The 169,653-nt window shown below is 57.1% G+C and carries 169 protein-coding genes, 1 tRNA gene, 16 pseudogenes and 1 riboswitch (1 of these 187 running past the window's edge); of the genes and pseudogenes, 126 read left to right on the plus strand and 60 right to left on the minus strand.

Annotation, left to right across the window (positions count from 1 at the left end; all coding sequences use genetic code 11):
* The 3 genes from ACZ5YD_RS00810 to ACZ5YD_RS00820 form a co-directional block, all read left to right on the plus strand.
* Positions 1 to 728: the 3' portion of a ribosome biogenesis/translation initiation ATPase RLI gene (locus tag ACZ5YD_RS00810; RefSeq protein ID WP_379739310.1), read on the plus strand. Its footprint begins 1,063 nt before the window's first position; only the last 728 of its 1,791 coding nucleotides appear in the window; its start codon lies off the left edge, out of view; its stop codon occupies positions 726 to 728.
* A 169-nt stretch (positions 729 to 897) separates the two neighbouring features.
* Positions 898 to 1,134: a DUF2249 domain-containing protein gene (locus ACZ5YD_RS00815; protein WP_273739192.1), complete on the plus strand. Its 237-nt coding sequence runs from the start codon at positions 898 to 900 to the stop codon at positions 1,132 to 1,134.
* A 165-nt stretch (positions 1,135 to 1,299) separates the two neighbouring features.
* Positions 1,300 to 1,545 carry a ferredoxin gene (locus ACZ5YD_RS00820; RefSeq protein ID WP_006667243.1) on the plus strand — a complete coding sequence of 82 codons (246 nt, stop codon included), beginning with the start codon at positions 1,300 to 1,302 and terminating at the stop codon, positions 1,543 to 1,545.
* 364 nt (positions 1,546 to 1,909) lie between these two features.
* Here ACZ5YD_RS00820 and ACZ5YD_RS00825 read toward each other — a convergent pair whose 3' ends face one another.
* A complete protein-coding gene (locus ACZ5YD_RS00825; RefSeq protein WP_379739307.1) occupies positions 1,910 to 3,010 on the minus strand; it encodes an enolase-like domain-containing protein in 1,101 nt (366 codons plus the stop codon).
* A gap of 105 nt (positions 3,011 to 3,115) precedes the next feature.
* On the opposite strand from ACZ5YD_RS00825, the gene ACZ5YD_RS00830 reads away from it, so the two are divergent.
* On the plus strand, positions 3,116 to 3,448 hold the full coding sequence (locus tag ACZ5YD_RS00830; protein WP_006667245.1) for a CGCGG family putative rSAM-modified RiPP protein: 333 nt from the start codon (positions 3,116 to 3,118) through the stop codon (positions 3,446 to 3,448).
* 89 nt (positions 3,449 to 3,537) lie between these two features.
* Here ACZ5YD_RS00830 and ACZ5YD_RS00835 read toward each other — a convergent pair whose 3' ends face one another.
* Positions 3,538 to 3,828, minus strand: a complete 291-nt coding sequence (locus tag ACZ5YD_RS00835; RefSeq protein ID WP_379739304.1) for a hypothetical protein — start codon at positions 3,826 to 3,828, stop codon at positions 3,538 to 3,540.
* Between the two features lie 175 nt (positions 3,829 to 4,003).
* On the opposite strand from ACZ5YD_RS00835, the gene ACZ5YD_RS00840 reads away from it, so the two are divergent.
* Both ACZ5YD_RS00840 and ACZ5YD_RS00845 read left to right on the plus strand, forming a co-directional pair.
* Entirely contained in the window at positions 4,004 to 4,306 is a 303-nt protein-coding gene (locus ACZ5YD_RS00840) for a cupin domain-containing protein (RefSeq protein WP_379739301.1), read from the plus strand.
* A gap of 72 nt (positions 4,307 to 4,378) precedes the next feature.
* Positions 4,379 to 4,828 (plus strand): universal stress protein, encoded by a 450-nt coding sequence (locus ACZ5YD_RS00845; RefSeq protein ID WP_379739298.1) that lies wholly within the window; start codon positions 4,379 to 4,381, stop codon positions 4,826 to 4,828.
* A gap of 128 nt (positions 4,829 to 4,956) precedes the next feature.
* Here the strand turns inward: ACZ5YD_RS00845 and ACZ5YD_RS00850 are convergent, their stop codons facing one another.
* Both ACZ5YD_RS00850 and ACZ5YD_RS00855 read right to left on the minus strand, forming a co-directional pair.
* Positions 4,957 to 5,430 (minus strand): redoxin domain-containing protein, encoded by a 474-nt coding sequence (locus tag ACZ5YD_RS00850; protein WP_379739295.1) that lies wholly within the window; start codon positions 5,428 to 5,430, stop codon positions 4,957 to 4,959.
* A gap of 119 nt (positions 5,431 to 5,549) precedes the next feature.
* On the minus strand, positions 5,550 to 6,725 hold the full coding sequence (locus ACZ5YD_RS00855) for a tryptophan--tRNA ligase (protein ID WP_304449993.1): 1,176 nt from the start codon (positions 6,723 to 6,725) through the stop codon (positions 5,550 to 5,552).
* 441 nt (positions 6,726 to 7,166) lie between these two features.
* On the opposite strand from ACZ5YD_RS00855, the gene ACZ5YD_RS00860 reads away from it, so the two are divergent.
* Positions 7,167 to 8,039, plus strand: coding sequence for a succinate dehydrogenase/fumarate reductase iron-sulfur subunit (locus ACZ5YD_RS00860; RefSeq protein WP_304449992.1), 873 nt, complete (start codon positions 7,167 to 7,169; stop codon positions 8,037 to 8,039).
* A 3-nt stretch (positions 8,040 to 8,042) separates the two neighbouring features.
* Here the strand turns inward: ACZ5YD_RS00860 and ACZ5YD_RS00865 are convergent, their stop codons facing one another.
* The 3 genes from ACZ5YD_RS00865 to ACZ5YD_RS00875 all read right to left on the minus strand — a co-directional run bounded on the left by ACZ5YD_RS00865 (position 8,043) and on the right by ACZ5YD_RS00875 (position 9,405).
* Positions 8,043 to 8,351, minus strand: coding sequence for a DUF5789 family protein (locus ACZ5YD_RS00865; RefSeq protein ID WP_235167698.1), 309 nt, complete (start codon positions 8,349 to 8,351; stop codon positions 8,043 to 8,045).
* A gap of 105 nt (positions 8,352 to 8,456) precedes the next feature.
* Positions 8,457 to 9,179: a hypothetical protein gene (locus tag ACZ5YD_RS00870; RefSeq protein WP_379739292.1), complete on the minus strand. Its 723-nt coding sequence runs from the start codon at positions 9,177 to 9,179 to the stop codon at positions 8,457 to 8,459.
* Between the two features lie 151 nt (positions 9,180 to 9,330).
* A tRNA-Glu gene (locus ACZ5YD_RS00875) sits at positions 9,331 to 9,405 on the minus strand.
* 203 nt (positions 9,406 to 9,608) lie between these two features.
* On the opposite strand from ACZ5YD_RS00875, the pseudogene ACZ5YD_RS00880 reads away from it, so the two are divergent.
* Positions 9,609 to 10,712: pseudogene (locus tag ACZ5YD_RS00880) on the plus strand (HAD-IC family P-type ATPase); the annotation flags it as partial.
* 940 nt (positions 10,713 to 11,652) lie between these two features.
* Positions 11,653 to 11,976 (plus strand): DUF6788 family protein, encoded by a 324-nt coding sequence (locus tag ACZ5YD_RS00885; protein ID WP_379739289.1) that lies wholly within the window; start codon positions 11,653 to 11,655, stop codon positions 11,974 to 11,976.
* An 841-nt stretch (positions 11,977 to 12,817) separates the two neighbouring features.
* On the opposite strand, the gene ACZ5YD_RS00890 is transcribed toward ACZ5YD_RS00885, so the two are convergent.
* The 3 genes and pseudogenes from ACZ5YD_RS00890 to ACZ5YD_RS00900 form a co-directional block, all read right to left on the minus strand.
* Positions 12,818 to 14,248, minus strand: a complete 1,431-nt coding sequence (locus tag ACZ5YD_RS00890) for an orc1/cdc6 family replication initiation protein (protein ID WP_379739286.1) — start codon at positions 14,246 to 14,248, stop codon at positions 12,818 to 12,820.
* Positions 14,249 to 15,192: 944 nt separating this feature from the next.
* Positions 15,193 to 15,465 (minus strand): helix-turn-helix transcriptional regulator, encoded by a 273-nt coding sequence (locus ACZ5YD_RS00895; protein ID WP_379739283.1) that lies wholly within the window; start codon positions 15,463 to 15,465, stop codon positions 15,193 to 15,195.
* Positions 15,466 to 15,777: 312 nt separating this feature from the next.
* A pseudogene (locus ACZ5YD_RS00900) lies at positions 15,778 to 16,617 on the minus strand (DNA polymerase domain-containing protein); the annotation flags it as partial.
* 2 nt (positions 16,618 to 16,619) lie between these two features.
* Between ACZ5YD_RS00900 and ACZ5YD_RS00905 the strand changes: the two are divergent.
* Positions 16,620 to 16,973, plus strand: a pseudogene (locus ACZ5YD_RS00905) (ArsR family transcriptional regulator); the annotation flags it as partial.
* A 29-nt stretch (positions 16,974 to 17,002) separates the two neighbouring features.
* Here ACZ5YD_RS00905 and ACZ5YD_RS00910 read toward each other — a convergent pair.
* The gene (locus ACZ5YD_RS00910; RefSeq protein ID WP_379739280.1) at positions 17,003 to 18,469 is read right to left on the minus strand and encodes an amidohydrolase family protein; all 1,467 of its coding nucleotides are present in this window, start codon (positions 18,467 to 18,469) and stop codon (positions 17,003 to 17,005) included.
* A 328-nt stretch (positions 18,470 to 18,797) separates the two neighbouring features.
* Here ACZ5YD_RS00910 and ACZ5YD_RS00915 point away from each other — a divergent pair, with 328 nt between their 5' ends.
* The 7 genes from ACZ5YD_RS00915 to ACZ5YD_RS00945 all read left to right on the plus strand — a co-directional run bounded on the left by ACZ5YD_RS00915 (position 18,798) and on the right by ACZ5YD_RS00945 (position 23,514).
* On the plus strand, positions 18,798 to 20,186 hold the full coding sequence (locus ACZ5YD_RS00915) for a permease (protein ID WP_049986199.1): 1,389 nt from the start codon (positions 18,798 to 18,800) through the stop codon (positions 20,184 to 20,186).
* 125 nt (positions 20,187 to 20,311) lie between these two features.
* Positions 20,312 to 20,893 carry a helix-turn-helix transcriptional regulator gene (locus ACZ5YD_RS00920; RefSeq protein ID WP_004048657.1) on the plus strand — a complete coding sequence of 194 codons (582 nt, stop codon included), beginning with the start codon at positions 20,312 to 20,314 and terminating at the stop codon, positions 20,891 to 20,893.
* A gap of 33 nt (positions 20,894 to 20,926) precedes the next feature.
* Positions 20,927 to 21,631, plus strand: a complete 705-nt coding sequence (locus tag ACZ5YD_RS00925; protein ID WP_123624180.1) for a DUF7546 family protein — start codon at positions 20,927 to 20,929, stop codon at positions 21,629 to 21,631.
* A 272-nt stretch (positions 21,632 to 21,903) separates the two neighbouring features.
* Positions 21,904 to 22,221, plus strand: coding sequence for a hypothetical protein (locus ACZ5YD_RS00930; protein ID WP_004048656.1), 318 nt, complete (start codon positions 21,904 to 21,906; stop codon positions 22,219 to 22,221).
* Between the two features lie 63 nt (positions 22,222 to 22,284).
* Positions 22,285 to 22,632, plus strand: coding sequence for an SHOCT domain-containing protein (locus tag ACZ5YD_RS00935; protein ID WP_049986201.1), 348 nt, complete (start codon positions 22,285 to 22,287; stop codon positions 22,630 to 22,632).
* Positions 22,633 to 22,737: 105 nt separating this feature from the next.
* The gene (locus ACZ5YD_RS00940; protein ID WP_004048654.1) at positions 22,738 to 23,154 is read left to right on the plus strand and encodes a DUF302 domain-containing protein; all 417 of its coding nucleotides are present in this window, start codon (positions 22,738 to 22,740) and stop codon (positions 23,152 to 23,154) included.
* A gap of 6 nt (positions 23,155 to 23,160) precedes the next feature.
* Positions 23,161 to 23,514 (plus strand): SHOCT domain-containing protein, encoded by a 354-nt coding sequence (locus tag ACZ5YD_RS00945; RefSeq protein WP_049983674.1) that lies wholly within the window; start codon positions 23,161 to 23,163, stop codon positions 23,512 to 23,514.
* A 420-nt stretch (positions 23,515 to 23,934) separates the two neighbouring features.
* On the opposite strand, the gene ACZ5YD_RS00950 is transcribed toward ACZ5YD_RS00945, so the two are convergent.
* Complete coding sequence (locus ACZ5YD_RS00950; RefSeq protein WP_123624177.1) at positions 23,935 to 25,191, minus strand: RNA-guided endonuclease InsQ/TnpB family protein; 1,257 nt, start codon at positions 25,189 to 25,191, stop codon at positions 23,935 to 23,937.
* Between the two features lie 174 nt (positions 25,192 to 25,365).
* Between ACZ5YD_RS00950 and ACZ5YD_RS00955 the strand changes: the two are divergent.
* Positions 25,366 to 25,443: pseudogene (locus tag ACZ5YD_RS00955) on the plus strand (plastocyanin/azurin family copper-binding protein); the annotation flags it as partial.
* 219 nt (positions 25,444 to 25,662) lie between these two features.
* On the plus strand, positions 25,663 to 25,905 hold the full coding sequence (locus tag ACZ5YD_RS00960; RefSeq protein ID WP_271968267.1) for an SHOCT domain-containing protein: 243 nt from the start codon (positions 25,663 to 25,665) through the stop codon (positions 25,903 to 25,905).
* 244 nt (positions 25,906 to 26,149) lie between these two features.
* Here the strand turns inward: ACZ5YD_RS00960 and ACZ5YD_RS00965 are convergent, their stop codons facing one another.
* Both ACZ5YD_RS00965 and ACZ5YD_RS00970 read right to left on the minus strand, forming a co-directional pair.
* The gene (locus tag ACZ5YD_RS00965) at positions 26,150 to 26,437 is read right to left on the minus strand and encodes a hypothetical protein (RefSeq protein ID WP_004594603.1); all 288 of its coding nucleotides are present in this window, start codon (positions 26,435 to 26,437) and stop codon (positions 26,150 to 26,152) included.
* 6 nt (positions 26,438 to 26,443) lie between these two features.
* Complete coding sequence (locus ACZ5YD_RS00970; RefSeq protein WP_049986202.1) at positions 26,444 to 26,977, minus strand: DoxX family protein; 534 nt, start codon at positions 26,975 to 26,977, stop codon at positions 26,444 to 26,446.
* Positions 26,978 to 27,470: 493 nt separating this feature from the next.
* Between ACZ5YD_RS00970 and ACZ5YD_RS00975 the strand changes: the two genes are divergently transcribed.
* Complete coding sequence (locus tag ACZ5YD_RS00975) at positions 27,471 to 27,767, plus strand: hypothetical protein (protein WP_049986203.1); 297 nt, start codon at positions 27,471 to 27,473, stop codon at positions 27,765 to 27,767.
* Positions 27,768 to 28,096: 329 nt separating this feature from the next.
* Positions 28,097 to 29,179 carry a type 2 isopentenyl-diphosphate Delta-isomerase gene (fni, locus tag ACZ5YD_RS00980; protein WP_049986204.1) on the plus strand — a complete coding sequence of 361 codons (1,083 nt, stop codon included), beginning with the start codon at positions 28,097 to 28,099 and terminating at the stop codon, positions 29,177 to 29,179.
* 156 nt (positions 29,180 to 29,335) lie between these two features.
* Here fni and ACZ5YD_RS00985 read toward each other — a convergent pair whose 3' ends face one another.
* The 5 genes from ACZ5YD_RS00985 to ACZ5YD_RS01005 form a co-directional block, all read right to left on the minus strand.
* Positions 29,336 to 30,472 carry an NAD(P)/FAD-dependent oxidoreductase gene (locus ACZ5YD_RS00985; RefSeq protein ID WP_379739269.1) on the minus strand — a complete coding sequence of 379 codons (1,137 nt, stop codon included), beginning with the start codon at positions 30,470 to 30,472 and terminating at the stop codon, positions 29,336 to 29,338.
* A 67-nt stretch (positions 30,473 to 30,539) separates the two neighbouring features.
* On the minus strand, positions 30,540 to 31,541 hold the full coding sequence (locus ACZ5YD_RS00990; protein ID WP_004594600.1) for a DUF63 family protein: 1,002 nt from the start codon (positions 31,539 to 31,541) through the stop codon (positions 30,540 to 30,542).
* The gene (locus ACZ5YD_RS00995; RefSeq protein ID WP_004594599.1) at positions 31,538 to 31,762 is read right to left on the minus strand and encodes a DUF7123 family protein; all 225 of its coding nucleotides are present in this window, start codon (positions 31,760 to 31,762) and stop codon (positions 31,538 to 31,540) included. The genes ACZ5YD_RS00990 and ACZ5YD_RS00995 overlap by 4 nt, the downstream gene beginning before the upstream one ends.
* A gap of 17 nt (positions 31,763 to 31,779) precedes the next feature.
* Positions 31,780 to 34,386 (minus strand): heavy metal translocating P-type ATPase, encoded by a 2,607-nt coding sequence (locus ACZ5YD_RS01000; protein ID WP_004594598.1) that lies wholly within the window; start codon positions 34,384 to 34,386, stop codon positions 31,780 to 31,782.
* Between the two features lie 94 nt (positions 34,387 to 34,480).
* The gene (locus ACZ5YD_RS01005) at positions 34,481 to 35,071 is read right to left on the minus strand and encodes an AsnC family transcriptional regulator (protein WP_148416538.1); all 591 of its coding nucleotides are present in this window, start codon (positions 35,069 to 35,071) and stop codon (positions 34,481 to 34,483) included.
* A 134-nt stretch (positions 35,072 to 35,205) separates the two neighbouring features.
* Between ACZ5YD_RS01005 and ACZ5YD_RS01010 the strand changes: the two genes are divergently transcribed.
* Together ACZ5YD_RS01010 and acnA (ACZ5YD_RS01015) are read left to right on the plus strand one after the other, a co-directional pair.
* Complete coding sequence (locus ACZ5YD_RS01010; protein WP_049938510.1) at positions 35,206 to 35,403, plus strand: heavy-metal-associated domain-containing protein; 198 nt, start codon at positions 35,206 to 35,208, stop codon at positions 35,401 to 35,403.
* Between the two features lie 71 nt (positions 35,404 to 35,474).
* A complete protein-coding gene (gene acnA / locus ACZ5YD_RS01015) occupies positions 35,475 to 38,258 on the plus strand; it encodes an aconitate hydratase AcnA (protein WP_379739263.1) in 2,784 nt (927 codons plus the stop codon).
* Between the two features lie 68 nt (positions 38,259 to 38,326).
* Here the strand turns inward: acnA (ACZ5YD_RS01015) and ACZ5YD_RS01020 are convergent, their stop codons facing one another.
* Entirely contained in the window at positions 38,327 to 38,827 is a 501-nt protein-coding gene (locus tag ACZ5YD_RS01020; protein ID WP_379739260.1) for a CBS domain-containing protein, read from the minus strand.
* A gap of 218 nt (positions 38,828 to 39,045) precedes the next feature.
* Between ACZ5YD_RS01020 and ACZ5YD_RS01025 the strand changes: the two genes are divergently transcribed.
* The 3 genes and pseudogenes from ACZ5YD_RS01025 to ACZ5YD_RS01035 form a co-directional block, all read left to right on the plus strand.
* Positions 39,046 to 39,633: a hypothetical protein gene (locus ACZ5YD_RS01025; protein WP_204365967.1), complete on the plus strand. Its 588-nt coding sequence runs from the start codon at positions 39,046 to 39,048 to the stop codon at positions 39,631 to 39,633.
* A 188-nt stretch (positions 39,634 to 39,821) separates the two neighbouring features.
* Complete coding sequence (locus ACZ5YD_RS01030; protein WP_004594588.1) at positions 39,822 to 40,220, plus strand: hypothetical protein; 399 nt, start codon at positions 39,822 to 39,824, stop codon at positions 40,218 to 40,220.
* Positions 40,221 to 40,503: 283 nt separating this feature from the next.
* Positions 40,504 to 40,676 (plus strand): annotated as a pseudogene (locus ACZ5YD_RS01035) (universal stress protein); the annotation flags it as partial.
* An 11-nt stretch (positions 40,677 to 40,687) separates the two neighbouring features.
* Here the strand turns inward: ACZ5YD_RS01035 and ACZ5YD_RS01040 are convergent.
* Both ACZ5YD_RS01040 and ACZ5YD_RS01045 read right to left on the minus strand, forming a co-directional pair.
* Positions 40,688 to 41,086 carry an SHOCT domain-containing protein gene (locus ACZ5YD_RS01040; RefSeq protein ID WP_049909614.1) on the minus strand — a complete coding sequence of 133 codons (399 nt, stop codon included), beginning with the start codon at positions 41,084 to 41,086 and terminating at the stop codon, positions 40,688 to 40,690.
* A 30-nt stretch (positions 41,087 to 41,116) separates the two neighbouring features.
* A complete protein-coding gene (locus tag ACZ5YD_RS01045) occupies positions 41,117 to 41,677 on the minus strand; it encodes a DoxX family protein (RefSeq protein ID WP_004594586.1) in 561 nt (186 codons plus the stop codon).
* A gap of 114 nt (positions 41,678 to 41,791) precedes the next feature.
* Here ACZ5YD_RS01045 and ACZ5YD_RS01050 point away from each other — a divergent pair, with 114 nt between their 5' ends.
* The 5 genes from ACZ5YD_RS01050 to ACZ5YD_RS01070 all read left to right on the plus strand — a co-directional run bounded on the left by ACZ5YD_RS01050 (position 41,792) and on the right by ACZ5YD_RS01070 (position 45,712).
* Positions 41,792 to 42,142: an ArsR/SmtB family transcription factor gene (locus tag ACZ5YD_RS01050; RefSeq protein ID WP_004594585.1), complete on the plus strand. Its 351-nt coding sequence runs from the start codon at positions 41,792 to 41,794 to the stop codon at positions 42,140 to 42,142.
* A gap of 3 nt (positions 42,143 to 42,145) precedes the next feature.
* Positions 42,146 to 42,421: a DUF7521 family protein gene (locus ACZ5YD_RS01055; RefSeq protein WP_379739254.1), complete on the plus strand. Its 276-nt coding sequence runs from the start codon at positions 42,146 to 42,148 to the stop codon at positions 42,419 to 42,421.
* Between the two features lie 137 nt (positions 42,422 to 42,558).
* Positions 42,559 to 42,954, plus strand: a complete 396-nt coding sequence (locus tag ACZ5YD_RS01060) for a hypothetical protein (protein WP_004594583.1) — start codon at positions 42,559 to 42,561, stop codon at positions 42,952 to 42,954.
* A gap of 146 nt (positions 42,955 to 43,100) precedes the next feature.
* The gene (locus ACZ5YD_RS01065; protein WP_004594582.1) at positions 43,101 to 43,298 is read left to right on the plus strand and encodes a heavy-metal-associated domain-containing protein; all 198 of its coding nucleotides are present in this window, start codon (positions 43,101 to 43,103) and stop codon (positions 43,296 to 43,298) included.
* 131 nt (positions 43,299 to 43,429) lie between these two features.
* Positions 43,430 to 45,712, plus strand: a complete 2,283-nt coding sequence (locus ACZ5YD_RS01070; protein WP_379739249.1) for a copper-translocating P-type ATPase — start codon at positions 43,430 to 43,432, stop codon at positions 45,710 to 45,712.
* Positions 45,713 to 46,033: 321 nt separating this feature from the next.
* Here ACZ5YD_RS01070 and ACZ5YD_RS01075 read toward each other — a convergent pair whose 3' ends face one another.
* Both ACZ5YD_RS01075 and ACZ5YD_RS01080 read right to left on the minus strand, forming a co-directional pair.
* Entirely contained in the window at positions 46,034 to 46,921 is an 888-nt protein-coding gene (locus tag ACZ5YD_RS01075; RefSeq protein ID WP_379739246.1) for a DUF8172 family protein, read from the minus strand.
* A gap of 53 nt (positions 46,922 to 46,974) precedes the next feature.
* Complete coding sequence (locus ACZ5YD_RS01080; protein ID WP_006183479.1) at positions 46,975 to 47,271, minus strand: PadR family transcriptional regulator; 297 nt, start codon at positions 47,269 to 47,271, stop codon at positions 46,975 to 46,977.
* Positions 47,272 to 47,405: 134 nt separating this feature from the next.
* Here ACZ5YD_RS01080 and ACZ5YD_RS01085 point away from each other — a divergent pair, with 134 nt between their 5' ends.
* The 17 genes from ACZ5YD_RS01085 (at position 47,406) to ACZ5YD_RS01165 (ending at position 67,105) form a co-directional block, all read left to right on the plus strand.
* Entirely contained in the window at positions 47,406 to 47,573 is a 168-nt protein-coding gene (locus ACZ5YD_RS01085) for a DNA-binding protein (RefSeq protein ID WP_004048632.1), read from the plus strand.
* Positions 47,574 to 47,780: 207 nt separating this feature from the next.
* Positions 47,781 to 49,025, plus strand: coding sequence for an RNA-guided endonuclease InsQ/TnpB family protein (locus ACZ5YD_RS01090; protein ID WP_379739242.1), 1,245 nt, complete (start codon positions 47,781 to 47,783; stop codon positions 49,023 to 49,025).
* Between the two features lie 95 nt (positions 49,026 to 49,120).
* Complete coding sequence (xseA, locus tag ACZ5YD_RS01095) at positions 49,121 to 50,173, plus strand: exodeoxyribonuclease VII large subunit (protein ID WP_379739239.1); 1,053 nt, start codon at positions 49,121 to 49,123, stop codon at positions 50,171 to 50,173.
* Positions 50,174 to 50,175: 2 nt separating this feature from the next.
* Positions 50,176 to 50,358, plus strand: coding sequence for an exodeoxyribonuclease VII small subunit (xseB, locus tag ACZ5YD_RS01100; RefSeq protein ID WP_135822919.1), 183 nt, complete (start codon positions 50,176 to 50,178; stop codon positions 50,356 to 50,358).
* A 455-nt stretch (positions 50,359 to 50,813) separates the two neighbouring features.
* Entirely contained in the window at positions 50,814 to 51,248 is a 435-nt protein-coding gene (locus ACZ5YD_RS01105; RefSeq protein WP_379739236.1) for a hypothetical protein, read from the plus strand.
* A 22-nt stretch (positions 51,249 to 51,270) separates the two neighbouring features.
* The gene (locus ACZ5YD_RS01110) at positions 51,271 to 52,956 is read left to right on the plus strand and encodes a DUF8186 domain-containing protein (RefSeq protein WP_379739233.1); all 1,686 of its coding nucleotides are present in this window, start codon (positions 51,271 to 51,273) and stop codon (positions 52,954 to 52,956) included.
* A 137-nt stretch (positions 52,957 to 53,093) separates the two neighbouring features.
* On the plus strand, positions 53,094 to 54,164 hold the full coding sequence (locus ACZ5YD_RS01115; protein WP_379801240.1) for a hypothetical protein: 1,071 nt from the start codon (positions 53,094 to 53,096) through the stop codon (positions 54,162 to 54,164).
* The gene (locus ACZ5YD_RS01120; protein WP_379746608.1) at positions 54,161 to 55,282 is read left to right on the plus strand and encodes a hypothetical protein; all 1,122 of its coding nucleotides are present in this window, start codon (positions 54,161 to 54,163) and stop codon (positions 55,280 to 55,282) included. Before ACZ5YD_RS01115 ends, ACZ5YD_RS01120 begins: the two co-directional genes overlap by 4 nt.
* Positions 55,275 to 57,509 (plus strand): VirB4 family type IV secretion system protein, encoded by a 2,235-nt coding sequence (locus tag ACZ5YD_RS01125; RefSeq protein WP_379746606.1) that lies wholly within the window; start codon positions 55,275 to 55,277, stop codon positions 57,507 to 57,509. Before ACZ5YD_RS01120 ends, ACZ5YD_RS01125 begins: the two co-directional genes overlap by 8 nt.
* Positions 57,502 to 61,320 (plus strand): ATP-binding protein, encoded by a 3,819-nt coding sequence (locus ACZ5YD_RS01130; protein WP_379746603.1) that lies wholly within the window; start codon positions 57,502 to 57,504, stop codon positions 61,318 to 61,320. The genes ACZ5YD_RS01125 and ACZ5YD_RS01130 overlap by 8 nt, the downstream gene beginning before the upstream one ends.
* Positions 61,317 to 62,198 (plus strand): bifunctional DNA primase/polymerase, encoded by an 882-nt coding sequence (locus ACZ5YD_RS01135; RefSeq protein WP_379746600.1) that lies wholly within the window; start codon positions 61,317 to 61,319, stop codon positions 62,196 to 62,198. Before ACZ5YD_RS01130 ends, ACZ5YD_RS01135 begins: the two co-directional genes overlap by 4 nt.
* Positions 62,195 to 63,715: a primase-associated protein gene (locus ACZ5YD_RS01140; RefSeq protein ID WP_379746597.1), complete on the plus strand. Its 1,521-nt coding sequence runs from the start codon at positions 62,195 to 62,197 to the stop codon at positions 63,713 to 63,715. Before ACZ5YD_RS01135 ends, ACZ5YD_RS01140 begins: the two co-directional genes overlap by 4 nt.
* Before the next feature lie 735 nt (positions 63,716 to 64,450).
* Positions 64,451 to 64,822, plus strand: coding sequence for a hypothetical protein (locus ACZ5YD_RS01145; RefSeq protein ID WP_379746594.1), 372 nt, complete (start codon positions 64,451 to 64,453; stop codon positions 64,820 to 64,822).
* 223 nt (positions 64,823 to 65,045) lie between these two features.
* The gene (locus ACZ5YD_RS01150) at positions 65,046 to 65,657 is read left to right on the plus strand and encodes a hypothetical protein (protein ID WP_379746591.1); all 612 of its coding nucleotides are present in this window, start codon (positions 65,046 to 65,048) and stop codon (positions 65,655 to 65,657) included.
* 37 nt (positions 65,658 to 65,694) lie between these two features.
* Positions 65,695 to 65,865 carry a hypothetical protein gene (locus tag ACZ5YD_RS01155; RefSeq protein WP_464384448.1) on the plus strand — a complete coding sequence of 57 codons (171 nt, stop codon included), beginning with the start codon at positions 65,695 to 65,697 and terminating at the stop codon, positions 65,863 to 65,865.
* 473 nt (positions 65,866 to 66,338) lie between these two features.
* The gene (locus tag ACZ5YD_RS01160; RefSeq protein WP_379746588.1) at positions 66,339 to 66,629 is read left to right on the plus strand and encodes a hypothetical protein; all 291 of its coding nucleotides are present in this window, start codon (positions 66,339 to 66,341) and stop codon (positions 66,627 to 66,629) included.
* Between the two features lie 185 nt (positions 66,630 to 66,814).
* Positions 66,815 to 67,105, plus strand: coding sequence for a hypothetical protein (locus ACZ5YD_RS01165; RefSeq protein ID WP_379746585.1), 291 nt, complete (start codon positions 66,815 to 66,817; stop codon positions 67,103 to 67,105).
* Positions 67,106 to 67,276: 171 nt separating this feature from the next.
* Here ACZ5YD_RS01165 and ACZ5YD_RS01170 read toward each other — a convergent pair whose 3' ends face one another.
* Complete coding sequence (locus ACZ5YD_RS01170; protein WP_379746582.1) at positions 67,277 to 67,642, minus strand: hypothetical protein; 366 nt, start codon at positions 67,640 to 67,642, stop codon at positions 67,277 to 67,279.
* A 733-nt stretch (positions 67,643 to 68,375) separates the two neighbouring features.
* Here ACZ5YD_RS01170 and ACZ5YD_RS01175 point away from each other — a divergent pair.
* The 3 genes and pseudogenes from ACZ5YD_RS01175 (at position 68,376) to ACZ5YD_RS01185 (ending at position 71,469) form a co-directional block, all read left to right on the plus strand.
* A complete protein-coding gene (locus ACZ5YD_RS01175) occupies positions 68,376 to 69,272 on the plus strand; it encodes an SOSS complex subunit B family protein (protein WP_379739934.1) in 897 nt (298 codons plus the stop codon).
* Positions 69,273 to 69,471: 199 nt separating this feature from the next.
* Complete coding sequence (locus ACZ5YD_RS01180) at positions 69,472 to 70,434, plus strand: homing endonuclease associated repeat-containing protein (RefSeq protein ID WP_379739931.1); 963 nt, start codon at positions 69,472 to 69,474, stop codon at positions 70,432 to 70,434.
* A 205-nt stretch (positions 70,435 to 70,639) separates the two neighbouring features.
* A pseudogene (locus tag ACZ5YD_RS01185) lies at positions 70,640 to 71,469 on the plus strand (IS5 family transposase).
* A 42-nt stretch (positions 71,470 to 71,511) separates the two neighbouring features.
* Here ACZ5YD_RS01185 and ACZ5YD_RS01190 read toward each other — a convergent pair.
* The 4 genes from ACZ5YD_RS01190 to ACZ5YD_RS01205 all read right to left on the minus strand — a co-directional run bounded on the left by ACZ5YD_RS01190 (position 71,512) and on the right by ACZ5YD_RS01205 (position 76,480).
* Positions 71,512 to 72,225, minus strand: coding sequence for a cyclase family protein (locus ACZ5YD_RS01190; protein ID WP_379739928.1), 714 nt, complete (start codon positions 72,223 to 72,225; stop codon positions 71,512 to 71,514).
* A gap of 260 nt (positions 72,226 to 72,485) precedes the next feature.
* Entirely contained in the window at positions 72,486 to 73,391 is a 906-nt protein-coding gene (locus ACZ5YD_RS01195; protein WP_379739965.1) for an ABC transporter permease, read from the minus strand.
* 104 nt (positions 73,392 to 73,495) lie between these two features.
* A complete protein-coding gene (locus tag ACZ5YD_RS01200) occupies positions 73,496 to 75,082 on the minus strand; it encodes a sugar ABC transporter ATP-binding protein (protein ID WP_379739925.1) in 1,587 nt (528 codons plus the stop codon).
* Between the two features lie 51 nt (positions 75,083 to 75,133).
* The gene (locus tag ACZ5YD_RS01205) at positions 75,134 to 76,480 is read right to left on the minus strand and encodes a sugar ABC transporter substrate-binding protein (RefSeq protein ID WP_379739922.1); all 1,347 of its coding nucleotides are present in this window, start codon (positions 76,478 to 76,480) and stop codon (positions 75,134 to 75,136) included.
* 1,018 nt (positions 76,481 to 77,498) lie between these two features.
* On the opposite strand from ACZ5YD_RS01205, the gene ACZ5YD_RS01210 reads away from it, so the two are divergent.
* The 11 genes and pseudogenes from ACZ5YD_RS01210 (at position 77,499) to ACZ5YD_RS01260 (ending at position 90,059) form a co-directional block, all read left to right on the plus strand.
* On the plus strand, positions 77,499 to 77,735 hold the full coding sequence (locus ACZ5YD_RS01210) for a DUF8066 domain-containing protein (protein WP_379739919.1): 237 nt from the start codon (positions 77,499 to 77,501) through the stop codon (positions 77,733 to 77,735).
* Positions 77,736 to 78,040: 305 nt separating this feature from the next.
* A complete protein-coding gene (locus tag ACZ5YD_RS01215) occupies positions 78,041 to 78,970 on the plus strand; it encodes a transcription initiation factor IIB (protein ID WP_379739917.1) in 930 nt (309 codons plus the stop codon).
* A gap of 731 nt (positions 78,971 to 79,701) precedes the next feature.
* A pseudogene (locus tag ACZ5YD_RS01220) lies at positions 79,702 to 80,281 on the plus strand (IS6 family transposase).
* 609 nt (positions 80,282 to 80,890) lie between these two features.
* Positions 80,891 to 82,240 carry an alpha-glucosidase/alpha-galactosidase gene (melA, locus tag ACZ5YD_RS01225; RefSeq protein ID WP_379739915.1) on the plus strand — a complete coding sequence of 450 codons (1,350 nt, stop codon included), beginning with the start codon at positions 80,891 to 80,893 and terminating at the stop codon, positions 82,238 to 82,240.
* Between the two features lie 378 nt (positions 82,241 to 82,618).
* Positions 82,619 to 83,431, plus strand: a complete 813-nt coding sequence (locus ACZ5YD_RS01230) for an IclR family transcriptional regulator (protein WP_379739912.1) — start codon at positions 82,619 to 82,621, stop codon at positions 83,429 to 83,431.
* A 295-nt stretch (positions 83,432 to 83,726) separates the two neighbouring features.
* On the plus strand, positions 83,727 to 84,854 hold the full coding sequence (locus ACZ5YD_RS01235) for an ABC transporter ATP-binding protein (protein WP_379739909.1): 1,128 nt from the start codon (positions 83,727 to 83,729) through the stop codon (positions 84,852 to 84,854).
* 149 nt (positions 84,855 to 85,003) lie between these two features.
* Positions 85,004 to 86,368, plus strand: coding sequence for an ABC transporter substrate-binding protein (locus ACZ5YD_RS01240; RefSeq protein WP_379739906.1), 1,365 nt, complete (start codon positions 85,004 to 85,006; stop codon positions 86,366 to 86,368).
* A 25-nt stretch (positions 86,369 to 86,393) separates the two neighbouring features.
* The gene (locus tag ACZ5YD_RS01245) at positions 86,394 to 87,311 is read left to right on the plus strand and encodes a carbohydrate ABC transporter permease (protein ID WP_379739903.1); all 918 of its coding nucleotides are present in this window, start codon (positions 86,394 to 86,396) and stop codon (positions 87,309 to 87,311) included.
* A complete protein-coding gene (locus tag ACZ5YD_RS01250; protein ID WP_379739900.1) occupies positions 87,311 to 88,183 on the plus strand; it encodes a carbohydrate ABC transporter permease in 873 nt (290 codons plus the stop codon). Before ACZ5YD_RS01245 ends, ACZ5YD_RS01250 begins: the two co-directional genes overlap by 1 nt.
* A 96-nt stretch (positions 88,184 to 88,279) precedes the next feature.
* Positions 88,280 to 89,371: a M24 family metallopeptidase gene (locus tag ACZ5YD_RS01255; protein WP_379739897.1), complete on the plus strand. Its 1,092-nt coding sequence runs from the start codon at positions 88,280 to 88,282 to the stop codon at positions 89,369 to 89,371.
* Between the two features lie 73 nt (positions 89,372 to 89,444).
* A complete protein-coding gene (locus tag ACZ5YD_RS01260) occupies positions 89,445 to 90,059 on the plus strand; it encodes an IS6 family transposase (RefSeq protein ID WP_379739894.1) in 615 nt (204 codons plus the stop codon).
* 252 nt (positions 90,060 to 90,311) lie between these two features.
* Here the strand turns inward: ACZ5YD_RS01260 and ACZ5YD_RS01265 are convergent, their stop codons facing one another.
* Positions 90,312 to 90,602: a DUF3006 domain-containing protein gene (locus ACZ5YD_RS01265; RefSeq protein ID WP_379739891.1), complete on the minus strand. Its 291-nt coding sequence runs from the start codon at positions 90,600 to 90,602 to the stop codon at positions 90,312 to 90,314.
* On the minus strand, positions 90,599 to 92,110 hold the full coding sequence (locus tag ACZ5YD_RS01270) for a lamin tail domain-containing protein (RefSeq protein WP_379739888.1): 1,512 nt from the start codon (positions 92,108 to 92,110) through the stop codon (positions 90,599 to 90,601). The genes ACZ5YD_RS01265 and ACZ5YD_RS01270 overlap by 4 nt, the downstream gene beginning before the upstream one ends.
* 180 nt (positions 92,111 to 92,290) lie before the next feature.
* Between ACZ5YD_RS01270 and ACZ5YD_RS01275 the strand changes: the two genes are divergently transcribed.
* The 15 genes and pseudogenes from ACZ5YD_RS01275 to ACZ5YD_RS01345 all read left to right on the plus strand — a co-directional run.
* Positions 92,291 to 92,722: an SWIM zinc finger family protein gene (locus tag ACZ5YD_RS01275; RefSeq protein ID WP_379739885.1), complete on the plus strand. Its 432-nt coding sequence runs from the start codon at positions 92,291 to 92,293 to the stop codon at positions 92,720 to 92,722.
* Positions 92,723 to 92,804: 82 nt separating this feature from the next.
* Positions 92,805 to 93,686, plus strand: coding sequence for a biosurfactant protein 1 (locus ACZ5YD_RS01280; RefSeq protein ID WP_464384444.1), 882 nt, complete (start codon positions 92,805 to 92,807; stop codon positions 93,684 to 93,686).
* Between the two features lie 464 nt (positions 93,687 to 94,150).
* Positions 94,151 to 95,095 (plus strand): ImmA/IrrE family metallo-endopeptidase, encoded by a 945-nt coding sequence (locus ACZ5YD_RS01285; RefSeq protein WP_379739962.1) that lies wholly within the window; start codon positions 94,151 to 94,153, stop codon positions 95,093 to 95,095.
* Between the two features lie 103 nt (positions 95,096 to 95,198).
* Positions 95,199 to 95,294 (plus strand): annotated as a pseudogene (locus tag ACZ5YD_RS01290) (hypothetical protein); the annotation flags it as partial.
* Positions 95,294 to 95,419, plus strand: a pseudogene (locus ACZ5YD_RS01295) (DUF7558 family protein); the annotation flags it as partial. The pseudogenes ACZ5YD_RS01290 and ACZ5YD_RS01295, both read left to right, overlap by 1 nt.
* Positions 95,420 to 95,751: 332 nt before the next feature.
* Positions 95,752 to 96,921: an FRG domain-containing protein gene (locus ACZ5YD_RS01300; RefSeq protein WP_379739879.1), complete on the plus strand. Its 1,170-nt coding sequence runs from the start codon at positions 95,752 to 95,754 to the stop codon at positions 96,919 to 96,921.
* 451 nt (positions 96,922 to 97,372) lie between these two features.
* Complete coding sequence (locus tag ACZ5YD_RS01305; RefSeq protein ID WP_379739876.1) at positions 97,373 to 97,741, plus strand: hypothetical protein; 369 nt, start codon at positions 97,373 to 97,375, stop codon at positions 97,739 to 97,741.
* Entirely contained in the window at positions 97,738 to 98,307 is a 570-nt protein-coding gene (locus tag ACZ5YD_RS01310) for a hypothetical protein (RefSeq protein WP_379739873.1), read from the plus strand. Before ACZ5YD_RS01305 ends, ACZ5YD_RS01310 begins: the two co-directional genes overlap by 4 nt.
* Positions 98,308 to 98,909: 602 nt before the next feature.
* Positions 98,910 to 99,770: a DNA-binding protein gene (locus ACZ5YD_RS01315; protein WP_379739870.1), complete on the plus strand. Its 861-nt coding sequence runs from the start codon at positions 98,910 to 98,912 to the stop codon at positions 99,768 to 99,770.
* Between the two features lie 735 nt (positions 99,771 to 100,505).
* Complete coding sequence (locus tag ACZ5YD_RS01320; RefSeq protein WP_379739867.1) at positions 100,506 to 100,802, plus strand: hypothetical protein; 297 nt, start codon at positions 100,506 to 100,508, stop codon at positions 100,800 to 100,802.
* Complete coding sequence (locus ACZ5YD_RS01325; RefSeq protein ID WP_379739864.1) at positions 100,799 to 102,907, plus strand: N-6 DNA methylase; 2,109 nt, start codon at positions 100,799 to 100,801, stop codon at positions 102,905 to 102,907. Before ACZ5YD_RS01320 ends, ACZ5YD_RS01325 begins: the two co-directional genes overlap by 4 nt.
* 82 nt (positions 102,908 to 102,989) lie before the next feature.
* On the plus strand, positions 102,990 to 105,242 hold the full coding sequence (locus tag ACZ5YD_RS01330) for a sensor histidine kinase (protein ID WP_379739860.1): 2,253 nt from the start codon (positions 102,990 to 102,992) through the stop codon (positions 105,240 to 105,242).
* Positions 105,239 to 106,318, plus strand: coding sequence for a hypothetical protein (locus ACZ5YD_RS01335; protein ID WP_379739857.1), 1,080 nt, complete (start codon positions 105,239 to 105,241; stop codon positions 106,316 to 106,318). Before ACZ5YD_RS01330 ends, ACZ5YD_RS01335 begins: the two co-directional genes overlap by 4 nt.
* Positions 106,303 to 107,136: a hypothetical protein gene (locus tag ACZ5YD_RS01340; protein ID WP_379739854.1), complete on the plus strand. Its 834-nt coding sequence runs from the start codon at positions 106,303 to 106,305 to the stop codon at positions 107,134 to 107,136. Before ACZ5YD_RS01335 ends, ACZ5YD_RS01340 begins: the two co-directional genes overlap by 16 nt.
* Before the next feature lie 437 nt (positions 107,137 to 107,573).
* Positions 107,574 to 108,127: pseudogene (locus tag ACZ5YD_RS01345) on the plus strand (transcription initiation factor IIB); the annotation flags it as partial.
* A 251-nt stretch (positions 108,128 to 108,378) separates the two neighbouring features.
* Here ACZ5YD_RS01345 and ACZ5YD_RS01350 read toward each other — a convergent pair.
* A complete protein-coding gene (locus ACZ5YD_RS01350; RefSeq protein ID WP_379739851.1) occupies positions 108,379 to 109,425 on the minus strand; it encodes an RNA-guided endonuclease InsQ/TnpB family protein in 1,047 nt (348 codons plus the stop codon).
* A 129-nt stretch (positions 109,426 to 109,554) separates the two neighbouring features.
* Here ACZ5YD_RS01350 and ACZ5YD_RS01355 point away from each other — a divergent pair.
* The 4 genes and pseudogenes from ACZ5YD_RS01355 to ACZ5YD_RS01370 all read left to right on the plus strand — a co-directional run.
* Positions 109,555 to 109,932, plus strand: a pseudogene (locus ACZ5YD_RS01355) (transcription initiation factor IIB family protein); the annotation flags it as partial.
* Between the two features lie 77 nt (positions 109,933 to 110,009).
* The gene (locus ACZ5YD_RS01360; protein WP_379739848.1) at positions 110,010 to 110,522 is read left to right on the plus strand and encodes a winged helix-turn-helix domain-containing protein; all 513 of its coding nucleotides are present in this window, start codon (positions 110,010 to 110,012) and stop codon (positions 110,520 to 110,522) included.
* A complete protein-coding gene (locus ACZ5YD_RS01365) occupies positions 110,519 to 110,971 on the plus strand; it encodes a toxin-antitoxin system TumE family protein (protein WP_379739845.1) in 453 nt (150 codons plus the stop codon). Before ACZ5YD_RS01360 ends, ACZ5YD_RS01365 begins: the two co-directional genes overlap by 4 nt.
* Before the next feature lie 2 nt (positions 110,972 to 110,973).
* Entirely contained in the window at positions 110,974 to 111,795 is an 822-nt protein-coding gene (locus ACZ5YD_RS01370) for an SWIM zinc finger family protein (RefSeq protein ID WP_379739842.1), read from the plus strand.
* Positions 111,796 to 111,837: 42 nt separating this feature from the next.
* On the opposite strand, the gene ACZ5YD_RS01375 is transcribed toward ACZ5YD_RS01370, so the two are convergent.
* Complete coding sequence (locus ACZ5YD_RS01375; protein ID WP_379739959.1) at positions 111,838 to 112,389, minus strand: DUF7342 family protein; 552 nt, start codon at positions 112,387 to 112,389, stop codon at positions 111,838 to 111,840.
* A gap of 148 nt (positions 112,390 to 112,537) precedes the next feature.
* On the opposite strand from ACZ5YD_RS01375, the pseudogene ACZ5YD_RS01380 reads away from it, so the two are divergent.
* The 3 genes and pseudogenes from ACZ5YD_RS01380 to ACZ5YD_RS01390 form a co-directional block, all read left to right on the plus strand.
* Positions 112,538 to 113,422 (plus strand): annotated as a pseudogene (locus ACZ5YD_RS01380) (biosurfactant protein 1); the annotation flags it as partial.
* A gap of 111 nt (positions 113,423 to 113,533) precedes the next feature.
* The gene (locus tag ACZ5YD_RS01385; protein ID WP_379739839.1) at positions 113,534 to 113,722 is read left to right on the plus strand and encodes a hypothetical protein; all 189 of its coding nucleotides are present in this window, start codon (positions 113,534 to 113,536) and stop codon (positions 113,720 to 113,722) included.
* A 155-nt stretch (positions 113,723 to 113,877) separates the two neighbouring features.
* A complete protein-coding gene (locus ACZ5YD_RS01390) occupies positions 113,878 to 115,149 on the plus strand; it encodes an RNA-guided endonuclease InsQ/TnpB family protein (protein ID WP_379739836.1) in 1,272 nt (423 codons plus the stop codon).
* Between the two features lie 308 nt (positions 115,150 to 115,457).
* Here ACZ5YD_RS01390 and ACZ5YD_RS01395 read toward each other — a convergent pair whose 3' ends face one another.
* Complete coding sequence (locus ACZ5YD_RS01395; RefSeq protein ID WP_379739833.1) at positions 115,458 to 116,243, minus strand: TrmB family transcriptional regulator; 786 nt, start codon at positions 116,241 to 116,243, stop codon at positions 115,458 to 115,460.
* Between the two features lie 175 nt (positions 116,244 to 116,418).
* Here ACZ5YD_RS01395 and ACZ5YD_RS01400 point away from each other — a divergent pair, with 175 nt between their 5' ends.
* The 12 genes and pseudogenes from ACZ5YD_RS01400 to ACZ5YD_RS01455 all read left to right on the plus strand — a co-directional run bounded on the left by ACZ5YD_RS01400 (position 116,419) and on the right by ACZ5YD_RS01455 (position 128,598).
* Positions 116,419 to 117,639, plus strand: coding sequence for a digeranylgeranylglycerophospholipid reductase (locus ACZ5YD_RS01400; RefSeq protein WP_379739830.1), 1,221 nt, complete (start codon positions 116,419 to 116,421; stop codon positions 117,637 to 117,639).
* Between the two features lie 221 nt (positions 117,640 to 117,860).
* Complete coding sequence (locus tag ACZ5YD_RS01405) at positions 117,861 to 118,523, plus strand: DUF6735 family protein (RefSeq protein ID WP_379739827.1); 663 nt, start codon at positions 117,861 to 117,863, stop codon at positions 118,521 to 118,523.
* A 37-nt stretch (positions 118,524 to 118,560) separates the two neighbouring features.
* Entirely contained in the window at positions 118,561 to 118,845 is a 285-nt protein-coding gene (locus ACZ5YD_RS01410; RefSeq protein ID WP_006825398.1) for a hypothetical protein, read from the plus strand.
* Between the two features lie 61 nt (positions 118,846 to 118,906).
* Complete coding sequence (locus ACZ5YD_RS01415; RefSeq protein WP_006825399.1) at positions 118,907 to 119,656, plus strand: helix-turn-helix domain-containing protein; 750 nt, start codon at positions 118,907 to 118,909, stop codon at positions 119,654 to 119,656.
* Positions 119,657 to 119,716: 60 nt separating this feature from the next.
* Positions 119,717 to 122,107 (plus strand): heavy metal translocating P-type ATPase, encoded by a 2,391-nt coding sequence (locus ACZ5YD_RS01420; protein ID WP_379739822.1) that lies wholly within the window; start codon positions 119,717 to 119,719, stop codon positions 122,105 to 122,107.
* A gap of 186 nt (positions 122,108 to 122,293) precedes the next feature.
* A complete protein-coding gene (acnA, locus tag ACZ5YD_RS01425; RefSeq protein WP_379739819.1) occupies positions 122,294 to 125,083 on the plus strand; it encodes an aconitate hydratase AcnA in 2,790 nt (929 codons plus the stop codon).
* Between the two features lie 312 nt (positions 125,084 to 125,395).
* A pseudogene (locus ACZ5YD_RS01430) lies at positions 125,396 to 125,515 on the plus strand (hypothetical protein); the annotation flags it as partial.
* A 79-nt stretch (positions 125,516 to 125,594) separates the two neighbouring features.
* A complete protein-coding gene (locus ACZ5YD_RS01435; protein ID WP_006825403.1) occupies positions 125,595 to 125,756 on the plus strand; it encodes a hypothetical protein in 162 nt (53 codons plus the stop codon).
* Between the two features lie 32 nt (positions 125,757 to 125,788).
* Positions 125,789 to 127,051 (plus strand): RNA-guided endonuclease InsQ/TnpB family protein, encoded by a 1,263-nt coding sequence (locus ACZ5YD_RS01440; RefSeq protein ID WP_006825404.1) that lies wholly within the window; start codon positions 125,789 to 125,791, stop codon positions 127,049 to 127,051.
* Positions 127,052 to 127,268: 217 nt separating this feature from the next.
* Positions 127,269 to 127,760 carry a hypothetical protein gene (locus ACZ5YD_RS01445; RefSeq protein WP_379739814.1) on the plus strand — a complete coding sequence of 164 codons (492 nt, stop codon included), beginning with the start codon at positions 127,269 to 127,271 and terminating at the stop codon, positions 127,758 to 127,760.
* Between the two features lie 3 nt (positions 127,761 to 127,763).
* On the plus strand, positions 127,764 to 128,129 hold the full coding sequence (locus ACZ5YD_RS01450; protein WP_379739811.1) for a DUF7568 family protein: 366 nt from the start codon (positions 127,764 to 127,766) through the stop codon (positions 128,127 to 128,129).
* Between the two features lie 73 nt (positions 128,130 to 128,202).
* Positions 128,203 to 128,598, plus strand: coding sequence for a DUF7567 family protein (locus tag ACZ5YD_RS01455; protein ID WP_379739808.1), 396 nt, complete (start codon positions 128,203 to 128,205; stop codon positions 128,596 to 128,598).
* Between the two features lie 22 nt (positions 128,599 to 128,620).
* Here the strand turns inward: ACZ5YD_RS01455 and ACZ5YD_RS01460 are convergent, their stop codons facing one another.
* Complete coding sequence (locus ACZ5YD_RS01460; protein WP_379739805.1) at positions 128,621 to 129,484, minus strand: hypothetical protein; 864 nt, start codon at positions 129,482 to 129,484, stop codon at positions 128,621 to 128,623.
* A gap of 207 nt (positions 129,485 to 129,691) precedes the next feature.
* Here ACZ5YD_RS01460 and ACZ5YD_RS01465 point away from each other — a divergent pair, with 207 nt between their 5' ends.
* On the plus strand, positions 129,692 to 130,264 hold the full coding sequence (locus ACZ5YD_RS01465; RefSeq protein ID WP_379739802.1) for a hypothetical protein: 573 nt from the start codon (positions 129,692 to 129,694) through the stop codon (positions 130,262 to 130,264).
* 13 nt (positions 130,265 to 130,277) lie between these two features.
* Here the strand turns inward: ACZ5YD_RS01465 and ACZ5YD_RS01470 are convergent, their stop codons facing one another.
* A complete protein-coding gene (locus tag ACZ5YD_RS01470) occupies positions 130,278 to 131,642 on the minus strand; it encodes a restriction endonuclease (RefSeq protein WP_379739799.1) in 1,365 nt (454 codons plus the stop codon).
* Positions 131,643 to 131,777: 135 nt separating this feature from the next.
* Here ACZ5YD_RS01470 and ACZ5YD_RS01475 point away from each other — a divergent pair.
* The 11 genes and pseudogenes from ACZ5YD_RS01475 to ACZ5YD_RS01525 all read left to right on the plus strand — a co-directional run.
* Positions 131,778 to 131,939: pseudogene (locus ACZ5YD_RS01475) on the plus strand (DUF6166 domain-containing protein); the annotation flags it as partial.
* A gap of 49 nt (positions 131,940 to 131,988) precedes the next feature.
* Positions 131,989 to 132,267, plus strand: coding sequence for a ribbon-helix-helix domain-containing protein (locus ACZ5YD_RS01480; protein ID WP_121538244.1), 279 nt, complete (start codon positions 131,989 to 131,991; stop codon positions 132,265 to 132,267).
* Positions 132,260 to 132,523 carry a type II toxin-antitoxin system RelE family toxin gene (locus tag ACZ5YD_RS01485; RefSeq protein WP_058984726.1) on the plus strand — a complete coding sequence of 88 codons (264 nt, stop codon included), beginning with the start codon at positions 132,260 to 132,262 and terminating at the stop codon, positions 132,521 to 132,523. The genes ACZ5YD_RS01480 and ACZ5YD_RS01485 overlap by 8 nt, the downstream gene beginning before the upstream one ends.
* Positions 132,524 to 132,650: 127 nt before the next feature.
* A complete protein-coding gene (locus tag ACZ5YD_RS01490; protein ID WP_379739795.1) occupies positions 132,651 to 133,136 on the plus strand; it encodes an HNH endonuclease signature motif containing protein in 486 nt (161 codons plus the stop codon).
* Positions 133,133 to 133,750, plus strand: a complete 618-nt coding sequence (locus ACZ5YD_RS01495) for a DUF6166 domain-containing protein (protein WP_379739792.1) — start codon at positions 133,133 to 133,135, stop codon at positions 133,748 to 133,750. The genes ACZ5YD_RS01490 and ACZ5YD_RS01495 overlap by 4 nt, the downstream gene beginning before the upstream one ends.
* Positions 133,750 to 133,881 carry a hypothetical protein gene (locus tag ACZ5YD_RS01500; protein WP_379739789.1) on the plus strand — a complete coding sequence of 44 codons (132 nt, stop codon included), beginning with the start codon at positions 133,750 to 133,752 and terminating at the stop codon, positions 133,879 to 133,881. The genes ACZ5YD_RS01495 and ACZ5YD_RS01500 overlap by 1 nt, the downstream gene beginning before the upstream one ends.
* A gap of 116 nt (positions 133,882 to 133,997) precedes the next feature.
* Positions 133,998 to 134,543: a hypothetical protein gene (locus tag ACZ5YD_RS01505; RefSeq protein ID WP_417447953.1), complete on the plus strand. Its 546-nt coding sequence runs from the start codon at positions 133,998 to 134,000 to the stop codon at positions 134,541 to 134,543.
* A complete protein-coding gene (locus tag ACZ5YD_RS01510) occupies positions 134,540 to 135,082 on the plus strand; it encodes a hypothetical protein (RefSeq protein WP_379739784.1) in 543 nt (180 codons plus the stop codon). The genes ACZ5YD_RS01505 and ACZ5YD_RS01510 overlap by 4 nt, the downstream gene beginning before the upstream one ends.
* A 73-nt stretch (positions 135,083 to 135,155) precedes the next feature.
* Positions 135,156 to 135,545: a DUF7522 family protein gene (locus tag ACZ5YD_RS01515; protein ID WP_379739781.1), complete on the plus strand. Its 390-nt coding sequence runs from the start codon at positions 135,156 to 135,158 to the stop codon at positions 135,543 to 135,545.
* 341 nt (positions 135,546 to 135,886) lie between these two features.
* Positions 135,887 to 137,587, plus strand: coding sequence for a DUF262 domain-containing protein (locus tag ACZ5YD_RS01520; RefSeq protein WP_379739778.1), 1,701 nt, complete (start codon positions 135,887 to 135,889; stop codon positions 137,585 to 137,587).
* A 68-nt stretch (positions 137,588 to 137,655) separates the two neighbouring features.
* The gene (locus ACZ5YD_RS01525; RefSeq protein WP_379739775.1) at positions 137,656 to 138,813 is read left to right on the plus strand and encodes a hypothetical protein; all 1,158 of its coding nucleotides are present in this window, start codon (positions 137,656 to 137,658) and stop codon (positions 138,811 to 138,813) included.
* An 87-nt stretch (positions 138,814 to 138,900) separates the two neighbouring features.
* Here the strand turns inward: ACZ5YD_RS01525 and ACZ5YD_RS01530 are convergent, their stop codons facing one another.
* The 5 genes from ACZ5YD_RS01530 to ACZ5YD_RS01550 all read right to left on the minus strand — a co-directional run bounded on the left by ACZ5YD_RS01530 (position 138,901) and on the right by ACZ5YD_RS01550 (position 142,683).
* Positions 138,901 to 139,872, minus strand: a complete 972-nt coding sequence (locus ACZ5YD_RS01530) for a hypothetical protein (protein WP_379739771.1) — start codon at positions 139,870 to 139,872, stop codon at positions 138,901 to 138,903.
* Between the two features lie 250 nt (positions 139,873 to 140,122).
* On the minus strand, positions 140,123 to 140,635 hold the full coding sequence (locus ACZ5YD_RS01535; protein WP_379739765.1) for a hypothetical protein: 513 nt from the start codon (positions 140,633 to 140,635) through the stop codon (positions 140,123 to 140,125).
* Between the two features lies 1 nt (position 140,636).
* Positions 140,637 to 141,869 (minus strand): DUF3105 domain-containing protein, encoded by a 1,233-nt coding sequence (locus ACZ5YD_RS01540; RefSeq protein WP_379739762.1) that lies wholly within the window; start codon positions 141,867 to 141,869, stop codon positions 140,637 to 140,639.
* Positions 141,870 to 142,091: 222 nt separating this feature from the next.
* Entirely contained in the window at positions 142,092 to 142,328 is a 237-nt protein-coding gene (locus ACZ5YD_RS01545; RefSeq protein ID WP_379739759.1) for a hypothetical protein, read from the minus strand.
* The gene (locus ACZ5YD_RS01550) at positions 142,318 to 142,683 is read right to left on the minus strand and encodes an ArsR/SmtB family transcription factor (RefSeq protein ID WP_379739756.1); all 366 of its coding nucleotides are present in this window, start codon (positions 142,681 to 142,683) and stop codon (positions 142,318 to 142,320) included. The genes ACZ5YD_RS01545 and ACZ5YD_RS01550 overlap by 11 nt, the downstream gene beginning before the upstream one ends.
* 119 nt (positions 142,684 to 142,802) lie before the next feature.
* On the opposite strand from ACZ5YD_RS01550, the gene merA reads away from it, so the two are divergent.
* The 5 genes from merA to merB (ACZ5YD_RS01575) all read left to right on the plus strand — a co-directional run bounded on the left by merA (position 142,803) and on the right by merB (ACZ5YD_RS01575) (position 146,852).
* Positions 142,803 to 144,260: a mercury(II) reductase gene (gene merA, locus ACZ5YD_RS01555; RefSeq protein ID WP_379739753.1), complete on the plus strand. Its 1,458-nt coding sequence runs from the start codon at positions 142,803 to 142,805 to the stop codon at positions 144,258 to 144,260.
* A 93-nt stretch (positions 144,261 to 144,353) separates the two neighbouring features.
* Entirely contained in the window at positions 144,354 to 144,533 is a 180-nt protein-coding gene (locus tag ACZ5YD_RS01560; RefSeq protein WP_379801256.1) for a hypothetical protein, read from the plus strand.
* Positions 144,533 to 144,715, plus strand: a complete 183-nt coding sequence (locus ACZ5YD_RS01565) for an SHOCT domain-containing protein (protein WP_379739750.1) — start codon at positions 144,533 to 144,535, stop codon at positions 144,713 to 144,715. Before ACZ5YD_RS01560 ends, ACZ5YD_RS01565 begins: the two co-directional genes overlap by 1 nt.
* Before the next feature lie 14 nt (positions 144,716 to 144,729).
* A complete protein-coding gene (lpdA, locus tag ACZ5YD_RS01570) occupies positions 144,730 to 146,112 on the plus strand; it encodes a dihydrolipoyl dehydrogenase (RefSeq protein WP_379739747.1) in 1,383 nt (460 codons plus the stop codon).
* Between the two features lie 131 nt (positions 146,113 to 146,243).
* Positions 146,244 to 146,852, plus strand: a complete 609-nt coding sequence (gene merB, locus ACZ5YD_RS01575; RefSeq protein ID WP_379739744.1) for an organomercurial lyase — start codon at positions 146,244 to 146,246, stop codon at positions 146,850 to 146,852.
* On the opposite strand, the gene ACZ5YD_RS01580 is transcribed toward merB (ACZ5YD_RS01575), so the two are convergent.
* On the minus strand, positions 146,849 to 147,472 hold the full coding sequence (locus ACZ5YD_RS01580) for a helix-turn-helix domain-containing protein (RefSeq protein ID WP_379739741.1): 624 nt from the start codon (positions 147,470 to 147,472) through the stop codon (positions 146,849 to 146,851). The genes merB (ACZ5YD_RS01575) and ACZ5YD_RS01580 overlap by 4 nt on opposite strands.
* An 87-nt stretch (positions 147,473 to 147,559) precedes the next feature.
* Positions 147,560 to 148,114, minus strand: coding sequence for an ArsR/SmtB family transcription factor (locus ACZ5YD_RS01585; protein WP_379739738.1), 555 nt, complete (start codon positions 148,112 to 148,114; stop codon positions 147,560 to 147,562).
* A gap of 131 nt (positions 148,115 to 148,245) precedes the next feature.
* Here ACZ5YD_RS01585 and ACZ5YD_RS01590 point away from each other — a divergent pair, with 131 nt between their 5' ends.
* Positions 148,246 to 150,522, plus strand: a complete 2,277-nt coding sequence (locus tag ACZ5YD_RS01590; RefSeq protein WP_379739735.1) for a heavy metal translocating P-type ATPase — start codon at positions 148,246 to 148,248, stop codon at positions 150,520 to 150,522.
* Here ACZ5YD_RS01590 and ACZ5YD_RS01595 read toward each other — a convergent pair.
* Positions 150,519 to 150,725, minus strand: a complete 207-nt coding sequence (locus ACZ5YD_RS01595) for a heavy-metal-associated domain-containing protein (protein ID WP_379739732.1) — start codon at positions 150,723 to 150,725, stop codon at positions 150,519 to 150,521. The two genes, ACZ5YD_RS01590 and ACZ5YD_RS01595, sit on opposite strands and share 4 nt — an antisense overlap.
* Positions 150,726 to 150,857: 132 nt before the next feature.
* On the opposite strand from ACZ5YD_RS01595, the gene ACZ5YD_RS01600 reads away from it, so the two are divergent.
* Positions 150,858 to 151,073, plus strand: coding sequence for a DUF8129 domain-containing protein (locus ACZ5YD_RS01600; protein WP_379739953.1), 216 nt, complete (start codon positions 150,858 to 150,860; stop codon positions 151,071 to 151,073).
* A 13-nt stretch (positions 151,074 to 151,086) separates the two neighbouring features.
* On the opposite strand, the gene ACZ5YD_RS01605 is transcribed toward ACZ5YD_RS01600, so the two are convergent.
* The 3 genes from ACZ5YD_RS01605 to ACZ5YD_RS01615 are packed head-to-tail and all read right to left on the minus strand — an operon-like array spanning position 151,087 to position 153,096.
* Positions 151,087 to 151,533, minus strand: coding sequence for a low molecular weight phosphatase family protein (locus ACZ5YD_RS01605; RefSeq protein WP_379739729.1), 447 nt, complete (start codon positions 151,531 to 151,533; stop codon positions 151,087 to 151,089).
* An 8-nt stretch (positions 151,534 to 151,541) separates the two neighbouring features.
* Positions 151,542 to 152,705, minus strand: coding sequence for an ACR3 family arsenite efflux transporter (gene arsB, locus ACZ5YD_RS01610; RefSeq protein ID WP_379739726.1), 1,164 nt, complete (start codon positions 152,703 to 152,705; stop codon positions 151,542 to 151,544).
* Positions 152,698 to 153,096, minus strand: a complete 399-nt coding sequence (locus tag ACZ5YD_RS01615; protein WP_379739724.1) for an ArsR/SmtB family transcription factor — start codon at positions 153,094 to 153,096, stop codon at positions 152,698 to 152,700. Before ACZ5YD_RS01615 ends, arsB begins: the two co-directional genes overlap by 8 nt.
* 360 nt (positions 153,097 to 153,456) lie before the next feature.
* Here ACZ5YD_RS01615 and ACZ5YD_RS01620 point away from each other — a divergent pair, with 360 nt between their 5' ends.
* Positions 153,457 to 154,674 (plus strand): homing endonuclease associated repeat-containing protein, encoded by a 1,218-nt coding sequence (locus ACZ5YD_RS01620; RefSeq protein ID WP_379739721.1) that lies wholly within the window; start codon positions 153,457 to 153,459, stop codon positions 154,672 to 154,674.
* Between the two features lie 136 nt (positions 154,675 to 154,810).
* Here ACZ5YD_RS01620 and crcB read toward each other — a convergent pair whose 3' ends face one another.
* The gene (gene crcB, locus ACZ5YD_RS01625) at positions 154,811 to 155,152 is read right to left on the minus strand and encodes a fluoride efflux transporter CrcB (RefSeq protein WP_379739718.1); all 342 of its coding nucleotides are present in this window, start codon (positions 155,150 to 155,152) and stop codon (positions 154,811 to 154,813) included.
* Positions 155,152 to 155,565 (minus strand): fluoride efflux transporter FluC, encoded by a 414-nt coding sequence (locus tag ACZ5YD_RS01630; protein WP_379739715.1) that lies wholly within the window; start codon positions 155,563 to 155,565, stop codon positions 155,152 to 155,154. The genes crcB and ACZ5YD_RS01630 overlap by 1 nt, the downstream gene beginning before the upstream one ends.
* Before the next feature lie 8 nt (positions 155,566 to 155,573).
* A riboswitch (Fluoride riboswitch) is annotated at positions 155,574 to 155,638 on the minus strand.
* A 181-nt stretch (positions 155,639 to 155,819) separates the two neighbouring features.
* On the opposite strand from ACZ5YD_RS01630, the gene ACZ5YD_RS01635 reads away from it, so the two are divergent.
* The gene (locus tag ACZ5YD_RS01635) at positions 155,820 to 156,167 is read left to right on the plus strand and encodes a DUF8013 domain-containing protein (protein WP_379739712.1); all 348 of its coding nucleotides are present in this window, start codon (positions 155,820 to 155,822) and stop codon (positions 156,165 to 156,167) included.
* 37 nt (positions 156,168 to 156,204) lie between these two features.
* On the opposite strand, the gene ACZ5YD_RS01640 is transcribed toward ACZ5YD_RS01635, so the two are convergent.
* The 7 genes from ACZ5YD_RS01640 to ACZ5YD_RS01670 form a co-directional block, all read right to left on the minus strand.
* Positions 156,205 to 157,212: an arsenic resistance protein gene (locus ACZ5YD_RS01640; protein ID WP_379739950.1), complete on the minus strand. Its 1,008-nt coding sequence runs from the start codon at positions 157,210 to 157,212 to the stop codon at positions 156,205 to 156,207.
* Positions 157,213 to 157,279: 67 nt separating this feature from the next.
* Complete coding sequence (locus ACZ5YD_RS01645; RefSeq protein WP_379739709.1) at positions 157,280 to 157,879, minus strand: hypothetical protein; 600 nt, start codon at positions 157,877 to 157,879, stop codon at positions 157,280 to 157,282.
* Positions 157,880 to 157,885: 6 nt separating this feature from the next.
* Positions 157,886 to 158,809: a thioredoxin domain-containing protein gene (locus tag ACZ5YD_RS01650; RefSeq protein WP_379739706.1), complete on the minus strand. Its 924-nt coding sequence runs from the start codon at positions 158,807 to 158,809 to the stop codon at positions 157,886 to 157,888.
* On the minus strand, positions 158,806 to 159,180 hold the full coding sequence (locus ACZ5YD_RS01655; protein WP_379739703.1) for a DoxX family protein: 375 nt from the start codon (positions 159,178 to 159,180) through the stop codon (positions 158,806 to 158,808). Before ACZ5YD_RS01655 ends, ACZ5YD_RS01650 begins: the two co-directional genes overlap by 4 nt.
* A 3-nt stretch (positions 159,181 to 159,183) precedes the next feature.
* The gene (locus ACZ5YD_RS01660; protein WP_379739700.1) at positions 159,184 to 159,393 is read right to left on the minus strand and encodes a hypothetical protein; all 210 of its coding nucleotides are present in this window, start codon (positions 159,391 to 159,393) and stop codon (positions 159,184 to 159,186) included.
* On the minus strand, positions 159,390 to 159,644 hold the full coding sequence (locus tag ACZ5YD_RS01665; protein ID WP_379739697.1) for a glutathione S-transferase N-terminal domain-containing protein: 255 nt from the start codon (positions 159,642 to 159,644) through the stop codon (positions 159,390 to 159,392). The genes ACZ5YD_RS01660 and ACZ5YD_RS01665 overlap by 4 nt, the downstream gene beginning before the upstream one ends.
* 27 nt (positions 159,645 to 159,671) lie before the next feature.
* On the minus strand, positions 159,672 to 159,920 hold the full coding sequence (locus ACZ5YD_RS01670) for a SelT/SelW/SelH family protein (protein ID WP_379739694.1): 249 nt from the start codon (positions 159,918 to 159,920) through the stop codon (positions 159,672 to 159,674).
* 142 nt (positions 159,921 to 160,062) lie between these two features.
* On the opposite strand from ACZ5YD_RS01670, the gene ACZ5YD_RS01675 reads away from it, so the two are divergent.
* The 3 genes from ACZ5YD_RS01675 to ACZ5YD_RS01685 all read left to right on the plus strand — a co-directional run bounded on the left by ACZ5YD_RS01675 (position 160,063) and on the right by ACZ5YD_RS01685 (position 161,755).
* Positions 160,063 to 160,452: a winged helix-turn-helix transcriptional regulator gene (locus ACZ5YD_RS01675; RefSeq protein WP_379739691.1), complete on the plus strand. Its 390-nt coding sequence runs from the start codon at positions 160,063 to 160,065 to the stop codon at positions 160,450 to 160,452.
* Positions 160,453 to 161,003: 551 nt separating this feature from the next.
* A complete protein-coding gene (locus tag ACZ5YD_RS01680; protein ID WP_379739947.1) occupies positions 161,004 to 161,279 on the plus strand; it encodes a winged helix-turn-helix transcriptional regulator in 276 nt (91 codons plus the stop codon).
* Positions 161,280 to 161,392: 113 nt separating this feature from the next.
* On the plus strand, positions 161,393 to 161,755 hold the full coding sequence (locus ACZ5YD_RS01685) for a hypothetical protein (protein ID WP_379739688.1): 363 nt from the start codon (positions 161,393 to 161,395) through the stop codon (positions 161,753 to 161,755).
* Positions 161,756 to 161,782: 27 nt separating this feature from the next.
* On the opposite strand, the gene ACZ5YD_RS01690 is transcribed toward ACZ5YD_RS01685, so the two are convergent.
* Both ACZ5YD_RS01690 and merB (ACZ5YD_RS01695) read right to left on the minus strand, forming a co-directional pair.
* A complete protein-coding gene (locus ACZ5YD_RS01690; protein ID WP_379739685.1) occupies positions 161,783 to 162,151 on the minus strand; it encodes a DoxX family protein in 369 nt (122 codons plus the stop codon).
* Entirely contained in the window at positions 162,148 to 162,807 is a 660-nt protein-coding gene (merB, locus tag ACZ5YD_RS01695; RefSeq protein WP_379739682.1) for an organomercurial lyase, read from the minus strand. Before merB (ACZ5YD_RS01695) ends, ACZ5YD_RS01690 begins: the two co-directional genes overlap by 4 nt.
* Positions 162,808 to 162,993: 186 nt before the next feature.
* On the opposite strand from merB (ACZ5YD_RS01695), the pseudogene ACZ5YD_RS01700 reads away from it, so the two are divergent.
* The 5 genes and pseudogenes from ACZ5YD_RS01700 to ACZ5YD_RS01720 all read left to right on the plus strand — a co-directional run.
* A pseudogene (locus tag ACZ5YD_RS01700) lies at positions 162,994 to 163,074 on the plus strand (hypothetical protein); the annotation flags it as partial.
* Positions 163,075 to 163,186: 112 nt separating this feature from the next.
* On the plus strand, positions 163,187 to 164,125 hold the full coding sequence (locus ACZ5YD_RS01705) for an ArdC-like ssDNA-binding domain-containing protein (RefSeq protein ID WP_379739679.1): 939 nt from the start codon (positions 163,187 to 163,189) through the stop codon (positions 164,123 to 164,125).
* Between the two features lie 99 nt (positions 164,126 to 164,224).
* A complete protein-coding gene (locus ACZ5YD_RS01710) occupies positions 164,225 to 165,046 on the plus strand; it encodes a hypothetical protein (protein WP_379739676.1) in 822 nt (273 codons plus the stop codon).
* A 74-nt stretch (positions 165,047 to 165,120) separates the two neighbouring features.
* Positions 165,121 to 165,372: an AbrB/MazE/SpoVT family DNA-binding domain-containing protein gene (locus ACZ5YD_RS01715; RefSeq protein WP_379739672.1), complete on the plus strand. Its 252-nt coding sequence runs from the start codon at positions 165,121 to 165,123 to the stop codon at positions 165,370 to 165,372.
* The gene (locus ACZ5YD_RS01720; RefSeq protein WP_379739669.1) at positions 165,373 to 165,807 is read left to right on the plus strand and encodes a PIN domain-containing protein; all 435 of its coding nucleotides are present in this window, start codon (positions 165,373 to 165,375) and stop codon (positions 165,805 to 165,807) included.
* Between the two features lie 37 nt (positions 165,808 to 165,844).
* On the opposite strand, the pseudogene ACZ5YD_RS01725 reads toward ACZ5YD_RS01720, so the two are convergent.
* Positions 165,845 to 166,767, minus strand: a pseudogene (locus tag ACZ5YD_RS01725) (helix-turn-helix transcriptional regulator).
* Between the two features lie 138 nt (positions 166,768 to 166,905).
* On the opposite strand from ACZ5YD_RS01725, the gene ACZ5YD_RS01730 reads away from it, so the two are divergent.
* Positions 166,906 to 167,229: a DUF6788 family protein gene (locus ACZ5YD_RS01730; RefSeq protein WP_379739666.1), complete on the plus strand. Its 324-nt coding sequence runs from the start codon at positions 166,906 to 166,908 to the stop codon at positions 167,227 to 167,229.
* A gap of 448 nt (positions 167,230 to 167,677) precedes the next feature.
* Here the strand turns inward: ACZ5YD_RS01730 and ACZ5YD_RS01735 are convergent, their stop codons facing one another.
* Positions 167,678 to 169,177, minus strand: coding sequence for a Cdc6/Cdc18 family protein (locus ACZ5YD_RS01735; protein WP_379739663.1), 1,500 nt, complete (start codon positions 169,175 to 169,177; stop codon positions 167,678 to 167,680).
* Positions 169,178 to 169,653 lie beyond the last annotated feature (476 nt).

Genomic DNA, 169,653 nt, shown 5'->3' on the forward strand with positions numbered 1-169,653 from the left:
AATCGTTCGCGGACTTTTCGCTCGTCGTCGAACCAGGTCAGATTCACGCCGGGGAATCGGTGGGTATCGTCGGAGAGAACGCGCTGGGTAAAACGACGTTCGTGAAAATGCTCGCTGGGAGTGTAACTCCCGATAGTGGCCGGGTTCCGGAAGATGTCCTCGTATCGTACAAACCTCAGTATATCACGCCGGATAGCGACGTTGCAGTCCGTGAACGCTTTGCATCAGTCACCGATATTCACGCCCAATCATTCAAAACACGAATTCAGAATCCATTCGACCTCGAATCGTTGTATACTCGCTCACTTGACTCGCTTTCGGGCGGGGAGTTACAGCGTGTCGGGATTGCACTATGTCTCGCTCGTGATGCAGATCTCTATCTCTTGGACGAACCCTCAGCGTTCCTCGATGTGGACCGTCGAGTGGTACTCGCTGATCGGATTCACCAATTCAGCAAACGAACGAATCGACCCGTGCTCGTCGTGGATCACGACCTCTTCGTCATCGATCGAGTTGCCGATCGGTTGATCGTTTTCGAGGGTGATCCGAGCCAGAGTGGCTATGCAGAATCTCCGCAATCAATGCGGGACGGCATGAACGCGTTTCTATCTGCCCTCGAAATCACGTTTCGCCGGGACGGACGAACCGGCAGGCCTCGAGTGAATAAGCCGGGCAGTCAACTCGACCGACAACAAAAATCGAGCGGCGAATACTTTTATCAGGACTGATTATCCACTCGAATGGGAGCGGCCGTCAGAATTGGAGGTGCCCTGCTGGCACTCTTCTCATATACGCAATCCCGCGAACACATTTGTATGGATCTCTGATTGGTGATATTCGGACAACGCGAGCATCATCGGCAGAATGATTATCCCACTACAACACGAATCAGAGAATATGGGGGCCGACACCGATGACGACAGAATCCACGAATTTGATTGCCGTGAAACTACTGGAAATCCCTTCGATGAGATACTGACAGCGCTTGACGTTCTTCCCGATGATGAAATGCTTGTACTAATCGCCGACCACGAACCGGAACCACTCTATCCCGTCCTTGAAGAACATGGATACACTCATGAAACATCTCAAGCAACAGACGACGAGTGGCGAGTGACGGTTACTGAAAGGTGAAGAGCGATGAGTTGTGAATGACACTTCTATCACGGCTTGGTGATCCCGCGAGATGAATACCCGAGGTAACGACCCTCGGTGTACGAGATATTCACCTAACGGAGCGCCCTTTGAACTTACTAATGAAATCCACTGGTTACAATTTGACACGAGGCGTGAATAATCATGTATGTTGAATTTGATCGAGACACGTGCACCGGGATATTCAACTGCGTCCATGAATGGGAGAAATTCATCGAAGATCGTGATGCTGGCAAAGCCACACTTGTTGGAAGTGACGAGAGGGAACCAGGATTATACATTCGAGATGTTCCAGACGGAGCAGAATTTGATGCCGAGATGGCTGGTCGCGTGTGCCCCGTTGATGCAATTACCGTCTATGATGAGGAGGGCAACCAACTAGTACCCTGATGAGACAATCAAATCCGCAGTATTTCGACTCCTGTGCCTTGTTGAATCCGGTATAGCAGTCTCTGTTTAATGGATCGTTCGAGGTTGTAGACCGCGGCAGTGAGCACTAGTTCACGAATATTCGCGGTACCAAGCGCGTAGCGTGACAGCGGACCCGTATCGACGTTTGATGGTCGAGAAGGCACTCCGTCCATTCAGCGCAGCCCGTAGAGCTCGCTGTCCAACCGTACGTTGTGTGCGTGATCGTCGTGATCGAACAAACGATGAGGAATCAGCGTCCGAACGCGATTAGCGCGGAGTGCGGCCTGTAGCGACTAAGAATGCTTCTGTTCCAATATAGTTCCCTTGGAACGGAGTGTTGTGGTTATCTGATATCCCACCCGATTCCGGCCGGTTTGGCCGGTGGCTCCAGCGGACTCGAGGGATAGGATTTGTCGTCTCGGTAGGTGTGATACGCAGGTGGTGCAAGGTCGTTTGGACTGTTTGGATAGAACAGCGAGGCGAGCGCCTGTGAGTGCGCTCGGCCAGCGTCGAGTTCGAACATTCCACCTCCATAGAGTTCGACATCGTGTTGCAAGCCATATTCGAGAATACGACAGAGTGATTCGAGCGTCCCAGACCGACACGGCTTGATGTTGAGAGCAGCTGGTACCCAAGGTAGTTCCTGGGTGCTTTCGACACCCGTTATCGGGGCGTCCCAGGAGATTCGGTCAGCATATTCGTCGAGCACAGGTCGTGTCGTATCCGTGACGGCCGGGTCTTCGATGAGTGCATCCGGGAACGTCTCGAACAACTGCCGGTAGAGGTCCGGATCAGTGGGAGCCCCGACATCCGAACCGTACTGTGCTTTCAAATCCAGAATTCGAACCGCACCAGTATCCGAGAGGGCCGAGAGTAACTCGTCGCTCGGCGTGTCGGGGACATCGATCTTGAACTCGATACTCGAATCCGCGTCGAGGAACCGGTTCACGGGACGGATGTGTGGTGAATCCCCGAGCTGTAGACTGACGACGAATGCCATCGGCTCGTACGTACGGTCCAGTACCGATGCCAGCGATCGCCCCGACTGTTTGAGTGCCAGATCTAGAACTGCACTCTCGATCGCCCAACGCAAATACTCGGGAGCGTCTCTGGACGCAGTCTGTGTCAAGATATTCGAATCGGCATCGAGAGCGTCCGAAAACGTTCCGACCGTCCAGTCACCGGTCGGGAGCGCTAGTCCGTCCTCGCGAAGTCGATTGTGTGCCTCCCTGGAGCGGGTGACGTCTTCTCCGCATCCAGTTACGCCTTCGCCGCGAACACGAATGATGGTTCGTTCGAACGTCCGGTGTTCCGTCTCGATACGCTTTTCCTCGAACGAAACCGCTTCGACCGTGACCGGTACCGATTTGATATCTCTATAGAAGTCGGGGAGGCCACTGTGTATCGCGTACTCCCAATCCCCTCCGGGTTTGTGGTCGTCCATACGTTCAGTGCGGGCTCTGTGCTGAAATACCCCAGACGACTTTCCACCCAAAAGGGGAGAGACACCACCAAACCCCTTATCCGAATAGCAGACCAATATCAGAGGATGGCAAGTCACTCCCACGATCACGGCGACGACCACGCACACGGTGAGACTGAACCTGTCACCGACCGAAACCACGATAATTCCTGGTCCGCCAACCTCGAGAAGCCACAGTACGAAGACGACCTCTCGCTACTCAAGCGTCACGGAATCGAGGCGGTCGAGCACACGACCAGCGGTCACCACGTGAATCTCGTCACGCACAAGGCACACGGCCATCCCGAGGGGTTCCTCTACGATGCGCTTGATGATCGGTTTGGAGATGAGGACGTCGAGTGGGAATATATCGAGCAGTGCGGCTGCGGTGGTCATGTCGTCCGCGTTCACGTTAACTGATCGGCGCGAATCAGAGACTACCCTCAGGATTGGGAAAAGCTCCTCTCGACCGATTACACGCACAGCACGTGGACTGAGCTGTCAGCCAGCTACCACTCGTCTTCAGCTAATTCTGTCCGGACGTAGTATGGCCCCTCCCAGTTTTGGACCCACTCTGGAGCCGCAGGGTGAGATTGCAACTGATTTGCTTCGTACGACTCGTCTGGGAATATCGTTCCCTCTTCATCGGTTCCGTCTTCCCACGGCACTTCGAACGTTACTGAATCCCGGTTTTCGGCGGGATTCAGTTGTTTGTCTGCCCCATCGTCTAGATGGTACGGTCCGTCGACCCATTCTTGCGGATTGAATGTGACAACTATGTTAGATTTTCCGTTTGTCATAGTATTGCTGTCCGGTGCGTATTCGAAACTACTCGTGGAAGGCGAAAAAGCATAGGGGCGAATCCCACTTTTGAGCCCGAGAAAAGCCAATATTCCTGCTGGGCGGTGGCTGTCACAGCAAGTAATAGAGCCATAGTTCGATGCACATAGGGCTGTTCAGTCCCATAATGGATTCATGGCACCGGTGAAATCAATTGAGGACTGTGAAGGTGTACCGCACGCTGCCGTGTTCCCAACCGAAGAACCGAAAACAATCCGATTATCCCTGGACGAAGGTGAAAGCGTTGGTGCACACAGTCATCCTGAAAGGCAGGTTATTCTCTATTTAATCTCAGGTGAGATCGATCTGCAACTCGATGGGGAGTCTCATATCATACAGTCAGGAGATATCGTCCAGTTCGACGGGATGCGTGAAGTAGCGCCAGCAGCACAGACCGATAGTACTGCATTGATCGTTCTCGCCAAAAAGAGTGATTAACAGCGTTTCGGTCCAATTCGTCGACTCGTTGCGATGACCATCCTTATCGGCTAGCTGAACGAACGTTGCTCTATGTACGACCAGATCCTACTCGCCACGGATGGTACGATTGCATCGAAGAACGCGGAATCCCATGCGATCGAACTCGCCGAGATGCACGATGCTACCCTTCATGCGCTCTTCGTCGTCGACGAGAGCATCTACACGGCATACAGTGGAGATGAGTACGTCGATGAGGCAGAGGGACCCGAACATGGACTCGAAGAACGCGGACAGGAGGCAATCGAGGAGGTCCGGAGTAGTGCGGAAGACAGTGAGGTCGAGATGATCGCGGCAGTAAAACACGGACATCCCGTCGAAACGATACTCGAGTATGGGGATCGACAGGATATCGATATGGTCGTCCTCGGGACGAAACACCGGCCAGCGGAATACCGCGCGCTACTCGGAAGTGTAACCGAACGCGTGCTTCGGCTAACCACCCGACCGACAGTCGTCGTGAAAACGGAAGTCGACGAATAACCGAATTACTATGTGTAATTTGATATAATCACAATTCCTGAGTCTTGAGAGGATATCATAGAAACATTCTACTCACAGTGATTACTCAACTCAAAGCGTGTCGTTCAAACTGACGGAGCCGCTGTTTGTCAGACTGCCTCGACGGCCTCGATGAGTTCATCGTAGTCTGGTTCGTTCGTCGGATCTTCAGCTACCCACCTGTAGGTCACAGTCCGATCTTCGTCAAGGACGATCACAGCCCGGTTGGCGACACCGTACAGGCCTAAGTCCGGGATGTCGATAGAGAGGTCGTATCCCGGAATCGCTTCGCCGCCCATATCACTGACGAGGTCGAACTCGAGATCGTACTCGTCTGCGAACGCACCGAGGGAGAATGATGAATCGGCGCTGATGCCGAAGAGTGTCCCTCCCGCATCTTGAAGCTCATCGAGACGCTCTTGGAGGGCTACCATCTCGTTCGAACACGGAGGTGTAAACGCCCCGGGGAAGAACGCTAATACGGTAGGACCCTCTCCAAGATGCTCGACAAGTTCGAACGTCTCGTGTTCGCTTCCTCGGTACGTCGCTGTGAAATTCGGCGCAGTATCTCCTGTTGAAACCATAGCAGATCTATTTAAATGCGGAAGCGCCCTAAACCCTTGGCCGAACGGTTTCAAGAAATCAAACCGAACCCATATCCAAACCCCAGATTGTGCGCCATAAGAGCAATGATACAGCCTTTCTAAAACAGCTCCTCATCTAGAAATCCGACTCGTTGGCGAGCCCGCTTTCGCTCAGCATCGGTCAATCTGTACGCTGGTAACTCATCCACGAGTGACCCCAACTGCCTTCGTCGTTCTTGGTGACGTTCGAGAAAATCAGCTATGTTCTCTGCCGCGATATCTTTGAGTTCACCACTCAACAGCGATCCATCACGATATTCCTGGGCAAGTCGTTCCAGCCGTTCGTCGTCCGCTTCGAAGAAATACGAAAGAAACTGGAACGACGTGTCTCTCTCGGGATCTCCACCCAGGTCTCTGTGCTCGTCAATGGTCGATTGACCACCGGAATACGCGTGGGCCCGAATCTTCTCGAACACGGCCTCTCTGTCGTCGGAGAGGAGAATACTGGGCGCGTCGTCCGAAGAGCTCATCTTGCCTGGCCCTGCGAGGCTCGGAAGGAATTTCGAGAGCAACGCGCTCGGTTTATCGACGTCGTATCGCTGTTTGTCCGCAATGTCCCGACAGATGCGGATATGGGGGTCTTGATCGATTGCGATCGGGACGAGCGTCGGATGACGGCCCTCGATGAGTTGCGGCAAGAGGAGGTGTGTCGCCTGCACTGCGGGATAGAATGACAGACCAATATTCGCAGGTTCTCCGTACGTTGCCTCGATAGTCGATTGGGTCACCGCTTTTGCAAATGCGGTTGCGAGGGGATACACCACGTCTCCATCCGCTGTATCCACGATGATACGCGTCCTATCTGGATCAAATCCTACTGCGAGCAGATCGAGTAAGTTCTCACGAGTGTGAGCGCCGATTACTTCGAGAGACATCTCTTTGAGGAAGTATTTCTCGTCGTCGGACACTGGAATGTAGACGAGAGCGTTTGTCTGCTCTTGTAGGTACTTGGCGAAGTAGAACGGGAGGACGTGACCGATATGCATCGGCCCTGATGGGCCACGACCCGTAACAATAGAGTGTGGTTGCCCTGCGTTAACAGCGGAGAGGAACCTGTCTATGTCACGTTCTGCGTAGAACACCCTTCGATGAACAAGCGGATGGGGTGGGTCGGGGAAGGCTGTGATCTGGTCGTCCGAGAGCGGGTCAGCCCCGAACTGTTCGAGGAGTTTCTCGTAGTCGATCTCTCCGTCGACGCTGTAGGGCGTGACGGTGAACTCGTTTTCTGCTGTCATTTGTGGGCGTGCGTTTGGAGGTCATGATGACGGCGATACAATCGAGAATGCGAGTGAGCATCGTGGTTGGGTCAGTCGGGTGAAACCGACTGACCGTACTCCGCGATACTGTCCACTTCCGGACCCTAACTACCGCCAGCGCCGTACGTCCGTTTCACGGAAAGTGGACACTACGTCTAGTGAAAGGTATGGAGCGGGTATATGTGTTGCTGCTTTTCTCAACCCCAGGAATACGAAGTGCCGGCGTGCTGTTCCTTCGATTTCTGATAAACTCGGCGACTCAGCAGAGATTTGGCGTTCCGGGTTCCGATGCATATGATTGGTCTATGAGGCAGTTTCGTGTGCGTCTTCGGGGACAGCTATTTCGGTGGTCTCCCCGTTACCTTCTCACATGGAACTCCGCTACCCTCCTGAGCGAATTTCAGTACTATACCCACAAATATGAGCTCCCAGCAAACACCCTCAGAGGCAAAAGAGAAATCCGACACTGACTCTACACCACAGCAGCAGCGTCTCGATAAGAAACAGGAACGAGCAAAAGAGCAGGAGGCACAAGCGGCCGCTGAAGCACAGTCTTCCGCCGATGAGGAGACAACGCTCCTGAAGGTCTTCCGGTACGATCCTGAAGTCGAAGCCAAGCAAGAACCCCGATTCGATGACTTCCACGTTCCCTACGAAAAGGGGATGACTGTCTTGGATGCACTCATCTACGCTCGTGACCACTTCGACTCGAGTCTCACATTCCGTCACTCGTGCCAAATGGCGGTGTGTGGAAGTGACGGCCTATTCATCAACGGCAGCCAGCGACTCGGCTGCCAAACGCAAATTTCCGATCTCAACGATCCAGTCCGTGTTGAGCCGCTCCCGCATGAACCAGTGATCAAGGACCTGGTAGTGGATATGGATCACTTCTTCGAACGGATGGAATCCGTCGAACCATATTTCCAGCCTGACGAGCTTCCTGATGGGGAACTCGAAGAACAGCGCCAATCCCCCCAGAATCGTGAGAAGATCAAGATGGCCTCGCGTTGCATCCAATGTGGCTGTTGTACGTCGTCGTGTAATCCCTCACAGTTCGACGACGAGTACATCGGTCCTGCAGCCATCGTCAAGGGATACCGGTTCTACATGGATGAACGCGAAGGGGAGGCTGCACAGGAACGTCGACTGGAACTACTCGACAAAGAACATGGGGTCTGGCAGTGTCATACGCAGTTCTCGTGTACGACCGTCTGCCCGAAGGATATCCCAATCACCGAGGAGATCCAGGAGATGAAACGCGAATCCGTCAAACAGAACCTGAAATTCTGGTAGCCGTCAGAAGGAGACGTTCCGTTCGTCGCGCGGGTAGTCCCCAGTCACCTCTTCGACGTTGCTGCCACGATCGTCGTAGTACTTTCGTCCGATGTAACTATCGTCGAGACTACCATAGATCGACGCGAAGAGGTCTTCAAGAGTTTCGTACGGGTTGTCGTTGTCCCGTTCCAGCATCGCACTAATAGACTCCGAGTCATCGTCGTCGGGAGCATCAACCGTTACGTCTCCGGCACGTTCGATGACCCCCGCTCGGTCAACCGGAAACTCGAATTCCTCGTTCAGATAGCCGCGTAAGCGTGGGGGTCTCATTGTAGTTGATGTGTTATCGGGGGTATCCACCGGTCGAATGGTGAATGGGGTCGGTCAGAACTCCTTCAAGGAGTGTTTCGGGCGCTCACGGGAAAAGTGTGCTCCTCAATTCGTTCTCAAGCGGTGTTCGCGCTCGATATCCTGCAGCTGGGGGATTAGTTCAGAATCCCGTGCGACGTGGATGATATAGCGGGGGACGTCCTGTGTCGTCCGGGCCATAAACGGTTCGCCCCAGAAACTCAACAGCGCGTCCGTCTGCTCGTTTTCAGTCCCGCGAAGAATGAACGAGACGTTTTCATCGAGGTCGCGCCAGACAGGTTCCCGTACCGTCTCGGCGCCTGTACACTCCTGTACTTTCGGTTTGACCTGTGTCTTCCAGCGCTCTCGTTCACTCTCGTCGAGGACGAACTGAATTGAGGAAACATCTGGATTTTCAATCGGTGGCCGAAGCAACGCGTCGAACAAATCCTGGGGAATGAACATGAGCAGACAGACATTGAACCAGATCATTTCACCACGGGCCCCCTGACCGAACTGGGTACTCCGCGGTCTGAGTTGTGCTGGACCGATGAGTTCGAGGTCGGGAGTATCCATACCGGCTCGGATTTCTTCGACAGTGCGTTCGGTGTGAGCGACGGACTCAGAGAGGTTCTCTGTTTCTGATTCGCGTCGAAGATGGCTGATGAACAAGAACGCCATAAGAACGAGCGTAATCTGAAGCAGCACGGATTCGTCTACGATGTGCAAGAAATGGAGTACAAGCGCGAGAACAGCCGCTAGGATGCCCGCGACAGCTTCCCATTCAATCTCCTTAATTTGCCATCTCATATCGACTGTATCCCTGACACAGGATTCTGTCTATAGGCACATTACTCTGTGCAGTCAAGTAGCGAGGTTCACAGGAGGCGTTCGTGGTTGAACCCAGACGGCCTTGTCCACACAGAATGGAACTTCCTCAACCTCCTTGCTCTGAGTTTGATGCTCCGTCGAGGATTTGAACCTCGGTCCTCGACGTGAGATGCCGAGATGATTGGCCGAGCTACACCAACGGAGCAGGCTTACCTCGATGCCGGATTCTGTTAAACCTATCCACCGGACACGCCGGAGGTGGGTGTCTGTCCTCTACAGATAAATCAATGGTTTGTGAGCTTGCACTGTCCTTCTGTAGGTTCGGAGCATCTCGAGACGCGAAATGATTCGAAATGAGATACAGATCGACCACCCTGTTGAAGCGTATACAGACGCAAATTGTCGATAATGGACGAACAGCCAAGCAATTCGGACGGCGATTCGGACCATCATCGTCATCGAGAGGACCAAGGCAAACACGATAGCTCTCACATCGGGGCAGGGTCAGAACAAGCGCTACTCGAAGACGAGGCAGGTCCGCAACACCACCACGAAGAGGAGGAACACGGCGATCACGGGAGTGGTCATGACGGCCATGGCGGGATGCACGAGGGCCACGAACAGATGTTCCGCCGACGCTTCTTCGTCTCGACGATCCTCTCGATTCCCGTGCTTCTCTATAGCGAAACACTGCAGGAGTGGCTTGGCTTCTCCGTCCCAACGTTTTCGGGTAGCGAGTGGATAGCCCCGGTGTTCTCCGTCGTCGTCTTCGCGTACGGTGGAATCCCGTTCCTCCAGATGGCGGTGCCGGAACTGAAAGACCGAGCGCCGGGGATGATGACGCTCATCTCGATGGGGATTACTGTCGCGTTTGTCTACAGCCTCGCGAGTGTAGTCTTCCCGACGGAGTCTGCGTTCTTCTGGGAACTCGTCACACTCATCGACATCATGCTGCTTGGGCACTGGATCGAGATGCGGTCGGTTCGGCGTGCATCGAGCGCCGTCGACGAGTTGGCGAGACTAATGCCCGATACCGCCGAACGAATCACCGACGACGGTAATACCGAAGACGTCCCCGTGGACGAACTCTCCGAGGGCGACCTGGTGCTCGTCCGGCCGGGCGCGAGCGTCCCCGCCGACGGCGTCGTCGAGAAGGGCGATTCGGACGTCGAGGAATCGATGATCACGGGTGAGTCGAAACCGGTTTCGAAAGAACCTGGCGACGAGGTCATCGGCGGTACCATCAACGGCGACGGCAGTCTCCGCGTGCGCGTCGGTGCGACCGGCGAGGAAACCACGCTCGCGGGCATCATGCGACTGGTCGAGGAAGCCCAGCAGAGCAAATCCAAGACTCAGGTGTTGGCTGACAGAGCGGCGGGGTGGCTGTTTTACGTCGCGCTCGGGACGGCAGTCGTGACGGCACTCGCGTGGACAGTCGCAGTCTCGTTCGATGCGACCGTGATCGAACGTGTCGTCACGGTACTCGTCATCGCCTGCCCACACGCCCTCGGGAAGCCTACCTCCGCGATCAGCTCGAAGCCACCTTTGTCGGCAGCCCCCGGGTTCCACTATGCGCGGAATGTCGGCCGGAGTACGACGCCCAAAAGGGGGGCTTCGGCCCAGTTGCACCGGACAACGAGGCTGTCAAGGAACTTCTTCACGCACTCCCCCTCGATCAGCTACTGGACAATCACGGAGTCTAACAACTCACGTCGTCCTCGTACCTCCGTAACTACCTCCGAGAGGTCGACCCGCTTGAGGACGGTCTGCGTCGGGGCCGTGAATGTCCGTGCAGGACGAACGGTAATTGCACTGTAATTCGGTGTGCTACCCGCCGAATCGATTGTTTCGTACTCAGGGGATACAGCGGGCGCCACCCACGAACTTCACTCACCTCGGTCGCACAGCCGATTTGTGGGGTGCATAGGGAGTCGACAGTAGCATTGTGTTCAATGGATATCCGACTCGACGATCGCGACGCGTTGAAGCGCTGCGATAGCAATCACGGTATTCAGTTTTACATGTTGAAGTAGGCGCATTGTGTAGACGGGGAAAGGACAGATAATGCTGATTCAACACGAAGGATGGAAGGAACCACCAGATGCCGGAGACGATGGATGACCGGTACGGGGACAGATCCGATCACCTCGTGTGCCAACAATGCGGGTTTTGTATCACGTGTGGTAATTGCATGGACGTTGGCTGCGGCGAAGCGGTCAAGCCCAAGGACTCCAATGGCCGTTGAGTTTCATTTTCAGATTTGTGCGTCCGACGATTCTTGATGGATTTGCGTAAAACGGTCACGAAGCCAGAGACGGGTGTGTCATGGCCACCGGGTGTTCACGGAGAGGTTTCGAGAAGGGCTGCGGTCAGCAGGCACGAGAACTGCCCCATCGTCTTAACCAACAATATTATGGAGATGTGCTCGTGTTGGTTAATTCGAGAGGAGCCCATGTCCGACGAACCCCCGACCCCACCGGCGAACCTTCCGACGGAACTCGTCACCACGCTCAACGAGGCGACCTCGGACCAGCTCCGAGACGTTGCAACGTACGCCGAAGCGCTCGCCGAACACAAGGACCGTGAGGCGCGTCTCGAGGAGTCAGTAGACCAGGAAGACGTGGAGGACCGGCCCGACGACCTCCCGGACGACGTCCCTCCCAAAGCGACGATTACGATCAAGGAGATCAACAACAACCGCTACTACTACTGGCAGTGGCGAGATGGGGAGAAGATTCGCTCTCAGTACAAAGGCCCGGTCAACCCGGACGAGTAACACTCGAAGAGGGAAGCCACCCATCCACGTTTCCGACGGTTCGCCACCCAGTCTCAGTCGATGGTCGAGGGAGTCGACGCCGCCATCGAATCACCCGCCCATGGTTCTGCCGGATCGAGAGTTCGGCCTCGACATCCAGCTGGCTGCCCAAAGTACAGATGACCTCCCGATGACGATAGCCGGACCTAATTGATGCACCCGGTAGCTGCCCGCCCCCAACCAAACCCAGACCGAACGGAATCAAGCCCACCGAGGTACGCGCCCACGATCACCAAGCATCGACGTGGTGCTCGCTGAAGCTCTTCGCGTCACCGTTCTCGATCAGTGTTTGATTGGGGTCGGATACCCGGTTGGTGGAACACCCCCGTTCTCATTCGGCATTCCTTCGGTGAGGCATTCCTTCGGTGAACAGCACGCGAGAGTATTGCCAGACGGGCATGGCGATCTGTGCGCGGCGGGGGAACGGCCGAGGCGCCGAACACATCGATAGCGGGGTGGGATCCCTCGAATCTGTATCGGTGAACACATCGATAGAGGTGTGTGCCGTGAGTCCCGGCACAGAGATTCCAGTGAGCCAGCTCCTCGGGGAAATACCGGAACAATACCACGGTATCGATTGAATGTGATCGCAGCGGATTATCCTTATTTCGACGGGTAAAGCGACTCTATCGGTGAATTACATATCGATAGAGGTGTGTGATGGTTGGTCGTCGGTTGGGCGGCGGCCGTGCGCCGAGAGCTGCGGATTACTCCGTCTGGAGGCCGTGTGGGCCGTTCGCAGACACACATCGATAGAGGGGTGTCTCCAGACGGGTCCGATGTGCACCGGCGGGCAGCGGGGTCAGGTTTCGTTCCGGACCTGTGATTTGACGACCGACTGGACCTCGTTATCGGAAACCATCTCGAGGCGAGAGTCCTCACGCAGCGTTTCCAAGATGGTTTCCGGTCGTTCGCCGAACTGGAACTCGAGGAACATGCCGGAGCTGGGGCCGTGGCTCCGACGCTCGAAGTCCACGAGGGAGTACGTCGTCAGTTCCTTCATTTTGTTCACGTACGACTCCTGTTGGTACTGGTCCGAATTGATCGAGTCGGTCAGGTACTGATACACTCGGTAGCCGGTCGTACTGCGAGCAGTCCCGTTGGCCGTCTCCGCGGCGACGGCCGCCGTGGCATACAAGCAGAGTTTCTTTTGGGTGCTGATGCCGCGGACGACCTCGAGGACGCGATTTTTCTCGACTTTGTCCTGCGCTTGCCGCACGTGTTCTTCGCGCACCCGCTCGTCGCCGTCCCGCTCGGCGAGCTCACCGGCAACACGCATCAAGTCAATCGCTTTCCGTGCGTCACCGTGGGTTTGGGCGGCGAAGGCCGCTGCCAGCGGGATCACTTCCTCCTCGACGACGCCGTCGTGGAACGCATCCTGGCGGCGGCGGAGAATCGCCTGCAACTGGTTCGCGTCGTAGTCGTCGAAATGGACGTCTTCGGGCGTGAACGAACTAAGTGCGCGACTGCCGACGGATTCCATCATCTTCGTGTCGTTCGAGATGGCGACCACGGAGATGTACGCGGTGAGGTCGTCGTCGGCGCCGGCGCGTGACAGCTGGTACAGCAGCCGGGAGAACGCGGGATCTTGCTTGTCCCGGCGGCCGACGAGCATGTCCAGTTCGTCGAGGACGAACACGACGGAGTCGAAGTGCTCGTTGACGATGCGGTAGAGTTCGTCCCATTTCTCTTTCGTCGCTACGCCGTGTTTCGGGACTTCGACGTCCACGCCGGCCTCGTCTGCAGCTTGTTGGGCGAGCTCGTAGACCGCGACGCCGAGCGTATCCAGGTCCTGGCAGTTGACTTCGATCGTCCCGAATCGGATGTTTCGGGACTTGCAGATGCGACTAATATTCTTGCAGACGGCTTTCGTGATGAGTGACTTCCCCGTGCCGGACGGGCCATAGAGGAAGAGGTTCGGTGGCCGGTTGTCGCCGAGTGCGACGCGCAGCATCTTGGTGACTTCCTGGAGTTGTTCGTCCCGCCCGACAATGCGGTCTTCTTCGACGACGTAGTTGGGGTCGAGCAGGGAGCGATCGTGGATGAGGCCGTCTTGCTCGTCAAACTCGAGGAGCATGTCCTCGATCGACTGGGAGTCGGTCTCGTTATCCGCATCGGTGGCTGTGTCGGACGCTTGGTCGGCCGCAGGAGACCCTGTGGAGAAATCCGTTTGCGTAGCGTCGTCTCGAGACTCCGGATCGGGTGGGGACCCCTCGGAGTCGTCAGTGCCCATGTACGACCCCATACAGAGGAGAAGTAAAAACCTTCCCCACCCCTATCGAAGTGTAAATCGGAGAGTGAGTGGTGCATTCCCGGCGATTGCACCAGTACGATTCTGTCTGGCACTGATTTCCTGACGCGCCTGACGATGTGTTCGGAGACCCCTCGGACCGACTCCCACGATCCCGATACCAACAGACACACCCCTCTATCGATGTGTTCGAGGCGTACAACGTGAGAGCATCGTTGAGCAGTTCCGCCAAATTCAAACTCAATGGAAATCGGTTCCTTCGCCCTGATACTCCATGAAACAGCAGCCAACAAGACAGTTCCAAGAAGTGCTACACTCCGAAAAGCCGGTGTTTTCTCTTCTTCTCTTCTTCTTCTCTTCTAGCTTTCTAGAACAAACACACACACACACCTCTATCGAAGTGTTCGAAGTGTCCTGCAACCGGTGGTATCTGTCCTCGGCTATCCGACGTATTCCCCGTTCAGTTTGTGTTGGTGAACGTATCCCGCAGCGGCTCCGGCACGGCGCATACGGCCCAGATCACCCTCGCCACCACCGATATCCGTCCGTTGCTCGGTCGTTCGGTCGTCCGGCTGTATTCTGAACACATCGATAGAGGGGTGTGTGTTTCCGCTTCTGCCGTCCTCCCTGAGCACCACTCCTCTGAAGATCCGTTCAGTCAATCTATTCGTGAGGACCTCTCACGTGGAACACATCGATAGAGGGGTCTCTCCAGCCCAGTTAACCAACACCATCCCGTCATCGAAGCCGTGTTGGTTAAACTGTTGTCACGGCCGTCGCGGAAGACGATCCACGTTTTCCCGGCCTCGCAGTCGGATCCCACGGTGGGTTCGTGATGGAGCCGGTAGTACCGAGGTGTAACCAGCCTGCAGGTACCCCATCCCGTGTCTACTCTCCCGGGCTCGACGCGCTGGGAGCTCTGCCGCTCAATCGATGTACTGATTCTCCCATTCACGCCGGGCCGAAATTTCCCGTGCGCCCCGCCGAGTCACTGTATAGACGTTCGTTCGCTGGTCGCGTTCTCCCTTGTCGAGAAGGCCTTTGTCAACAAGGGTATCGAGGTTCGGGTAGAGGCGCCCGTGATGGATCTCCGATTCGTAGTACTCCTCCAGTTCGTCTTTGATGGCCAGCCCATGTGGTGCCTCCAGTCCGGCGACACCGTAGAGGAGGTCGCGCTGGAATCCTGTGAGGTCGTACATATTGCGTGTAGGGTTATTGAACTACCTCCTCGTTATTCTTTCCCGCTGGACCCGCACAGCCGTCGTCCACCCGTTCCGAAGCATTCCAAATTCCGTATCTGGAAGCACGCAAACCCGTTGCCGGTGACTGTTCTCCCCGATTCCAGTAACCCGTCCGCACCTCGAGTTCCGTTCATGAACCACTGCGTTCTGTTGGGTCCCGTCTCAACTCCCGACGGGTTGTATTCGTATCGAGTATGCTTGTCGAGGCGTATGTGGCTCACGTAGCCGTCCCGATTCACCAACAGGCCGCCGGCCGGTCGATGATGTCGGTTACTCGTCACCGGCTTCGCTGAAGGCGGACAAGGGGGGTTCTCGGGTTGCCGCGAGTTCCCGCTGAATCGCCGTTCGGTCCCAGCCCAGCGGCAACAGCACGCTCTCGACCGCTCTGACCAGCTGCGTCTCGTAGTACGCGGCGTCGTAGGTCTCGATCGCTTCGTGGGCGAGGGCGACCCGGTCTCGCGAGGCTTTCTCGTCGTCGACGACCACGTACTCGATATCCTGGCCCGGGTGGACTGCCAGATCCTGCTGGCGGGCTCGCTTCAAGGCGGCCACGTTCTGGGTGTTCTGTGCGTAGCCGTCCAGCGGCTTGGAGACACGGTTCCGCTCGACGAGCCGCTCTACTGCTACGTTGCCCGCCTGCAGGTCGTCGATTGCGCGTTCGAGCCGTCCGAGCACCGCGTCCGGTGACCGCGTGGCATCGAGCCGGTCGAGACAGTCCAACTGGACGGCCTCGATGAACGGCGGGGTTGAGCGCTGCCGGGCTTCGATGCCTCTGATTTTGAAGTTGTCGTCGCCGGCGACCTTCCCGAAGTACTTCGTCAGTGCGCCGGCGTCACTCTCGCGTTGTGGGACGAACGCCACCCAGTCGTAGTGGGCTTCGTGTTCGAGCCGAATCTCAACGCGCTCGGTGATTGCCGTCGCGAGCGTTTCGAGGTCTTCGCGGTCCTCGTCGTCGACGTCGGGGTCCGGCGTCACCCAGATGGAGTCGACGATGCCGTGGACGACGCGCCAGCCGCCGGCTTCCAGCCGTTGTTTCGCCGCCAGCAGGATCTCGCGAGCGAACGCGTTGATCGCCTCGTGGCACTCGATGCGGCCGAACTTCGCGTTACTGGACGGAGAACACGGTCCGCCATCACATCAACGAGCTCCGGGATGCGGGCCTCGTCGACGTCGTTCGCTTCGAGGAGGGGCGTGGTGGGACGACGAAGTACTACCACGCGAACACGATCGTCCTCTCGTACTCACTACCAGATTCGGCCGACGCCGCCGTCGAGGAGATGATCGACGCTGCCCAGCCCCAGATCACGGACGCGCTCACTACGCTCACCGACGAGTACGACGACGCTATTGAGGAGATCGTCGAGGATATGCAGCCCTGCGAGCACTGCCAGACCCAGAAGTACGAGACGTACGTTCTTCTGACCGTCCTGCGACGTGCGTTCGTTCGCGCCCACAGAAATTCCTGAGGGGGAACCACCCCTACGCTGGCAGGGTCTTAGAAGGAGAACCGATCACGCGCGGATTGCATCGCGAGGCGAGTCAGGAGTCGCGCAGGGCCACGCTTTGGGAGGTCCCGTACAGTCTCGATGCTGGTCGGCGGTTCACTACCACCAATGTCTAACTCCCAGCCTGTCTCGTCCATGAAGCGTTCGACAGCCTGATTTACTCGCTGTCGCACGTCGTCCGAGTCCATTGTCTCGGGCACACCATTCCGGAGGACGACGTCGCCGTCAACGATCACTGTCTCGACGTCGGCCGGGACCGCGTTGTTCACGACGTGTGCGGGAACGTTGGTCAGTGGCGTGAACTTCGGTTTGTCGACGTCGAGGAGGATAATATCCGCGCGCTTTCCCGCTTCGATACTGCCGATCTCGTCGCCCATCCCCAGCGCGCGTGCGCCCTCGATAGTGGGCATTCGTATCAGTTCCATCGAGTCGAACTGCCCGGCTGAACGCTTGAGATTTGCCGCCAGCCGAGCTTGCCGCGCTTCACCGAACATGCTGTACGAGTCGTGCCAGTAGTGGTCGTCAATCCCTACTCCGACGTCGACGCCGGCGGCTCGAAGCTCGGGAACGGGCGTCCACTGCGTCTCCCCGTCCGGATTCCAGTAACAGAAGACGGACGGGCAGTGCGCAACAGCCGCGTCCGCCTCGGCGGTTCGCTGGATGTCCTCTTCGTCGCCGAGGCGGAAGTGAGCAGCGACCAGTCGGTCGTCCAGGAGTCCAACGTCGTCGAGCAATCCTACCGAGTCCTCGCCACCGTTCGCTCGTGCCATCGTGTTACTCTCCTCGAGTTCGAGCAAGTGCGTGTGGACGAGCAGGTCCGGATACTCTGCGGCGAGGGATGCGGTCCGTTCCCACAGCTGCCGGGTACACGACCAGTCGTCGTGCGGGCAGATCGTCGCCCTGATTCGGCCGTCGTACGTGTCGTGGTACGTTTCGACGAACTCGCGAGCACGGGCGAACTGCTGATCGACTGGTTGGTCCCAGAAGAGGTCCGAGATCGCCGGGCCGAAAAATCCGCGGAGCCCTGCTTCCCCGAACGTCTCCGCACCTGCGGCAGGCCGTGCGTCCATGGAGTTCACGGTCGTGACACCGCCCAGGAGGAAATTGAGCGCTGCGAGCTCGACGCCTGCCTCGACGAGGTACTCGAATTCGCCGTTCCCTAGTCTGTTAAACAAGGCCGTCCCACTCCCGAGCATCTCCGTCAGCTCGAGTTCGCTAAACGCACCGATGAGCGGTGTCATCTCCAGGTGCGTGTGGGCGTTCACCAACCCCGGCATCACCAGTTTCCCGTTCCCGTCGATAACGGTGGATGCTTCTAATTCTCCGTCTCCTGCACGTGATGGTCGGACTTCTTCGATACAGCCATCGGTGATGCATACTGTGCCGCGCTCGTACAGGCGGTTCCGCTCGTCGGCTGTGAGAACGAGTGCATCATGGATTGCCAGATCGACAGCCATCGTAAATTAGGAAGTGGATGTGACAGTTACCGTACTGGACAACCGAGCAGGCCGGCGAAGGCTGTTCTTCCAGGTGGTGTTCCCCTCATTTGGGATATCATCGGTCTCTACTGGTCCCATTAGCCTCTAATACGTCGGCGTGATTTAATCAGATTCCCCTTTTGAATCTGAAGTCGGATTCCGTGGAGCTTGTGGAGGTTTGCAATGTTTTCCCCTCTTCACGATAGATCATCTATGGCCGACGGTTACGATGCCATAGTACTGATACCCTCATAGGCAGTATATTCTAACCAAAACCGCAATAGATGATCCCTACAATGATACACCTATGCAGGCGACGATAATCGACGGAGTTCTTGAATCCCTTCGTATCGGTGTCGGATTTCTCTGGACGGCGGCGTGGGCGATCATCATGGGCCTCACGATTACGAGTCTCGTCCAGGTCTACGTCTCGAAGGAGCGGATGGCACAGGTGCTGGGTGAGGGCGATCTAACTGGACTTACCAAGGCGACTGTGTTCGGAGCAGCAAGCAGTGGCTGTAGTTTCGGCGCCGTCGCCATCGGGAAGGGCCTGTTCAAGAAGGGGGCGCACGCGGTGAACTTCCTCGCGTTCATGTTCGCGTCGACGAACCTCATCGTCGAACTAGGGCTGATGATTCTCATCCTGCTTGGCTGGGAGTTCCTCGTCGCGGAACTGCTCGGCGGCCTGATTCTCATCGCCGTCATGGCCGCCATCGTCCACCTCACGCTTCCCGAAAACCTGTTTAACGAAGTCCGCGAGAAGCTCAACGAGCGCGACCGCCAGGCGGGCGTCACGGAAGATCCCACCTGCGGGATGGAGGGGAAAGACGAGTACACGCTCACGACCGACGGCGGTGAGACGCTCAAATTCTGCTCGGAGGGCTGTATGGAGACCTATCGCCAGGAGACGTCGAGTAGCGGCGGGTGGCGTGACGAGTTGCTGTCGTGGGGTGGCTGGTACAAGGTCGGGAATCAGTACCGCAAGGAGTGGTCGATGATCTGGAAAGACATCGTCGCCGGCTTCCTTATTTCTGGGTTCGTCATCGTCTTCGTCCCGCAGTGGGTGTGGAACACGCTGTTCATTCAGGGCGACGGCCTGCTCGTGACTGCCGAGAACGCCGTCATGGGCGTCATCATCGCCGTCCTCAGTTTCGTCGGCAGTATGGGCAACGTCCCGTTCGCCGTCGCGCTGTGGGGCGGTGGCGTCAGCTTCGCCGGGATCATCGCGTTCGTCTACGCCGACCTCATCACCGTGCCCGTGCTGAACGTCTACCGGAAGTACTACGGCTGGAAGATCATGCTGTACATCCTTGGCGTCTTCTTCGTGACGATGGCGTTCACTGGCTTCCTCATGGAGTTGCTGTTCGACGCCCTCGGCATCGTACCAGATCTGGCCGGTGGCGAGACGGCGACCGAACAGACGTACTTCGAGCTCAACTACACGTTCTACCTCAATATTATCGCCTTCGCGCTCTCCGGGTTCCTCCTGTATGTCTACCGACGTGGAATCGGCGCACCAGGTCAGTATCGTGATCCGGTGTGTGGCATGCGGACCGACGATGAGGGGCCGAGTGCGTCCAATGATGGGATGACGTACTATTTTTGCTCGAAGACCTGTAAGCGGGCATTCGAGGAAGAGCCCACGGAATTTGCTGATCAAAGCCCGCAGATAACAAACCACGATCACGATCACTGATAGATGTACTGTGGTTCATCCGCTGTGAAGCACTTCATCATCGCACCTTCAATCCGCAATTGTCACACCTGTCGCGCCAAAATTGATTGTATGAGCAGTCAGATATCGAAACAAGGGGATGTCATATGAACCAACGTCCAGCGGATACCGTCGTTGGTGTGCTCCTTGGGTTCGTCCTCTTGGCTGGCGGACTACTCAGTTGGCGGGCCTATCAACAGCGTCGCGCTATCGAGCAGTCGATGGGGCCGATGATGGACTCGTCTATGGGGGCGATTCACGGTCCAGATCCTCTCTGGTACGTGGTTGGAACCCTTCTGGTCGCAGGCAGTATCGGTGGCATCTATTACGTGGTTCGAGGGAATCTCATCGATTCGACAACCGACTCAGCGGATCACATCGACCCCGATCAGGTATCGGAGGCAACGCCTACATCGATAGACGATGACGCCTCGCCGGCGACGCCTATCAATCCTGAATCGGATCCGCAAGCGCGCGTTCTCGATCTCTTACCGGATGATGAACGACGCGTCCTTGAACCCGTCCTGAACTCGCCTGGAATCACGCAGATCGAACTTCGGGATCGATCTGAGTTCTCAAAGAGTAAAGTGAGCCAGACCGTGAGTTCACTCGAGGAGCGCGGGCTGCTGTATCGGGAACGACAGGGTCGAACCTACCGCGTGTATCCGAGTGATGACCTGCAGAACTAACAGACGTAGAAATTCATACTAACACTACCCATCATGTCACAAGCAACACTCGAAACTGATCGCATTAGCCGGGTTCTCAAGTCAAGCACGTGGCTCAATCTCCTCCTCGCCGCACAGTTGATCGCCGGGTTGGTGTACGCATATTTCACAGGAGATATGGGGAGCCGGTGGACCCATTTCGTCCTTCCATTTATTTGGTTCACCGCCTCAGTCTGGGTGATCTGGCACACTCGACCTGTAACGAAACGTCGAGTGTATCGTATTGGTGCCGCACTTGTCGTTGCTCTATATCTCATCGTGATGTTTTATTTTTCAGGATTACTTGGACCGAGCACCTCTCATTTCGGGCAACTCACTGGACCAAGCGGCTTCGGAATAACGTGGGGTCGATCTTTGGGATGGAGTCCGGTCTTCGTCTATACAGGTGACCTGATCACGGTCTCGCTCATTCCTTACCAAGCGGTTGGCCTGTTCGCGCTGGCGTATCTCGTCTATGATGCATTGCTTGATTTCTCGCAGTCGGCAGTCGGAGGAATAGTCGGGATTGTGGCGTGCCCTGCCTGCGTTAGCCCGTTGTTTGCCGTACTACTTGCAGGCGGACTGAGTGGTTCTTCAACGATGTTATTGCTTGGTGCGTATGGCTACGAAATTGCGACCGTTCTGTTCCTCATGACAATTGGAATCCTCTACCATCGTCAGGCACTCACGAGGCAGTATCACCAGTTCCGAGGGAACTGATCCATCTCGTTCGTGGTCAGCAATACCCGAGCCTCCCTCGCCGCCTGAACCGTGGTTATTGTCTGGATCGCCGCAATGAGGTGAACAGTCTCGACGGATCCCCTTTGCTCTCACCATTCCTCTGATCCTTTCGAATTCGGCAGGTATGAACGATCCCGTCAGTAGAAAACGTTTAGATGGCGTTATAGACGTTCTTGAACGCTCTCCTGTTTGAGTTCACTCCCACGAAGATAACTCCGAACCCACCGTATGACTACTTGAGGCGAAAAACAATGACCAACCGAAACCTCGGACGATGGCTGCTCGTGGTGCTCGCGATTGTCGGACTCGCGTTTGCCGCCCCGGTAGTTAGCGCACACGGTGACGAACCGATCCAGGGGAACGAGACGGCAGCTGAAGGGACGCCAGCCGATGGTAGTGCAGCAGACTGGGCGGCCTGGATGGAAGGTCACATGACCGACTACATGGGCCCGAATGCCGTTGACGAGATGGAAGCGCACATGGGCGTGACCGTCGACGAGATGGCCCAAGATATGGCGGACGACAATCACACCGCGACGGGGATGAACGGACAGGGGTACGGCTGCTAACGATCCCTGTTCGGATCCTCGTCTGACACGATAGATATTCGACTTACTGACTCAACGATCACAATGACACACTACACCAACACTCTCGGGCGGACGACTCGTCGAATCGCAATACTAGCGGTTCCGCTGTTGATTGTAGCAACGGGCACCGCAGCGGCTCACGGTGGTGGAGGCTACGGCGGCGGTATGATGGGTAGCGGCGGTTGGGGGGTCTTCAGCGGTGGAATGGGCCTCTGGAGCTTCCTTTGGATGGGGCTCCTAATCGTCGTCCCGCTCTATCTCGTCTACTCACTCCTCAACAGAGATTCTGAGAGGAGTGATAGTCGGCCGCTTTCGGTTCTTCGTGAGCGTTACGCTCGCGGTGAACTCTCCGATGAAGAGTTCGAACGTCGACGAAAGCAACTCGAGTAGTGCCCATGACCGAAATAGAAGGAGCATCGTCGAGAAAAAATTCTCGTCTGCCAGTTGGGGCGACGGGACCGAACGCTTAAGTGCGTAAACAGGATACAGTATTACATGAGTTACACAATACAAACCAAGATTGATGGAGAGTTCGACGATGTCGTCGACGCAACGAATGCCGCGCTCAAAGACGAGGGATTCGGTGTTCTCTGTGACATCGACATTCAGGCGACGCTCAAGGAGAAACTCGGTGAGGAGTTCCGCCAGTATCGCATCCTCGGTGCGTGCAATCCTCCGCTGGCATACGAAGGGTTGAGTGTAGAAACTGAACTCGGTGCGCTCTTGCCCTGTAACGTCATCGTCTACGAGAACGATGACGGCGTCATCGTGGTGAGTGCGGTCGACCCGGAACAGTTAGTCGGGATCGCTGATAACGACGCGCTTGACTCCGTCGCGACCGAGGTCAGCGAACGATTCGACCGCGTACTGGCAGCCGTAACTGACGAGTTCGGATCCGCATCGGAGGCCTGATCTCTGATGGCATCATCGGATCAACTGGATACGACGACGATACTGCTCATCGTCCTCGGAGCGTTCATCCTCCTTCCCTTGCTCACAATGGGTATGGGGTTCGGTGGGATGATGGGATACGGAGGAATGATGGGCCAGTACGGTACCACAGGTGGTTGGTGGCCCCTCATCGGGATGCTCGTCCCGGTCATCTTCCTCCTTGCGCTTCTGGGCGGTGGATATCTCATCTTCCGGCGGATGAGCGAGACACAGACGTCTCATAATCCCGCGATGGAAGAGTTACGTCTGGCGTACGCTCGTGGCGATCTCACGGACGAAGAGTTCGAAGCCCGACGAGAAAAGCTCGAACAATCAGAGTGACCACTACCCAAACCGCGTTTCACCCGTTTGAACACCTGCGGATCGACTCGAGGGTATCGAAACCAACCGTTCGGCAGCATCGTTCCGTTACATCGAAATGGTGTGCTCGATTCAGCATATGGTTATGAGTAGTAATGGGAACAAACGACAAGTTCGGAGTGAGTCACGTCCGAAGTCTTCGCACCAGTATCGCGCGTAGCTACCCACCGAAGAATGATCCAGACAACATGACACATCACAGCCGACGTCAATTCTTAGGCATTGTCGGTGCCAGCGCAGTCGCCAGCACCGGCTTTGCTCAGTCAGCGAACGCACAGGAGACGCCCATCGTGGAGATGGGAAACAATTACTTCGACCCAATCGGCCTACGTGTTGATCCCGGGACAACCGTTCAATGTCAACAACCCCACCCTACTTCGCTCACCCTGACGGGTTCGCTCGTTGAGGGAGGGGCTTGTCCGTGAACTCAGCCTCAAACCCGTCCGGGTGGGCGGTGAATCCGCCACTTGGCGTCACCGTTCCAGACTTTAGGGCGAGTTGACTGTCGCCCGTCCGCCGAGGCGACTGTTGGCCTCGACGGACATACCGCATCCCGATGTTCTTCGCCGCATTGTAATCCGCATTCGCTTCCGATTCGCACTTCACACACCGGAAGTCCGTGCGAGTTTGGCGATTCTCGTCTGCCGTGAATCCACACTCGGCGCACCGTTGCGACGTGTACGCCGACCCCACTTGCTTCACAGAGATGCCGACTGCTTCGGCTTTGTACTCCACTTGCTCGTACAGCGTTCGGAACGCCCACTTGTGCCCCCACGACGCATCCGTTCGGTCGCGGATGTCGGTCAAGTCCTCGAACGCGATCACGTCGCACTCGTATCGAAGTGCTTCATCCACAATCGCGTTCGACGCTTGGTGAACCACGTCACGAACGTATCGTAGTTCGCGTCCACTTGATTGTTCGAGCGTTCTGTGGGCGCTTCGCGTGCCTGTCTGTTGGAGTCCCGCACGGACTTTCTCGAACTCGCGGAGGTTGTGTGAGAGTTCGCGCCCATTGATGAATCGTGCTGTGCTGGTGACGGCGAGGTTTTCAATACCGAGGTCGACCCCGAGAACCGTTCCGTCCTCGGCGGTGTCTCGCTCAGTGTCGGTCTTGGGTCGGCGGAAGCCGATGTGCAAAAAGTAGTCGCCGTCACGAGCGGTGAGTGTGCTTTCCGTGACGCTCCAGTGGTCGGCGTCGAGGTACTGCCGTTGGTAGCCATCCTCGGCTTCAGGGAGGGCAAGTTCACATCGGACGCGACTCTCCGTCGTGGAGAGTGACACTGTATCGTCATCGAACAGCGTCATCGTTCGAGTGTCGTACGTTACCGTGGGTGCGGTGAACGTGGGCTTGCTGACCTGCTTGCCGTTCGAGCGGCGTTCGAGACAGCCAGTGATGGCTTGGGCGGCTTGGTGGGTGGCGAGAATCGCGTGCTGACTACCGAGGTCGGTTTCCTCGCGCACGTCGTCGTAGGCGAGGGGTTGTACGTCGCTCTTGGCGTTACACTTCCCCCACGCCATGTCCGTGGCGAGTTGGCACCCACGCTTCCACTCGGAGATGGTTTCCTCAAGCAACTCGCGTTGCTCAGCGTCTACCGAGAGACGAGTGATTGCCGTCCGACGCACGTAGTCGTCTGCCACAGTTTCAATGTGTATGAGTGGCTATTTATAAGCTGGTGTTTGTGACAGATACGAACGCGCTCCTCCCCTCCCTACTCGCTCCCTTCGGTCGCTCCTTGAGGAAGGGGACTCCGCGCTACCGCTTCAGTTGAACTCGCAGCGGGGGCACATTCCGCTACGGCGTACGCAGATCGTATTCCGGAGGGCGCTTCCGCCTTCGATAGTGGGACGATCTCAGACGGGAGCTTCGAATATACGTTCGAAACGCCAGGGACGTATGATTACTACTGCATCCCGCACAAGTCGATTGGGATGGTCGGACGGATCGTAGTTGGCAGTCCTGGCGGACCGGCAGAGGAGGATTCAATCCCGGATGGAGAGGTCCCATCGAGTGAGGCGATTGTTGACCAGGGTACAGTCGCCTACGGCTCAAGCAGCGATGGAAGCGGGAATACTGGTGGTGGAATGATGGGACGAGGTGGTTCTGGAATGATGAGTGGCCGCAACGGAGGTGGAGTTGGAGGGCTACCAGCTGTTGGTGGCGTACTCGGAATGCTGGGCGTTCTCGGTGGCGGGCTCTACTGGCTTGGAAACCAAAAATCTCCTCAATCGACTACCGACGACTCAGCCAGAAAAACGCTCCAGAACCGCTATGCCAGGGGCGAAATTGACGAGGAGGAGTATAGACGTCGCCGTGAGCGATTAGATGCTACTGATGAGGACATCTCCAACTGATTGCCACCGTGAGAGGGTGAACTCACCGGGGTCAAGTGATTCGGGGATTAGAGAATACCGCCCTCACCGATACCTTTGATTTCAGAACGATCCCGTGACTTGTTTTGTTCCATTTATGACTGATTTCTCTTGTGATCAACTCGCCTGTGTGGCTCGGTAGTAAACACCAATTGCGAGCACGGCTACGAGGAGAAGATATCCAGTAGCCCACACCAACGAGAGAGCCGTAGACTGAGTTGTTGAACTAGTCGTCCATGCCGGATGGGGTTTGGCCCGTAGTCGATCCCGACGGTGCCGACCCTGCGGCAAACTTGTAAACGGCGACGAGTCCCCAAATCACCAAGCCGAGCAGGATGATGCCCGCCCTAATGTCGATGGGGACCACTGCAGCGTGTTCGATTGCTCCCTCGCTATCGACTGGGTGCCCGGCTCCCAGTAGCATGTCGAGCAGGCCGATCACGACGACGCCCAAGACAACCAAGCCACCGCCGACGTACATGGCGATTTGGTCTGCCGTTGATAAGTCACTCATTGGTAGTCACCCGAGGAGTTTCCGTAATCGCGTGTTCTCGAACAGTTCCATCTCACGCAGGCGGTTATCGACTGCCAGGACGCCGCCCGCTCCGAGTGCCACAATGGTTCCGAAGACCATGATCCCAAGTAGTTCACCCGTGACCATACCGTTGGCCCAGCCGCCACCGTAGCCGTTGATGAAGTAGAAGAACAGCATCATGAAGGCACCAAAGAAGGCGGCGGTCCTCGTGAGGACACCGAGTATCAGCCCGAAACCGATGGCGGTTTGCCCAAGCGGTACCGCCACGTTGACGAACGCCAACAGGATGCCGTCGCTGAACGGCGTGACGAAGGGGGCGAGAATCGTGCCCTGAGCGGCTCCGCCGACGAACCAGCTGGCGTCGAAGGGCCACGCCCAGATCTTGTCAAGGCCGGCGTGGAGCATCCACCACCCGGCGGTCAGCCGAAGCAGCAGGATCCAATACGACAACCAGGCTCCTGAGACCGAGAACGACGTCTCAGTTCCGAGAAATCTCGTTCGAATGGATTGTGTTGACATGGCATACTTCACCTCACGACTGAGTTTATCAGAAGTGGTAAAAAGATTGGTGGTGGTTCGTGATCTCTAAGAGTCGGGGCTCATTGCAGGAACGCGGGTGTCAGAGGTGAGTTGGATGATCCTCAAGAAGGAATTCGGTCACCCTCAACGCACTGATTGTGTGCTGGGGCATGTAAGCAGGAGCACCGATGAAGCTGAGCCCACCGATTTCTGGATTTCGGAAAATTCTGTTTGAGGGACTGAATTCATCTACTGATCTAATCCTTTGTACTTACCGATCCTCTCAGTAGCTAACAGATTCTGAGAATTTGGCTCTGTTGAAATCCTCTTCTCCAGATACATTGTAGCGTGAATCGCGGCCTCACTACACGTACGCATTTCGCAGTATGTCACCTACCGTCTCCCGCAGAGGAATCGTGTAGCACGGGAGAGGATGTTCTACTGGGATCGCGTTGCGGCATTATTTTGTACCGGAAACAGGAACGCGTCGCTTATGGTCCCCTATATCAGCGAGGTGCTGTTCAACGAGCCACAAGGCCGTCGTATGGCACTCTTTCAGTTCGGCGTGTCGCTTACCTTCTTGTGCATGTTCGTGTACGCTTGGAGCGTCGGCGACGCTGGCGAAACCCGGTGGTTACTATTTATGGTCGTCGGAACTGCGCTGTCCGGAATCGCCGAGTCCCTCCCAGAGACCCAGCTACAGGCGGTAGGCGTACTCCGTTCCGCGGCGATCCTCGTATTGCTGTGCATCGTCGCTACTCCCTTTCTCGATCTCGAATTAATTATCTGAAGAGAACCGTCGGTCTTGTTGTTCTCTCTACTGATCTTTCCCGACGAGCTTATTGACCATGGTAGGGACAATTCGCAGTGGTACTCTCCACCGAAGATGTCATAGAACCGTTCACAAGGAGGTTGATCTCAGAGCTGTTAATGGTGAATTGCCTGCTCAGGAGGCCTGCGAACTTATCACTGGTACCTCTGTCATTTATGTCGTATAGCAGCGCAATGCTGGATACAGACACAGAGCGACCCCAGGATATTATCATTTCAAGAATAGTTAGAATGGGGGCGAGTCGATACAACAGTATTGTTTTCCCATCTCTTGTACAAACTCGACTAATGACGGCGCAGGACTCCTCGGAGACTGAAGACCGAAAAGACGACCACCTTCAAATCGTTCAGGAGCGGGACGTCGAAACGACAGGGACGGGCTTTGACGACGTCCGACTCATCCATAACGCGCTTCCGGAACTCGATTACGACGCGATCGACCCCTCCATCGACTTTCTGGGTCACGACCTATCTGCCCCAATCTTCATCGAGAGCATGACTGGCGGGCACCAGAACACGACGGAGATTAATCGGGCGCTGGCCCGGGCCGCCAGCGAGACCGGTATCGCCATGGGTCTCGGTAGCCAGCGAGCAGGCCTCGAACTCGACGACGAACGCGTCCTTGAATCGTACACGGTCGTCCGCGATGCTGCACCCGATGCGTTCATCTACGGGAACCTCGGCGCTGCACAGCTTCGAGAGTACGACATCGAGATGGTCGAGCAGGCAGTCAAGATGATTAACGCCGACGCGCTCGCGGTCCACCTGAACTTCCTCCAGGAAGCCACTCAACCTGAAGGCGATGTCGATGGGCGGAACTGTGTAGCTGCGGTTGAACGAGTGTCCGAGGCACTCTCGGTGCCGATTATCGTCAAGGAAACGGGCAACGGAATTTCCGGGGAGACTGCCCGAGAGCTGACTGCGGCAGGCGTTGACGCGATTGACGTCGCTGGAAAAGGTGGGACGACTTGGTCCGGGATCGAGGCCTATCGCGCAGCAGCCGCGAACGCGCCGCGACAGCAACGAATCGGCACCCTGTTCCGAGAATGGGGCATCCCAACCGCTGCAAGCACGATCGAGTGTGTTGCCGAACACGACTGCGTAATTGCGAGTGGTGGTGTACGAACGGGATTGGACGTGGCAAAAGCGATTGCCCTGGGTGCCCACGCCGGCGGGTTGGCGAAACCGTTCCTGAAACCAGCTACAGACGGGCCAGACGCTGTCATCGAACGAGTCAAGGACCTGATCGCCGAGCTGCGGACAGCGATGTTCGTCACCGGCTCGGGGTCGATCGACGAGCTTCAGCAGGTGGAATACGTGTTGCACGGAGAGACGCGCGAGTACGTGGAACAACGAACCAGTAGCGAGTAATACCGAATTCTCCAGTCTCAGCAGGATAGATAGAACAACATCGGGAAAGAGAGAGCCGACTCCGATATCTGTCCAACCTGTACTGACCGCAGCGGGCACCGAAGCTATCATCCTCTAAGGATTTCAACAGAGCCGAGAATTTAACTCGAGTGGATATCAATCAATTAACTCCCACTGGTTAGTCATTCCTCCATAGACACGGTTTAAAACTCGTCGTCTCGAGAAAATACGGGCAAATAAAACAGGGTGGCGGAGGAGACGCAGTAGAACTGCACTCGGAGACCGGTCAACGTCTTCAATATCGATCCCGGCAGCGGCACGAATTGCTGCTCCCAGAACCTTGGGATTACGAGTTTCAAGAAAGTATCTCACAACTGTGGCGAAAATGTACTCCGTTTTCATCCTCTGATATAATCTATCAGGATAATTGCGTAATTGGCTTCTGTTAGCCAGCTCTGCGGCCAAGAATCCCGATTCAACGGCCTGTGAGATCCCCTTTCCGGTGAGTCGGTTTGCTATACCTGCAGCATCACCCACTCGTACGACTGAATGCTCCGGTAGATGGGTTCTGTCGGGATCAAGGCTTGGTCCCTCGGGAATGATTGCGACGTTCGTCCGTTCCTGCGACGGGACTGGCCACCCATTCCGCTCACAGGCTTCCCTCAATGCCTTCATATAATCATTAGGCCGGTCACTGACCGTCCAGCCGATACCAACGTTGGCTCGTTGCGATGTCTTCGGGAATGCCCACGAGTACCCTGTATAGTTCTCCAGAATTATCCGGCTGTTCGGGTACAACTCGGTGAAGTCCCCTTCGACATCACTGTTAAGCGCTACCATATATCCTGAATACTCGTTGGTTGTTCCGAGCGCTTTACTAGAGAGTGATGGCTGACCGGTTGCATCAACGACGAGATCATACTCATCGGTGAACTCGTGGAAATCTGTCCGTGTGATAGACTGGTTTTCGTGGATGTCAACACCCTTCTCTGAGAGTTGTTCTGCCCAGGACTGCTCAACGACATTTCGGTCCGTTATATATGTATCCGCAGCAGGAAAGGTGCCGGCTCCAGTGCGGTGGCGATCGGCGTCGATTCCGTCATACACCTCCACTTCCATCGCTGGCAGCGGATTGAGAAAGCCGTTCTCTACAGTCGGCTCGAGTGGGATCTTCGATACCGCTGTCATCGCTTCTCCGCAATTAACGCGTTTGCTATCGTAGGACTGCCGCTCATATAGTTCGACGACGAATCCAGCGTCGTCGAATCCAGCAGCTGCTGCAAGCCCGGCCATCCCTCCACCTATTACCGCAATTTTGGACGTTCGTGTCATCGGTTTTTGCCAATCTTTGAGGCCATCGTTAAGCTCCCAACAGCATCCGAAGTGACCCACGAACGCCCATCGGGAGTCCGATCGCTCCGATGAAGAACGTCATAAGCCACCACCACGTGTGATTCATCTCCTCTTTCGCATCGGCGAGATACCACACGATGCCGACAGTCACGACGAGTTTCAGCACGAACGTCGATCCGGAGAATCCAGTCGCCTGGTACACGAGATTCGTCACGACCAGCTTTGGGGAGTAGCCGAGGAACGTCACACCGATGAGATTCTGCGCAGCGTCCCACAACTGGCCGAAAACGGCCAGCAGAATTAGCGGGTGTCGAAGGTGTGTGATATTGACGAAACTCGCGCCCCAGTAGTAGAGTGCGGTTACGCCGAGCGCTATCCCCGTCGTCGCGACAGGAACCCATAGGCGGAGTGGGGTCGATGTCGAGAGGCCGTGCCAAACAGCCCACCAGACGGCCCCGACAGCCCACACCGACCCGACGAGCCCGACTGTTAGCGGGATAGATCCGATATTTTGGTCACGCAAGAGTGCACCGACACCGAGCGCGAGGATGGTGACAGCGGTGACGACGATGTAAATCGATGGCGTGATGAACCACACCGCGTAGTCCCCGAGCAGCCCGAGATCCTCGAGGGCGCGCATCGCCCCACCTGCGATGATGATCGGAGCGAACCCGTAGGCCAGTCGTGCGTCGAACGTGACGTCGAGTTGGTCGAGATACGCACGTAGTCCGGGGAGGCTGTATACGACTGCCGCGAGGTAGATTACCGTGTTCACCGCGTTGTAGCCCTGGACAGCACGAACCCCCTCGTGCGTGACTGGCTGACCGGCCGCATCGGCGACGACTGGTCCCCAGAGATACTGCCAGATGAACCGGTCGTAGACCAACGTCGGAAACACGAGGATGCCCCCACCGAGGAGGACGAGCGGGGCCAGCAGGTACAGCGCCCACCACTCGCGTGAGCCGGTCTCCGGAAGGACAGTCTCGACGCGGCGGGTGACAGTACTCACGACCCGTTCACCTCCAATCGCCACGTCGTGCTTTTCGAGCGCCCCCACTGTTCGAGTGAAACGATTGTGAGTTCGTCCTGGAGCTGGCTGAGATACTGCGCGACTGCCTTGGGAGATCCGTCGAGGTCGCTGGCAATCTCGCGAGCCCGGAGGTATGTCGGTTCGCTACTGGCTGTCTCGACGAGGTACCTTCGAACCGTGTGCCGGGAAATATTCGACATTGATCTAGAGGTGACGGTTAGCGAAGAAATCCGAAGAGCTTGTAGTCGTGATCGGGGGTGTACCGCCGGAACAGGAGACTGTTCGTCAGCACCGACACCGACGAGAACGCCATTGCTGCTGCAGCGAGCACGGGCTGGAGGAGGCCGAGCGACGCTAACGGAATCATCGCCGTGTTGTAACCGAGCGCCCACACGAGGTTCTGTTTGATCTTCTGGAGTGTCGCGTCTGAGATTCGGATCGCCTTTACCACGTCGAGCGGGTCGTCTCGCATCAGCGTGACGTCTGCAGCTTCGATGGCGACGTCGGTGCCGGAGCCGATTGCTGTCCCGACGTGTGCGACCGCGAGTGCCGGAGCGTCGTTGACGCCGTCACCGACCATCATCGCCTGCCGGCCCTCGTCTTGAATACTGTCGACCGCGTTGGACTTGTCCTCAGGAAGGACTCCTGCGCGGACGTTCTTCGGGTCGATACCCACCTGTTTAGCGACCGCACGGGCAGTTCGCTCGTTGTCGCCCGTAATCATCATCACGTCAACTCCCCGCTCTTGGAGTGCTGTGACAGCCTGCTTGGAGCTTTCCTTCACTGTGTCGGCGTCGGCGACCACACCCACGAGCTCCCCCTCGTAGGCGACCAGCATCGCCGTCTTCCCCTCGTTCTCGAGGCGTTCCATCGTCTCCTCAGCGGGAGAGGGGTCGATCCCGTTGTCCCGCAGCAGCTTGCGGTTGCCGACCAGCACCTCGCTGTCACCAATGACTGCTTTGATCCCGTGGCCCGGAACGTTCTCGAAGTCGTCAGGCTCAGTCACGTCCAGGCCGCGTTCTTCGGCCCCTTCGACGATTGCACGGGCGAGCGGGTGTTCGCTGCCGCTTTCAGCTATCGCCGCCAGTCGAAGCACATCATCCTCTGAGAGGCGCTCACGGGTGCTGAGCTGTCCACCATCTGGGGTCGGCTCGCCACCGTCAGTCACCACATTTCCATCGCTATCAAAGACGACCACGTCGGTGAGTTCCATTTCACCCTCCGTGAGGGTGCCCGTCTTGTCGAAGACGACCGTGTCGACGTCTTTTGCGCGTTCGAGGATGTCACCGCCCTTGAACAGGACGCCGTTCTGGGCACCAATCGTCGTCCCGACCATCGTCGCTGCGGGCGTCGCCAGCCCCAGCGCACAGGGACAGGCGATGAGGATCGAGGACGCGAAGACAATTATCGCGAACTCGAAGACTGAAACGGTCCCACCGACCGGGGCCGGGCCGCCAGCAACCTGACCCCACAGCGGGAGCCAGTCGACGAAGCCAGCGAGAGCCTCGGGGAACAGGAACCAGACGACACCCCAGAGAAGGGCGTTCGCGATGACCGCAGGCACGAAGTACGCGGAGATGCGGTCGGCGAGATTCTGGATGTCGGGCTGGCGCGACTGGGCCTCCTTGACTGTCTGGACGATCTGTTGGAGGGCCGTGTCTTCTCCAACCTTCGTCGCCTCCACGACAAGGACGCCGTTCTCGTTAATCGTCGAGCCGACGACCTCATCGCCCTCCTCTTTCTCGACAGGCACAGATTCGCCAGTGACCATTGACTCGTCGACGGCAGACTGACCGTCGACAACGACACCGTCTGTGGGAATCTTCTCACCTGGACGAATTTTCATCCGGTCACCAGTTGTGACCTCTTCGAGTGGAACTTCTTCTTCACTGCCGTCCTCGCGGACAATGGTCGCCGTTTCGGCTTCCATTTCGAGGAGCTTTCGGAGGGCCTCACCCGCTTGGCCCTTCGACCGAGCTTCGAGATAGTTACCCAACGTGATGAACACGAGGATGAGGGCTGCCGTGTCGAAATAAAGTCCACCTGCAATGAGTTCAGCAAGGACTGCCACAGAGTATAGATAGGCCGTTGTTGAACCGATCGCAATCAGCACGTCCATATTGGCGCGGCCGTTCTTCACGATCGCCTTGTACGAGTTCTTATAGAACGGCCAGCCGAGGATCGCCTGTACCGGCGTGGCGAGGAGGAACTCAACCCAGCCAAGTTCCACACCGAAGACGGCTTCAGGGACGATCGCGCCACCGAGCAGATAATTGTCGATGAGGAAGAAGAGCAACGGTGCCGATAACACTGCCCCAAAGAGGGTCAACCTGAGTTGTTTCCGAGTTTCGGCTTGACGGGCGGCATCTCGTGCGTCCTGGCCCGACTCTTCGTCGGCACCATCTTCGCGGACGGGCGAGTAGCCAGCCTCCTCGATAGCATCGTACAGCGCACCAATAGATACTTCCGCAGGATTGTAGGTGACCTGTGCTTCGTCGGTTGCGTAATTGACCTCCGCATTAACGACGCCCGGAATATTTTCAAGAGCGGTTTGGTTGGTCTCGGCGCAGTTGGCACAGGTCATATCGGAGATGGCAATCGTTACCGTCTCAGAGACTGCGCCGTACCCGGCCTCGTCGATCGCGTCGTAGATTTCTTTGAGCGATACCTCTTCAGGGTCGTAGGTGACGGAACCCTCGTCGGTGGCGAAGTTCGCATCCGCCTCCGATACCCCGTCGAGCGATTCGAGAGTGTCCTGGATCGTCGCCGAACAGTTGGCGCAGGACATTCCCGTGATATCAAGATGGATTGTTTGGCTTGTCATGCTTGTTCTACTATACGGGGTCTAGGTTTAGGCGATTTACTGCTTCGAGAGGCGGGGTTTCGACTGCAGGAAAATTTGGATTCCAAAGACGGCGTTACGCTCCCTCTTCGAGTCGCTGATACCGATCGTCGAACCGTGTGAGACAGGACGGACAACAGAAGTGATAGATCTCTCCGTCGATTCTCGTCGTTTCACCTTGATTATCAACGGTATTGTTACATTCATCACAGGTGAGTGCAAATTCGACGCCATCAACGGACGGCGTCCATTCAAGCTCGTCAATTAGTGTGACGGTGTAATCTGCTACATCGATCTCGTTAAAGAGTCCATCTACCCACTGACGTACGTTCTGGGCTTCAACACGGGCATAGAACCAAAGATCTCCTTCGGAGGTCGTGAAGACGTGTTCAACGCCATCTGACTCTCGAGCCCGCTCGCGGGCGGCCTCCAACGACGCTGAGCCGATTTCGGCCTGAATAAATACCGGTACACCAGCTCGGAGATGAGCCCGGTTGACGTCAATCGTGAAGTTGTTAATGATGCCAGCTTCCTGTAATCGCTTTACCCGGTCAGAAACGGCTGGCCCCGACAAGTCGACCTCCTCGCCAATATCGCTGAACGGGCGGCGGGCGTCATCAGCGAGTAACGAGAGGATTTCTAAGTCGGTTTCATCCAAATTGCGCATACGACCGCTTCGTCTCGCAGGATACATTATTGTTGCCCACAACACACCTTCGAAATCGGTGATCTAGGGCTGCGACAACATTGGATTCTAAGCAGAAAACCACATAGAATACTCGCCCCTATCTACGAATGGATATGACTCAGACAATCACCGTCGAAGGAATGACCTGTGAACATTGCGAGCAGACCGTCGAAGAGGCACTCGAAGAAGTTGAGGGGGTTACGTCCGCTACTGCGGATCGTGACTCAGAATCCGCGACGGTCGAGGGGTCCGCTGAACGGGATGAGCTTGTGACTGTGGTCGAAGACGCTGGATACGATGCCTCTGCGTAACAAATCCCGATTCTCGTCGAATCGGATTCGGAGAGGGATTGATACGACTGCCAATCCCAGGTGTAGATACTATGACTGATACACTTCCGTTCGATGCCGTCCGCGAGCTCGACGTCGACGGGACGACGTACAAGATGGCCGATCTTCGAGCACTCGAAGAGCAGGGGCTCTGTGACCTCGACACGCTCCCTGTGAGCATCCGTATTCTGCTTGAGTCGGTGCTCCGGAACGCCGACGGCGAAACTGTTACTGCAGCGGATGTCAAGAATGCTGCTGGCTGGAAGCCAGACGTACCGGACGCAGAGGTTCCGTTCTCTCCATCACGAGTCGTCCTACAGGATCTCACTGGCGTGCCCGCAGTTGTCGACCTGGCGGCCCTTCGATCCGAAGTCGACCGCAAAGATCGGGACCCGACCCTGGTCGAACCAGAGATCCCTATTGATCTCGTAATCGACCACAGCGTCCAAGTCGACTACTTCGACTCCGAGGACGCCTACGAGAAGAACGTCGAACTGGAGTACGAGCGCAACGCCGAACGGTATCGCGCGATCAAGTGGGCGCAGAACGCCTTCGAGAACTTCAACGTCGTCCCGCCGGGGACCGGCATCGTGCACCAGGTGAATCTCGAGCATCTGGGCCGGATCGTCCACGCCCGCGAGCGAGACGGTGAGAAATGGCTCCTGCCGGACACACTCGTCGGCACGGACAGCCACACCCCAATGATCGGTGGCATCGGTGTGGTCGGCTGGGGCGTCGGCGGCATTGAAGCGGAAGCGGCAATGCTTGGTCAGCCGGTCACGATGAAACTTCCCGAGGTCGTCGGCGTCCGCCTCGAAGGCGAATTACCCGAGGGCGCGACGGCGACGGATCTCGTGCTCCACATCACCGAACGGCTCCGCGAGGTCGGCGTCGTCGACCGGTTCGTCGAGTTCTTCGGTCCTGGTGTGGAGAATCTCACAGTCCCCGACCGGGCCACGATCGCCAATATGGCGCCCGAACAGGGCTCGACGATCAGTATGTTCCCGGTCGACGAGCAGACGCTCGAGTATCTCGAACTCACCGGGCGTGACCCCGCCCACATCGACCTTGTTCGCGAGTACCTCGAAGCGCAAGGGCTATTCGGAGAACAGGAACCGGAATACACCGAGGTCGTCGAGTTCGATCTTTCGACTGTTGAGCCGAGTCTCGCCGGACACAAGCGGCCACAGGACCGGATTCCGATGGGGGACGTGAAACAGAGCTTCCGGGGACTTCTCCACGGGGAGTTCGAAGACGACCTCGATGATGTCGACGAAGACGCCCTACAGCGGTGGCTCGGCGAAGGTGGTGCAGCTGGTGCGGAGACCGACGGCGGTGTTCAGGTCGAACCCGAATCGGAACTGCACCCGTTAACCAAACGCGTCGAGGTCGACCTCGACGGTGAGACAGTGGAAATTGGACACGGAGACGTCCTCGTCAGCGCCATCACGAGCTGTACGAACACTTCGAACCCGTCGGTGATGATCGCTGCTGGTCTGCTTGCCCAGAACGCCGTCGAGAAAGGTTTAGATGTCCCGCCGTACGTCAAGACGAGTCTCGCACCCGGCAGTCGTGTCGTCACGCAGTACCTCGAGGAATCGGGCCTGCTTCCGTATCTCGAAGAGCTCGGGTACGCGGTCGTCGGCTACGGCTGTACCACTTGTATCGGGAACGCCGGACCACTTCCTGATCCCATCGATCAAGCGATCGACGACCACGACCTCTGGACGACGAGCGTCCTCTCCGGGAATCGGAACTTCGAGGCGCGTATTCACCCGAAGATCCGCGCGAACTACCTCGCGAGCCCGCCGCTCGTCGTCGCCTACGGCCTCGCAGGGCGGATGGACGTCGATCTCGAGAACGAGCCGCTAGGCACCGACGAGGAGGGGGAATCGGTGTATCTGGCGGACATCTGGCCCGACGCAGCGGACGTGCAGGCAGCAATCCACGAGAACGTCTCTCCTGAGATGTTCGAGGAGAAGTATGCCTCTGTGTTCGAGGGTGACGAGCGGTGGGCTGCTCTCGACGCGCCCACTGGTGACGTCTACGAGTGGGACGACGACTCGACATACATACGAGAACCGCCGTTCTTCCAGGACTTCCCGGTAGAGAAACCCGGCGTCGCCGATATCGAGGAGGCACGCTGTCTGCTGACGCTCGGGGACACCGTTACGACCGACCACATCAGCCCTGCTGGCCCCTTCGGATCTGACCTCCCTGCCGGCCAGTGGCTGCTCGATCACGGCGTCGAGCCGCACGAGTTCAACACATACGGCGCGCGCCGGGGCAACCACGAGGTGATGATGCGGGGAACGTTCGCCAACGTCCGCATCGAGAACGAGATGCTCGACGATGTCGAGGGTGGCTATACGATCCACCACCCAACCGACGAGCAGACGACCGTGTTCGAAGCCAGCCAGCGCTACCGCGAGGAGGGAGTCCCGCTCGTCGTGATGGCGGGCGAAGAGTTCGGAACTGGGTCTAGCCGGGACTGGGCGGCGAAAGGAACGGACCTACTCGGTGTTCGCGCAACCATCGCCGAGAGTTACGAGCGCATCTACCGCGACAACCTCGTCGGCATGGGTGTGCTCCCCCTGCAGTTCGATGATGACGACTCGTGGGAATCTCTTGGTCTGGATGGGTCGGAGACCTTCACGATCCAGGGCCTCGATGACGGGCTCGACGTGATGGACGAACTGACCGTTATCGCCGAGCGTGCGGACGGATCGACTGTCGAGTTCCCGGTCACAGCACAGGTCGGCACGCCGGCCGCCGTGACCTATATCGAACACGGCGGCATCCTCCACTACGTCCTTAGACGGCTCCTCACGCGATAATCTCTCTCCACTGACTCTATTTCTGGAAGCACAAGCAACACGAATAACTTTGAGTCCAAATTAGCGTTTCAATCGTGCGTAGACTCTGTTCGGATGATGCCCGCTACGTTATCCATCTGAGCTGAAACGTGTGCGCTCTCACCAGCAACATGCGTAATTAAATCGTCCAGAGTGATCATCCCGATAACGCTCCCGTCTTCAACAACCGGGACGTGTCGAGCACCCGCTTCGTTCATTTGTCTCAGGACTTTTGGAATCTCAGCATCTGCTGGCACAGTAAGTGGGTCACGCGTCATCACGTCAGCAGCTCGTACGTCATCTCCACTCGTCTCGGCTGTGAGCACACTTAACTCGCTTTCCTCGGTGAGCAGGTTAGCAATCAGGTCTCGATCGGTGATGATACCAGAGATCTGATCGGATTCTGCCACCACCACGTACCTGGCACACCGCGATTGGGAGATCATCGTGTGAGCGATCTCTGCAACCGTGGCGTCAGGCGTGACACGGGCGACCGACTCGTCAGCAATCCGCCCAATGTCCATCCGGAGGTCAGTTGGTCTGGTACCCATGCTAATCAGTACGATTCATAACAGGAAATAGCTTAGCATCAGCTGGTCGTCATAGAAATCCCCGGCTCTGTTGAAATCCTCAGTATTTGATAGTTTTGTACCCTCAATCGATCAGTACAGGTAATGCAGGTATCGATCCAGATGTGAGAGCGATCGAGACCCAAATACGGGTTTGAGCGTTCCTCACGACATTATGAACTGGAAACCTCTTTCCCCACGTGAACCGACGGACGTACCTTGCATCTGTATGTGCTGCTGGCGTCGCCGCAACAGCAGGATGTAGTACAATTTCGGGTAGCAAAACACTCTCTGAACCGACTGTAAATACGGAATCTAGCGGGAGGAAGGCTCTCATTTTCACAGAGAACGACGAGGAGGTCGGTCACTTAAGTGTCGATGGAAGCGTGACATCCGGACGTATCGATCTATCGACCGAGATATGGCACCGGGGCGGGACGAACGTGGAATCGATCAAACTGAGAGTTTGGATGCCCGAAACAGCAATGGAATCCCCCGCAGAGGTCGCCGTCGTCTCGCCAGTGGAAGGGGATAGCTCTCCACCACCATCGGTAGCACTCTATACGCCTGATCAAGCGCTCGGAACGATCATCGAGATCACCGATTTAGACGACCTCGCAGACGAAACCATCAGCACACTCAATCTCATCGTAATTCCGGGGTCAGAAACGGCTACACGCCTCAATATCCACACAACCATCGAACTCTCGGGTGGCGGCACTCTCAGTAGTGACTACACGCTGGATGGCGAACTCCAGTTAGTGTATCCACATCTCAGTGATAAGTGACGGACCGGCCCTCCACTGATCGAGAATCAGTTACCACCACTCGGATTGCAGACGCGGTCTTACCGCTGACTCGGTCGTTCAGATCTACAATCATCACCCGCAAATCGTTCAGGATAGGTAGTATACATAGGTGTATAGCCGGTTGAGTATCCGAATCACTATGACACTCCAACCGGGATAGCACCCACATGAAGCGGCGTGCCCTTCTCTTACTCGGTGTGACTTCGCTGTTCGGCGGCTGTCTCGAAATTGGCGAGAACCGGCCACAACCACAGCTCGCATGGATTTGGTTACAGAACGACCGTGAGGAAGAGTACGAAGTTGACGTGGTCGTCGAAGAGGACGGTAAGTCGGTGTTTTCCGAAACGTACCAGTTGGGAGCGACGTCGGATACTGCAAACATCAACGTGGAGGACCCTGTCGATGAGCCAGGTCACTACGTCGTCCGGACCATGATGGATGGCGAAACCCGTGAGGTCGATATAGCCGAGTTCGTTGACGGCGACGAGAACTGCGTCGGAGTTCGATTCTCGTTACTCAACAATGGAAGTGTAGAGTACTGGCCGAAATCCATGCAGCAATGTTAGGTTTGCACTTTTCAGCGACCAGCTGTTTCGGACGAGTATGAGTCTGAAGAGAAGGATTTAAACAGAGCCAAACCCTCGACTCTTCAACCCTGAGAGACGATAATCTCCAAACTTTGTGAAGTTACAAAAGGTGTTACCAGCTACGCCACTATCCAAGAGCGATGGTTATTATGAGTTAGTTTCTCCGGGGAAAGAGGATGTACGACAAGATTTTGCTCTCAACTGACGGGGCGTTGCTTTTGAGGAGGCTGAATCTCACGCAATCGCGGTAGCAGAGGCCAGCCGACTGGCAGAGGTGATTGTACAGTATGCTGACGCCGAAGATATGGATCTACTTGTGCTCGGACGAAACACCGACCGGAAGAATACCGGGCTTTGCTTAGAAGCGTAACCGACCGCGTCCTGCGATTGACGACCCGCCCAGCAACCGTCGTGAAGACGGAAGTCGACGAGTAGCGGAAGAACAGTCAGTAACGGCCGCCGTCAGGCGTGAGTCGAGCACGCCGGCGTTCGAACTCCTCGTCGTCGATTTCGCCACGAGCGTACCGTTCCTGGAGGACAGCGAGTGCGCTATCCTCGGTGGGGCCGTCCGATGACGACCGCGTTGTCAGCCAGTAGACGATGTAGACGGGGAGGGCGATTAGAAGTGCCATCCACAGCAAACCGATCAACATTATCCCCCAGCTCCATATTCCCCACCCGGCCATGTGACCATCATTCCACATCCCGTCATGCCAGTCCCACATAACTGTATCTGGAACAGCAGCATGCGTCAGGGTCATTCCAATGATGACGGCTAGCGTCAGTGCTCCGATGACGATGAGTCCCAGAGAACGAATCCCGCGTGATTGAATTGGATTTTGCATTATTGTACTCCTGAAGAGAGTTCGGCGTGGTTAGCCGAGGATGTATTCGAGGGCGGGGTAGCGCTCGACGAGCGCTTCTCCACCGATCTCGTACTGTTCGATGTACTGGTCGAGCCCGAGGATGCGGCCCGCGGCGAACGCGGCGACCGCGAGGAACACGAGCATGTACGCGAAGTCCCCGTTGATGAACCCGTGGCCCATGTCCCAGTTGCCGAAGTAGAACATGAGCATCATGAGCGCGCCGAAGAACGCCGCGAGGCGGACGAACGCGCCGACGAGCAGGCCCAGTCCGATGAACAGCTCGCCCCACGGGACAGCGACGTTGGCGAATTCGACGAACCACGGCGTCGAGCCCATCCACGCGAACAGGCCCGCGAGCGGGTTCCCGTTGGTCGCCGCGACGTTCGACAGGTAGCCGCCAGCGCCGAACTCGCCGGTGATCTTCGTGAACCCAGAGTACGCGAACGCGTACCCCATCATGAGACGGAGCGCGAGCACGAACCACGCACTGAGACTGTGAACTTTCCCGCCGACGGTCAGGCCGCCGACTCTGCTCTCGAGCTGGTTCATGCCGGAGTCAAGTGTGGACATAGTTATTGCACCTTCAACTATCAGTACGGAGGCAGAGACGATATAGTAGCGAGCCGGCGTTCTGAGTCAGAAAATCGGCGGGCTATATTACGCTCCTGTCGCGAGTAGAGACGTGTGACCGAGGAGTCCGACCCGTCGGAAATCTTCGCTACACTCAACGACGAGTACGCTCGCGACATCCTCGTGGCGACGAAGACCGACCGACTGTCTGCGAAGGAACTCAGCGAGGAATGTGACATGTCACGCCCGACCGTCTCACGCCGTGTCACCCGCCTCGTCGAGCAGGGCCTCCTCGAGGAGTATACGCACGTCGACCCCGGGGGACGACACTACAGCGAGTATGAGGCGCGCCTCGAACGCATCGAAATCCTCCTGCAGGCGGAGGGCTTCGACGTCAACATCGACATCCGGCCTGACCCCGCCGACCGGATTACGACCATCTTCGAGGAAATGCGGGGAGACTGAATCATGGACCACACGCTATTCGTCATCGGCAAACTGTTCACGACCGCGTTAGCACTGGTCATCGCATATCAGGCCTATCGCGGGTACCAACGACATCACACGCAGTTACTCCTGTACGTCGCCGCCGGCTTCGCATTGGTCGGGCTTGGCGGCCTCCTTGTAGGCGTCCTCTTCGAACTCCTCCAGGTGTCGATCTTCGAAGCAGGATTCGTCGCAGCACTCGTCACCGCAGCCGGGATGCTGTCTATCCTCTACGCCCTGTATGCCCCGAATCCATAAGGATTCAGGACGCCCATTCGACAAGCGGCCTCTGCGCGTCGTGCCCGGTTCGAAGCCGCTACTGTTCGGACTCCCCTCGTTCTCGATAGTGTAGCGTCGCAGTGGGAGTTATATCCATATCGGTCGTACCATATCGTATGATTCGAACACTCGTCGGTGTCCTCGGCGCTATCTCAGCGCTGTTCCCGGACGAAATCGTCGAGCTCTTCGAGAAACTCGCGATTTCGAATCCAGACGAGGGAACAGTGAGAGGGTGGATACGTCCAGCAGTCCGGTCGGAGGGTGTTCTGATAGCTGCGCTTTCACTCTTTAACGGGCGAGCATACGCGTTGCTGATGAATCTTACCGGCGTGTTCGGCGCGATAGTCCTCTTATTTCCCGACCTGTATCAGAGATTTGCCACCGCGTTCCTGTACGAGCGTCCAGAGTCGATAGAATGGAACGAGCGATTCCGCTTGGGCATTCGGGCTATCGGCGCACTCTATGTCTTTTTAGCGGCGAAGACGTACAGGGAGCGTCACAACGATACTTGAGCCTTCTCGCTATTGACACCTGGCGCATCCGATGTCTAGTTCGTTACGGCCGCAGGTATCGCTTTGAATCTAAAGTTTGAGCCCCACGATATCAGTATGATCGAAGGGGAAATCCGCTAAAGAGAGGAGGCCGTGTGTATCCCTGTATGACGACGACGATCATCGTGGAAGGCATGACGTGCGGTCACTGTGAGCAGACGGTCGAAGAGGCCCTCGAAGAGGTATCCGGCGTGACTGACGTGACCGTCGACAGGGAGAGCGAACAGGCGAGCGTCGATGGTGAGGCAAATGTCACAGCTCTCGTGGAGGCCGTCGAAGACGCCGGGTACACCGCTTACGCCTGAGAATCGCGCGGACCACTCCGAGACAACGGCCAACCGTTGTCTTTGAAGCTTCGCTACGCTGGTCCTGCTGTACAGTTCAGTGGGGAAGATTCAGGGGGCCAGCGGATCCACCTCTACAGAGAATATGGGCTATGGACGACCACAAAGATACAAATGAGAATCTCCCTGGAGGGGAACACCAGCAGGACGACAGCAGTCACCAGCACGAACACGGCGAGCAGGATGAATCGGACGCCGAGTCGGACGAGCAGCGGGTAGAACAGGACCTACTGGAAGAAGAGGCACACCCTGCTGCGGAGAGTGAGACAGTGCTCGACGAGCAGCACGAGCACGCTGGACACGAGGGCGAAGGACACGACCACGGTTCCCATGAGGGCCACGGTGAGGGGCATGGCGGGATGCACAAGGGCCACGAGCAGATGTTCCGCCGGCGCTTCTTCGTCTCGACGCTCCTGTCGATCCCAGTCCTGCTATACAGCGAAATGCTGCAGGAGTGGCTCGGGTTCTCCGTCCCCGCGTTCCCGGGCAGCGAGTGGATCAACCCCGTCTTCGCGGTCATCGTCTTCGCGTACGGTGGGATGCCGTTCCTCCAGATGGCGGTACCGGAGCTGAAAGATCGGTCGCCGGGGATGATGACGCTCATCTCGATGGCGATCACCGTCGCGTTCGTCTACAGCCTCGCGAGCGTGGTCTTCCCGACGCAGTCGGCGTTCTTCTGGGAACTCGTCACCCTGATCGACATTATGCTGCTGGGGCACTGGATCGAGATGCGGTCGGTGCGACGGGCCTCGAGTGCGGTCGACGAACTGGCGAAGCTGATGCCGGACACCGCCGAGCGGATTACCGACGGCGGCGACACTGAGGAGGTCCCGGTGAGTGAACTCTCCGAGGGCGACCTCGTACTCGTCCGGCCGGGTGCGAGTGTCCCTGCTGACGGCGTCGTCGAAGAGGGAGACTCCGACGTCAACGAGTCCATGATCACGGGCGAATCGAAACCGGTCTCGAAAGACCCCGGCGACGAGGTCATCGGTGGGACGATCAACGGCGACGGCAGCCTCCGCGTGCGCGTCGGTGCGACGGGCGAGGAGACGACGCTCGCGGGAATCATGCGCCTCGTCGAGGAAGCCCAGCAGAGCAAATCCAAGACACAGGTACTGGCCGACAGAGCGGCAGGCTGGCTGTTCTACGTCGCCCTCGCGGCGGCAGTCGTGACAGCAATCGCGTGGACGCTCGCGGTCTCATTCGACGCAACGGTCATCGAGCGCGTCGTCACAGTGCTCGTCATCGCCTGCCCGCACGCACTCGGGCTCGCCATCCCCCTAGTGGTCGCAATCAACACGTCATTGGCGGCTCGCAACGGGATGCTGGTCCGGGACCGTATCGCGATGGAGGAGGCGCGGAACCTGGACGCCATCATCTTCGACAAGACGGGGACGCTCACCGAAGGCGAACACGGCGTCGTCGACATGGCGACCGTCGAGGGCGTGGAAGAAGACGACGCGCTCGCACTGGCGGCGGCTGTCGAGAGTGACTCCGAACACATGATCGCCCGAGCGATCCGCGAGGCCGCCGACGAGCGCGATCTCAGCGCCCCTGATGCGTCCGGCTTCGAGGCGATCAAAGGCCGAGGGGTTCGCGCGAACGTCGACGGAAACGAGGTGTACGTTGGCGGCCCGAACCTGTTGACCCAGCTCGATAGCGAGATCCCCGACCATCTCCAGCGCTTCGCTGACGAGGCCGGACAGAACGCCCAGACAGTGGTGTATCTCGTTCGTGACGGAGAGCTAATTGCCGCCTTCGCGATGGCCGACGTGATCCGCGAGGAGAGTTTCCGCGTCGTCGACGCCCTCCACGATCTGGGTATCGAGGTGGCAATGCTGACAGGGGACTCCCAGGACGTCGCCAACGCCGTCGCCGACGAACTGGGCATTGACACGGTGTTCGCGGAGGTCCTCCCCGAAGACAAGGACGAGAAAGTCCAGGAACTCCAAGACCAGGGGAAGCTCGTGGGGATGGTCGGCGACGGTGTGAACGACGCGCCGGCGCTGACCCGGGCCGACGTCGGTATCGCGATCGGGAGCGGCACCGACGTCGCCGTCCAGTCGGCCGACGTCATCCTCGTCCAGAACAACCCGATGGACGTCGTTCGGCTCGTGAAACTCAGTAAGGCGAGCTACCGGAAGATGCAGGAGAACATCGTCTGGGCGGCCGGCTACAACGTGTTCGCGATTCCGCTCGCAGCAGGCGTCTTGGCACCGATCGGGATTCTGCTGTCTCCCGCCGTGGGCGCGCTCCTGATGTCTCTGAGTACGGTCATCGTCGCCATCAACGCTCAGCTGCTCCGCCGCGTGGACCTGTCCATCCCCGAGCTTCCAAGCGGGACACCAGCGACTGACGCACAACCTGCAGACTGAACCGCTCCCGATCGCTTCGGAGCTTCTTTCAATTGAGTTCGGTTGATGGACAGCAAATGGCGACACTGCGTAATTTCGGTGGGTATCGCTATGCGGTCACCGATTCCACAGTTTTCCCGAGGGGTACGTAGTTTGGTATACACAGACGCTTTCTCTGATGGGCTATATTGTTGCGCCAGCACTAGGTTTATACCGTTAGACGGACTTCTTTCCAATATGAGCCTCGAAGAGACGGTTGACTACCTCGCCGAGGAACTCGACCTCGAGCGAAGTGAACACGTCCGTGAGGTTGGTCAGTCGGTCGCCGAGCTTCGCGACTGATCAAAACATTTCTCTGAAGTCTCGTTCGACCAGTCCGTTCTCCAGATACGTGATGAACTCTTGTTTCGTTGGTCCTTGACGGTCAAGTAGATCGTCCCGTCCTGCTCGTTCGAGAACTGCCTGCGCGAAGTCCGTACAGTGAGATTCGTGCTGCCCAGCATACTCTGTGAGGGCTTCTCGCCAGTGCATATCCAGCTCGAACTCGGCTAATCGGATTTGGATCCCATCTTTCCGTTCGACGAGGTCGACGTCCAGCTCTTCGAGTTGCTTGAAACGGAGGTTGTTTCGGCGGACAGTAATGAGCCGCTTGGAATCGACGATATAGGGATCGACCCACTCTCGCCAGGAATCGTCGTCGACGTGCGTTCGTGGCATCTCAAAATCCGGGTCCACACTCTCAATACAGAACTGCAGCATCGCGATGCCAGTTCGATGATTCGCATTCGGGAGGGAATGTCGGAGGATCAAATTCGACATCACCTCTCCAGCGACGGTCGGAAGCGGTGCTCCCCAGGAGACGTGATCGAGTGCCTGCTGGATCTTTTGCGGTTCGAACTCCTTGTAGAGCCGGAACTCATCCTCATCTCGAACATCGACCGCGGCTTCGAGCAACTCTACTAATCGGAATGCGACAACCTGCCCAGCACGGGGGAGGTCACGAATACGGTCGCTCAGCCATTCCTGATCGAAGTCGACCTCTTGGGCAGATTCGATCTCTGACTCGCCTTCGTAGAGCACATAGACCGGTGTGTCAAAGGGATACCCGATGAGCTTTGTCGACTCGTCGGATTGCTCTCGCTGAGACAGGATCTCTGCCACCGATGCCGAGCTATATTTGAGTGAGAAATTCTCGGCCTGGGGGTGGTGATAGAAGACGAGCCGAGCCATCTTACTGTGGATTCGTGGGAAGTGGGTAAAGCAGTCCCGCTTTTATAATGATTCTACGACGGAGTGGGTGCGTTCACATCTTCTAAATACTGACTTTCCCACTCACGTCGCGCCTCGATTTCCCGTAATCCCCGTTGCGTGACCGTATACACGTTCGTCCGCTTGTCGAGTTCACCCTTCTCCAGCAGTCCTTTATTGACGAGGTCGTCGAGATTCGGATAGAGGCGGCCATGATTGATCTCCTGCTCGTAGTAGTCGTCGAGTTCGTCCTTGATTGCGAGCCCATGTGGTTCCTCGAGCCCGGTGGTTACGTACAAGATATCCCGCTGGAACCCAGTTAGATCGTGCATCTGCCTGTTCCCTATTTTTGAGGGGTGGCATATGTTCTCTCTGGTACTCAGAGGCGAATTCGGCGTGACTGGCCAGGAAGACTACGTGAGAACTTCGAACCTTTATATGGTGGACAGGAGAATTCCGCGATGGAATGTCTGACCTAATCGTCAAAGCAGCCGTGAAGGACGCACTTTCGGACCACAACGTCTCGGCAGATTTCTACGACGCCCTCAACGAAGAGGTCGCCGAACTGCTCGACGACGCCGCGGAGCGTGCTGAGGCCAACGATCGGAAGACGGTCCAGCCCCGCGACCTGTAGGCCTGCGTAACGCAGCCAGCCCAGGCACTCGAACGTAGCTTTTTGAGGTTCCTGTTCAGCATAATTCGAGGTGGAGCCTCCGATCTCAAGGAGCGAGTGTAGCGAACGAGTAGGTCGGAGAGGAAACCGACAAAGGACGACGCAACCGCACGACGGTAGCTACCCGACTCCCAATATTATAAGAACCGCCGAGTGGTAATCTGAAATATGGAGGTGCGTCGAACTGCGCCGGTCAAACTCGTTGTTCCCGATGAGCGGCGCGACGACCTCCACGAATCTGCGCGACAGTTCCTCTACTGTGCGAATCGTGCTGCCGAGTTCTGTTGGGACGACGACTCCTACATGAGCTGCATCACTGCGAACTCAACTGCGCGAGACGCACTCTACCCGGAGCTGCGGGAAGAAACTGATCTCACTGCCAACCTCGTTCAAGAGGCCATCCGACGCGCCGTCCAAGCGACGAAAGGGTGCGTCGAACGATGGAAACAGGGCAAGCGTGTGAGCCAACCGGAGTTCACTTCGTGGAGCATAGTCTACGATAAGCGAAGCGCCACATTCTACCGGAACAAAGTCTCGCTCTCCACCGTCAACGGACGTGTTGAGTGCGACTTTGAACTCCCGGCGGACAGCCCAACGCCCTACGAACAGTACGTTCTCTCAGAGGAGTACGAGTTCCGGGCGAGCACACTGCAATACGACAAGACGACTGACGAGTTCTATTTCCACATCACGACGCGAAAGTACGATGACGACGAGTCCGAGGTTTCGGCAGATACCGGGCACCAAACAGTCCTCGGTATCGACCTCGGCGTCAACAGCCTCGCAGTAGCTTCGACCGGCACGTTCTGGCAGGGCGACGACTACGACCATTGGTGCCGCGAGTTCGAGAAGCGACGTGGCGAGATGCAACGGCGCAGCACGCAGGCCGCACACAACGCCCTGCTTCGCCTTGGAAAGCGAGAAGAAGCCTGGCGGAAGCAGTACATTCACACGGTTGCCAATGAGATCGTTTCGGAAGCCGTCGAACACGACTGCGACGTGATCGTGTTCGAGGGTTTAACCGACATCCGTGAGCGTCTCCCGCAGGCTAAATGGCACCATGTTTGGGCGTTCCGACGCCTGTACGAGTACGTCTCCTACAAGGCACCAGAACAAGGCGTCTCCGTGGAGCAAGTCAAGTCGAACTACACGTCCCAGCGCTGTTCTCGGACGGATTGTGGGTTCACGAACGAAGCGAATCGCCACGGAGAACACTTCGAGTGCCAGAAATGCGGTTACCAGGTGAACGCGGACTACAATGCAGCGAAGAATATCGGGCTACGCTATGCCCGAAAGCAGAAACACAGACTCCGTTCCTCGCCCACGTCGGGGGGCGGAGACGCACCAGTAGACGTGCGTATAAATGGTGGGACGTTGAACGGCGAGAGTCACCAGCCTGTTGCTGGGGATTGATTGCCGGGAGTCCACATCAAAGCCCTACCCTCAAGGACCGAGGCGCAGAGCGCCGAGGGTGTAGGGTAGGGCAGTTTACAAGTTAGGAAACGGAGATGGCGGACGCACCGGATACCGAACGGCAGGCGGTCGAACCCGATTCGAGAGAGGTCCTTAGCGTGTCCCAGCTGAACGACCGGATCGCGTCGGTCGTCCAGGACACACCTGCCCTCAACGGCGTCCGCTGTATCGGAGAGGTCACTGACCTCCACAAGAACAGTACGGCGCTCTACTTCACGCTCACCGACGGCGACGCCGAGCTCCCCTGTATGATCTGGGCGAACCGTTACCGGGAGATGGACGCCGACCTCGAGGACGGGACCGAGGTCATCCTCGAGGGCGATATCGTCTATTGGGTCGAAGGTGGGAAAATCGACCTCAAACCGTGGGAGGTGATCGTCGTCGGCGACGGCGACCAAGCGGCTGCCGTCGAGCGACTGCGAAGCGAACTCGAAGAGCGTGGCTGGTTCGACGACGAGCAGAAACAGCAACCGCCGGCGTTCCCGGAGCGGGTCGGCGTCGTCACGTCCCTTCGAGGAGACGCACGATACGACATCCAGAACGCGATCCACGGACAGGACCCCACCGTCGACATCTTGGTGAAGGACGCAACCGTCCAGGGGTCGAACGCGCCGACGTCCATCGCGAACGGCATTCACCATCTCGACCGCTCGGAGGACGTCGACGCCATCATCGTCGGCCGGGGCGGTGGGAGCGATTCGAACCTCCAGGCCTTCAACACCGAGCGGGTTGCGGAGGCGATCTTCACCGCGAATACCCCGGTGATAACCGCGATTGGACACACCGACGACCGACTCATCGCGGATCAGGTGGCGGACGTCGCGACGATCACGCCGACCGCCGCCGGCGAGTACATCGTGACCTCCCGCCAAGAGTTCCTTGCGAGTGAGATCGAGCCGCTGGAGCAACAGCTCGACGCCGCGTACGAGACCTTCCAGCAGGACCACGCACACGAACAGGAACTCGCCGAAGCAGCCGATGAAGCGACCGCATCCGAGGGCCTCCCACCGATTTACTACAAGGTCGCCATCGCTGTGCTGCTGTTGCTGTTGTTGGTCATCTCCGGGCTTTGGCTGGAGGTGATCTAACCGTGGCAAACGACTCCGAAATCCACGATCGACTGAGTCGCGTCGAGGAGATTATTGAGCAGCTCGACGCGGACGAATGCGACCTCGATGAAGGTACTGCACTCCACGAGGAAGGTGAGGAACTCCTGGCTGAGGTTCGAGAGATTCTCGACGAGGGGAGCGGCGAAGTTGTGGAGCTCGAGTAAGCGAGCTGGCGCTCATTCTTAACCAACAAGCTCCGCACATTAAGCGCCAGTGTTGGTTAAGTTTTTCTACGAGGTCAACAAGTAATTTGATTCTATTCAAACCCCGATTGTATTTTGAGAAAGCATTTCCAGACTTGATTTTAGAACTACTAATTTACTTCAAAAACATAACTAAATATATATCGGGTTTATTCGGAATATACATAACCACCCTCCCGATGTTTCTCTCATGGATATCCACAGAATCGGTATATATCCATCTCGATACGCATGATCTTGCTTAATCGTGCACTCCTAAGTGGTGTGAGTGAACGTATGGGGTATCGATCCCCTCGCAGTTGCGACTCCGTTCTCGAATACCGATCCCGAGCGGGATGTGGAAGTTCGGTTGGTCCATTACTGCTCACATTTTCGTGTGACAAGATCTCACGTTTCGAGCATTCAAACACAGGAAAATGACTCAAAACGACGATAATACAACGGGTGAAGTAGACTCCTCGAAGGAGATATCTCGCGACCAATCTAGTCAGTGGTCTAGCATTGGACGCCAGATCGTCATGGTAAGTGTGCTGTTGAGTATTGTTGCGGTCCAACCGGTTGCAGCTCAAGAGACCGCAGTATGCAACGCTGAACGTCTCCCTGACATGATTGAGGGGTTCTTTCAGCTTACCACGGGTCTTGGAATCATTGGCTTAGCGATCGTCTGGCAGGCAGACGCGCTCATTGAGATGTTCACGTTGGATGCTGAACACAAAAAGCGCCTCGAGCGTCACAAGCGATCTGCGATCAAATCCGTGATCGTTCTCCTGGCGTTAGGACCGCTCTACACTGTTGCCGGTTCGATGATGGGACTCCCGCTTGCCGAGTGCGTCAACCTCGTTCCGTGGTGACCGGCGACGACACACGTTCACCATGTCCCGGTCAACCCTTTCGATTATTCTGGCGAGCGTCGTAGTTGCGACTGTTCTCTCGGGAGTCGTGCTTGCGAAACCTCCCGGCTCTGGGTCCGAGCGTAATGGACTGACTGCGGATGAGGTCTCAACCCTCTGGTCGCGAGATTCTGATGAGGATCAAGATGGGGGAACTTCCGTAGCGCAACTCGCAAGTGGTACAGATATCACGTTCAAGCAACCGCCCCAGACAGCGGCAACGTGGAGTGAACATGACTTCGACGATCTCGAGGCTGGCGATATCGATCTGTCAGTCTATCCGCCATCGGCCTCCCGAGAGGATGGATCGTACATCAAGGACGCCCATGCGACGATCTTTGGTGTCCATCCGTCCACTCGTGGTCACCTGGAAGAACGACGAGCGCCCCTCTATATCGCTCCTGCGGGCACCCTCCGCGGATTTGTCGATTATCGGATCGACGTCCCCAGAACGCGTTCGTGGGGCGATACGCTCGTTTACTGGACGCTTCTGTCACACGATATCGAGCGAGTTAGCGTGAAATTAGACGGCGCAACTGTCGCATCCGTCGATGGAACCCACACGCCGTCGATCGCGTATGAACTCGACGGGAGTGGTCCGAGCACGCTGACGGTCGACGCCGAGATTCGCACACGGTTGCGAAAAACCGTCGTCGATACGGAAGGCTCCTTACACGAGTACGAGTTCAGCTATCACTACGAAACCGTCCACGTTTCTGATTCATTCGATGTGGAGGTGTACACGCTCGATCCATCGGTTCGAGCTGCGCACTATCCAAATGGGGATTCCGGCGCCGTCATCACCCAGACGCAACCATGGCACGGCGTTCACTTCTCCGGAACAGCCGGCCACGTGCGTGGCGTCTGGCGGTACTATACTGCTCGTGATACGGACTGGGATACGCTTGTTCGATCGACGGCGTCACAGCATGAGGAGGTCCCGTCGGATGCCCATCCCGTCTACGTGCATGCGTATCCGTCGGCGATCGGCCCACGGAGTGAACCAGTTCGAGATGGACCGACGATCATCGACACGTGGGGTATCGATAGAGGCTCTCCGAACAGTATCGGTCCCAACATCACGGTCGATGCCGTCGACGGCGTCTACACGGATTCGACGAGTATCGCGACGCGAACGGCCAGTTCCGACCTGGACCATATCGAAATCCGTGGGCTCGTTCGTGGCGAATCGACGCTCGTTCCGAGACGTGCATTTGACACTGATCGGGAACTCCGGCAGAGCGATCTCTCCGTTACGACGCTTCGTCACAATGCGACGGCGACGACGGTCCAGATCGAACTTACTGAGCAATCATCCGGTTCGCCAATCGCGCTTCACGAGACGTCTCGATCCGGTGCTGGTCGTGGCTCCGATCGAAGTGGATATGTCGCCGTCGGCGATCGCCGAGTCAAAACGAACGAATCAGGGATGGTGGTCGTAACTGTTGAGGATCCCGGAATCCACACGATTCGGTATCACCCTGGGTCGTGGCTCACGCACGATCCCGCATACGTGGGCGAGACGACGACCCTGCGGTTTCATCCGCTCGCATCCGTTGATGGGGTCGTGGCGTTTCTCATCGAGGTCACGTGGCAACTCCTCCCATTCGTCGTCATGTTCTATGCCGGCCATCGGGTATTGAGCCAATTTGGACTGCACAACAGGTGATCCATGGCTTGTAGAAAACTATCAGCAGACGAAACGGACTGTGCAGTGTTATCTAGTAGCGTGTCGCAGCCGATCTGCGTCGTCTCACAGAGATATCTCCGTCACGCTTCGGTTACACCAACTGGAGGTCTTGAGACATGGTCGATTTAATCGACGTGGTTCTGGAGGGCGCCAAGGACGTCGTCGATTGGGTGACGGACGTGTTTATGGAGGGTGTCCACACCGGATATGACACCCTTTCAGTGGAGCTCTTCGGCACTCCCACACCCCGGACGGACAGTCCATTTGTCTTTGGGAGTCCATCGAATGAGCCCTGGATAACGCTCTACGAGACGCTCGTTGGGGGCGAAATCATGATCCTCGCTCTATTGACGCTGACCATCTGCGTTCAAGGACGACACACCATTCGAATCTTCAACATCGGGAGTGCCTACGAGAGCCGGAAAACGCGAAAAACGGCGTGGGCGGGCGCCTTTCTCATCATCACGTGGTACTGGGTGAGTGCAGTATTCCTGTATCTCGTGGATGGGTTCACGATCGCCTTGCTGCCGAGTCTTGGCTCGTTGGCTCGGGTGATGATCGATTTCCTCTCTGCGTCCCTCTCCAATCCGGGCCTGTCGTTGATCTTTGCCATCGTTGGGGGAATCTCGATGTGGTTGCTCCAGGCACTCTATTACATCCGTGAGGTGCTGTTGTTCGTCTATATCTACGGCATGCCGATCGCCTTGGCGATCGGATATGGTAACGTCCCGGTTCTGTCTGAGATCGCCCTCGGGTTTGCAAGACGGTTCGTCCCGCTTGCGGCGCTGCCACTCCCCGCTGCAATCGTATTCAAAGGCTATGATCTCCTGTATACTGGAGGGACGTTCACTCCCGCGAACACCTTCCTGAGATATCTCGTTGCGATGTCGCTCCCGATGGTTGCGGTCTTCATCACGTGGCGGACGTTCAAATATGCGACACCCGTGACCGCGAAAGTCATGAGTGGTGCGACGAAGGGGGCGATTCTCGTTGGGGGCGTCGCAGCAGGAGCCTATGTGGGCGGTGGGAGTACAGCTGCTGCAGCAGCCCGATTTGGACCGAAAGCTGCTGCGGGACATGCGATTGCGCAGCGAGTGACACAACGGAATTCTGTCGACGACCAGGCAGCGTCCACTCCGTCGTACAGACGTACTGAGAATAATCCTGAACGAGACACTTCCAGATGACGACAGATCAAGACGAAGCGGCACGACGTATCATGGATCAGTTCGGTGAGGCCAGTCGGATCCCCTATCTGAATATCGAAGAGGGGGATATCGGTGTCATTGTCGGGTTGCCGATCGTGGGGTTGTTTTTCGCGAGCTTTTCCGGGTTGAATTCGCTCGCATTACCGCTGATGACTGGCGGGTTGGGGATCGGGGTTGCGATCGTCTTCATGACTCCAAGCCACCTGAACGCGTGGACGTGGATAACTGACGTCTATCGCTACCTCAAGCGGCCGACGCACACGTTCGCAGCGCCGGCAGATCCGGATTCGGAAACGAACGAGACGGAACGATCGCGTGGTGGATTAGCGAATTATACGCCATTCAAACCGGATGAGCGAACGCAGGACCTCACCAACGTCAAACGTGCATGGCCAGGTGCTGGTGCCATTCAGCGTGCTGACGGAACGATGGAGGCCTTCATCGAGATCGACCCTGGGAACATGGACTTTGCGATGGCGTCTGATTGGGCCAAACTCCACGAAACGGGTGAAGGGTTCGCGAATAAGGAACTCGATTCGAAAATCAAGCTCCATACAACGACTCGATCGTTTCCCGTCGATCGAATCACGGAAAATATCGAAGCTCGGCTGAACGACGAGGATGTTGCTGCAAATCCTGCGCTTCAGGAGCTGCTCGAGGAATATCGCGAGAAGCGTCCACAGGAAATGCGTGACCGAGGGATTCAACAGCACCGGTACTATCTCGGTGTCCAGGCACGACCGCTTGAGGTGTATAACCGATCGAAAGACGAGGGGACACCCGCAGAAAAACTGACGGATTTCCCCGTCATCGGGTTTCTGTTCACCCCGTTTGTGACTCGTCGCGAGGACTTGTCGGAGGCTGAACGACGCGCAAAAATGTTCGAGAAACTGGATACGCGAGTCAACGAAGTCCGATCTGAATTCATTCAACAGGCATCAGGTTGGTCGGCTCGACGGCTCAGTACCGTCGAGCTGTTCATGTTGAATATGGACTTCTGGAATGGGCACGAACACGAATACGACGAAGCCGGACTCGCAGTTCGAAACCAACCGATCGTCGGTCAGTCTCAACGGAGAACCGATACCGATGAGTAATGTTCTCTTGCAAGGTGGCGAGATCGTCTCCATCCTTGGTGAGTGGCTTTCGAACCCCACCTCGTTGGAGGGAGCGATGCTCTATGGCGCCCTCGCATTTGTGTTCAGTATTGAGATCAAGCGACGGTGGAATTCGTATACGCAACCTGCGAGTGATGGTGAGGCGGACGATGAAGAACCAGAAGTAGATCTTTCAGCGATGCTGGATGAGGAGACGCTTAGTGAGGCTGACGCTGAGGGGCACTTCCTCGACGACGTCGAGGAGTCCCACCAGACCGTGACAGCACCAGCGGCGATCGAGTGGGAGACGCGAGCGGCATGTGTCGGCGAGGAGTGGACGACGACGCTCTATATCGCGGATTATCCCGACCATCCAAATGACGGGTACCTGAGTAACCTCTTCGACATCACGGACGTAAAATTCGATCTGACGGTCCACATCACGCCGAAGAACCAGGAACGAGCTCGTAGCGAGCTACAGAATCTGGCCGATGATCTTCAGGTCGACGCCGATCTCGAGAAGAGCGTTCGGAGTGCGTACCTCCAAGAACGGGCCGATGAGGCCAAATCGACGTATACGGCGGTCGAGGCTGGGGCTAGAGTGTTCGATCAGGCGATGTATGTCGTTGTTCGGGCGGACGGGAAGGAGGAACTCCGAAACGACGTCCAAACGGTCAAGAGTGCGCTCAGAGACGATCCCTCGAACCTGACGCCGAAGACGGCCATCTGTCGACAGGACGTCGCTCTCCAATCCGCGGCGCCGATCGGCCACAACGAGTTTGGGCGAGCGTCGATCGCGCTCGGCGGCGCCATCGGTGCGTTGCTCGCCTCACCTCACAATGCGACGATTCTCGAGGAGGATGGTGTCGAGTTCGGCGTGCAACGTGACAACCAGAGTCCGGTCGTGATCGATCCGTTTTCGCGAGATAACGGGTATGCGATGTTTACTGTCGGCGATACCGGTTCCGGGAAATCATTCAGCTCGAAACAGAACTTCATCAGGTCGATCGAGAAGAGCCGGGATCGAATTGGGATTATCCTGGAGCCGTTGAATAACTGGGCTGGCGTGTCCGAAGCGCTGGGTGCGAAGCGTATCACGGTCGGTGGGACGCTTGGATTGAATCCCCTCGAGATCCGTGAGACACCGGCCCACATTCAGCGAGCGATGGGAAACGATGCGAGTCCGTTCAACGAAAAGCTCGATGACGCGATGAGCTTTCTGACGAACTTCTTTGCGCTTCGCGGCATCTCTCTCGGCGATCGACGAACGACGCTCGAACTTGCGCTTCGGCGTTCGTACGCTCGGTGTGACATCTCCGAGGACATCGCGACTCATTCCAATCTGAGTCCTACGATTCGGGATATGATGGATGTCTTTGAAGACATGATCGACTCGCCCGAGGACTTCATCGTTCGTTCCGAGGCGGAAACAACGAAAATCCGTACGGATGCCACGTGGCTCCTCGATCAGCTTCGCCCATTCGACGAGGGTGGTCGCCACGAAAATCTCGGGGAGCCGTCGGAGTTTGACATTCGTAACGAGAAAGTGATCTACCTCGATCTCGCACAACAGGAAGGCAGCGTCGGAAGCAGTACCGCACTCACGATGCAGTTACTCATCTCGTTGGTCTACGAACGCGCGAAGGTCACGGAAAAGCAGGTCGTCTTCTACATCGATGAGGCTCGATACATTATGCAGGATGCGGCGAGCCTGTCGTTCTTGGAGACCGTCTTCCGGCATCACCGCCACCACGATCTCTCGATCCGATTAGTTACACAGACTGTCGACGAATTCTTCGAACACGCGGAATCCGAGGCAATTCTCGATCAGTGTGCTGTCAAGCAATTTCATCGGCTTGAGGGGATGGACCAAGAGTGGGCAGAGGAATTCGGCATGAACTATCCGCAGATGCGGTTCGTTCAGGATGCAGTCCCGGGAAACGAGAAAAATGGCTTTTCAGAAGCATTGGTCGGCGTCGACGGCGAGTGGCGAGGCATTCAGGTCAAAGCAATGAAACGCGAGAAGGAAGTCATAGACTTCGATCCGGAATCTCACGCTGGGTCGGTGGTCACTGGACTTGGCGAGGATGGAACGACAAGCGAGTCACATCCCAGTAATTCTCCAACCGATCGACCTAGGCCGGCCGATTTACCGGAAGATGTTGATCCAGTTTCCGCGCTGTTGAGTGATAGCCCGCAAACGGAGTCAGGAGGACACGATGAGTGAGTATATTCGAGTGCGGCCAACTTCAGAAGAAGTCGACCCAGGACGCATCTCGCGGGTACTCCAGAGTCTTCACAAACTCCAGCCGAAGTCCGAGACACGCTGGCAGAAACTCAACCCATTCCACGGGACGCCGGCACCCCGATTCGAGTTCCTCATTCTCAGTGACGGACTGGATGCGCCGATCGAATTTCTCTACGGTGTCGATAATGGACTCGACACGCTTGAGAAGCGTGTAAAATCGATCTATCCGTCGACGTTCCAAATCAAACGGCTTGAAGTCGATCTCTCGAAACGTCTCATCGAGCCCGAACGACTAACGCAAGCAGAGTTTCTCGAGCGATATGAGGCATCCAAGCTTGCATACGACTTTGGTCCGGACGAAGTGATCGAGATCACCGATACGGACCTCGAAGTAACGACAGTCCAGGTTGAAACGGAAGAGGGCGAATCAGCTACGGTTGAACACGTTGGTGATGGATTCGTTCGGATCGGCGAGCAGGCATTCAAATTCAATAAACCCGTCTCTCTCCCAGATGATGGCCCTCTAACTGAGATTGAGAAACCGACCATCACTGAAGGTGGGATGATCTTAGCGAGACCAGCAGTCGATGCTGCCTCTCCACTTGGAGTCCGATGGTCCGGTTCTGCGACTCGCAAACGCGATTGGATGACGTCACTGACCCCGATTACTGCGCCCAATTCTAGTGAAACTGTTCAATCTGTTACCGAACCAGGTGCTGCGCTGACGTCGCTAATCGATCACTTGACGAATGCTGAGACCCCGGTCGCTTTTCAGGTCGTATTCGAGCGATATCCTGATTGGCAGGACAAGGCGGATCTTCGCAAGGAAGACCTCGTTGACGGTCGGGATACCTTCCTCGGACGACTTATCGGACCGTGGCTCGGGACGACCGAGGATCCCTCCCGACGTCGTCGAAAAGAACGGCATCTCAGCACATCCGTATCCAAACGGATCGAGTATCTCGACATTAAGAATGCCAAGCGGTCCTATACCGCCAACATTAGAGCTATTGCGCTCCCGACTGAGGAAAATCGAGATAGCTGTGACGACTGGATGGATTCGCTCACCACGGTACTTGATCCACTTGATGGTCCGTTTTACGAGTTGAAAGGGAACCGCATCCGAGATCGCGGTATTCGAGGAAAAACCAAAGAGCGAAAGGCAAACGCAGAACTTCGCCGTCTTCTCGATCGTGAACTCGTAACCGGTCGTGGAAAAACTCGTCCGGACCTGATCCTTTGTGGAGCTGAACTTGCGAATTTTGTCCTTGTTCCGTCTTCTCACGTGTTATCCGTTGCGGGAAAACGTGGTACTCGGGCCACCCAACAGAGTCAGCACCCCTTACAACAACCTAACCCCGATATGCTTGCCGAGTTTGACGACGGGATGTCGATCGGCTATCCACTGGATGAAAATGGAGAGCCGAGTTCGGAGCCGATTCGAATTCCGCCCCAATTGCTGACTACCCATTACATGCGAGTTGGGCCGACGGGAGCTGGCAAATCAATCTCCATAGAGTCTGATCTTCAGACAATCCGTAGAACAACCCACGGTCCAAATATCGTCATCGACGCAAAAGGTGATGGGATGTGTAGAGAATACTTGCAGTGTCACTATTCCGAATTTGGCAATCTCGATAATGTCTATTATTTTAATCTACCTGATATCCTGCCCGCATTCACGTTCTTTGATATTAGAGGAACATTAAACGAAGGTCGCACTCGCGAGGATGCCATCCAGGATAAGGTGGATCATTTCCACGAAATTCTTCGGATGATTCTCGGCGAAGAAACGCACGATTCTGCATATGTTTCAAAACAGATTATTTCATCTCTGATCAAGGCGTTATTCGATAAGGAGTTCGGGAGTGACGTCTTCGACTTATCCGACCTGATCGACGCCGCGAACATAATGCAAACAGAGAAAACGATTCCACCGATTTCGACGGACAATGACAAAGTCGAAGAAGAGCTAATCCGACACTTCAGCAACGATGAGAAGCAATTCCAGAACATTATGAATGGTGTTGGGAACCGATTACACGCCCTCACAGAGAAGCCCCATATCTATCGAATATTCACCCACAATCCGGGGAGTGAGGATACTGATAGTCACTTTGACTTCAGAGACATTCTAGAAGAAGACATTACGATTCTGTTTGATACTGGTGAATTGCGCCCAGAATCACAGAAAGCGTTCACATTGCTCGTGTTGAGCAACTTGTGGGATGCTGTTCAAGTACGGAAAAACGATGGTCGGTCGGATTACGAGTATTTGACCAATGTCATTATCGAAGAATCCGCACCGATCGTCTCTTCCACCATCGTCTCGGAACAGTTACTCCCGATGGGACGATCATTTGGTCTGTGCCTCGGGCTAGTGATGCAGTTCCCGGAACAAGTTCGAGATCGAAGTGAGAGAGCCTACAAAGAATTACTCAATAACGTTCGAACCAAACTCATTTCGAATATCACTCCCGATAAGGACCTTGCTCGTTCGATGGTCCACGAAGATCTTGACGCTGAAGAACTCCGAAATCGGCTCAATTCCCTCCCGAAGGGCGAATGGATCGCGAAACTCCCGAGCCCAAAATTTGGAGATGCTGCCCCATCGCCGTTTTCACTCAAACCACTTCCAATTCCCCCAGGACATCCCGAAAGTGAGCATCCGCTCACGGAATCTCAAAAGGAACACTTCGAGAATACCGCCTATCCAACGGTACTGGACCGGACGCAGGCCTTATACGGGATTGATCGAGAACTGTCTGAGGGGTCCGGATGGGGAAGTGCTGAAACTGGAAGTTCGTCTTCAAATACACCCGACTCTGTCTCCTCCGATCTCTCTCAATCCTCATTTATCGATCAGCAAGCCGCCGTGAAGCAACCCCTCTCAGACGAGTCACCCTTCTCTCAAACTGACGAAACCACTCCAGATTCCACGCCCGATACTGATCCATCGTTTGGCGTACTTGGTGAGGCCGATGAAGCCAATAGTTCTCCGGAGTCCTCAGTTACTGAAGCAACTGAACCACCGGAGAACGGCTCTTCGCCGGTCAAATATGGGGGGATATCGGTTCCCGACGATGAGCTTCAAAATCGTGGCCTCACTCGCGATGATATCCGGTTCTTAGATCACGTCTTGGAGGTGATGAACCGAGAATCCTCTGAGTATACACTCCTTGATGCGATGCGTTCCCTTCGCGATGAGTTTGAGGATCTTGACCTCCAGCGCCTTCGAGAGCAGGGTCTCCTCGATGAAGCATCCGCTGCCGGACGCAAGTACTACACTGTCCTTCCAGCGGGTCGCGAACTGCTTGGCAAAAAGCTACGAGTCGGTCCCGGAAAGGGGGATATTGGTGAGAAAACGCCCCACAAAGTCGGCGTCAAACTCCTCGAGGTATGGATCGGCAACCAGGACGACGTCGTTCGAGTTGAACCGTACTACCAACATTCCGAAGATGCGGTATTCGACGTGGCCGGATTCGACGTCGACGACACGTTGATCTGGGCTGGTGAAGCGGAACTCCACAGTCACAACCGGGAAGCACCTATCGATGATTACGACAAGCTCAGCGATGTAGATGCACACGTCGTCTGGGCGTTCAACAAACGCGAGACGGCCATTGAAGTGCTCGACTGGCTCGCAGACGCCGATCGAATCGAAGCGAGTGTGAGCGGCCGTGACGCTCGATCGTTCACGTCGATCCGAGACACGATCGAAGAGTTCGATGCGGCGGGACTGACAACGATTCGCAGTTTCAAAAACCTCGACACGGAGGTCAATTCGTGACGTGGCGAACCGCGACTCGCGAAGAGATCACCACCTACTACGAGGAGGAATTCCCCACCTATCTCGACGATCTGCCGCCGTTTATTACCGCTGGTGGGCCGAAAGAGTACGCCATCGCCTTTCGTGATCCGTACCCCGTTCGAAAGTCCGACGTTCCGGACAAAGAGTTTATTCGCAGAGCTACGTGGCAGACGGACGCGTCCGGAGAACGAACTACGCCCCAGTTTGAAACGATCGACGATGTTCTCGAGTTCGTGCGCCACCCAGCTCGCAACGACCCACTAACCGGAAGCCCCTACATCCTTGCTGATCCGAGCTTGATCGACGGATTAGATCCGTCTCCTGATGCAGTATACTACGCGTTGAATCACTGGGATCGTCCCTGGATCATCTTGGTCGATATCGACGCGAAAACGATCGCGCAAAATCGGGCCGAGGAACTGGTTGCTCCCGACGACGAGAGCCAGTCTGATGACGTCCTCGAGGCGGCAGGAATCCGTGATGCGGATCCTGTCGGGTATCCATATGCCTTCGAGGACGTCGATCGAGCTATCGAGTACGGATTCGCAGTGCGTGACATCTTTGAGGATGACTTCGACGCCGACGAGACGATGGTGATGTACACCGGACAGGGCGTCCACGTTTACCTGCTGGATGGCGACCCTGCACACAGATACGACGAACAGAGTCGTGAGGTGCTGAACGATCTGCTTCTTGACGGGTACGGGATTCCGATCGATCCAGTCGTAACTGCAGATCGACGTCGAGTAGCGCGGTTACCTTACTCGCTCCATGCGGAGGTCTGTCGCGTCGTTCAGCCGATCGACAGTCCGCATTTCGATGTGCAGTCGGCGACCCCAGAGAGGTTCGAGTCGTGAGCTCGAGTCCCCCCGTCGATGATGAAGAAACGGCGTATCGAGTGATCTCGGTACCTCTTGAGTACGGTACTCACTCCATCAACCAGCTATTCACTCGGGGCTACGATCGATACGTCATCGACGGCGTCGATCAGCCGGCGGACCTCCTCAACGATATCGGGCGTTTTGGACGCGCCGCGTTCAACGAACAGGTCCGGGCTGATGCGCTCGAGGATCCGTTCGTTGATGAGCCAGGATTGCTTGCGGTCCTCGCCACACTTAGCGCAATCTGCGTGAAGGGTCATCCGAAGTTCAAACAGTCTCCTCCACGGACGATCCAGCCGCTTTACGACATTCGCGAGCTATACGTCAACAATCTCGCCTCATTGCTTCGAGCATACGGGAATACATCGCTGTATCAGGATATTGCCGAGATACTCTATCAAAAACAGCCAGGTGCGGATGGACCGCATCCGGGCCGTGTCTGTACCGACATCAAGTCGGTGCCAGAGTTCGGCCCTGGACTATACCTCGAGATCCCGATGGTAGCAGCATCACGAGATTGTCTCGTCCGTTCGGGGACGTCTACAGATGACGATGAAGATAGCGAAATTCTGTCTCGGGTTCGAGACAACAATCTGTACGTCCCAGTTGGCGACTTTGACGAAAAGTATCGAAGCTACGGCAAACGTGCCTTCAAGAAGCTCTTGACAGTTCAGGAACAGGGCCTCTCTGAAGAGCAGCGAACGTGGTTGACGACCAACGAATCAGAAATCGCAGAACAGATCTCCGGATTCGTTGAGACAGGGAATTACGATCGTCTCTGGCGAAACTGGGACCGTGGGACCCGGACCATCCGCGTTCTTCGACGTGTACTGACCGCTTCCCCTGCCGAGACCGTTCAGCTGGGGGAGTTTCATACGGCGAACGAGATCTACGACGCGATCGATGCATACACCCCCGAAAACGATTGGGAGTCCACGGTCATCAACCGGATCTCCAGTCCGAGCAGTCTCGCGAAGAAACTTGCAAATATCGAGTCACACACTGCGGTTACGATCGATCGTTCTGACCGAGTCAACACGTACCGGATAGCCCGGAGTAGCCACAGATCGACACAGCTCGACGTCGACCAACTGGAGGACCTGTTCGAACTCCCGTGTCTGGCCGCTATGGAAGAACGTCTTCACGAGAGGAAACCTGTCCGAAAAGACCTCTACAACTTTGCCCGGATGGTCATGTGGCTCCCCCAGTACCAAGACAGGACACTAGATGCGATCGTCGCCGATCTCAAAGACGTCTTCTCCAGATGGCCGTGGTACGATGAAGAGAAAACGGACTACCAAGTTCGCTACGAGTTTTCGAACACTATCGGTGGAGAAACACCGCTTCCGATGAACTGTGGAAACGACGATATGCAACGGTATTGCGTTGGTGAGGATCAGTGCCCCTACTCGATCTGGGGGAGTCTCCCCTTCCCCGACGAGATGTACGAACAGATCGACGATTTGTCTGGGGAATTTCACGAGGAATTCTGAGGGGAACCTTTGGTACACTCAGGTGTCTCCCTCTTTCAGTCGATCAATATAGGGGACTCATAGATCGTTCAGCATCTCGGAAAATTTTCTTGGTGTGACGATGTCGATTCCACGGAACAACTCATAATAATAGAAATTCTCTCTAACTATCTCGTTTTCCACTTTGAACTCCCCGTCGATCATTTTTTTAGATAGTAGAGCCCCTCTACGGTTCATTCTATTCTACTGCGTTATTTTACTAATCGTTTTGCGGGACCCGCAATTATTCTGTAAATCGGCACTACCCTTGGTTTGAGTCACTCAATACCCGATTTTGTAGGACTTATGCTGTCGTCGAGCCGTTCTGATGCTTCCGGCCCACCTCCGATATGGCGTCGACGTCTTTGAAAGAAGATTAAATCCAATCGACAAGGCTCTAATTGATTCTGAGGCCGTTATATTAGGATGTTTATTATCAGTATTGTCCAAATATACACTCCCTATTGACTGTGCAGTTTCTACTCTCACGCTTTGGTCAAACAGCTATCTCTCCGAACCCGCCTGCGTCGATCTCTCAGTATGCCGAGGTAACGTCGACGTCGCTCCGCAGGAGTATTTTTTCTCCCCCAGAGGGGTGCGGGAGCACGCAGTAAGCTCTCGTATAGACCAATGTCTTTAGACAGTACGTTCGACGACGTCGAGGTACAGGATATCCCGAGACAGTCAGAAGTCGCACCATCGTGGGCGAATCTGGACGTGGCGCTTCCCACCGATCGAAGTCCGACGTCGATCGTCGCGTTGGTGGAGTGTGCGCTCGTCGAGATGACGCATGAACCAGTCGGCGCGGAGGTCATCTCGTGGCACATGTGGGGTGTGAAACGGACGCAGTACATCGCCGTCGACGGTGTTGGTGAGACGTTCACCAAGCGGCACTTCGACGAGCGACTCGGGTGGAGTGCAACCACGATCGACCGCGAGACCGTTCGCGATGAGCTGATCATCCAACTCACCCGAGGCTCACACCGAGATCGAACTGCGGCTCTGGACCAGGATTCATCTGTCGGTGGTCTCGACAGATTCCGTGTTGCGCCAGTGCACGTTCTCTGGAAGCATCCGAACATGGAGTAACCAACACGATCGGCGGAGTTCGCGAATTGTTGGTTAAGAAGATGTCTTCCTCACGTCACGAAATTTCGATCCGGGTGTTCCACTCCCTTGGCTTCGAACCCAATCAGATCGGAGGGAATGTAAGTCATGATACCGAAGAAAATCCAATGAATGAGTGTCTCAATACACAAATGGATAGAAGTGACCCAACACTCAGTGTATCCGTATTCCGTGGTGGAAACTGATGGAACTCAGTGACGACACACTCTCACTTTCACGAGAGCTTTCAGAACTCGACAAAGACGTACTCGACTTCACAGCGATCCTCGATGCCTGTAACGTTGACTACGTCATTGTTAGCGGGTACGTCGCAATTCTCACGGGGCGATCTCGCTCGACGGAGGATATCGACGTCATTCTGGAGCCCCTGTCTGAAACGGAGACTGAGGAATTGGTCTCAGAACTCAAAGATCGGGGGTACTGGGGAATGGCCATGCCACTTGATGAGATGTATTCAATGTTGAACGAGGGGAGCCGTATTCGAATTGCAGAGGACGGCAAGATGTATCCGAACTTCGAGACGTGGTTCGTCTCAAACGACATTGAGCGCGAAGCTCTCTCGAACCCCCTCACGGTCACATTTTCTGATGGCCAGATCAAGATCAGTCCGCTTGAACTCCAGATTGCGTACAAACTCCGACTTGCACAAGCTGCAGACAGTCTCAATGGCAAGGATTTCGAAGACGCCATCCATCTGTATCTGACGTTCGAGGAACGATTTAATACGGAGCAGCTTGAAACGTACGTCAAAGAGTTCGGAGTCGAGAACTACTATGCAGAACTCAACCGCGTTTGAGGATGATCAACGCCGGAACATGGAACAACGGCGTGCGATGATCAAACGGTGGGCCAAGTACGTTCGGACGCACGACGATCAAGAGTGGTCACGCCAGCAAAATCGACTCATCAACTCTCAACTCCAGTCTGCAAACGATATGGCTGCGTCTGGAGAGACAGATCCCGTTCGGTTTGCGGCCGCTCGAGATCGAATTCGTGACCGCTGATCGTCTATCGGCGGGGCAGACGAATGCCTTGGGATGGTCGAAGGTACTACGGCACGTAGTATCTAAGAATATCCCTCAATACCGGTGAGTGGACCTTTTGACGCTTCCCACTGCAGTCCTAGAAAGTCGATAGCCTCCTTCAAAATCTCCATGCGGTGGACGCGTACCGGAGCAGTAGTACCCCAAAGAATCCGAACATCGCTCCAGCATACAGTGCAATTACCGTCGATCGGACGGAGACTCCCTGAGAGGACACAAAATACACTTTCACAGACGAAACAATGGAGATAGACGTTCACAGGAATCCGCCGAGACCGTTTGGCGACGACGACCGGTCGGCGTCCTGGAAGCCGATTTCACCGTTGACCAACAACGAGACGGAGCACTCCGTAGTGTTGGTTACGACTAACGAGCCCGGAGTTTCTGTGCGCCTGAATGACTGAGGCGCCCTACGGTGCACTCGTGTGATTATGATGAACGGTACAGACACATTCGGTGATGTATCATCCGACTACGAACGGTTCGAAGCAGAACTCCTCGCTCAGGATCAAGATGCTGTACACGTGGTGGTAGCGGACCTCGAGGACAGGGAAGCCCACCTTCTCGTGAACACTCTCGTCGACGACGGTCTCGTCACACCGGTTCCGAACGAACGGGTTCTCGTCCACGAGCCAAGCGACCAAGCATTCAACTCGATCGTCCAGCTCGCTGTGTTCCACCGTGGTTGGACCACAGCCCTCGACGTCGATGCGAAGACGGAATAAGACGTCGACCTCTGAGTTCGCTTTCGTGCCACAGGTTCTGGTGGGGATATGGAAGAGAGATTCACCGTGATCGACGATAAGTCACCCATTCGGCCCACGTCGATTTCCGTATCGGAACGGCGTCGGTGACGTGTGGGCAACGATCCGTCATCGACCATAGCCGACGGATTGCGACGCTGTCAGCGTTGGCGATCGCCAAACATGATGCCGAAGTCGATCAACCCAACGAGGGGAGAGAACCTGACGCGATGCTTGGTGGACTGGCGATCCAGTTTTATCGAATGCACGAGAAATTTGACTCTATGGTCTCCCGCGAAAACACGGTCGGAATCGGATTTATCGCACTGGCGATAGTGCTATTGTTTGGACTTGATAGCGTAACTGAGCCGCCACCATGGCTGTCTGTTGCTGTGATACTAGGTGTCGGAGTGATTGTACCGATATTAATTAATGAGTATCTCGATGGTGGGGAGTAAGACAGTGCGGGAGTGGCAGTTCTTTTAGAAATCCAGTAGCGGATGAGTTTTGACATGATTGCGGTCTGTTCAGAGGACTCACGAATCACTCAGTACAGGTGAATCACTGAACAAACCACGTACCAAGCATCGGGTGACTGATCGCCTCAAGAGACCCGTAGATCGCCCGGTTCACTTGCTATCGTCGGATTCGTTGGTAGCCGTCGATTCGACCGGGAAGACCTGCGTGTCAGGTGCGTCGAGTGGGCTGTCCGAGCCGGTCAGCCACACGGTGAGGTAGACGACGCAGGCCGCGATGACAGCAATAGGAAGCTGGAGAGTGAAAACGCCATAAATGAGTGTGACGATGATCGTTGCGCGAGTGGCCGTCTTTCGGTTGGTACCCCCGTAGTACGCGAATGTTGCGACGACGAAGGACGCGATCGCAACGCCCGTGCCGAGAAGGAGTTGTTGGGCGATAATCACCGAGTAAAGGAACGCAGTGACACCAAGCAGGACGAATGCTGCGACAATGTGGACACGTTTCAGGGAGGGCATGCAACTGATTTTCTCCACAATATGGTAAAAAATGCGTGTTCTCAATTTGGATAGAAACTGAACACCGCGACTGTAGTAATAAATACGCAGAGTTCAGAAATTGGTTGTTTCAGCTTATTTCCTACCGAAAGCAGAGGATTTCAACAGAGTCACTAGCATGATTCCGGAAAGGTAGTCAACTACAATCTAAAACTCCCCAACGGAATTCACCACGAAGTATCTGTAAATTCCTCAGGAGTCCTCAGTAGAACGTACCAGCCGATCGTCGACGGCGGTTGGTCGGTATAACGAGACGGATCGCCCCGCTCGCCGCGTGCCGCCCGACGCCTGCTCACGGCTCCCTTACGGTCGCCGTTCGCGTCGAGGCGCTCCCAGGGTCGCGCCTCTTCGCTCGCGACCGACCATTCCGGGCGTGCGGGCGCTCTCCGCACAGCGAGCGCCCGTTCCGGGCTAAAGTGCATGTGCCCTCGACGCCAGCGGGTAACCGCAGGGGGCTGCGCTGCGTGGCTGCTCGCCCCCTACGCTTACTCCGCTGGACGCTCGCGCCGGGCGGATCGCCGCGCGGGGCTGGTTGTGGCCCGTCGTGTCGGGCGCTCTCGCTCGCGCCCGCCAAAGGCGTGCGCGAAGGCGCGAGCGAGAGCGCAGATGACTCCTGTCGGTAACTGTCGTGAAAAACCCGCGATAGAGCGCGGGTGGTGGCGCGTCGTGAGCGCCTTTGGAGCAAGTAACTCCAATGTCTAGTAAGAACGTCTTTGGTAATGAGGTTTCGGTTGATGAGCAGGCGTACGAACACGTGGATGAGCCGGAGGTCGACGAGGACGGGTTCGAAGTCGTCGACGAAACGCCGGAGCTACGGGCGACGGTGCAGATGGAGGTGCAAGCGAAAGTGGACGCCAATCACCCGGACGGGATGGTCGACACGAGCCAGGAACGGATCCACGGTGTGACCCTGAAACAGGAAGAGTGCATTCGGGCGCGGGAGGACGAGTTGGCGCGCATCAGTGCCCGGGCGGCATTCGGGACCCAGGAGGGTCGCGAGGAGCGAACGCGGAGCGCGGCGGCGCGGGGGAGCGCGGCCCGACGAGTGGACTTCGAACGTCGACGTGCGAGCGTGGACCCGTTAGCTGACCCGGATCGGCCGGATCCTCGGGAAGAACTTCCCCAGGACGAGTTGGCGTTCGTGAACAGGCAGGCGCGGCGATTAGCGAAGCAGCTCGGCGGCTGGACGCGAGCGGCGATCAGTCGGCGGGTGGCCGGAGAGTTGGTGCGTGGAACGAGTAAGATGGCTGCGGTCATCAAGACCTTCGAAGAACTCCAGCTGGGGCCGGGACGGATCGTGCCGATCGAGAAACTCGAGGACGTCGATCGACGAGAGGTGGCGGTTGAAGGGCGCATCGAGACGTTGTGGGAGCCGTCGAGTCGGAAGATCGCGCAGGTCGGACTCATCAGTGACGACAGTGGAACGACTCGAGTGACCGTGTGGAAGGCGTCCAAGCAACCGTGGATGCGCGAGGGCGAACGGGTGCGCATCTACGGGGCGGCGCGAAACTGGTACGAGGGGCGCGTCTCACTCGCGTTGACCGGGTGGAGCACGGTCCATTTCCCCGAGCGCGGTCGGTGGTGGGAGTAGCCAGATCGTCGCGATCCCCTTTTTGCTGATGCCGGCGCCGACCCAAACCCCACCTCCCCACCCACCGCTCCGTGCTCGCTCCCTCCGGTCGCTGCGCGCGCAGCCACGACCTTGACAACAGGCCAACCCGCGGGCCACTGAGAGTTTATTGGCGCACCGAGGGGTGCGAGCGCCTTCAATTCGCGTTCGCTGAATCACTATGTCCAACGAAACAGGCAGCTACGAACGCGAGTACTGCGGCACCGAGTTCGAATCAGGTCCAAAGAAAGCAGGCCACATCTCGCAGAACCACCGAGAAGACCAGCAGCGAGATGAATTCATACACGCGCTACAGCGACTCGCCACGGAACTCGGCCATTCACCGGCTATGAGCGAAATGGACGAAAAGGGGCGGTATACGCAGAAAGCGTACATCACCGAATTTGGAACCTGGAACGATGCACTCCGGGAGGCGGGGCTTGAAATCAACAAACCAGCGACCGTCTCGAAAGCGGAGGTTGTCGAAGCCATTCAATCACTCAGCGAGCAGCTCGGTCATCCACCAACGGTCGAGGAGATGAACGAGTACGGGCAATATTCGAGAAAAGCGGCCACCAAGCATTTCGGAAGCTGGAATAACGCACTACGGAGTGTTGGCTTCGAGCCCAATCACGAGGAAATCCCACGTGAGGAACTTATCGAGGAGATTCACCGATTAGCCGAGAAACTCGGTCGTGCTCCCTTCATCTCCGATTTGAATAGCGATAGCCGATACTCACTCCGCGGCTACATCCGAAAGTTCGGGAGTTGGAATGAAGCAATCAAGACCGCAGGATACGAACCATTCACCCCATTCACCGGCCCTGACCATCCATTGTGGGCCGGGGCAGAAAAGCGGGAACGACTCTGGTACGGGCCGAATTGGAAGACAATACGAACACGAGCGTTAGAGCGTGATTCTTACGAGTGTCAACATCCTGGATGTCAAATCTCCAGTGAAACTCATCGGGATCAGTTCAGCAAAAGCCTGCATGTGCATCACGTCATCCCACTACGCTCGTTCCATGATGATGGAGAAATTGACTACGAACGAGCAAATATGCTCGAAAACCTTGTGACGCTTTGCGTCGAACATCATGCACAGTGGGAAGAGCTCTCCCCATTACGCCCTGATATCCAATAACGGTCGAGTGTGTCTATAGAAGCTCTTCGTTGAACCGAATTCCAAGACTGCTCTTTGTACGTGTAGATTTTATTGCCCCTCGAAGGGCGGAGGGCACAGCAATAGCGTGCCCTCACCGAAGTATGTCCAAGGTGTTCTGTTGAATCCGCAGAATGCGGCAGGATAGCGTCGCTCTGAAGACGGAAGCGAAGCGGAAGAGCCGAATGTGCCTAAACTCCTCTTCCGCTTCGGTAAGCAAGCCGTGTCGCTGGCTCAAAAGCGCTCTGCCGCCAGTCCAACGGCGGTGAGTGATCCGACTGGCCACGGGTTTTCCGGCTGGAAGCATGTCACGCTCCACTTTTTTCGGGTTCAGATGGACGCGACGCACCGCGAGATCGTCGATTGGGCGAGCGAGATGGATCGCGTTCGTGGTCTGTTACAGCTCGCGCGACGGCATTTCCCGCACCCTCAACGCTGTACCGGTCGTTTGAGAGGGTGCCCATGTCGGTGTGGCGCGGCTTCCTCCGGGAGTCCGCGACCATCTGCGATCCGGGCTCGCACGGTGCCATCGATGCCACATTCTTCGACCGCGAAACGGCATCGAGACACTACCAACACCGCTCGGATCGCCATATACGCACGCTGAAAACGACGGCGCTCGTCGATACAGACTCGTGTGCCATCCTCGATATTCACTGCTCGGCACACTGGCCTCACGACACCCAAACTGGCCGTCGAGTCGCCCTTCGTAACACCGAGAAAATAGAAAGTATCGCCGGCGACAAAGGCTATGACAACCAATCTCTCCGGGACGCTCTCCGGTCAGAGGGCGTCCGGCCCTTGCTTCGTCATCGGCTGTTTGCTGCGTACGATCACGCACACAACGCCCGGTTGGACAGCGAATTATACGGCCAGCGCTGGATGGCCGAGACCGCCTTTTCGGCCATCAAGCGTCGGTTCGGCCCCGCTGTCCACCCTCACGCATGGTACCGCGAGTTCCGCGAGCTCGTGGTGATCCCCACAGTCTACAATCTCGAACAAGCGCTCAAACAGTGACCCCGACGCCGTCATCGAATTCAACAAAGCAGAATCGACCATTCAATCGATCATTGCGACTGCCCGGATCGGTGAACCGGATCCTGAGTCGATCTTCAGTGGGAAGGTAAATAAAGCGGAAAACGCCGGTAATTGATCCAAGTTAGTCAGGTTTTCCACGATGTACGTCTCCTCCCCGAGAAGCTCATAGTGTGCAGGAAACTCGTCGTTTCCGGAGGCATCAACGGCTGCGGTATCGCATCCAACAAGATCGATCCCGATGTCGGTGAGGTATGCGGCTGCTTTAGCCGACAGTCCCGGCCACGAGTCCAAGTATTCTTGACCTGTCTCGCCCGTGTCCCAGTATCGGTCCCATCCGAACCAAAAGAGAACCCGATCGCCGTTTCGCAGAGATCCGTGTTCTTGTTCCCACGTCTCGATCCGCTCGCGAGTCACGGTTTTACCTCCTTCTACGTCAGTCGCATCAATTGTGGCGGCACGCCCGACGAGACATTCGAGCGGGATCGATGCGACATCATAGTGTGCGTCCCCTTCGGCGATGAAGTGAAGCGGCGCATCAATGTGGGTGCCGCTATGTTCGCCCATTGTGATCCGGTAGTGGCACGCCTCATCTCCCCACTCATACGACTCATAGAGAGTATGTCCAAAGCGGGCGTGAGTCGGTACAGCGGGGATATCCTCTTCAAGCGTATGCGTGAGATCAACCCATTCAGCGTCAGTCAGCGTTGCCACAGCTTCCTCAACGCTGTCCGTCATGCTCGTGATCCCTGTTCGCGTCTAATGGCCGGAACGTTTCCGTAGTTCATTGATCGTCGGGACGAGAATTCGACGGGTAACATAACGCAAATTGATAGTACGCCCACTCTTATCAATATTATGGGAATATGGAACGTTTAATTTCTAAATAACGCCGGCGGCCACGGGTAGTCGCAGTGAGATCCCATCCCACCCCGGGAGGGTGGGTTTTTTAGTTTCACCCAAAGGGGAGAACAAAACGCGGAGGGGATGCCGTGACTCTATTTGATAACGTCGATCTTATCACGATCGATCGACATAGCCACGGCGAAGATAACCACGAATCCGAGGATGATCTCCTGGACGAACGACTGAATACTCAGGAGGTTCATCCCGTTTGTCAACACACCGATGACCATCACACCGAGGATAGTCCGGTGAGGTCCACCGACACCGCCGGTAAGGGCAGTCCCTCCCATGACGATGGCTGCGATACTTTCTAACAGTAGCCCGTCACCCATGCTCGGGCTCGCGGACGTGATACGGGCGGCCAAGAGCACGCCTCCAAGCCCACATAGCGTTCCGGAGACAACGAACGCGCCGATCTTGTAGCGGTCGACCTTCACACCGGAGTAATCCGCCACGCGCTCGTTTTCGCCGAGCGCGTACGTATAGCGTCCGAACGTCGTCTTCCAGGCGAGCAGGGAAACCAACACGTATAGTATTATTCCCCATATGACGAGGTTCGGTACGGTCGGGATGAGATTCCCGATGGCTATCTGTCGAATCTCGGGCGCATTGAAGGGGACTGATCTGCCGCCGGTCAATAGCAACGCCGATCCGCTGAATATCGAGAGCGACCCGAGCGTGACGAGGAACGAAGGGATCTTCCCCTTCGCAAATACCACGCCATTCAGCAGACCGACGCCTGTTCCGGCGAGCGTTCCTAAGACCAAAGCGAGCAACCCAAGGTTGTAGTCGGTGATAAGAAGCGCCGTGAGTACACCGCTAAACGAAACGATAGAAGCCACGGATAGGTCGATACTCTGTTGAAGGATGGGGAACGTTCCGGCCAGCGCAACGAGCAACAGGATCGTGCTATTCATTAACACGTTCCCGACGAGATTGTCGTAGGTGAGAAAGACGTCCGTGGAAACTGTGAAAGCTATCATCAAGATAATCAACATTAGGAACGGACCAAGATCGACAAGTATGTCTACGATAGAACGAGTTCTTCGATATTCTTCGATCCAGCTGAGGACCGGGGTTCCGGAATTGTTTCCTGCCATGGTTAGATCATTTGTTTGATTATCTCCGATTCAGTCGGTTTGTCATCACGTGGTGCATCGATCACGTCGACCATCTGTCCGTCCTTCATTACACCGATACGATTGCTCATACTGATGAGCTCAGGGAGTTCATCAGCGATAAACACCATCGAGACTCCACTGTCGGCTAGCCCACGGAGGATCCGGTAGACTTCTTCTTTAGCTCCCACATCGATACCGCGAGTCACATTATCCATGATGAGCAGCGACACTTCACGCTCGAGGTTCTTTCCAAGGACGACCTTCTGTTGATTTCCGCCACTTAACTGGACGAGAGAGGACTCGATACCCGGCGTTTTGACGTTGAGATCGTCGATCACGTCCCTTGCCATGGTTTGTTCCTTCTCGAAGTCGATGAGCCACTTGATTGTCCCCATCCCGGGTAGCTTGTCGGCTACGAGGTCCGTCCCGAGACTTGGAAGCGATACGTTGACCCGAAGCGGCTGGTAGAGAAGGGCCCCTTCTGATTGGCGGTCCTTGGGAACATACCCAACACCCTCATTCACCATCCTTGAAACCGAGCCGGTGGTAACCTCATCACCCTCGACGGTTATCGTCCCTGTATCGGCGGCATCGACACCGCTCAGGACACGACCGAGGGCGCTCTTCCCGCTGCCCATCACACCACAGATGCCGAAGATCTCCCCGCGCCGAAGGTCGAAAGAGACCGACTCGAAGCTATTTTCGTTCCCTAGGTCGGACACCGACAACACCGCCCCCTCATCCGTGAGTTCACGCTGTTTCGAAACCTGATAGTATTCTTCAGCAATCTCCCGACCGACCATACTGTGCTGGAGTTTGTCCTCGGTTGCCTCCTCTTGCCACAGATGGTCGACTACTTTCCCGTCTCGAAGGACATAGATGCGATCGCTGATCTCGAGAACCTCATCGAGTTCGTGGGAAACAAACACGAACGAGGCCCGATCCCGGAGGTCATTGATCCGGTCAAAAAGCAGGTCACGACCGTCCTCCTCGAGTCCGGCGGTAGGCTCATCAAGCAGAATGATCGGATGGTCGCTGTCGACCGTTTCGGTGAATGCTCTCGCGATACCCAGCATCTGCCGGTCGCTGAACGAGTATTCCGAGACACGCTTCTCCAGATCAAGTTCGATACCGAGCGTATCGAGAACCTCCTTTCCCTCCCGCTTCAATTCGCCGGAGTCGAGGATACCCATGGTTGCATAATCAGGATATTGCTCCAGAAACAGATTCTCGTATCCCGTGAGGTTCGGAATCACGTTCTGTTCTTGATGGACAATAGCAATCCCCTCATGACTAGCGTCACGCGGGTTTTCAATGATGACCTCTTCATCATCGACGTAGATGTTTCCACGATTCTGCTGGTAAATCCCACTAAGGATGTTAAGAAGCGTACTCTTTCCGGCACCATTCTCACCGACGAGACCGACGACTTCGCCGCGACGAAGTTCGAAGTCGATGTCGTCGAGAGCAACGACATTGTTGAACTCTTTCCGAACGTTCTCGACACGGAACCGAACCTCGGAGTCCTGTATCCTCTCCTGTTCGTCCGCTTCAGGCTTCGCACTCATGTGATTTTTTTAATTTTCTGTTATATTGACATCTTATTGGAGGAGTAGCAACTACAGGTATGGGTTCATACCGTTTTCGTTCCGGGACCGGTAGTCCTCCTCGACCTCGTCGAAGAGCTGTTCGTTGTCGTAATCGTCGGGGATCGTGAGTCCGCTCGGTCGGTTGTCCTCGGTCCACTGGAGCTGTTCCCACTCGGACTGTCGGATCGGAACGAGTTCGTGCTGCGGGTCCCAGTCGTCACCACTCTCTTCGATTGACGCTGCTTTCCAGTCGTACGGGGAGTGCCCGTCGCTGTACGCGACGGAGAGATACTCTTCTGGTGTGGCGAACCTGGTTTCAATGTCGCTAAACGACGATTGATCGAGTCCGGGATTGAGAACCGTCGTCGTCCGGACCCACATCATCCGCTCTGGGATTCGAGGACGCCATCCGTGAAGCCAGTCCCAGGCTTTCGCGACGAACCAGCCGCCCTGCCAGAACGGTGGTGCAGCTTGTTCTTGGAGTTGATACGGCTCGCCGGAGTCAGGACCGTTGTTCTGAAGGTGCTCGATGTTCGGACTCGCACCGTCAAATCCGGTGAACGGGATCGCCATGTCGTTCTCTGAGAGAACTGAGGCTGCACCGAGTCCGAGCGTACCATTGTTAGCATACACGCCGTCGATATCGTCACCGTAGTTTGAGACGAATGATGACATCACCTCCCGGCCGTGTCTACGGGTCCACCCGCCGGAGTAAATTGCGTCAAGTAGGTCAATATCGGGATAATCCTCTTGGGCTTGGCGGGCGCCCTGATTCCGGTACGACCCGATGTGGCCTTCAGGGCCCAAAATCATAACGTAGTTGCCTTCCCCTCCCATTTCCTCGAAAAGGATTTGAGCAGGGATCGCTCCAGCGTGAAACGTCTCTGGTATCTGATACTGGACGAATTCCGGTCCGATCGACGACGGCAGCAGCCACTTACCCATCGACCAGTACTCGAAAAATGGCACACCTTCCGACGCCGCGGTCTCCGCGAGAGACTGAACGCCGGAGTCGCTCGGAGCGGTCGCGGCGACCATGTCCGCACCGCTGGTAATCGCGCCTTCGATTTGCGAGATCTGATCGCTGAGTTGGCCACCGTGATCCTGTGCGTCGCTCGTTAGACCAAAGTCTTCGGCCGCCTCTTGCATGCCGTTTCGGAACGCCCTCCAGAGATCGATCTCGAGACTGTCAGGGGATAAAAACGCCTGATCGATCGGCTCCTCGTCGGGTGTTGAACCATTACCGCCGTTGCCATTACCGCCGTTGCCCGTACAGCCGGCTATCAGGCCGAGTGAAGCTGCAGCGGTAGTACTACCAAGTGTCTTGAGGTATGATCTTCGATCACTTATCCCGAGTTTATTGCCATCTATTGGCATGTAATAGGACTTCTAACTAAACCTATATTAACCCTTTGGAAAAATTATGTTTAATAGGTGTGAACTTTAGAGGGGAGTGTTGTGAAGAGTGCCAAAGGCTCATATCTACGAACTGGTTGATTCAGCGGAGCTACCATCCGGAATCAGTACCTGAAGCGCCTAGTTTGGTATTTCACAGACCGAACCAGGCTTCAGAGAGCGATCGATTTTCTCCCGTTTCCCGCTCAGCGTCGCAGTCTAACAGCTCCAGCGGCTAGTGGTGCTTGAAGCCACGGTCGGCCCGCATCAGGGGGTGAACGTGGCACCGCTTGAGCACTTTTTGGAGAAAAAACAACGCATCGGTACTGGATCGGCCGGGAGAGACATCGGTGTGCAACACTTCGAGTGTGTGATAATTGACTGCCGTCCAGACATAGAGAGTCTAGCCGTCAATGTTGATTTTCGTCTCGTCGACGCCACCTCTTGTCGATCTGGCAGTCAGGGTCGAACAAGTGCTCACACTGGTGAAACCAGTCTCTGATAGCCTTGTAGCAACAATCCACGAATGGTTGATATTCCGGTACGAGACACCAACATGACACTCCTCTAATACCTGCTGTTCCGTCGGTTCAAACTGTGTAGTGCCTAAATAATAGGATCAGAGTATATAGAAATTCTATTCTTCAGATATAAATCGGCTGAAACAGCCATTAGCTGAGGTGTGCTCATCGACCGGCTGTTTCAGGCAAGAATCTGTCTGAAGAAGAGGATTTCTACAGAGCCCGGTGAACGAAATAGACTGTTGTTCCGCGTCCAAACAAGGCCAAGATCTCCAAAATCAAAGAGAAATGAACGTCATCCACCAATGGTACTGAACTTAACTGCATACCTCTATGCACCGATCCGAACCGAAGATCACGAATTCAGTGGCGGCTTTGCGTATGTGCTGTTTCTCGCAGACACATTCATCGCGAGTGCATTCGTTCCTAACCTGCCTGTATAAGTAATTCTAAAGTTCTTCGTGTCTATTTGCTGTTCTATGGCTCACTGGTCCTCGCCAGCCCTCTCGCGATCCTGGCTCGGCACGATAGTGGTACTGTACGCGTTGATCCTGGCGTATGCGATAGTTATCGTCGGCCAACTGGTACTCGGAGTGCTTCCTGGACTCGTCCTTATCGTGATCTACCTTTTCTGGCGGCTCGTCGTCGCTATCGAGGCGATCGCTGACGCCCAACAGCGGATGGCCGGCTACGATGACGAGGGAAATGGCGAGTAATCGTCTCAAGACGTGGATTGGACTTACGATGGTTGGAGTAGGAGTTGTACAAGCAGCTATGTTTGCCCTCCAACAGGAGTGGTTCCCGCTGATCTTGGGCCTCATCTATACGGGTATTGGAGTCGTGTATCTGCGGACTGAGGTCTATACCGTCGAATCGTAACTCCCGACGGAGTCACGTAGTCCAAGACGCCGCCGCTCCACCCACAGATCTCCGATCCGAATCGCCCCGCAGAGAATTTTTTCTCCCCAAATGGGGGTGAGGGGAGCATCGAGATGGTGACCTCCCTCGATCAGTGATTGAGATGGCAACGAGACACATCTTTGCGACGACCGATGAGGATGGACAGTTCGACCAAGAAACGGACCGATGCCCCGAGTGCGGTGGTCGCGTCTCGACGACGTCGATCGAAACCGTCTGTGACGACTGTGGACTCATCCTCGAGGAGACGATCATCGATCGCGGTCCGGAATGGCGGTATTGTAACCGGGAGGAACGCAAACGGACGGGGGCGCCACGGACGATGGCTCGCCACGATCGTGGGCTGTCAACGGAAATCGGGTTCCGAACTGATGCGACTGGAACGAAACTCTCCTCGAAGAAGCGTCGCCAGCTCAACCGGTTGCGTCGTGAACATCGACGTGGCAAATTCGGATCGAAAGCGGAACGGAACCAGATGCGTGGCCTCCAGGAGGTAAGACGTATCTCTGGCGGCTTCGACATCCCGGAGACGCTCCGTGATCAGGCCTGCCGGCTCTTCTGTAGCGCCCAGTCGGCGGACCTGCTGTGTGGACGGTCGGTGGAGTCGATCGCCTCAGCGAGTGTCTACGGCGCCTGTCGATGTGCCGATTATTCGATCACGTTGGATGAAGTCGTCAGTGTGGCGCGCGTCAGTCGCTCCCGAGTGGTGACCGCGTACAAGACGTTGAATACGGAACTCGGACTCCCGACGTCGATCGTCACCGCTCGGTCACACGTTCCGAAGATCACCTCCGAACTCGCTATCGACGACGTCGTTCGGCATCGAGCTCAAGAGCTTGCGTCACTCGCAGATGAGGCAGCAATCGCGAACGGTCGGAGTCCTGCTGGCGTCGCCGCTGGGTGTGTCTACAAGGCCTGTGAGGAGTTCGGTGACCTGCGGACACAGGAGGCGATCGCCGGTGCGGCGAATGTGAACGCGATAACGCTTCGAGCGCGATACTACGAATTGAACGAGATCGTCGAGACCGCGTAGATAGGCGACGGGTTTCTAGCGAAGGAGAGAATCGTGTCTCTGTTGAACACTCATTCAACAGACCCAAATTGCGTGAAACGACCATTCGCTGACGACTGCGAATTGATCGTTGAGTCTTCCACCAGCAAAGAAGGATGTTCCGATAGACGTGCGAGTGGCAAGGTGCAAATTCAGTATCGCAACCTATGCGGATATCGTGTGTGTTTAGCCGACGACACTCGTCTCCCGTGTTGCCCCTGCTACTGAAGTGAGTTCCATATGCGTTCCCAATTCGTCGACGTGCTGTCGGCGAATCCGACGACGATACTCACCACTGCCCACGTCACTCGATCATCTATCAAATTATCTAGGTCGTCAACTGTCGAATCACGGATATCTAACTCCGATTACGCCATGCAAACAGACAGACTAGCAATAACATATACTGCCGCCTCGGCCTGAGGTTGATGGATTAGGTCTTGTCATTAAGAGTAACTGAAAAGTACCGCTTGGGTAGATAGTACCACCACAAGAAAACCCAATTAAAGCCCGTTACGAAACGCTCAGCATTCTCACCAGCCTCAACCCCAATATCTGGATCTTCATCGTCATCTGGGTGGGGGGGTTTGGAGGTGCGCCATCGTAGTCCCACAAGTCACCATCCATGTCCCTGAACTCATGTATTTGCATCGTCATTCCAGCGGTGTTCAGATAAGGATGAAACGTGAGGCGGAACTATCTTTGAGTTCCCTATGCTCGAGATCGCCCGCCTTATCAGAGGTTCCGACAGCTTCGAGTTAAAATTTTCTAGAGCGAGAGGCGACACTCGAGCCCGTGATGAAGCTCAGCATCCGACTCCATTTGGCTGTATTATCACTTTCATATACTATATCAATCTTCTATATATTGAGTGTCAATTGCTGTCGAACGACCATTCACAACTGGGTGCAGAAGGCTGATCTACAGCCGCTCATTGGCACTAATCTGGATCATGTCGCAGTTGCCGAAACCGTGATCCAGCTGAATGACGAATGCTTCTCGCTGTGCGTCGTCGTCGATCCCGACACAAACAACTTGCTGCACGTCAAGCTCTTAACGACGAGAATTCAGGCGATTACTGAGATGTTTCTCGCCGAACTCCGCGAGAAACATCTCGTCTACGAAGCGCTCTTTTTCGTCGATTCCGCACCGTCGCTGCAAGCAGCACTTCATCGACACGATCTCGATTACAGATACGAAATACACGGTAATCGGAACAGTGTCGAACGTGTCTTTAGAGAACTAAAACAGAGAACCAACCAGTTCTCAAACTGTTTCAGCCACGCCGAATAAGATACCATCGAAAATCTGCTTCAAACGTACGCCTTCGCATGGAACCAGCTTATCTGAACACCACCATGATTTTGGCCCAACATTTGCCATTACAGAGCTACAATAGTAATAATCTGGGCCGCCTAATCCGGTCAAGCATTCTGAAGTTACCAGTGTCCTACTCGGCGATATCGTTCACTACAGTTGGCACGCTTGTCAAGTGAGTTTGCAGTAAACAAACAACCAACAACAAGTAGTATTGTTGAGAGAAACTATGTAGACACGATCAATTACGCCGCTAATGCCGACCATGGTGCGAGGACCCACTCTTTACTGCCGAGTTAGCACATCTCCGGGTTAACGACTTGAAAGAACTGTAGTACTCAGATGATGATCGGTCGTACGAGACGCAACATACCTGATATCTTTGATTTTTGAACTCTACGGACGGCTCAACCGACTCGGCCCAGTTCGTTTTCCGTTAACAAACCTCACAACAGTAGAGTTCGCTATTAACAAACACGGTGTAGACACGTTACAATATTCACGAGGTTCATGGGCACAGCAAATACCGGCAATAATTTACTATAAACTGTTATTTATTACGACCGGATAAAACTAGGGAGACGCATGACAAAGATTGCATTTATCGGTGCGGGGAGTGTCATTTTTGCTCGTAACTTACTGGGTGACATCCTATCGTATCCAGAACTACAGGGATGTACAGTGTCCCTGATGGACATTAACCAGAACCGCCTTGATCGGACTGTTACTGCAGCGAACGCAGTAGTTGAACACAACGACGTCGAAGCGGTGATTGAATCCACAACAGAACGCGAAGAAGCATTAGAAGACGCGGATTACGTGCTTAACATGATCCACGTCGGAGGTCGTGAACCGTTCGAAAATGAGATCCAGATCCCTGCGAAGTACGGTGTCGGACAGGCGGTTGGAGATACTCTCGGCCCCGGTGGTATCTTTCGTCTGTTGCGCACCGCACCCGTGATGCTTGATCTCGCCCATGATATGGAAGAACTGTGCCCCAATGCACTTTTGCTGAACTACACCAACCCCATGGCGATGGTATGCTGGGCTGTCGACGAAGCCACCGAAATCGATATCGTTGGTCTATGTCATAGCGTTCAGCATACTGCTGAGGCCATCGCTAATTATGTCGAGGTTCCTAAAGAAGAACTAGAGTACAAGGTGGCGGGCATCAACCACATGGCATGGTTCCTAGAGGCAGAACACAACGGAAAGAGCGTCTATCCGACGCTACGAGCAGCGATAAATGAGCGGGATATCTACAATCGGGACAACGTTCGCTTCGAGATTCTGCGTCATTTCGACGCGTTCGTCACCGAATCCAGCCACCATATGAGCGAGTACATCCCATACTTTCGTACCGACGAGGCGACGCTTGAGCAGTTTATCGTTGAGGAGAACTACGAGGAGTACTTCGTCGACTGGATGCCAACCGGACAGTACTTCGAGCACTGGTGCGAGTACCAGCAAGAGGCCGCCGAGATGGATACTTCCGAGATCGAACCAGAAATTGAGCGATCGGAGGAATACGGCTCACGGATCATTCACTCGATCGAGACGGGGGAGCCCCGCCGTATGAATATCAACGTACGTAACGACGAGGGCGCGATTGCGAATCTGGCGTCTGACGCCTGTGTCGAAGTCCCCTGTCTGGTCGATGACCGTGGCATCAATCCCTGTACAGTTGGCAAACTGCCCCCACAACTGGCTGCACTCAATCGATCAAACATCGACGTCCAACGTTTGGCTGTTAGAGCTGCACTCGAACATGACGAGGACGCACTCCGACAGGCAGTCAAACTCGATCCACTCACGGCTGCCACTTGTTCCCTCGAGGAGATCGACGACATGGTCGACGATCTACTCGCTGCCAACGCCGACTATCTCCCTGATCAACTAGTTGAGGAATCCGCTCAGTCCATAGCGACGAACTGATCACTTGGTCACACAACATCCGTATCGGGGTTATAGTCAGTAGGCGGCTGAGAAGGATACCTACTATAACGACCGAAACGTCGGTCATCTGTGTCAATACTTCCGATGAGAGATCTTCGATAAGACTTCACTCAACGATAGTCAGCTACACTCGAGACGTTATCCTCGTCTCATGTCAATCTGAATCTATTTTGTGTTTCCTGGCCAGAGAAAGCGCTGTCCACGATTCTCGGTGTTTACGGACCGATAGTATCGTCGACCGATCTCGCTAGTATTCTCCGACGTACATCCCCATTCTTCTCAGCTTTTGGATTGATATTCTCTCCGTGTTTGTTATCAACAAAAGGATTATGCCTTTGGAAAGACGACAAGTGGGGTATGAGCACCGAGAACGAGGGACCACGTACGATCAAATCAGTTGAAACTGCGTTCGACGTATTAGAGGTGATACATACACACGGCCAAATTGGAGTCACCGAGATCGCCAATGCACTAGACATTTCCAAGAGTGCGGCTCATCACCACGTGACGACATTAGCACAGCGGAACTTTTTAGCTAAAATTGACGGTCAGTATCGGCTCGGAGTCCGCTTTCTGACCTATGGCGGACGCGCGCGCAAGTGCGAAGATGTCTTTGAGATGGGACGGGCAGACGTGGATGAACTGGCTCACAAGACCGGCGAGACGGTTCGTTTGATCGTCGAGAATTCCGGCTATGGCCTCACGCTGTACCAGTCGCTCGGAGAGAATGTGACGGAGCCACACACGCATATGGGAATGATGGAGTACCTGCATAGTACCGCCGCTGGAAAGGCATTCCTAGCGGCCCTCCCGCAGGCGGAAGCCGAGGCCATTATTGATGAACGGGGCCTAGAACGGTTAACTACCAACACGATCACGTCCCCGGACGAACTCTACAAGGAACTAGAACGTATCCGATCTCGTGGTATCTCGTTCGATAACGAGGAACAATTTGAGGGGGTACGCTGTATCGCAACCACTCTGATCGGAGAATCCGACGATCTCCTCGGCGCAGTCAGTATCTCCGCGCCTACTGAGCGTATGAGCCATCATCGGTTTAGATCTGAGCTACCGAGACAATTACAGAGTGTTACTGAAGAAATTAATCGTGTCGAGGAGTATCGGTTCCGCCATGAACTACCGTGTATTTCCCGGACGCTATCACAGTGAGGGATATATCGACTGAGACGGAACTTTAGACCACATATTTCGAAAGCGGGTGTTTTCCGCGTCACAGACGAGATCAGCGATGCGGTTGATCATTTCCATCATGTACTAGAGATGGCGTGCTGCAACGACCTTAACGAGTCAATGGATGTTTTGTCTGGAATTATGAACATGGTGTACCGAGATACCTATACTGTTCACATTTACTGTGATAGTACGGTATACTAAGATTGAGACCTCTCCTTCTGACGGGTAAATAACTTATTTATATGGGGAATGTATACTGACAAGAGAACCCATGGCACATCTTGATGTGATCGATCTTTCCAAGGAGTTTCAGGGGGAAGATGGTCCGATCGTGGCAGTTGAGGAGATGAACTTGTCGATTGAAAAAGGAGAATTCATTGTACTCGTAGGGCCGTCTGGCTGCGGGAAATCAACTACCCTCCGATGCCTTGCAGGACTAGAGTCTCCCACCGAAGGCGACATCCAACTAAATGATAGATCGGTCGTCGATAGTCCCCCGATGGACAGGGATATGGCGATGGTATTCCAGAATTATGCGCTGTATCCTCACATGACTGCCCGTGAGAACATGTCCTTTGGACTGAAGATGACAACCGAGCTCTCCGATGAGGCAATCGATCAGAAGGTCATTGAGGTAGCCGAGATGATGGGGATTAAAGATCTACTTGGAAAAAAACCAAGCGATATTTCGGGAGGACAGCAACAACGTGTCGCACTAGGACGGGCAATCGTTCGCGAACCCGAGGTATTCCTGATGGATGAACCACTCAGTAATCTTGATGCGAAACTTCGGACGGAAATGCGTACTGAACTCCAAAATCTACAGCAAACTCTGGACGTTACTACAATTTATGTCACTCACGATCAGACCGAAGCGATGACGATGAGCGACCGTATCGTCATCCTCAATAAAGGAAAAGTACAGCAGGTTGGGACACCCCTAGAGTGCTACCATGAGCCCACAAATCGATTTGTTGCTGGATTTATAGGGTCACCTAGTATGAATTTTTTCAACGTGAAATTGGATGGTCGGACGCTCGTACATCCGGAGTTCAAATACCAGATCTCAGACTCACTATTCACGGAGTTACAAGAAGGGAATGAATTTACGCTCGGAATTCGTCCGGAGGACATTAAACTCACCTCACAATCAACGGAAAACTCCATTCCGATCTCAGTTAACGTGATCGAGCCGATGGGGGATATTTCGTATATCTATTTTGATATCGGAGATAATCACGTCACAGCTAGTGTCTCCGGTGAAATACAGATACAGGAGAACACGGAAGTGAATATTCTATTTCCTGAGGAGCAACTACACCTCTTCGATGCTCAAACTGGCAAGGCGGTTTATAATCGTAGGCAGTCTCCCGGCGACGAGGTCCCTCTCACCAGTTGATTCCCTATAGAACGTTTCCTTCCACTTCCACAAGTTCTTGATAAACGAATCTGGGGGATGAACCAGATAGCATCATACATTAGATATATTAATCATGTGTTCGAATCTAACAAGTGAATTTATATACACCCGGGATAATTGGTGATTACATGCCATACGATACCGATCGGCGTGATTATCTTCGATTAGCAGGTACAGGATTAGCAGCGGCTTTCGCTGGTTGTGCCGGTGGTGGTGGCAACGGCGATGATAGTACTCCTAGCGACGGTACTGAAACAGGTAATGGTAGTACACCCGAAGGTGGAACAACCCTCACATACTGGAGTGCATTCTTTGATGACGAAATACTGGACCCGTGGAACGAATGGTACGTTCAGACGGTTGAAGAGGAACTGAACGTTTCGATAGACCTAGTCCCCTTCCAGTATCAAGATTTACGACAAAATTATCTTACCGGTGCACGGACCGGAACTCCTGATTTGATCGAGGGGGTTCTCTCCCACGTCAGTGACTATACTAAGGCTGACCTGCTGGAACCACTTGACGAATCTGTTCAGAATAAGGATAATTACGATGGATTTATTGACTCCTCCATAGATGCCCTTCGCTATCAGGACCAACTCTATGGACTACCGTTGGATGGGAACGGTCGCGGGCTTCTGTATCGGAAGGACATCCTTGAAGAGTATGGTTTCGAACCACCAGAGACGGCACAGGAGCTCCACGAGATCGGTCGAGAGATCAATCAAGGAGAGGAGGACATGGCCGGATACAAGAATGTTACCGCAGCCGGTGACATTCGTGGATTTCAGGAATGGATCTCACACGTCTATCAACATGCCGATGCTCTCTATGAAGTTGACGGCGACTCGTGGACAGTCGTCCCAAGTGCGGATACTCTGGGGCAGATCTTCGATAACTGGTACTATCAGATATGGGCCGTTGATAATCCGGTCGCGGATCCGAACAGTATCGGGACGGGGTACGAACAACTGGACTCAGCGTATGCACGAGGTAATTTCGCAATGTGTCCAAATGGGCCATGGGTGCGGTCATCGCAGGCTGATGCAGGCCCGAACTCCGAGACGATCCTCAACGAACATACGGCAGTAACACATCTTCCACACGCAGAAGGTGCTGAGAGAGGAACATATCTCGAAGTTGAATGGGCAGGACTCAATAGCCATTCGGAGCATATGGATACAGCGTGGGAGGCCCTGGATATCTACACGAGTACGGAATCATTCCAACTATTTGCCGAGAACGATCCTGGGAACTGGGTAACGCCGATTCACGAGGACATAGAAAGCACCATGGACGACGAAGACTGGTTACCCTTCACCGAGATCATCGAGACCGGGACAGCTCTCGCGTTCGTCAGTTGGGGCTCAACGAGGGAGGCACTCTACAACTCCATGCAGCGCGTCGCTTACGGTGAGTCCGATCCCTATAACGAAGCGGAGCAGTTCCACTCTACACTACAGGATATTGCACAGAACGAATTCGAAGTCTAGCCCCCACCGGAACTAACTATCTAATATGTCCATTGTAACAGGAAAACCTGAAGAGACCGGATACAAAGATCAGTTTTTGGAATTTCTTCGAGAGACGTGGTTGGGATACGCACTCGTCCTTCCAGCGACCGTACTGCTGGGAGTAATAATGGTCTATCCAACACTTGAGGCGATTTGGATGAGTTTCTACACCAAATCGTTTCTGAATCCCGAAGACGCGGTTTGGATCGGCCTCCAAAACTACAGCCAAATGTACGGCGACCCATTATTCTGGCAATCGCTACGAAATTCTGTTATCCTGACTTCCGTTGCCGTTTCACTTGAATATCTAGCAGGGCTGGGACTAGCACTCGTACTAAAACAGAAGGTGCCAGGAATCAAATTCTTCAGGAGCGTAACGATGGTTACGTGGGTTCTTCCCATTATCGTTACCGTTATAATATTTAATTTTCTAGTTCAATATCCGTTTGGAGTTGTTAACGTAATCTTCGAACAGTTTGGACTCCCAACCACCTACTGGTTTGGTCAACCGGGGACAGGATTCGGACTCATAATCTTCATGCATGTATGGCGAAATGCACCATTCTTCGCCATCGCCCTCATGGCAAGTATGCAAGCCATCCCAGAGAGTTACTATGAGGCTGCTAGTATCGACGGTGCTAGTACACTTCAGAAATTTCGATATATCACGCTCCCACACATCTCTTACACATCAATGATAATGATCGTGATTCACGTCATATTCACATTCAATAACTTCGATTTCGTTTATCTCTCCACTGGAGGTGGTCCATACCAAAGCACAGAGGTACTCCCAACGTACGTGTATAAGGAAGCATTCCAATCGTATGCGTTGGGATACGCGGCATCAGTAGGGACTGTTATGCTCGTGATCATGTTCGTATTTACCGTCGTCTACGTTAAACTGGAGACTAGCGAATAATGACCCTAGTAAACAAATTCGACAGATGGCTCGGAGATGAAGTCGGACCAAAACGCGGCGTGATCATCTACGCGGCGTTAGCTCTATATTACAGCATCCTACTGCTCCCAATTCTATACTTCGTGCTTTCAACGTTCAAGGGTTCCGAGGTAATCAGAAGTCAACAGCTGATCTTGATTCCTATCGAATCATTCACTTTGGAACATTGGATACAGGTGATCACTCGAGGGGAGTTCCGAACGTATTTCTTAAATTCCACTATCGTGGCGACCGGAACGACGATCCTCTCAGTAGGTGCAGGAACGTTCGCCAGTTATTCCATCAGTCGAATGGACTACCCGGGACGTAGGAGTCTAATTCTCGGCTATCTGGGAACGGAAATGCTTCCACGAGTCCTCATCCTGATACCGTTTTTCGTTATTATGTATAATTTAGATATTATTGACACATACGTTGGAATCATTATTGCACACACCGTTATCGCACTTCCCTTCGTCACGTGGCTATTGAAGGGCTATTTCGACGACATTCCAACGGCACTTGATGATGCAGCTAAAATGGATGGCTGTTCAGATATTCAGACGTTGTTCCACATCATCCTTCCACTCGCATTGCCGGGAATCGCCGTTTCCGCATTTTATACGTTTATCGTCTCTTGGAACGACTATCTGTTTGTCTCCATCATCTCACGTTCTCAAGGAACACGTACGCTTCCGTTCGCTCTACAGCTTTTTCAGTCACAGAATACCGTAGACTGGGGTGCAGTCCTTACGGCAGCAACGATCACAATGCTCCCCGTCGTTATACTGTTCGCGATTATCCAGAGCTATCTTGTTGAAGGTCTCACCAGCGGCGGCATGAAAGGATACTAAGCACACTAGCCTTTTGTGCTCTATTGCCGTCATATGATCACATCATTCCCAATCAGCTTTGAAGAGACAGGAGGATATCGATAAGAAAATAAATATATGATCGAACAGACTAAACTGGACCGGTTAGACTCGTATCTCGCGACGAATGACCTTGAAACAGTATGGTTCGCGACGCCGCCTATGTTCGCCTGGCTTACCGGCGGTAGTAATCTAATCGTACGTGAAGGCGCAACAGGTATCGCCGCCGCCGGCTACGACGGAGAGCACATCACAGTCATCACCACAAATATAGAGGGACAACGGCTTCTCAAAGAGGAGATCGACCACAATGTTCGTCTCGTTGAATACCCCTGGCATGAGCGGAGCTTAGAAGAGGCGGTTACGGAGAACACGGCCACACCTGCAGCTGCTGATTTCGAGTGTGGAAACTTGTCCCGGGTCGATCGATCAGTCTTGACTCAACCGCTAACCGACAGTGACGTCAAGCGATATCGAACGGTTTGTCGAGAGACGGCCGAAGCAGTTGAAGAAGTGGCTTTAGATGCCACGCCGACTGATACGGAAGTGGACCTAGCGGCCCAGCTCTCACACGCCCTCCATCAACGGAAGATCGAGTCGCCCGTTGTTCTCGTTGGCGGAGAAAAGCGCGTCCAGCAGTACCGCCACTTCACCCCAACGGACACCAAAGTCGGCGGGTACGCCGTCTTGACTGTCGTCGGTACTCGCTACGGGCTCAACGCTGCAGTCACACGGACGGTCGAGTTTGACGATGCACCTTACTGGCTCGAAGATCGATACGAAGATCTCAGTAGAGTAGCAGCAACCATGGCTGCTGCGACATGGCGAGAAGGTATCCATGGAGGCAGCGCCGGCGACGTGTTCGAAACGATCCAGGTCGCGTACGATAAACTCGGCTACAGAAACGAGTGGCAGAACCACCACCAAGGGGGCGCGCTCGGTTACGCGTCACGAGAGTGGATAGCAACTCCGGGCCACGATGCGCCCGTCGAACTACCGATGACATATGGTTGGAATCCGACCGTCAAGGGTGTCAAGACCGAGGACACCATCCTCGCAACCAAAGACGGTATCGAGGTGCTCTCCACTACCGGCGAATTCCCAACATTCACAGCCGAAGCGATCGGGATCGACACCGAACTAACGCTACCGGATATACTCAAGATGTAAGCTACACAACCCAACACAGTGGCAGTGTTCAGATAAGGATGAAGAGTGAGGCGGTGCGATCTTTGAGTGCTCTATGTTCGAAATCGCACGCCTCAACGGAGGTATCGATTGCATCGAGTTAGATTTTGTGGAGCGAGAGGGGACACCCGAGCCCGCGACGAAGCTCGGTATCCGACTCCATTTGGCAGAAATATCACTTTCGGATACCATTACTATTCTCGATAGGTTGGGTGTCGATCGCTGTCGCTCGACTGTTCACAACTGGGTACAGAAGGTCGATTTACAGCCGATTGATGGTGCCGATCCGGATCACGTCGCGGTTGACGAAACCGTGACCCAGCTGAATAACGAACGGTTCTGGCTGGATGCAGCGGTCGTTCCCGACACAAACCGCTTGCTGCACGTCCAGCTCTTTACGACGAGAAATTATGCGATTACTGAGATGTTTCTCGCCGAATTCCGCGAGGAACATCTCGTCGATTCTGCACCATGGCTGCAAGCAGCACTTCACCGACACGATCTTGATTACAGATACGAAATACACGGTGATCAGAACAGTGTCGAACGTATCTTCAGAGAACTAAAACAGCGAACCAACCAGTTCTCAAACTGTTTCAGCCACACCGAAGCAAGCATCGCCGAAAATTGGCTCCAACCGTTCGTCTTCGAATGGAATCAACTTATCTGAACACAACCGGTGGCTCATGAGTCATATGACCTTCCACAGAGAACGGAGACTTCACGTTCTGCATCTCGCACGGTACTCTTGACAGATCGTGGGTGATTCGACGGATAGTGCGATCCGCGATTCACCTAGACTGAGTGATTGGAGTGTAGAACCATATCAACTGATGAGGCTTTCAACAAAGCCTCCTATCTGTGCTTTAACCAACACACAGTCCCGAACCCCGCGGGTGTTGGTTAAACCCGAAATTGCCCTTTAGTCCGACTCGTCCTCCCTCGATGGAGGTCGCTCAGAGAGATCGTCGAACCGGCGTTGTGCACGCGTCGATCGCGCCGCCGTTTCGTCGGGTTCGTACGTGATGTCGTTTACCGTTCCATCGGCGATCGTGACAGTCACTACGGCGTCGACGTGCGTTCCGCCCTCTGGCAGCTGCGTTTTCGGAAGGAGCAGCTCGTCCACGGTGTCCCCGTCCTGTTCGAGTAGCAGAACCGCTGTATCGTCCTCAAACCGATCGACGACCGCGATGTACGTTCCGTCTTCAATCATTCGTATACCTCCTCGAGGACGACGTCGCCCTCCTCGTCCCGCACAATTACTGTATCTCCACCGTTGTTCCATACGGCCCTGTCACGTCCCCAGTACAACTGATCGTCCGAATCCGTCCCACTCCCAGTGTGTAGGGTCACGTCGGCATCCGCCTCGAGTGAGTATCCATCCGCGAACGTGTAGGTGTAGCCTGCATCGTCGCTCACTGTCCAACCACCCAGATCGATCGTCTGGTCGCCAGTGTTCTCGAACACGATGTACTCGTCATTCAGATTTTCGTGGTCGTTGCCCTCGGCATCCTCGTGTATCTCGACGATCGACAAGCCATGGTCTGGATCCGCACTTGGAGTTGTGGTAGATTCGTCCGTCGACGTCGGTGTTCGAGTTTCAGGAGTCGACGATCCACTATCTGGGAGTGCTGTCGCCGTCCCGGTTGCAGTAATAACGGTTCGAGTTTCCAGTTCGGCGTCGGCTCCAGGGTCGATCGCAGCCCCGTCGCGAAGGTCACTCGCAGTTGTTGGTCCCTCCTGCTGGGTCGAGACCGTGATCGCCGATCCGTTACTCACCAGCCGGACGTTCCCATGGGTTCCAGTCCAGTAGGTACGGATGGACCGTTGGTCGAGCCGCTGGAGGACTTCCTCGTGTGGGTGGCCATATTGGGAGTCGTATGCGCTAGAGATAACGGTGACACGTGGAGACGTCGTGTCGAGAAACTCCGCACTCGAGCTCGACTGACTCCCGTGATGGCCGGCGCTCAACACGGTCGCATTCAGCGACGATCCATACTCGTTAACGAGGTACTCCTCGCTTTCGGACTCTCCATCTCCCGGAAGCAGGAAACTCGATTGCCCGAAGTCCAACTTGATGACGATGCTGTTCTCGTTTCGATCGTCATTCGCAATGTATCCCTCCGGCGGTGCGAGCACCTGTGCATCGACGTTGTCGATCAGGATCTGATCGCCGGCACGGATTTCATACAGCGTGACGTCGTGTTCCTCGATGGCGTCCAAATACCGATCGTACGTCTGTGAACTGGACGTGATTCCCGGATCGTATACCGCACCGATTCCATCTGCTTGTGTCTCGTAGTATTCGATGATCGCTGCGTGACCACCAATGTGGTCGGCATCGGCATGGGTCGTCACGAGATGGTCGATTCGATCGACGTCATGCCGTTCAAGATACGCGAGAACGTCCTCGCCGTCATCCGACCAATCCCCGGAATCGATGAGGATCGTCTCTCCGGTTGGACCGACGATCAGTGTGCTTGACCCCTGCCCGACATTGATGAAGTGGACAGCTAGCGTTCCGTTCGGGCTTGCTGGTGTCGTTCCGTTCGACTCATTCGGCTCATCTGGCGACGATGGCGGTGGAGTGGGCTCAGTGGTGGTTTGAGTGCCCTCGGTAGGTTGGTCAGGCGTTGGTGTTGCATCACTGACGATGCCTCCACAGCCAGCCAGGAAGACGAGGACGACGATCGCAAAGATGCTGAAGCGGCGGCGATCCATCTTACGGCACGTGAAGCAGTACACCCGGATAGATGTACCGGCGACCGGATTGTCGTACTATCCACAACGTGCGTTTGTCTACTGATGGAAGCCGGAACGATAATCCCCAAATCGATCGCCGCCACAGAATTTTTTCGCGCCTGAAGGGTGCGGCGCGCTGAATCACGTCGCATTCACCACATGACTCGTACACCTCTCGAGGAACTCGACCCATCGAACCGTATCCTGAAACGTGCCCAGTATGAGGCGTTCGTGTTCTCGCTCCTCGACGGCGATGTCCTAGTTCGCAACGAGAGCCACGCAAACCCGTCCGAGCACGAGTACCGAGTCACGGTCGTCGACGGCATCCCGACTCATTGTGAGTGTCCCGCGGACACCATGTACGACGGACCCTGCAAGCATCGGGTCGCCATTGCGATTCGCCCGTGCATCCTCGACGTCGCGATGCAGATGGGACTTGTCGCCGACGGTGGAGTCGTAACCCATCGGAGCTATTTCCGTTCCGATCGCATCGACGAGACAAAAGCCCATCAGTGTGACTGTGAGGACGTCGACAACGACTTTCCTTGTTGGGAGTGCTTCCGAACCTGTCAGAAGGAACTCCCGGAGTAGGACCCTCCATCACACGAGTCACCGGCTTGTACTCGCTGACGAACGTTTATATACGGAAACGAAGGGATCCCTGTTCGAACCAATGACTCACCGACACTCAGACTACGAGGATCTCCGTCCCCTCGGGGAGGCCAGCCAGGTACCCGACCATCAACTCGATCGACTCACCGATGCCGATCGACGGTATGGAGACGAGATGGACGATCCATACGGGTATCCCGACCCTGCGAGCGATACTCGAAGTAAATGCCGATCCTGTGGAATACCGATTCCACCGAGACAGAAGAAGTGTCGTCTCTGTCTCACAGAACACCTCGAGGAGGATGCAGCGGACACGGAGACGCCGTCGACGACGTGGAGCCTCGTCGGCGTTGTCCACATGCTCGTAGAGTCCAGATCGTTTCTCGGCGCCATCGCGAAGGGCGGGGCAGCGGCCAGTCTGCTCGCCTCGAACCACGCTGAACCAACCGTCGACGACTGCACGCTCATCTACGATCTCCGCGAAGACCTCTCACCCCAACTCACCAGACGCTGGCCCAGCCTGCCGCCGGCGGCTCCCGTTTCGACATCCGGCGGACAAGAACTCCTCGAGATGGCGCAATTCCGGAGTCGCTCGTTCGAACAGTCAGAGGCGATCGACGGTCGGGCACTCGAGACGCATCTCTACGACGAAACCGGCAGCGGTATGCGTACAGAGCAGTCTGTAATCGATCTACTGCGTGACGTCGACGACGATGTGTGGCTCGTCCCAGTCCTGGCTCTCGAGAGGGATCGCGAATCCACGGACTCAGCCAATTCGTACATCGATATCCCAACACGCGAATTTCTCGAGTGTCGAGGCTGTGAGAAGACAACCGAGCATAGGGTAGACATGAATGAAACGTCAGTTGTAACGGAGTGGGATGGTCCTCCGATCTGGACGTGCCAAGTCTGTAGATCGGTCCGTTACGGACCGCAAGCGTGAATCAGTCTTTATCTTAATCTAGATTCTACTATTGAACACCCTGACGGGCGGTCGTCGCGTTGTTTGCCCTCTCTACGGACGGTATCGCAGCAGTGACGGCTCTACGGATGCACCCACGGAATCGCCACTGCTGACCAACACGACGGTCGATATCGTCGATCCGGCCGACCGTCTGCGCACGAACGACGTCGACGACCCACAGAAGATCGCGGTGGAGAATGAAACGGTCCGCGAACAAGTGTCCGAGTTCGAGTCAGCCCACGTTACGGTATAGGCTCCTCAGACGAGGGATCATGAAGTATCGGTGTGCATATCGAAATCGGACGATGTGCTCAAGCATACAGCATGTGCTCACGTCTCTGACTCCTCGAAGAGATAATCCGGGAGCGCGGCGACGGAGAATTTTTTGTGCGCCTGATGGGCGCGGCGCTCCTCGAGATGACGAGAAGCGTCGTGGTGTTCCAATGGCTACAACTAGTGATTCGTCAGTTTCGTTCGACGAGACTGACACCCGAAAGAGCGAGATGCACAGCACGATCGAATCATGGATCGACGACCTCGTCGCCGGCATCGACGACGCGCAGGCTAGCGAGGAGTTCCAAGAGTGGCTCGACGTCCAGAGTCGGTTTCACGACTACTCCTACCGGAACACGCTCCTCATCAAACAGCAGTGTCCCGAGGCAACTCGAGTAGCGGGATATCGATCGTGGCAAGAAGAGTTCGATCGGCACGTCCAGGAAGGCGAACAGGCGATCTGGATCTGGGCACCGATCATCGCGAAACAATGTCCCGAATGTGGGAACGCACCAAGTTACCACGCAAACATCGAGTGTGACTACGATGAGACGCCAGCCGACGAATGGTCGAAAGGTCTCGTCGGGTTCCGGCCTGCGTCCGTATTTGACGTCTCTCAGACGGAGGGCGAGCCACTTCCAACGTTGGAAACGGCCGCGACAGGCGACGCCGACGACCTCGTTCCAGCGCTACTCGACGCCGCTACAGAACTGGGCGTCACCGTACGAATTGTTCCTGAAACGGAGTGGTCTCACGGTGATGCGAAAGGCGTCTGTGAGAAAATGTCTCTCTACGACGCGCAGCCGCTCGTCGAGGTTCTCGATCGACCGAATCAGACGGGTGTTGCAGGGACGTTGATTCACGAGTACGCCCACGCCCTACTCCACTTCGACGTCGACGACGACACCGAGCGATCGAAACGAGAGATCGAGGCCGAAGCCGTCGCGTACGTCGTCGGGCGGTACTGTGGACTCGACACCAGTGGGTCGGCGTTCTACCTGGCTGCGTGGGAGTCGGACGATCCCGAGATCGTTCGTGAACGGCTTGGACGGATCAGCCGGACGGCAGAAGAGATCATAGAGTACCTTCCCCAGAAGCAACTTATTGAGTCGTAGCGGGAGCCGGCCCATCCGAATCATCTTGCTTTGTGGAGATGATAGACGAGGAATGGCTCACGTCGGGCGGAGTCAAGCCTAGTGAAGTGCCTCCTACTGGTGGGAGTCCAGCGGCGTCGCGTTCGATTCGACGACGCAGCTGGCCATCTTCCACCGTGGCTGGACGGCCGCACGCGACGCCGGCGAGGAGAACGAGTGATGCAGCAAACGCTCACTGGCTGTGCCTTCTGCGACGCCCCGCCCGGTACCGTGACTGGCGAGGCGCACACCGGGGGACAGGACGAATGGGTCACCCATTCGATCTGTATCGGCCATACCATTCAGTAGTGGATCTATCACGACCACCCGGACTCACTCTGACTTCTAACACTACCGGACAGGGTCATCTCTCATTCTAGGCCGGTATCCGTTACTTAATTGAGACTACTCTTCGAACAGACGTGAATATGGACAAGAATTCATTGCTCTCCCCATCAATCTCACAAAGGGAATGTCACACCAAATGGGAGTGGCGATATTACATCTATCGGGTTCACGAGCGTCGCTGGGATCGAATATACGATCATACTGAGCGATGGGCGCTCCACGAGATCATTACGAAGCCGAAGCCCGGGAAAAAGCGAATTGGCCTTACTGAATCGGGTGCATTAGATAATGTGAGTGACAAGGACGTTCAGCGGGCCGTCGAGATTAACGAGTTGATTTCGGAGGGTATCCGGTACGATAGGCCGAATGTCTTCGAGGATGCCTATCACGCGGGGCTATCCATCGCAACTTCACATCACAAGTCCGAAGATATCAACGACTACTATCGGGGCGAACGGCTGGATGGCCGAGCACTGCGTCCGTCTCTCTACCACGGAGTCGATTATCTTGATCCCGAACCATCGGATAGAGAACTGATCGAGGAACGACTCCACACTCTTCGACGATTTATCGATCGCCTCAAAGAGAATCATGACCTCCCATCCGAGACTTATACGGATGCAGACTTGGTCGCAATCGCCCAGCATTACCGGTGGGAGCTCTCTGATGACGCCCCGGACGTCAGGACCTGGCTCCTCGATGTGACGTCAAATCCGTTTACAGCCCTCCTGTTCGGGACATATTCTGAGAAAAAGTCGTGCGGGGAGACAGGAGTCGTCTACCACTTCAATCTCGACTGGCTTGACCAGGAGCTTTCGAGTGACGCTGGGTTTCGACCGGTCGTCCCAGCTGGAATTCCACGTACCGTCCGCCAAGAAGGCACTTTCCTAGAGATGCATCCTGAGTTCCTGAATCAATTTGTTGGGGATCGAATTCGGTTTAAACAGCACCCTTGCCTCGTGTTCGAGGATCCGTATTTGGGGATAACGGCAAGCCGGGTGTTCCCTGAACAGGATCGGATTCGACAAAGCCTCGAGACAGAGCGATTAGGGCCTTCAATTCGCATTTCAGATATCAAGGATCTGGAGTTCGAAGCGGTAGACGAACCACCCATGTCGGATGTAGTACCTCCGTTTGACCTCTTTCTGGATCCAGCGTCTACATACGAGCGTCTCGTCGAGCAAATTTATGCTGATACGAGGCGTGATCCTTCCGAACTGGATGAGGCAGCAAAAGATGGGCTCCACTACATTGGGCGCTTTCATGGATTTCTCCAGCGAGAATTCCCGGAAGAGCGGGCTACGTTGGCGACTAGCATTAATAGGCTCCAAGATGCTGTCGGGGCATTTGACCCAGGACAAGAGGACTCTGTCGAGTCAGCTCTGAGAGAGGGTTATGAAAATAAACTCGGTGATCACGTCGATTTTACCGCTCTGATCGAAACATTCGAGAAGAGATAGATACCGGAGACCGATACCGTTGTACAAGCCCTTCTCGAAGAACCAGTCGCCTCGATTCGTCCACCGATTACGTTGATGTGAACCCATCTGATCGACAGGTGCAAAGCAATCATCCTCATCGATACCTACCTCGACTGGCACGACGACGACGGCTTCGAGACGGCGCTAACTTACGTGATTGCTCGCGAATTCGGCCAAGGTGTCCCCCGCTGACGGCCGAAGATTTAGTATCCCGGCGCTGACCGAGGAATTCGGTTCACAGAAACACAAACCCGTGTTTTTCTGTCTCTCCGAAGTTGAAGAGGGCGGCGTGCTGGCCGGCGAGCTAGACAACGAGCACTGAAGAAATTCTCAAGTGCCACTGCTTGCCCTTTCCAGTCTGATCTATCTGTGCAATCTTTGCACATGAGTCGAAACGGTTATCAATGTATGTGTGGAACTTGCACATAGAATGAGCGCAAGCGACGATCCACGACGGGTCCATTTTCAGTCGCCGGAGTATCTAGTCGACCGGCTGGATGCGATCGCGGAGCTCTTCGACACGGATCGAACGGATCTGCTCGTCGAGGCGATTCGCGAGTACATCGAAGAGACGGCCGACAGCGAGACGTTTCAGGAACTCGTCGCGACGAAGTACTACGACGGCCAGCTTGAGTTCGAGACGGTCAAGCAGTTGGTCGGCGCTGAGACTGCCCAGCGCCTCCGGCTTCTCAAAACGGATCTCGAGGACGAGCCACTCGATCTCGCTGCTCCCGACGACGTGGACGTCTACGATGGCGACGCGACGGCGGTCGAGACCGCAGCCGACGACGAGCGATGAGCGGCCGGCGACTGCGTACGGTCGTCGCCGACACTAGTGCGCTCGTCAGTCTCGCGGTTCCCCGCGCTGACGCGGCCGTCGACACTAACACTCCGGACCCTTTCCAGTATCTGCTCACGTCGTGTGACGTATTCGTACCACCAGAAGTGGTCGCGGAACTCGGTGACATCACGCAGTATCAAGACATCCACGCCGCGGCTGCGAACAACGTCCTCGCGGCCCGTAGCCACTACACGGTTGACGACCCCTACAAGCGTGAGGATACACCGGACTCCCGACCGACGTTCGGGCTCGACGACGGCGAAACCGACGGGATCGTCCTTGCGAACGCGCTCGGGGTCGATGGGTTTCTCACCGACGAGTTCGGCGGGACGAACTTCCCACTCATCCACGCCGTGCTGCAGGGGCCGCGGATCGTCCCGACGCCGCGGCTCATCGTCGAATACGCCCGGAACGGACATCTGAGCCCCGAAGAGGCGCGGACGCTGATCACGACGATTAGCCCGCATCGGAGCTGGGAGAATAGTCCCTACGTCACGCAATTGCTCCACCGTCTCGACGAGTAACCGGCCACCGAGTGGCGACGCCGAATACCCAGCGCCGGCGACGACACCCGAAAGCCCTCGGCCGCTCGACGTCCCGCGACCACCGCTGCGCTCCTCGTGCCTGCGGTGCTTGCGGGGTCGGGGGACGACCGAGGCGGCCTCGCCCTTTCTAAGTCCGCCAGGACGGTAGCTGGATCGCCGAGTGTCGCAGCCGGCTGGACAGGTGTGTACGTCACGGCCCGCCCCGCTCGCCGCTGCCGCCCTCCGCGTCGCTCGCGACCGACCATTCCGGGCGTGCGGCTCCCTCGCGTGCGCTCGGTCGCCGTTCCGGGCTAAAATGAATGTGCCCTCGACGCCAGCGGGAAAGCGCGGGGGGTTGCGCGGCGTGGCTGCTCACCCCCCACGCTTTCTCCGCTGGCCGCTTGCTCCGGGCGGGTCGGCGCGCGGTGCTGGTTGGGGTCGCCGCACTCGGGCGCGCTCTCGCTCGCGCCCGGTAGGGCGCTCGCGAAGGCGCGAGCGAGAGCGCGCAGTCGGTGCTATCGGACGTCGACGTCGTCGGAAAACCGCGATGTTAGGGGCATCGCGGTGGCGGCGCGCGAGCGCCTTCGGATCAGTGAGATCCAATGTCTAGTAACAACTCGAGTCGCAAGGTCGTTACGGTCGATGAACAGGCATTCGAACGAACCGAAGACGCCGGCGTCGACGAGGACGGCTTCGAGGTCGTCGACGACCAGCCGGAGTTCCGGGCGACGGTCCAGCAGGAAACGCAGGCGAAGGTGGATTCCAACCACCCCGACGGCATCGTCCAGGACTTCTCGCACCTGCCCCTCGCCCAGGAAGAGAAGATTCGCGCCCGGGAAGCCGAACTGGCCCACATCAGCGCCCAGGCGGAACTGGGCACCCAGGAGGGCCGGGCGAAGCGGACTCGCGAGGTCGTCACCGAACGGCGGCAGCGCAAGCGGGAGGAACGCACCCCCGAGCGGACGGATCCGCGCGAACGCCTCTCCCGGATGGAGCTGGCGAAAGTGAATCAGGAAGCAGACCGGATGGCACAGCGGCTTCGCACCGGTCACAGTCGGGCGGCCGTCTCGCGGGCGCTCGCAAAGCGGGTCGCCAAGGGGCAGGACATCACCAAAGCAGTGTTCGACACGATGGACGCACTCAAGGCCGCCCCCGGCGCCATCTGCCCGATCGAGGACGTCCCGGACGTGCCGACCGACGAGGTGAGCATTGAGGGAACCATCGAAACCCTCTGGGATCCCTCCGACCCAGCCATAGCCCAGGTCGGCTTGATAGCCGATGACACGGACAAAATCAAGTGGACGTCGTGGAAGGCCAGCGAGCCCGCCTTCGTCCAGGAAGGTGAACGGGTGCGGATGCGGCATCTCAAAAAGAACTGGTACCAAGGCCGGTGCTCTCTCGCAGTCACCTACGACAGTATGATCGTCTTCCCAGATCGCGACGACCGCTGGTGGGAAGAGTAGGGGCAACGCCCCCTTCTTTTTTGATGAGTGCCGGACCAGCCCAAGCCCCACCGCCCCACCCTCCGCTCCCGGCCTCCCTGCGGTCGGCCGGCAGCCACAACCGGGGTCACAGCTTTCAGGAGTGGTACACCGAGAGGCAAGGCCGCTGTCGCGACGGAGTCCGTTTATTTGTCCCCTGAAGGGGCGGAGGGCACACCAGACCGTGTCCCCGAGCACCAATGTCCGAAGGACGTACTCTCACGGCCCGAGAGCGGCTTCGCATTCACCTCCGCGAAGCCCGCCGCAGGAACCGACTCCCCGATCGTGGAATCACAGTTAGACGCCGCGCTGGAGGGTTAGGACGACCTGCCGCCGACACCCCTGTGGGAGTGACCCGTCTGTGGGAAAGTCAGACTCCAAGAGCGGATTCAGAGATACTGATGTGGGTCGAAAACATAGAGTACTTTCGTTTCTGCCAATTCGCCAGTTTGGTTTCGGTCAGTTAGCGATAAACAGGCGCCTCAGGTGTTGTCACTTCAACGGATTTCAAGTTTCTCTACAAACACGCTGTCCACGCTGTGGCGGCTGCGCGAGCTTGTGGATATTTAAACTACCCACACGCTTCATATGCAGGTTACTAGTGTTCCTGTAGTAACTTCGTTTACGCCTTTCGCTCTGACGTACGGATTGAGAATAAGGGTGCGGATGCCCGATCATTCCGTTAATTATATGAAATCTGCGCTAATTGGCGAAAGTATGCCTTCCTCGGAGCGTCGCGACAAGGTACTGGCCTTTCTCGCCACGCACGATATGGCGCTCCCTCCGACCGCGATTTATGCCGGACTCAAACGCCACGAGGACATTACATTCGGGTATCGAACGGTCCAGAACGCCCTGTCGGATCTATTGGATCAGGGTTTGGTAAAGCGAGTCAACACAAACCGGCTCCGCGAGGACGGACAGATCGAAGAAATAGTTGGGGATGATGCGCGCCGAGCCTACTACTCCATCACTGAGGCTGGCCGTGACCGTCTGGAGGATAATAAACTATGAGCCATCAGCGCACTCTCGTTACCCTAATTGAGGATGTTGGTAATGCGGTTGCTGAACGAATCGAATCAGAAACGGCGATATCCAAGAATCTCAGAACTTGGATGGTGGATTTCGGGCTGGATGCCGCGTCTAACCCAGAGAAAACGGTCTGCAATTTGGCAGCATTCAATTTTCTCCTGAAAGCAACGCTGTATCGGGCTTACCGTAAAGAGGGAGCCACACTGCAAGTGCTCTCCAAAGACGCCAATATTGGGGCTAAATTCACTGAAGCCTGGAAAGAAACTGGCGACGAGGCGTTTCGTGAAAATCCTCTTGATACGCTCGTCGACGAATCCAATCAAGACCTCTTTGAGCCGCTCCTAGAAGCCAGATCTGTTATAGAGGAACATCAGACGCCTACTGATGGTATCGGTGAAATATTTGAGGCCATCGTTGAACAACCAGTTCGTCGAAAATGCGGGCAGTTCCGTACACCACCATTTGTTGGACGATTTATGGCTGAGTGGGCGATCACCTCCGGCGACGATGTTGTCCTCGACCCTGGTATCGGAGCGGGTGTTCTAACCGCGCAGATGTACGATGTCAAAACAGCTGCATCTGAAAAGAGTCGTGTCGAGGAAATGTGGGGTGTTGATATTAGCGAACTCGCAATTGTCATGGCATCAACGGGGCTGAAGTTGGAGAACGGGGGTGGCTCCCCCAACTTCCGCCATCACGACTTTATGAATACGCTCGTTGAGGGGAGCAACGTTCGAATCGACGGCCAGAATACGATAGTAGTGCCAACAGTTGATGCGATTGTTTCTAACCCGCCTTACTCTCGAAGCGCTGCACTCGAAGAGAAGCGGAACCAATATAATAATATCGTCGATGCTGAGGCTGGAGTGTCGATGTGGGGGCAGGCTCCACTATTCGCATACTTCTTTGTCCACTCGGCGCAGTTCTTATCTGATGGCGGACGATTAGCGTTCATTACTTCCTCACGCTTTTTTGACACGGTCTATGGCGAAGATCTTCGGAACTTCCTCTTAGACCGATTCGCGATTCGAGCCTTCCTCTTCTTAGAGCTCGAGGAGGCGGTATTCGAAGGAACCGATGTCACCCCCTGTATAACACTATTGGAGAAAGGCTCAACGAATACCGATCAAAATACAGCGTTTGTCCGCGTCGATGAGTGGCCCGACAATTCTGCGGAGCTGATTGAGGCTATTGAAAATGGGAAGCTTGGCGAGACCAACTTTGGATTCGTCAACCAAATTCGTCAAGGAGGACTGGACCCGGATCAAAATTGGCGGAGGTACGTAGATCACGCAGAAATTGACGCTGTCTCAGGACTAACCCAGTTTAGTGAACTCGCCACAATCAAACGTGGAATCGCAACCGGAAAGAACGATTACTTTTGTCTTACTCAAGCCGAAGTCGAAGAATGGGGACTAAACGAAGAGCACCTCGCAAAGATTTTGCGGCGGACTGCCGGCTTCAATGAGCTCGAAATTACGACAGCTAATTGGGAGGCCTGGCGGGACCGCGGTGACGAAGTATGGCTCCTCTACTGTTACGAAGATGGAGAGGCCATCGAAACAGTGGATGACGATGCGCTGGAGGCATACCATCAATACGGCCGCGAGGTGGGTGCCGACGAGAGCTACCTGGCGTCTAATCGCAACCCTTGGTACGCCGTTGACGAGCGAGATCCACCTGACATTATTGCGACCTACATGAGCAAAGATGGATTCCGGTTCATCCGCAATCGAGCCTCTATTCGGACGCTAAACAACCTCCACAACATCTTGCTGCCCGGATTTGAGGATGATGAAATAGATGCACTGCTCGCGTATCTAAACAGTAGTGTCGCCGATGAGATTACAAAACGAAGTGGTCGCAAATACTCTCGCGGACTCCACAAAATTGAGCCCAACGAATTGAAAGATGTACCGGTCATCGACACAAGAGATTTGCCGAATACTGATATTGAACGGCTGGCAACGGTATATCGGGCACTGCGGGACGCGATTAGAGCAGGGGGTGAAGACATTGACTCGACAACAGACATGCTAAACGAGACTGTTCGAGACGTACTTGATCTTGGAACCGAACCAGAGTAGCAGAATCAATCGAGCCGCTATTGCTTGTTAATTCTTCACCCACTGGGATTTTTATGTCTTAGTGGGCTATATATTATAAATTGTGTCGCAGGAAGAGCTCATTGTAGATGAGGGGTCGACTACGTTCACTAGTGACAGCCAAATTCTCTCAGAGCTCGGGGAGCGGCTTATTGCGACAGAGCAAGTCGCACTTGCTGAATTGATCAAGAACGCCTACGACGCCGACGCAACGCGGTGTAATATCTGGCTTGAGGACGATGGTAACACGCTCATCGTCGACGATGATGGCCACGGAATGACTGAACGCGAGTTCGACGATTTCTGGATGACGATTGCCACCTCAAACCGAGGGGAGAACCCAACCTCAAAGCGATATAATCGTGAGGTTCAGGGGTCGAAAGGTGTAGGACGTTTCGCAGTCCGTAATCTTGGGTTGTATCTCGAACTCGACACAGTAGCTAAAGATCCCGAAAGTGGAGAATATCTACGGTTGACTGCTGATTTCGATTGGAAGGAATTTGAAAGCGGCGCCGGACTCCGCGAGATGGAAGTGGAGTATCAGATTTCTCGGGATGCAAGGCCAGAGGAAGAGGGGACGAGACTGCGAATCTCCGAGTTACGAGACGAGTGGTCAGCGGAGAGTCTTGAGGATGTCTCAAGCGAGGTTCTTGATATTGTTTCTGCCCCGTATGAACCCGATCCAGCAGCGATTGAGGGTACAGACGACGAAGACCCCGGCTTCAGTGTCTACTTTGCACCGCCCGGTGAGGGGTCGCCGGCAAAGAGCATCGCTAGAGAAATCTACGAGCGTTACGTCGCAAAAGTAGATATTGCAACAGAAGGAAACACGCTGATTTATCGATACGAGTATGAAGACGCTGATGAACGTGAATATCAGTACGATCTTGCAGAGGAGGGTAAGTACGGGGAAAATTTAGTTGGTGAACTGAACGGGGAGATCCGGTTTATTCCTAACAGGAAAGGCGTATTGGCTGGAATGGAGACTTTCGATGGTCGAGATGCTAGAAGTTGGCTGACTGAAAACGGGGGTGTCAGAGTGATTGACGGCAACTTCAGAATGCCCCCATATGGTGACAAAGGAAACGATTGGTTGGGTCTATCTGAGTCTCAAGCCCGACGATCGCGGAATTGGGCATCCTCAATTACAGAGTCGCTCTTTCCAGAGGGGGAGCGTGAGGTCACTGAGAACGATGCTATGCTAATGCTCCCGAGAAAAATCCAGGTTTTGGGAGCGGTTCATGTCACTACATATCGCCCCGGGGAGCGAGTAGGGGCAGTTCCAGATGACCGCCTCGTCCCCGGCATGAACCGCCAAGGGTTCGTAGAAAACGAGGCGTATGATCAGTTGGTGGATATTGTTCGTGGAAGTCTCGAAATACTCGGCATCATCGACGTGCTTGAACAGCGCAAGCAAGAGCAAGAAGAGAAAGAAGAGAAAGTTGAGGAAACAACCGAAGATGCGAAAGCCTCAGTATCGAGTGCTAAAAGCTACGTAAAGGACTCTGACGACATCTCGGGAGAAACGGAGACAAACCTCTTAGATCAGCTCGACGAGGCCGAAAAGAATATCGAAGAAAAGCAAGAGGCAGAGCAAGAAGCGCGTGAGGCTGTCGAATCGATGAACGTTTTGGGCGTCTTCTCGGCATTTATGAGTCACGAAACATCGCTTATTGTCGACTCAGCCGAGCAAATGATTGATCGGTGGGAAGATGTCCCAGAGGAGCAACGTAGCCAATCGTTCCAAGAAGCGATCCAGACTACTGAACAAGCTTTGGAAGATTTCCGTGCCTACCAAAGTTATGCACAGATGGTGATGAACCAGCTTGAGAGTCAGGAGCTGAGTTCATTCAAATCGTATGCCCAAGTAGCACAACTCATTGATACATTCAAGAACTATACCGAGAGTCGCCATATCGAACCAATTAACGACATCTCAAGAGACATCAAGACACCGGAGTTAAACGTGGGAATGTACACGGGGGTACTCGCCAACCTCTACAGTAATGCGATGAAAGCGGTTGTGGAGACTCCTGTCAGTGATGGTGGCCGTAAGATTCGGTTCGAGGCAGAGAACACTGAAGAGTGGCATAAGGTACGGGTAATTGACAATGGTCCCGGAATCTCAGAGGAAGAACAAACGCGAATGTTTGAACCGTGGTACTCGACATCAGAAGTTGAGGGACCGATGGGCGTCGGGCATGGTCTAGGGCTGTACATTGTTCGGAAGGTTGTCAATGAAATTGATGGGGGCGTGTCGCTCGTCGACGCGCCAGATGGATACGAAACCGCCTTTGAGGTACGCTTCCCACGATGACCGCATTTACTGATAACATAGTGATATTCGAGGATCAAACAGATAATTTCGAAATCGTCGTTTCAGCGTTGCGGGAGACATTGTCGAGCGACTTGGAGGTACACCGGGCAGACATCAATCAAGAACTCGGCTCTAATCCAAGACAAGCAGTCGAAGAAATAATGGAGGGGTACGGGACACCGATATTGACCGTTCTAGATTGGGACCTCACACAAGGAACAGGTGCGGTGTCGCGTGATAATGTTATCACCTACTGTGAGAACAACCACCTTCCAATATGTCTATATCATGCAACGAATACAGGAGAGTCTGATATTGAGAAGGTGGAGGACTACGACGAAAACAAAATCAAGCTTGAACCAGATCTGACTTGGGAAGAAATCGGTGCTCAGTCTGCGTATATTGCTGACGGATTCAACGAGATTAGGGAGACGCTACATACGGTCTTCGAAGACAGTGACACACGAGCAATTCCAGAGTTGTTGGATGCACCATTCAGCGTTCGTGGAAAACTCGATCAGTACTCCTGGGGGAATCCGGGAGTAATCAAAAGCGGACAAGCAGACCTCTCCCAAGACGATATCATCAAGCGAGCCACTACTAACCAAGGCTATTGGATTCTCAACGAACTGCTAGAGTTTCCGGGGGCATTGCTGAACGAGGTAGCGCTGGCTGCCTATCTCAATGTCGACCACGAACAATTCTGTGGAAACGACGAATATAAACAACCATTCACTGATGCAGCCTATACCGGTCCTTTCGCTGGATTAGAGAACTGGTGGTGGACACCAAGTATCGACAATATCTCTATCCAAGAGAAGCGTGAAGACGAATCGAAGGGGCCGATTGGGCCTGAGCTGTTTGAACGGTTTGAGGTACCTCCGATCGGCGAGGCAGAGTGTCACAGCGAACTTGCGAACAGTTGTGGTCCAGCTCGGTACTACTGTATAATCAAGGAAAGACCGGTTTGTGAGGAACACTCTGTCTCCCCCGACGGGTGGATCCCGAAAGGAGCGACGCGATCGCGAGTGAGTGAAGAGGACTACGACCAGCTCAAGCCATGGGTCATGATGTGACGATGTCCATCCCGGATGCCGCCGAAATATATGGTTTAGATAGTGAGGCATATGGCAACATCCGAGAATCGTATATTTTTCTCTGGAACCTATTAGTAGGAATTGGTGGTTTAGAAATCAAGGGAAGTGATGACGATCTCGATATTTCACACCCACCTGATGACACCGTGACTGTCAAAAGCGATTCTGTGTTCAAAATCAAGGGTGTCGGCTTCGAAGCTGGACAATCGGCGGGTCCGATTGATATCTGTTTCAAGCCGGATTTGACGATAACAGGTGTTGAGTTCGATGGCCGTCGGTTCCCGGTGATTGAATCATCCGCGACTGCTGTAACGTATCTAAAGGTGGATGAACGAGGTCGCGCAGATATTGAGTATCAATCTGAGAGTAACAGACAACCAGCGAAGGTGCTGAGTGCATTCCACTACGATTTCGAGATGGATACAAAGGAGCGGCATCCAATTTTCCACACACAATACGAACCATCCTCAATCGAACTCGGTATATTGGCCGAAGACTACGATATCACTAATCAGTCTCAGGTGACCAATTCGGTTCCAAATCATCCCCGAATTCCAACGGCGCCACTCGATTTTACTGGTGTCCTCTGTATGCTGATTCACGAACACGTTGAGGAGTTTGATTCTGCATGGCCGAACGGCACACTCAACGCGGTAAAACGGCTTCCTACATTTCCACCTTGGTGTTTTAGACCCAACCCGATGTGTGATGGCGCGCTTGTACCTGAATGGTGGTACTTTGCTGCCCGAAATCAAACACAATTTCCCGAAGAGATTGTTGAAGGTAGGGGAATATAAGGCTATTTCTCGTTAAACCGGCCTACATCCTCGGGGCAGCGGCGTCGCAGTCGCGATGTCGACACGGATTTCGCGGATGTCACCATGGTAGTACTTCGATATGGTGGCCGGTAGGGTTTCGTGATCGGCAAACGACCCGGCTACGGCCTCAACGCCGGCGAGCAGCGCCTTATGCTCTCGGTGGGTCAGCCGGCGGCCGTTCACTCTAACGACGAACAGCGGCTGCCGTCGGTGTCCTGAAATGAACTGGCCCGTGAGCGCTTGGAACGGGTTCAGGTAGATTGCACTACGTTGGAGACGGGGACACAAGAGTGAGTCAAGCACTATCGCCTGAGTATCAATCAAGTTGAACCGCGGTTCGTACCCGTAGCGTCTATTTTCCCCCCAATGGGTGAGGGGTTCGCCGTACTGGTGAGTTCCTGAAATCGGTGAGAACAATGGCAACGAGAGACATCTACGAGACTGGCTTCGACGAAGACATCCAAACGGAGTCAAGCGGGAACCAGTGCCCCGAGTGCGACGGTCACGTCACCACGAACGTCAAAGAAACCGTCTGCGAGGACTGTGGCCTCGTCATCGAAGAGCAACGGCTCGATCACGGGCCGGAGTGGCGGGCGTACGATGAGGACGAGCGGGAACGGACGGGCGCTCCGCTGACAGCAGCCCGTCACGACCGAGGGCTCTCGACCGAGGGCTCTCGACCGAGATCGGGCGTGGAACCGACGCAAACGGGAACGAGCTCTCCGCACAGAAGCGCCGGCGGCTGGCCCGGATGCGACGTGAACAGACCCGTGGCCGGTGGCGGTCGAAGGCCGAACAGAACCTCGCCCACGGACTCGGCGAGGTGCGACGTCTCGCGAGCGCACTCGACCTCTCCGACACGCTTCGCGACCAGGCCTGCCAGCTCTACCGGAGTGCTCAGAACGAGGATCTGCTCCGTGGCAGATCCATCGAGTCTATCGGTGCAGCGAGCATCTACGGAACCTGCCGATTTGACCTCCTCCCACCTCTAAAGGGCTAGGATTCCCCGAAGGGGATATTCAGGTTGCGCGTTTCCTCGGCGGCGAGGTACGCTTTCGCGTCCCGCGTCAGCGGTCGCCGTCCGGTTACCACCTCGGACGTGCTTTCCAGCGCGTACAGCCGGGTCAAAGCGGCCTTCCTCCCCGGTCACGCCGGGCGGCTGCGAAGCAGCCGGTGGAGTATTCAGTCCACGAGGCCGCACGGTTCGCCTCAGCCGAACTGTTAGGCCGTGCATGGTTCACCCTCCCGTTGACGGATGTTCTCAGCGGCGTTCAGGTCGGCGTGGCGGCCACGATCACACTCAGAGCACACGAAGTGGTCAACGTCACGCGAGCCTTCGGCACCGCAGGCCGAACAGCGTTGACTCGTCTCGAACGGGTCAACTTTCTCGACGCGAATCCCGGCCTGCTCTGCCTTGTAGACGATGAACTCCTGCAACTGGCGGAAGTGCCACGAGTGGACGCCGCGCCAGTCACTACCTTCTCTGATACCGTCCAAGTCCTCGATTTTCAGTACGGGACTCTCGAACTGTTGTGACCAGTCGATGAGGCGACGGGAGGCGTTGTGGTTGAGGTCACGAATCCGGCACTGCTCTTTGTTACCCACGCGGTTGCGTGCGCGAAGCGCACCCGCCTGCTGAAGCGACTCGCGCAGGGAACGATATTTGCGCCGGACGTATTTTGCCTCACGACCGGACACCAGCATCGACTCGCCCGTCTCGGCGTCTGCCGCCAGCAGGTGGTTGTGGCCGATGTCCACGCCGATTGCCGTCTCCTCCCCCGTCTCGGCGTCGTACTCGACGGTGAACGTACAGAACCAGTCATCTCCCCGGCGGTACACCTGCAACCGGGACTTGTCGGCGTCACCGGCTATGAGCCGGTGTACGTCGTCGGCTATGCCGTCGTACACGTCGATGGGGGTGTACCACCAGCCGGAAATACAGGGGAAGCCGACGACGACGGATCCGTTCTCGGTGCGGTCAATCTCCCAGTTTTGGTTGTTGACCGCGAACGGCTGGCTGGCGTGGTATTCCACGATGCCGTCCTTCTTGTAGTCGGACTTGGCTTCGCGGATGGCCTGATTCTGGATGGCCGAGTAGAGCGGGTTGTCGATGTTGGCCGTGGTCACGGCCATCCCAAACTCGCCGTTCTCCCACCCGTCGATGCAGAACTGCTTGGTATCGCGGTACTGGTGGGTGGCGCGTTGCCACTCCCTACGGCGCTCGCGAGATGGGTTGTGGAACGTCGTGGTGACGGCCGTCGCGACCACGGTTACAATTGTAATATAAGTCTGGAAAGTGTTAAAACGTAAGAATATCGGGTCGGCCGACACCCGGGGTTTGCTCGTCAGTTGTCGACTCCATCCCACCCCTGAAGAGGTGGGCTTTCGACTCGCTACCGCTGTAACGGCCGGTCGCAGCTCCTCGACGACATCGTGGGGGTCGCAAAGGTCGGGGAATCGCGTGTCACGAACGCCTACAAGACACTCAACGAGGAACTGGGACTTCCGGCCAAACCCTCGACGCCGACGATGTATATTCCGCGGCTGGCATCCGACCTCGACTGTCCGGAGCGGATTCGACGTCGAGCGCGAGCACTTGCCGAGGCGGCTGGGGACGTCGACGTGACGAGCGGCGTCCATCCCGCCGCCTGTCTCTACAAAGCGGGGCAGGAACAGGGGCAGTGGGTGACGCAGCGTGCTGTCGCCGAAGCCGGGAACGTCACGCCAACGACTGTCCGGGCACATTACGAGACGGTAGCGGAGCAGGTAGCCTGACACCGCACCTGCACGACTACTACTATCAGATAATTTTCTCAGGAAATTATTTGTCTCTCGACTGCGTAGCACCCAGTATGACCGAGACGTGGGACGACGTCAACGAGCGGGTCAAAGCGGACTGGAAAGAGGAGACGACGCCGTTCGAGCGAGTGTACGAAATCGTCGAACAGACCCACGACGGGCAGTCGGCCGCCGAGATCGCCGATCGCGCCCTCGTGAGCGAGCCGACGGCGCGCCGCCACTGCAAAACGCTCGTGAACACCGGGTTCGCCGAGACGGAACAGGACGGGCAAGCAACGCTGTACAAGCGCAACAGCGACCGGGTGTTGATGTCCCGGATCCGTGAGCTGCGTGAGGAAGTCGATCGGCCGGAGTTGCTCGACAGCATCAAGGAGATGAAGACCGAAATCCGCCGCTACGAGGACCGCTACGACGTGGTATCGCCGGAAGAACTCGCCCAGCAACTCGACGCCGGCGAGACGGAGGGCTGGGACGACCTCACGGCGTGGCGCACGACGCGGCAGAATCTTGCCGTCGCGCAAGCCGCACTCGCCTACGACGAGGCCAGCCACCAACTCGCCGTATGAGCGACGACGACCGGGCCGGCGAGTTCGGACCGATCTATCTGACGGCCCTCCAGCGGATTCGTGATCTCTGGCTCGACCTCGAGCCGCTCGTCGATGCAGCGGGGTACGATGACGTCGTCGCCCCCACGGAACTGCAGATCAGTCTCAGCGATGGGTTGGGAGACGCCGAGAGCGCTCGGCTCGATATCCAGTGGAGCGAACTGGGGATGTATTCATTCCACTACGTCGATAGCGACGACGTCAACTGGCGCTTCGATCGCCACCCGAACACACACTCCCCCGAGATTCATTTCCACCGGCCGCCTGAGGCCGCGACGACGGACGCCGAACCGTCCTGTATCGACGTGACCGAGGTGTCACTCGTGACGCGTGCCGTCCATACGATGTGGCGGGCAGCGTACGAGAATGATGCACTGGATCGGCTGAATAGTGCGTCAAACCCACCGTAAGGATGGACGTAACCGAGGACGCGGTTCGAGACATCTGCACGGACGCAGTCTTCGAACGCGGCGAACGATATCTTACTGAGAGCCGTATCCACGAAATACACCGCGTCGATACCACCGTAACCGCCGTCGTGAGTGGCAGCCGTCAGTACGATGTTCGTGTTGACCTCGCCACTGACGGGTTTGCCCCGTGGTGCGATTGTCCGTACAACGGGCTGGGAGCGTGCAAGCACGTCGTCGCCGTGTTGCTTCGGTGTGTTGACGACCCACCGCCAGACGTAGGTGAGCAACTCGACGCCGCACTTGACGGCGCCGACGCCGACGAACTCCGCGCGTTCCTGCGTGACGCACTCGCGACCGATGCGGATCTCCGCGCCCAGTTTCTCGCCCGAGTCGGCGAGCCGACGAGGCAGTCGGTTGACGAGCTTCGCGCCTCGATCGACCGGCGGTTCGAAGAGACAAACCCCGAGTACCACGTCGTCTTCGAGCCTATCGACTTCACGCAGTGGTTCGATCTCGCAAATGAGTACCGCGAGCAGGAGCGGTACGCGTCGGCGGCGACCGTCTACCGGGCACTCGTCGAGTCGCTCGACGACAATATGGAGCGCGTCGACGGCGCCTACGACCACTTCTTGCGTGCGTTCAATCGGGCACTCGACGGGTATGTCGACTGTGTTGCGACCGCGGAACGCGACGCTGATGCGGTCACTGACGCCGTTGCGTTCCTTGAGGGGCGGGTGACGTCGGGAACGCCCTTCCTCTCGGAACACTTCGAGAAGGCAGCAGTCGAGCTTCGAGAGAAGCTGGGCGAGCAGTCCGACGAATAGTGTCGCCCTCGATGACGCCCGCAAGTTCGAAGATCACGAGAATTAGTTTGTGGCGCGGTCAGCCACGTCGGTCATCTGCTCGCGGGCGGCTTCGACGTCGGAGTAGAGTTCCAGTGCGTGCTTGATGAGGCGGCGATCCTCCTCGTTCTCGCGCCAGAACGCGATGACGTCGCGGCGGTCCCGGAGCTCCGCACTTGCGAGATCGCCGTCGGCGAGCGACTGTTCGAGGTCCTCCCACGTCTCGACGTCGTAGGTCGCCTGCCACTCCTCAATCTCCTCGGTAATCGCGGCCAGTTCGTTGCGTAGCTCCTCGCGAGTGTTCTCCTCGATGAGCGTCCGGATTTCCTCGAAGAGCAAGCGCGTGTAGTTCGGCTGATAACGCGTGGTCTCGCCAGCCTCGACGCGACGCAGCTGTCCCTGGTCGACGAGATCCTGGAGTTCCTCGTTGGTCGTGCTCCAGGCGGCGTCGGCCTGCTCGCTGATCCAGTTGACCGACCGCGGTTCGCGAAGCGTCTCGGCGACTGCTCGAATACGGTCACGGGCGCTCATCGACTCACTCCACGACTGGACCCCATCTCGCGAGGATTCGGACATGTGTGGCACCTCTTGCGACAGTGTTGGCGCTGAACTCCCATATATGTTTGTACTGTCTCGCATAATCAAGAGGATATTGCGAACGAGATGGTCCGGACGTTGAAATACGAAACCGACGGAAACTATGAGCCAACCGATGCACAACTGATATACTGACTTTGCAGAACTGCGGCCGACCGGCGAAGCGTCCCACACTCCGGACACGAGGCTGGACGACGGGTGTAAGGGTGCCCCCCGGCGGCAACGCGTCGCGACGAGCTCTGGTGGCTACCCTGATGCGCCGACGATAACCGATGGCGAGTGCCGGTCCTGTGGGGTGTCAGTCCCAGACGGCCAGACGAAATGCCGGTTCTGTCTCACCAACCATCTCGGGAGTGACGCGACCAGCACGGACGAGACAGCGTCAACGACGTGCCTCGGCATCGTCCACCTGGTCGTCGAGTCAACCACGTTCTACGGCGCCGTGGCGAAGGGCGGCGCCGCGGCGAACCTCCTCTCCGCCAACGACGAGGAGTCGGCCGTCGACGGCTACACGCTCATCTACGATCTCGACGAGGCGCCGGCGCGCCAGCTGGCCGAGCAATGGCCCTCACTCCCCGACGCGGTACAGGTGTCGTCAGCGGAGGGAGAGCGCCTTCTCAGCGTCGCCCGTGACCGGACTGGGTGGCACGGGCAGGAAGCGTCGGAGCGGCAGGAGCAGGCCCCGACGCGGCTCTACGACCAGCGTGGGGACGGCATCCGCGACGAGTCGCGTCTTGGAACGGTCCTCGACGACGCCGATGACGCGGTGTGGATAGTCCCAGCGATGGCACTGACCGAATCTACTGGCGAAGCTGCGGCTGATCGCCAGGCGTCGTCGGTACCGACGACGCAGGAACTCGACTGTCAAACCTGTGAACAGGCGACCGACCATCGGTTCAAGACCCACGAGTCGGTCCCGGATGCGGCGTGGACGGGCCAACCGATCTGGGAGTGCCGGGTGTGTGGCTCGGCTCGCTACGGGCCGAGTCCATCGACGCACCGTTCGTCTTAACCAACAAAATGGCTATATGATTCTCAATGTTGGTTAATAGACGCACTCAGTTCCACAGCTACCCGCAGCCGGAGAGGTTTCTCTGCGCCGTGAATCGGCGAGGCGCTTCAAATGGACCCACGCAACACACCGGGATATCGACTGCATTGCTCACTCACCAATCTCAAGCGCATCGAGACGGCCGGGCTCGACGACGCAGATCAGGAGCGGATAGAGGCAGCGAGAGCTCTCCTGCAGGACGTGAGTCTGCTCACCCAACCGCAACACAGCGGAGACGCCGATACACAGATCAAGTCCTGATCGACGTCGCAGGCCGGAATTCGGGTGTCTCGTTCCAGAAGCTGTTTATTGCCCCCCAGAAGGGGTGCGGGGGAGCGATCCCCGGGAGCGACCAATGACCCACCTGGCTGAACAATTCCCCATTCCCGAAGAGAGACAACAAAGGTGAATCACAGATGGACGACACGCTACGACGCACGGTGCGAATCAAACTCGACGTACCCAGAGAACGTCGTGGCGATCTACATCAGACCAAGACTCAATTCCTCCACTGTGCTAACCGAACGAGCGAGTGGGCCTGGCGGTACGACGACGACTGTATCACCAGCAAGAGCAGGGCCGAAGAGGCCCTGTATGACGGGTTACGGGAGGAAACCGAGCTCACCGCTAATCTCGTTCAGAAAGGTATTCGTCGCGCTATCGCAGCCGTCAGGGCCGGCGTCGAGAAATTGACGCAGGGTGAGAAGACCAGCCAACCAAAGTTCGACTCGTGGAGCATCGTGTACGACAAACGCTCCGCGACGTTCAACGACGACCACGCCACCCTCTCGACACCGAACGGAAGAGTCACCGCCGAATACGTCCTCCCACCTGAAAATCAGCGAGAGAACACGCCGTTCGGACGGTACTACGAGAGTGACAACTGGAATACGTCAAGTGCCACGCTCCAATATGACGAGAACGAGGACACGTTCTACCTGCACGTTACGCTGAAAAATCCCGATTATGAGAGTGACGGACCGGAACGCCAAGAAAGCGAGTCATGTGATGATCTCCCCGAGAACGGAGTGGTTCTCGGCGTGGACTTGAACGTGACTGGCGCGTTCGCCGTCACCTCCACAGGCGAGTTTATTGGCAGTGCAGACTTCCTCACCCACAAACGCGAGCAATACGAGCAACGCCGGGGGTGCCTACACCAGACGGGTACTCGGTCGGCCCACCTCACGATTCAATCTATTGGTAGTCAGTTCAGCGAGTGGTCATTAGACTGGCTCCACAACCGAGCCAACGACCTCATCGAGGAAGCCGATGATGCGGATGTAGACGGGATTATTTTCGAGGACCTCACTCACATCCGCGGGAACATTGCGAACGGCAGCAAGTTCCAGCAGTGGGCCTACGCGAAGTTCGTGGAACTCGTTGAGTACAGGGTCGAATCCACAGAGTTGTTCGTCGATTCCGTGAACCCAGCGTACACGAGCCAGCGGTGCTCATATTGTGGGTGTACCCACGAAGATAATCGCGACGACAAGCAGTTCGAGTGCCAGTCATGTGGGTATGAGGTGAACGCTGATTACAACGCGGCGAAGAACATTGCAAACCGATACTGCGAGTATATCCATCGCGGGCAGAAGTCTCGCGGTGGATGGGCCACCAGTCAACTGGCCCTGAAGTCAGGGATGCTGAACGTGAATGGTGAATACACGCCTTCCGCCTTGCGCGGATAGAGCGGGAGTCCACTGACAAGTCTTTGGGCTTGACCCGGAGACGGTTGACGAAGTGCCGCTTTCCCATACTGCCAAACCAAGTACGTCGTTCGCGACGGCCAAGTCCTCCACGCGGACCTCAGTTCCCCCGACCCGATCGACGAGTAGCAGTGGTCGCCGATACGGGTTTATATTCAGAGCGAGCTAAAACAGCCGGGCAGTACAGAGGATATACTCACCGCTGAGGGGAACAAATCGATTAGGCGACATTACATCTTGGTCTGCCCCCACTTCAAGCAAATCATCGGTTCAGAGGGATCTAGAGTTTACTAAATGAGAGGGTCTGCATTGGTCCACAGTTGTTGGAAGCATTTCTCAAACTCTTCGACCACCTTCGAATCTTTAATCCCGACTACTCCAATCCGATCGCCACCAGTTACTGGATGTGGGAGGTCAATTGTCGTCTCTACCTGATCGATTACATCGAAAGAGAGAGCGACATCAGAAATAGTTCTTACAGTCACATCGACGGAACGTTCGTCGATTAAACTCGGAAACCTATCCGGAAGTACGGTAACGACCTTCTCACTCAACAGTAAATCGACTGTGAGGCCTGAATTAGCCCCTTCAAAAAAGGCCTCAATTTCAGTTTGGAATGTCTCCCACGTGGAATTCTCATAGGGCGTTCCCATGACTGCATGAACGGAATTCTCCGCAGACCGCATATGTTGCTGGAGAGCCGTACTCATTTCATCGCTCCCAAGCGACCCGCACCAGAAACTACTCTTTGTAGGTGGTGTCGGCAAAAGGTTCGAACGGACCGTTTTAGCAGCCTCCAAATGGTGGTTCCACTCTTGAGCCATCTCATGCGTCTTCTCAGCTAGAAGGATATCAACGGCAGTCTCGGGTTGTACTGCAACGTACTGTTTTGGATCATTTGACTGGATCTCAATCAGCTTGCGAGCTTTGAGGTTGTTGAGCACATCGTAAATACGGCCTTTCGGAACGCCGCTAATATCGGAGAGTTCAGTCGCAGTGACCGCACCTGTCACTAAGAGTGACCGATATACCTTCTCTTCATAACTTGAGAGTCCCAATTCTGCCAGCTCTGACATAGTACTCCGTTAGATGCCCAAACGAATTGTATGTGCTGTTCTGTTTCCTGTTGTCATACGATGTCGGCGGAAAATTACTGCTGAAACTATAGGACGGCCTATGTTGAAACGAACCAGAAGTGGCACTGTGTTTCAATACCTTTTCGGCTGTATTCTGGGAGTTTGTACATCAGAAATGGATGATCGCTACGACGTGATAATTGCTGGTGCAGGCCCAGCAGGTGCGCAGTGTGCACGAGATCTCGCTGAGCGTGGTTACGATGTAGTTGTTTTGGAGACTGAGGCAGAGGATGAGTTCCCGGCACAGAGCAACAAATCTACCGGCGGTACGTTCGCGTCGATGATGGCCTCCTTCAGTATCCCCGACGACGTGGTCATGCACGCGACAGATTCAGTTGTTATTGAATCTCCTAACAACTATCTCGTTCGAGATCAGCCGGGGTTCGTCCTGGAGTTTTCTGAGTTCAAAGAGTTCCTCGTCGAAGACGGCCGGAGGAAAGGAGCAGACTACCGTTTTGACGCCCGTGTGAGAGATCCAATAGTCGATAATGGGGATGTCGTGGGCGTCCGATACAATAGTGACGAGGAGATCTACGCAGAGATAGTTATTGATGCTACAGGGCCAGCTGCACCGTTAGCCAAGAGCTTGGATGTCGTCGATCTAGAGCGCAAAAATCACGCGATTGGTATCGAATATCAATTTGAGGGAATCAATCTCGATCATCCTGGGTATGCCGATCTTGCTGACGCGATGATGCTACAGCTAAACCACGAATACGCCCCAGGAGGATATTCTTGGATTTTCCACACTGGTGGAGACACAGCAAAAGTCGGTGTCTGTTTCATTCAAAACAAGCGGTATCGGGAGCACGCCACTGAGGATCGAACTGTGGACGGTTTCCTCGAATATTGGCTTGAAACGGATCCACGCTTTGAAAACGCCAAACGTGTCTCGGATACGCAGGTTCGTGGCTCAGCTCACATTCAACCGCCGGGAGCGATGAGTACTTCGTCATTTATGGCAATTGGCGATACAGTCCCATCGGTTGATCCTGTATGGGGTGAGGGTGTGTACAAGTGTATGAAATCAGCTCGTGCAGCGGCGGTGACCGCCGACCGTTGTCTTACTGGTACAGTGGATACGTCTTCGGAAGCGATGGCAGTCTACGATGACCTCTGGCACGAGCAAGTCGCCCCCCGACAAAATCGTCGTCAGATGATGACCAGGCTACTGTATCTCGCATCAAATGAACGGTACGATCAATTTATGAAGGATCTGAACGAGCTCAGTAAGGACTCCCTCTCAGCGATCAACGACGGAAATATTCGTAAAATCGCCAAATTATTTTATCTAAGTGATTTACCTCTTCTCTGGAGATACTGGAGAGAACCATAAACTGTGTGTAGTATCCACTTCATACTCGATGATTCTTTAAGAAGATAACTTGCAGGAGCTTCCATATTTAGTTCATAGATCCACTCGCCGATTTAGCCGCCCCAATTTCACTACTCATCCCGAATAAAGAAGCCTCGATAGCAACTATTGGTAGCGTTGTTCGTCCCCCGAGAGGGGTGCGGGGCGATCCAGTCGCGGTCGCCCCGTGAGGTGATTGCTCGATGGGACACCGCGCACTCGTTGCGTACGAACGCACAGACGGACAGTACACGCTCCACTACAGCCATTGGGGCGCAGCGAACCTCAAGCTCAAGCGCCGAATTTCGGCTGAATCGCCGTTCGGTGGTGACGACACCGACTCCAAGTGGGCGAAACAGCTGCTGGCGGAACTGGCCGATGGCCTCGAGGCAGATGCGGTCGACGGCTACCTCGCCGGCGAGGATCGACCGTCGACGGTCGTCGAACCGAAGCCCCGCGCCACCGGGCTCACCCTCGACGAGATCGTCGCTGACCATCTCGACTACCTCCACCACGAGGCGTTCTTCGTGGTGTCGACGACGTTCGAGGTGACCGCCTATCGGACGCTGTGGTTCGGCCTCCAGTACGACTCAGAGACGGTCGAGCAGGGAGAAACAGTCGGGAACGGCGCGCTCGCGACGGTGCGCTGGTACGACGGCGAGCCGGTCGGCGACGGCCACCTGCAGGGCCAGTTCGCAGCCCTCAAAGACGTCGTCGGCGACATGCTCGACAAGGGCGTCTTCACGCCGTCGACGGCGAGACAGTACCTGAAACGGAAGCTCGCTGAGCGGGTCGGGGACCGACAGGAGCTGCTCATTCCGACCGGAGAATTACCCTTCGAGAAGGCGAGTCTCAGCAAGCCGTAACACCACTTCCTTAGTGGATCCCGGGAAACACCCAAGTATGTCAAATCAGCCTAAAGACGGTGTTCGTGTTTGGCTTGTCGAGCGGACGTACTCCGATGACGAACAGAATCTGATCATCCTCACCTACGCAACACCCGATGGCGAACAGTACTATCGGAAGGAACGAGCACTAACCTCATTCACCGACGTCCGAGATACGACGGCAGCAGTCGACGCTGAACCCGACAATCTCGGCACGGTCGATGACCCCGACCTCCAGGAACAATACGCGGCCGAAGCGCAGCGAATGCAGGAGGTCCACGACCCGGACGACGTGATCTGATACCCGCCAGTAGACATCGCCCCGGGCCATGGGTTATGTCGTAGGAGGCCGTACACAGGGTATGCGCGAACTCGTCTTCGCCCTCGAATACGAGCCGGGCTGTAACCGGGTGGCGGACGCCCTCGCCGACCACCCCGACGCCCGTGTCCGCTCGCTCTCGCTGCACGCCACTGCCGAGCGTCTCTGGCGGGTCGACCACGCCACCGGAACTCCTGAGGCGCTCGACGCCATCGAGGACGCCTTTCTCACCGGCGACTACTACGCTGACTGTCTCGCCACCGAGGACTGTGGCGCCACACAGACGACTCGTGTGCTGGATCGGACGGACGACACGCTCATCCTCTACTCCGACTGGGAGCGCACTCCGACCTGCGCCTCAGTTCCCCATATCGCTCGCGACCACCTCGGCGACGGCGTCTTGTTCGAGACCCGTCACGAGGGGCGCCACTACACGTGGCGACTCATCCACTCCGGCGATGGTGACGTGGCGGCGTTCTTCGACGCTCTCGAAGTCGCCGTGGGGGAGTGTGCACAAATGGAGATGCTCCGCACAGCGGACACAACAACATCAGCTGGGGGACGCGACGGGACACCGAGCGGCCTACCGCCAGCCCAAGAGGCCGCTCTTCAGGCTGCGGTTGAACACGGCTATTACGAGTCGCCCCGCGAGGTCGACGTCGGCGAGCTCGCCGGGCATCTCGACGTGCCACGGTCAACACTCACCTACCGACTCCGTCGGGCGGAAGAACATTTGGCGAAGCAACATGTCGCCGGCGAGCGGGTAGCTGAAGAACGGCTGGCATCACACTGACGCCAGTAGTTGGAATATTCCAATAAAGACCTATCGAACTCCCGCTCCTACCGTGAAGTGATGACAGAGAATCCGAATATAGCGGGACAGGCGAGCGGGGGCGGGCAGCGACAGGAGTTGACCGCCCGCTTCACCGTCCCCGAGATGGACTGTCCCTCCTGCGCCCAGAAGGTCGACAAGAGCCTCCAGCGCGTCGACGGCGTCGTCGACGCGACGCTCCAGCCGACCACCGGCACGGCGACTGTTACGTACGACCCTGACCGAATCAGCGAATCCGACGTGGTCCAAGCGATCGAAGGTGCCGGCTATGAGGTCGTCGGAGGTTCGGACGCCGAGAGCGATAAGCGAGAGGAGTCGGGCAATGGCGTCGACATCGCGCCACCGTCGGAGGTCTGGACGAGTCCCCGCGCGAAGAAGATGTGGCTCGGCGCGGCGTTCGTCACGCTCGGTCTCCTCTTCGAGTTCCTCCTCACCGGGCAGAACGTCACAGTGGCGAGCGTCCTCGAGTACCCGCTCCATATCGCAGATGTTCTGTTCCTCGGCGCCGTCGCGGCCAGTGGCATCCCGGTCGTCCGTAGCGGGTACTACTCCGCGAAGAACCGAAGTCTGGACATCGACCTGCTGATGGGGACGGCGATCATCGCGGCGACCGGTATCGGCTACTTCGTCGAGGCCGCCACGCTGGCCGTCCTGTTCAGCATCGCCGAACTGCTCGAGGACTATGCGATGGACAGGGCACGGGACTCCCTGCGCGAGCTGATGGAACTCTCGCCCGACGAGGCGACCGTCCGTCGCGATGGTGAGGAAGTGACCGTTCCCGCCGAGGAGGTCGACGTTGGCGAGACCGTCGTCGTCCGCCCCGGCGACAAGATTCCGCTCGACGGGACGGTCATCGACGGCGAGAGTGCAGTCGACCAGTCGCCGATTACGGGCGAGAGTGTCCCCGTCGACAAGGCTACCGGTGACGAGGTCTACGCCGGCGCGATCAACGAAGAGGGGTACCTCGAGGTAGAGGTTACCTCGACCGCTGGCGATTCGACGCTCTCGCGCATCATCGAGATGGTACAGGGTGCACAGGCGAAGAAAACCGAGTCTGAGCAGTTCGTCGACCGCTTCTCGGGCTACTACACGCCTCTCGTCGTCGCGCTGGCAATCCTGACCGCCGCCATCCCGCCGCTGGTCATTGCCGACCCGGTGTCGGTGGACCTAGCCGGCTACGGGTTCACCTTCGCGGGCGACTGGCAGTCATGGTTCATCCGCGGGCTCACGCTGCTGGTGATCGCCTGCCCGTGTGCGTTCGTCATCTCCACACCCGTTTCGGTGGTGTCGGGCATCACGAGCGCCGCGAAGAACGGCGTCCTGATCAAGGGCGGAAACTACCTAGAAGCGATGGGCGAGGTCGACGCCGTCGCCGTCGACAAGACCGGGACGCTCACCAAGGGCGAACTCGCCGTCACCGACGTCGTTCCGGTGGGTGACACCACGGAGGACGATCTGCTCCGTCGCGCCGCCGGGCTGGAGCGGCGCAGTGAGCATCCCATCGCTACGGCGATTCTCGCCCGGGCGGAGGAGGCAGGCGTAGGCAACCTGCCCGACCCGACTGGCTTCGAGAGCCTCACCGGGAGGGGCATCCGCGGCGAGATCGACGGCAAGACGTACTATGCGGGCAAGCCCGCGCTCTTCGAGGAGCTCGGCTTCGACCTCGCTCGGGCACGCCGCGAGACGGACGGCGGTGTCATGGCGGAAGAGGCAGCCGAGTCCGACGCCGGCGCGTTCGCCGAACATGCCCTCTCCGCGCTGGAGCGGGAGGGCAAGACGGTCGTTATCGTCGGGACGAAGTCGGAACTGCTGGGTGCGATCGCCATCGCCGACGAGGTGCGCCCGGCCTCAAAGCGGGCCGTCGAACGCCTGCACGAGTTGGGCGTCAAGCGCGTGGTAATGTTGACCGGCGACAACGAGGGAACTGCCCGCGCTATCGCCGAGCAGGTCGGTGTCGATGAGTATCGCGCAGAACTCCTGCCCGACGAGAAGGTCGACGCTGTCGAGAAATTACAGGCAGAGTACGGTGAGGTCGCGATGGTCGGTGACGGCATCAACGACGCGCCCGCGCTCGCCACCGCGGAGGTCGGCATCGCGATGGGCGCAGCCGGCACCGACACCGCTCTTGAGACGGCCGATATTGCGTTGATGGGCGACGATGTCGGGAAGCTCCCGTACCTGTACGACCTGTCGCGTACGGCCAACGGCGTGATCCGGCAGAACATCTGGGCGAGCCTCGGCGTAAAGCTCCTGCTGGCGCTGGGCGTGCCGCTGGGTCTGGTCAGCGTTGCGTTGGCGGTCGTTGTCGGTGATATGGGGATGAGCCTCGGTGTCACCGGGAACGCGATGCGGTTGTCGCGAATCGCGCCTGAACGCATGGACGGTAAGACTGGCCAAGAAATGGGTGTATGAACCCATGAAGACTAGCGAGAAAGACAGTGCCACCTTATGCAGAACTGTGTCACTCGTCGAACACGAGAGCAACGAGCTCTCTGAACCCCTTCGGGCAGGTCCAACGAACACGTCGAACTGCTCGAATCCCGTCTCCCGAGAACGGGAACAAGAATAAGGTTACTCCGTTTGAAATCTTCCACAATAATGAACCCTTTCAATGCGATCCGCGAGTTCGAAGCCGATGGAACGACCTACAAAATGGCCGACCTCACCGTCCTCGAAGAGGAAGGCCTCTGTGAACTTGACAAACTCCCGGTCAGTATCCGTGTTATGCTTGAATCCGTCCTCCGTAACGCCGACGGGGAGGACATTACCGAGGACGACATCCGGGCCCTCGCTGGCTGGCAACCGGACGTTCCCGACGCCGACATCCCGTTCCAGCCGTCCCGGGTTATCCTCCAGGACCTCACCGGCGTCCCCGCCGTTGTAGACCTCGCGGCACTCCGATCGGCCGTCGAACGCAAGGACCGCGACCCAACCCTCGTCGAACCCGAAGTCCCCATCGACCTGGTCATCGACCACAGCGTCCAAGTGGACTACTTCGGCAACGAGGACGCCTACGAGAAGAACGTCGAACTCGAATACGAGCGCAACAGCGAACGGTACCGGGCGCTGAAGTGGGCGCAAAACGCCTTCGACGACTTCAGTGTCGTGCCGCCAGGGACGGGTATCGTCCACCAGGTGAATCTGGAGTATCTCGGGCAAGTCGTCCACGAACGCGAGCAGAACGGCGAGAACTGGCTGTTCCCAGACACCCTCGTCGGGACCGACAGCCACACGCCGATGATTGGTGGCATCGGCGTCGTCGGCTGGGGCGTCGGCGGTATTGAAGCCGAAGCCGCGATGCTCGGCCAGCCCATCACGATGAACCTCCCCGAGGTTGTCGGCGTGAAACTCACAGGTGAACTCCCCGAGGGTGCGACGGCGACTGACCTCGTACTGCACGTCACCGAACTGCTGCGGGATGTCGGTGTTGTCGATCGATTCGTTGAGTTCTATGGGCCCGCCGTGGAGACGCTGACTGTTCCTGATCGGGCGACAATCGCGAATATGGCGCCCGAGCAGGGCTCGACCATCAGCATGTTCCCCGTCGACGAGGCCACCTTGGACTACCTCGAACTGACGGGCCGCGACGAGGACCACATCGAGCTCGTCCGAAAGTATCTGGACGCCCAGGGGCTGTTCGGTGAGCAGAACCCCGAGTACACCGAGACGGTCGAACTGGACCTCTCGACCGTGACGCCGAGTCTCGCCGGCCCCAAGAAACCCCAGTCCCGCGTCGAGATGGGTGACATGCGAACCCACTTCCGGGAATTACTCCACGGCGAGTTCGAGGACGAACTCGACGACGCTGACGAGGAGGCGCTGGCCCGGTGGCTCGGTGAGAGCGACCAATCGATGGGGCAGACCGACGGCGGCAAGGCGGTCGTGGACACCGGTCGAGACCGCCCCGACCTCGACCCTCTCACGAAGCGCGCCTCCGTGAATATCGACGGCAACGACGTCGAAATCGGGCACGGGAGCGTCGTCGTTAGCGCCATCACCAGCTGTACCAACACGTCGAATCCCTCCGTGATGCTGGCAGCCGGGCTCCTGGCGAAAAACGCCGTCGAGCGTGGCCTCGACGTCCCGGACTACGTTAAGACAAGCCTCGCGCCCGGCAGCCGCGTCGTCACCCAGTACCTCGAAGCATCGGGGCTGTTGCCATACCTCGAAGACCTGGGTTACAACGTCGTGGGCTACGGCTGTACGACCTGCATCGGGAACGCAGGGCCGCTCCCGGAGCCGATCGAGACCGCTATCGACGAACACGACCTCTGGACGACGAGCGTACTCTCCGGGAATCGGAACTTCGAGGCGCGCATCCATCCAAAAGTGCGCGCGAACTACCTCGCCAGCCCGCCGCTGGTGGTGGCGTACGGGCTCGCTGGGCGGATGGACATCGATCTGGAGCAGGACCCGCTGGGGTACGACGAGGACGGCAACCCGGTCTATCTGGCGGACCTCTGGCCAGACAGCGACGAGATCCACGAAGCCGTCCACGACTTCGTCGACCCGTCGATGTTCGAGGAGAAGTACGCCGAAGTGTTCGAAGGCGACGAGCGATGGGACGCGCTGGAGGCCCCGACGGGCGAGGTCTACGAGTGGGACGAGGACTCGACATACATCCGGGAGCCGCCGTTCTTCAAAGATTTCCCGCTGGAGAAACCCAGCGTCTCTAACGTCGAGGATGCACGGTGTCTGCTAACGCTGGGTGACACGGTTACGACTGACCACATCAGTCCTGCCGGGCCGTTCGGGACGGATCAGCCGGCCGGCCAGTGGCTGATGGACCACGGTGTCGAGCCCCACGAGTTCAACACGTACGGTGCCCGCCGGGGTAACCACGAGGTGATGATGCGAGGCACGTTCGCCAACGTCCGCATCGAGAATCAGATGCTCGACGACGTCGAGGGCGGGTACACCATCCACCATCCGACTGGTGAGCAGACGACCGTGTTCGAGGCCAGCCAGCGGTACCGCGAGGAGGGAACTCCACTCGTCGTGATGGCGGGCGAGGAGTTCGGGACTGGGTCGAGCCGTGACTGGGCGGCGAAGGGGACCGACCTTCTCGGTGTTCGTGCGACCATCGCGGAAAGCTACGAGCGCATCTATCGGGACAATCTCGTCGGAATGGGTGTGTTGCCGTTGCAGTTCCAGGACGGTGACTCCTGGGAGGCGCTTGGATTGGACGGGTCAGAGGTCTACACGATCTACGGGTTGGACGACGAGTTGGAGCCGATGGCCGAGTTGACGGTGACTGCGGAGCGGTCGGACGGGTCGTCGGTTGAGTTCCCGGTGACGGCCCAGGTGGGCACACCTGCCGGGGTGCGATACATCGAACACGGCGGCATCCTACACTACGTCCTTCGACAGCTGCTAACCGAATCGTGACGCTTTCAAAGTGTCTCCTCGACCAGTAAGATCGCGAATTTCCGATTCCGTCGCTCGGAATTAGCGTAGCCCTCTGAAACGGCACATCGTGTTTTGTGCGTGAATACATCTCAAGAGTGTTTCCAGTTCAATCAACGGTAAAATGACCATCGTAGCTTTCACACCCGATGCCGTAGCGATCACCGTCGAGTGGGCGAACAATATCCTGTGATCGAGTGAGGCCAGAGTTGTTTATTCCGCGCCGGCGATGGGTGCCGGCGCAGCTGGAGCGAGCAACGATTCCCGGTGCGTCGGCGTTTCGAGGTGTTCGAGATGCATATGGTGATTTACGCACTGGTAGAGGCATCGACGCACGACGACGCGCTGGCCACCGGAAAGTCGGTGTTCGACCGCTTGGTCGGCGCGGACCCACACGCCGGCGCCGTCTTCGAACGAAGTCACCGTAACTCTCAGAGCCAGACGGCGTCGCCAACATTCAAATACGAAACCGGGGATACCCGGGAGCGCATCGATGGGCGATAACGATCTCAAAGCCGTCGAGGACGACCGTGAGGGACTTCAGAGTCTGTTGGTCGAACAAGCACAGGCAGGCGTTCCAGAGCAAGTCCTCGTCGGGCTTCTCCGAGAACAGGCCGCCGAGATCGAACGGTTCGGCTACATTCCGCGCCGATGAGAGCGACCCGACCAGCAGGAAATAAGCAAGCGATGAAACGGATCAATACTTTCGAGGTGCGTCCCCGCTCGGAGTCGGATGAGGCCCTCCTACAAGACGTCATGGACGCGACGGCGAGCTTCTGGAACGAGCTGAACTATGCCCGCCGCCAGCGGTTCTTCGATGACGAGAACATCTGGGAGACCAATGAGTTTCGCGGACAGTACAAAGGCCAACTCGGCGCTGCCGGCGTCCAGACGGTGACACGAAAGAACAACGCCGCCTGGAAGTCGTTTTTCGCGCTATTGGAAAGCGGTGAAGACGCGTCCCCACCGGGCTACTGGGGGAATCAAGAGGACGGGCGAGATCTCCGGCTGTTCGTTCGGAACGATTCGTACGAGATCGAGTGGGGCGACTACTCCCGGGTCGAAATTCCGGTCGGCCAGGATCTCAAAGAGAAGTATGGACTGGGGTACTACGAACGGCTCCGACTGGAGGTGCGTGGCGATCCGAAGTGGTCCGGCGAACAGGGGCGACTGGAAATTCAATACGACGAGGTTGAAGGCACCTATCGAGCATATCAACCAGTCTCAGTCGACGACTCGGAACTGGATTCACCACTGGCTTCGGAAGAAGCCGCCCTCGATTTAGGTGCCAACAATCTCGTTGCCTGTACGACCACGACAGGGGAACGGTACCTCTACGACGGTGAGGAGCTGTTCGAGCAGTTCCGTTCGACAACCGAAGAGATCGCGCGCCTGTCGTCCAAGCTGCCGCCAGAGCGGGACACGAGCCAACGAATCCGCCGGCTCTACCGCAAACGCTCCCGCCGGCGGACCCATGCCCAGAAGGCCCTCATCCGTGACCTTGTTGAACGATTACACGACGAGGGGATCGCAACGGTGTACATTGGCGACCTCACCGGCGTCATCGAAATCCAACCATCCCCTGAAATCAACGAGAAGCTGGAGAACTTTTGGGCGTTCAAGCAGTTCGTCGATCAGCTGCGGTCCGTCTGTGAGGAGTATGGAATCGAGGTAGCGGAGAAGACCGAGGCATGGACGAGTCAGACGTGTCCGGAATGCGGGGAGCAAGCCGAGACAGTTCGACATCGAGAGACCCTGACCTGCCCCTGCGGGTTCGAGGGACACGCCGATCTCACAGCCGCAGAGACGTTCCTGCGGCGGATCACCGAGCAGCAAGTCAGGCCGATGGCGCGGCCCGTGCGGTTCCAGTGGGACAACCACGAGTGGCGTTCGACCACAGACGCCCCCGAGATCGGGACAAATCCCAACGAACAGCGCACAAACCCGTAAGTCACTCCCGTGGAACGCCGTATCCAGCGTGGAGGAACCTCGTTTCGAGGTGGACGTCAATATGTGACGTTTGACGAGCTGAGCAGTAAAAGACGATTTCTCTATGAAGTTGAGCTGTACTAAGAGTACCAGTCAGGATTTGTTTGTTCGCGCCGGTGAGAGAGCGGCGCGCGTTGGGTCAAGTAGCGGTTAGCCCACGGGCGCTGAGGTGGTTTAGATGCATTTGGTCATTTACGCCCTCGTAGAGGCATCGACAGAAGACGAAGCATTGGCTGCAGGGAAGTCAGTATTCAGGCAGTTGGTCGGCGCTGAGCCCCAATCCGGTGCTGTATTTGATTACTTTGTCGCCTTCGACGAGGAGGACACGAGGGTCGCTGGCTCGGCCCGATGGGGGGAGTTGCCGACGGCAGCCCCCGTCGACTCCGATGACGGCGAAGACCTGCTCGAGCGTGGCTGGGAGGCGACGAAAGAGGAATTCGAGCGTAATCTCGACCGGGTGAAAGAGGCCATCGAGGAGCTCTCCGACGAGGAGATCATGCGCGACGAGGACCTCGCCCGGCACGCCTTCCACAAGGTTGGTGCGTACGACGGCCCGACGATCTTCCTGTACACCGAACACGGAACCGGCATTCGCCACCGTGGACAACTGGATCGACTCCTCGAGGAGAGTGAAGAGCTCTGGATCGTACCCGCTGACGTCCACTTCTGAATAATGCCTCCCATCACCAACTGGCGACGCGAGAGCCGCTCGCCGACACTCGCGTATCGGAACACCGAGACCGGTGCGCGAGCCGTCCTGCATCGAACGCCGGATTCCTACCGGTACACGTGGCGCGGGGTGATTCTCGTCGACGGCTACCCCGTCTGGTCGCGAGGATACGAGACGAAGGATGCGAAGTCGTTCCGTGACGAACTCCGGGAGCGGCCCACCCCGGAACTCAGCTGTCCGGAGTGTCCGAACGACGACGTTCGCGTCGGCGAGAAGGCAGCAGACGGGGCGAAAATCCAGCGATGGTACGACTGCCCCGACTGTGGGTACGAAGCCCCCTCACGCATCGTCTACGGCGCCGAACGGTGAGTGAGTGAGCGGTGGGCGCTGTTTTTCGGCCGGGCACGAGGTGGTGGCCCGGTACGACCGGGTGAGTCAACCAATGAGTCTCGAAGTACTTGACCGACACAGCGAGGCACTGTTCGAGTTCCTCTGGTGTCCCGTCTGCGGGCAGGAGGTCTTCACTCACATCCCGTTCGAGGGGGTGTTCTGCAAGAACTGCAACACCCAGGTCGAACTCCAAGAATCCCGCGAGACGCGCGGCTACGAGGAGGCCGTGCTCGCCTGCTTCGATTCTACCACGACCTGGAACCTCCACGTCGACGAAAAACTGCGCCGCGACCTGCCTGATGGGTCGGCGCGCGTGAAGATCCTCGGCGCACCGGGCGCCTACGAGGTCGACTGGTGGAGTCCGGAGCCAGGTGAGGACTGGGAGCCTGTCGAGCGCGGCGAGTTCGACGACGTCGAAGAACCATCAGAGGTGTCGCACCTAGCGTAGAGCACGCGTTAGGGCGGTGAATTTACGCCCGACACACGTCGCAGGACCCGCATCCACGAGGGGTTCGCTCGTCGAAGTAGAGACGGCGCCATCGAGCAAACTGATCCGCATACGTGTCCTTGCTGTACGGGAATTGGTACAGATTGGCCCCGTCCGGCAGGTCTGTGATTTCGGGCGCGTCTACGCCGGGGAATCCGTTACGAAACACGAGATCTTCTGTTTTGGACACCAGCTCAGGAGCAACTGTGGATGGGTCCGAGGCCTTCAAGAAGTAGAGTGATGGGATGAACTCTTTCGGGTCGAAGAATCCGTTGGCGTGCAGAATCCACCCACAGAGCCACAGATACGCCTTCTCACTGGAGAAGAAGACTCCGTAGTGGTTGTCCGATTGCCGGCGTTTATACACGAATACGGGGAGGCCATAGCTGAAGCCGACCCGCGTTGGTTCTGCGTGGATATAGCAGTCCTCACGGTCGATATAGTGGACCAGTGGAGTTTGACACAGCTTGCCCGGGTGCTCACCAGTACCGATCTGCTCCCACAGCTCCGAAACGGAGGCCACGTCCGCGCTCTCGTCCTCGAGAGTCGTATCATCAATTGCACGATGGACGGGCGCAGCAGACTGAATCTCCTCGGGGAGATCGTCGCTGGACAGCTTCGCTGTCTCTCGGTCAGGGAGTGTCCGATAGAAGTGTTTATAGAAGCCCTCACGACGCCGCTTATCGGCGAGCGTTTCGCACCGGGCGCAGTCCTCGATGAACATCGCTGGCACCACCCGGTCTGGATTCTCGGCGGCCTCCTCGTACAGACTACGCTGCCGTTCGGCCCGCCTGGCAATCTCATCCGGATCGGGGAGTGGTGAGCCCCTCTCAGACTCCGATGACATACGCATACCTTTGGGCTGGAACAGCATCAGTTTCCGAGCAAGGACCCCACCCGACTGCCATCTTGCGAATTTCGGAATCCGTTTTTAACCGGGTTTAAGTTTCTCAGTTTCAGCCATTCGTCGAGATCCCAGAAACCCCACTCGATTCAGGAGAGGTTGTTTCTGCGCCGGCGATGGGTGCCGGCGCACACGCGCCGGCGGTGATCGATGTCGACACGAAGTCAACTCCGATTCATCCAACGGAGCGAGACCGCAGGCGAACAGTCCGATACCGACCGCATCGCACAAATCTACCGACACTCGGACGGGTATCCCGATAGCGTCCTCCGTGACCTTAATCAGCTGAAGCAGCTGCTCGACGAGACACGAACAGAGCGCGGGCCTGCGTACGCCGCTGCCCAGTTCCTGTTCCTCGACACACTCTCGACGATGACCCTCTACGTGGACGAAGGGCGTGATCGGAGCATCCACGCTGACCAACCCTCGGATCTCCTCGATCCGGACAATATGGAGCACCTCAACCAGCCGATGTTTCTGCTCGGACACGGCGTCGAGAATCCGGCCGACGGCATCCACGGCGACGAAGAGTACCTCTACGTCGTTGAACTCCCGACCCGGAACCCATTCGAGGAGCCGTCCGAGTGGACGGTCAAGGTGAGTGGTCATTCCGCGTTCCCCCGGTGGGATGGTCCGACCGAGGACGCCTTCGAGCGGGCCAGCTGGCAGTTCCACGGCCCGCTTGAGCACGCGCTCGAAGAGCTGGTCGCTGAGCCGGCGTGAACGCTTAGCCCGCTCAGATGATGCCGCCGATGACGAGTAGTCCGACGACGACCAGCAGCGTCGCGACAACGCTTCCCCCGGCCAGCCACTTGTTTTCCATCACCTTCTCATGGATCGGCATCGCGGCGTACTCCTCGCGGAACGCTTCGAGGTTCTCCTCGTCGTAGAAGTACTTCGTCTTCAGCGCGAACCGTTCCGTCACGGGACAGCCCGTACAGACCGGTTCGCCTTCCAGCCGCTCCGTTTTGGTGTGGCTGGAGCAGGCGATGGCCCCGCAGTTCGGACAGTAGGTGTACGTCTCGTCGCCGCCGCTCGTGTCACAATAAACGCAGCGGTGGATGCCGTCCTCGGCTGTCACTCTTGACGGGCCTGCCGCGTAGTACTCGTAGGGGTAGGTGTACTCCTGGATGTCGGTGGTGTGCCGAACTTCGGGGAGGTACACCGGCTCAATCGACTGGACGGAGATGTCCGAGCGGTTCGGCTCGCAAGTCTTGTTGTACGTGACGTTGTTGTCGCCGGTGTAGGTCACCGTCGTTGTGTGGTGCTCCTGGAGCCGCTCGACGGCCCAGTCCTTGTACTCCGTCTGGGTCTGCCCGAACCGGCGCTCCTCGACGTCGTCGAACACCTCTCCGAACTGCGCGGTGTCGAGGTCGACCGTCGCGTGGAGGTTCTCGGTGACCAGCGTCCCGACGTCCTCATCGACGACCTGCGGCTGCCCGCGTTCGGCGTGGGCAACGAATCGCGTCCGGTCGTTGATCCGGTGGATGACGCCCACCGACGTCTCGAAGACGGCGTTCGTGTCCGCGGTGACAGCGACCACCGGGCGGAACGTCACCGATGAGTGTGGGTCTGAGAGGTCGGCGGCTTCGATGTTCTCGATGTCGCGGAATGCCTCCGCGACGGCGGCGTCGACGTCGGCGGCCGGATCGTACGGGCGCAGGGTCTCGTCGCAGAGAATCTCGATGCGACCGTTGTAGAGGTCGAGGCCGATCTCGTCGGCGATCTCTCGGAGGTCCTCGCCGTCGAGCAACTCGATTGGGTGCGGGTCGTCGTTCTGCTGGAGGCGATCGGCGTACTCCTGAGCGGGATTCGTGAACCGGCCGGTCGTGACGACCATTCCGCGTTTGGGGCCGTCGAAATCGAATGTCGCGATGGCGGAGTGGAGCTTCTGGACGACCGGCCGCCCGACCGTCCCCGTGTGCTTGCACTCGACGATGATCGCGCGCCGCGTGCCGTCGACGACCTCCTCCATAATGACGTCGCGACCCTCGTCAGCCGTGCGGTCGGCCTGGCGGACGTTCTCGTAGCCGAGGTTCCGGAACACGTCCTCCATCACGTCCTCGAACTCGAACCCCGAGAGATCGTCCAGTACAGCCATCCTCAATTATGTGGACAGTACGTTGCAACTGCCAAATACGTTGCCGAACGCAGCGCCGTCCTGTTTGTTGAACCCCTGAGAGGGGTGCGGGGGTCACCGAACCGCCCGCGAGCAACGATGAACGGGAATGTACCTATGGCCAGTTCGGAATCGGTTCCAGTCGCATCGCCAGGTCAGGCTCACCGAGACGCAGTCGAATACGTCGGCTTCCGCGTCGACGGCCAAGCCGTCGTCCTGAACCTCTCGGAGCATCGTCGACTCTCCCTCGAGCGCAGTCTGGACCTCGTCAATCACAGTCTGCGTATCCAACCGAAGCTACTTACGTGATACAGGCGTATCACAGCATATGAGCACTGACAGCGACGCCGGCGGCGACGGTGAAATGGAGAAAATCAACGTCCGGGTGCCACAGTCGCTGCTGGCACAGGTCGACGACGTCTGGGAGGAGCGTGGCTACGCGAACAAATCCGAGTTCATCCGCGACGCGCTTCGGGACGCTGTCAACCCGCCAACGCAGCTGTCCGAGGAAGCGCTGGAGCATCTGGCCGAGAGCCGCGAGCAGCGGGAGCAGGGCGAGACGGTGTCGCAGGACGACGTGAAGGACCGGCTAGGCATCGATGACTGAGGTCGAGTGGACACCGAAAGCACTCGATTTGCTAGAGGGACTCGAATCGGAAGCGCAAGAGCGGTTGGTGAAGAAACTCGACGAGGCGAAAGACTGGACCTCCCACCGACTCGAAAAGCTCACCGGCTACCCGTACTACAAGCTTCGTGCCGGTGACTACCGTGCGATCATCACGTGGGACCGAGACGAGGATGTCCTCATCGTCGAGGCGGTCGGGCATCGGCGGAATATCTACGACCGTCACCTCCCACCGTAACTCACGCTGTCTGCAGACCTGCTCGGGTCGGTGACGAACTGGATCTGAGATTCAAGTACGATTCCGCTCGGTAGTGTTTATTGCCCCCGAGAGGGGCGCGGGGGAAGCCACTCCCCGTTACCGAGCCATGACCGATTCAGAGTACCCCTGGCGAGACGAATCGCTCCTCTACGAACTCTACTGGGAACAGGAGCTGAGTACGAACGAGATCGCAGATAAGCTCGACTGTACGCAACCGACGGTGCATAAGTGGATGCAGAAGTTCGACATTCCTCGTCGAGACGCACGTGAGGCGGCCCCGAACCGTCGACGGCATCCCGCCGTGTTCACCGACCGTGGTTACGTCATCTGTGCCACAAACTATCGTGGGACGACAGACTCGGTCGGTATCCACCGACTCGTAATGGTGGCAGAGCGCGGGTTCGACGCCGTCGCGGACAAGCACGTTCATCATAAGAATGGTGTCAGGTGGGACAACAGACCAGAAAACCTCGAACTCCTCAGTCGCACCGAACACGCCGAACGACACGGCTTCGGGTCCGAGATTAAACCAACAGACCACGAGTGGGACGTGTCCAATCGCGAGCGGGACGAACGGGGGCGATTCAAATGACGACGGCGTACGTCGGCCGACGTCGACGTGGAGATCTGGTTGTCACTCGTCGTCCCGAGGACACAGAGCTCACACCCGACCGCAGTCTCGATCTCGTCAACCACAGTCCCAGCGGCTTCGAGGTCGGGTATCGAGGCAGCGGGCCCGCCCAGCTCGCGTGCGCGCTCCTTCTCGACTACTACGACGATGAGCAGTTCGCTCGTGAGCACTACATCGCGTTCCGGAATCAAGTGGTCTCGCAGCTGGAGTGCGACGGTGCAGCGGCGTGCTGGCACCTCACCGACGAGGAGATCGACGCCGCGATGGCGGCAATCACCGACGACGTCGTCGCACTCCCCGACGGCGGACGGCCGTCGCCGACGCTCCCCGAGAACTGGCGAGCCGTCTCTCGCCCGGATCGGCGGGTCTTCCAGCGCGCTGATCGCGACCACTACATCGTACTCGGGGATGGAAGCGACGAGTGGCTGGTCGTTCTCTGCAGCCAGGGCGACCGTGCATATCCTGCCCCGCTCGTACATCGGACGGTTGCCGAGGATGCTGACGTAGAACGGGTAATCCGGGAACTCGCCGAAGAGAGCAACGACCTCATCGAACCCCCGGAGGGGAGGCACTGATGGAGACGCTTCGACTGGCGCGAGCCACCCACCGGCTCCTCGAACGTGGTGTCGAGGCGCTCGAGAAAATCGGGCGCGAACTGGAGCGATACAACGACCGACAGGAGCGCATCGACGACACCGACTCGTGACCCAAACACACTCTCTAGACCAAATACGGAGTACCGGCTTCCAGTATACGCCTACCCCCGAGGGGTGTTCGTGTCCCATCCATCGGGAAGGCCAGCCGGTCACGGCGCCGCTCGGTTTGCGGTTCGCAGAGCGCGTCCATATCGAATCGATCCCGCGCCACGTCGGCGGCGCGATCTACGAAGCACATCACTCCTATATGGACGATGTCCCCCGGACGAATCTCGTCCATCACGGACTCTGTTACCAGGACCAGCTACTAGGTGCGATTACGTGGCGCTATCCGCTGATTCGCTCGCTGGAGTACGACGGGACGCGATACGAGGGCGACGAGATCGTCGAGGCGGCACGGATTTGCATCGGCGTCGATTTCCCCAATCTCGCCTCTGCCGCCCTCGCCCGGTCGATGGAGCGGTTCGTGCGTCGGCACGGCCGGCGACGAGGCGTTCGGCTCCTGCTGACGTTCGTGCGGGCCGACTTCGACGGCTCGATGATCAAAGCGCTCAGAGACAAGGGCTGGCACTGTGCCGGTAAAACAGACCCCAGCCAAGCGGGAAATCGCCCCGATAAGCAGATCCGAGAGCAGCCGAAGTGGCGGTTTCTCTGCGAAGTCCCAACTAAGTCCAACCGGGAACAGGCCTCCCTCGGGAGGTGGTCCCCGTGACCACGAATGCCAGTCTCGATGAATTCGTAGCGGAGGCTGATTCGGAGAGCCGGACAGATGACGACCCATCGGTCGTCGACCAGCTGTTGAAACCGGTATCGCCGTCGCTCGGACTGCAGCTCGTCCCCGGCAGGGGTGACCCAATATACCTCCAAAACAGGGGGACCGAACGCTACCTGTTCCGAGATGACCACGAGCGATGGTTCATCCTCCAGCCCTCAGCCAAGAAATCGGTCGACGACTTCGTTCGCTGGGTGTATCTCCCCGAGGAGAAGCCCGCCGAGGTCGCCCGAACAGCGATGGGCCAACGGACGGTTATCGGCTACAAGTACGTCACGCGGAGCGAAGCTCCCGAGCCGGTAGCGACGACGGTGACAGCGATGTTCGTCAGCGAGCCCTGGCCCGATGCCAATTACGTGTGTGGATCCTGTTGTAGAGAGTTCGACTCACCGCAAAGCCACGCCCGGCATTGCTGGAACGCACATCCCTGGGTTCCAAATCCCGAACAGGTCCGTCGTCAGCGGAGTACTGACCCCTAGAAGTCGAGCATTTGAAATATTACGCCGGGTTCTTTGCCGTACACATATAGTGAAAGAGACGAGAGATGGTAATATGGCGACAAGGATGGCCACTCGTCTCGAGAACTTTTTCGAGCAACGAACGGATGGACACCTTCGTAGTATCGTGAAATACGAGGAGAATTCCTACGAGATCGTCTATCTAAGGGATGATGTCGCTGAGAAATATACTACCGGGGAGATTGAATCTGCAATCGACGATTCTCGGATGGAATCATTAACTGCTCCAATCTATGAAGACACCTATTCGGGAGACCACGGAAAGCTCACCTGCTTGGTGCAGTGCTTCGAGAACGTTATTGAGATGAACTTCGTCCTTGAGGATGGTGTTGGGGCCGCCGTCGCTCTTGATGCTAAAGCGATGGCTGATGCCCACGGACTGGTAGCTGAGGCAAGGCGAATCGTCCTCGAAGAACGGGAGTAGTCGCTGACAACAGGCCATCCAACTGCCTTTTGCGAAGTTCGTTGCATCCATCAGCGAAGAAGTCGATTACCACCTATTCCCGGGTCCGAGGGGTGATGTCAGTTAATGAGGTGGTGTTTTCGCGTTCGGGAAGGGCGCCCAAGGCCCGAGACGATGCAATCGCGAATCGGTGGGCGTTGTTGCTTCAGGTGATCGAAACGGCAGATCAAGAATGCATATATTCAGCCTCCGAGCCGTAGACCTCTACAGAGGACTGAATCACGGCGGTGTAGGACGATTCTATCCGGTGACTTCCCTTATGTTTATGAGATTCGCATTAGGTGGTTATCATAGATTCACGAATGGACGCCGAAGATCAATTTCTCCAGAACGTATTTGCGGGCGAGAAGCAGTTTGTCATACCAGTATTCCAACGGAACTATTCGTGGGGACAAGAGGAATTAGAAGCTCTCTGGTCTGATATCCAGAACCTCTTAGAAGCAGATTCAATCTCGGAAGAACACTTCATCGGAACCTTCGTCGTTATGCCCGGCAACCACCGACCCGGGACAGTTCCCGAATATCTCGTGATTGACGGACAGCAGCGCCTCATTTCGCTCACGTTGTTTTTGAGCGCCATTCGCGACTACGCAGCGGAAGTTGGAGGCGAACAGTACACGAACTTCGCTGAGGAGATCAACAAGAAGTATCTTATCGACGAGTTCAAAGACGGGGTAGAAAAATTCAAGGTCGTCTCCCGCGCTGAGGACCGAGATGCCCTCTTCGCAATCGTTGAACAGGAGTCTGTGGATGGGGATTTGGCGGATACTTCAATCTATAACAGCTACGAGTTCCTCTATGAACGGATTGACGACCTCAACGGCAACGACGAACTACAAACTTTAGATCGGCTCAAACAAATCATCATCCAGCAACTTCCACTGGTGATGATTACGACGTCTGAAGATGAGAATCCCTATGCGATTTTTGAGACGTTAAACGAGCGTGGACTCCAGCTTGAGGAATCGGATCTTATCCGGAATCACGTCTTTATGCAGCTGTCTCTGACCGAACAGGACCAGTTCAACGACGATCACTGGATGCCGTTCGAGCAAAAATTCGAAGAAACAGACCGTCATGCCGGGGTCGATCTCACCGAGTTCTATCGGGATTACATGATGCGAAACGGTGAATACGTCCAGAAGAATGAGATCTATCATCAGTTCAAGCAACGAACGGCAGACCTGACTCCCCACGAATTGGTTGACAAACTATCGTACTATGCCGATCTGTACCTCTGGATCCATCGGCCTGGAACAGCTCCCCGTGAGGAGCTGACGGATGCGCTAGAACGCATCCAGTATCTGGAAATCGGGACTGCCCACCAATTGATCCTGAATTTGCTTGACCGATGGAACTCCGATGATCTCAGCCTCGACGCGCTCCTCGACATCCTTCACGGATTAGAGAGCTTCGTGCTCCGTCGATTCATCTGCGGTCGTAGTACCCGAGGGTACTATCGGACGTTCCCAATTGCGGCCCGCTCAATCGAAGATGGCAACGAGAAAGAATCGCTGTTCGCCTATCTGGAGAGTCAAGGGTGGCCTGATGACGCAGAACTCTTCGATAATATCAATCGCTTCGATATGTACAACCGGGATAAGAAGAAAACGTGGCTTATTCTCTGGACGCTCGAAGAGCAGTTCGGCCATCAAGAGCCAGTACAGTACGATGAATTAACGATAGAGCATGTGATGCCCCAGACCATCGATGATAACGAGTGGGGTGACGAATGGAAGGATATGCTCGGCGAAGAGTGGGAGCGTATTCATGACCAGTGGTTACACGCACTAGGTAACTTGACTCTCAGCGGGTACAATCCCGAGCTCTCAAATCGGCCGTTCGCGGAGAAGCGAGAACTGCTTATGGAAAGCCACGTCGAACTGAACAGCTATTTCGAGGATTTGGAACGCTGGACTGAGGACAATATCAGGGAACGTAATCAAGATCTCGCCGAGCGCGTCGCCTCAATCTGGACAACTCCAGATATCGACGATACGTAGCGTCTGTTTTGCGCCTGCGATGGGTGCAGGCGCGGTTCGGAACGCATTGCGCCTGTGGAATGGAATCCATGAAAGACCCAGAGACAGCTACGGTCTTCGCAGGCCTCGATGGGCGAACCGACACCGAACTACCCGACTGGTACGCCGAGCAACACGGTGGTCCCGAACCGATCAGCTTCAGTGCGGCGATTCGAAACCTCCCGCAGGCAGTGGATACAGCAGTCGCGTATCGCAACCCGTACAGCGACGAATGGGTCGAAACGGAGCGATTCAACGCCATCGTCGAGCCGTCACGGTTGCAAGCAGAAGCGGATGGGGACACCGAGGCGGAGTCGCTATTTCACATCCCGACTGACTCGTACTCGATCATCAACCCGGTCGACGTCTACGGGCCGCTAGAGGAGGTCCTCCGGGAGGAGACCATCGACGGGACGCCGCTGGGCGAGGTGATGTTCGGCGAGATCCGGCGCTACCGGGGCGGCGGCGAGGTCCATATGGACATAATGTTCGACGGCCTCGAGGTGCGCCTCCCCGGCCGATCGGACCCGATCACGATGGGCGTCACGTCGGGCTACGACTTCTTCGGCGAGCACGCCGTCTACGTGGAAGGATTCGCCCAGGATGGGTACTGTTCGAATACGATGCGGTCGCTCACCGACAAGGAGGTTATCAAGCACGTCGGCGACGTACGGAACTTCCGCACCTGGTGGGAGGAACTCCTCGCACAGGTCGAACTCGTCGCCGACGACCTCCTCGAGTTCATCCGTGACGCCAAGAACATCGAACTCGACTTCTCGGACCTGCCGTTCACCGTCACGGAGTTCTACAGTTTGCTGGGCTTCGCGGACTACCTAGCCGAGCGTGCCGCGAGCGATGCGAAGGCCAATGCGGCCACCCCCGTCGAGATCGACATGTGGACGCTACATTCCGGCGCGACGTACGCGCTGACCCACTTCTTCCAGGGCAAGGAAGGCGCGTCGCTGGACGGCTACGTCCGCACGGCCAACGACATCCTGTTCAACCCGGAGGGCACCATCGAGCGCGTCGAGCGAGCCTACGAGGAGCAGCTGGAGCCAGACGGCGACGACGGGTCGCAGGCGTCGCTCGCCGGCGAGCGGGCGCTCGCGAGCATCGAGCGCGTCAGCGACGATCTACAGGAGAAGGTCGACCAGTTCGAGGAGCGTGAGGACGCGCTGCGTGAGCGGTTCCAAGAGGCGATGAGCTGAAATCCGACTGAAACGTCTCTCAAGGGGAATTCGAGCGGACCTATCAAAATAAAATAATTTTGAACCTTATCGAGATGCCGTTGCAGTTCATATGTGGCACACATCCGATTCAGCAAGTCGGGCCGCAAACCGTGATGCACTCCAGACGAGGAGGATGACGGCAGCTGCAAAAAAGAGCGCGCCGAGCGGTGATGCCGGATCGATGAACGCCCAGTAGAGTGGGCTCGCCGAGACGCCGAAGAACACGCTCGCGACCGCATACACCGCAGGCCCACAGCAGCAACAGGCCGTCGCGCCCGTCGTTGCGAGGCCACCGAGGATCCCGCCTGACGACGACAGTTCCAGGCTCCGTTGCCAGACCGCCGTCATCAACGAGACAGTCAGTCCAATGAGTCCGACCAGCGTGCCGATGAGCAATGCAGTGCCGACTGACATCGCCCCTGCGAGCGGGATTGACGGAAGATAGAATTCGACAGCAGGCCAGACAACCAGCGGATTCGCAAAGCTCGCCGTCGTAACGAACGCGGTTGTCGGGCCGTTTACCCCCTGTTCCGGGTTCACGGTGAACAGTCCCGCGGAGAACAGGAAGAACACGCCGAACATCGTTGCGACGAGACCGCCCACGCGTCCAGCGAGCCGATCAACGGCATCGCTCCGAATCACGGGCCACACATCTACCCACAGGATGTAGCCAACGAGAAGCGGGACGACGACCACGAGCAGGTAGCCGAGCGGGTTCCGATATCCGCTGTTCGGCATCAGGGCTGGATACCCTATCCAAATCCCGAGTGCCAGTCCGAGCGCACTGTATTCGGGACGAGTTGGCCATCGCCAGACACCGAGCAACAGGCTCCCCGTCGTGAGCAACGCAGTCATACCCACGGCGAATGGCGGATACCACCCGTGGAGCGTCGGAGTCGTCCCGACGGGTTCGATCTGGATCTGGATGATCGCAATCGTCCCAATGAGCGCCACGCCAAGCCCGATCAACACCCCGCTGAGCGTCCGTTTCGGACGGGTACTCCACGCCCGCTGTCCGAGAAACGCACTGCCCCCCATGACCACGCCCCCACCCAGGATCAGCACCAGAAACGCCCAGTGTGGGGTACCGGCGTGGGTACTGCCGCTATGGGCGGCTACAGGTTGCACGAACAGGAGTGCGCCGGCGAGGGCCAGCCCCCGAATCAGGAGACGGTGACCCATCCGCCGTGCTGTCCGCTCATCATCGCTCCCCGGACGGTCAGTCTGCTGTCGTGGACTCATTGATACAGGGTGACTAGGGTGTCATCTGTCTGGAAGCCGAATCCACTCATGCGGCACATCGTGTTACCCCCTTTGCGTTCTGAAGGACAGCATACACCAGCAGGAGCGTCGCCACACTCAATATCTCGAGTTCGTAGGTGGCGATGAACCCCTGGACCGCTCCACTGACGCCGAAGACACCGGGGAACACACCGACGAACATCGCTGCAACCGTCGGAAGGAGCGGTGAACAACAAAGGATCGGGGGCAAGACGCTGCCGAAGAACCCGGACGTCGTCGCAGTCGTGGACGTCGACGCCCCGAGCCGGAGACTGTAGGCCGTGAACGCGACGATGACGGCCACCAGTCCCGCCATCACGAGTGCAAAGCCCGCGAGGGCTGGCGTGAGGTAGCGAAGAGAGACCATCCCGACCTGGCCGCCCGTATACGTGGCCGGGAGCGTGAACGTGTAGAAGACGGCCGCCAGGAGAAACGTCGCGACGGCGAGTCCCGCGTACGTCCGCCGGGCGAAGACGAGGCCGCTGGCGGTCCGGAGCGTGTTGAGATGCGTCCTGAGCATCTTACTGGCCTGCAATCGGTTCTGGGGAGTGATTCCGGTTCTGTTCGATGAACTCGACGATTCGGGCACGGTCAAGTGACTCGAGTTCCAGCAGCTGCCCCCACGACGCGACAGCGATCGGGGCATCGTTCGCGGGTCGCTTCGTGACGATCACGCTCTTGGGGTACTGTTCTGCGAGATCCTGGAGCTGGGAACGCGTCTCGTCACTCACGTTCGTGTACGTGATCCAGATACCGCCGTGCTCGAGGTTGTGGACGACCCGCTCGTCCGGGAGTCCCTCGGTGTAGAACCCCCAGTCGGCCTGCTGGGAGTAGTGCCAGCCGGACGTCGGGGGATTGGAGTTGTACGGCGGATGGTCGGCTCCCTGCTGGATGTGCTCGGCGGGCTGGATTTCGTACTCTTCACCCGGGCGATCACTTCGTGTGTCGCCACCCTGTGCGAACTGGGTGATTCGGTCGATTGTCGCCGCCGGAGCTGTATCGCGTGCCTGGATCGTGCCGTCCTGGTCGATGAGGTAGTAGATGTCGGGCCGGTTTTGGGGATTGTACGTCTCGGTCGTCTGCTGGGAGGCGGTGCCCCACGTCCACCTGTCGGCGTCCAACAGCGAGGGCGCGAAGGATTGGACGAACTCGCGGACGGATGGCCCCTCGTACCCGGCGTTCCCGGCGGTTTTCACCCCGATGATCTCCATGTCGCCAAGCTGGTCATTCGTGTTCTGGAGCGCGCGAGCCCCCTGCTTACAACTCGGGCACCAGGTCGCGAACAGCCACAGCATCCGTTTCTTTCCCTGATAGTCGGCTAGCCGACCCGTCTCCCCGGAGAGGGTCGTAAACGTCGCCTGCGGCGCCGCCGCACCAGTCTGGACCTGCGCCGGGCCAGATGAGGAACCAAGAAGCGTGTTCCCGGCAAGTGCGCCGATCCCAGCGAGCGTGACCGCACCACCGCCGAGGAGTTGCCGCCGGCTGAGGCTGACGTTCCGAACCGCCCCGACCGGGCCCTGGTGGGCCAGCCGATTCCCGAACGTCAACGTCTCAACCTCGGATTCGGCTCGCTTTCGATCAACCCGCGAGAGTTCCCCCTCATGCCGGGCCAGCCAGTGAACGTACAGCTCGTCCTCGGTCGTCAGCTCCTCACCACAGTACCGGCAGGCATCATGCGCGTCCCAGGCGTGGTCGCTCAACGCGCCACCTGCACTGAAATCGTCGCCACAGACCGGACACGTCCCGTCCGTCATTGTCCATTCCTCCGTCGGAGAACCAGCCCGACGACGAGGAGCGGCAACGCAGTGGCGAGTGCGGTCACGAGGATGCCACCGAGTCCACCCGCGACACCGCTGACAGCAGTCGCGCCGGCGGCTGTTCCGCCGGCGACTGCGGCCCCGCCGGCGAGAGTCGCAGTGCCGATACAACAGAGACTGAGTGCCCCCGCAAGGCCGAGGAGCCCCCAGGACGATCCATCAGCCGAGGAGCCCATCGTTCACCCCCTCAACGTGTTGATAGCCGGCGGCAACGAACAGCGCGACCAACCCGCCCAGGCCGACAACCGCCAGATACGTCACGCCGGTCGAGAGCCCGATGGTGGCCGCGAGGCCACCGACTACCACCGCCCCACCGAGCAGTTCGAGTCCGAGGCAGCACGCGACGACGCCACCGACTCCCGCATACGGGAGCCACGATTCAGCGTCACCGCTCATCGGTCTCGGCCTCGGTGACGACCTCGCACCCGAGGACGCTCTCAATGTTCTGGCGAATACAGTCGTCGGCCAGCGAGAGCATCTCGACGGCTTCCGGCCGGCTCACCTCGTAGTACTTCTTGCGGCCGTCGCGTTCCGCGTCGACCAGCTGGCAGTTCTTCAGACACTGGAGGTGATGCGACACCAGATTCGTCCCGAGGTCGGTGCGGTCGCACAGTTCGCTGACGTTGAGCGGTTCGTCCGCCTCGATTAGTGTCTGGAAGATCCGGAGCCGAGTCGGATCACCGAGCGCACTGAAGATGTTCGCCCGGGCCTCGTGTACGTCGTCGTTCGATTGGAGAAGATTGATGCTCATTACAATAGCCAAATTTCCATTTGTGTATAGTCCTTTCGGGGACCAGTGGACGAGAAAGCGGCTGCCGTAGACGTTAAGAGCATAACGTTAAAGCCACAAACGATACAACGATTATTAGAATGTCTAAATCGACTCAGTATGATCTCGTAATCCTCGGGGGTGGGGCAGCAGCGTTCGCTGCCATTACCGAAGCGAGTGACCGAGGACTCTCGACGGCGCTGGTAAATACAGGATTACCGCTTGGCGGCACCTGCGTAAACGTCGGCTGTGTCCCCAGCAAGCATCTGCTCGCGGTGGGCGAGCAGGCAGCCACGCCGCGGGAGAATCCGTTCGAGGCGGTCCAGTACAGCGACGGCGAACCGACCGTCGACTGGGCGGCCGCACTCGACGGCACCGACGACCTCGTCGAACGGTTCCGGCAGGAGAACTACGTCGACGTCGCCGAGCACTTCGAGACCGACATCTACGAGGGGTACGGCCGGCTGGTCGACGACACGACCATCCAGGTCGTCGACGGCGCCCACGAGGGCGCACGCATCACTGGGGAGAAGGTACTCGTCGCGACCGGCAGTTCGCCGTGGGCGCCACCCATCGACGGTCTGCAGGAGGCCGACTACTACACGAGCGAGACCATCCTCAAGGAGCGCGACCTCCCGGAGAGCATCGCGATCATCGGCGGTGGCTACATCGCGCTCGAATGGGGCCAGATTCTCCACCGTGTCGGCGTCGATGTGACCATCCTCCAGCGCTCCGACCGCGTCCTCTCGGGGATGGAAGGCCAGCTCGGGCGTGAGATGCAGCGTGCGTTCGAGGAGGATGGCATCGAGGTAATCACCGGCAACGACTTCCAGCGCGTCCGCCCGCCAGCAGCCGACGGTGGGGCCGAAACGGTCCAGTCGGGTGTCGCCGTCGAAACAGTCGTCGACGGCACCGAGCGGACAGTCACCGGCGACGCGCTGTTCGTCGCGACCGGCGTCCAGCCGAATAGCGATGGCATCGGTCTCGAATCGGTCGGGGTTGAGATGAACCCCGACAGCACGATCCACGTCGACGAGCACTTCCAGACGACGAATCCAGACGTCTACGCGGCCGGCGACGTAATCGGCGAGCCCGAACTGGAAACGGTCGCCGCCAAGGAGGGCAACCATGCTGTCAAGAACGCCTTCGGCGACGAGGGCGTCAGCATCGACTACGATGCGGTCCCAGCAGTCGTCTTCACCAGTCCCGAGGTCGCAGCCGTCGGGACGACCGAACTCGAGTATATGGATGAGCACGGCACCTGTTCCTGTCGGACCGTCCAGATGGAGGACGTGCCGCGGGCGAAGGCCGTCAAAAACACGGACGGCCTCGTCCAGGTCGTCAAGCACCACGAGACCGACGAGATCGTTGGTGTCCACATGGTCGGGCCCCGTGCCGCCGACATGATTATGGAAGCGACGCTGGCCGTGAAGTTCGGCCTCACCGTCGACGACATCATCGACACCGTCCACCCGTTCCCCACCTTCAGCGAGGCGTTCAAACACGCCTGTCAGGCGTTCCGACGGGACACGTCGACGATGAGCTGCTGTGTCGAGTAATATTCATAAAAACAAATTCACGCCAAAACAGAGGAGGTGTCGGGGTACCGGAAGCCGCACAACAGCTATCCGAATACGCTACGACCACTAATCATGGACTCTAAACGAACATCTGAACGCCGCAGTCCGCTCCGTGTCGTACTCATCGTCATCGCTGCGATTCTGGTCATTCCGTTCGTGCTGATGGCAGTCATGATGCCGATGATGTGGATGGGTGGGGGAATGTGGCCCGGCGGCCCAGTGTCGATGTCACCGCTCTGGGAGCTGGAATGATGCTGGCCGTTCTGCTGGTCGTCCTTGGGGTTGGATACGCCCTCTATCGCGTAGTCACCCGAGGTGGTCTCAGTAGCAGAGACCCGGCACTCAGGGAACTCCGAGTCGCGTATGCCCAGGGAGAGCTCTCAGAAGACGAGTTCAAGCAACGGAAGGACGTTCTCGAAGAAGCGAACCAATAGCATTCCCCACAACTATGACAGACTCCGACTACGACCTGCTCGTGCTCGGGGGCGGGATGGCCGGCCTCCCCGTCGCGATGAAGTGCGCGTACTCCGGCATGGAGACGGTCCTCGTCGAGGACGATCTCCTCGGCGGAACGTGTCTCAATCGCGGGTGTATCCCGACAAAGACGATGCTCCGGAGCGCAGAGGTCGCACACCTCGCTCGCCGGAGCGAGGAGTTCGGCATCGAAATTGACGCCGACATCACCGCCAATCTGGAGGCGATTGTCCAGCGCAAAGACGACGTCGTCGAGAGCATTCGCGAGGGCGCCTACGAGAACGTCGCGGACCACGACGGCGTCGACCTCATCGAAGAGCGCGGCACCTTCGAGTCGCCCGAGGAACTCCGGGTCGGCGATCGGCGTATCTCAGCAGAGCGGATCGTCATCAACACTGGTGCCCGTCCCGCACGACCACCGATCGATGGACTCGACGATGTCGAGGTCCTCGACAGCACCGACATGCTGTTTCTCGATACGGTACCGGATTCGCTGGCGGTGATCGGCGGCGGCTACGTCGGGACCGAGTACGCCCAGATGTACAGCCGGTTCGGCACCGACGTGACCGTTTTCCAGCGCGGTGACAGACTGCTCCCCCGAGAGGAGCCGGCAGTCAGCACAGTGATTGAGGACGTCTTCACCGACGAAGGGATCGACGTTCGCACTGAGGCCGCCGTAACGAAGCTTGCATCCGACGGCGAAGGAATCGTCCTCGAGGCCGACGGGCCGGATGGAATCGTCGCGACGACGGCTTCGGAGGTCCTGCTCGCGGCGGGACGGCACCCAAAGACCGACGACATCGGACTCGAACAGGCAGGCGTCGAGACCGACGAGCAGGGATTTGTCGAGACTGATGACAGTTTCCGGACGACCGCAGACGACGTCTACGCTATCGGCGACGTGAGTGGGCCGCCGATGTTCACCCACTCCGCGCGCGACGACGCCGACCTCCTGTATCGACAGCTCGCGAAAGACGAAGAAATCAGCACCGAGGGCCGAGTCGTCCCGTGGGCGGTGTTCACCGACCCGCAGGTCGGGCACGTCGGACTGACCGAACAGGAAGCACGAGACGAAGGGTACGAGGTGGGTATCGGTCGTCAGGACCTCGCCGACCAGGGCAAGCCGAAGGCGCTCGGTGAACCCGAGGGGTTCGTCAAACTCGTCACCGACGCCGAGACCGACGAGCTCCTCGGAGCGCACGTCGTCGGCGAACAGGGCGCCGAAATAGTCCACGAACTCGTCCTTGCCATCGAACTCGGCGCGACCGCCGACCAAATCGCCAGAACGATGCACATCCACCCCACGCTCCCCGAAAGCATCAACTCCGCCGCCGGTGGCGTTCACAAACCCTCGTAACGCGTCTCGAAGCGGGTCACTCCGTCACACGAAGGTCAGGGGTTGAGGTTTCTGGAGATTAGCCTCCTATGAACTCCCCCAGCTAGCTGGGAGCAAGTACCACCGGTTGCTGGGCCGTCTCTTACTTTGCAATGGGAACTGAATCCCAACCCGACGACCGTATCGACCTGCCGCCCGACTTCGCGAACCACCTCGCGGCAGTGAGCAATCTCGAGACCCCACCGGAAACGATGGGCGACTACTGGGCCACGTTCGCCGAGCAGCTTGCGGCGAGCGACCGAACCATCGAGCCGGAGGACCTCTACACGGACGACCCGACCCGACACGAAGTCCGCGTGAACGGCCAGATCCAGTACTCGCCATGCATCCTAGACGCACTCGGTGCCGCGGTGATGGAGACTCAGGATCCAGTCACCGTCCGCTCGGTGGATCCCGTAACCAGAACGCCAATCACCTTCACTGTCCAGAACGGGGGCGTGGACGTCACCCCTGAAGATACCGTGATCACATTCGGGATCGCCGTGTCCATTCCGGAGCTCGAGGACAGCGATGAAACCATCTTCAGCTGGATGCTCCAAACCGAGACACCCACACTCACGAACACGTTCTGCCAGTACATCAACGCGTTTGAATCCGCAGACACGTACGAGCAGTGGGCTGCAGAAACCGACGGGAAAACCATGCCGTTTCAGCCAGCAGCAGTGCGGTCGCTGATACGAAAGTACGTGGATCTCGACTAACCCAGGAGGAATTCAAGGAGGTTGTGTTCCGCTCGCTGGAGGTGTTCGGCCACGGTCGAATCGTCCACGCCGAGTTCGGCTGCAATCTCCTCCGTTGACGATGTACGCGGTACGTCGTAATACCCGAGCTCGTACGCGACATCAAGCACTTCCTGCTGGCGATTGGTTAGTGCATCCAACGGCGACTCTCGGATACGATAGTCACGCAGTTGTTCCAAGGTAACGTTTTGTCCAGCAGCCTGCAGGTCAGCGATCATTGCTTTGAGTTCCGCCTGGGAGCCAGTCACCTCGAATGCGAATCCCCGGCTCTGTACTTCGGCCCATTCAGCCCGCGTCATACTGTCAGCATCGACGCCGGCTCGGTCCAACTCGTCGGCCACGTTCATCTCGACAAGATAGGCATGCTCCGATCCCTGATCCGCTACATATTCCCACCACTGAACCGTCTCGAGATCGTCCAGCCGTTGTTCATCCAGTCGCTCCTCGACGTGGAGGCGGGAAACGCCGCGTGGTCCCTCACACGAGAGGATTTCAATATCGAGTAATCCGGAGTCCTGAAACACCTCGAACCCGTACTCAGTCAGTGTTTCGTGGTCAATACTGAGTACCGCTTGGCGCATTATCCGAGTATTGCTGGTATAGCAGAATGAACCCTCCGCCCAGTGTACTGGGGGAAATTATAAATAAACGATATTCGACGAAATCGCTCACTCGGCGGTCGCTAAGAGATCGTCGAGGTCCCCGGTTTCGCCGAGGTCGATGAGCGCGCGATTGAGCAGTTCCCGAACGACAAACTCCTCGTAGTGCTGAGTTTCGCAGTATTCACACGGCTTCATCTCTCTCGCTACAGCCGCGATCTCGTCGCCGTGTTGCTCGACGAGGGTCTCGATCAGCGCAGCGAGCTCTTCACGAGTCGTGTCCTGTGCCGAAGCGAGTTGGTCAGTACTACGTTCGGGAAGGTCGTACGAGAAGACCCGCGTGTTCGACTTGTAGTACTTCCGTGTGCCACCACCAGCTTCCTCAAGCCGTGCGATCTCGACCATCCCGGCGTCCTTTAGGACGTTCACGTGGTGGCGCACCGTCGTTTCGGCCTTCTCCTCGCCACGACGATGCAACTCGTCGTGAATCTCTTCGATCGTCATAGCCTCGGCCGCGAGCATATCGAGGATCTTCGCCCGCACGTCGTTCTCCAGCGCCTTCGCTTTCTCTGGGTCCGTCGTCACGACTTCGCGGATCGGCACGTCTGATTCGAGGAGCGCCATTCGTGTGAGAAGGTAGGCAGACAACGATGGTAAGAGTAACGCCACGCTCCCGAAAGCAGTATTAACTCTTCGAAACCGCTATGAAATCTGTCGTAATGGTTATCCGCGTCGCGCGACAACCACCACCCACGATGGGAACGACACACGAACAATTCAACGTCGGGGGGATGTCCTGCTCGTTCTGTGCCGACAGTATCGAGAAGGCCTACAGCCGAACCGACGGCGTCGAGGACGTCGACGTCAGCCTCGCCCACGAGGAAGTTCTCGTCGAATACGACGATGAGCACCTGAGCGAGGTCGAGGTGAAGGACACACTCCGGGATCTCGGGTACACCATCCGCGACCCGGACAAAACGAGGCGGTACGAGCAACAGCAGGCCGAACTCGCCGACGGCAGGCGCCGCCTCCTCATCGCCGGTGGCGCATCCATCGTTGTCGCTGCCCTGATGGGATGGATGATTTTCGTGATGGGGCGCTTCGAGTCTGCATCGCTCGCGATGGACCTCGTGACTCTCGGGCTGGCACTCGGGACGATGTTCGGCCCTGGACGATACATCAAAGCGAAAGCCTACCAGAGCCTGCGCCGGGGGATCTTCAACCAGCACGTCCTCCTGGAGGCAGGTGCGTTTGCGGGCCTCCTCGGTGGACTGCTCGGCCTGTTCGTGTTCCCCAGCTTCCCGACCGTCCACTTCTTCGCCGTCTCCGTGTTCATCACTACCTACCACATCCTCTCGGAGTACACCAGCCTCATCGTCCGCACTCGGGCCTCCCAAGCCGTCCAAGGCCTCCTCGACCTCCAACCCGATACGGCCCGTCGCGTCGGTGATGACGGCGACATCGAGGAAGTTTCTGTCGACGCCCTCGACATCGGTGATCGCGTCCGCGTCAAGCTCGGCGAGAACCTCCCCGTCGACGGCGAGGTTGTCGAGGGCAAGTCCACGGTCGACGAGTCGGTCGCCACCGGCGAGTCAATCCCCGAGGAGAAGGCCGAGGGCGACGAAGTAATCGGCGGCAGCGTCAACGAGACCGGAACCCTGCTCATCGAGGTCACTGCAACGGGCGAGGACGCGTTCCTGAACCAGGTGGCCCGCGAGATCGAGGAGGCGCGGGCGATGAAACCCGGCATCATCCAGCTCGCCGACCGCATCCTCAAGTACTTCGTCCCGGGCGTCTTGACGATTGCCGCGCTCTCCTTTCTCTTCTGGGTGGTCGCACCGCTCGCGTGGAGGGCAGCCCCCAACGTCCAGCGCGGGGCGTTCGCAGCGCTGGCGGTCCTCGTGCTCGGCTATCCGTGTGCGCTCGGGATGGCGACACCGCTCGCCCTGATTCGGGGCGGCGGGAAGGCCGCTGACCGCGGCATCCTGATGCGCTCTGGCGACGCCTTCCAGATCTTCCCCGATATCGACCACATCGTGCTGGACAAGACCGGCACGATTACCGTCGGCGAACCTGCCGTCAGTGAGGTCGTCGCGTTCGGTGCCGACGAGGTGGATGTACTCACGACTGCGGCCAGTGCAGAGGCGTTCTCCGAGCATCCTCTCGCTGATGCGATCCTCAAGTTCGCCGACGAGCGAGATGTTGAGTACGCTGACCCCGATGATTTCGACTCCGTGACCGGCAAGGGCGTCCGGGCGACCATGGCCAGCGACGACGTGCTGGTCGGAAAACCGAGATGGCTTAGCGACGAGGGGATCGACCTGTCGAAGGGGAGCGACGACATCGAACGGCTCCAGGGCCGCGGCCTCACCGTCTCTGGAGTCGTCCGTGGCGGTGACCTAATCGGCCTGGTCGGCATCGGCGATGAAATCAAAGTCGATGCAGCCGAGACTGTCCAGCGGATGCGTGACGCCGGTATCACGCCCGTGATGATCACCGGGGATAACGAACGCACTGCGAACGCGGTCGCCGAGGAGGTCGGTATCGATCGCGTCATGGCCGACGTGCTGCCCGACGAGAAACGCGAGGAGATCGGTCGCCTGCAGGACGAAGGTCACCGCGTGGCGATGGTCGGGGACGGCATCAACGACGCTCCCGCACTCACGCAGGCGGATATCGGGATTGCCATCGGCGCAGGAACCGATATTGCCATTGAGTCGGCGGATATCGTCCTGATGGGCGATCGGCTCGGCGGCGTGATGGACGCCTACGAGATCGGGAACGAGAGCTATCGGAAGACTCGCCAGAATCTCGTGACAGCCTTCGCGTTCAACGGCGTCGGCGTCGCTGCCGCGACCACGGGACTCGTTCATCCGGTGTTCGCGATGCTTGCGATGGTGTTGTCCGTCTCGGCCGTTCTCGCCAACAGCTTCGCTGGCCAACTCCTCTCCGGTGAGGGTGTCAACACCGAGTTCGCCCTCGACGAACGCACGGACGGAGACGTGAGAGACGGCCGAGCGACGGCTGATTAGGCCTCTACGTCGTAGCCAGCCTGTTCGATTGCCGCGTTCACGTCGTCGTTGGAGACCCCATCCTCGAGGACCACATCGACCGTGTCAGCTTCGTGGTCGGCTTCGACCCGACTCACACCATCGAGGGTTCGCAGGGCGGTTTCCACGTTCTGTTCGCACCCGTTGCACGACATCCCGGTGACGGAAATCGTCTTTCGCTCCATACGGACCTGTAAACACTCGCGGGGGATGACCATTACGGTAGCCGTTGTATCGGTTTTATCTCTATTAGAGGTGGGGCGTTATCGTACGGAGAGTTGTTTGTGTCGGCCCTCAAGGGGTGGAGGCTGTTCGAGATGGGAGCCACTGACGACGAAGAAAGTGACGAATTCCCTCCAGAGAAGCGTCTGGAAGCACCGAACACGCGCCTGATCAAGGCCGGGATCGCGACGATCCCCGATATGGAGACGCTCCAGGAGTGTGTTGCCTACGAGAACGCCCACCAGAATCGGACGCAGATTCTGCGCCGACTCCAGTGGAAAGCAGAAGCGTTGCGAGAAGACGAAAAGTAATACTTCGGAAGGATTACTCAGCTATGCTAAATTCATCGAACAGCGAGATGACCCGCTGTTCGATTTCGTCACGGATTTCGCGTACCTGATCAAGATCCTGTCCGTCAGGATCCTCCAGCGCCCAATCTTGAACATCGACATCCTCGCCAACGTCACCGACGTCGAGTGTCGAGCAACCCATCGTGGCGACGTAGTCGCAGGAACGCAGTTCGTCCAGCGTGATCTCTCGTGGCGTCCGGTCGGAGAGGTCGAACCCGGCTTCGTCCATCACGTCAACGACTTCGTTGTGTACGTGGTCGGCCGGGTGAGTGCCTCCAGTGAGGATTTCGACACGGTCCTTGAGGTCACGGCATTCTCGTTCACGTTCTGCGAAGGCCGTGGACATCTGTGAGCGTCCAGCGTTCTGGACGCACATGAAGGCGATACGAATCGGATCGTCTGCTTCAGTGTTGGATGACATTTTTGTGGTTAATCGTCAGTTGTCGGCTCAGGTGCGGACGAATCGAGATTTCCAGTATCGAAGCCACCCCAGTCGAACTTCCGCTGGAAGTACAGCGCGACGTTGACCAGTGCTAGGAGGACGGGGACTTCGATAAGCGGGCCGACGACGGTAGCGAACGCGACACCGGAGCCGACCCCGAACACCGCCACGGCGACGGCGATGGCGAGTTCGAAGTTGTTCGACGCCGCCGTGAATCCGATGGCCGTCGTCGTCGAGTAGTCCGCACCGATGCCCCGCCCCATCCCGAAGCTCACGAGGAACATCACGACGAAGTAGATCGTCAGCGGCACCGCAATCAGGAGAACGTCACCAGGCGAGGCGACGATGTTGCCGCCCTGCGTGGCGAACATCACGATGACGGTGAACAGGAGCGCAACGAGCGTCAACGGGTCGATCTTCGGGATGAACTCATCATCGTACCACGCTTCACTCTTGGCGCGAGTGCCGACGTACCGGGTGAGGAATCCTCCGGCGAACGGAATCCCGAGGAAGATGACGATCGCCTCGAACACCTGTATCGGCGTGATATCGAACGTCGTGATGCCGGCGACGAGTGACTCCATACCGAGCAGTGGCGGAAGGAACAGAGCGAAGAACCAGACGTACACCCCGTAGGTGACGATCTGGAAGAGGCTGTTGAACGCAACCAGGCCCGTCACGTACTCGGTCGATCCCTCCGCGAGTTCGTTCCAGACGAGTACCATTGCAATACACCGAGCCATCCCGATGAACACGAGCCCGAGGAAGTATTCGGGTCGCGCCGGGAGGCCGGGGACGAACCCGCTGAAGAAGACGACCGCGAGCCCGAACATCAGCGTCGGGCCGATCAGCCAGTTCTGGATCAGACTGAGTCCCAGCACCCGCCAGTTGCTGAAGACGGTCCGAAGTTGCGAGTAATCGGCCTTCGCCAGTGGCGGATACATCATCATAATGAGGCCGATCTCGACGAGGTGGAAGTTCTGGATCGGTTGGGTCACCGACGGGGCGACGAATCCGAGTCCCACGCCGATCGCCATCGCGCCGAAAATCCAGACGGTGAGGTACTTATCGAGAAAGTCCATCGAGCGCGGGTCGCCACAGCTCTCACAGTCACAGTTGGGGCCGTGGTCGTGGGCGTCGACGTTACTCATCGCTCACACTCCCCTCGAGGACGGTAACGAGCGCAACAGCCCGGTTGGTCGCACGGTACTTCTTCCACCGGCCGTCCTTCCGGCCGTCGACTAGTCCGGCATCGACGAGTTTCGAGAGCGCGTGGCTGAGCCCGCTCTCGGTCACGTCAACAACCGCATTCAGTTCACAGACGCAGAGTTCCTCTTGTGCGGCAACGAGCACACGGACGAGCGTATACCGTGTCTCGTTGGAGAGTGCCGAGAGCACATCGAGTTCAGCCTCTACCTGCGCAGTTCCGAGTGCTGCTTCGAGGGTGCTGAGCTCGTCGAGTCGGCGCTCGACGTCCTCGCTGCGACACTCCTCAAGTTCGTCGTCGAGATAGCGTCGAAGTCGTCCCGTCCCTTGTGCCATCGTAATCGAATTGAATAGACTCTCAAGTAAGACTTCCGATTAATGTCTCTTATGCGGCTCATCTCTAGCCCTATTCCATTTCTGTGGATAGAATACTTGATTCATTTCTAAAGACACTCATAGCCAGTCAATCGGGTGAACGATTAACCAACATCTGGTGGGTATAGCCATTTGTTGGTTAATAGCGCTTACAGCCTGTTGTTGGTGCCCCTGAGAGGGCGCGGGGCTGCAACCTGTGGCCCTGCGACCCCAATCATAGACACAGGCCATTATCGATAGGATGACGCATCACAGAGACCAGTACGGACATTCAAATAGCGAGCCGGGACCAAACTGAGTGACTCAACCGCATCAGAAATTATGGGCAAGAAGCTGTACTCGGAGGAGGAACTCCTCAATCGACTCCAGAAGTTCGCTGAGGAACTGGGTCGTCCCCCTTCGCAGAGTGAGATGGACGATTCAGGACCTCATGCTTCGAAGACGTACGGGGATCGCTTCGGGTCGTGGAATAACGCACTCGAGGCTGCCGGACTTCAAACAGGAACGAACGACCCAGACGGACGATCACCGACGCCCGATGAGGACCTCATTGCAGATCTCAAATCGGTTGCCGACATCGTAGGGGGAACTCCGTCAGAGCGAGAATACAGTAATCACGGGGAGTATTCGGTAAAGACATACTGCAAGCGATTTGGAGGATGGAATTCAGCACTACAGGCGGCCGGTTTTGAACCGAACGTCGAAATGAACCTCTCCGAAGAGACACTCCTTACTGCCTTAGAGGGGTTCGCTGAGAAACTGGGTCGACCCCCCACGACAGATGAGATGGACCGGAGTGGCCCCTACACCTCGAATTCGTACAAGCGAGCGTTTGGAACCTGGAATCGTGCTCTTCGACAGGCTGGGTTGGAAGTCCACTCCGTGTGGAATGTGAGCGAAGAGGATCTGATATCCGAACTCAACAGTCTCGCCGAAGAGCTAGGCCATGTCCCTCGGAAGGATGAGATGCGGAGCCAAGGGAAACGGAGTGCAGCAGTCTATCAGGAGCGATTCGGTTCGTGGAATGAAGCTCTCCGAGCTGCCGGCTTCGAGCCGAATCAGCGGTGGCGAATTCCACGGGAGGAGTTATTAGCCGAACTACGGGCTGTCGCAGATGATCTGGGTCACCCACCGACAACGACGGAAATGAACGAACACGGGAAGTTCTCCATCGTTCCGTATCAGCGTGAGTTCGGAACGTGGCGAACGGCCCTTCAAGCGGCCGACCCGGACTATCTAGAAAACTACCGTCAGTCTGATACTGAGACAGTTCCGTTTGGCTCGAACTGGCCACAGATTCGTGAGGAAATCATCGCCCGTGATAACGAGTCCTGGCTGCGCTGCGGTATGGGCCGCGAAGCTCACCGCGAGAAATTCGGACGTGATCTTCCGGTTCACCATCGGATTCCTCGACGGCGGTTCTACGACGACCCAGACCAGTCGGTCGACGATGCAGATGTCCTGAGTAACCTGCTGACTCTCTGTATCCCGTGCCATCGCCGCCTCGAGCGGTTGCCAGTCCAACCAGTGGTTGACTAACAAGCGAAGTTCTACGCTCAGTTCGAATCAAATAGCCGTCCAGCAGAGCGTCTAACTCCCGCCGGCGTGACGTAAATCGAGTTGTATTCATTTCCAGATCTCCCCGAACCGACCGATGAACAGGATTTCTCAGTGCTTAGGCTATGAGAACCCACGCAGCTCCGAACGCAAGCAGAGAGACGGTCAGATTGCCCAGCGCATTCAAGAATGCAGCTCTCTGTTCGCCCTGTTCCCAGAGGCTAACGGTCTGAAAGCTAAACGACGAGAATGTCGTGAACGCCCCACAAAATCCGACACTCACCAAGAGGAGGATGTCGGAATCACTCACCCCGAAGATGACTAACCCGAGGATGAAGCTCCCGAGCGCGTTTACCACGAGAGTGGCCCACGGGAACGACGAATTGTCGATTAGCTGCCCGACCACATAACGCAGGACTGCACCGACTGCTCCGCCAATACTGATAAGAAGTACCTCCATCAGTCATCACCCGGTGTCGGTGGCTGTATTGCGGTTGTAGACGTCGCAGACACGATTTTTCGACTGGCGAGGACTCCGCCAAACCCGGATGCGTAACTGGCGATAATATAGGGGACTGCAAGTTCCGGTGCGGTCAACGCAATATCGGCTACGAACGTGCTGTAGGTGGTAAATGAAGCGAAGAAGCCCGTTCCGAAGACATACCGCACCCGTTTGGTCAGGACCTCATCTGCTCGAGCATCGAAGAGGAGTACCCCGAGTCCGAAGCTCCCGACGGTGTTGACGAGGAGAGTGGTCAAGAGTGCGTCACCCGCTGCTGCCCCAACAGCGTATCGAAGATTCGCACCGACGATTCCACCAAGTGCAATCAGTACGATCGCTTCCCCGTGCCGAATGAGTTGTCTCCGTAGCATCTGATGAGCCGGAAATAGGAGTCATCAGCCGTGTCGGCGGTTGGGGAAGGCGGACTCCATCGCCCGTGTTTCACTTCTGTCTCCGGTGAACGGGCAAATAAACTCACCGTTCTCCAAAATCTTGGGTAACCGATGAAAATCGGGATGGTAGGTAAATCGCGTTGGAAGAATCAGTAGAGTGCGTCTCATTCGACTGTTTTTCGTGCCCCCAGAGAGGGCGAGGGCTCCTTCGAAAGTCCTCAGAGGTGATGCCTGTGAGTCAACAACAGCGTCCTGACAACGTCTCGATCGACGAGATCCCGGTCGATATCGACAACACGCAATCAGCGGAGGTCGATCCCGCCGACGTCCCCGACGAAATCGAATCCATCACCCGTGGGCTCGCCGGTGAGCAGCCGCCGACGAATCCGCTGGTCGTGCTGAAAGCGGCCCGGTGGTGGTACATTCACGGCAAGGGCGGCACGGATCCCGCCTTCCAGTGGGCCATCGAGTGGGCACGTCATCTTGCGACCGACACGCCCAGTGACGTCGAGCGGTTCGACGAGTTCCTCGAGTACCTCGTCACGGTCGGCTTCGCGGACGAACGCCACGAGCTCCGGTGACCCAGCCCTACGATCTGGATGCCGTATCGAGTGAGACTCAATCACTCTGGCCGACATCGAGGTCGAGAATCTGGTCGGGCGAATCTGGGACTAACCAGGCCGGGACGATTCGTGTGAGGACAACCATCCCCGTTAGTTCAACGAGTGTCTGAGTGACCACGACCGCTGGTGCGAGCGCGTACCCCGACGGGAGCGCGAGTGCCAGCGGGAGGATAACTAGCGAGTTCCGCGTCACGGAGGTAAACACGAGCGCTCGACTCTCGCCAGCCTCCATCCCCAGTAGTCCGGCCACCAGCCGACCGACCAGTGGCATAATGACGAGGAACGCCACGTAGACGGGAACGACCGATGCGATCTGTCCGATCGAATCCTGCACGCGCGGCAATTGGGAGGCGATGACGACGAACAGCGTCACCCCCATCATCGGCACCGGCAACCAGCCCATCGTGTCCTGCAACTGTGCGCCGCGCTCGGAGCGCTCTGCCCAGTACTCAGTCGCCCACGCGAGCGTCAGCGGAAGCGCGATAATGACGATGAACGCCTCGATGAACGGCCCCGCCTCGATGAACTCGGCCACCTGCTGGCCCATAAACAGCCAGAGGTACAGCGGGAGCAACAACAGCTGGATGAGCATCAGTGCCGGCGTTGCAGCCGTGATCTGCTCGGCGTCACCGCCCGCAAGTTCGGTGAACGTAATGACATAGTCGATACACGGCGTCAACAACACCATAAATGCCCCCACGAGGATGACTGGCTCCTGTGGAAGAAACCGCGTGAGCCCGAACACCACGATCGGGACGACCACGAAGTTCATCCCGAGCGCCGCCGCCATGAACCGACCGTTCCGGAACGCCCGCCGAATACGGACGAACGGGATCTCGAGGAACGTCACGTACAGCAGCACCGCGAGCACAGGGTTGATGAGCGGTTCCAGCACTGAGCTCGCGCTCGGGAGGCCGAGGCCGACCACAATCGCGAGGAGAGCGGCGACGGCGTAGATCGCGACCTGATTGTGCTGAATCCACTGTTTCGAGAATCGTGTCATACTGTAAGTGTGAGCAGGCGACTGTGTTCGTCGATTGTGGTCGAATACATTAGTGATGTATGTCCGTCTATTCGGGGAGAGGACAGCCGGCGATTTCACCGCCACGCATTCCATCGGCTAACCAGTAGAGCGAGAGAAGCAATACGAACACCGCAAGAACGCTGAATTCGAGTCCATCGAGCGGAAGCGCGAGGAGGAGTCCGGAGGCTCCGATGACTGAGAGGAGTCCAGCAAGGACGGCCGACCCGCACGCCGCACACCCAGCCCCGAGCGTTCCGAGAACGATCCCTCCGAGGCTGCCGGAACCTTGTCCGACCGATAACCTGTGTTCGCGAACGTGGTAGGTCGCGACGGCCATGTTGATGCCGATGAGGATCGCTGTCAAGGCGAGGATGGTTCCTTGGAGTGTGGTATATGCAGTGCCAACGAACGGATACAGCTCAGCGAGAACCGTCGCCCGACTCACCCACGGCAAACTACTACCAAGGACGATCTGCCGGAGGATGGCTAGATTTCGCGAGAACACGAATACGGAGAGCCCGAGCGCAGCGTAACCGACGGCGAGGACAGCGTACTGCGGTAGAGAGAGGACGAGTCGGACCGTGCGGCCGACCAGTCGCCACTCGTCAACGCTGGTCGGTAACCGAGGACGGAGGTCAACAGTCATCCGAAATCACACCCCCAGTGAGTTCGCGAACACATCGTACGATTGCGGACCGACGATCTCGGTCGCAAACGAATCCCCGCTGAAGAGGAAAAACGTCGGCGTTCCCCGCACGCCCGCATCTTGCGACGCTTGCAGATCCACATCCACTGCATCTCGTGACGTTTCACTCTGGACATCGCTGATGACAGCGTCCGCGTCGACGTCGGTCTGGTCGGCCAGGTACTGTCTGGTCACGTCCTGAACGTTTTCCGTCCCGACGTTCGCCTGCTCTCTGTAGTAGAACGCTTTGAGTCTCCAGAACGCCTCGGCACTGCGGCTATATGTCGCCTCCAAGGCCAGGGTAGCAGGGTCACCCCACGGGTAGACGACGGGAATCCCGCGGAACACGAACGAGACTCGTCCGGGGTCGATGAGTTCGGATTTTATCTGAGGGAACGTGGAGCGCTCGAACCGGGCACAGGCCGGGCACGACGGATCTTCGAACGCAACGATTGTTCCCTCAGCCTCCGACGGCGAGGGGCCAAGCGTTGGCTGCGTCCCGAGATCCGTCGCCGCAGCGTGCTCCGTCAGGGCTTTCCCGCCACCGGAGCCACCGAAGATCGTTGCCCCGGCAACGCTACCAAGACCGAGCAGTCCTCCGAACAACAGCTTCCGTCTGCTGAGACCGGTATTCGCGACCGCGCCAACGGGGCCCTGATGGTATAGTCGTTCACGAAACGTCAGCTCGCCGATTTCGGACGTTGCCCGTGCTCGAGCTCTGTTCGACAGGCTGTCCTCGTGGACTGTGAGCCAGTGCATGTACAACGCGTTCTGGTCGTCGAACTCCGTGCCGCAGTAGTGACAGGCGTCGTGGACATCCCAGCAGTGGTCGTCGAGGCTGGATTCGGACGTGAAGCTGGCACCGCAGATCGGACAGGTGTGACCCGTCATACGAGTTCAGTCACCTCCTGGGTGTCGAGGCCGACAAGTACGACCGCAGCTGCGAGGGCACCGAGATTTTGCCAGGTGGGCCCGGCAGTAATCGCGGCAACGGTCATAATCGGGATAGTGAGGAGCGCTGCGAGCCAGGAGAACCGATCGAGAAGTAACAGCCCGGCGGCGACGAGCTCGAAACTACCGACAACTGGGACCAGAACAGCCGGTGCCGGCAGCCCCAGCGATTCGAAGAACCGAACCGACGTCCCGTAGGTGATGAACTTACTCGCTCCCGGCACGAGCAACAATGCTGCGATGCCGATCCGGAGAACCGGGCGGAGATTACGTCGGAGATCGATATCGCCGTCCTCTGACTCGCGAGCCATCGATCAGTTCCGAGGGTGCCCCTTCTCGTCGAGCGCCTCGCGGATCTCCGAGAGCGTCCCGTTCTGCGTGTGTTTGTCGATCCACTCCTGATGCGTGTCATCCCGGTGGGCTTTCTCCTTTATGTGCTCCGCCACCTTGGCAGTCGCAAACTGCGCTTTCGCGTTGTCCGAGGAATTACAGACCGGGCAGTTCTCTCCGACGGCGTCGGTCATGCGTAGTGTTCCTCCAGATAAGCGACGATGTCGTCGAATTCATACATTGTCACGCCGCGCTGGTGATCGACGAGGAAGGGAATCTGATCTTCCCCGCCGAGTGTTCGGAGGTGGTTATGGGTTTGTTCGTTGCGAGTCTCGCCGGCGGCAGAGCGGGGGTTGTGGGCGACGTATGAGACGCCGAGGTCGGTCAGCGTCTCGCGGACTTTCGCCGAATATCGACACCCCTCTGCCTGATAGAGTTCAAGCATGGACAGCGTGAGTCAACAGCTGGGCACTCAGGCGTGCGCGTGAGCGCGGTCGTGGACAGCCGCAGTGATTGCTTCGAGGTCGATCTCGCCGTCGTGGTCATCCTTGTCCCAGACGAGGTCGTCGTCTGCGTGTACCTTGAACACGCCGCCGTGACCAGGCTGGAGCCGGACGCCGTCGAGATCTTGCCCGAACTTTTCGAGCAACATTTCCTGGGTCTCCACGGCGTATTCGAGGAGGCCACACGGCACACAGTATTCGATGTTGATTTCCGTCATTCCAAGTTACCCGAAGAACGCTCGATAGATAAGTATCACGTATCTGTTAGGTTATGAGGTTTCGTCCGCGAAACCGTGGTTTCGTTTGTATATGTCGTATCGTTGGGGAACTTCTATCCGGGCGGACGTACAACAAAGCTGTATGAGCGACTCGGCCGACGTTCCGGAGGACGAATGCCTGGCGGTATGGTGTGCGGGCGACGACTGGTGTGCAGTCACGTGCACAATGGATGTGATCGACAAGAAGTGGCACCCAGTCATTATCCACCGCCTGCTGCAACACGACGCGCTCCGGTTCAACGCACTCAGTAATGAAGTCGGAGAGATTACGAACAAGATGCTTTCGCAGAGCCTCGACGACCTCGAAGAGAAGGAACTGGTCGACCGGGAAATCGTGAGTGAGAAGCCCGTCGCCGTCGAATACTCGCTAACTGATCGAGGAGAGTCACTGCAACCAGTCATCGACTCGCTTGAGGAATGGGGGAAAACGTACCTTCAACCTGCCAAGAGCAAAGACGATTCCGCCTGCTAGGACGCCCTCAGTCGTCGAGACGATAGTGAGTTCACGCAGATTGACTACTTGACGCCGCCTCTTCCTCCAGCCGTTCGACTAACCCCTCCCGAAACATCTGTCGCGTCCCCTCAGGACCGGTGACGGTCAGAACCGTTTCTTCGTATGGGGGCGACACGGTGATTTTGTAATCAGCGAACGAACAGCATTGCAGCTCAGCCGAAATGAACTGAGCAACTGCTTGGAGTGACTCGTCACCGCCTTCGAATCGGAGCTCCAAGGCGTCTTCTGGAGCTTTGTACCCAATATAGTGTGAGATGAGAAGTGATCGGACATTCTCTGATCGTGCTGCTTCCTGTTCCTCAGTGAGCGTACACGTAACTTCCCGTTCTGGGTTATTTTGACACATAATACATCACTACTTTGAATACCGAACTATTTATACTGTCAAGTCCGAAGTATGAAATCAGGTGTGGTGAACGAAAGCTATGCCAGATTCTCGAGACACAGTGACTGAAACGCCAAGTTCAACGAATATCGACATGGACTGTCTCTGTCCATTGGGTGACGTGATGGACCTTCTCAGCCGCCGGTACGCAATGCAACTCGTCTGCATGGTCGATGTGATCGGCCCAGCCCGCTACGGTGACATCGAAGAAACGTTCGAGGACGTGAGTAGCTCGACGCTCTCGACGAGACTCGACGAACTCGTGGAGGCCGGGATTCTCGCGCGCGAACAGTACGCGGAAATCCCGCCACGGGTCGAGTACGAACTCACGGAAACTGGCGAAGAGTTGGGCCAACACCTCGAACCCCTCCTCAAGTGGGTAGAGGAGATCGAAGAGTGATTCCCCGTCCCTAGTTGTTCCAGTTGCTGGCTGTAGCGCTCCGTTACGGTAACGTAATGTGGTTACTGTCGGGGTACTGAACGTATTTTGTCCGTCCTGAAGAAGGTCGGTGCATGACCGAGGACCCGGTGAAGCGTACCGAGGGGGAGAGTCGGCCTGATGGCGACACCGACCACAGAGGAGCGGCTAGCGAGGTGGCCGACCCCGATACCGCTCACAGTGAGAGTACGGCATCCTCAGAGGACGATGGCTCACGATGGGGGATACTCGCTATCGCCGGCATCTGTGGGCTCTGTTGTGTCGGTCTCGCCTCGCTTGGGGGCGGGGCAGCGGTTGCCGGAGGTACGGCAGCGGGCGTGACCGCGGCAAACGGTGCCGTCGGTTCCATCGGCGATGCACTTGTGGTCGGGTTGGCGACGGCGCTCCCGCTGTTTGTGATTGGGCTCTTCCTCCGTCGTCGAGCCCGCACGTCTTAATTCGGCCGCGAGATGGAAGGCCCCGGGTTAGAGTTGTACGAGATGCTGACCCGCGAGGAGAGCCGCCGTGAGAGCTAGCAGGAACGCAGGTACGGCGGTTTTCGACAATGGATCACCGATGTGAACGTGGGTGATTATCGCGCCAACCATCACCCCGCTGAGGAGCAGACCACCCACCAGCGCTAGTCCGGGGTGCCAGACTAACCCAGCAAGCAGGCCGATACCACTGAGTATCTCGATGATACCGGTAGCGACCCGAAACCACTGTGGATACCCGAATCGCTGGAAATCGTCGACTTGGTCCTCTTGGTGTGTGACCTTCGCGCCGCCGACGGCCAGACCCGCGAGCCCGAGTGTAGCTTGTGAGCCGACGAGTGCGATACCACCCAAGCTCATTCGGCGCCCCACGAAGAAGAGGTCGCTGTTAGTGCGGCGGCGATGGGTACACCGGCGTCGAGGGGAATGCCGACCGTGGTGGCCGCCACGTCTTCCGCCCAGCGCTCGTAGTCGCCGCGGGTGTGGAACGCCTTCACGTATGGACAGATGGCTCCGTAGGCCTCCCGGGTTGTGGGCATCTCGTCAGCGGGCACGTCACTCTCGGTGGTCACACCGAAGGACATGACCGCATCTGGCGGTGTGACTGTGGCGCCGTTCGCGGGCGACACCTGAATATCGACGGGGTCGTTTGTGGGGGTTTCAGTCCGGATTTCGACGGGTTCATCCACGAGATGGGCGAGCGCGATACCGTCGTAGAAACACCGGAAGTGATAGGTCTCATTTTCTGTCTTCGCGTAGTGAGGGGTTTCACCATCAACGTGACAGAGTTCGTCGATAGCGATTCCCTCCCCTTCGACCACCGTACGAATCGCCGCTATCATGTCGTCGAACGTGTCGATCGAATCGCCGAAGAACCGACTCATATTGTCTCCCACGGCCTCCGGGAGCGCGGCGGTCTTCACTGGCCGTTCTTCGATCCAGCTGTCTGTTTCCGGGGTCTGTGCGTCCGACTTGTCAACCGTTGGGTCGACACAGTGGCAGTCTTGATCCGACATGCGCCTATACATCTATACTCAAAGTAATTATACTGTCAAGTCCGAAGTATAGAACCTGCTTCGAGCACTCGAAGTTTCTCGCACGCTAGAAACTAATCGGTCTATAATAATCCGTCAACGACAATTCGCTCGATGAAACTCCACTCAGTATTTTCGAATACCTAGGCTCAGGAAAGCAAGTTAGCCGAAGTGTCTGAAGAATCCGAGTCGATTACTCGTGGATTAGCGACCAAACAACCGCCACCGGGCCCGCTCGTCCTTCTCTAAACGGCTCAGACACGGACTCCCGCTGACCGACAGAGCGGTTTTTGAACGCCCCCGAGGGGTGCGGCGCGTTCTGAACTGCTGCAGTCGCCGTGAACTCGATTCGGTGAACACAATGGCTACGACTAGTGACTCGTCGGTCTCCTTCGACCAGACCGACACGCGATCCGACGAGATGAACAGCACTATCGAACAGTGGATCGACGACCTCGTCGCCGGCGTCGACGACGCGCAGGCTAGCGAAGAGTTCCAGGGGTGGCTCGACGTCCAGAGTCGCTTCCACGACTACTCCTACCGGAACACGCTCCTTATCAAGCAGCAGTGTCCCGAGGCGAGCCGGGTGGCGGGCTACCGGACGTGGCAGGAGGAGTTCGACCGGTACGTCACAGAGGGCGAATCGGCCATCTGGATCTGGGCGCCGATCATCACCAAGCAGTGCCCGGAGTGCGAGAACTCGCCGAGCTACCACGAGGACAGCGACTGTGAGTACGACGAGACGCCGCCCGAGGAATGGTCCGAGGGTCTCGTCGGGTTCAAGCCCGCGCCGGTGTTCGATGTCTCCCAGACCGAGGGCGAGCCACTTCCTGATCTCGACACGGAAGCGACCGGGGACGCCGGTGATCTCGTCGAACAGTTGACTGTCGCCGCTGACGACCTCGGCGTGACGGTGCGGATCGTTCCAGCCGAGGAGTGGACGCACGGCGAGGCGAAGGGCATCTGCGAGCAGCTGAGTCTCGTCGATATGCAGCCGCGTGTCGAGGTGCGTGATCGGGAGAACGACGCTGATCTCGCCCGGACGCTGGTTCACGAGTACGCGCACGCCCTGCTCCACTTCGACGTCGCCGACGACACCGAGCGGTCGAAACGCGAAGTCGAGGCCGAAGCCGTCGCGTACGTCGTCGGCCGGTACTGCGGACTCGACACCAGTGGGTCGGCGTTCTACCTCGCAGCCTGGGAGTCGGACGATCCCGAAGCCGTTCGCGAGCGGCTCGGACGAATCAGTCGGACGGCAGAGGAGCTCATCGACGTGCTCGAAGAGCCGCCTGCTCCCTAAATCGGTTAACCAACAAATTGCCCGAATCTCCCTCTTTTGTTGGTTAAGTTTTTTCTGCGCCCGCAGAAGGGCGGAGGCGCATTCTGACCTCCGCGAACCATGACTGAAGACTATCTCACAACGGTCCTCGAGGAAGCCGAACACGTTGCCGAGCAGCATGACCAGGTCGCTCGAACGACAGACAACCAAGCCCACGAGTACCTCCGAAACGCCGTTCTTCGGGTGCTCGAAGGCGAGGCGGATCCCCTCCCAGCGGACTGGACGCCGATCGATGGCGTGACAGTCGGCTACGGGAGCGACGAGGCGATGTACGACAGCTGGGGCTCCAGCGAAGACTGGTGGGAGACCGTGCCGCCGCAAGAAGGGTGTACCCGATTCCGGGTGTTCTTCCCGGACGACCACCAGACGGTTCCCCGCGACATCGTCGACGTGATGGCCGCGCCGGGTGCCTGGCGCGTCTGGACTGGAAGCGCAGCCACGTGCGGCTCCTACGACCATCGCGAGCGTCGTGAGGTCCACTACCTCTGGCCGGAAGGCCATCCGGTGGAGGAAGTGCTCCACGAGTGGCTCAGTGGCCCTGCGGAAGCCGTCGCTCCGGACGGTGGCCGAACGGGCGACGTTCGCGACCGGCTGGTCGTCGACGAGAACGCAGAGTCACAGGACGATCTCGAGCCCCGCACGAAGCGTGCCGTCGCCGAAGCGATGGACGTTTCGCTCCTCTCGAAAGGTGGCCGCTACGAGGTGCAGTCCGCGTCCGGGAACCGGTACGAAGTCGACGTCATCGACGAGTCGTGTACCTGTCCCGACTGGCAGCAGCGTTCACCCGAAGGCGGCTGCAAGCATCTGCGTCGCGTCGATCACGAGATAAAACAGGGTCGTGTTCCACGTCCGGATGGGCGCCTTCCAGCACCCTCGAACTAGAACGATATCTTCTGGAGCGCGTGGTAGTGTGGCGACACACTAGGCTTTTCACGGCCGGTCACGTACCGAGAGGTATGAGCAGCGACAGAATCGACGCCGAAAGCAAAGTGTCTGGCAATCAGGCGAACATTCCGGCCCGGATTCGGCGTGAACTCGATATCGACGACGGTGACCAGCTCCGTTGGCATCTCGAAGATGACGGGAGCATTCGGGTCCACGTCATCCAACAGCAAACCGGCACGTTCGCCGACTTCGACGGCTACGCTGGTGAGGAGCCGACCGATGTAACGCGCGATCACGACGCCTGGGGCGTCGATGTCGAGTAAATGCCCCGTGCACTGATCGATACGACAGTCCTCTTTGCCGCCGCATACCGGCGGGATGGATCCCACGATGCCGCACTTCCTGTGCTCCAAGGCATTGACAATGGAGCGCTCCCGGAGGCAGTCGTCCTCGACTACGTGCTCGCGGAAACGCTCAACGGCCTCACGACCCACGCCGGCCACGACGCAGCCGTCGATCTCCTCGATCGAATCGAAGAAAACGCCCGCTTCCACATCGATTCACTCACCACCGACGCCCTCGCAACCGGGAAGGCCCTCTTTCGCCAACACGAACCCCTCTCCTTCGTCGATGCCTGCATTGTCGCGTATATGCAAACCGAGGGGCTCGGCTACCTGTATGCGTTTGACGACGATTTTGACGCCATCGAGGATGTCTATCGGCTCGAGACAGCAACGAATCCCTACAACCCGAACTGACGCCGGCAGACGGCACGGCTGGCGACGACGTTCGGTCTCAGGATAGTCGCACCTCGTAGTCTGCCGCCAGCTCCTGAAACTCGTCCCACTCCGGGAGCCGGTCGTCGTCGACCTCACCGTGCGTCTCGAGATAGCGGAGCAAGGCGTCGATTTCGTCTTCTAGATCGTACTTCACCGCCTGCGCTCGGAGGTCCTCCTCGGCGACGTCGACGTGGCTGAGCAGGAGGAGACAGTACGAGCGGTGGCGGCTGCCGTCGTCGATCAGCAGCGTGTGACAGCAGAGCTCTGCCGGCGTGACTGCGTCGAGGTTCTCGGAGTAGACGTAGTAGCGGTGCCCGGTGAGCAGGAACTGGAGGTCGAAGGCCGCGAATCGAGCGAGGCCGGTTTCGTGGAACGCCGCCGCATCGATCTCCGTCTCGGCCTGAGCAAGGAATTCGTCGTAGTCTTCCCAGAGAATCGTCCCCTTCGGGGCGACGGCTTCGAGGCGCTGGCGATGTAGTGGTGTGCGAGTTCACAGGCGAACGCGTGGAGGCGGTCGAAGTCGGCGTTGAACTTGTAGTGGCCGTCGACGGTCCCGACAAGCCCACGGTCGCGAAACCGCTTGAGGACCCGGTTGACCGTGTTGCGGTAGTTGTCGGTCCGGTCCGCAATCTCGGAGACAGTTTGCGGCTGGTCGAGGTAGTACAGCACCTCGAGTGCCTTCCCGGTCAGCAGCTCGGGGAACTCGATGTGAGAGTGCTGGCGGACAAGGTCCTGATAGAGCTCGACGGCGCGAGCATCCGACGGGACGACGCGTTTTCGACGGCCGTCGCGTTCCGTGTAGACGAGCCCCTTCTCGACGAGGTCGGCGACGGCACGAGAGAGGTAACTCTTGCTGTGGTCGAGCTTCGTCGCGAGTTCGGAGATCGTGTCGCCGCGGTCGACCGTGGCGAGGACCTCAAGTTCGATGCGCCGGAGCACGGCGTAACATAGTACGAAACTTATGTATGAAGAAGTTTCGAGTAGTGTTACAGTCAGCAGGCACGGGAGCCGTCTCCACCGTCTTAACCAACAAAACTATGGGTGGAGAGTCTGTGTTGGTTAACACGGAGAGAGTCGATGTCCTACGAACCCCCGACCCCACCGGCGAACCTCCCGACGGAGATCGTCAACACGCTCAACGAAGCCACATCGGAGCATCTTCGGGACGTTGCCAGCTACGCCGAGGCGTTGGCCGAACACAAAGAGCGGGAAGCTCGTCTCGAGGAGGAAGCGGACGACGCCGACATCGAGGAGCGCCCCGATGACCTCCCAGACGACGTGCCGGCGAAGGCGACGATCACGATCAAGGAAATCAACGACAACCGCTACTACTACTGGCAGTGGCGGGAGGGAGATTCGGTGACGTCGAAGTACAAAGGGCCGGTGAATCCCGACGAGTAGACGAGATTGAACTGTAGCCTGGTGGTCTTTTCAGTACTATTAGAGACGTAGCAGACGACACCCCCCAGAGTGTGAATGGGATTGGTTTGCCCAACACCCCTCAGTGTGAATGGGTCCGGTCAACCCGGACGAGTGAAACACGAAGGGAGAGGACACCCGCCCCACGTTTCCGTCGTTTCTCCACCGTCTCCGCATCATCGATGGTGCCGACGATTAAGAAATCGTAGGACACACCCCCCGTTTTCGAGTTGTAAATGGGAGAGGGAAAGGGGAAAGCACAGTACATTGACCGGCACGTCAAATCTCTTGGCTCACCCACCCCCCGTTTTCGAGTAGTAACGAGACATCCCGACGAATGACACCCCCCATTTTCGAGTTGTAACGCATCGCGCGGGATACGAACACCCCCCGTTTTCGAGAAGTAAGTGCGGGGAGAATACGGGCGAGATCAGTTCTTACTCCGGAACTGCTTCAGCCGTTCGCGGACAACCGCGCTGATAGTCGCCTCTTCGTGAGCTAGATCTTCGAACCGGGAATCCTCACGGATCGTCTCCATGATCGTTTCGGGATCTTCAGAGAGGGAGAAATACATATGCACTCCTCTGCCTCGACCCTTACCTCGACGCTCGAAGTCCAACACACCGTACGTACTCTGCTCTGTGACGTGATTTACGAACGTCTCACGGCTGTACTGGTCCGCGTCCATTGTATCAGCAATGAATTGATACGTCTTGAACGCAGGTCCAGCAGGGATCCACTCAGGGTGTTCTCTTGCGTAGTGGGCAGTGGCCGCCACAGCGTAGATGGAGAGTTTCTTTTGAGTCGAAATGCCGCTGATATGGCGGAGCTTGCGGTTTTCGGTGTATTTTTCCTGAGCATCACGGACATCAGTCTCGATAACCGTGTCGGCCCCACGCCGCTCGGCTAATTCACCAGCCCATCTGAGGAGATCAATCGCTTTCCGCGCATCCCCGTGCGTTTGGGAGCCGAACGCAGCAACAAGCGGAACAACGTCATCTGCAAGTGAGTCTGGCTTGAAGGCGTCCCGCCGGTTGCGGAGAATACTACGGAGTTGGTTCGCATCGTAATCGTCGAAGAAGATGTCGTCAGGGTTGTAAGAACTCTGTGCGCGGCTGTTGAGGTCCTTCATGAAGTCGGCGTAGTTCGTGATCGTCGTGAGCGAGATGGGACCATCAAAGTCAGCGAGTTTGCGAGCCCGTGAAAGCTGGTAGATGAGAGAATTGTACTCTGATTCCTGATACGGCCCCTCGAGCATATCGATCTCATCGAGAATGAAGATGACACCGTCGTAATACTCTCGCATCAGTTCGTACAGTCGCTCCAGCTTCTGATCCGTTGAGACGCCGGTTTGGGGAACACCAGGATCAACGCCGAGGTCGTCGGCAGCGGCTTTGACTAACCGATAGACAGCCCGATCTGCAGTCTTCGGCCCCTCGCAGTTGATTGAAATGACCCCGAAGGTCTTGCCTTGAGATTCACACAGTTCGACGATCTGTTTGCAGACTGCATGAATGATGAGCGATTTCCCCGTTCCAGATGGCCCGCTCAGGAGCATATCGGGGATCCCTTCATTCTGGAGGACCGGTTTTAGATTGTCGACGACACGGCCCAGTTGGTCGTCCCGACCGACGATACGGTCCTCGTCGATGATGGTATCTGACCGGACGAGGTCTTTGTTCGCGAAAACGCCACCGGACGACTCCGTTTGGAGACGATCACGAATTGAGATGCCGCCACCGTCGCCGTTAGTTGCTTCTTGAGACGAATCGGCGGGATCTGATCCGTTTTCGAAGGTCGTTTGTGACGTGCCAGGAGATGCCACCTCCCCATCCGTCGATTCAGGAGTTTCAGGATCAGCAGCAGAAGATTCACGATTCTCCTCACCTTCCGGATTATTCGATCCTGCTCTACGTCCCTCTCGTCCCATTATGAACCCCCTCGAACTCTGGGTATAAAAAAGTGGACCCTTGTGGAGTTGTAACCAGGCGAAAACAGGCTATCTAACGACTACAGCCGCGTATTCTCTGAATGAGCCAGATACCGTCTTCGGAATCTATCACCTTCCGTTGTCGAGTTGTAACGGTTCGACGAAGCTCGCTGTCGTCGAACTTCCTTGATGACCCGGACCCCCCGTTTTCGAGTTGTAAGATGTTGGGGGGCGGTAACACACCTGGTTCGATGCTCCCACCCTCACGTTGTAAGGAGAAGTGAGTCGAGGTGGATCTCGGAGCAAAATCCACATAATCCGGATTTTGTGAATGATGCTCAGGGTGATACGGTCTTTCTCATACTCCCCGTTTTCGAGTAGTAAGCGCCAGAATGCTTGCGAAAGAACGCCACTCGTAGAATCCGTTCACGAGTGAGAGGAATACCGGGTTTTGGACATGATTGCCGGGGAAGCCG

The organism is Halopenitus salinus, from assembly GCF_055397165.1.

Bases quoted from the DNA above. Each gene is read 5' to 3' on its own strand.
- ACZ5YD_RS01265 (WP_379739891.1), bottom strand. From the start codon at position 90,602: ATGATTGAAGACGGAACGTACATCGCGGTCGTCGATCGGTTTGAGGAC.
- ACZ5YD_RS01530 (WP_379739771.1), bottom strand. From the start codon at position 139,872: ATGGGGGGCAGTGCGTTTCTCGGACAGCGGGCGTGGAGTACCCGTCCG.
- ACZ5YD_RS00965 (WP_004594603.1), bottom strand. From the start codon at position 26,437: ATGAGTGACTTATCAACGGCAGACCAAATCGCCATGTACGTCGGCGGT.
- ACZ5YD_RS01565 (WP_379739750.1), top strand. From the start codon at position 144,533: ATGCTGGCCGTTCTGCTGGTCGTCCTTGGGGTTGGATACGCCCTCTAT.
- ACZ5YD_RS01710 (WP_379739676.1), top strand. From the start codon at position 164,225: ATGACTGAAGACTATCTCACAACGGTCCTCGAGGAAGCCGAACACGTT.
- lpdA (WP_379739747.1), top strand. From the start codon at position 144,730: ATGACAGACTCCGACTACGACCTGCTCGTGCTCGGGGGCGGGATGGCC.
- ACZ5YD_RS01690 (WP_379739685.1), bottom strand. From the start codon at position 162,151: ATGAGCTTGGGTGGTATCGCACTCGTCGGCTCACAAGCTACACTCGGG.
- ACZ5YD_RS00840 (WP_379739301.1), top strand. From the start codon at position 4,004: ATGGCACCGGTGAAATCAATTGAGGACTGTGAAGGTGTACCGCACGCT.
- ACZ5YD_RS01395 (WP_379739833.1), bottom strand. From the start codon at position 116,243: ATGTCAGAGCTGGCAGAATTGGGACTCTCAAGTTATGAAGAGAAGGTA.
- ACZ5YD_RS01305 (WP_379739876.1), top strand. From the start codon at position 97,373: ATGAGCGCAAGCGACGATCCACGACGGGTCCATTTTCAGTCGCCGGAG.
- acnA (WP_379739263.1), top strand. From the start codon at position 35,475: ATGACTGATACACTTCCGTTCGATGCCGTCCGCGAGCTCGACGTCGAC.
- ACZ5YD_RS00835 (WP_379739304.1), bottom strand. From the start codon at position 3,828: ATGACAAACGGAAAATCTAACATAGTTGTCACATTCAATCCGCAAGAA.
- ACZ5YD_RS01030 (WP_004594588.1), top strand. From the start codon at position 39,822: ATGAAGCGGCGTGCCCTTCTCTTACTCGGTGTGACTTCGCTGTTCGGC.
- ACZ5YD_RS01170 (WP_379746582.1), bottom strand. From the start codon at position 67,642: ATGCCCTCCCTGAAACGTGTCCACATTGTCGCAGCATTCGTCCTGCTT.
- ACZ5YD_RS01545 (WP_379739759.1), bottom strand. From the start codon at position 142,328: ATGAGCGGTGACGCTGAATCGTGGCTCCCGTATGCGGGAGTCGGTGGC.
- ACZ5YD_RS01470 (WP_379739799.1), bottom strand. From the start codon at position 131,642: ATGGCTGTACTGGACGATCTCTCGGGGTTCGAGTTCGAGGACGTGATG.
- ACZ5YD_RS01285 (WP_379739962.1), top strand. From the start codon at position 94,151: ATGGCTACAACTAGTGATTCGTCAGTTTCGTTCGACGAGACTGACACC.
- ACZ5YD_RS00815 (WP_273739192.1), top strand. From the start codon at position 898: ATGGGGGCCGACACCGATGACGACAGAATCCACGAATTTGATTGCCGT.
- ACZ5YD_RS01210 (WP_379739919.1), top strand. From the start codon at position 77,499: ATGGCTCACTGGTCCTCGCCAGCCCTCTCGCGATCCTGGCTCGGCACG.
- ACZ5YD_RS01390 (WP_379739836.1), top strand. From the start codon at position 113,878: ATGGACGACACGCTACGACGCACGGTGCGAATCAAACTCGACGTACCC.
- ACZ5YD_RS01020 (WP_379739260.1), bottom strand. From the start codon at position 38,827: ATGGGTACCAGACCAACTGACCTCCGGATGGACATTGGGCGGATTGCT.
- ACZ5YD_RS01455 (WP_379739808.1), top strand. From the start codon at position 128,203: ATGAGTCTCGAAGTACTTGACCGACACAGCGAGGCACTGTTCGAGTTC.
- ACZ5YD_RS01190 (WP_379739928.1), bottom strand. From the start codon at position 72,225: ATGACGGACAGCGTTGAGGAAGCTGTGGCAACGCTGACTGACGCTGAA.
- ACZ5YD_RS01110 (WP_379739233.1), top strand. From the start codon at position 51,271: ATGTCCCGGTCAACCCTTTCGATTATTCTGGCGAGCGTCGTAGTTGCG.
- ACZ5YD_RS00865 (WP_235167698.1), bottom strand. From the start codon at position 8,351: ATGAGACCCCCACGCTTACGCGGCTATCTGAACGAGGAATTCGAGTTT.
- ACZ5YD_RS00960 (WP_271968267.1), top strand. From the start codon at position 25,663: ATGAGTGGCCGCAACGGAGGTGGAGTTGGAGGGCTACCAGCTGTTGGT.
- ACZ5YD_RS01560 (WP_379801256.1), top strand. From the start codon at position 144,354: ATGGACTCTAAACGAACATCTGAACGCCGCAGTCCGCTCCGTGTCGTA.
- ACZ5YD_RS01340 (WP_379739854.1), top strand. From the start codon at position 106,303: ATGGGTCATGATGTGACGATGTCCATCCCGGATGCCGCCGAAATATAT.
- ACZ5YD_RS00845 (WP_379739298.1), top strand. From the start codon at position 4,379: ATGTACGACCAGATCCTACTCGCCACGGATGGTACGATTGCATCGAAG.
- ACZ5YD_RS01715 (WP_379739672.1), top strand. From the start codon at position 165,121: ATGAGCAGCGACAGAATCGACGCCGAAAGCAAAGTGTCTGGCAATCAG.
- ACZ5YD_RS01675 (WP_379739691.1), top strand. From the start codon at position 160,063: ATGAGCGACTCGGCCGACGTTCCGGAGGACGAATGCCTGGCGGTATGG.
- ACZ5YD_RS01085 (WP_004048632.1), top strand. From the start codon at position 47,406: ATGTCTGACCTAATCGTCAAAGCAGCCGTGAAGGACGCACTTTCGGAC.
- ACZ5YD_RS01665 (WP_379739697.1), bottom strand. From the start codon at position 159,644: ATGCTTGAACTCTATCAGGCAGAGGGGTGTCGATATTCGGCGAAAGTC.
- ACZ5YD_RS01320 (WP_379739867.1), top strand. From the start codon at position 100,506: ATGCCTTCCTCGGAGCGTCGCGACAAGGTACTGGCCTTTCTCGCCACG.
- ACZ5YD_RS00925 (WP_123624180.1), top strand. From the start codon at position 20,927: ATGTCACAAGCAACACTCGAAACTGATCGCATTAGCCGGGTTCTCAAG.
- ACZ5YD_RS01485 (WP_058984726.1), top strand. From the start codon at position 132,260: ATGACTGAGGTCGAGTGGACACCGAAAGCACTCGATTTGCTAGAGGGA.
- ACZ5YD_RS00920 (WP_004048657.1), top strand. From the start codon at position 20,312: ATGAACCAACGTCCAGCGGATACCGTCGTTGGTGTGCTCCTTGGGTTC.
- ACZ5YD_RS01375 (WP_379739959.1), bottom strand. From the start codon at position 112,389: ATGTCCGAATCCTCGCGAGATGGGGTCCAGTCGTGGAGTGAGTCGATG.
- ACZ5YD_RS00885 (WP_379739289.1), top strand. From the start codon at position 11,653: ATGTCCGACGAACCCCCGACCCCACCGGCGAACCTTCCGACGGAACTC.
- ACZ5YD_RS00935 (WP_049986201.1), top strand. From the start codon at position 22,285: ATGACACACTACACCAACACTCTCGGGCGGACGACTCGTCGAATCGCA.
- ACZ5YD_RS01045 (WP_004594586.1), bottom strand. From the start codon at position 41,677: ATGTCCACACTTGACTCCGGCATGAACCAGCTCGAGAGCAGAGTCGGC.
- ACZ5YD_RS01365 (WP_379739845.1), top strand. From the start codon at position 110,519: ATGAGCGACGACGACCGGGCCGGCGAGTTCGGACCGATCTATCTGACG.
- ACZ5YD_RS00975 (WP_049986203.1), top strand. From the start codon at position 27,471: ATGGTCCCCTATATCAGCGAGGTGCTGTTCAACGAGCCACAAGGCCGT.
- ACZ5YD_RS01730 (WP_379739666.1), top strand. From the start codon at position 166,906: ATGTCCTACGAACCCCCGACCCCACCGGCGAACCTCCCGACGGAGATC.
- ACZ5YD_RS01490 (WP_379739795.1), top strand. From the start codon at position 132,651: ATGACCGATTCAGAGTACCCCTGGCGAGACGAATCGCTCCTCTACGAA.
- ACZ5YD_RS00995 (WP_004594599.1), bottom strand. From the start codon at position 31,762: ATGTCGAATATTTCCCGGCACACGGTTCGAAGGTACCTCGTCGAGACA.
- ACZ5YD_RS01060 (WP_004594583.1), top strand. From the start codon at position 42,559: ATGATTCGAACACTCGTCGGTGTCCTCGGCGCTATCTCAGCGCTGTTC.
- ACZ5YD_RS01460 (WP_379739805.1), bottom strand. From the start codon at position 129,484: ATGTCATCGGAGTCTGAGAGGGGCTCACCACTCCCCGATCCGGATGAG.
- ACZ5YD_RS01080 (WP_006183479.1), bottom strand. From the start codon at position 47,271: ATGCACGATCTAACTGGGTTCCAGCGGGATATCTTGTACGTAACCACC.
- ACZ5YD_RS00820 (WP_006667243.1), top strand. From the start codon at position 1,300: ATGTATGTTGAATTTGATCGAGACACGTGCACCGGGATATTCAACTGC.
- ACZ5YD_RS00825 (WP_379739307.1), bottom strand. From the start codon at position 3,010: ATGGACGACCACAAACCCGGAGGGGATTGGGAGTACGCGATACACAGT.
- ACZ5YD_RS01200 (WP_379739925.1), bottom strand. From the start codon at position 75,082: ATGAGTGCGAAGCCTGAAGCGGACGAACAGGAGAGGATACAGGACTCC.
- ACZ5YD_RS01685 (WP_379739688.1), top strand. From the start codon at position 161,393: ATGACCGAGGACCCGGTGAAGCGTACCGAGGGGGAGAGTCGGCCTGAT.
- ACZ5YD_RS01420 (WP_379739822.1), top strand. From the start codon at position 119,717: ATGACAGAGAATCCGAATATAGCGGGACAGGCGAGCGGGGGCGGGCAG.
- ACZ5YD_RS01115 (WP_379801240.1), top strand. From the start codon at position 53,094: ATGGTCGATTTAATCGACGTGGTTCTGGAGGGCGCCAAGGACGTCGTC.
- ACZ5YD_RS01270 (WP_379739888.1), bottom strand. From the start codon at position 92,110: ATGGATCGCCGCCGCTTCAGCATCTTTGCGATCGTCGTCCTCGTCTTC.
- ACZ5YD_RS01010 (WP_049938510.1), top strand. From the start codon at position 35,206: ATGACTCAGACAATCACCGTCGAAGGAATGACCTGTGAACATTGCGAG.
- melA (WP_379739915.1), top strand. From the start codon at position 80,891: ATGACAAAGATTGCATTTATCGGTGCGGGGAGTGTCATTTTTGCTCGT.
- ACZ5YD_RS01040 (WP_049909614.1), bottom strand. From the start codon at position 41,086: ATGCAAAATCCAATTCAATCACGCGGGATTCGTTCTCTGGGACTCATC.
- ACZ5YD_RS00855 (WP_304449993.1), bottom strand. From the start codon at position 6,725: ATGACAGCAGAAAACGAGTTCACCGTCACGCCCTACAGCGTCGACGGA.
- ACZ5YD_RS01335 (WP_379739857.1), top strand. From the start codon at position 105,239: ATGACCGCATTTACTGATAACATAGTGATATTCGAGGATCAAACAGAT.
- ACZ5YD_RS01440 (WP_006825404.1), top strand. From the start codon at position 125,789: ATGAAACGGATCAATACTTTCGAGGTGCGTCCCCGCTCGGAGTCGGAT.
- ACZ5YD_RS01070 (WP_379739249.1), top strand. From the start codon at position 43,430: ATGGACGACCACAAAGATACAAATGAGAATCTCCCTGGAGGGGAACAC.
- ACZ5YD_RS01500 (WP_379739789.1), top strand. From the start codon at position 133,750: ATGGAGACGCTTCGACTGGCGCGAGCCACCCACCGGCTCCTCGAACGT.
- ACZ5YD_RS01615 (WP_379739724.1), bottom strand. From the start codon at position 153,096: ATGGCACAAGGGACGGGACGACTTCGACGCTATCTCGACGACGAACTT.
- ACZ5YD_RS01535 (WP_379739765.1), bottom strand. From the start codon at position 140,635: ATGCTCAGGACGCATCTCAACACGCTCCGGACCGCCAGCGGCCTCGTC.
- ACZ5YD_RS01370 (WP_379739842.1), top strand. From the start codon at position 110,974: ATGGACGTAACCGAGGACGCGGTTCGAGACATCTGCACGGACGCAGTC.
- ACZ5YD_RS01250 (WP_379739900.1), top strand. From the start codon at position 87,311: ATGACCCTAGTAAACAAATTCGACAGATGGCTCGGAGATGAAGTCGGA.
- ACZ5YD_RS01705 (WP_379739679.1), top strand. From the start codon at position 163,187: ATGGCTACGACTAGTGACTCGTCGGTCTCCTTCGACCAGACCGACACG.
- ACZ5YD_RS01670 (WP_379739694.1), bottom strand. From the start codon at position 159,920: ATGACGGAAATCAACATCGAATACTGTGTGCCGTGTGGCCTCCTCGAA.
- ACZ5YD_RS01195 (WP_379739965.1), bottom strand. From the start codon at position 73,391: ATGTTGATTATCTTGATGATAGCTTTCACAGTTTCCACGGACGTCTTT.
- ACZ5YD_RS01240 (WP_379739906.1), top strand. From the start codon at position 85,004: ATGCCATACGATACCGATCGGCGTGATTATCTTCGATTAGCAGGTACA.
- ACZ5YD_RS01230 (WP_379739912.1), top strand. From the start codon at position 82,619: ATGAGCACCGAGAACGAGGGACCACGTACGATCAAATCAGTTGAAACT.
- ACZ5YD_RS01235 (WP_379739909.1), top strand. From the start codon at position 83,727: ATGGCACATCTTGATGTGATCGATCTTTCCAAGGAGTTTCAGGGGGAA.
- ACZ5YD_RS01630 (WP_379739715.1), bottom strand. From the start codon at position 155,565: ATGCTACGGAGACAACTCATTCGGCACGGGGAAGCGATCGTACTGATT.
- ACZ5YD_RS01175 (WP_379739934.1), top strand. From the start codon at position 68,376: ATGTCTAGTAAGAACGTCTTTGGTAATGAGGTTTCGGTTGATGAGCAG.
- ACZ5YD_RS01075 (WP_379739246.1), bottom strand. From the start codon at position 46,921: ATGGCTCGGCTCGTCTTCTATCACCACCCCCAGGCCGAGAATTTCTCA.
- ACZ5YD_RS01580 (WP_379739741.1), bottom strand. From the start codon at position 147,472: ATGCGCCAAGCGGTACTCAGTATTGACCACGAAACACTGACTGAGTAC.
- ACZ5YD_RS01280 (WP_464384444.1), top strand. From the start codon at position 92,805: ATGACTCACCGACACTCAGACTACGAGGATCTCCGTCCCCTCGGGGAG.
- ACZ5YD_RS01130 (WP_379746603.1), top strand. From the start codon at position 57,502: ATGAGTGAGTATATTCGAGTGCGGCCAACTTCAGAAGAAGTCGACCCA.
- ACZ5YD_RS01260 (WP_379739894.1), top strand. From the start codon at position 89,445: ATGTTCGAAATCGCACGCCTCAACGGAGGTATCGATTGCATCGAGTTA.
- ACZ5YD_RS01735 (WP_379739663.1), bottom strand. From the start codon at position 169,177: ATGGGACGAGAGGGACGTAGAGCAGGATCGAATAATCCGGAAGGTGAG.
- ACZ5YD_RS01655 (WP_379739703.1), bottom strand. From the start codon at position 159,180: ATGGCTCGCGAGTCAGAGGACGGCGATATCGATCTCCGACGTAATCTC.
- ACZ5YD_RS01660 (WP_379739700.1), bottom strand. From the start codon at position 159,393: ATGACCGACGCCGTCGGAGAGAACTGCCCGGTCTGTAATTCCTCGGAC.
- ACZ5YD_RS01410 (WP_006825398.1), top strand. From the start codon at position 118,561: ATGTCAAATCAGCCTAAAGACGGTGTTCGTGTTTGGCTTGTCGAGCGG.
- ACZ5YD_RS01400 (WP_379739830.1), top strand. From the start codon at position 116,419: ATGGATGATCGCTACGACGTGATAATTGCTGGTGCAGGCCCAGCAGGT.
- ACZ5YD_RS00940 (WP_004048654.1), top strand. From the start codon at position 22,738: ATGAGTTACACAATACAAACCAAGATTGATGGAGAGTTCGACGATGTC.
- ACZ5YD_RS01640 (WP_379739950.1), bottom strand. From the start codon at position 157,212: ATGACACGATTCTCGAAACAGTGGATTCAGCACAATCAGGTCGCGATC.
- ACZ5YD_RS01720 (WP_379739669.1), top strand. From the start codon at position 165,373: ATGCCCCGTGCACTGATCGATACGACAGTCCTCTTTGCCGCCGCATAC.
- merB (WP_379739682.1), bottom strand. From the start codon at position 162,807: ATGTCGGATCAAGACTGCCACTGTGTCGACCCAACGGTTGACAAGTCG.
- ACZ5YD_RS01650 (WP_379739706.1), bottom strand. From the start codon at position 158,809: ATGACGGGTCACACCTGTCCGATCTGCGGTGCCAGCTTCACGTCCGAA.
- merA (WP_379739753.1), top strand. From the start codon at position 142,803: ATGTCTAAATCGACTCAGTATGATCTCGTAATCCTCGGGGGTGGGGCA.
- ACZ5YD_RS01645 (WP_379739709.1), bottom strand. From the start codon at position 157,879: ATGACTGTTGACCTCCGTCCTCGGTTACCGACCAGCGTTGACGAGTGG.
- ACZ5YD_RS01585 (WP_379739738.1), bottom strand. From the start codon at position 148,114: ATGGCGCTCCTCGAATCAGACGTGCCGATCCGCGAAGTCGTGACGACG.
- ACZ5YD_RS01150 (WP_379746591.1), top strand. From the start codon at position 65,046: ATGGAACTCAGTGACGACACACTCTCACTTTCACGAGAGCTTTCAGAA.
- ACZ5YD_RS01065 (WP_004594582.1), top strand. From the start codon at position 43,101: ATGACGACGACGATCATCGTGGAAGGCATGACGTGCGGTCACTGTGAG.
- ACZ5YD_RS01315 (WP_379739870.1), top strand. From the start codon at position 98,910: ATGTCTAGTAACAACTCGAGTCGCAAGGTCGTTACGGTCGATGAACAG.
- ACZ5YD_RS00895 (WP_379739283.1), bottom strand. From the start codon at position 15,465: ATGTACGACCTCACAGGATTCCAGCGCGACCTCCTCTACGGTGTCGCC.
- ACZ5YD_RS01480 (WP_121538244.1), top strand. From the start codon at position 131,989: ATGAGCACTGACAGCGACGCCGGCGGCGACGGTGAAATGGAGAAAATC.
- ACZ5YD_RS01055 (WP_379739254.1), top strand. From the start codon at position 42,146: ATGGACCACACGCTATTCGTCATCGGCAAACTGTTCACGACCGCGTTA.
- ACZ5YD_RS00830 (WP_006667245.1), top strand. From the start codon at position 3,116: ATGGCAAGTCACTCCCACGATCACGGCGACGACCACGCACACGGTGAG.
- ACZ5YD_RS01120 (WP_379746608.1), top strand. From the start codon at position 54,161: ATGACGACAGATCAAGACGAAGCGGCACGACGTATCATGGATCAGTTC.
- ACZ5YD_RS01180 (WP_379739931.1), top strand. From the start codon at position 69,472: ATGTCCAACGAAACAGGCAGCTACGAACGCGAGTACTGCGGCACCGAG.
- ACZ5YD_RS01005 (WP_148416538.1), bottom strand. From the start codon at position 35,071: ATGCGCAATTTGGATGAAACCGACTTAGAAATCCTCTCGTTACTCGCT.
- ACZ5YD_RS01620 (WP_379739721.1), top strand. From the start codon at position 153,457: ATGGGCAAGAAGCTGTACTCGGAGGAGGAACTCCTCAATCGACTCCAG.
- ACZ5YD_RS01275 (WP_379739885.1), top strand. From the start codon at position 92,291: ATGACTCGTACACCTCTCGAGGAACTCGACCCATCGAACCGTATCCTG.
- ACZ5YD_RS00945 (WP_049983674.1), top strand. From the start codon at position 23,161: ATGGCATCATCGGATCAACTGGATACGACGACGATACTGCTCATCGTC.
- merB (WP_379739744.1), top strand. From the start codon at position 146,244: ATGGGAACTGAATCCCAACCCGACGACCGTATCGACCTGCCGCCCGAC.
- ACZ5YD_RS01090 (WP_379739242.1), top strand. From the start codon at position 47,781: ATGGAGGTGCGTCGAACTGCGCCGGTCAAACTCGTTGTTCCCGATGAG.
- ACZ5YD_RS01125 (WP_379746606.1), top strand. From the start codon at position 55,275: ATGAGTAATGTTCTCTTGCAAGGTGGCGAGATCGTCTCCATCCTTGGT.
- ACZ5YD_RS01155 (WP_464384448.1), top strand. From the start codon at position 65,695: ATGATCAAACGGTGGGCCAAGTACGTTCGGACGCACGACGATCAAGAG.
- ACZ5YD_RS01550 (WP_379739756.1), bottom strand. From the start codon at position 142,683: ATGAGCATCAATCTTCTCCAATCGAACGACGACGTACACGAGGCCCGG.
- ACZ5YD_RS01495 (WP_379739792.1), top strand. From the start codon at position 133,133: ATGACGACGGCGTACGTCGGCCGACGTCGACGTGGAGATCTGGTTGTC.
- ACZ5YD_RS01450 (WP_379739811.1), top strand. From the start codon at position 127,764: ATGCCTCCCATCACCAACTGGCGACGCGAGAGCCGCTCGCCGACACTC.
- ACZ5YD_RS01310 (WP_379739873.1), top strand. From the start codon at position 97,738: ATGAGCGGCCGGCGACTGCGTACGGTCGTCGCCGACACTAGTGCGCTC.
- ACZ5YD_RS01435 (WP_006825403.1), top strand. From the start codon at position 125,595: ATGGGCGATAACGATCTCAAAGCCGTCGAGGACGACCGTGAGGGACTT.
- xseA (WP_379739239.1), top strand. From the start codon at position 49,121: ATGGCGGACGCACCGGATACCGAACGGCAGGCGGTCGAACCCGATTCG.
- ACZ5YD_RS01385 (WP_379739839.1), top strand. From the start codon at position 113,534: ATGGACCCACGCAACACACCGGGATATCGACTGCATTGCTCACTCACC.
- ACZ5YD_RS01000 (WP_004594598.1), bottom strand. From the start codon at position 34,386: ATGACAAGCCAAACAATCCATCTTGATATCACGGGAATGTCCTGCGCC.
- ACZ5YD_RS00930 (WP_004048656.1), top strand. From the start codon at position 21,904: ATGACCAACCGAAACCTCGGACGATGGCTGCTCGTGGTGCTCGCGATT.
- ACZ5YD_RS00860 (WP_304449992.1), top strand. From the start codon at position 7,167: ATGAGCTCCCAGCAAACACCCTCAGAGGCAAAAGAGAAATCCGACACT.
- crcB (WP_379739718.1), bottom strand. From the start codon at position 155,152: ATGGAGGTACTTCTTATCAGTATTGGCGGAGCAGTCGGTGCAGTCCTG.
- acnA (WP_379739819.1), top strand. From the start codon at position 122,294: ATGAACCCTTTCAATGCGATCCGCGAGTTCGAAGCCGATGGAACGACC.
- ACZ5YD_RS01680 (WP_379739947.1), top strand. From the start codon at position 161,004: ATGGACCTTCTCAGCCGCCGGTACGCAATGCAACTCGTCTGCATGGTC.
- ACZ5YD_RS01245 (WP_379739903.1), top strand. From the start codon at position 86,394: ATGTCCATTGTAACAGGAAAACCTGAAGAGACCGGATACAAAGATCAG.
- ACZ5YD_RS00890 (WP_379739286.1), bottom strand. From the start codon at position 14,248: ATGGGCACTGACGACTCCGAGGGGTCCCCACCCGATCCGGAGTCTCGA.
- ACZ5YD_RS01595 (WP_379739732.1), bottom strand. From the start codon at position 150,725: ATGGAGCGAAAGACGATTTCCGTCACCGGGATGTCGTGCAACGGGTGC.
- ACZ5YD_RS00870 (WP_379739292.1), bottom strand. From the start codon at position 9,179: ATGAGATGGCAAATTAAGGAGATTGAATGGGAAGCTGTCGCGGGCATC.
- ACZ5YD_RS01255 (WP_379739897.1), top strand. From the start codon at position 88,280: ATGATCGAACAGACTAAACTGGACCGGTTAGACTCGTATCTCGCGACG.
- ACZ5YD_RS00970 (WP_049986202.1), bottom strand. From the start codon at position 26,977: ATGTCAACACAATCCATTCGAACGAGATTTCTCGGAACTGAGACGTCG.
- ACZ5YD_RS01445 (WP_379739814.1), top strand. From the start codon at position 127,269: ATGCATTTGGTCATTTACGCCCTCGTAGAGGCATCGACAGAAGACGAA.
- ACZ5YD_RS01590 (WP_379739735.1), top strand. From the start codon at position 148,246: ATGGGAACGACACACGAACAATTCAACGTCGGGGGGATGTCCTGCTCG.
- ACZ5YD_RS01405 (WP_379739827.1), top strand. From the start codon at position 117,861: ATGGGACACCGCGCACTCGTTGCGTACGAACGCACAGACGGACAGTAC.
- ACZ5YD_RS01105 (WP_379739236.1), top strand. From the start codon at position 50,814: ATGACTCAAAACGACGATAATACAACGGGTGAAGTAGACTCCTCGAAG.
- ACZ5YD_RS01360 (WP_379739848.1), top strand. From the start codon at position 110,010: ATGACCGAGACGTGGGACGACGTCAACGAGCGGGTCAAAGCGGACTGG.
- ACZ5YD_RS01540 (WP_379739762.1), bottom strand. From the start codon at position 141,869: ATGACGGACGGGACGTGTCCGGTCTGTGGCGACGATTTCAGTGCAGGT.
- ACZ5YD_RS00850 (WP_379739295.1), bottom strand. From the start codon at position 5,430: ATGGTTTCAACAGGAGATACTGCGCCGAATTTCACAGCGACGTACCGA.
- ACZ5YD_RS01525 (WP_379739775.1), top strand. From the start codon at position 137,656: ATGAAAGACCCAGAGACAGCTACGGTCTTCGCAGGCCTCGATGGGCGA.
- ACZ5YD_RS01515 (WP_379739781.1), top strand. From the start codon at position 135,156: ATGGCGACAAGGATGGCCACTCGTCTCGAGAACTTTTTCGAGCAACGA.
- ACZ5YD_RS01160 (WP_379746588.1), top strand. From the start codon at position 66,339: ATGAACGGTACAGACACATTCGGTGATGTATCATCCGACTACGAACGG.
- arsB (WP_379739726.1), bottom strand. From the start codon at position 152,705: ATGAGTAACGTCGACGCCCACGACCACGGCCCCAACTGTGACTGTGAG.
- fni (WP_049986204.1), top strand. From the start codon at position 28,097: ATGACGGCGCAGGACTCCTCGGAGACTGAAGACCGAAAAGACGACCAC.
- ACZ5YD_RS01325 (WP_379739864.1), top strand. From the start codon at position 100,799: ATGAGCCATCAGCGCACTCTCGTTACCCTAATTGAGGATGTTGGTAAT.
- ACZ5YD_RS01205 (WP_379739922.1), bottom strand. From the start codon at position 76,480: ATGCCAATAGATGGCAATAAACTCGGGATAAGTGATCGAAGATCATAC.
- ACZ5YD_RS01605 (WP_379739729.1), bottom strand. From the start codon at position 151,533: ATGTCATCCAACACTGAAGCAGACGATCCGATTCGTATCGCCTTCATG.
- ACZ5YD_RS01520 (WP_379739778.1), top strand. From the start codon at position 135,887: ATGGACGCCGAAGATCAATTTCTCCAGAACGTATTTGCGGGCGAGAAG.
- ACZ5YD_RS00985 (WP_379739269.1), bottom strand. From the start codon at position 30,472: ATGGCCGGGCTTGCAGCAGCTGCTGGATTCGACGACGCTGGATTCGTC.
- ACZ5YD_RS01215 (WP_379739917.1), top strand. From the start codon at position 78,041: ATGGCAACGAGACACATCTTTGCGACGACCGATGAGGATGGACAGTTC.
- ACZ5YD_RS01415 (WP_006825399.1), top strand. From the start codon at position 118,907: ATGCGCGAACTCGTCTTCGCCCTCGAATACGAGCCGGGCTGTAACCGG.
- ACZ5YD_RS01465 (WP_379739802.1), top strand. From the start codon at position 129,692: ATGTCGACACGAAGTCAACTCCGATTCATCCAACGGAGCGAGACCGCA.
- ACZ5YD_RS00915 (WP_049986199.1), top strand. From the start codon at position 18,798: ATGCAGGCGACGATAATCGACGGAGTTCTTGAATCCCTTCGTATCGGT.
- ACZ5YD_RS01600 (WP_379739953.1), top strand. From the start codon at position 150,858: ATGGGAGCCACTGACGACGAAGAAAGTGACGAATTCCCTCCAGAGAAG.
- ACZ5YD_RS00910 (WP_379739280.1), bottom strand. From the start codon at position 18,469: ATGGCTGTCGATCTGGCAATCCATGATGCACTCGTTCTCACAGCCGAC.